The organism is Acidobacteriota bacterium (genome assembly GCA_026707545.1).
Classification (GTDB): Bacteria; Acidobacteriota; Thermoanaerobaculia; order Multivoradales; family Multivoraceae; genus Multivorans.
Genome location: JAPOWR010000001.1, coordinates 2,709,461 through 2,940,146 on the forward strand (window position 1 = coordinate 2,709,461; position 230,686 = coordinate 2,940,146).

At 67.7% G+C, this 230,686-nt stretch carries 189 protein-coding genes, 4 tRNA genes and 2 pseudogenes (2 of these 195 cut by a window edge); 87 read left to right on the forward strand and 108 right to left on the reverse strand.

The annotated features are described in order from the left end of the window. Positions 1-154, forward strand: the end of a protein-coding gene (locus tag OXG83_10690; GenBank protein ID MCY3965498.1) for a glycosyltransferase. It extends 1,994 nt beyond the left edge of the window; 154 of the gene's 2,148 nt are visible here — the last part of the coding sequence; its start codon lies off the left edge, out of view; its stop codon occupies positions 152-154. A 96-nt stretch (positions 155-250) separates the two neighbouring features. Next, positions 251-1,690 carry a sugar transferase gene (locus OXG83_10695; GenBank protein MCY3965499.1) on the forward strand — a complete coding sequence of 480 codons (1,440 nt, stop codon included), beginning with the start codon at positions 251-253 and terminating at the stop codon, positions 1,688-1,690. A 1-nt stretch (position 1,691) separates the two neighbouring features. On the opposite strand, the gene ricT is transcribed toward OXG83_10695, so the two are convergent. From ricT to OXG83_10735, 8 genes are all read right to left on the reverse strand, one after another. Then, the gene (gene ricT, locus OXG83_10700) at positions 1,692-2,303 is read right to left on the reverse strand and encodes a regulatory iron-sulfur-containing complex subunit RicT (protein ID MCY3965500.1); all 612 of its coding nucleotides are present in this window, start codon (positions 2,301-2,303) and stop codon (positions 1,692-1,694) included. Between the two features lie 137 nt (positions 2,304-2,440). Next, the gene (gene purD, locus OXG83_10705; GenBank protein MCY3965501.1) at positions 2,441-3,727 is read right to left on the reverse strand and encodes a phosphoribosylamine--glycine ligase; all 1,287 of its coding nucleotides are present in this window, start codon (positions 3,725-3,727) and stop codon (positions 2,441-2,443) included. Next, complete coding sequence (gene ispH, locus OXG83_10710; GenBank protein MCY3965502.1) at positions 3,724-4,638, reverse strand: 4-hydroxy-3-methylbut-2-enyl diphosphate reductase; 915 nt, start codon at positions 4,636-4,638, stop codon at positions 3,724-3,726. The genes purD and ispH overlap by 4 nt, the downstream gene beginning before the upstream one ends. A 68-nt stretch (positions 4,639-4,706) precedes the next feature. After that, positions 4,707-5,171 carry a hypothetical protein gene (locus OXG83_10715; protein ID MCY3965503.1) on the reverse strand — a complete coding sequence of 155 codons (465 nt, stop codon included), beginning with the start codon at positions 5,169-5,171 and terminating at the stop codon, positions 4,707-4,709. 77 nt (positions 5,172-5,248) lie between these two features. Next, positions 5,249-5,752, reverse strand: a complete 504-nt coding sequence (locus tag OXG83_10720) for an Rrf2 family transcriptional regulator (GenBank protein ID MCY3965504.1) — start codon at positions 5,750-5,752, stop codon at positions 5,249-5,251. Positions 5,753-5,792: 40 nt separating this feature from the next. After that, positions 5,793-6,524 carry an HAD-IA family hydrolase gene (locus tag OXG83_10725; GenBank protein ID MCY3965505.1) on the reverse strand — a complete coding sequence of 244 codons (732 nt, stop codon included), beginning with the start codon at positions 6,522-6,524 and terminating at the stop codon, positions 5,793-5,795. Beyond that, on the reverse strand, positions 6,521-7,084 hold the full coding sequence (locus tag OXG83_10730) for an NUDIX hydrolase (protein MCY3965506.1): 564 nt from the start codon (positions 7,082-7,084) through the stop codon (positions 6,521-6,523). The genes OXG83_10725 and OXG83_10730 overlap by 4 nt, the downstream gene beginning before the upstream one ends. 4 nt (positions 7,085-7,088) lie before the next feature. After that, on the reverse strand, positions 7,089-7,343 hold the full coding sequence (locus OXG83_10735) for a hypothetical protein (GenBank protein ID MCY3965507.1): 255 nt from the start codon (positions 7,341-7,343) through the stop codon (positions 7,089-7,091). Positions 7,344-7,411: 68 nt separating this feature from the next. On the opposite strand from OXG83_10735, the gene OXG83_10740 reads away from it, so the two are divergent. Then, positions 7,412-8,491 (forward strand): glycosyltransferase family 9 protein, encoded by a 1,080-nt coding sequence (locus OXG83_10740; protein ID MCY3965508.1) that lies wholly within the window; start codon positions 7,412-7,414, stop codon positions 8,489-8,491. A 15-nt stretch (positions 8,492-8,506) separates the two neighbouring features. Here OXG83_10740 and OXG83_10745 read toward each other — a convergent pair. From OXG83_10745 to OXG83_10785, 9 genes are all read right to left on the reverse strand, one after another. Beyond that, a tRNA-Arg gene (locus tag OXG83_10745) sits at positions 8,507-8,583 on the reverse strand. A gap of 30 nt (positions 8,584-8,613) precedes the next feature. After that, positions 8,614-8,689, reverse strand: a tRNA-His gene (locus OXG83_10750). Between the two features lie 31 nt (positions 8,690-8,720). Then, a tRNA-Arg gene (locus OXG83_10755) sits at positions 8,721-8,797 on the reverse strand. Positions 8,798-8,840: 43 nt separating this feature from the next. Beyond that, positions 8,841-8,914: transfer RNA gene (locus OXG83_10760), tRNA-Pro, on the reverse strand. Between the two features lie 36 nt (positions 8,915-8,950). Then, positions 8,951-11,281: a UvrD-helicase domain-containing protein gene (locus OXG83_10765; GenBank protein ID MCY3965509.1), complete on the reverse strand. Its 2,331-nt coding sequence runs from the start codon at positions 11,279-11,281 to the stop codon at positions 8,951-8,953. Beyond that, on the reverse strand, positions 11,278-12,663 hold the full coding sequence (gene glmU, locus OXG83_10770; protein ID MCY3965510.1) for a bifunctional UDP-N-acetylglucosamine diphosphorylase/glucosamine-1-phosphate N-acetyltransferase GlmU: 1,386 nt from the start codon (positions 12,661-12,663) through the stop codon (positions 11,278-11,280). Before glmU ends, OXG83_10765 begins: the two co-directional genes overlap by 4 nt. Then, positions 12,647-13,153: a hypothetical protein gene (locus OXG83_10775; GenBank protein MCY3965511.1), complete on the reverse strand. Its 507-nt coding sequence runs from the start codon at positions 13,151-13,153 to the stop codon at positions 12,647-12,649. Before OXG83_10775 ends, glmU begins: the two co-directional genes overlap by 17 nt. A 173-nt stretch (positions 13,154-13,326) precedes the next feature. Then, positions 13,327-13,902, reverse strand: coding sequence for a GNAT family N-acetyltransferase (locus tag OXG83_10780; protein MCY3965512.1), 576 nt, complete (start codon positions 13,900-13,902; stop codon positions 13,327-13,329). Positions 13,903-13,937: 35 nt separating this feature from the next. Next, positions 13,938-15,404 carry a glycosyltransferase gene (locus OXG83_10785; protein ID MCY3965513.1) on the reverse strand — a complete coding sequence of 489 codons (1,467 nt, stop codon included), beginning with the start codon at positions 15,402-15,404 and terminating at the stop codon, positions 13,938-13,940. A gap of 13 nt (positions 15,405-15,417) precedes the next feature. Here OXG83_10785 and OXG83_10790 point away from each other — a divergent pair, with 13 nt between their 5' ends. From OXG83_10790 to OXG83_10830, 9 genes are all read left to right on the forward strand, one after another. After that, positions 15,418-16,872, forward strand: coding sequence for a hypothetical protein (locus OXG83_10790; protein ID MCY3965514.1), 1,455 nt, complete (start codon positions 15,418-15,420; stop codon positions 16,870-16,872). After that, positions 16,869-17,624 carry a tRNA pseudouridine(38-40) synthase TruA gene (truA, locus tag OXG83_10795; GenBank protein MCY3965515.1) on the forward strand — a complete coding sequence of 252 codons (756 nt, stop codon included), beginning with the start codon at positions 16,869-16,871 and terminating at the stop codon, positions 17,622-17,624. The genes OXG83_10790 and truA overlap by 4 nt, the downstream gene beginning before the upstream one ends. Further along, positions 17,621-18,469, forward strand: a complete 849-nt coding sequence (locus OXG83_10800; GenBank protein MCY3965516.1) for a phosphatidate cytidylyltransferase — start codon at positions 17,621-17,623, stop codon at positions 18,467-18,469. Before truA ends, OXG83_10800 begins: the two co-directional genes overlap by 4 nt. Positions 18,470-18,482: 13 nt before the next feature. Continuing rightward, positions 18,483-19,679 (forward strand): 1-deoxy-D-xylulose-5-phosphate reductoisomerase, encoded by a 1,197-nt coding sequence (gene dxr / locus OXG83_10805; protein ID MCY3965517.1) that lies wholly within the window; start codon positions 18,483-18,485, stop codon positions 19,677-19,679. Positions 19,680-19,715: 36 nt separating this feature from the next. Continuing rightward, entirely contained in the window at positions 19,716-21,026 is a 1,311-nt protein-coding gene (gene rseP, locus OXG83_10810; protein ID MCY3965518.1) for an RIP metalloprotease RseP, read from the forward strand. Between the two features lie 13 nt (positions 21,027-21,039). Beyond that, entirely contained in the window at positions 21,040-21,873 is an 834-nt protein-coding gene (locus tag OXG83_10815) for a PASTA domain-containing protein (protein ID MCY3965519.1), read from the forward strand. 31 nt (positions 21,874-21,904) lie between these two features. After that, positions 21,905-22,558 carry a ribulose-phosphate 3-epimerase gene (gene rpe / locus OXG83_10820; protein ID MCY3965520.1) on the forward strand — a complete coding sequence of 218 codons (654 nt, stop codon included), beginning with the start codon at positions 21,905-21,907 and terminating at the stop codon, positions 22,556-22,558. After that, positions 22,555-23,433, forward strand: coding sequence for an outer membrane protein assembly factor BamD (bamD, locus tag OXG83_10825; GenBank protein ID MCY3965521.1), 879 nt, complete (start codon positions 22,555-22,557; stop codon positions 23,431-23,433). The genes rpe and bamD overlap by 4 nt, the downstream gene beginning before the upstream one ends. Before the next feature lie 439 nt (positions 23,434-23,872). After that, positions 23,873-24,628, forward strand: a complete 756-nt coding sequence (locus tag OXG83_10830; GenBank protein MCY3965522.1) for a lytic transglycosylase domain-containing protein — start codon at positions 23,873-23,875, stop codon at positions 24,626-24,628. A 16-nt stretch (positions 24,629-24,644) separates the two neighbouring features. Here the strand turns inward: OXG83_10830 and OXG83_10835 are convergent, their stop codons facing one another. The 3 genes from OXG83_10835 to OXG83_10845 all read right to left on the reverse strand — a co-directional run bounded on the left by OXG83_10835 (position 24,645) and on the right by OXG83_10845 (position 26,790). Beyond that, positions 24,645-24,815: a twin-arginine translocase TatA/TatE family subunit gene (locus OXG83_10835; GenBank protein ID MCY3965523.1), complete on the reverse strand. Its 171-nt coding sequence runs from the start codon at positions 24,813-24,815 to the stop codon at positions 24,645-24,647. A gap of 39 nt (positions 24,816-24,854) precedes the next feature. Beyond that, on the reverse strand, positions 24,855-25,844 hold the full coding sequence (locus OXG83_10840; GenBank protein MCY3965524.1) for a phosphotransferase: 990 nt from the start codon (positions 25,842-25,844) through the stop codon (positions 24,855-24,857). Between the two features lie 292 nt (positions 25,845-26,136). Further along, on the reverse strand, positions 26,137-26,790 hold the full coding sequence (locus tag OXG83_10845) for a polyphenol oxidase family protein (GenBank protein MCY3965525.1): 654 nt from the start codon (positions 26,788-26,790) through the stop codon (positions 26,137-26,139). Positions 26,791-26,990: 200 nt separating this feature from the next. Here OXG83_10845 and gatB point away from each other — a divergent pair, with 200 nt between their 5' ends. Continuing rightward, positions 26,991-28,529: an Asp-tRNA(Asn)/Glu-tRNA(Gln) amidotransferase subunit GatB gene (gene gatB, locus OXG83_10850; GenBank protein MCY3965526.1), complete on the forward strand. Its 1,539-nt coding sequence runs from the start codon at positions 26,991-26,993 to the stop codon at positions 28,527-28,529. Here gatB and OXG83_10855 read toward each other — a convergent pair. The 7 genes from OXG83_10855 to OXG83_10885 all read right to left on the reverse strand — a co-directional run bounded on the left by OXG83_10855 (position 28,526) and on the right by OXG83_10885 (position 33,634). Further along, entirely contained in the window at positions 28,526-29,710 is a 1,185-nt protein-coding gene (locus OXG83_10855) for a tetratricopeptide repeat protein (GenBank protein MCY3965527.1), read from the reverse strand. The two genes, gatB and OXG83_10855, sit on opposite strands and share 4 nt — an antisense overlap. Beyond that, a complete protein-coding gene (locus OXG83_10860; protein MCY3965528.1) occupies positions 29,710-30,453 on the reverse strand; it encodes a TonB family protein in 744 nt (247 codons plus the stop codon). Before OXG83_10860 ends, OXG83_10855 begins: the two co-directional genes overlap by 1 nt. A gap of 90 nt (positions 30,454-30,543) precedes the next feature. After that, positions 30,544-30,981 (reverse strand): biopolymer transporter ExbD, encoded by a 438-nt coding sequence (locus tag OXG83_10865; protein MCY3965529.1) that lies wholly within the window; start codon positions 30,979-30,981, stop codon positions 30,544-30,546. A gap of 48 nt (positions 30,982-31,029) precedes the next feature. Further along, positions 31,030-31,458, reverse strand: coding sequence for a biopolymer transporter ExbD (locus OXG83_10870; GenBank protein MCY3965530.1), 429 nt, complete (start codon positions 31,456-31,458; stop codon positions 31,030-31,032). Positions 31,459-31,492: 34 nt separating this feature from the next. After that, on the reverse strand, positions 31,493-32,155 hold the full coding sequence (locus OXG83_10875) for a MotA/TolQ/ExbB proton channel family protein (GenBank protein MCY3965531.1): 663 nt from the start codon (positions 32,153-32,155) through the stop codon (positions 31,493-31,495). A 182-nt stretch (positions 32,156-32,337) separates the two neighbouring features. Continuing rightward, complete coding sequence (gene ruvC / locus OXG83_10880) at positions 32,338-32,844, reverse strand: crossover junction endodeoxyribonuclease RuvC (protein ID MCY3965532.1); 507 nt, start codon at positions 32,842-32,844, stop codon at positions 32,338-32,340. Positions 32,845-32,869: 25 nt separating this feature from the next. Further along, positions 32,870-33,634, reverse strand: a complete 765-nt coding sequence (locus OXG83_10885) for a YebC/PmpR family DNA-binding transcriptional regulator (GenBank protein ID MCY3965533.1) — start codon at positions 33,632-33,634, stop codon at positions 32,870-32,872. A gap of 40 nt (positions 33,635-33,674) precedes the next feature. Between OXG83_10885 and OXG83_10890 the strand changes: the two genes are divergently transcribed. Further along, on the forward strand, positions 33,675-35,021 hold the full coding sequence (locus OXG83_10890; GenBank protein MCY3965534.1) for a Mur ligase family protein: 1,347 nt from the start codon (positions 33,675-33,677) through the stop codon (positions 35,019-35,021). Positions 35,022-35,146: 125 nt separating this feature from the next. On the opposite strand, the gene rpiB is transcribed toward OXG83_10890, so the two are convergent. The 3 genes from rpiB to OXG83_10905 are packed head-to-tail and all read right to left on the reverse strand — an operon-like array spanning position 35,147 to position 37,737. Continuing rightward, positions 35,147-35,587 (reverse strand): ribose 5-phosphate isomerase B, encoded by a 441-nt coding sequence (gene rpiB / locus OXG83_10895; GenBank protein MCY3965535.1) that lies wholly within the window; start codon positions 35,585-35,587, stop codon positions 35,147-35,149. Then, positions 35,584-36,096 carry a 5-(carboxyamino)imidazole ribonucleotide mutase gene (gene purE, locus OXG83_10900; GenBank protein MCY3965536.1) on the reverse strand — a complete coding sequence of 171 codons (513 nt, stop codon included), beginning with the start codon at positions 36,094-36,096 and terminating at the stop codon, positions 35,584-35,586. The genes rpiB and purE overlap by 4 nt, the downstream gene beginning before the upstream one ends. Positions 36,097-36,150: 54 nt before the next feature. Further along, the gene (locus OXG83_10905; GenBank protein ID MCY3965537.1) at positions 36,151-37,737 is read right to left on the reverse strand and encodes an acyl-CoA carboxylase subunit beta; all 1,587 of its coding nucleotides are present in this window, start codon (positions 37,735-37,737) and stop codon (positions 36,151-36,153) included. A gap of 92 nt (positions 37,738-37,829) precedes the next feature. On the opposite strand from OXG83_10905, the gene OXG83_10910 reads away from it, so the two are divergent. Both OXG83_10910 and OXG83_10915 read left to right on the forward strand, forming a co-directional pair. After that, positions 37,830-39,158 (forward strand): metallopeptidase TldD-related protein, encoded by a 1,329-nt coding sequence (locus tag OXG83_10910; protein ID MCY3965538.1) that lies wholly within the window; start codon positions 37,830-37,832, stop codon positions 39,156-39,158. Then, complete coding sequence (locus OXG83_10915) at positions 39,155-40,558, forward strand: metallopeptidase TldD-related protein (GenBank protein MCY3965539.1); 1,404 nt, start codon at positions 39,155-39,157, stop codon at positions 40,556-40,558. The genes OXG83_10910 and OXG83_10915 overlap by 4 nt, the downstream gene beginning before the upstream one ends. Before the next feature lie 34 nt (positions 40,559-40,592). Here the strand turns inward: OXG83_10915 and OXG83_10920 are convergent, their stop codons facing one another. Beyond that, positions 40,593-41,807 carry a tetratricopeptide repeat protein gene (locus OXG83_10920; GenBank protein ID MCY3965540.1) on the reverse strand — a complete coding sequence of 405 codons (1,215 nt, stop codon included), beginning with the start codon at positions 41,805-41,807 and terminating at the stop codon, positions 40,593-40,595. 42 nt (positions 41,808-41,849) lie between these two features. Between OXG83_10920 and selA the strand changes: the two genes are divergently transcribed. After that, entirely contained in the window at positions 41,850-43,196 is a 1,347-nt protein-coding gene (gene selA, locus OXG83_10925) for an L-seryl-tRNA(Sec) selenium transferase (GenBank protein MCY3965541.1), read from the forward strand. On the opposite strand, the gene OXG83_10930 is transcribed toward selA, so the two are convergent. From OXG83_10930 to OXG83_10950, 5 genes are read right to left on the reverse strand one after another with little or no spacing between them, the layout of a single operon-like run. Further along, complete coding sequence (locus OXG83_10930; protein ID MCY3965542.1) at positions 43,193-44,998, reverse strand: PilC/PilY family type IV pilus protein; 1,806 nt, start codon at positions 44,996-44,998, stop codon at positions 43,193-43,195. The genes selA and OXG83_10930 overlap by 4 nt on opposite strands. Continuing rightward, positions 44,995-46,020 (reverse strand): hypothetical protein, encoded by a 1,026-nt coding sequence (locus OXG83_10935; GenBank protein MCY3965543.1) that lies wholly within the window; start codon positions 46,018-46,020, stop codon positions 44,995-44,997. The genes OXG83_10930 and OXG83_10935 overlap by 4 nt, the downstream gene beginning before the upstream one ends. Further along, entirely contained in the window at positions 46,017-46,463 is a 447-nt protein-coding gene (locus OXG83_10940) for a type II secretion system protein (GenBank protein MCY3965544.1), read from the reverse strand. The genes OXG83_10935 and OXG83_10940 overlap by 4 nt, the downstream gene beginning before the upstream one ends. A gap of 39 nt (positions 46,464-46,502) precedes the next feature. Then, on the reverse strand, positions 46,503-47,291 hold the full coding sequence (locus tag OXG83_10945) for a prepilin peptidase (GenBank protein ID MCY3965545.1): 789 nt from the start codon (positions 47,289-47,291) through the stop codon (positions 46,503-46,505). Then, positions 47,291-50,155: a M20/M25/M40 family metallo-hydrolase gene (locus OXG83_10950; GenBank protein ID MCY3965546.1), complete on the reverse strand. Its 2,865-nt coding sequence runs from the start codon at positions 50,153-50,155 to the stop codon at positions 47,291-47,293. Before OXG83_10950 ends, OXG83_10945 begins: the two co-directional genes overlap by 1 nt. Before the next feature lie 27 nt (positions 50,156-50,182). On the opposite strand from OXG83_10950, the gene OXG83_10955 reads away from it, so the two are divergent. Then, a complete protein-coding gene (locus tag OXG83_10955; protein MCY3965547.1) occupies positions 50,183-51,310 on the forward strand; it encodes a lysylphosphatidylglycerol synthase transmembrane domain-containing protein in 1,128 nt (375 codons plus the stop codon). Here OXG83_10955 and OXG83_10960 read toward each other — a convergent pair. From OXG83_10960 to OXG83_10975, 4 genes are all read right to left on the reverse strand, one after another. Beyond that, entirely contained in the window at positions 51,218-52,057 is an 840-nt protein-coding gene (locus OXG83_10960) for a decaprenyl-phosphate phosphoribosyltransferase (GenBank protein MCY3965548.1), read from the reverse strand. The genes OXG83_10955 and OXG83_10960 overlap by 93 nt on opposite strands. A gap of 87 nt (positions 52,058-52,144) precedes the next feature. Beyond that, a complete protein-coding gene (locus OXG83_10965; GenBank protein MCY3965549.1) occupies positions 52,145-53,455 on the reverse strand; it encodes an OFA family MFS transporter in 1,311 nt (436 codons plus the stop codon). 10 nt (positions 53,456-53,465) lie between these two features. After that, positions 53,466-54,215 carry a hypothetical protein gene (locus tag OXG83_10970; GenBank protein ID MCY3965550.1) on the reverse strand — a complete coding sequence of 250 codons (750 nt, stop codon included), beginning with the start codon at positions 54,213-54,215 and terminating at the stop codon, positions 53,466-53,468. A 1-nt stretch (position 54,216) separates the two neighbouring features. Continuing rightward, complete coding sequence (locus tag OXG83_10975) at positions 54,217-55,584, reverse strand: ABC transporter substrate-binding protein (protein MCY3965551.1); 1,368 nt, start codon at positions 55,582-55,584, stop codon at positions 54,217-54,219. A gap of 199 nt (positions 55,585-55,783) precedes the next feature. Here OXG83_10975 and OXG83_10980 point away from each other — a divergent pair, with 199 nt between their 5' ends. Together OXG83_10980 and OXG83_10985 are read left to right on the forward strand one after the other, a co-directional pair. Then, on the forward strand, positions 55,784-57,328 hold the full coding sequence (locus OXG83_10980) for an acetyl-CoA carboxylase biotin carboxylase subunit (protein ID MCY3965552.1): 1,545 nt from the start codon (positions 55,784-55,786) through the stop codon (positions 57,326-57,328). Next, positions 57,319-57,837, forward strand: coding sequence for a biotin/lipoyl-binding protein (locus OXG83_10985; GenBank protein ID MCY3965553.1), 519 nt, complete (start codon positions 57,319-57,321; stop codon positions 57,835-57,837). The genes OXG83_10980 and OXG83_10985 overlap by 10 nt, the downstream gene beginning before the upstream one ends. Positions 57,838-57,950: 113 nt before the next feature. Here OXG83_10985 and OXG83_10990 read toward each other — a convergent pair whose 3' ends face one another. The 6 genes from OXG83_10990 to fni are packed head-to-tail and all read right to left on the reverse strand — an operon-like array spanning position 57,951 to position 64,017. After that, on the reverse strand, positions 57,951-58,625 hold the full coding sequence (locus OXG83_10990; GenBank protein ID MCY3965554.1) for a metal-dependent transcriptional regulator: 675 nt from the start codon (positions 58,623-58,625) through the stop codon (positions 57,951-57,953). A gap of 2 nt (positions 58,626-58,627) precedes the next feature. Beyond that, positions 58,628-59,446, reverse strand: coding sequence for an isopentenyl phosphate kinase (locus OXG83_10995; GenBank protein ID MCY3965555.1), 819 nt, complete (start codon positions 59,444-59,446; stop codon positions 58,628-58,630). Positions 59,447-59,499: 53 nt separating this feature from the next. Further along, positions 59,500-60,552 carry a diphosphomevalonate decarboxylase gene (gene mvaD, locus OXG83_11000; GenBank protein MCY3965556.1) on the reverse strand — a complete coding sequence of 351 codons (1,053 nt, stop codon included), beginning with the start codon at positions 60,550-60,552 and terminating at the stop codon, positions 59,500-59,502. A gap of 53 nt (positions 60,553-60,605) precedes the next feature. Continuing rightward, on the reverse strand, positions 60,606-61,712 hold the full coding sequence (locus OXG83_11005; GenBank protein ID MCY3965557.1) for a hypothetical protein: 1,107 nt from the start codon (positions 61,710-61,712) through the stop codon (positions 60,606-60,608). A gap of 9 nt (positions 61,713-61,721) precedes the next feature. Then, complete coding sequence (locus OXG83_11010; GenBank protein ID MCY3965558.1) at positions 61,722-62,981, reverse strand: hydroxymethylglutaryl-CoA reductase; 1,260 nt, start codon at positions 62,979-62,981, stop codon at positions 61,722-61,724. Then, positions 62,974-64,017, reverse strand: a complete 1,044-nt coding sequence (gene fni / locus OXG83_11015; GenBank protein ID MCY3965559.1) for a type 2 isopentenyl-diphosphate Delta-isomerase — start codon at positions 64,015-64,017, stop codon at positions 62,974-62,976. Before fni ends, OXG83_11010 begins: the two co-directional genes overlap by 8 nt. Before the next feature lie 193 nt (positions 64,018-64,210). Between fni and OXG83_11020 the strand changes: the two genes are divergently transcribed. Continuing rightward, entirely contained in the window at positions 64,211-64,522 is a 312-nt protein-coding gene (locus OXG83_11020) for a type II toxin-antitoxin system HicB family antitoxin (GenBank protein MCY3965560.1), read from the forward strand. Beyond that, positions 64,500-64,727, forward strand: coding sequence for a type II toxin-antitoxin system HicA family toxin (locus OXG83_11025; GenBank protein MCY3965561.1), 228 nt, complete (start codon positions 64,500-64,502; stop codon positions 64,725-64,727). The genes OXG83_11020 and OXG83_11025 overlap by 23 nt, the downstream gene beginning before the upstream one ends. A gap of 48 nt (positions 64,728-64,775) precedes the next feature. Here OXG83_11025 and OXG83_11030 read toward each other — a convergent pair whose 3' ends face one another. Next, on the reverse strand, positions 64,776-64,925 hold the full coding sequence (locus OXG83_11030; protein ID MCY3965562.1) for a hypothetical protein: 150 nt from the start codon (positions 64,923-64,925) through the stop codon (positions 64,776-64,778). Between the two features lie 407 nt (positions 64,926-65,332). After that, complete coding sequence (gene moaA, locus OXG83_11035; protein MCY3965563.1) at positions 65,333-66,382, reverse strand: GTP 3',8-cyclase MoaA; 1,050 nt, start codon at positions 66,380-66,382, stop codon at positions 65,333-65,335. Between the two features lie 94 nt (positions 66,383-66,476). On the opposite strand from moaA, the gene OXG83_11040 reads away from it, so the two are divergent. Both OXG83_11040 and OXG83_11045 read left to right on the forward strand, forming a co-directional pair. Then, a complete protein-coding gene (locus OXG83_11040) occupies positions 66,477-66,776 on the forward strand; it encodes a type II toxin-antitoxin system prevent-host-death family antitoxin (protein ID MCY3965564.1) in 300 nt (99 codons plus the stop codon). After that, on the forward strand, positions 66,773-67,192 hold the full coding sequence (locus tag OXG83_11045; GenBank protein ID MCY3965565.1) for a PIN domain-containing protein: 420 nt from the start codon (positions 66,773-66,775) through the stop codon (positions 67,190-67,192). Before OXG83_11040 ends, OXG83_11045 begins: the two co-directional genes overlap by 4 nt. A 69-nt stretch (positions 67,193-67,261) precedes the next feature. Here the strand turns inward: OXG83_11045 and nudC are convergent, their stop codons facing one another. The 5 genes from nudC to OXG83_11070 form a co-directional block, all read right to left on the reverse strand. Continuing rightward, complete coding sequence (gene nudC, locus OXG83_11050) at positions 67,262-68,194, reverse strand: NAD(+) diphosphatase (GenBank protein ID MCY3965566.1); 933 nt, start codon at positions 68,192-68,194, stop codon at positions 67,262-67,264. Positions 68,195-68,215: 21 nt separating this feature from the next. Beyond that, entirely contained in the window at positions 68,216-69,328 is a 1,113-nt protein-coding gene (locus OXG83_11055; protein MCY3965567.1) for a Glu/Leu/Phe/Val dehydrogenase, read from the reverse strand. Between the two features lie 130 nt (positions 69,329-69,458). Next, the gene (locus tag OXG83_11060) at positions 69,459-70,025 is read right to left on the reverse strand and encodes a TlpA disulfide reductase family protein (GenBank protein ID MCY3965568.1); all 567 of its coding nucleotides are present in this window, start codon (positions 70,023-70,025) and stop codon (positions 69,459-69,461) included. Between the two features lie 90 nt (positions 70,026-70,115). Continuing rightward, complete coding sequence (locus OXG83_11065) at positions 70,116-71,015, reverse strand: MBL fold metallo-hydrolase (protein ID MCY3965569.1); 900 nt, start codon at positions 71,013-71,015, stop codon at positions 70,116-70,118. Between the two features lie 21 nt (positions 71,016-71,036). Further along, a complete protein-coding gene (locus OXG83_11070; GenBank protein MCY3965570.1) occupies positions 71,037-72,407 on the reverse strand; it encodes a Gfo/Idh/MocA family oxidoreductase in 1,371 nt (456 codons plus the stop codon). A gap of 53 nt (positions 72,408-72,460) precedes the next feature. On the opposite strand from OXG83_11070, the gene OXG83_11075 reads away from it, so the two are divergent. Continuing rightward, on the forward strand, positions 72,461-73,726 hold the full coding sequence (locus tag OXG83_11075) for an adenosine deaminase family protein (protein ID MCY3965571.1): 1,266 nt from the start codon (positions 72,461-72,463) through the stop codon (positions 73,724-73,726). A 3-nt stretch (positions 73,727-73,729) separates the two neighbouring features. On the opposite strand, the gene OXG83_11080 is transcribed toward OXG83_11075, so the two are convergent. Genes OXG83_11080 through OXG83_11095 form a run of 4 tightly spaced genes read right to left on the reverse strand, consistent with a single transcriptional unit; the run spans position 73,730 to position 77,046 of the window. Next, entirely contained in the window at positions 73,730-74,020 is a 291-nt protein-coding gene (locus OXG83_11080) for a DUF2277 domain-containing protein (protein ID MCY3965572.1), read from the reverse strand. Between the two features lie 11 nt (positions 74,021-74,031). Beyond that, positions 74,032-74,667 (reverse strand): MT-A70 family methyltransferase, encoded by a 636-nt coding sequence (locus OXG83_11085; GenBank protein ID MCY3965573.1) that lies wholly within the window; start codon positions 74,665-74,667, stop codon positions 74,032-74,034. Between the two features lie 23 nt (positions 74,668-74,690). After that, positions 74,691-76,394, reverse strand: a complete 1,704-nt coding sequence (locus OXG83_11090) for a M1 family metallopeptidase (protein MCY3965574.1) — start codon at positions 76,392-76,394, stop codon at positions 74,691-74,693. A 40-nt stretch (positions 76,395-76,434) separates the two neighbouring features. Next, positions 76,435-77,046 (reverse strand): aquaporin family protein, encoded by a 612-nt coding sequence (locus OXG83_11095; protein MCY3965575.1) that lies wholly within the window; start codon positions 77,044-77,046, stop codon positions 76,435-76,437. Between the two features lie 153 nt (positions 77,047-77,199). Between OXG83_11095 and OXG83_11100 the strand changes: the two genes are divergently transcribed. Beyond that, positions 77,200-78,309, forward strand: coding sequence for an S-(hydroxymethyl)glutathione dehydrogenase/class III alcohol dehydrogenase (locus tag OXG83_11100; protein MCY3965576.1), 1,110 nt, complete (start codon positions 77,200-77,202; stop codon positions 78,307-78,309). A 43-nt stretch (positions 78,310-78,352) separates the two neighbouring features. Here OXG83_11100 and infC read toward each other — a convergent pair whose 3' ends face one another. Together infC and OXG83_11110 are read right to left on the reverse strand one after the other, a co-directional pair. Beyond that, complete coding sequence (gene infC / locus OXG83_11105) at positions 78,353-78,880, reverse strand: translation initiation factor IF-3 (GenBank protein ID MCY3965577.1); 528 nt, start codon at positions 78,878-78,880, stop codon at positions 78,353-78,355. Positions 78,881-79,071: 191 nt separating this feature from the next. Continuing rightward, positions 79,072-79,944, reverse strand: a complete 873-nt coding sequence (locus OXG83_11110; GenBank protein ID MCY3965578.1) for a Ku protein — start codon at positions 79,942-79,944, stop codon at positions 79,072-79,074. 117 nt (positions 79,945-80,061) lie between these two features. Here OXG83_11110 and ligD point away from each other — a divergent pair, with 117 nt between their 5' ends. Continuing rightward, complete coding sequence (ligD, locus tag OXG83_11115) at positions 80,062-82,635, forward strand: DNA ligase D (protein ID MCY3965579.1); 2,574 nt, start codon at positions 80,062-80,064, stop codon at positions 82,633-82,635. 34 nt (positions 82,636-82,669) lie between these two features. Here ligD and OXG83_11120 read toward each other — a convergent pair whose 3' ends face one another. Then, positions 82,670-86,614, reverse strand: a complete 3,945-nt coding sequence (locus OXG83_11120) for an MFS transporter (protein ID MCY3965580.1) — start codon at positions 86,612-86,614, stop codon at positions 82,670-82,672. Between the two features lie 10 nt (positions 86,615-86,624). After that, positions 86,625-88,409: a gamma-glutamyltransferase gene (gene ggt, locus OXG83_11125; GenBank protein ID MCY3965581.1), complete on the reverse strand. Its 1,785-nt coding sequence runs from the start codon at positions 88,407-88,409 to the stop codon at positions 86,625-86,627. Between the two features lie 97 nt (positions 88,410-88,506). Between ggt and OXG83_11130 the strand changes: the two genes are divergently transcribed. Then, entirely contained in the window at positions 88,507-89,616 is a 1,110-nt protein-coding gene (locus OXG83_11130; GenBank protein ID MCY3965582.1) for a carboxylate-amine ligase, read from the forward strand. A gap of 231 nt (positions 89,617-89,847) precedes the next feature. Here OXG83_11130 and OXG83_11135 read toward each other — a convergent pair whose 3' ends face one another. Then, positions 89,848-90,978: a VanZ family protein gene (locus OXG83_11135; protein MCY3965583.1), complete on the reverse strand. Its 1,131-nt coding sequence runs from the start codon at positions 90,976-90,978 to the stop codon at positions 89,848-89,850. 115 nt (positions 90,979-91,093) lie between these two features. Here OXG83_11135 and OXG83_11140 point away from each other — a divergent pair, with 115 nt between their 5' ends. From OXG83_11140 to OXG83_11160, 5 genes are read left to right on the forward strand one after another with little or no spacing between them, the layout of a single operon-like run. Beyond that, positions 91,094-92,170, forward strand: a complete 1,077-nt coding sequence (locus tag OXG83_11140; GenBank protein ID MCY3965584.1) for a methyltransferase domain-containing protein — start codon at positions 91,094-91,096, stop codon at positions 92,168-92,170. A 16-nt stretch (positions 92,171-92,186) separates the two neighbouring features. Continuing rightward, positions 92,187-93,341: a Rieske 2Fe-2S domain-containing protein gene (locus OXG83_11145; protein ID MCY3965585.1), complete on the forward strand. Its 1,155-nt coding sequence runs from the start codon at positions 92,187-92,189 to the stop codon at positions 93,339-93,341. Positions 93,342-93,374: 33 nt separating this feature from the next. Beyond that, positions 93,375-94,490, forward strand: a complete 1,116-nt coding sequence (locus tag OXG83_11150) for a hypothetical protein (protein ID MCY3965586.1) — start codon at positions 93,375-93,377, stop codon at positions 94,488-94,490. 39 nt (positions 94,491-94,529) lie between these two features. Next, complete coding sequence (locus tag OXG83_11155) at positions 94,530-95,879, forward strand: amidohydrolase family protein (GenBank protein ID MCY3965587.1); 1,350 nt, start codon at positions 94,530-94,532, stop codon at positions 95,877-95,879. Beyond that, on the forward strand, positions 95,876-97,162 hold the full coding sequence (locus OXG83_11160) for an amidohydrolase family protein (protein MCY3965588.1): 1,287 nt from the start codon (positions 95,876-95,878) through the stop codon (positions 97,160-97,162). The genes OXG83_11155 and OXG83_11160 overlap by 4 nt, the downstream gene beginning before the upstream one ends. On the opposite strand, the gene OXG83_11165 is transcribed toward OXG83_11160, so the two are convergent. Continuing rightward, entirely contained in the window at positions 97,125-98,012 is an 888-nt protein-coding gene (locus OXG83_11165) for a hypothetical protein (GenBank protein ID MCY3965589.1), read from the reverse strand. The two genes, OXG83_11160 and OXG83_11165, sit on opposite strands and share 38 nt — an antisense overlap. Positions 98,013-98,114: 102 nt before the next feature. On the opposite strand from OXG83_11165, the gene OXG83_11170 reads away from it, so the two are divergent. Then, positions 98,115-98,819: a hypothetical protein gene (locus OXG83_11170; protein ID MCY3965590.1), complete on the forward strand. Its 705-nt coding sequence runs from the start codon at positions 98,115-98,117 to the stop codon at positions 98,817-98,819. A gap of 9 nt (positions 98,820-98,828) precedes the next feature. Here OXG83_11170 and OXG83_11175 read toward each other — a convergent pair whose 3' ends face one another. Further along, a complete protein-coding gene (locus tag OXG83_11175) occupies positions 98,829-100,226 on the reverse strand; it encodes an amidohydrolase family protein (GenBank protein MCY3965591.1) in 1,398 nt (465 codons plus the stop codon). Further along, positions 100,223-101,302, reverse strand: a complete 1,080-nt coding sequence (locus tag OXG83_11180) for a hypothetical protein (GenBank protein ID MCY3965592.1) — start codon at positions 101,300-101,302, stop codon at positions 100,223-100,225. Before OXG83_11180 ends, OXG83_11175 begins: the two co-directional genes overlap by 4 nt. A gap of 49 nt (positions 101,303-101,351) precedes the next feature. Here OXG83_11180 and OXG83_11185 point away from each other — a divergent pair, with 49 nt between their 5' ends. The 6 genes and pseudogenes from OXG83_11185 to OXG83_11210 all read left to right on the forward strand — a co-directional run bounded on the left by OXG83_11185 (position 101,352) and on the right by OXG83_11210 (position 107,884). Continuing rightward, positions 101,352-103,322 carry a PQQ-binding-like beta-propeller repeat protein gene (locus tag OXG83_11185; GenBank protein MCY3965593.1) on the forward strand — a complete coding sequence of 657 codons (1,971 nt, stop codon included), beginning with the start codon at positions 101,352-101,354 and terminating at the stop codon, positions 103,320-103,322. Positions 103,323-103,335: 13 nt separating this feature from the next. After that, a complete protein-coding gene (locus OXG83_11190; GenBank protein ID MCY3965594.1) occupies positions 103,336-104,355 on the forward strand; it encodes a hypothetical protein in 1,020 nt (339 codons plus the stop codon). 190 nt (positions 104,356-104,545) lie between these two features. Further along, positions 104,546-105,862 carry an Nramp family divalent metal transporter gene (locus OXG83_11195; GenBank protein MCY3965595.1) on the forward strand — a complete coding sequence of 439 codons (1,317 nt, stop codon included), beginning with the start codon at positions 104,546-104,548 and terminating at the stop codon, positions 105,860-105,862. 191 nt (positions 105,863-106,053) lie between these two features. Beyond that, positions 106,054-107,151 (forward strand): DUF3500 domain-containing protein, encoded by a 1,098-nt coding sequence (locus tag OXG83_11200; GenBank protein ID MCY3965596.1) that lies wholly within the window; start codon positions 106,054-106,056, stop codon positions 107,149-107,151. Between the two features lie 43 nt (positions 107,152-107,194). After that, positions 107,195-107,326: pseudogene (locus OXG83_11205) on the forward strand (type II toxin-antitoxin system prevent-host-death family antitoxin). Positions 107,327-107,494: 168 nt separating this feature from the next. Further along, complete coding sequence (locus tag OXG83_11210; protein MCY3965597.1) at positions 107,495-107,884, forward strand: type II toxin-antitoxin system VapC family toxin; 390 nt, start codon at positions 107,495-107,497, stop codon at positions 107,882-107,884. Position 107,885: 1 nt separating this feature from the next. Here OXG83_11210 and OXG83_11215 read toward each other — a convergent pair whose 3' ends face one another. Both OXG83_11215 and OXG83_11220 read right to left on the reverse strand, forming a co-directional pair. After that, positions 107,886-108,314 (reverse strand): MerC family mercury resistance protein, encoded by a 429-nt coding sequence (locus tag OXG83_11215; GenBank protein MCY3965598.1) that lies wholly within the window; start codon positions 108,312-108,314, stop codon positions 107,886-107,888. Between the two features lie 15 nt (positions 108,315-108,329). Next, positions 108,330-111,155 carry a hypothetical protein gene (locus OXG83_11220; GenBank protein MCY3965599.1) on the reverse strand — a complete coding sequence of 942 codons (2,826 nt, stop codon included), beginning with the start codon at positions 111,153-111,155 and terminating at the stop codon, positions 108,330-108,332. Between the two features lie 184 nt (positions 111,156-111,339). On the opposite strand from OXG83_11220, the gene OXG83_11225 reads away from it, so the two are divergent. Together OXG83_11225 and OXG83_11230 are read left to right on the forward strand one after the other, a co-directional pair. Continuing rightward, on the forward strand, positions 111,340-112,476 hold the full coding sequence (locus tag OXG83_11225; protein ID MCY3965600.1) for an AAA family ATPase: 1,137 nt from the start codon (positions 111,340-111,342) through the stop codon (positions 112,474-112,476). A 3-nt stretch (positions 112,477-112,479) separates the two neighbouring features. Next, a complete protein-coding gene (locus OXG83_11230) occupies positions 112,480-113,100 on the forward strand; it encodes a hypothetical protein (GenBank protein ID MCY3965601.1) in 621 nt (206 codons plus the stop codon). A 181-nt stretch (positions 113,101-113,281) separates the two neighbouring features. Here the strand turns inward: OXG83_11230 and OXG83_11235 are convergent, their stop codons facing one another. Further along, on the reverse strand, positions 113,282-116,569 hold the full coding sequence (locus OXG83_11235; protein MCY3965602.1) for a DUF499 domain-containing protein: 3,288 nt from the start codon (positions 116,567-116,569) through the stop codon (positions 113,282-113,284). A 149-nt stretch (positions 116,570-116,718) separates the two neighbouring features. Here OXG83_11235 and OXG83_11240 point away from each other — a divergent pair, with 149 nt between their 5' ends. Then, positions 116,719-117,558, forward strand: coding sequence for a hypothetical protein (locus OXG83_11240; protein MCY3965603.1), 840 nt, complete (start codon positions 116,719-116,721; stop codon positions 117,556-117,558). 38 nt (positions 117,559-117,596) lie between these two features. Here OXG83_11240 and OXG83_11245 read toward each other — a convergent pair whose 3' ends face one another. Genes OXG83_11245 through OXG83_11255 form a run of 3 tightly spaced genes read right to left on the reverse strand, consistent with a single transcriptional unit; the run spans position 117,597 to position 122,818 of the window. Continuing rightward, positions 117,597-118,169: a hypothetical protein gene (locus OXG83_11245; GenBank protein ID MCY3965604.1), complete on the reverse strand. Its 573-nt coding sequence runs from the start codon at positions 118,167-118,169 to the stop codon at positions 117,597-117,599. Next, the gene (locus OXG83_11250; protein ID MCY3965605.1) at positions 118,166-119,521 is read right to left on the reverse strand and encodes an ATP-binding protein; all 1,356 of its coding nucleotides are present in this window, start codon (positions 119,519-119,521) and stop codon (positions 118,166-118,168) included. The genes OXG83_11245 and OXG83_11250 overlap by 4 nt, the downstream gene beginning before the upstream one ends. Positions 119,522-119,530: 9 nt before the next feature. Then, positions 119,531-122,818, reverse strand: coding sequence for a DUF1156 domain-containing protein (locus OXG83_11255; GenBank protein MCY3965606.1), 3,288 nt, complete (start codon positions 122,816-122,818; stop codon positions 119,531-119,533). Positions 122,819-123,104: 286 nt separating this feature from the next. Here OXG83_11255 and OXG83_11260 point away from each other — a divergent pair, with 286 nt between their 5' ends. From OXG83_11260 to OXG83_11275, 4 genes are read left to right on the forward strand one after another with little or no spacing between them, the layout of a single operon-like run. After that, entirely contained in the window at positions 123,105-123,659 is a 555-nt protein-coding gene (locus OXG83_11260) for a hypothetical protein (protein ID MCY3965607.1), read from the forward strand. Continuing rightward, positions 123,656-125,023: a 7-cyano-7-deazaguanine synthase gene (locus OXG83_11265; GenBank protein MCY3965608.1), complete on the forward strand. Its 1,368-nt coding sequence runs from the start codon at positions 123,656-123,658 to the stop codon at positions 125,021-125,023. The genes OXG83_11260 and OXG83_11265 overlap by 4 nt, the downstream gene beginning before the upstream one ends. Further along, positions 124,995-126,185 carry an XRE family transcriptional regulator gene (locus tag OXG83_11270; protein MCY3965609.1) on the forward strand — a complete coding sequence of 397 codons (1,191 nt, stop codon included), beginning with the start codon at positions 124,995-124,997 and terminating at the stop codon, positions 126,183-126,185. The genes OXG83_11265 and OXG83_11270 overlap by 29 nt, the downstream gene beginning before the upstream one ends. Continuing rightward, the gene (locus tag OXG83_11275) at positions 126,157-126,789 is read left to right on the forward strand and encodes a hypothetical protein (protein MCY3965610.1); all 633 of its coding nucleotides are present in this window, start codon (positions 126,157-126,159) and stop codon (positions 126,787-126,789) included. Before OXG83_11270 ends, OXG83_11275 begins: the two co-directional genes overlap by 29 nt. Before the next feature lie 309 nt (positions 126,790-127,098). Here the strand turns inward: OXG83_11275 and OXG83_11280 are convergent, their stop codons facing one another. From OXG83_11280 to OXG83_11295, 4 genes are all read right to left on the reverse strand, one after another. Then, positions 127,099-127,722, reverse strand: a complete 624-nt coding sequence (locus OXG83_11280; GenBank protein ID MCY3965611.1) for a hypothetical protein — start codon at positions 127,720-127,722, stop codon at positions 127,099-127,101. Between the two features lie 150 nt (positions 127,723-127,872). Next, positions 127,873-128,592, reverse strand: coding sequence for a hypothetical protein (locus OXG83_11285; protein ID MCY3965612.1), 720 nt, complete (start codon positions 128,590-128,592; stop codon positions 127,873-127,875). A gap of 9 nt (positions 128,593-128,601) precedes the next feature. Continuing rightward, positions 128,602-129,012: a clan AA aspartic protease gene (locus OXG83_11290; protein ID MCY3965613.1), complete on the reverse strand. Its 411-nt coding sequence runs from the start codon at positions 129,010-129,012 to the stop codon at positions 128,602-128,604. Next, entirely contained in the window at positions 129,012-132,647 is a 3,636-nt protein-coding gene (locus tag OXG83_11295; GenBank protein MCY3965614.1) for a helicase-related protein, read from the reverse strand. The genes OXG83_11290 and OXG83_11295 overlap by 1 nt, the downstream gene beginning before the upstream one ends. Positions 132,648-132,954: 307 nt before the next feature. Between OXG83_11295 and OXG83_11300 the strand changes: the two genes are divergently transcribed. Further along, entirely contained in the window at positions 132,955-134,727 is a 1,773-nt protein-coding gene (locus tag OXG83_11300; protein MCY3965615.1) for a PQQ-binding-like beta-propeller repeat protein, read from the forward strand. A 9-nt stretch (positions 134,728-134,736) separates the two neighbouring features. On the opposite strand, the gene OXG83_11305 is transcribed toward OXG83_11300, so the two are convergent. The 4 genes from OXG83_11305 to OXG83_11320 all read right to left on the reverse strand — a co-directional run bounded on the left by OXG83_11305 (position 134,737) and on the right by OXG83_11320 (position 136,383). Further along, positions 134,737-134,991 (reverse strand): type II toxin-antitoxin system RelE/ParE family toxin, encoded by a 255-nt coding sequence (locus OXG83_11305; GenBank protein ID MCY3965616.1) that lies wholly within the window; start codon positions 134,989-134,991, stop codon positions 134,737-134,739. After that, the gene (locus OXG83_11310) at positions 134,963-135,190 is read right to left on the reverse strand and encodes a ribbon-helix-helix protein, CopG family (GenBank protein MCY3965617.1); all 228 of its coding nucleotides are present in this window, start codon (positions 135,188-135,190) and stop codon (positions 134,963-134,965) included. The genes OXG83_11305 and OXG83_11310 overlap by 29 nt, the downstream gene beginning before the upstream one ends. Positions 135,191-135,282: 92 nt before the next feature. Further along, complete coding sequence (locus tag OXG83_11315) at positions 135,283-135,738, reverse strand: cytochrome c (GenBank protein ID MCY3965618.1); 456 nt, start codon at positions 135,736-135,738, stop codon at positions 135,283-135,285. 108 nt (positions 135,739-135,846) lie between these two features. Then, positions 135,847-136,383, reverse strand: a complete 537-nt coding sequence (locus tag OXG83_11320) for a DUF924 domain-containing protein (protein ID MCY3965619.1) — start codon at positions 136,381-136,383, stop codon at positions 135,847-135,849. A gap of 29 nt (positions 136,384-136,412) precedes the next feature. On the opposite strand from OXG83_11320, the gene OXG83_11325 reads away from it, so the two are divergent. The 4 genes from OXG83_11325 to OXG83_11340 all read left to right on the forward strand — a co-directional run bounded on the left by OXG83_11325 (position 136,413) and on the right by OXG83_11340 (position 141,995). Next, positions 136,413-139,661, forward strand: coding sequence for a DUF1553 domain-containing protein (locus OXG83_11325; GenBank protein MCY3965620.1), 3,249 nt, complete (start codon positions 136,413-136,415; stop codon positions 139,659-139,661). Positions 139,662-139,677: 16 nt separating this feature from the next. Then, complete coding sequence (locus tag OXG83_11330) at positions 139,678-141,144, forward strand: DUF1501 domain-containing protein (GenBank protein MCY3965621.1); 1,467 nt, start codon at positions 139,678-139,680, stop codon at positions 141,142-141,144. Between the two features lie 66 nt (positions 141,145-141,210). Continuing rightward, positions 141,211-141,792 carry a sulfotransferase gene (locus OXG83_11335; protein ID MCY3965622.1) on the forward strand — a complete coding sequence of 194 codons (582 nt, stop codon included), beginning with the start codon at positions 141,211-141,213 and terminating at the stop codon, positions 141,790-141,792. A gap of 26 nt (positions 141,793-141,818) precedes the next feature. After that, positions 141,819-141,995, forward strand: a complete 177-nt coding sequence (locus OXG83_11340; GenBank protein ID MCY3965623.1) for a hypothetical protein — start codon at positions 141,819-141,821, stop codon at positions 141,993-141,995. A gap of 11 nt (positions 141,996-142,006) precedes the next feature. Here the strand turns inward: OXG83_11340 and OXG83_11345 are convergent, their stop codons facing one another. Further along, a complete protein-coding gene (locus tag OXG83_11345; GenBank protein MCY3965624.1) occupies positions 142,007-143,260 on the reverse strand; it encodes an HlyD family efflux transporter periplasmic adaptor subunit in 1,254 nt (417 codons plus the stop codon). Then, on the reverse strand, positions 143,260-143,931 hold the full coding sequence (locus tag OXG83_11350) for an ABC transporter ATP-binding protein (GenBank protein MCY3965625.1): 672 nt from the start codon (positions 143,929-143,931) through the stop codon (positions 143,260-143,262). Before OXG83_11350 ends, OXG83_11345 begins: the two co-directional genes overlap by 1 nt. 42 nt (positions 143,932-143,973) lie before the next feature. Between OXG83_11350 and OXG83_11355 the strand changes: the two genes are divergently transcribed. Genes OXG83_11355 through OXG83_11365 form a run of 3 tightly spaced genes read left to right on the forward strand, consistent with a single transcriptional unit; the run spans position 143,974 to position 149,797 of the window. Continuing rightward, positions 143,974-144,315, forward strand: coding sequence for a PadR family transcriptional regulator (locus tag OXG83_11355; GenBank protein MCY3965626.1), 342 nt, complete (start codon positions 143,974-143,976; stop codon positions 144,313-144,315). Positions 144,316-144,332: 17 nt separating this feature from the next. Then, entirely contained in the window at positions 144,333-147,050 is a 2,718-nt protein-coding gene (locus OXG83_11360; protein ID MCY3965627.1) for an ABC transporter permease, read from the forward strand. Positions 147,051-147,064: 14 nt separating this feature from the next. Then, positions 147,065-149,797 (forward strand): ABC transporter permease, encoded by a 2,733-nt coding sequence (locus OXG83_11365; GenBank protein MCY3965628.1) that lies wholly within the window; start codon positions 147,065-147,067, stop codon positions 149,795-149,797. 10 nt (positions 149,798-149,807) lie between these two features. Here the strand turns inward: OXG83_11365 and OXG83_11370 are convergent, their stop codons facing one another. Beyond that, complete coding sequence (locus tag OXG83_11370; GenBank protein ID MCY3965629.1) at positions 149,808-150,863, reverse strand: hypothetical protein; 1,056 nt, start codon at positions 150,861-150,863, stop codon at positions 149,808-149,810. A gap of 53 nt (positions 150,864-150,916) precedes the next feature. Between OXG83_11370 and OXG83_11375 the strand changes: the two genes are divergently transcribed. Then, positions 150,917-152,608: an L-lactate permease gene (locus OXG83_11375; protein MCY3965630.1), complete on the forward strand. Its 1,692-nt coding sequence runs from the start codon at positions 150,917-150,919 to the stop codon at positions 152,606-152,608. Further along, positions 152,605-154,494 (forward strand): DUF3604 domain-containing protein, encoded by a 1,890-nt coding sequence (locus tag OXG83_11380; GenBank protein MCY3965631.1) that lies wholly within the window; start codon positions 152,605-152,607, stop codon positions 154,492-154,494. Before OXG83_11375 ends, OXG83_11380 begins: the two co-directional genes overlap by 4 nt. A 34-nt stretch (positions 154,495-154,528) precedes the next feature. On the opposite strand, the gene OXG83_11385 is transcribed toward OXG83_11380, so the two are convergent. Next, positions 154,529-155,449 carry a CHAD domain-containing protein gene (locus OXG83_11385; protein MCY3965632.1) on the reverse strand — a complete coding sequence of 307 codons (921 nt, stop codon included), beginning with the start codon at positions 155,447-155,449 and terminating at the stop codon, positions 154,529-154,531. A gap of 22 nt (positions 155,450-155,471) precedes the next feature. Here OXG83_11385 and OXG83_11390 point away from each other — a divergent pair, with 22 nt between their 5' ends. Continuing rightward, on the forward strand, positions 155,472-156,821 hold the full coding sequence (locus OXG83_11390) for a tryptophanase (protein MCY3965633.1): 1,350 nt from the start codon (positions 155,472-155,474) through the stop codon (positions 156,819-156,821). A gap of 272 nt (positions 156,822-157,093) precedes the next feature. On the opposite strand, the gene OXG83_11395 is transcribed toward OXG83_11390, so the two are convergent. The 7 genes from OXG83_11395 to OXG83_11425 form a co-directional block, all read right to left on the reverse strand. Continuing rightward, positions 157,094-158,854 carry a Na+:solute symporter gene (locus OXG83_11395; protein ID MCY3965634.1) on the reverse strand — a complete coding sequence of 587 codons (1,761 nt, stop codon included), beginning with the start codon at positions 158,852-158,854 and terminating at the stop codon, positions 157,094-157,096. Positions 158,855-159,152: 298 nt separating this feature from the next. Further along, complete coding sequence (locus OXG83_11400; GenBank protein MCY3965635.1) at positions 159,153-160,103, reverse strand: NTP transferase domain-containing protein; 951 nt, start codon at positions 160,101-160,103, stop codon at positions 159,153-159,155. Then, complete coding sequence (locus OXG83_11405; GenBank protein MCY3965636.1) at positions 160,100-161,347, reverse strand: mandelate racemase/muconate lactonizing enzyme family protein; 1,248 nt, start codon at positions 161,345-161,347, stop codon at positions 160,100-160,102. Before OXG83_11405 ends, OXG83_11400 begins: the two co-directional genes overlap by 4 nt. A gap of 84 nt (positions 161,348-161,431) precedes the next feature. After that, a complete protein-coding gene (locus OXG83_11410; protein MCY3965637.1) occupies positions 161,432-162,811 on the reverse strand; it encodes a hypothetical protein in 1,380 nt (459 codons plus the stop codon). Between the two features lie 24 nt (positions 162,812-162,835). Next, on the reverse strand, positions 162,836-163,222 hold the full coding sequence (locus tag OXG83_11415) for a hypothetical protein (GenBank protein ID MCY3965638.1): 387 nt from the start codon (positions 163,220-163,222) through the stop codon (positions 162,836-162,838). Positions 163,223-163,271: 49 nt separating this feature from the next. Beyond that, positions 163,272-163,805 (reverse strand): cysteine dioxygenase family protein, encoded by a 534-nt coding sequence (locus tag OXG83_11420; GenBank protein ID MCY3965639.1) that lies wholly within the window; start codon positions 163,803-163,805, stop codon positions 163,272-163,274. Between the two features lie 13 nt (positions 163,806-163,818). Further along, the gene (locus tag OXG83_11425; protein MCY3965640.1) at positions 163,819-166,659 is read right to left on the reverse strand and encodes a TonB-dependent receptor; all 2,841 of its coding nucleotides are present in this window, start codon (positions 166,657-166,659) and stop codon (positions 163,819-163,821) included. Between the two features lie 211 nt (positions 166,660-166,870). On the opposite strand from OXG83_11425, the gene OXG83_11430 reads away from it, so the two are divergent. The 5 genes from OXG83_11430 (at position 166,871) to OXG83_11450 (ending at position 172,639) form a co-directional block, all read left to right on the forward strand. Further along, positions 166,871-168,538: a winged helix-turn-helix domain-containing protein gene (locus OXG83_11430; protein MCY3965641.1), complete on the forward strand. Its 1,668-nt coding sequence runs from the start codon at positions 166,871-166,873 to the stop codon at positions 168,536-168,538. Positions 168,539-168,722: 184 nt separating this feature from the next. Next, positions 168,723-169,499, forward strand: coding sequence for an SDR family oxidoreductase (locus OXG83_11435; GenBank protein ID MCY3965642.1), 777 nt, complete (start codon positions 168,723-168,725; stop codon positions 169,497-169,499). 31 nt (positions 169,500-169,530) lie between these two features. After that, entirely contained in the window at positions 169,531-170,577 is a 1,047-nt protein-coding gene (locus OXG83_11440; GenBank protein ID MCY3965643.1) for a C-terminal binding protein, read from the forward strand. 15 nt (positions 170,578-170,592) lie between these two features. After that, entirely contained in the window at positions 170,593-171,783 is a 1,191-nt protein-coding gene (locus OXG83_11445; protein ID MCY3965644.1) for a thioredoxin domain-containing protein, read from the forward strand. 16 nt (positions 171,784-171,799) lie between these two features. Next, positions 171,800-172,639 carry a cyclase family protein gene (locus OXG83_11450; protein MCY3965645.1) on the forward strand — a complete coding sequence of 280 codons (840 nt, stop codon included), beginning with the start codon at positions 171,800-171,802 and terminating at the stop codon, positions 172,637-172,639. A gap of 27 nt (positions 172,640-172,666) precedes the next feature. On the opposite strand, the gene OXG83_11455 is transcribed toward OXG83_11450, so the two are convergent. Further along, the gene (locus OXG83_11455) at positions 172,667-173,830 is read right to left on the reverse strand and encodes an ATP-binding protein (GenBank protein ID MCY3965646.1); all 1,164 of its coding nucleotides are present in this window, start codon (positions 173,828-173,830) and stop codon (positions 172,667-172,669) included. A 169-nt stretch (positions 173,831-173,999) separates the two neighbouring features. On the opposite strand from OXG83_11455, the gene OXG83_11460 reads away from it, so the two are divergent. Then, positions 174,000-174,734 (forward strand): alpha/beta hydrolase, encoded by a 735-nt coding sequence (locus OXG83_11460; protein MCY3965647.1) that lies wholly within the window; start codon positions 174,000-174,002, stop codon positions 174,732-174,734. 97 nt (positions 174,735-174,831) lie between these two features. Here the strand turns inward: OXG83_11460 and OXG83_11465 are convergent, their stop codons facing one another. From OXG83_11465 to OXG83_11480, 4 genes and pseudogenes are all read right to left on the reverse strand, one after another. Continuing rightward, on the reverse strand, positions 174,832-175,269 hold the full coding sequence (locus OXG83_11465; protein ID MCY3965648.1) for a hypothetical protein: 438 nt from the start codon (positions 175,267-175,269) through the stop codon (positions 174,832-174,834). A gap of 115 nt (positions 175,270-175,384) precedes the next feature. After that, positions 175,385-175,960: pseudogene (locus OXG83_11470) on the reverse strand (mandelate racemase). A gap of 20 nt (positions 175,961-175,980) precedes the next feature. Further along, positions 175,981-176,223 (reverse strand): Txe/YoeB family addiction module toxin, encoded by a 243-nt coding sequence (locus OXG83_11475; protein ID MCY3965649.1) that lies wholly within the window; start codon positions 176,221-176,223, stop codon positions 175,981-175,983. Positions 176,224-176,249: 26 nt separating this feature from the next. Continuing rightward, on the reverse strand, positions 176,250-176,534 hold the full coding sequence (locus OXG83_11480; GenBank protein MCY3965650.1) for a type II toxin-antitoxin system prevent-host-death family antitoxin: 285 nt from the start codon (positions 176,532-176,534) through the stop codon (positions 176,250-176,252). Between the two features lie 104 nt (positions 176,535-176,638). On the opposite strand from OXG83_11480, the gene OXG83_11485 reads away from it, so the two are divergent. Further along, positions 176,639-176,824 (forward strand): hypothetical protein, encoded by a 186-nt coding sequence (locus OXG83_11485; GenBank protein MCY3965651.1) that lies wholly within the window; start codon positions 176,639-176,641, stop codon positions 176,822-176,824. On the opposite strand, the gene OXG83_11490 is transcribed toward OXG83_11485, so the two are convergent. Continuing rightward, positions 176,821-178,752 carry a DUF3604 domain-containing protein gene (locus OXG83_11490; GenBank protein ID MCY3965652.1) on the reverse strand — a complete coding sequence of 644 codons (1,932 nt, stop codon included), beginning with the start codon at positions 178,750-178,752 and terminating at the stop codon, positions 176,821-176,823. The genes OXG83_11485 and OXG83_11490 overlap by 4 nt on opposite strands. Positions 178,753-178,891: 139 nt before the next feature. Here OXG83_11490 and OXG83_11495 point away from each other — a divergent pair, with 139 nt between their 5' ends. From OXG83_11495 to OXG83_11565, 15 genes are all read left to right on the forward strand, one after another. After that, positions 178,892-181,738, forward strand: a complete 2,847-nt coding sequence (locus OXG83_11495; protein MCY3965653.1) for a hypothetical protein — start codon at positions 178,892-178,894, stop codon at positions 181,736-181,738. A 110-nt stretch (positions 181,739-181,848) separates the two neighbouring features. Next, a complete protein-coding gene (locus OXG83_11500; GenBank protein ID MCY3965654.1) occupies positions 181,849-182,604 on the forward strand; it encodes a hypothetical protein in 756 nt (251 codons plus the stop codon). A 16-nt stretch (positions 182,605-182,620) separates the two neighbouring features. Next, positions 182,621-185,716 carry an FtsH protease activity modulator HflK gene (gene hflK / locus OXG83_11505; protein ID MCY3965655.1) on the forward strand — a complete coding sequence of 1,032 codons (3,096 nt, stop codon included), beginning with the start codon at positions 182,621-182,623 and terminating at the stop codon, positions 185,714-185,716. After that, positions 185,713-186,684: a protease modulator HflC gene (locus tag OXG83_11510; GenBank protein MCY3965656.1), complete on the forward strand. Its 972-nt coding sequence runs from the start codon at positions 185,713-185,715 to the stop codon at positions 186,682-186,684. Before hflK (OXG83_11505) ends, OXG83_11510 begins: the two co-directional genes overlap by 4 nt. Further along, positions 186,681-187,613, forward strand: coding sequence for an FtsH protease activity modulator HflK (hflK, locus tag OXG83_11515; GenBank protein MCY3965657.1), 933 nt, complete (start codon positions 186,681-186,683; stop codon positions 187,611-187,613). Before OXG83_11510 ends, hflK (OXG83_11515) begins: the two co-directional genes overlap by 4 nt. Before the next feature lie 2 nt (positions 187,614-187,615). Beyond that, positions 187,616-188,089, forward strand: a complete 474-nt coding sequence (locus OXG83_11520) for a hypothetical protein (GenBank protein ID MCY3965658.1) — start codon at positions 187,616-187,618, stop codon at positions 188,087-188,089. A 19-nt stretch (positions 188,090-188,108) separates the two neighbouring features. Then, positions 188,109-189,302, forward strand: coding sequence for a DUF1214 domain-containing protein (locus tag OXG83_11525; protein ID MCY3965659.1), 1,194 nt, complete (start codon positions 188,109-188,111; stop codon positions 189,300-189,302). Positions 189,303-189,306: 4 nt separating this feature from the next. After that, positions 189,307-190,566, forward strand: coding sequence for a sulfotransferase (locus OXG83_11530; protein MCY3965660.1), 1,260 nt, complete (start codon positions 189,307-189,309; stop codon positions 190,564-190,566). Positions 190,567-190,579: 13 nt separating this feature from the next. After that, the gene (locus tag OXG83_11535; GenBank protein MCY3965661.1) at positions 190,580-191,557 is read left to right on the forward strand and encodes an SDR family NAD(P)-dependent oxidoreductase; all 978 of its coding nucleotides are present in this window, start codon (positions 190,580-190,582) and stop codon (positions 191,555-191,557) included. 5 nt (positions 191,558-191,562) lie between these two features. After that, positions 191,563-192,561: an SDR family NAD(P)-dependent oxidoreductase gene (locus OXG83_11540; protein ID MCY3965662.1), complete on the forward strand. Its 999-nt coding sequence runs from the start codon at positions 191,563-191,565 to the stop codon at positions 192,559-192,561. Between the two features lie 18 nt (positions 192,562-192,579). Beyond that, on the forward strand, positions 192,580-193,029 hold the full coding sequence (locus OXG83_11545) for an SRPBCC domain-containing protein (GenBank protein ID MCY3965663.1): 450 nt from the start codon (positions 192,580-192,582) through the stop codon (positions 193,027-193,029). A 24-nt stretch (positions 193,030-193,053) separates the two neighbouring features. Continuing rightward, positions 193,054-195,306, forward strand: coding sequence for a carboxypeptidase regulatory-like domain-containing protein (locus tag OXG83_11550; protein ID MCY3965664.1), 2,253 nt, complete (start codon positions 193,054-193,056; stop codon positions 195,304-195,306). Between the two features lie 515 nt (positions 195,307-195,821). Then, on the forward strand, positions 195,822-198,005 hold the full coding sequence (locus OXG83_11555) for an alkaline phosphatase D family protein (GenBank protein ID MCY3965665.1): 2,184 nt from the start codon (positions 195,822-195,824) through the stop codon (positions 198,003-198,005). A 3-nt stretch (positions 198,006-198,008) separates the two neighbouring features. Further along, positions 198,009-200,333 (forward strand): DUF5916 domain-containing protein, encoded by a 2,325-nt coding sequence (locus OXG83_11560; GenBank protein MCY3965666.1) that lies wholly within the window; start codon positions 198,009-198,011, stop codon positions 200,331-200,333. A gap of 40 nt (positions 200,334-200,373) precedes the next feature. Further along, positions 200,374-202,740 carry a DUF5916 domain-containing protein gene (locus OXG83_11565; protein MCY3965667.1) on the forward strand — a complete coding sequence of 789 codons (2,367 nt, stop codon included), beginning with the start codon at positions 200,374-200,376 and terminating at the stop codon, positions 202,738-202,740. Between the two features lie 74 nt (positions 202,741-202,814). On the opposite strand, the gene OXG83_11570 is transcribed toward OXG83_11565, so the two are convergent. Continuing rightward, the gene (locus OXG83_11570; GenBank protein MCY3965668.1) at positions 202,815-204,413 is read right to left on the reverse strand and encodes a VCBS repeat-containing protein; all 1,599 of its coding nucleotides are present in this window, start codon (positions 204,411-204,413) and stop codon (positions 202,815-202,817) included. Positions 204,414-204,545: 132 nt separating this feature from the next. Between OXG83_11570 and OXG83_11575 the strand changes: the two genes are divergently transcribed. Further along, the gene (locus tag OXG83_11575) at positions 204,546-205,160 is read left to right on the forward strand and encodes a TetR/AcrR family transcriptional regulator (protein ID MCY3965669.1); all 615 of its coding nucleotides are present in this window, start codon (positions 204,546-204,548) and stop codon (positions 205,158-205,160) included. A gap of 25 nt (positions 205,161-205,185) precedes the next feature. Here the strand turns inward: OXG83_11575 and OXG83_11580 are convergent, their stop codons facing one another. The 3 genes from OXG83_11580 to OXG83_11590 all read right to left on the reverse strand — a co-directional run bounded on the left by OXG83_11580 (position 205,186) and on the right by OXG83_11590 (position 210,017). Beyond that, positions 205,186-206,826, reverse strand: coding sequence for a VCBS repeat-containing protein (locus OXG83_11580; protein ID MCY3965670.1), 1,641 nt, complete (start codon positions 206,824-206,826; stop codon positions 205,186-205,188). After that, the gene (locus OXG83_11585; protein MCY3965671.1) at positions 206,823-208,367 is read right to left on the reverse strand and encodes a VCBS repeat-containing protein; all 1,545 of its coding nucleotides are present in this window, start codon (positions 208,365-208,367) and stop codon (positions 206,823-206,825) included. The genes OXG83_11580 and OXG83_11585 overlap by 4 nt, the downstream gene beginning before the upstream one ends. 138 nt (positions 208,368-208,505) lie before the next feature. Continuing rightward, on the reverse strand, positions 208,506-210,017 hold the full coding sequence (locus OXG83_11590; protein ID MCY3965672.1) for an AMP-binding protein: 1,512 nt from the start codon (positions 210,015-210,017) through the stop codon (positions 208,506-208,508). A gap of 118 nt (positions 210,018-210,135) precedes the next feature. Here OXG83_11590 and OXG83_11595 point away from each other — a divergent pair, with 118 nt between their 5' ends. Together OXG83_11595 and OXG83_11600 are read left to right on the forward strand one after the other, a co-directional pair. Next, positions 210,136-212,922: a hypothetical protein gene (locus OXG83_11595; protein ID MCY3965673.1), complete on the forward strand. Its 2,787-nt coding sequence runs from the start codon at positions 210,136-210,138 to the stop codon at positions 212,920-212,922. Positions 212,923-212,971: 49 nt separating this feature from the next. Further along, the gene (locus tag OXG83_11600; protein MCY3965674.1) at positions 212,972-213,781 is read left to right on the forward strand and encodes an enoyl-CoA hydratase/isomerase family protein; all 810 of its coding nucleotides are present in this window, start codon (positions 212,972-212,974) and stop codon (positions 213,779-213,781) included. Positions 213,782-213,793: 12 nt separating this feature from the next. Here OXG83_11600 and OXG83_11605 read toward each other — a convergent pair whose 3' ends face one another. From OXG83_11605 to OXG83_11620, 4 genes are read right to left on the reverse strand one after another with little or no spacing between them, the layout of a single operon-like run. Then, on the reverse strand, positions 213,794-214,750 hold the full coding sequence (locus tag OXG83_11605) for an SMP-30/gluconolactonase/LRE family protein (protein ID MCY3965675.1): 957 nt from the start codon (positions 214,748-214,750) through the stop codon (positions 213,794-213,796). An 8-nt stretch (positions 214,751-214,758) separates the two neighbouring features. Continuing rightward, the gene (locus tag OXG83_11610; protein ID MCY3965676.1) at positions 214,759-216,516 is read right to left on the reverse strand and encodes an AMP-binding protein; all 1,758 of its coding nucleotides are present in this window, start codon (positions 216,514-216,516) and stop codon (positions 214,759-214,761) included. After that, a complete protein-coding gene (locus OXG83_11615; protein MCY3965677.1) occupies positions 216,509-217,360 on the reverse strand; it encodes a MaoC/PaaZ C-terminal domain-containing protein in 852 nt (283 codons plus the stop codon). Before OXG83_11615 ends, OXG83_11610 begins: the two co-directional genes overlap by 8 nt. Then, a complete protein-coding gene (locus tag OXG83_11620; GenBank protein MCY3965678.1) occupies positions 217,360-218,196 on the reverse strand; it encodes a MaoC/PaaZ C-terminal domain-containing protein in 837 nt (278 codons plus the stop codon). The genes OXG83_11615 and OXG83_11620 overlap by 1 nt, the downstream gene beginning before the upstream one ends. Before the next feature lie 109 nt (positions 218,197-218,305). Between OXG83_11620 and OXG83_11625 the strand changes: the two genes are divergently transcribed. Then, positions 218,306-219,484 (forward strand): acyl-CoA dehydrogenase family protein, encoded by a 1,179-nt coding sequence (locus tag OXG83_11625; GenBank protein ID MCY3965679.1) that lies wholly within the window; start codon positions 218,306-218,308, stop codon positions 219,482-219,484. Positions 219,485-219,502: 18 nt separating this feature from the next. Here OXG83_11625 and OXG83_11630 read toward each other — a convergent pair whose 3' ends face one another. Both OXG83_11630 and OXG83_11635 read right to left on the reverse strand, forming a co-directional pair. Further along, entirely contained in the window at positions 219,503-222,220 is a 2,718-nt protein-coding gene (locus OXG83_11630) for a carboxypeptidase regulatory-like domain-containing protein (GenBank protein ID MCY3965680.1), read from the reverse strand. A 165-nt stretch (positions 222,221-222,385) separates the two neighbouring features. Beyond that, positions 222,386-223,888, reverse strand: a complete 1,503-nt coding sequence (locus tag OXG83_11635; GenBank protein ID MCY3965681.1) for a sulfatase-like hydrolase/transferase — start codon at positions 223,886-223,888, stop codon at positions 222,386-222,388. A gap of 52 nt (positions 223,889-223,940) precedes the next feature. Here OXG83_11635 and OXG83_11640 point away from each other — a divergent pair, with 52 nt between their 5' ends. Genes OXG83_11640 through OXG83_11650 form a run of 3 tightly spaced genes read left to right on the forward strand, consistent with a single transcriptional unit; the run spans position 223,941 to position 228,730 of the window. Next, positions 223,941-226,574 carry a DUF3604 domain-containing protein gene (locus tag OXG83_11640; protein ID MCY3965682.1) on the forward strand — a complete coding sequence of 878 codons (2,634 nt, stop codon included), beginning with the start codon at positions 223,941-223,943 and terminating at the stop codon, positions 226,572-226,574. Further along, a complete protein-coding gene (locus OXG83_11645) occupies positions 226,571-227,059 on the forward strand; it encodes a MaoC family dehydratase (GenBank protein ID MCY3965683.1) in 489 nt (162 codons plus the stop codon). Before OXG83_11640 ends, OXG83_11645 begins: the two co-directional genes overlap by 4 nt. A 48-nt stretch (positions 227,060-227,107) precedes the next feature. Beyond that, positions 227,108-228,730 (forward strand): MFS transporter, encoded by a 1,623-nt coding sequence (locus tag OXG83_11650; GenBank protein ID MCY3965684.1) that lies wholly within the window; start codon positions 227,108-227,110, stop codon positions 228,728-228,730. Here OXG83_11650 and OXG83_11655 read toward each other — a convergent pair. Further along, the gene (locus tag OXG83_11655) at positions 228,696-230,231 is read right to left on the reverse strand and encodes an AMP-binding protein (GenBank protein MCY3965685.1); all 1,536 of its coding nucleotides are present in this window, start codon (positions 230,229-230,231) and stop codon (positions 228,696-228,698) included. The two genes, OXG83_11650 and OXG83_11655, sit on opposite strands and share 35 nt — an antisense overlap. Before the next feature lie 78 nt (positions 230,232-230,309). After that, positions 230,310-230,686 carry the 3' portion of a DUF3604 domain-containing protein gene (locus OXG83_11660; protein ID MCY3965686.1) on the reverse strand. 2,227 nt of this gene lie beyond the right edge of the window, so the window shows 377 of its 2,604 coding nt (coding positions 2,228-2,604); its start codon lies beyond the right edge, outside the window; the stop codon is at positions 230,310-230,312.

The following is a 230,686-nucleotide window of genomic DNA, read 5'->3' on the forward strand; positions in this document are numbered from 1 at the left end:
GCTGACGGCCGCCTTCGAGAAGGCCGCCGGCGACCCGACTCGGGCCCGTCTGCTGGGTGAACGGGCGGCTCGCCGCGCGGCGTCGGAGTTCAACTGGGACCGGGTCACGGACCAGTACGAGGAGCTCTTCCGGCGGCTCTGCCAAGGAGGCTGATCAGGGGCGCGGCTGCGACGCGGCAAGCGCCTTCACGGCAAACGGCGGCGTAGACGGTTAGACTCCCAAACCGGGAGTGCTCCCAGACTCCGAACCATGTTGAAACAGCGCATTCGGCTGCAAGCCGCCCTGGTTCTCGCACTCGACCTGTCGCTCGTGGCGGCCGCGTTCTTTCTCGCCTACGCGATCCGCAGCTGGCTGTTTCCACAGGTGCTGCCAGGTCTCTTTCCCCGTCCGCTCTATCCGCTGAGCGACCATTTGCCACTGCTGCCGCTCGCGCTCCTGACCTGGATGGCGCCCCTGATCGCCACCCGGCGCTACCGATCTCATCGCACCGCCGACCTGAGGACCGAGGCGACCGCGATTCTCAAGGTGACAGCCGCGGCGACCCTCCTGATCCTGTTCGCCGTCTTCGTCCTCCAACTGGACCAGATCCTGCTGCAGGACCGCCTCAGCCGCACCTGGCTGATTCTCTTCTCCGGCCTCTCCTGCGTGCTGCTGCTGGCCGAGAAGATCGCTATGCGCATTCTCGCCCGTGACCTCCGCCAGCACGGTCTCAACCAGCGGGCCGTGCTCATCGCGGGCACCCCGGAGGCGGCCCGGCAACTCGCCGAGTCGATCGAAGATCACTCCTACTGGGGCCTCAGGATCGTCGGCCTGATCCACACCGACGGGAGCAGGCCCGCCAACACCGCGCGACCCGTGTGGGGAGGCGTCGACGACATCCTGCGCATCGTCTCCGAGCACGTGGTCGACGATGTGTTCTTCGCCGTCACTCCCAACGAGCTACCCGCGCTTCAGCAGATCTTCGAAGCGCTGCAGGAGCAGGGCATCCAGACCCGCATCGCGCTCGATCTCCTCCCGCCCACCCACAGCCAGGTTCAACTCGACTCGTTTGCCGGACGACCCGTGGTCACTCTGTCGCCCGCGCCTTCCAGCCTTCCCCTTCTGGCGTTCAAGCGCTCCTACGACATCTGCCTCGGTGTCGTCCTGCTGGCGATCAGCCTGCCCGTGATGCTCGTGCTGGCACTGCTGATCAAGATCACTTCGTCCGGCTCGGTGCTGTACCGGCAAACGCGCTGCGGGCTGAACGGCCGCCGGTTCACCATGTACAAGCTCCGCACCATGGTTGCTGACGCCGATGCCAGGCGCGGCGAGCTGAAGCACTTGAACACGATGGGCGGCCCGGCGTTCAAGATGGACCGCGACCCGCGGATCACACCCCTCGGGCACTACCTGCGCAAGTTCAGTCTCGACGAACTCCCGCAGTTCTGGAACGTCGTGCGCGGAGACATGAGCATCGTCGGCCCACGGCCTCTCGAGGAAAAGGAACCGTACACGAGGCGGCAGCGACGTCGACTGTCGATGAAGCCGGGCATCACCTGTCTCTGGCAGGTCAGCGGCCGGAGCGACCTGGACTTCGACCGCTGGATGGAACTCGACCTGGAGTACATCGACACTTGGTCGCCCACGCTCGACTTCAAGATCATGTTGAAGACGATCCCGGCGGTGCTGAGCCGCCGCGGCGCTTCCTGAGTCAGCTCAGAACGGGGAGCGCGTTGCCGCCGCGGCCCGACCAGGATCCTTCACGGCCCGGCCGGCGGCGGCGATAGTCGTCGTCCTCGTACGCCAGGCAGCACAGGAGCCTGCCGCACTGTCCGGAGATCTTGGACGGGTTCAGGCTCAGACCCTGGCGTTTCGCCATCTGGATCGAGATCGGCCTGAAGTCGTCGATCCAGGTGGAACAGCACAGCGTCCTGCCGCAGATGCCGACGCCGCCCAACAGCCGCGCCTCGTCCCGCGGCCCGACATGAACGAGCCGCACCCGCGTCTTGAAGCGGGCCTTCAGATCGCGCAGCAACTGCCGGAAATCGACCCGCCGGTCGGCGGTGAAGTAGAACGTCGCGTGGCGTCCATCCAGGCTGAAGTCGACTCGCGAGACCTTCATCTCCAGGCTGAGCGCCCGCGCGCGCTCACGGCAGAACGCCTTGCCGCGCACCTCGTTGGACAGTTGCCGCTCTCTCGCCGCTCGATCGGCATCGTCGGCCCGGCGTAGCAGCGGCCGGGCGCTCGACTTCTGGCACGGCTTGAATACCGGCATGGGCGACTTCTCGACCCGGCCGTAGGCCGGCCCCGGCTTCATCGACACGATCACCTCGTCGCCACGGGCCAGCAGTTCGCCTCCCGTACGGCACAGGGTGAGGTTCGTCTCGTCGCCGAACCGTACGCCGACGAACGTGTCCTCCACCGCCGTCGACTGACCGGCAAAGCTGCAGCCACCGCAACTCAAGACAGGCCAGCCCCTGACGCGAGCACGCGCCGGCCGATATCCGAACGCATCGCCTTGGCCGGCCAGTTGATCCGGTCCGCGCCTTCGTAGGCGCGGGAAAGCGCCTGACCGAGGTCCTCGCCGACCGCGCAGACGTTCAGGACCCGCCCACCTGTGGCGATGACCTCGCCATTCCGGCGAGCCGTACCGGCGTGGAAGACGACGACACCCTCGCAGGCCCGGGCGGCTTCGATCCCTTCGATCACGTCTCCCGAGGCCGCCTCCCCCGGGTAACCGTGGTTGGCCAGTACGAGGCAGGCCGAAGCGCCGGCGCGGAAGGCGAGTTCAGAGCGTCCGAAGTCGCCTTCGGCGCCGGCGGCAAACAGGTCGACCGGATCCTCCTCCAGCCGCAGCAGCAGCGCCTGCGCCTCCGGATCGCCGAGCCGGACGTTGAACTCGAGCACCTGGGGACCGTCCGGACTCATCATCAGGCCCGCGTAGAGCACGCCGGAAAACGGCGTACCGTCGGCGGCCATGCCAGCCACCGTGCGTTCCATCACGTCGTTCATGATGTCCTCGACCTGCGCCTCGGAGACGATTCCCGCCGGGCTGTGGGCGCCCATGCCGCCGGTGTTCGGGCCGGCGTCGTCGTCACCGATCCGCTTGTAGTCCTTTGACGTCGCCAGCGGCAACACCCGCCGGCCGTCGCAGAACCCGATGAAGGACACCTCCTCGCCGAGCACGAAGGGTTCGACCAGGACGCGGGCGCCGGCCGAACCGAAGCGCCGGTCGACGAAGAACACGTCCAGGGCGGCCTCCAGTTCCTCCGGCGAAGACACGATCAGCACGCCCTTGCCGGCAGCAAGCCCATCGGCCTTGAGCACCGCCCGCGGTCCGAAACGCGTCGCGGCCCGCCCGGCGCTCTCCCGGTCTTCCGCGACCACGAAGTCGGAGGTCGGCACGCCGTGCCGGTGCATGAACTCCTTGGCGAAGACCTTTGAGCTCTCCAGCCGCGCGGCGGCGCGCGAGGGGCCGAAGATACGCAGGCCGCGCTCTCGAAACGCGTCCACGACGCCGAGGGACAGCGGCAGTTCGGGGCCGACGACGGTGAGGTCGATACCACGTTCGGCCGCGAATCCGGCGAGCCCCAGGGTGTCCGAAACGTCGATGGCGACGCTCTCGCCGCACTCCTCGGTACCCGGGCTGCCCGGAGCACAGTAGAGTTCCGTCCCCGGCGCCCGCGCGCGGATGAGCCAGCAGAGGGCGTGCTCCCGGCCGCCGTTGCCGATCACCAGGACCCTCAAGTGGCGGCCTCCGAGACCCGCAGTTTCCCGGCTGGCCGCGCCGACGCGGTGAGCGATCGGATCGCGCCTTCGACCTCCTCGATCATCGCATCCGGCGTCGAGGCGCCCGCGGTGACTCCCACCGCCCGGCAGTCCGCGAACCAGTCCGCCCGCAGATCGTCCGAACCGTGAACGAGATAGCTTCGCGGCTGGGTGTCCCGGCAAATCTCCCACAGGTGCTTCGTGTTCGCGCTGTGCCGCCCACCGACGACGACGATGCAGTCGATCGCCGGATCGGCCGCCAGGGCGCGCGCCGCATCCTGGTTTTCCTTGGTCGCGTAGCAGATCGTGTCCGCACGCTCGGCACATTCCGCCGCGCTCTCGATCGCCCGAGCCACGTTCTCGTACTCCTCGCTGTTCAGCGTGGTCTGGTAGAAGATCTTCACCCTCGGATGGCGGTCGAAGTCGATCCGCTCGACATCTTCCGTCGTCAGCGCGACGTCGTAGTCGTCGGGATCGAGATCGCGGGTGTAGCCGATCACCTCGCGATGGGTGGAATCGCCGATGAACACCGCGTGAACCCCCGCTTCGAGCGCCTGTCGGGCCTCTTCGTGGACGTCGTAGACGAAGGGGCAGGTCGTGTCGACCACCAGCAGGCCCCGCTCCAGGGCCCGGCGATGAAACGACGGCGGTACGCCGTGCGCCGAGAAGACGATGGTCCCCGTTCCTACCTCGTCGAGCGACGAGGCGGTGGCAAAGCCAAGCTGCACGAGATCCGAAACGACCCGCTCGTTGTGCACCAACTGACCCAGAATCTGCCCGCTCCGACCTTCCGCGGCCAGTTTTCGCACCGTTCGGTCGGCGATGCGCACGCCGGCGCAGAAGCCGTACTTCTCGGCGCGCTTGAGCGTCAACGGACCCGTGTCGGTCACCTGATCTGCATCCTTGCCGTCCGACCGCCCGGTAGGCGGCCCCTGCAGGATGGTAGCAGCGTCCGCGCTCAGGACTTCGGGTACTCGAAGCGAGCGGCCGCGCTGCTGGCGGTGCGGCCCGGTTCGATCGCGACGCGCACCCACTCGTTGTCGCGCCGGAAGGTCATGGTGTCTCCGAGCGCGACACGCCAACCCGCCGACTGCGCCTCCCGCAGAAGCCATTCCCGCGCGGCCGGAGCGCCCAGCGGCAGGCGCAGATTGACGAACTCCACTGCCGGCGCTTCCTCGCCCTCACCCGTCTGCTCGACCTCGCCGAAGTCGAACACCGTCGATCCGTCCGGAAGCGGGAAGCCCTCCGGAAAGGCGCCAGGCAGGCGACCGCCGAGCTCGGCCACCGGCCCCCGAACCTCCCTCTGATCCTCGTCCGGCCGGAACACCGAGTCGCGCGGCGGCTCCACCGCAACGCTCTCCAGTTCGCCGTCCTGAAGCGGCGGCGGATCCGCCGGCACGATGCACGCCCAGGCGAGCGCCACGACCGGGCCCAGGAGCAGCGCGGCAGTTCGACCGCCACGCCGACGGTTCGATCGGCGCGGCGTCCCGCCCCCGCCCCTCAGTCGCTCACCACGTGCAGCGGCCGCCCCGGACCATGAAGGCGCTCAGGCGGCAGGTCGTGCGGGATCTCGATCTTGCACTCGCAGACCTCCTGCTGGCGTTCGGCCAGGTCGGCGAGGCTCAGATTGCAGAGGATGTTCTCGACCGCCTCCTTCACATTGAGGAAGACCTCCCGGATGGCGCAGTGCTTGGGCCCAACGCCGATCGTGCAGGGCTGGGCCAGGATGTGGTCGATCGACGTCGTGTGCCCCTCCAGCGCGACCAGGATGTCGTGCATCGAGATGTCCCCGGCCGGCCGCCCCAGAAGGTGCCCTCCCTGAGGGCCCCGGTTCGAGCGGATCAACTGGAAGCGGGCCAGGGCAGCCAGGATCTGGCGCAGATACGGCTCCGGAATACCCTGGTTGACCGCGATCTCGTGGCTCGGTACCGGCTCCCCCTCCGAGTGCATCGCCACGTACAGCATGGCGCGGATACCGTACTCGCCCTTGGTCGAGATCTTCATAGCGCACTCTCCGCCGAGAACCAGTGTAGCAGCGAGGCCGTCAGCTCGGCACGTAGTCCAGCACCTCTTCGAGCGCCCCGATGTCGCCTTCCTCCGCGTTGAGCCATAGCGCGCTCAGGCCCGCCGCGACCGCACCCTCGCGATCCTCGATCTTGCCGTCGCCGACGTGGAGAACCGAGACCGGCTCCAGCTCCAGGGCGCGGCAGGCGGAAAGGAAGATCGCCTCCGCCGGCTTCGCCGACCCCACGTCCTCGGAGCAGATCACGGCGTCGATGTCGCCGGCCAGACCGAGGTTCGTCAACACGCGGGGCAGCCGACGGTCCCAGTTGCTCGTCACCGCCACGCGCAGACCCCGTCGCCGTAGTTCGGCCAACACCTCGCGGGCGCCGGGGCGAAGCTCCCAGGCATCGGCGTGCTCGAAGCGCGCGAACAGCTCGGCCGCTGCAAAACGCCCGGGGTCTTCCCTCCCGAGCAGCGCGCACGATCTCCTGAGCAGTTCGCGCCAGAAGCCTCGGGCTCCCTCCGGATGGCTGCTGTAGCGGTCCTCGCCCCGTCCGAGCCGGCAATCGAGTTCGCTCCAGGCGGTCAAGAAGACGGTCTCGATGTCGCCGGCCGCCACCTTGTGACCGTGCCGGGCAAGGACTTCCGCGTAGATCTCCCCGCGGCGCGGACAGGCGAAGAGCGTCCCCGTGGCGTCGAAGGAAACGCCTCGAAGCGGTGCGGCGCCATGGCGAGACGTGGCCCGGACGGGCCGCTCTTGACGTTCGCTCAAGAGAATCCGTAGCGGCGGCCGAAGAAGTAGAAGGCGGTGACGACGAGCGAATGACGGATCTCGCCGCTCGCGATCCGATCGGGGACCTCGCACAGCGGCACCAGCACGACCTCCAGCTCCTCGCTGCCGTCACCGATCGGATCGCCGGTGAGGACCAGATTGCGGGCCAGCCACAACGAACACACGTTGTCGAAGATGGCCGGATTCGGCTCGACCACGCCCAGGCGCTCGATCCTGCCGGCCCGGTACCCGGTCTCTTCGTGCAGCTCGCGTCCCGCGGCAACGCCCGCGTCCTCGCCCGCTTCGACGATGCCGCCGGGAATCTCGAGCGAAACCTCTGCGCGCCCGAAGCGCCACTGGCGGATGAACACAACCGTCGGCCCGCCCTTCGCGGCCTCGGACTCGATCAGGGGAATCACGTTGACCCAATCCGCCGACCGCAGGACCAGCGCCTCCCGCCGGTCGGCACCGGCACGGAGTTCCTGCATCTCGACCTGGAGCCGCGGATGTTCGAAGACCGGGCGGTCGGCTTCGACGCGCCAGGGACGGACCCTCTCCACCGCCCTACTCCTCCCGCTCGAAGGGCGGCCGGCGCCACTCGAAGTTGAGAACCCGCACGGCGCGGCCGCTAAAGAAGATGAGAAAGGCGATGCCGGCGGCACTCGAGAGCGCCATCAACCAGCTGAAGTCGCGCCAGAGCATGACGATCGGTACCGTGAGCGCTCCGGCCACCACCGCCGTCACGAGCAGGCGGACGGCGATCCGGTCAAACACGGGCGGCCGAACCAGCGGCGAATCGGCGTCCGGTTTGTCGTGCATGTTCGGAAGTATGCCAAGCGGATGCGAGCGCGAGCCGTATGCTCTGACGAGATGGCGACACGACGGCAATGACAACCACGGAGAAACCCACCCGACGGCTTCGTGTCCTCCTGGTGCGGCTGTCGGCCATCGGCGACTGCCTGCACGCGGTCCCGGTGGCGGCGGCCCTTCGCCGCGCCCACCCGGACGCGTTCATCGGCTGGGCGATTCAGGAACCGTCCGCAACTCTCCTGCGCGGCTGCCCCGGCGTGGACCGCTTCCATATCTACCCCCGCCGGACTCGCGGCATCGCTGCGCGGTTCGAGGCGTTCAGCCGTTTTCGCCGCGAACTCAGGAGCTGCCGCTACGACGCGGCAATCGATGTCCAGGGGCTCACGAAGAGTGGACTTGTCGCCTGGCTGAGCGGCGCCCGGCAGCGAGTGGGTTTCCGCGGTGGACCGGCGCTGGGCAGCCGCGAACTGAACCGCCTGTTCCTGAACCACCGCTTCGCCGTCCCCCCAGCGGTGACTCACGTCGTAGACCGCAACCTGGCGCTGGTCCGCTCCTCGGGATTGGCCGACCAAGACCCCATCGCGGAGTGGCGGCTGCCTGACTACGCCCAGCGCGAAGCGCTCGTCTTCCTCGAGCGCCACGGCCTTCGCGCCGGCGGCTATGCGGTCGTATCGCCGGGAACGATCTGGCGCACGAAGCGCTGGCCAGAGGGCTACTTTGCAGTCGCGGTGCGGCGTCTGTCGCGTGACCGCGGCTTGCCGGTCGTCGTCGTCTGGGCGGACGAGGGTGAACGGCGGTCGGCGGAGACGATCGTGGCCAACGCCGGGACCGGCTTGCCAGTCCTGCTTGCACCGCCGACCGATCTGCGCGATCTGGCAACCCTGTTGCGACACGCGGCTCTGTTTCTGGGCTGTGACTCGGGTCCGGCCCACCTGGCGGCGGCACTCGACGTTCCGTGCGTCTCCGTGTTCGGGCCGACGGATCCATCCAGGAACGGTCCCTACGGACCGAGGTCGGCTTCCGTACGGCTCGATCAGCGGCTGGAGTGCCAGCCGTGCTGGCGCCGCACCTGCAGCCGCGGCGACTTCGCGTGCATGGAGCGGTTGGATCCCGACCCCGTGGTCGAGGAGTGCCTGGCGAGACTCGACGCACGGTAGCGCCGGCCGGGAATGTGGTGCGCCCGAAGGGATTCGAACCCCTGACCTACGGCTCCGGAGGCCGTCGCTCTATCCAGCTGAGCTACGGGCGCGTGAACGGGAGGATGCTGAGAGAAGGAAGATGGGGTGGGTGAGGGGACTTGAACCCCCAACCACTTGAACCACAATCAAGCGCTCTACCGGTTGAGCTACACCCACCAGACATTCCGATCAAGGACTCCAAGATGATTGGCCTGCCTGGAGGGACTCGAACCCCCGACCCGCGGCTTAGAAGGCCGCCGCTCTATCCAGCTGAGCTACAGGCAGACGAAAGCGACAGGGTAGCCGAGGCCTGAGCATGCGAGCGATATCGGGGCGCCCAGATTTGAACTGAGGACCCCCTGCGCCCAAGGCAGGTGCGCTACCAGACTGCGCCACGCCCCGACAGGCAGGCGCCGGAGTGTAGCAGCACGCCGATGCTCAGAGAACCTCCAGCGGGGCATAGCGGCGGACCAGCTTCCGTTTGCCGGCCTTGTCGAAGAAGACCGTCAGCTTGGCGTTTTCTCCCTGGCCGTCGAGATGTAGAACGACGCCCTTGCCCAGCGTGGCGTGACGGACATAGGCACCCGGCCGCAAGCCCCCCCCTGCCGGCTTGAACGGCCCGCCCGCCGGCGGCCGCCTTCCGCTCGGGGGCGCCGGCGGCCGGTACCGGCCACCCGCGGTGCGATCGGCGCCGAAGAAGCTGCGTACACCCGCGGTGCGCGGTCCGGCGTAGATCTCCGGGCTCTGGGCGGTTTCCATGAGTTCTTCCGGCACATCGATGAGGAAGGGTGAGGGCTGCTGATCCTGGAACACGCCGGCGACCATCCGGCGGCGGCAGCCGCTCAGGAACAACCGCCGCTCGGCACGGGTCATGCCGACGTAGAACAGCCGCCTCTCCTCCTCGATGTCCCGCGCGCCGCCACCGGCGTGGAAGTGCGGCAGCAGACCGTCCTCGAGCCCCGTCACGAAGACGGCCTCGTACTCCAGGCCCTTGGCACTGTGGAGGGTCATGACGGCGACGCCGAGTTCCGCGTTCAGTCCGTCCGTGTCGCTGACCAGGGAGACGTAGTCGAGGAAGTTCGTCAGCGGACTCGTCGACGGCTCCTCGTCCGTCTCGTCGGCGCCCGGACCCAGCGGATCGTCGAGGGTCGGGACCGCCGCGGTCGGGACGCGCGCGGGCAGGTCGCTGAAGCCGTGCAGGGCCTGGAAGTCCCGTGCCGACGAAACCAGTTCGCCGAGGTTGTCCAGCCGCTCGCGCCCTTCCTCGTCGCCCTTGCCGTACAGGTTCTCGAACCCGGCCGCGACGATCGTCCCCCGCACGAGTTCCGCCAGCGGCTGACGCTCCGCTTCCTTCCGCAGCGCCTCGATCAGACCCCGGAAGTCATCGACCGCACGCCGGTTCCGCGCCGGCAGCTCCTGTAGCGGGTCGAGCCGGATCGCGTCCCACAGCGAGTGGCCCATCTTCGCCGCGCGGGCCAGCAGGAGTTCCTCGGTCCTGCGGCCGATGCCGCGCCGCGGTGGGTTCAGGATCCGGCGCAGAGACAGGTTGTCCCGGGGATTGCTGATCACGCGAAGGTACGCCGCCAGGTCCCTGACCTCGGCGCGCTCGTAGAAGCGGACGCCAGCGACCAGGCAGTATGGAACCTCGCTGCGAAGCAGCTGGTCCTCGATCGCCCGCGTCTGGGCGTTGGTTCGCACGAGAACCGCCATGTCGCCGAACTCGTGGCCGTCATCGCGAAGCGCCGCGACCTGCCGGACCACCCAACGCGCCTCGTCCTCGTGGTCGGCGGCAAAGAAGAGCTGCAACGGATCGCCAGCACCCCGATCCGTCCACAGCGTCTTGCCGCGCCGCTCCTGGTTGCGGGCAATGACGGCGCCCGAGGCATCAAGAATGTTCTGTGTCGAGCGATAGTTGCGCTCCAGCTTGCGGACACAGGAGCCCGGGAAGTGACGTTCGAAGCGCAGCAGGTTGTCGATCTCGGCGCCCCGCCAGCCGTAGATGCTCTGGTCCTCGTCGCCGACCGCGGTCAACCCGGAAACCGAGCCGTCGGGCCCCTGAACGAGGCGCCGAATCAACTCGAGCTGCGCCGCATTCGTGTCCTGGAACTCGTCCACTAGCAGGTGACGAAAGCGTCCCCGAACGCGCGCACCGATGTCTTCCTCCTCGCGCAGCACCCGCACCGCGAGCGCGATCAGATCGTCGAAGTCGACGCCGCCAGCCCGGCGCAGCTCAGCCTGGTAACGCCGGTAGACGGCGGCGACATGGCGGTCGAAGAAGTCCTCGGCCTCGCGCTCGAACGCGGCGGGAGTGAGCAACCGGTTCTTGGCCGCGCTGATCCGTCCCTGGACCGCGCGAGGTTGAAACGTCTGTTCGTCCAGGTCTTCCGTCTGAAGAGCCGCCTTGATGAGCCGCAACTGGTCGGGAGCATCCACGATCGCGAAGTCGGACTGGAGCCCGACGCGGTCCCCATAGCGGCGCAGCAGGCGCACGCAGAACCGGTGGAAGGTGCCGACGAAGACATTTGCGTCGCCGCCGACCAGGTCGAGGACGCGCTCGCGCATCTCGTCCGCGGCCTTGTTGGTGAAGGTCACCGCCGCGATCCGCCAGGGCTCGACTTCCATCTCGGCGATCAGCCAGGCGATCCGGTAGGTGATGACGCGAGTCTTCCCCGACCCGGCACCGGCGATCACGAGCTGCGGCCCACCTTCGTGGGTGACCGCCGCCAGCTGCTCCGCGTTCAGGTGGGAACGGAAGTCCACATCCGTCATCGCGGCCGGCGCTTGATGTTCTTCTGACGCGCCCGGCCGACGGCCAGGGTCTCCTCCGGCACATCCCGGGTGATCACCGAACCGGCACCGGTGTAGCCCCCGGCGCCGACCTCGACGGGTGCGATCAGGATCGTGTCGCTGCCGACGAACGCTCCTTCGCCGATCACCGTCCGGTTCTTCGTCTTGCCGTCGTAGTTGCAGGTGATGACCCCGGCGCCGATGTTGGCTCCCGCCCCCACCGACGAGTCGCCCAGGTAGGCGAGATGGGATGCCTTGACGCCCGGTCCGAGGGTGGACTTCTTGACCTCGACGAAGTTGCCGACCCGCGCGCCCTCCTCCAGGATCGCCTCCGGCCGAAGGCGGGCAAAGGGGCCGACGCTGCAGCGCGAGGCGACACGGGCACCGTCCAGCACCGAATAGGGCAGCACGTCCACCTCGTCGGCGAGAACGGTGTCGCGGAGCCAGACGCCCGCGTGGATGATGCAATCACGCCCCACGCGGCTGGCGCCCAGCAGGGTGACGCCCGGGTGAAGGACCGAGTCCTGCCCGACGGTCACGCCGGCATCCACCCACAAGCTCTCGGGATCGAGCACCGTGACCCCGGCTTCAAGAAGAGTCTCGACGTTGCGTCGGTAAAGGACGCGCTGGACCGCAGCGAGTTCGGCGCGCGAGTTGACGCCGAGGACTTCGGAGGCGTCATCCACCCTGACGCAGGCGACCGGGTTCTCGCGCGCCGCCGCGGAAACCGCATCGGTCAGGTAGAGCTCGCCCTGGTCGTTGCCGGTGTCGAGCTTCTCCAACCAGTCGAAGATCCCGGGTACTGGCAGCGCGTAGTGCCCGGCATTGACCGTTCGAAGCTCGAGCTCCCGCCTGCTGGCGTCGGCCGTCTCCACGATGCGCTCCAGTCGCCCCTGTCCAAGAACCACGCGGCCGAGACTGCCCGGATTGGCCACATCGGCTACGGCGAGGCTGCCCCAGCCGCGGTGAGCCTGGTCGAGGAGCGCCCGGAGAGTCGCCGGCCGCACCAGGGGCGCGTCGCCGGAGAGCACCAGAACGGCTCCGTCCGCACGCAGAGACTCCCGGGCCGACAGCAGAGCGTGGCCAGTGCCCTTCGGCTGCCGCTGCTTGACCCAGACGATGTCCGGGCCGCCCAGCCCCTCCTCCTCGAGAACCGAGCGGATCTCCTCCGCGCCGCCTCCCACGACCATGTGGATCGGCGAGCAGCCGACCTCGCGCGCGGCCGCGACGACCCATGCCACGAGGGCTCGACCACCGACCGGGTGCAGGACCTTCGGCCGCTCGGAGCGCAGCCGCTCGCCGCCACCGGCAGCGAGAACAACGGCCGCGCCGGCCTCGTCCGCCACGTCAGTCGCTAAGGTCATGGACGAGCTTCACGAAACGCTCGTCTTCGGCCAGTGAAGAGAAGTCCCCGTCGTGGAACGCCCGAACCCGGTTCTTCGGATCGAGTTCCACCGCCTTTGTCAACAGGTCGAGGGCGGCCTCGAGGTCTCCCATCAGCGCGCGGACACAGGCAGCCAGATAGACGAAACGGTCCTCCTGGTCTCGCCCCTTGCCTTCGCACAACTCGAGCGTCCGTTCCAGTTCCCCCTCGTTTCGGGCCATCACGGCCTCGAGGAAGGGATCGTCCGGACTGCCTTCCGCCGACCGTTCGGCCCGCTCGCACGCCGCCAAAAAGTCCTTCGCGCGAATGACGAACCGGCTTTCTCCGCCGCCCGCAACCACGTCCTCGAACCTCGCTCTTGCCTCCGCGACACGATCCTCGTAGAACAATGCGATTCCGGCTTCCAGGTCCTCGAGCGCGGAGTCGGCCGTGCCCGGCCGCGCGTCCTGCCCCGTTCCAGCACTCACCATCCGTACCTCCACCCAACTGACGATTCAGGGGTGGCAACTGTAGCGCGTGCAGGCCGCGAGGGGCTAGAGCCGCCAAACCTGTCGCAGGCTCCATGTTTGGCCCCAGCCCCCACCTCACTAGGAGATCGCGCCGCTGAACGCACTACGTGGTGCGCGTTCAGCGGCGCAACCTCCTAGCGGTGATCCGGAATGTAGTCCTCTCGCAGCAGGGCGTACAGATGGTGATCGGTACGGCGGCCCTGGAGAACGAAGTAGGACCGGAGCAGACCCTCCTGGACGAACCCCAGCTTCTCCAGGACCTTCCGCGAAGCTTCGTTGTCGACCGCGCACCTGGCCTCGATCCGTTCCAGCGGCGTGCGGAGCAGCAGCTCGGGCAGCAACTGGCCCAGGGCCGCGGTCATCGCGCCACGGCCATGGTGACGCGTCGCCAGGGCGTACCCCAGTTCGCTCAGTCCGTGCTCCCAGTTCACGATTGCGAGCGTGATCCAACCGGCACGCTCACCATCTGCCTCGACCAGCCAGGTGTAGCGGTCGCCGCGGCCACGGTAGATGTCCCGGGGCCGCTGCGACGCCAGATCCGCCCTCAGCCGGGACACCGAGACGTTGTGCAGCGGCTGGAAGCGCCGCACGGCCGGCTCGGACCGCCAGCGCCGAAGAAAGGGGGCGTCGGCCGGCGACGCCGGCCGAACGACCACGTCCACCTGCCTCGAGGCGGCGGGCGCTGTGGGTCTTCCAAGGGGGCGAATCATCGACGGCCGACTACGAAGTATGCCTACGGACGTCGTTACGGCAACCGCTTGCCTTGTCCGAACCGCGGCAAGGCGCCACCGAGGACCATCAGACTGTATCCCTGCGCGAACAGGTACAGGAAGGGAAGGGACCACCAGCGGCCGCTCCAACCGGCGGCCGCGATGCAGACCCAGAAGTAGAGCGCGAGCGTGGCCTCGCCCCAGAGACTCCAGACGGCGCTCGAGCGGTACTGCGCGGGCGGGTTGCGCGCGCCGGCCGGGATCTTGGGCGTGCGGGCGAACACGCCACCGCGGCGGAACAGACCAGTGACCACCGCGGCGGAGTTGTGAAGCGACAAGCCGATGCCAACGGACATGGCGAGCGGCACTTCCAGCCACATCCGGGCACCCGGCCGGCCGGCGCGGCGTTGACCAGCGGCGTAGGAGCCTGCTACCGCCGCCGTGCCAAGCAGGAACAGGGGCGCGTCGATCCACAGCAGCAGGTGGGGAGACTGCTGCCGCAGCAGGATGGCAGGCAGGAGCAGCAGCCCCAGGAAGACGAGCAGCGGATAGCAGAAGCCCGAAGTCAGGTGCGCTGTCGCCGCCAGCTTGACCCGCATCCCCACCGCGCTCTGGAGAATCGGCCGCAGCAGCTTGCGCAGGGTCTGGGCCGTTCCCCGAGCCCAGCGGTGCTGTTGACTCTTGAAGTCATTCACGCGGCCCGGAAGATCCGCCGGCACCGCGAGGTCCGTCATCAGCAGAAAGCGCCAGCCGGCCAACTGCGCGCGGTAAGAGAGGTCGAGATCCTCCGTCAGCGTGTCGAACTGCCAGCCGCCCGCGTCTTCGATGGCCCGGCGCCTCCAGACGCCCGCCGTGCCGTTGAAGTTGAAGAAGCAGCCCGAACGGAAACGTGCCTCCTGTTCGACCAGAAAGTGCCCGTCGAGCAGCACGGCCTGGGCGCGCGTGAGCAGGGAGTCCTCCCGGTTCATGTGGTCCCAGCGCGCCTGGACCATGCCGAGCGTCGGATCGGCGAAGGCCGGTACCGTGCGGCGCAGAAAGTCGGGACCGGGAACGAAGTCGGCGTCGAAGACAGCGATCAACTCGCCCCGCGCCTCGCCCAGACCGGCAGCCAGGGCCCCCGCCTTGAAGCCCTCGCGACCGCGTCTGCGGAGGTGGCGAACAGCTGGCAGGGGGCGCCCCTGCTCCGAGGCCTCCTCGACCACGGCCGCGACCCTCTCACTCGTGTCGTCGGTCGAGTCGTCGAGGATCTGGATCTCCAGCCGGTCCGCGGGGTAGTCGAAATCGAGCACGGCCGCGACCAGCCGCGGCGCCACGTAGCGCTCGTTGTAGATTGGCAACTGGACAGTGACCCGGGGCGGGGCTTCATCCTCAGCGTCGGCTGCGGCCCGGCCTCCCGTTGCGGCGGGTGACCGGACCAGGCGCAGCACCAGCAACAGAACCAGCCGGTGAAGTCCGAAGAGTGCGAGCGTTCCGAGAACGGCGTAGTACACGGGAAGAAGCACGGACGCCGACGATATGGCAAGGGCACTCCCACTGGCAGCCGCCGCCTGGCCCCTGCTCGCGTGCTTCGGCGGGCTGCTGGCACTCGACCGGACGGGCCTGCGTCCGGCGGCCGACGCACCCTGGGAGACCGCGCTCTTCCTCGCGGTGCTCCTGCTGGCCTTCGCCGCCCTCTTCCGGGCACTGAAGCGGCTGGAACCGCCACGGCCCAAAGTGGCAGGAGAGCTGCCGGTCGCCGGTCTCCTGATCGTCGCGGCGCTGCTGCGCCTGCTTGCGGTGCCCCTCTCGCCGAGCCTGTCGGACGACGTCCATCGCTACCTCTGGGACGGCCGCGTCGCCGCCTCCGGCGCCAATCCCTACCGCCTCGAGCCGGATCATCCCGACCTGGCCGGGCTACGCAACGACCTGTGGCAGCGGACCGCCCACCGCGATGTCCCCACGGTCTACCCGCCTCTCTCCGTGGGCTTCTTCGCGGCCGCCAGTCTCCTGCCGAAGCCCCTTACAAGCTACAAGCTGACGCTGGCCGCGGTCGACCTGATCGCCTGCGGCCTGCTGCTCGCGCTCGCCCGGCGGCGGAGAACGGTCGTGGCCGCCCTGGCCTACGTCTGGAACCCGCTGGTCGTCATCGAGGGCGCCGGCATGGGCCACGTCGACGTGCTGGGCGCCTCGCTCGTCATCGCCTGCGTCTTCCTGGTCCCGGTTCGGTCCGGCGCCCGCTCCGGCTCCTGGCGTTCGCTCGCCGCCGGGGCCGCCGCCGGGCTCGGTGTCCTGGTCAAGCTGGTCCCCCTCGCCGCGATCCCCCTGTGGTGGCGAAGGATCAAGGGTCACCGCCAGCGAGGTCGCCTGTTCGCTCTCGGCAGCGCCTGCCTGCTCCTCCCGGGGGCGGCGGGCGTTCTGATCTGGACCGGCGGCTTCCCTCCGGGCCTCGCGATCTACGCGCTGCGCTGGGAGTACAACGGCCCGCTCTACGAACCGGTCTGGCGCCTCCTCGACCTGCTTCAACTCGACCGGGCGGCTGCGGGGCTCGTCCACGCGGTCCGGCTGGTCTTCGGCGGTGACGCCCTTGCGCCGCCTTGGGACACCCTCTACGCCTACACCTATCCCCAGTTTCTCGCGCGCGTCCTGCTCCTGGGCGGCGCGATTGCCACCTGGCTCCGCTTCTGGCGGCAGCGCTCCGGTCCGATCGGCGCGGCGTTCGGCGCCTTCGGCATCGTCCTACTGGCGAATCCGACGTTCTATCCGTGGTATCTGATCTGGATCCTGCCCTGGGCGGCGCTGCTCGGCGCGCGCAGTGTCCTGGTGCTGTCGGCAACCCTGCCGCTGGCGTACCTGCCGGCGCTCACGGGAGTCGACTACTTCCCCTGGGTCTACGGGGCGGTCTGGCTGCCTCCGTTCCTCTTGTTTCTGGCCGACCGCCGACAACAGAGGCACGCCGAGAAGGTGTCAGGCTCTGGGACGGAGCGACGATGAAGTATCGCCTGCGGATCGCGTACGTCGGCACGGACTACGCCGGCTGGCAACGCCAGGACAACGCTCTCGCGGTCCAGCAGGTCGTCGAGGAGGCGCTGGCCCGAGTCCTCGGGCGAAGCGCAACCGTGCATGGCGCCGGTCGGACGGATGCCGGCGTACACGCCCGCGGCCAGGTGGCTCACCTGACCGTGGCTGCCGCGTCGGCGTCCGCGGAAACAGCGCGGGCGCTGGTTTTCGGCGCGAACCGTCATCTGCCGGCGACGATCCGCGTCCTGGCTGCGGAGCCCGTGGACGACGCCTTCCATGCTCGAAAAAGCACCACGTGCAAGACCTATCGCTACCGGCTCTGCCGCACCCGCGTGATCGACCCGTTCCGGGCGCCTTTCGTCGTTCCCGCGCCGGTCGGACTCGACGTTGAGGCCATGAAGAGAGCCGCCAGCCTGCTCCTGGGACGGCACGACTTCTCGGCCTTCGCCAAGTCGGGGGGCAGCCACGGACAGCCGGAAAGGACGATTCACGAGGCTACCTGGACCGAAGCCGGCGACGAACTGACGTTCCAGGTAGCCGGTGACGGGTTTCTTCGCGGCATGGTGCGCGCCCTGGTCGGCACGGCGCTCGAGGTCGGCCGCGGCCGCAGGTCGCTGGACGACTTCGCCGGCCTGCTGCAAGGAGGGCCCCGATCGTCCGCGGGCCCCAACGCACCGGCGCGTGGGCTGTGTCTGGAGCGCGTGGAATACAGTCGGCGGCAATGAAACGCGTCGTCACGGGGGTCATCGCCGCGGGGTCGGCGACAGCCGCCGTCCTCTATCTTCCGCCTCTGCTCTTTTGGCTGGTGGCAACGGCCATGGTTCTTGTCGCGGCCGCCGAGTACGCCGCCCTGGTTCGGCGAATCGCCGTCTCGCCGGCGACCCTGCGCTGGGTCCTGTGGCTGTCGATCGGTTTCGTGGCCCTCGCCGATGGCGTTCGTAGCCAGACGATCACGCTGCCACTGCCTTTCGACCCGATTGATCTGGACCGTCCGGTCGGGGCGGGTGCCGTGATCCTCGCCCTGGCAGTGGTGATCGCGCTGTGCGGCCGAGCCTCCATGCGTGACCGGTTGACCGCGTCCACCCTGTTTGTGTTCGGCACACTCTGGCTGGGTCTGTTTCTCGTCGCGACGATGGGCCTCTACCGAGTCGATCCACTCCTCCTGTTCTGGGTTCTCGCCGTGGCCGCGATCGGCGATGTCGGTGCCTTCTATGGAGGACGAGCGTTCGGCCGGCGCCCGGTCGCTCCTCTGATCAGTCCCAAGAAAACGATCGCAGGCACGGTGAGCGGACTGGTCGCCAGCGTTGCCGTCGGCGTCGGCGCGTTTCTGCTGTGGCGCGGTCCCGACGCCTTCGGACCGGGCATACCAGTCGTGGCCCTGATCTGCGGCGGCTCGGCCCAGGTCGGAGACCTGGTGGCTTCCATGGTGAAGCGGGCGGCGGACGTGGAAGACACCGGGCGGCTTCTTCCCGGACATGGCGGTCTGATCGACCGTCTCGACAGTCTGACGCTGACGGCGCCGATGCTCTATGTAGCGGTGGAGCTGGGAGCGATTCCGTCACTGGCTTGAGGACAGGGGAACCGTGACGCCGCGCCGTCTGGCGGTACTGGGAGCCACGGGCTCGGTGGGCGAAACGACGCTGGCCGTGGCGCGGCTGCATCCCGACCGGCTGCGCGTCGCGGTGCTCGCGGCACAGGGTTCGAGGCCGGAGCGCCTGGTCGAACTTGCCCGGGAGTTTCGGCCGAAGCTGGTCGTGGTCGCCGACGCCGATGCCGCGGGGCTCCTCAGGGCGGAACTGCCCACCGGGGTCGCACTGGAATCCGGTGAGGACGCACTGCTGGCCGCTGTCGGGGCGGGTGACGTCGACCTGGTCGTCACGGCGATCGTCGGCGCCGCCGGCCTTCAACCGGCAGCCGCGGCGCTTGAGGCCGGCGCCGATCTGGCGCTCGCCAACAAGGAGGCGATGGTCGCGGCCGGGCCCGTACTGCGCCGGCTGGCGGCCGCTTCGGGCGCTTCCATCCTGCCGATCGACAGCGAGCACGCCGCGATCCACCAGGCGCTCCGGGCCGGTCGGCCCAGGGAGGTCCGCCGCCTCGTACTGACCGCTTCGGGCGGTCCCTTTCTCGAACGCGATCCCGCCACTCTCGAGGCCGCGACGCCCGCCGAGGCCACGGCGCATCCGACCTGGGACATGGGGGCGAAGATCAGCGTCGATTCGGCGACGCTGATGAACAAGGGCCTGGAGTTGATCGAAGCGAGCTATCTGTTCGACGTGGACGGCCCCCGGATCGACATCCTGATCCACCCACAGTCCCTCGTGCACTCGATCGTCGAGTTTCGCTGTGGCAACGGGGTTGCCCAGATCTCCGCGAACGACATGCGCTACCCGATCCAGTATGCGCTCTCGTATCCCGAGCGCTGGGCCCGCCCCGCCGGCGGGCTGTCGGTCGATCTGAGCGACCTGCTGCTTCAGACCTCGAAGCTGGAGTTCAGCCGCGTCGATCCGGCACTCTTCCCCGCTCCGTCGCTCGCGCGCAATGCCCTGACGCGGGGCGGCGGCGCAACGGCGGTGATGAACGCGGCGAACGAGATCGCGGTCGACGCGTTTCTGGGCGGCAGAGCTCCTTTCACCGCGATCGTCCCCGTCGTGTCCGAGGTGCTCGAACGCCACGCCAGGCAGGCAGACGTCAGCGAGCCTCAGAGCATCAAGGAGGCTCTTGCCTGGGATTCATGGGGCCGTCGACAGGCCCGGGAAGTTCTCGCGGCTTCCGGCGGTTAGCATCGGCGGACGCCTGCGTCCGCGTTTCCTCGTGAGATGAACATCCTGAGCAACATCCTGGCTCTGCTGGTCGTGATCGGCGTGATTATCTTCGTTCACGAACTGGGGCACTTCGTGGCCGCGCGGCTGTTCCGGATCAGGGTCCGCGTGTTCTCGATCGGCTTCGGCGCGCGGCTCTGGGGGTTCGAGCGTGGCGGTACGGAGTACCGCGTAGCGATGGTGCCGCTTGGCGGCTACGTGGCCTTCTCCGGCATCGACCCCTCGAATCCGACGGGCGATGCCGGCGACTTCATCACCAGGCCACGATGGCAACGAATGGTCGTTCTCCTGGCCGGCCCCGCGGCCAACGTCGTGCTCTCGATCGTTCTGATCGCCGCCGTCCTGGTGGCCGGCACCGAGCTGGCGGGGCCGCGCAACCTGAGCACCGAGATCGGTGCCGTAGCGGCCGATTCCGCCGCCGCCGAGGCCGGCCTGCAACCCGGCGACACGATCCTACGACTGGACGGCGAGGACGTGTCCGAGTGGCGCGAGGTCGCGAACATCGTGCTCACCTCACCGGAACGTCCACTTGCCGTCGACTTCGAACGCGCCGGCGGCACGCTCAGCACGGTGCTCGTACCACGCCGGATTCCCCGCCACGAACTCGGAGACGGCGGGCTCTACGCCAGCCTGCTACCGCGGGTGCGCGAGGTGTTCGAAGGCACGCCTGCCGAGCAGGCGGGCATCCGGTACGGAGACACGCTCTACTCGGTCAACGGCCACCCGATCGCCGACGCGGACGACTTCCGCCGCCTGGTGGAACCCAGCGCGGGCGAGGAGGTCAGCATCGAGATCGGCCGTGGCGACGAGCGCCTCGTCTTCCGCCTGGTGCCGGCAGCCGAAGACGGTGTCGGCCGCGCGGGCATCCTGATCAGCCACTTCTCTTACCAGCGCACCGGGCCTGCCCGCGCGCTAATCGAAAGCGCCCGGATCAACTGGGAAACCACAACCGAGATCTTCGGCTTCCTGGGCAGGCTGGTGGAACGTCGCGTCTCGCCCCAGAGTGCCCTTTCCGGCCCCATCGAGATTGCCAGAATCAGCGGTCAGGCGGCGAGGCGGAGCTTCAACGATCTCGTGTTTCTCACCGCGCTGATCAGCCTCAACATCTGCATCCTGAACCTGCTGCCGATCCCGCTCCTCGACGGCGGCCAACTCGTCATCCTGCTCTTCGAGAGCGCTCTGCGGCGCGATCTCTCCATACGGGTCAAGAACCTCGTCACCCAGTTCGGCCTCGTCGTGATCGTCGGCATCATGATGTTCGCGCTCTACTCCGACCTGGTGAAGAATCTGCCCGGCCTGGGGCGCTGAAGCCACGAGACCGATGAAGACGCCGACTCTCCCTCGCTGGCTTGAAGGCGCGTTGCGCCAGCTTCGGCTGAAGAGCCTGCTGGACCCGCGTCGGTTGAGGAGCGCGCTGCGCCAGCCCTGGCTGAAGCGGGTGGTCGTGGGCGGGGCCTATGCGGGTTTGCTCACGGCGCTGCTCGGCATCTCTTCCTATCTGGCGCTCTCCAACTTCGTCCGCAGCGGCGTGATCGCGGTGCCTGATCTGATCGGCCTGGATGTGGATCACGCCGAGGCGACTCTCGCCTCCGCCGGCTTGACGGTGAGGCGGATCGAAGAGGACCGCTACGACGAGGCCGTCCCCGCCGGACATGTGCTCCGGCACGATCCCCCAGCCGGCAGCGCTGTCAAGCAGGACAGCAGCGTCGTCATCCATCTGTCACGCGGGCGTCAACTCGTCGAGACTCCGGATCTGACAGGTCAGGTCCTGCAGACGGTACAGGTCAGTCTCGCCGCCTCCGGCTTGCAGTTGGGAAGGAGCCGCAGCGTGTACGCTGAGTCCGGCGCACCGGGGACGGTCATCCGTCAGAGTCCTCCGCCCGGCAGCCGGGTCGAACCGTCTTCCCAGGTCGACGTCATGGTGAGCCTGGCCAATCCAGGCGCTGCGTTCGTCATGCCGGACCTGATCGATCTGCCGGAAGCGCCCGTTCGCACCTACTTCGAGGCGCACGGATTCCGGCTCGGAAGGGTAAAGTACGAGCCCTACGAAGGCGTCGAAGCCGGGATCATCCTGCGTCAGTATCCGCTGCCGGGTCATCCCCTGCGACAAAGCGATTCGATCGCTCTGGTCGTCGCCGCGCAGGACAGTCATTGAACCCGCCCAGTTCGCCCAGAGAACCCGAACGATGAAGATCGCGCCTTCGATTCTGGCGGCGGACCTCGCCGACCTCGCCTCCGCGGTGAAGATCTGTGAAGACGGCGGCGCGCAGTTGATCCATGTCGACGTGATGGACGGCCACTTCGTGCCCAACCTCACATTCGGTCCGCCGGTGATCGCCGACCTGGCGAAGCGCAGCCGGGTGGGCTTCGACATCCATCTCATGGTTTCGAATCCGGAGGCGCTCATGGACCGATACCTCGACAGCGAGCCGCTCTGGGTGTCCTTCCATCATGAGACGACACCGGAACCGGCCCATCTGGCGGCGCATGTTCGCGGCCGGGACGTTGGAGCCGGGGTCGCGATCAACCCCGGCACGGCGGTCGACGAACTCCTGCCCTACCTGGAGCACCTCGACTTCGTGGTCCTGATGTCCGTCCAACCTGGATTCGCCGGTCAGGCCTTCCAGCCCGACGTACTGGAGAAGGCTCGCGAACTGCGCGCCACGATCGACGCCCGTGGTCTTTCGACCAGCATCGAGATGGACGGCGGTATCAAGCCGGGGAACCTCGATGAGGTCGCCGCGGCCGGCGTCGATGTGGCGGTCGTGGGCTCCGGCGTGTTCGCTGCAGAGCGTCCAGTCGAGGCCCTGGCGGCTCTACGGCGGCAGGCGAACGAATGAAACCACTGACAGCCAAAGCCCTGCTCGCCGGGGCGGTGCTCGCCGCGACGGTCGCCTGCGGAGGCGTGAAGGACGATCCGATCCTGCGGCTGTCGTCGTCGGAAGCGCTCGACATCGGCAAGCAACTCATGGAGGAGGAGAAGTTCTCCCAGGCACTGCGGCACCTAGTGCACGCCTTCGAGGTCGAACCGAACTCGGAGACCGGCCGGGAGGGTCTGCTGCTGGCCGCGGACGCGCTGTTCCTGCGCGGCGGCTACCAGTCCTACGTGGAAGCGGAGCAGCGCTACCGCGACTTCCTGAACCGGTTCCCCACGTCGGATCGCGCCGCATACGCGCAGTTCCGACTGGCTGCCGCCCTCGCCGAGCGGATCGAGAAGCCGGACCGCGACCAGCAGACCGCCCGTCAGGCGCTGACGGAGTTCGAGAACGTCCGACGGCTCTACCCGACCAGCCAGTACGCCAGTCAGGCCGCCCAAAGAATCGTCGAGGTCCGCAACCAGCTCGCGGAACACGAGTTCGTCGTCGGTGCCTTCTACTACCGCTTCGGCGCTCCCAACGCCGCCGGCAACCGATTCAAGGACATGCTCGAGGCCTATCCGGCATACCCGGAGCCCGACAAGATCCTCGCCTACATGTGCCTCAGCTACGTCGACGTGCTGAAACAGATCGGGAGTAGGCGAGGCCTGGACCGCTACGACTACCTGCGCGACGCCTGCGACCGGCTGCGTAGCGAGCACCCGGAGAGCCAGTGGCTCAAGAAAGTCCCCTCCGAGGAGAGGATCCGTTCTCTCCGAACCAAGGTTCCGGAAGGGCCGCCGCTGCCGCCGCGCCGGGGAGACGATGATCCGGCCGGCGAAGAGAACGACGACGGCTGATTCGCCACCCGCGAGAGGGGTCCCGAGGCGTCCGAACTGTGCTAAAATCACCGTTTCGGCACGCGACTCGCCTTGAAGCAACTCAGCGCAGACGACCGCGATCCCGAGAACGCGACGGGAGCTCTCAGCGACCAGCTCGACTCTCTCGTCAACCATTTGGTCTGCTGCGGAGTCACCCTGACTCAGGCTCGCAAGATCTTCGAACGGCAGTTCATCCTCGCATCGCTCCGACTCAACCAAGGCAACCTCAACCGCTCCGCAAACCACCTGGGGATTCACCGCAACACACTGCGCAACAAAGGTCGACGCCCTTCGTATCCAGTCGGCCGAGTATCGCGACTCCAGCAAGAGAAACCGATCGCGATAGCCCCCAGGTGGTCGGCTGGGAAACGAGGAATCTGGTTGGCATCCCCCTTGCTGCCAAGAGCAGCCAAGTGTCATGTACATCTCGAACGCCAAGGGCCGCACGAAGGCTCTGTCCGTCGTTGTGGCCGTCACGGCCATTTTGGCCGTCTCGGTGCGGGACACGGCGCCCGGGCGACAGCCCGACTCGCTGCCGGCGCCTCCCCATCTCGACGATGTCGCGCTGTTCGAGGAGATACAAGCCTGGCTGGACCCCGCGTCCGGCACGACGACGGCGCTCGCATCCCTCCATAGCCGCCCCATGTTCGAGGCGATTCGGTCGCACGAGGAGAGTTTCGCGCTCTTCATTGGCGCCGCCGACGCCGATGCGGTCCGGGACCGGATGCAGCAAGTCCCATTCGGCGCCCAGATCGTCGCCGTTGCCGAGCGACACGAGATCGACCCGCTTCTCGTGGCGGCTGTGGTGCAGACCGAGTCCGCTTTCGACAGGCTGGCGGTCTCACCCCAGGGCGCTCTGGGCCTGATGCAGATGATGCCGGAAACCGCCGAGGAGTTCGGCGTGGCCAACGTCTACGACCCTGGCCAGAACCTCGACGCCGGTGCGAGCTATCTGGCCTTTCTGCTACGCCGGTTTGACGGCGATCTGGTCCTGGCGCTCGCCGCGTACAACGCGGGACCCGGCCAGGTAAAGCGCATGGGCGGCATGCCGCCTTTCCGCGAAACCCGGAAGTTCACGGAGAACGTGCTCCGCCTCTACGTCGAGCACCACCGCGCGGCGTGGGCAGCCGTCAACCCTGGCGGCCTCGACTTCGCCGTCCTCGCCGGCGGCTAGGAGGCTCCAGCCAATCCTAGGACTGCTTCTCTTCCAGTTCGGAGGAGTCGTCGCCGCGCAGGCCCCGCTTGAAGTTCCGGATGCCCTCACCCATCCCACGGCCGAGGAGCGGCAGCTTGCTGCCACCGAAGATGACCAGGAGGATGACGAAGACGATGACTAGCTCTTGGATGCCAAAGGAGGGCATGGCGTTTCTCCTGTCGAAGTCGGGCACGGATACTAGCATCTAGAGCCGCCAAACCCGTCGCAGACGCGGCGCCAGATCACGACCTTCCGGAAGAGCGGCCAGGGCATCCAGGAACCTCAGCAGGGCCGGTGGGATCAACCGCAGATAGCGGTCGCTGCCGGCCGTGGCGAAGTACGCGAAGGTACCCACGAGCTTGAGGGTGCGCTGTGCCGCCGCCGCGTGGTACTGGTCAATCAGGCCAGTGTCCTCGCGAACCGTCGAAAGGTGTTCCCGCCGCTCTCGCACCGAAAGCGTCAGGGTGTCGTTGAGGAGCGAGGCCAGGTCGTAGCACGGGGGCCCCAGGCGCAGATCCTGGTAGTCGATCAGGACAAGCTCCTCCGTGCCCCCCGCCGAGTCCATGCTCGGCGCCCGTAACATCAGGTTGCGGGCCATGAAATCCCGGTGACACGGCACGGGCGTTGCCGAATCGAGCCGCTCGCACAGGGCCACGCAGACAGCTCGCACTTCCTCGGCCAACCGCGCGTCCGAAACCAGGCCGCGCGGTTCGAGGAAGCGAACCCACGCTTGGTCGAGTTCCGCCATCAAAAGGGCCCGGTCGAGCGGCGGTGAACCGAGAGCCCGAACCTCCTCGGGCCGCAGAAGTTGAATACGCCTGATGAGCTCCCTTGCCTCCACCAGCCGCCGGCTCGCCTTCGGGTAGGAAGCCTCACCGTCCCTTGTCCAGCGCTCGAACAGGGTGTGGGGACCCAGGTCCTCCAGGAGAATCCAGACCGGGTGCTCAAGGGAGTACCCGTCCACCCTCGGTGTCGGCACATCGACCGTGGCCAGCAGGTCGCCGGCACCAAGGAACCGCTCAGCTACGTCCTTCATGTCGTCGGGATAGCTGCAGACGACCCGCCGCTCGCCGGAGGCAAGGCTCAGCCGCCCGTACCGCCGGGCCGAGACATCGCCGGCCAGAGGCTCGAACGAAACCGGCTCCCACCCGGCGTCCGACAGCGCCTCGAGCACCGGCCGCCAACCTGCCGGCACGGCCCCTGGCGAATCCGAAACAGTCTGGGATAATGGTTGTCGGCCCATGGAACCCCGGCTCAAACAACTGCTCGAAGAACTCACCCGATCTCTCTGCGAGGCGATGGCCGAGTCGCCCGAGGTCCACGATCGGCTCGAGTCGATTCGGCGTGAAGGCTACACGCTCAATCTCTTCCTCGACTGCAAGAGAAGCGGCGAGGACGATAGCGACCCCGACAGGAACTCCTCGGCGCGACGGCCGCTGCCACCGCCGACGTTCCGCATCAATGGACGCGACCTGGCTTTCCTGCGCTCAGTCGGAATCGATCCCACGCGCAGGACCCGCAGCCGCACTTCTCGCCGGACCACCCCCGAGGGAGACTGACGTCCGGCCGCCTTCCCGCGCGCGCCAGATGAAAGCGTAGTTGCGCCCGGCGCCCGCTCCGTCGCGGCGGTAGCTCCACCAGTTCGAATCGCAGCGAACGCAACAGCCGCTACGCGCAACGTGGACCACGCCCAAGCCGGCGAGCTGGATCGAAGCCGCCAAGGGCAGGTCGAGGTGGGGTTTACGGCCCGGCCGGCGGATGACGACTTCGGGACCGCTCGCGGATTCCACCCGGCCGGCCACGTCGTCGTCCACCTCGTAGCAACAGGGGCCAATCGCTGGACCGACCCAGGCCTCGGCCCGCGCCGGATCCGTGACGCCAGCCCGCCTCAACTCCCGTATCGCCGAAGCGAGAACGACGCTCGCCAGGCCTCGCCAGCCTGCGTGAACCGCGGCCACGTTCTCACCGGCCGCGATCAGCACGGGTACGCAATCGGCGACGAAGACGGTCGCTGCGACGCCAGTACGAGAGACGATCAAGGCGTCTCCGTCTCCCCCGAAGCCGGGATCCTCGACCCGTACCGCCTCGGTGCCGTGCCGTTGCTTCAACCAGGCAGGCGAGGCCGTTTCCGCTAACCCCATGTAGCGTGTCAGATACCGGAGGGCATCCTCCGGACCAGGGGCCTCCTCACCAGGCAGAACTCCCAGAAAGGCCGCCCGGAAAGGGCCGCGCCTGTGGACCATGACGGCCGCTGCCCGGCGCCGCCTCGTCAATGGCGCGCGACTCTCACGACGGACTGCTGGAGTAGCTGCTGTAGGATGCCGCGGCCATCGAGACGGTCATGAGCGTAGCGCAGAGCACGGCCAGTCCGGGAGGTTCTCCCGCAGCCATCGATGCCGCCTGGGAAACGGTCATCGGACTGGAAGTCCACGTCCAGCTGCGCACCAGAACCAAGATGTTCTGCCGTTGCGAGAACCGTTTCGGCGCAGAGCCGAACGAGCTCGTCTGCCCGGTCTGCCTCGGCTACCCCGGCACGCTCCCGGTGACCAACCAGCACGCCGTCGACCTCGCGATCCGGCTGGCGCTCGCGCTCGGGTGCGACGTCAGGCGACGGTCCATCTTCGCGCGCAAGAACTACTTCTACCCCGACTTGCCGAAGGGCTACCAGATCAGTCAATACGACCAGCCGCTTGCCGAGGGCGGATCCGTACCGCTCCCCTCCGGCCGCAAGGTCCGGCTCCATCGGATCCACCTCGAGGAAGATGCCGGCAAGCTCCTGCACGAGGTGCCCGGGGGCGGCCCTCTCCCGGGTCGGAGCCTGGTCGATTTCAACCGCTGCGGCGTACCCCTGGTGGAGATCGTGACCGAGCCCGAGATTCACTCGCCCGAGGATGCCCAAGCCTACCTGCAGACCCTCCACCAGGTCCTTCTCTACACCGGTGCAAGTGACGGGAACATGGAAGAAGGCAGTCTCCGATGCGACGCCAACCTCTCGTTGCGACCGACCGGCTCCTGCACGCTCGGCACGAAGACGGAGGTGAAGAACCTGAACTCGTTCCGCCACGTTGCCAAGGCGCTCGAGTACGAGCGGGAGCGGCAATTGCACATCCTGACCGCCGGAGGCCGGGTCGAACAGGAAACCCGGAGCTTCGAGCCCGCCAGTGGCGCCACCCGCTCGCTCAGGTCCAAGGAGGAGGCCCACGACTACCGGTACTTTCCTGAACCCGATCTTCCGACGGTGCTGCTCTCCAGGTCGCGCATCCGGCGCCAGGAAGGTCAGCTTCCCGAACTGCCGTGGGACAAGAGCGCCCGCTTCCGTGAGGCTTACGGGCTGCGCGCCGAAGAAGCCGCGCTCCTCTCCGGCAGCGTTCCCCTGGCTACGTACTACGAACGAGCCGTGGCCGCGCATCCGGCTGGCGCCCGCTCGATCGCCAACTGGGTGATGACCGAGATCCTGCGCGAGTTGAAGCAGCGAAACATCCAGATGCAGGACCGCGGTTCCGAGGACCCCGGGCACTCCGAAGAGGTGATCCCGCCGGAACGGCTCGCGGCCATCGTGGCCCTGGTGGATTCCGGTGAGTTGTCGGCCACGGCCGCCAAGGATGTGCTCGCCGAAGCCTGGGACACGACCGAAACGCCCGACGAGATCGTCGATCGGCTCGGGCTACGACAGGTGCGGGACGACGATCGGCTCGAAGCCTGGGCCAACGCCGCCATCGCGGCCAACAGCAAGGCCGTCAACGAGTACCGCGGCGGTCGCAAGCAGGCGCTCGGCTACCTGGTCGGCCAAGTGATGAAGGCATCTCGCGGCAGCGCGGAGCCCCGGGCGGCGCAGGACATTCTGCGCCGGAAACTGACTGAAGCTACGCCGAATCCCTAGCGAGGCGGCGGCTCGTTTGCCGCTCCGGGGAGTTCCTCCAGTTGCCGGCGAAGTTCCTCACGCTGACGCTGCAACTCCTCGATGTTCCGGTTGTGCTCGTCGGCTTCCCTGTTTTCCTGCGCGATCTGCTGGTTCTCACGCACCCGCGCGGCACCAGCCGCGTTGCCCGCCAGTTCGTAGGCCGCAATCGCCGGGCCGTACTTGTTCTGCTTCGAGAGGACGAAGCCGAGATAGTCCTGGATCTGCCTCTTCTCGGCGTCACCGGGGGCCACCGTCAGTGCGGTGTTGAGCGGTGCTTCGGCGTCGTTGTACCGCTCCAGCGAGCCGTAGGACTGCCCCAGGTAGAAGTGCGGGTGCCAGTCGTTGCCCCTCTTCGAGATCGCCTGCTGGAAGGTCGACGCCGCGGCGCCGTAGTTCTTGCCGCCCATCTGAACCTCTCCGAGCAGGAGCAGGTTGTCGAAGGAGGCACTACTCCCGACCAGACTCCGGGCGACATTCTCGGCCTTGGCGTAGATGCCGGCCTTGGCTGACCCCTGCGTGCTCCGGCCCTTGATCTTCAGGGCATTGACCAGCGTCTTCTTCCACTCCGCGTTGCTGCCGTCCATGGATATCGCCCGCTCATACGCCCTGATCGCCGCGTCGAGCTGCGCATCGCTGTGCAACAACCTGCCGTACTCGAAGCGAGTCTTCGCATCGTCGGACTTCAGATCCGCGACCTTCCCCAGGTCGGCGGCCGCGGCGCGCGTGTTCCCGAGCCGCGCGTAGCTCGCGCTGCGCATCTGGTACACCTGGATCTGGTGGCCAGCCGGGAGGCTGCCGACGTTCAGCCGGTTGAGCGTCGCAACGCATTCCCGGGGCATGCCGCTCTTGTAGTAGGCCTGTCCCAGATAGACCTGGCTTCCCACATCGCCGGGCTTCAACTCGAGGTGCTTCTGGAAGGCCGCAATCGACTCCTTGGCCTTGCCGCCCCGGAGCAGGGACTGGGCCAGCATCTGGTAGCCCTTCTCGAGGGCCTCCTCCTCGGTTCGCTCCTCGACGAACTGCTGGAACTCAGCGATCGCCTGGGCGTAGTTGCCGGCCCGGAACGCGGCGACTCCCTCGTCCCATCCGGCGGAAGCAGAGGACGCAACGAGTAGCGTGCAGGCCGTAGCGAGGGCGAGAACGGTTTGGCGCTTCGTCATCACTGGAGCTGGAAGTTGACAGTCAGGTTGTAGTAGACGGCGACCGGCTTGCCGTTCAGCGTCGCCGGCTTGAACTTCCACTGCTTGACTGCCGCGACGGCGGCCTCGCTGAGGCCCATGTGCAGACCCTTCAGTACCTTGACGTCCGTGATGTCGCCGTTCTTGTCGATCGTCGCCTGAAGAATGACGACACCCTGGATCCGCGCCTTGCGCGCAATCTCCGTGTACTGCGGCTTGACCTCGTTGATCTTCTCCGGCTTCGTCACGTCACCGGTGACGTAGATCGGTCCGGTCGGTTCCGGCGGAGGCGGCGCCTCGGGCAGGTCGAATAGATCGAGGTCGTCGACCTCCGGAATGTCGATCTCCTCGGGCTCGTCGATGCGGATCGGTTCCGGCTCGTCGGGCGTCGGATCGGGGATCGGCACCTTCTTCGACTTGGGCTTCGGAATCTGCTGCTCGACTTCCGGCGGTGGCGGCTTGAAGCGCACCTGCTGGACGACGAAGACCTTGGGCTTGGGCGGCGGCGCCACCACGTCGCCGTACAGATCGGGCAGCTTGACGATCAGCAGGATCGCGTGGAACAGCACGGCGACCCCGAACGAGTAGCGGAAGGTCTTGTTGTCCTCCCGGGTCTCCTCGACGTAGGTCAGGAGGCCCTGTTCGGCCGACGTCAGTGCGCCACTTTCTTCGGCCTGCGACTCTTCGGCCGGGGATGCAGCCGCTTCGAGGTTCTCGTCACTCATCGGGGTACCCCTTCTCAGTCAGGTCTCTGTCAGGTCTGATGTGTGGTTCCAACTACGTTCGGACTCGGTCCTATTCCGGGTTCGGCGAATCTAGTACCAGAAGCTCTGGATCTCCCGCTGCGTCGGCACCGAGATGTTGATCGGCTCCGTCAGGCCGTGGTCCTCGGCCTGACGCAGTTCGTCGTACACCACGACCATGTGCTTGTACTCGGTCGCAATATCCGGCCGGATGATCACCGGCTTCTTCGGATTCCGTTCCAGCTTCGGCTTCAGGTACTCGATGATCTCGCCGAGTTCCATCGGATTCTGGTCCACGCGGAGATTCCCTCCCGGGAAGATCTCGATCAGCACGGACTCTTCCTTCTCGATGACCGGCGGATTGTCGTCATCCTCCGGAAGCGCGAAGTCGAGTCCGCGGGTGGCCGTGAACGTGGTCGTCACCATGAAGAAGACGATCAGCAGGAAGGCGATATCCGCCATCGACGAGGTCGGAATCTCGTCGTTCGGGCGATCACGATCGATTTTCATCTTGAGCCTCCATCCATCTCGTCAGACTCCAGGTTGCCGCCGCGTTCCTCAGAGGTCGTCGACCGTTCGCTGGTCGGACAGCAGGCGCAGATCGCGCACCTTGGCCCGTTTCAGCGCGTCGAGCACTTCGTCGACCTTCTCCCAGGGCACGTCGCCGTCGGACTTGACCACGAACGTCTTCGTCGGATCGGTCGAGATCACGGTTGCGGCCATCGACAGCACCTCGTCCGCCGCACTGACCAGCGAGCTCTGAGAGTTGCCGTCGGACACGCGGATGCGACCGTTCGGGTCGATCGACACGTAGGCTGCCTTCTTCGGGATCTCGAACCGGAGGGTCGTCTTCGGCAACTGCACCTGGGTCTTGTCGACCTCGAAGGTGATCGTCAGCATGAAGAAGATGATCAGCAGGAAGGCGATGTCGGCCATCGAGGCCGTCGGGATGTTCGGCTTGTGCTCGATGGATGCCTTGAGCTTCATGTCGCTGTCCTCCGCCCCGGGGCCCGAATGAACTCTAGCTGCCTTCGCCGCTATCGGGCGAGATACCGCTGCGCTCCATCTCGCCGAAGGTCTCGAGCAGCATGTTCGCCGCCGTCTCGATGTCGCGCACGAACTTGTTGATGCGGCTCATGAAGTAGTTGTAAGCGAGCTGCGTCGGAATGGCGACCGCGAGACCGCCGGCCGTCGTGGTCAGGGCCTCCTTGATGCCCGTGGCGACCGCGCCCGGGTTGGACAGGCCCTGCGCCGCGAGCGCGTCGAAACCGGCCATCATGCCGGTCACCGTGCCGAAGAAGCCGAGCAGCGGCGCCACGTTGGCGGTCGTCGCGAGCACCGCAAGACCGCGCTCCAGACGTCCCATCTCGAACAGCGCCGCGTTCTCGATCGTCTTCTCGATGTCTTCCTTGGGCTGGCCGTACTTCATCAGACCGGCCTTGAGGATCGAGGCGACCGGACCCCGGTACTCCTCGCACACCTTCACGGCGTCCCGGATCGACCGGTTGACCACCAGCGCCTTCCGCACCTTGGGGAGGAACTCGTGAACGTTGATCCGGGCGCGCCACAGCGCGTACAACCGCTCGCCCACCACCGCAAGAGCGATGACCGAGAATGCGAGCAGTGGCCACATGACGGGTCCGCCCTCGTTCATCAACTTCCAGAACGTGCCACCAATGTTCACCTAGTTACCTCCTCAGAGCTGGTATGCCCGCCAGGAACGGGCCGAGTTGAATCGCCCACCGACAGTGGACGCGATTCTGAACGAACGGTGACCCTGCACCGGAAGAAGTGACTGGCTCACCTTGGAACGGTGGAGCAATATAGCACACGGACCCTGCTTTGGAACCGCCGCCGTGACCCGGTTCAACGGGCACTCCGTGCCGCCTCCACGGCCCTCCCGAGCGGTCGCCGTTGCACGCAGCAGATCGCGACGGCCAGCGCATCCGACGCGTCCGCACTGCGTCGGGCCACCCCCGATCCCAGCAGCACATCAACCATGCGCGCCACCTGGGTCTTGTCGGCCCGGCCGTTGCCGCACACGGCATTCTTGACCTCGGCGGGAGACAGCTCCTCCACCTCCAGACCGCGACGACCCAGCACCGAGAGGATCACGCCGCGAGCCTGGGCAAGCGCAATCAGGGAGCGGCTGTTCTTCCCGTGGAACAGGGTCTCGAGAGCCGCCGCGGCCGGCTGCCAGCGATCGAGAGCCTGCTCCACACCCTCCGCCAGACGAGCCATTCGCGCCTCGGGACTCGGCTCCGACACGAGCGCGATCCGGCCCGAGCCCAGCTCCCTGAGCCGCGACCCCTCCTGTTCGACGACGCCGTAGCCGGTGTACCGGCTGCCCGGATCCAGGCCGAGGACAATCAACGCCGCGGTCCCGCCAAGGCGCCGATCAGGACGCCAGCCGCTCCAGCAACTCGTCGTCCAGGTCGAAGTTGGCCCAGACGTGCTGCACGTCGTCCTGGTCCTCGAGGGCGTCGATGAGGCGTACCAGTCGACCCGCGACCGCTTCGTCGACCCGGACCAGGTTCTGTGGTTCCATCGTCAACGCTGCGACGCCGGCGGCGAGGCCACGCGCCTCGACTTCGTCCTTGGCGGCGTGAAAGGCCTCCACAGAGGTGTAGACGTTGTAGCTGTCCTCCTCAACGGAGAAGTCCTCGGCCTCGAGTTCCAGCGCGAGTTCGACCAGCGCCTCCTCGTCCACCCCGGACTCCTCCATGACGGAACGGTCAAACGCGAAGAACCCGCGACGCTGGAACATCCACGCGACGCAGCCGTTCTCGCCCAGGTTGCCGCCGTGCTTGGTGAACAGGTGCCGCACCTCGGACACGGTCCGGTTGCGGTTGTCGGTCAGCGTCTCGACCAGCACCGCGACACCGCCCGGACCGTACCCCTCGTACGTGACCTCCTCGTAGGACACGCCCTCGAGTTCTCCCGTCCCCTTCCTGATCGCCCTGTCGATGTTGTCTCCGGGCACGTTGTGGGCCTTCGCCTCGGAGAGCGCGTGGCGCAGCCTGGGATTGCCGGCCGGATCGCCGCCACCGAGCCTTGCCGCCACCACAACCTCCTTGAGGATGCGTGTAAAGACCTTGCTGCGCTTGGCGTCCTGTGCCGCCTTCTTGTGCTTGATCGTGCTCCACTTGCTATGGCCGGACATGACCGGTCTAGTCTAGCGGTCTGTGGAGCCAGGCGGCGCTATGCTGCGCCGCCGAGTGACCGGCCAGACCAGACCTTCGGCCCAGCAGATCCTCGACCGGCTCGAGGTCTGGGGCCAGAAGCTCGGCCTCGACGCGATCCGCGACCTGCTCGGCGCTCTCGGCGATCCCCAGAGGGGCGTGCAGGCGATCCTGGTCGCGGGCACGAACGGCAAGGGCTCGACCAGCGCCGCGCTCGCGTCGCTCCTGACGGCCGCCGGTCTCCGCTGCGGCCTCTACACCTCGCCACACCTCGAGCACGTCGAGGAGCGCCTCCGCATCGACGGCGTGGCGATCACCGAGGCCGAACTCGGTCGCCATCTCCGCCGCGTGCTCGAGGCCGCAGGATCGACGCCGCCGACCTACTTCGAGAGCCTGACCGCGGCGGCCTGGCTCCACTTCGCGGCACACCGGGTGGACGTCGCCGTGTTCGAGGTCGGCCTCGGCGGCCGCCTCGACGCAACGAACGTCTCCGAGCCCGTGCTCTCGGTGATCACCCAGATCGCCCGGGACCACGCCCAGCAGCTCGGCTGGACCCTGACCTCGATCGCAGGCGAAAAAGCCGGCGTCATGCGACCCGGCCGCAAGTGTCTGACCTGGCGCCCGGCACCGGCAGTGCAGCGCGAACTGAACCGCTGCGCCGCGGTCTGCGGGGCGGAGCTCGTCGACGCAGGAGCCGAAGTGGAGATCTACGACCAAGTAGAAAACCAGCCGCATCTCTCGCTGGGCACGCCGAGCGCGCGGTACACCTTCCGGGCACCTCTGGCCGGCAACCACCAACTCACGAATCTGGCTCTGGCGGTACGCGCGGCAGAGGAGTTCTGCGCGCTCTTCGGGCGCAAGCTCGACGCAGAGGCCGCCGGCCAGGGGCTGGAGGGGGTCCGCTGGCCCGGCCGGCTCGAATGGGTCGATGTCGCAGTGCACGGGGAGTACCGCCGCATCCTCTTCGACGCAGCCCACAATCCTGCCGGCGCGGCCGCGCTCCGCTCCTACCTGGACGAGGTCGGTCTCAAGTTCGACCTTCTGTACGGAGCGCTCAATGACAAACAGCCCGAGCAGTGCCTGCCCTTACTAGCGGAACGGGCCAACCGCATCGTACTGACGGCCCCCGATCACGGACGCGCGCTGTCGCCTGAAGCACTTCTTCCGCTTCTCAAGACCCGCAACGCCGTAGCGGAAACCGACGCGGGAAGCGCGTTGGAGAGGTGCCTTGCCACGGCCAACGATCCGTCACGCTCCCTGGTCGTCACCGGCTCGCTCTACCTGGTCGGCGAGGTCCGCTCCGTCCTCCGGGCCAACTACGGCGCGCCGGCGGCAGCCCGGGATCTCGTCACCGGCTACGGTAGATGAAACGACGGCCACCGCCTGACCGAAGCGAGCGGAGTGCAGCGCGCGCCAACTCCCCGGCATCTCAGTAAGCGCGCGCGGCACCAGGAGGTTGACCCTCAGGCCTCCGGACAGGCGGGTGCGTTGTGCTACTCGACGACGACGCGGTCGATCTTGGCCACGCGCGCGGTGTGGCGGTCGCCGTCGAAGGGGGTGTCGAGGAAGACCTCGAGCAGTTCGGAGGCCTGTCCGGCGCCGAGGGCGCGGGCGCCCAGGGCCAGCACGTTCGCGTCGTTGTGGGCGCGGGACATCCGCGTCGTGAAGCTGTCGCTCGGATTGACGGCCCGGACGCCGGCGAACCGGTTCGCCGACATGGCCATGCCGACTCCGGTGCCGCACACCAGAAGACCCCGGTCGGCCTCGCCCGATGCCACGGCCCGCGCCACGGCCGCCGCCTTGTCGGGGTAGTCGGCGGGAGCCGAGGCGTCGGTGCCGAAGTCGACGACCTCGATGCCGCGGGCACGCAGAACGTCGCTCAACCGGCTCTTCAGCTCGACTCCGGCATGGTCGGCGCCGAGCGCGAACTTCACGCGCTCTCCAGGGACTCGGAGTCCCGCCGAACGCGCTCGTCGGCGGCTGCCACACCCTCGCCCATGCGGCTTCGGTGGTCGGCGAGGGCAGCAGCCAGCTCCGCGTCGCCCAGTGCGAGAATCTGGAGCGCCAGCAGGGCCGCATTGTCGGCCCGGTTCACCCCCACCGTGGCGACGGGGATACCGGGCGGCATCTGCACGATCGCCAGCAGGGCGTCAACACCGTTCAGCGGACCGCTCGCCACCGGGACGCCGACCACCGGCAGGGTCGTCGCGGCCGCCACGACGCCCGGGAGCGCGGCGGCGACACCCGCGCCGGCGATCAACACGCCGAGACCACGCTCGGCCGCGCCTTCGGCCCATTCGGCAGTCTCCCGCGGGGTCCGGTGGGCCGAGAGAACCCGGGATTCGCAGCCGACGCCGAAGTCGGCACAGACCTTCGCCGCCTTCTTCATCGTCGGCCAGTCCGAATCGCTGCCCATGACGATCCCTACCCTGATGTCGCTCATTCCTTCGTTCGCTCCGTCGCTGTGCTCGTGTTCGGTTCTTGTGCGCGCCAACTCTTACAGCGGCACGCTTCCGTGCTTCTTCGCCGGCACGCCGCAGCGCTTGCCTTCAAGCTGTCGCAGGGCGCGGACGATCTCGTGGCGGGTCGTACGCGGGGCAATCACCGCATCGACGAAGCCGCGCTCCGCCGCCACGTACGGGTTGGAGAACTTCTCGCGGTACTCGGCCGCCATCCGTTCGCGCAGAGCCTCGGGGTCTTCCGCGTTCCGGATCTGCTGGCGATACAGGATGTTGACCGCTCCGCTCGGTCCCATGACCGCGATCTCCGCCGTCGGATAGGCCAGGTTGACGTCCGTGCGCAGGTGCTTGCTGGCCATCACGCAGTACGCACCGCCGTAAGCCTTGCGCGTGATCACGGTGATCTTCGGCACCGTCGCCTCGGCGAACGCGTAGAGAAGCTTGGCGCCGTTGCGAATGATCCCGCCGTGCTCCTGCTGCACGCCCGGCAGGAAACCCGGTACGTCCTCGAAAGTGACGAGCGGGATGTTGAACGCGTCACAGAAGCGGACGAAGCGACCGCCCTTCACCGCCGCGTCGATGTCCAGAACACCGGCGAGGTAGTTCGGTTGGTTGGCGACGATGCCGACGCTGCGGCCGCCGAAGTGCGCAAAACCAACAACGATGTTCTGGGCAAAGCTGCGGTGAACTTCGAGAAAGCGGCCGTCGTCCACGACGGCACGAATCAATGCACCGATGTCGTAGGGCTTGTTCGGATCGACCGGCACCAGCTCGTCGAGCTCAGGAGACTCGCGGTCGTCCGGATCGTCGGTCGGACGGGGCGGTGGATCGTCCAGATTGTTGCCCGGCAGGTAGCCGAGCAGTTCCCGCACGGCGAGCAGACAGCCCGTGTCGTCCGGGGCTGTGAAGTGGGCCACTCCGCTCCGCCTCGCGTGCGTCTTCGCTCCGCCCAGCTCCTCCATCGAGACGTCCTCGTGGGTCACGGTCTTGATCACGTCCGGACCGGTCACGAACATGTAGCTCGTGCCCTCGACCATCAGCACGAAGTCCGTGATCGCCGGCGAGTAGACCGCACCGCCCGCGCAGGGCCCCATGATCGCGCTGATCTGGGGCACCACACCCGAGGCCAGCGTGTTACGGAGAAAGATGTCCGCGTAACCGCCCAGCGAGGCGACACCCTCCTGGATGCGGGCGCCTCCCGAGTCGTTCAGGCCCACGACCGGAGCACCGTTCTCGACCGCCAGGTCCATGACCTTGCAGATCTTGCGCGCATTCGTCTCGGACAGCGAACCACCGAACACGGTGAAGTCCTGCGCAAAGACGTACACCGGGCGCTGGTCCACACGACCATGTCCGCACACGACACCGTCACCCGGTATGCGCTGCTCGGCCATGCCGAAATCGGTGCAGCGGTGCGTCACCAACGCATCGATCTCGACGAACGACCCTGGATCCAGCAACAGATCGATTCGCTCCCGCGCGGTCAGTTTGCCGCTCGCATGCTGGCGATCGATGCGCTCGGCGCCTCCGCCCAGCCGCGACAGTTCGAGGCGTTGCTCCAGTTCGCTCGACTGCTGGCTGCGGATCGAGCCTCCTGCTCCGACTGGCTCCTGCACCCTGGTCATCCGAGCGGCTTTCTTACCACAGAGAGAGCCGACAGATGCGCGGCATTCTGCGGCGCATGCTCCCGGCCGCGCAAGCTCCTAGAATCACACCCATGGAGACGACGCCCACCGACCGGCAGTCGAACGCGCTGCTGGCCTCGGAGGTCACCAAGCTGACCGATTCCCTGACCCGGCTGCCAGACCACCCCGGTCAGCGAACGGAGGCGTTCTTCGAACGGCTGGAAACGGCCGAGTTGCTGCCGAAGCGCTCCCACGACCGCCTTCGCCTGCGGCGGGAGCAGGGTCTCTCTGTCCGGCGAATCGAAGCGGGCAGCAGTCGCCTGGCCTCCGCCGACACGATTTCGGGGCATGCCTTCGCCTCGTGCTGCGACCGCGTCACCGGCACGGCCGGTTCGATCGGTCCACCTCCGAGAATCAGGACCGGTCGCTGGCCGCCGCTCCGGATCGCCGAGATCGAGCGCGCGGAGCGCCAACTCGGCCGCGCCGTCAATCGGCGCCGCGCTGGCTTTCCCATGGACGTCACAGTGCGCCGACACCGGCGGCAGGTACAGGTGATTCACGGTCACATGTCGGCTCCCAGCCAGTTCGAGGAGTACTTCAGCCTGCGCGTGGAAACGCCGTGGGGGGTGTGGGGCGGCCTGCTGCCATCGCTCGCCGACGAGGATCTCGACCCGGTCGCCACCTGCCTGGTCGATCGACTGAGGTCAAGGAACCTGCCGGAGCACTCGAACATGCCCCGCGTCATCGTTCTCGGGCCCTGCGCCGCCGCGGTCATGCTGCACGAGGTTGTTGCCCATACGCTGGAAGCGGACACCCTGGCCCTTACCGGCGCCCCGGAAAGCGTCGTCGGCCTGAAGCTGGGTAAGGACGATCTCGACGTGATCGACGATCCCCGGCTGGCGCCGGACGGCTGCGGACGTTTCAGCGACGACGAAGGTACAACCGTCATCGCCCGCTGGCTGCTTCGGGGCGGCCGTGTGCGGCAGCCGCTGGCGGACCTCTGCTGGGCAGGCCGCTACCAGCGACTGATTCCGGGAGCCGCGAGACGGGCCAGCCGCCACGTACTGCCGGGCCCGCGTACGACACATCTCGAGTTGCTGCCCAGCGACACGCCCGAAGCGGACCTGTTCCACGAAGCCGCCGGCGGCCTCTACATCGGTGAGTTCGAGAGCGGGACGCTGAACCCGTTCGACGGCGGCTGCGTGTTGCGGGCGCCCTGCGCCCGGAGACTCGGAGCCAGCGGCCCGGTCGAGTTCGTGGGGCCGGTGGAGCTCCGGTCACGGACGGTCGACCTCCTCGCGGCCGTCACCGCGGTCGGAGACCGTCCGCTGGCCGCCGGCGCCGGATGGTGCGCGAAGGACGGAGCGCTCCTGCCCGTATGGGCCCGCAGCCCCTCCGTCCGCCTGGAGGGTCTGGATTGAAGCCCCTGCGGCTGCCGACCATCCAGGCCTTGCGGACCGCTCTGACCGCGGTTACCGAGCGCACCGGTGCATCGGCCGCCGAAGTCTACGTCAAGGCCGGCGGCGGCGTGCAAGTCGAGATCGACCCCTGGCGGGCGGGCATCGCCTCGCCGTCGGCACCTGCGGACTGGCGGTCTCACACACTTCAGGTCGAGGAGAAAGGGTGGGCCCTGCGCGCCGGAGCTGACGGCCGAGCCCTCTTCGTTGCCGAGTCCGGTTCCCTGCCCGCTCCAGGCGGCTGGCGCCTACTCAATCGCCACTCCCTCCGGCCGGGCTCGCTGATGCTGCCGTCCCCCAACCGGCGCAAGGCGACCATGGCCACTGGCAGGAAGGACCCACCTGACCACGACGCGGAAGCACTTGGCAGGGACCTCGTGCACCGCATCCTGGAACGAACCCGAAGCGAGCTCCCGGGCAGCCGCCTGATCCGGGCCAGACTGCACGATGGCGCCAGCGCGTCCGTACTTGCAAACAGCGAAGGAGTTACCGGGCGGAGTTCGCTGCGCCTCGCAACGGTCGAGATGGAGTTCGCCGTCGAACGCAAGGGCACGCGTGGTTCCTGCAGCCTCTATCGCGCTGCCGGTGACCTGATGCACTTCGACGCGTCCACCATCGCCGCCGAAGTCGCGGACCGGCTGACTCTCGCCACCGCGGCGCCCGAACCCGTTCTGCCTTCCGGTGAACTCGCGGTGTCGCCAGCGGTCGCCTCCAACCTGCTGGCCCTGCTCAGCCCTGTCCTGCGGGACCGCGACGGCTGGGAAACGCTACAGCGCCTGAGTTCCGGCTCCTCCCTGGGACCGACGGACCTGGCAGTCCTGGACGACGGAGCTCTTGAGACCGGGTGGATCCGGACTTCGGTCGACGACGAAGGGGTGCCGACGCGGGCGGTGACGCTGATCAGGGACGGGGAACCCGGCGAGCCCCTGCTGACCTGGGAGGATGACGGGTGGTCGGGCTTCTCCGCTACCGGCTGCCGGCGCCGGTCCGGCTGGCGGGCTCCGCCCGAACTCAGTCACTCCCATCTCTACATCGCCCGCGGCCCGGAGCCCGCGGATCGAATCCGGACTGGAATCCGGCGCGGCTGCTATCTGCTGGACCGGGCTCCCGGCGGCCGTCTGGGCGTCACCTTCGAAGACTCTGACAGCGAAGCCGAAGCGTCCTTCGAGATCGATGTAACCGGCTTCGTCATCGAACATGACCGCATTCTGGGAGCGATCCCGAGAGCGCGGCTCGGAGGTTCGGTCCGGCAGTTACTGCGGGGAATCCGCGCCATCGGAGATGACCTGAGGTTCCTCCCGGTGCCCGGACCGGTGGGCGCTCCGACACTGCTGCTGACCGGACTGCAGCTCGAGCCCGTGTAGACCCGCGGGCCCCAGGCCTGGCGCCTACGGGGCGCTACGGCGCAGGGACGGGGAGGCGCCGAATCGTCGTGTCGAGTTGAGCGCTGCTGCGGAAGGTCGGCTGGAAGCGCCCCCCACTCGAGCCGCCAAGCGTCCCGGGCGAAGGAAGGGGCTCCGGCTGCCTGCCGCCCGGTCCGACCGGCGTCCCAACCTGGATCGCACCGCGCCTCCCCGCGGCAGGGCTCGTCGACGGGGCCGGAGTGCCCACGGGCACCCTGGTAACGCCTCCGGAGGCGAGCGTGCGGCTCCGAAGGTCCTCCCGGGTGAAGACCCGCGGTTCCCGCTCGGCGGCGGTTTCGGCCGCGCGGGGCAGGTCCGCGGGGATACTCGCCCTCTCATCCTCCGGCGAGGACACCGGGAGCGGGGCTGTGGCCGTCGCCGAAGGCTCGGACCCTTCCGTCCCAGTTGCCGCCGGAGCGCGGTACCCGTGCACCCGGTCGCGTCCGCTGCCATCCGACTCGGTCGTCTCCGTTACCTCGGCGGCCCCCGTTACCTCGGCCGCCTCCGTTGCCTCTTCGGCCGCCGCTTCCGGGGCCGGGGGCGCATGCGCCGGTATGAGCAGGCCGCTGATCCTGCCGGGATCCGAGTACGTCCTCGGCGGCAGTGCACTGACGTTCGTGCGGTCCGCCCGGAGCAGGATCTCGGTGGCGTGGCGGTTCACCGCGAAATGAGGATTCACGTCGTCGAACGCCAGGCGCGAGTCCAGGCTCACGGCCCGCACGTAGTGCCTGACCGCCTTCTCGCTTGCGCCCGCATCGTCCGCGATCCGGCCGAGCTGGTAGTGCGCCCAGGCGTTCTCCGGTGCCAGTTCGATCGCCGTCGCGAGGTGGCTCGACGCCAACTCCATGTCGCCGGTCGTATAGGCGAGCAGGCCCAGGTTGTAGTGCGCCGGCGCCCAGGTGCCGTCCGCGGCGATCGCCGCGCGGTAGGACTCGAGCGCCGCAGTGACATCTCCCCGCAGTTCCAGCAGGTTGGCGAGATCGTTCAGGGCCGTCGCGCGGGCGGCCGGGCGGCTCTGACTCTGCACCAGCCTGCGCTGCTCCTCGATCGCCCTTTCCAGGTCCGGATCCGCCTTCGCCACGGCGCCGCCGATCTGGGCCTCGACCGAGGACTCACCGCTCAAGAGCGCCGCGCAGAGCGCCACGCTGCCAAGCAGAAGCAGGCAGGGAACGAGCGACTTCGCTCTCGAAAGTGTGTTCTTGGCGTTCATGGCTCTCCGCGCCGTGGCTGCGAGGAATAGGATCAGCGGGACGTGAGTCAACTGCGACGACTACCTGCAGTGGGACGTCTGCTGCAGGAGAGCCCGCTTGCCGAACTCACAGGATTATACGGAAGGCAAGCGACGAGGGTCCAAGCGGCCCTGGTGATCGATCAGCTTCGCGGCGAGATCCGGACGGGTATCGAAGACGACGACCTGGGCGACCTCATCCGCCGGATCCCCGAACTCGTCCGCGCCGCCCTCGAAGCCGAAGCGCCGCCGCTTAGGCGGGTGCTCAATGCGACGGGGATCTTCCTCCACACGAACTTGGGCCGGGCACCGCTTCCTCGATCTGTCGCCCATGACCTCAGGACGCGGCTCGACGCCTACTGCGACCTGGAGATGGATCTTGCGACCGGACATCGCACCGACCGCAGCCTTCGCGTCGAGAGTCTCATCCGGACCCTGACCGGCGCCGAGGCGGCCCTGGTCGTCAACAACAACGCGGCCGCACTGGTGCTGGCGCTCTCGACCCTGGCTTCCGGACGGGAAGTCCTTCTTTCCCGAAGTGAACTGGTCGAGATCGGCGGCTCGTTCCGGATTCCCGACATCCTCACCGCAAGCGGCGCCCGGCTGGTCGAGGTCGGCACGACGAACCGGACGCGGCTCGCCGACTTCGAGCGTGCCGTTCGACCGACCGCATCCCTGGTACTGAAGGTCTTCTCGAGCAACTTCCGCATCCGCGGGTTCGCGGAGGAGGTTCCGGTAGCCCAACTCACCGCCTTCGCGCACCGGCACGAGCTGCCCCTCCTGGTCGACGAGGGCAGCGGCGTCATCGAATCGCGCAAGGCGCCGCCGCTCCGCCAGCACGAGAGTTTCCGGGACCTGATCGAAGCCGGCTGTGATCTGGTTTGCGGCAGCGGCGACAAGGTCCTCGGCGGACCCCAGGCCGGACTGATCGCGGGTCGGAGATCGATCGTGGACCGACTCCGACGATCGCCGCTCTACCGCGCGCTTCGTCCGGGACGGCTGGTCCTGACCGCACTGGACGCTGTGCTGCGGCGGCACCTGGCGGAGCAGAACATGCCGATCGAGGCTCTCTGGAGCGACACAGGAGAATCGCGCCCCCGGCTCGAACGGATGGCCGACAGACTTGGGGGGCGGGTCGTCCGGGGCGACGCCTACCTGGGAGGCGGCTCCGCGCCGGACGAAGCGATCGAGGGTTGGGTCCTCGCGCTGGACGCTCCCGCGGAGACCGCCCGCCGGCTTCGGACCGGCGAGCCGCCAGTGGTTGGCTACCAGCGCGACGGGCACCTCATCCTCGATCTGCGGACCGTGGATCCAGCCGACGACGAGGCGCTGGCCATGGCGGTCGAACGGGTTCTGGAGCGGCGATCCTAGGGCCCGCCTTCGGCCCAGTCCGCCTGGATCCGGCAAACCGGGAGAACCGCCAGCCGCATCGGCAAGCCGTCCGGGCCGGAGCCGATGAGCCGAATGCGGCTGCCATCGAACCGGCAGCGTTCCGGCATCCGAGCGCGAAGCTTCTCGAGCGTCGCCAGCTCGTCGGACTCAAGCACCTCCGCGGCCGAACTTCCCGCGTGGTCGATCTCGATCCGGGTCGGTGATCCAAGGACGGACGCCGGCGACGAGGCGCTGCGGCCGACCAGCCGTGCACGGGCGGAGGCACCCGCGGCGTCGCCGGATACGAGCTGAAGCGCGTACTTGCGGATCTCTCCGCCGTCCGGCCCGGTCGGACGTAGGGTGAAGAAGGTCAGAAGCCCACCGGCGACCAGGGGCGGCGACGCGGGACGCTCCCCGGCGCCCAGAGCCAGGGACCACCCCTGCTCCCGGGGAGACAGCACCGGCGAGAGCCGATCGACACCGCCGAGTGGATTCTCACCATCGAGCTGAGGCAACTCGTCCGCCGTACCGGAGCCGCCGGAGACACCCTCCACGAACACCTGGAACCGGCCTGCCGCCGGTTCTTCGGTCCCGGCGCCCGGATCGGCGCCGCCGCCGGCGCCCAAGGCGAGAGCACGAGCACCGAGCGCCCGCAACGGGATCACCGCAGGCGGATGATGGATCGGCAAGCCGCCGGTGTCGAACACCTGCCTGGGTTTCCATGCACCCGCCGGAACGCGGCCGCCTTCGAGCTCTACCGCGGGTGACAGGTCAACCCGGTAGAGACTGCCCTCGGTCGTCCCGATGTAGACGCGGTCCGCCAGTCCGTCGCCCGCGGCGTCGACCACGGCCGGCGCGGCGACAACAGGCCCATCGAGCGCCCGCTTGTACAGCACCTCCCCGCCATTGATCGCCACGAAGTACAGCCAGTTCCCCACACCTCCCGACCGCGCCGGGTCGAAGCCGCCTCCGAAGATCGCAACCGGATGAACCTCCTGGCCGAACCGCAACGACACGACCGACGGCTTCGACACCGTGTAGCCGAGATCGGCCTCGCCGTTGCCGTCTTCGTCCCGGCTGTCGGCGAAACGCCACAGCAAGCGGGGCTCCGGCGACAGCTCGAAGGCGTAGAGAAGGCGACCGGCCCGACCGAGTCCTCCGACCGTCACCGTCCGCGGTCGATCGCTGTCTCGGCCGGCGAGCCTCTTCACCGTCAGCGGGGCATCGTCATCGTAGGCGCCGATCTCGGTCAAGGCGGCATCCCGGACCCTGCCTCGCGCCGCGTGCGCAGTGCCCGAGAGGTCCCAAGCGTCGGTCTCGCCGGCCGGCCACGGCATCAGGTCGACCACCGCGGTCAGCTCTCTTGTTGGAGGCGGCAGGCCATCCAGGCGCGGCGGAGCCACAGCAGCCGCTCCGGCGACGTGACTGACCCGTCGCAAACCGCCAAGCGAACTCAACGCTCCGTCCAGATTCGCCATACAGAGGTGGCAGACGCCGTTGGCCACCGGAAAGAAGCCCGTAACCTCGACCGCGATCTCCGCCCCCGGCTTACCCGTGACCAGGGTACGGCTGTAGGGCTCGGCGGAGCCGGCGATTCCGCGCGCGATCGCGAGCTGAAGGCCGCCCTCGGCGGCTGCGAGCAGACGTGCCTGGAGCTTCTGTCCGGAGGCGATCAGCATCTGCGTCTGCGTCGCCACCAGAAGCGCGAGGCAGGAGCCGCTCAACAGCAGGAGGATCAGCGTCACCAGTAGGGTCGAGCTGCCTCGCATTGCAACCGGCAGCTCTTCAGGCCCGGATCTCACCAAAGGTCTCTCAGCCGAACCACGCTCGCCGCCGACCGCTCCGCACGCAGTGCCGCCGCGGCCGGTTCACCGATCCGGGCGGTAGTCGTGACGGTCACGCTCGGTCCACCGTCTTCGCCCTTCTCCCGGACCGTCACCTCGAGGTCGGTAATGCCGTCCGCGACCACCTGAGTCAGGTTCGCGCTCCGATGTCGCCAGGCGACCGCCGAGCCGGGGTAGAGGCGGGCCATCGCCAACTGCGGTCCGCGCCGGGACTGCGGATCCTGCGGTCGAACATAGAACCGCCACTCCTCCAGCACGCCCACCCGGTCCACGCTGCTCATGTAACCCGCCGGCCAGCTCCCGCCGCTCGACATCGAAAGAAAGCCCGCCGCGAGCGAGCCCCGGGAAGCATCGGCCTGAAACTCGACCCTCAACCTGCGGCCACGGCCTCGGCCGCTGCCCGCCACGTCGACGATGGGAACCACCGCGTGGACTCCCGTGGCATCACCGGAGACCAGGAGCAACGCGTCGTCACCGGCATCGCCGGCGGCTCGGAGCATCTCGAGGGATTGAGCGGTCCCGTATGGAGTCTGCGCACCGACGACGACCCAGCCGCTCCTCGCCACCGGGTCGAATCCGTACTCGTCGACCCAGTAGAGCGGGCCGTTGATCACTCCGCGGATCACCAGCACGTCGGTTCCTTCGGCTGCCGTCGTGGAACCGACGGCATGGCCCGCCCGCACTTGCTTTTCGACGTCGACCGCGAGTTCGGGGCGTGGTGCCTGGCCAGGCAACTGGTGAACCAGACCACCGCGACCGGCTGCCCGCAACGATCGCCGCAGTTCGACGTGCGCCGCCTGCTGCGCCTGCAACAGCGACGCCGTCTCGAGTTGCGCCCGCGCCAGTCGCTGATGAAGAACGAACAGGAAGAGAGCGGCCACCGAAACCGCCACGGTCAAGGAGAATGCGACCAGCGTCTCGATCAGGCTGGCCCCGCAGTCCGGCCGCGCCGCCACACCCCTCCCGGTGGCGCCGTTCATCGCACTTCCTTCGTGCGGAACGTGACGAACCGGATCGTCCGCTCGCCTGCCGCACGGCCCGCCTGCAGCGCGGTGACTTCGACCGTCACCTCCTCCACCTCCACGGACGCTCCACCACGAGCCGGCACCGCCACCGGCGCTGCCCGCACCGAACGCCGGAATTGCGGTGTCTCCGTACCGCAGTTCTCCCGCCAGGCTGAGATCGAAGGACACCAGACCTGTTCGACGTTCGCCGCGTGAGCGATGTCGTCCAGGGAGGAACGCGCCATGGCCGCCAGGGTGTCCGCCCGGGACGCCTCGAGGTTGTTCAGGCCGGACCGAACGAGGAGCGACATCACCGTCGCGGCGGCAAGCCCGAGCAAGGCGCAGGAAACCAGCACCTCGACGAGGGTGAAGCCGCCGCAGTCTGTTCCACCGGTGCCGGGACCGCGCAAGTCGCGCATACCGACCAGGACGGATCCGGGACTCCGGTCTTGGCAGCGCTACAGCAGGGACGAGTAGGCGGCGATCAGATGCGGCCCGAAGAAGAGCGCCACGACCGCACCGATCGACAGAAAGACCCCGAACGGCAGGCGCGAACCCCAGCCCAGCCGCCCGCGGACCATCAGCAGAATCCCGAACACCGCGCCGAACAGGCACGCCAGAAAAAGCGTAAGCAGCATCCCGGAGGGGCCCAGAAACGCGCCCACACCGGCCAGCATCTTCACGTCGCCCAGGCCCATGCCCCGAACTCGCCGCAGCAGATACCAGACCCCGATCAGGAGGAGCAGAGCCACGGCGCCGGCGGCGGCGCCGAGAGCCGACCCCAGCGGCGTCGTCCAGCTAACCCCGAAGGACGCAACCAGGCCAAGGCCCAGAGTCAGGTATGTCAGCTGATCCGGAAGCAGGTAGTGGGCCGCGTCGATCGTCGCGAGCACCAGCAGGAGGCTCGAGATCAGCGCGGCCGCCAACCCGTCGACGGTCGGTCCGAACGCGAGCCAGGAAACGAGCCACAGGAGCCCGGCGGTAGCTTCGACCGCCGGATACCGCCACGAGATCCGGGCGCCGCACATGCGGCAGCGGCCGCCGAGCAGAACGAAGCTCAGGAGCGGCAGGTTGTCCCGGCCCGCGATCCTCCCGCCGCAGCCCGGGCAGCGGGAACGCGGCCGGACCACCGACTCGCCGCGCGGCAGCCGGTAGGCAACGACGTTCAGGAAACTGCCCACGCACAGGCCGATGACCGCGGAGTACACGGCACCGAAGATCGCCATCGCCGGAGCCTCTTCGAACATCAGGGTTCGCCGCGACGCCTTTCGCGGACGGCGGACGGCAAGGAGTCGTCCTCCGCGAGGACGAGAGCGGCGACCACCCGCTTCATCGTCTCGCAACCGCGAAGGAAGTCCTCGACGGGTATCCGTTCGTCGGCCCCGTGGATGCCGCCCGCATCCTCGGCGGAGAGGATGAAGGGCGAGAAGCCGTAGGCGTCCACGCCGCGGCGGCGGAAGAAGCGCGAGTCCGTCGTACCGGCAATCATCGCCGGCGCCACCGGGGCGTGCACGCCGAGAACGCCTTCCAGCGTCCGGTAGACATCGCTGTTCGTGCTGGACATCGGACTGCCGCCGGAACGCAGCAACTCCTCGACATGGATGCCGTTGCCGAGCACCGTCTCTACCCGCCGCCGGAACCGGTCGACGTCTGTGTCCGGCAGGAGTCGCGCGTCGATCAGCGCACTCGCCTCGCCCGGCGCCACGTTCACCGGGCCGGCACCGTTGTCGATCCGGGTGATCTGGACCGTGTCCCGAAAGCTCGCCGCCATACCTGGCAGGAGAATCCGGTCCAAGGCCCCGTCCCGGATCCGACGGTCGAGTTCAGCCTGTACGACATCCAGGGGCTGATCGAAGACCTGAGCGAACTCGCCCTGACGTAAGCCGGCCAGGGCGCGGTAGGCCTGGTGGGCCGCGGCCGTGACCCGCCAGGGATGCTCGAGGTCCAGCACCCGGTTCAGCGCCCTCAGCAACCGATGCGTAGGGCTGGCCGGGTTGAATCCCGAGCCGTGGCCGCCCCGACCGGCCGCGGTGACCCGCAGCCAGAGCACCTGTTTCTGGGCCGTCTCGATTCCCCACCACAACAGCCGCTCTCCGGCCATCCGGTTGACCCCCGCCTCGTTCAGCACCGCCTCGGCATCGCTGAACAGTTCCGGGTGCTCGTCCAGCAGCCAGGCGACACCTTCTTCGCCACCCGCTTCCTCGTCGGCGCTGGCCACGAGCACCAGATCCCGGCGCCGGGGACGATCGCTCTCGAGCAGATGGAGCATGGCAACCAGGTGCGCGACGCCGAGGCTCTTCGCGTCCAGCGCACCGCGACCCCAGATCCGCCCCTGGTGCACTTCACCGCCGAACGGCGGCCGGCTCCAGCCCTCCCCCGCGGGCACGACATCGAGGTGGTGCAGTAGAACGAGACTTCGACCGGCCGCGTCGATCGCGTTGGCCGGCAACCGTGCATGGAGGTTCGCTCGTCCATCCGGGCTCACCAGCATCCGGACTTCGATCTCTCCTCCCGGATCGCCCCGCTCGATCAGCGCAGCGAGATACTCGGCGGCCAGCCGCTCGCCGCCGGGCGGGTTGCTCGTATCGAAGGAAATGTAGCGCCCCAGCCAACCCACTGGGTCGTCCGGTGCCGGCAGGTTCGCGACCAGGGCGGCGGGGTCGGCCGGCGGCGGGGCCGCATCGAGCAGATCGCCTACGACCTGGGCGTACAACTCCACACCTTCGACGAAGGCGGGCAGTGCGATCTTCTCGTTCGGACCCGCCACGGTCATCGTGTCGGCGGAGACGAGCCGGAACGGAGTGAAGCCGTAGGAGGCGATGCCCTCGTTGCGGAAGAACCGGGAGTCGTTGGCATAGCGGGCAAGCAGGTAGGGACCGACGCGGTCCGGCTCGACGCCGGTCCGCCAGCGCAGCGAGTCGATCAACTGAACGTAAGCCGGGTGGTCGAGGGGACTTCCCCGCACCGCACCCTGGCGCTCGTGGAGCCTGATGTCGATTCCGTCGAGGAGACGGTCCGGGAGGAGTTCGGCGGCCGCCGCGTCGGCATCGAGCCCGGGCAGTACGTGGAGCACGATCCGCAGCCGGAAGCCGCCGGCCGCCGACGGCTCGACGGCGAACGGGTGCGCCTCGTTGCGGAACAGGGCCTTGAGCAGAGCCGGCAGACGCTCGAACAGCCCCGGCTCGCTCAGGACGCGCTCGGGCTCGGCCAGCGCGGCCCGGTAGTCCGGATGAAGACGCGACGGTGCGTAGGCGGCGGCGAACGCCTTCACCTCCGGCACCAGGGCGGTCGGCGGCGCTGAGCGGAGCGCCTCGAACAGCGCCGCTCGGAGCTCTTCCAGCCGCTCCGCCGACCCACTGGTCGCCGTCACTTCGAGGAACTGCTTCTGCGCGAACGACGTGCCCCAGTACTTGACCTCACCGACGGAGGGCGCCTCCAGCACCCCACCCTCGGTGAGCACGGCCCAGAACCGGCGGGTCAGTTCCGGCCGGTTGGCCAGGATGTGGCGCGTACCCGGTTCGCTCCCGGTCTCCTCGCTGCTGGTCGCGAGGAAGATCAGCGAGCGCCGCGGACGTCGGCCCGTCTCGTCCATCCGCTCCTTCGCCGCCAGCACCGCGGCGAGCTGGGCAACGGTGACGCTCTTCATGTCGAAAACGCCCCGGCCGATGATCCACGGCGGATCGAGCCGCGCCTCGAAGGGAGGCACGACCCAGTCCTCCGGACGGCGTATCGGATCGACATCGAGGTGGTTGTGAAGGACCAGCGCCTCCTCGCTCTCGCCCTCGAGGATTGCCCACAGGTTCGCCTTGGCGCCCGGGTGCTCCTCGATCTCGACCGTGAGGCCGGCATCTTCCAGGATCCTGGCCAGGTACCGGGCGGCGTCGATCTCCCGGCCCTTATCCGGCGTCGTGTCGATCCGGACCAGGGCCTGAAGCCGCCGGACATCCTCGTTCGCCTCGTAGTCGACTTCCGACCAGGCCGTACCTGTGACCGGCGCCGGGGCGCACTGCCGCAACAGGACGCCAACAACCACCACAACGAGCAAGGTTCCGTAGAGCGCGATGCGGGACGCCACGGGGTGGCGCGCGTGCAGTTTCGCGCTACTCGACATCAATGGGATCAGCTTAACGGTTCCACAGTGAACCGCACTCACGGCGGCCCCTTGTCCTGTACGGCCGAGAAGCTGCTACCGTCCATGCCGCCTCCCGTGCCGGTCTCCCGCCACCGTCCGAGCGCCGCCGACCCGACAAAGCCGTTCCGCGGCATCGGGAGAGGTCTTCTCATCCTCCTCCTGCTCGGCGTCGTGACCTTCGCAGCGCTTGGATTCGTCGGCGATTTCGACCAAATCCGCGATCTCATCGGGGGCTTCGACGGCGGCGTGCTGACCCTTGTGCTGCTTCTGTCCGCGGTCAACTACGGTCTCCGCTTCATCCGCTGGCAGGTCTACCTCCATCGCCTCGATGTCCGACTCCCCATCGGTCGGAGCCTGGCGATCTTCCTCACCGGCTTCCTTTTGGCGGTGACGCCGGGCAAGGCGGGCGAACTGGCGAAGGCATGGATGGCGCGCGAGTTCGGCGCGTATCGGGCCCGCCCCGTCGTCGCCGTCGTCGTCACCGAACGGCTCCTCGACGTCATCGCGGTCCTGCTGCTGCTGGCGTCCTCGGTCGTGGTCTTCACCGGACAACGATCGTTCACCGCGACGATCGTTCTCGTGGCGGCCGCCGCAGTGATCGCCCTGGTCTACCGACCCCTCACGGACCGCCTCATGCCGATGCTGGCGAAGACACGCCTGGGCGCGGGACGCGCGGCGATGCTGGTCGACATCCACCAGGCGTTCAACCGCCTCGTCGAACCACGGATGCTCCTCGTCGGCCTGGCGCTCTCCACGACCGCCTGGGCGGCCGAGGGAATCGGTTGCGCGCTGGTCGTCCGGCACTACGAACCTGCGGTCCCGATGCTCGCTTCGGTGTTCGACTACGCCGCTTCCAGCATCGCCGGCGCCGCCTCCATGCTCCCCGGAGGTCTGCTCGCCACCGAGGGGTCCCTGGTCCTGTTACTGGAGCGTCAGGGAGTCGCTCTCGACGCCGCCATGGCGTCGACCGTCATCGTCCGCGCGGCGACTCTCTGGTTCGCCGTCATCGTGGGCCTGCTGTCGCTTCCCTGGGTACTGGTGCTACTCCGCCGGGCCACTGACGTAAACGATCACGAGCACAGTGAGGCTGTAGAGCCCGATATTGACCAGGAACGGGACGTCGAACAGCAGTAGCTCGGTCGGATTGCGCTGCTTCGGGTTCTCCGCCTGGTGGATGAGGTATAGGTACCGAAAGATGCCGAACAGCACGAAGGGAACCGTCCAGACCAGGCTGTAGGCACCGAAGCGGGCAACCGTGTCGTCCGCCGTCGTGTAGAGGGCGTAGGACAGCAGCGTCGACGCGGTCACGACGCTCATCATCTGATCGAGGAACGTCGGGCTGTAGTGCGTCAGGACCGCCCGCTGCTCTCCGGCCTCGCCGGGGAGCAGTACGAGCTCGTGCCGTCGCTTCGAGAAGCCCAGGAACAGCGCCAGGAAAACGGTACAGAGCAGCAACCAGGCCGACACCGTGGCCCCGACCGCCGAGGCCCCGGCCAGTACCCGGATCACGTAGCCGCTCGACAGGACCATCACGTCGACGATCACGATCTCTTTCAGCCACAAGGTGTACAGGAGATTGACCGCCAGGTAGGTGGCAACGAGCAACGTCGTCTGGCCGTTCAGGGTCCACGCCGTGCCCCCGGCGAGCAGCGCCAGAATCGAGCAGGCCACCGACGCGGGCACCGCGCCCACCGCCCCGGAAGCCACCGGCCGAAGCCTCTTCGTGGGATGCCGCCGGTCGCGTTCGCGGTCCACCAGGTCATTGAACAGATACACGGCGCTTGCGGCGGCGCAGAAAGCCAGCGCCGCGACCACTGAGGCGGCGACCGTTTCCGGTTCCGTGAGGCCTCCCGCGAACGTCGCCGGAGCGAGAACGAACACGTTCTTGCTCCACTGGGCGGGGCGAAGCGATCTGAAGAGCGGCGTGAACACGGGTCGAAGTGGTTGGAGCCTTGGGGCTCCCAGGCGCTACGTCCTGGTGGGCACCGGGATTCCGTACTCCCGGAGCGTCCCCTCCAGGGTCGGACGGCCCAGCCTGATCCGATTGTCCGTCAGCAGGTAGCAGAACAGGAAGCCGCCCCCCAGCATCAGGATGCCCACCAGGAAGCAGTACATGACGGCCCGGTCCGGATAGACGTCCTTCAGGTAGCCCAGATACACCGGACCGACGATTCCGGCCGCCGCCCAAGCAGTGAGCACGGCACCGTAGATCGCCGACATCTTCTTCGGTCCGAACACGTCGAGCACGAAGGGTGGCATAGTAGCGAAACCACCTCCGAAACAGAGCAGGACGTAGCAGACCAGCGCTGAGAAGACCCAAGGGTTGGTTTCCGTCATCAGCACGCCGAAGACGACCATCTGACTCGCGTGCAGAATGCGGAACACCTTCACCCGACCGATGCGGTCAGAGAGCAGGCCCCAGAACAGCCGCCCGACACCGTTGCACAGCGAGCTGATCGCGATGAGAGTGGCGCCGTACTCGGCGAGCGTCGCCGGCTCCAGAGACGGATCGGAAAGCCCCCACACCTCCTGCAACAGCTCCGATTGGAAGCTGATGACCGTGATCCCGGCCGCGATGTTGAAGAAGAAGACGACCCACATGACCACGAACTGCTGGGAGCTGAGGTAGGACTTGATGGCCGGTGAATCGTCCGGGGCCGCATCCCCACCGGACGGCGCCGCGGCAGCGGACGGCGCCGCCGGCGGCGGCGGATCGCTCAGCAACAGACTGCAGGGGATCAGCAGGCAGGCGAAGATGATGCCCAGCCACAGGAAGACCTGTGCCAGGTCATCTCCGGTGCGTACGACCAGCAGGGGCGCCAGGCCCTTGCTGAGCAGGAACGCCCCGACGCCGAAGCCCATCACGACGATTCCGGTGACCAGCCCCTTGTGGTCCGGAAACCACTTCGCCACCGTCGCCACCGGGGTGACGTAACCCAGACCGATGCCGGCGCCGCCGATCACCCCGTAGCCCACGTAGAAGAGCGGCAGGAGGTCCAGAGTCAGGGCACCGGCGGCGATCACGTAACCGGCCGAGAACATCACGCTGCCGATCAGGGCCAGCTTGCGCGGACCCATCCGCGGCAGAACCTGCCCGGCCCACGCCGCTGAGACGCCGAGCGAGAAGATCGTGATGCTGAAGGCCCAGGCCGTTTGCGAGAAGGTCCATCCCACCTGCCGGACGAGCATCGTCTGGAAGAAGCTCCACGCGTAGACCGTGCCGAAGCACAACTGCAGCGTCGTGCACAGCAGCGCGATGACGGTTCTCGGGACTCGCATGCCCGTCGTCCTACTCCGGTGCGGAGACGCCTTCAGCCGCGGGCGGCGTGCCGCTCCGTGTACCGCGCCGCGCAACGTGAAGAAACAGGCGCGCCATGTCTCCCACCTCATCCTCCCGCACGAGAATGTCGCGCTCGGCAAGATCTTCCGTTTCGCCGTCCCTGGCCAGGTCCACCGCATAGGCCAGCAGATCGGCCAGGGGTTTCGCGGCCAGATTGACGAACCAGATCGAGGCCAGCACGCCGAGCACGAGGATGACGCAGATCAGGTAGACCTGCTGTCCGATCGCCCTCTGGATCTTGAGCGCCACGACATCCAGGTCCATGCCCACGTGGACCGTGCCAGCGACGCCCGCCAGGATCGGGCTGCCGACCTCGATGAAGTCTCCCATCCCGGGAAGACTCCGTTCGACCAGCTCCGTGCTGGCGTGGTCACTCTGGAGAATCTCTTCCGGGATGCCAGGCACGAAGGTATGGGCCAGGAACTCGCCCGTCTCGCTGGTGATGTAGATGTACCTGATGCCCTGGATCTCGAGAAACTGATCGACCAGCGACTGCAGAGTGGCGAGATTCTGGTTCAGGAGGATGCCGGCGCTCGAGTCCGCGATCGTCTTGGCGATGTTCTGGGTGTTGATCTCGTACTCCGCCGACAACTGGGTGTCGACGGTGTAGATACAAAGAATGGACGTGGACAGGACGATCAGGCCGAAGACGGCGAAGATGCCGAACCTCGTCTTCTGGAACAGCCTGCGGATCTTCATCTCACGCGAACCTGGCTCCCCAGTCGTCCAGCGGCACGAATCGGCCGTCTTCCACGACAGTGTGGTACACCATCTGGAGCCCCTGGCGCCGGTCGGCACCGAACGAGACCTTCTCGCTGATCCCGAGGTCGAAGTCGCGAACCGAGAACACGGCTTCCTCCAGTCCTGCCCGGTCAGGGTTCGGCCCGAGCCGCCGGAGGATCTCCGCGAGCAGCTTGGCGTTGAGGAATCCCTCGAGACTGCCGAAGCTGTGCGCGAAGGGCGCGTATTCCTCCTGGATCAGCTCCTGCGGGACCTGGGGGTCGTACTGGGCCATCAGCTCGCGGTACTCCCTGACCGCCGGAATCGACGTGTCCTCGTAGCTGGGGACAACCTGGGAGTTGATCAGTAGCCGCGTGTACCTGTCGGCGTCGTCGCGGCCCTCCGTCAGGAGCTTGAGGAGATTCTCGCTGCCCACGAAGGACAGGTTGGCGATCGGAACGTTCAGCCCGAGATCGACCGCGTCGCGGGCGAACGCGGCGCACGCCGCGTAGGCTCCGATACAGATCACCGCATCCGGCGAGACGCCCTGCAGGATCTCCACCTGCTTGCGCATGCTGCCGGTGAACTTCTCCCCGCGGCTGTACGTCGCTTCACCGGCGAGCTTCTCGCCGTGCTTGTCCAGGGCCGCACGGACTCCTGCCCAGCCGCTGCGACCATAGGCGTCGATCTGGTAGAAGACCGCGATCCGCCGCTTGCCGATGCGCACCAGGTTGTCGACGAGGCCGGCCGTTTCCTGGTTGTAGGAAGCCCGCAGGTTGAAGGCGAAGTCGCCGTAGGGCGGCTCACGTTGCGGCTGAGCGCCGGTGAACGGGAAGAACAGGAAGATGCTCTCGTTCTGGAACTTCTTGAGAATCGGCAACACGCGAGTCACGGTCGGCGTTCCCACATAACCGAACAGCAGGAACACCTTGTCCTCCAGCATGAGCCTCATCGTGTTCTGGACGCACGGGTCGGGCTGATACCCGTCGTCGTACAGCTTCATGCTGATCCGGCGGCCCTCGATGCCGCCGTTGTCGTTCACGTGGTTGAAGTAGGCGGTGGCGCCGCGGTACAGCTCCGCGCCAAGGCCCCTCGACGGGCCCGAAAACGCGGCGGACACGCCGAGGACGATCTCACTGTCGGTCGCACCCCCACCCTCCGTCCGGTCCGAAGCCTCGGTGCCTTCGTCGTCCGATTCCTGTCCGCGCCCGGCGCCAAGGGACGACGCCGAAAAGGGAGCCACTAGCAACGCCGCCAAACCACCCCGCATGAGTGACTTCCTGGTTACCAGCGGCCCCCAGTTCTCGCCCCTGCCGCCGTCGTGTCCGAGACTCCTGTCGATGTTCATCGTCTCTCCTCCCGAATGGAGAGAAGACTATAACTCCCATGTGTCGTAGGGCTTTCGGTCCTCCGGCGGCTTTCGGGGCTAGCGCCCCGAAACCCCTCGCAACTCGGTGTTTCGGCCCATCCCGTCCTCTCCCACGGGCTTGCGCCTCGACTCACACGTAGCGTTCTACGGCGCAAGCCCCTAGGATTTGACCCTTGGCATGACGAACCGGTTACAGAAGGTGCTGGTCGCGAACCGCGGCGAGATCGCCGTGCGCGTGATCCGGGCGCTACGCGAACGGGGCATCGTCTCCGTCGCCGTCTACTCCGAGGCGGACCGCGACGGCCTGGCGACGCAGATGGCGGACGAAGCGCACTGCATCGGACCGGCGCCGTCGATCGAAAGCTACCTCCGGGCGCCGAAGATCGTCGACCTCGCATCACGGGTCGGCGCCGACGCGATTCACCCCGGCTACGGCTTCCTGTCCGAGAACGCCGACTTCGCCCGCCGGTGCGAGGAACGTGGCGTCACCTTCATCGGGCCGTCGTCAGAGGCGATCGCGGCGATGGGGTCGAAGATCGAGAGCCGGCGCCTGATGAGAGCCGCCGGCGTTCCGATCGTGCCCGGCGGCACCGAACCGCTGGCCGATGCAGAGGCGGCGCGCGCCGCGGCGCGAAAGATCGGCTATCCGGTGATGCTCAAGGCTTCGGCCGGCGGCGGCGGCAAGGGCATGCGCCTGGTCCACGAGGAAGAGGAACTCGGGGCCGCGTTCCGCGGCGCATCGTCCGAAGCCGGCGCCAGCTTCAACGATCCCTCGGTCTACGTCGAGCGCTTCGTCGAACGTCCGCGCCACGTCGAGATCCAGGTACTGGGCGACCACAGCGGCCGCATCGTGTCGCTCGGCGAGCGGGAGTGCTCCCTTCAGCGCCGCCATCAGAAAGTCGTCGAGGAAGCGCCGTCGCCGGTCGTCGATACGGATCTGCGCCGGCGCATGGGCGAGGCCGCGGTGCGTGCGGCCGAGGCCGTGAACTACGTGGGCGCCGGCACCGTGGAGTTCCTTCTCGACTCCGACGGCGAGTTCTACTTCCTGGAGATGAACACACGGATTCAGGTCGAGCACCCGGTGACCGAGCTGGTCACCGGCGTCGACATCGTTGCCGCTCAACTCGACATCGCCGCCGGCGAGCCGCTACCGGAGGCCCTGCTCGGCGGCATCGAACCACGTGGCCACGCGGTCGAGGTTCGCCTGTACGCGGAGGATCCGTTTCGCGGCTTCGCACCGTCGCCCGGGAAGATCGAGTTGCTCCGCCTGCCCGAGGGTCCAGGTGTCAGAAACGACTGCGGCGTCTACGAGGGAGCCGAGGTCACGATCCACTACGACCCCATGCTCGCCAAGCTGATCGTCTGGGGCCGCGATCGCCCCCAGGCCCTGGCCCGGTTGCGCCGGGCCCTCGCCGAGACCCGGGTCGAGGGCATCCGCACCAACCTGGCCCTGTTCGAACTCCTGCTAGAAGACGACGACTTCCTGGCCGGCAACATGGACATCTCGATGCTCGACCGCAAGCTGGAGAACGGGGACCTCCGGGCGCCTACTCCGCGCGAAGACACGCTGGAGGCGGATCTGCCTGTCGTTGCGGCGGTCCTCGCCCACCTCGGGCGCACGTCCCCGAACGGCGCCGCGGCGACATCGATCGGTGCCACGGCCCGCTCGAACTGGCAACTCGCGGCACGCCGCGAAAGCCGGAGGGGAACGACGTGGAACTGATCGTCTCCAGCGCGGAGCGGGAAGTCGCCGTCGAAGCCCAGGCTCGGGAGAACGGCGACTGGACCATCGCCATCGACGGTCGCGAGTACCGGGTCGACGCGGCAACCGTCGGCCGGCCGGACGTGCTGAGTGTCATCGTCGACGGGCGGCAGACCACGGCGAGCGTCCGCGCGCTCGGCGAGGGTGTCTACGTCGTCAACGGGGCTGAACTGCGCGTGATCGACCCCCGGTCACGGGGCCTGGCGACCGCTGCACAGCAGGCCGAGGACGGCGCGTTCGAGGCCACTGCGTACATGCCCGGTCGCGTGACGGCGGTGCTCGCCGCCGAAGGCGAGGACGTCGCCGCGGGTCAGGGCGTCCTCGTGCTCGAAGCGATGAAGATGGAGAACGAAATCCAGTCGGAGATCGACGGCCGCCTCGAAAAGCTCCTGGTCGAAGTCGGTCAAACCGTCGACGGGGGCGATCCGCTGTTCGTGGTCAGCCCGACCGACGGGGCCACCGCAGACTAGAGCCGCCAAACCCGTCGCAGACTCCGTGTTTGGCCCCAGCCCCCACCTTGCCAGGACGCAGCGTCGCAGAACTCGCTTCGCGGCGTTCTGCGGCGCAGCCTCCTAGCGTCGCTTCACGGCGCCTCCCGCACCAGGACCTTGGACGCCGCCGGAAAGCCCAGGCTGAGTTGTCGGGACCCCGCAACCACGGCGACGCTGCCCGCGGTCTCGTCCCGCGCAGCGACCTCGACCGACTTGCCCGGCGCCAGACCCTCACGCTCGGCGAAGCGCAGGAACTCGGCGTCCTGATCGGTGACCCGCACTACCTCGACGGTGCAGTTCAGCGGGCACTTCAGAAGGCTGGGATGATCCACAACCTCGATGTGGCCGTCCGCGCTGGGGATCGGGTCGCCGTGCGGGTCGACCGCCGGGCGGCCCAGCATCTCGTCCATCCGTTCGATCATCCGCTCCGAAACCGCGTGTTCCAGCAATTCGGCCTCGGAGTGGACCTCGCTCCAGTCGAATCCCATCACGCTGACCAGGAACAGCTCGACCAGCCGATGCCGCCTCAGTACATGCGCCGCAAGTTTGCGGCCCGCGGGCTCCAGCCGCACACCGCTGTAGGGCTCGTAGGCGATCAGACCCGACTCGGCCAGTGTCTTCATCATCGCAGTAACCGAGGCCGGCGCCACCTCGAGCAGGGCCGCGATGCGACCCATGGGCACGAGGTCCCTACCGGCCTGCCGCGCCTCCTGCTCGGCCCGGAAGATGCACTTCAGGTAGTCCTCGACGGTGCTGCTGGCGCGCATGGTCATCGCGGTCTGGAACAGACGAGTGTACCGGCGCCTTCGGCGACTTCGCCCGGATGCCGGAGCACCGACTGAAGCAGTCCCGGCTCGCGGCCGTCGATGATCATCGACTCGACGCCGCCCCGGGCCAAACGCCAGGCCGTCACCAGGCGATGCTCCATGCCACCCGTCACGTCGACCGCCGCCGAACCGCCGGCCGACGCCGACGCCGCCTTGATGTTCGTCGCGTCGATGCGTGGAATCAGCCGTCCGCCGCCGTCAAGGACGCCGGCGGTAGCACCAAGCCACACTGCGCGCCGAACGTCGATCCCGAGCGCTGGCAGGCTGCCGGCCAGGAACTCGAACACCGTCTCCGTCGAGACGATCGCCGCTCCGCGCCGGCGGTCGATGGCCACGTCGCCCATCGTCACCGGCACCAGGCCGAGCCTCAGAGCTTCGGCGAGGGGCGCGGGGGGATCGCCGCACGGCTCTCCATCCTGGGCGACCAGGAAGCCGGACGGCGGCTGGGAGTACGCGGGCACGCCGGCATCGATCAGACTGGAGACGACGACTCGGTGCAGGGCCTGCGCCGCGGCCTGCGTACGGGCGATGCCCATCCGATCGGCCGGGGTCTCGAGTCGCCGGCCGCCGACGCCTCCAACCAGGCCCGCGGCGCGCGCCTCCGGGTGACCGAAGGAGCCGCTGCCGTGACCGACGATCAGCCCGCCACGGGGCCGGCCGGCCGCGATCTCGGCAGCCAGTCGCCCCAGACGCTGCCTCTCGACCGACCGCGGTCTGGCTTTGTCCGTGATCAGGCTGCCGCCGAGCTTGACCAGGGTCACGCTCAACCGACCGCGCCTGCTGCCCGTCTCCGGCTGCGATCGTCGGACCATGATCAGAGGTCGGCGCCGCCCCGCCACACGGGCGGGCCCCCGGTCCGGTCGCGCACGACGTACTGGACGCTGCCCTGCGCCTCCAGCCGCTCCGCCACCTGCTCTGCGTCCGCCGGCTGGCAGATCACGTGAACGTTGGCGCCCGCGTCCATCGTCGCGTAGGCGGCCACGCCGTCGGCCCGCAAGCCGCGCACCGCCGCAAGCACCTCGATCGTCCCCGGCGACCAGTAGTAGACCGGCGGCCGGGAGGACATCGCGATGAGGTGCAGGTCGATCCCCTCCTCCTCGACCACCTCGCCGAGCGCCCTGAAGTCACGGGCATGGAGCGCGGCGCGGACACGCTCGAGCCTCCCATCCAGCGCGGCGAGGCGAGGCGCGAAGTACGGACTGCTCTCGGCTCGCCGGTGTCCGTCCCGCGACGACACCTTCTTTGCGCCCGTCTCGACGACTGCGATCAGATCGCAGAGTTCCCACGCCCGCTCGTCCAGGATCTGAACTGCCGCGTTGCCGTCCCCATCCGGCCACTCGACATAGCCACCCCAGGCGGAGCGGGCGGCCGATCCCGAACCGCTGCTCCGCGACAGCTCGGAGAGTGTGCGCGGCGCCAGGTCGAATCCCATGCAGGCCGTGGCGGCGAGTGTCAGCGCGGTGAAACCGGAGGCCGACGAAGCGATCCCCGCAGCCGTCGGGAACGTGTTGTACGTCGCGATGCGGAACCCGCCCGCGTAGGGTGCGGCTGTCTGGCGAGACCACTCCCGCAGCCGGTCCAGATGACGCTTCGTGCGCTCGACGAAGGCCGGCGGCGGTGCGGCCGGCCGGCCCGGACGGCCACCGGCCGGCTTGTCCAGCCACCAGATTTCGTCCTCCTCGCCTTCGGCCAGCGGCGATGCGGAACAGACCGACCGGCACGCATCGAGGGTCATCGACAACGACCGGTTGAAGGGCACCGGTTCCTCGAGATCGCGGGCGCCCCAATACTTGATGAAGGCAATGTTCGACGGCGCTTCGGCGGTCACTGGACCGGGTTCGCGAGCCGGTTCAAAGGGGGTTTCCATGATTCGCTGCCGAGCCTACAGCCGCCGTCCAGCCGTCCTGGGGCGCGGACGAATCAGTCCTCGAACCGCAACCCGTCGCCACCGATGGGCGCATCGACCGCTACCAGGTCCGACAGGCCTTCGACCGTCCCGGCATCGCGTCCCCCGAGCATGCACACGAGCGCGCCCGCCGACTCGCCGTCGAGGGCACCGGCACCGGAGATCTTGGCAACGCCGCCGGCCGCTTCGACGCGCGCGATCCGCTCCGCGACGGCAGGCGGTACTACACCGAGATCGACCAGGGCGCGGTGAGCCGCGGCCACCGCCGCCGACGCATCCGACAGCCGGTCCGTAACGACCGCAACCCGGAAGGACTCGACGGCCTCGCCGATCCGGTCGAGCACCGCGCCAACCTGCTCGGGCTCCTCCTCGTACCGCCGGCGTACGGTCGTCACGACGGCGCCCGTCGTCTGATCGGGAGCGCCACTGTCCACGATCCCGATCTCAAGCCGAAGCCACTCCGGTCTTGGCAAGTCGTCGAACCGTTGGGCGCCGCCGGTGCGGCGCACCAGGACGACACCACCACGCAGGACCGTTCCGGTGTCGATGCCCGACGGGAAGCCATGCTGCCGCCGCTCCACCTCCAGCGCGACATTCTCGATCACAACCCGTTCCTGTTCCGCGGGATCGAAGCCGCCCGACACCGCACGCACGGCGGCGACGACGCCCACGGCGGCCGCCGCCGAACTGCCGAGACCCGCCCCAACCGGAATCGCCGATCGCAGCCGCAGGTCGAGCGACCGCTCCCGCAACCGGGCAGACGCCGCTGGTGTCAGCGACGCCAATGCCTCTCCGACCGCGATCCGGACCAACGAAGCGTGCTCGCGATCCGACCGAAAGGGCTCGCAGCCCGCCTCGTACGCCCGCCACCGCCGACGCGCGTCGTCGGTAAACGCCTCCACCTCTTGCCACGTACTCTCCTCCAGCACGTCGATGTCGGGAAGGTCGAGAGTCACCCGGCCGCGGCCCAAGGGTCGAATCCTCTCTCCCAGAGACGCTTCTACTTCGAGCCGCAGATCGACCGCAGCCACCACCGCCGGCCGGCCGTACACGGCGGCGTGCTCGCCCATCAGGATCACCTTGCCGGGCACGCTCAGCCGCACCGATCCGGTGTCGGCCATGGGCGGCGCTCAGCCGGCGCTCGCCGCGCTCGAGCGACCGAGCCGCTCGTGGGCGCGCGCCAGGTCGCGCGACGTGAACGCCGCGGTCAGGGACAGTTCGCCGGCCAGGACGACAGCGCCGACGATCTCGGCCAGTCGCCGCACGGCAGCTCCCGGCCGGTCCGGATCGGGCTGCACGCCCATCACCTCGAGCGCCTCTCGCTGGGTGTCGAGACCGGTGCCGCCGCCGATCGCCGCCAGCGGCACGTCCGGCATGTAGACGGACGCGTAGACCGAGCCGTCCTCGCGGGCTTCGAACGAAGCCACGCCCATCGCACCCTCGACGACGTGCGCGAGATCCTGGCCGCAGGCGACGAACACCGCCGCCAGCACGTTGGCGAACTGGGCGTTGAAGGCGAGCGCACCGGCCGCGACGGAGCCGAGCAGGTTCTTGCGGTAGGCGACGTCCTGCAGCGCCTTCGCTTCCGACTTGAGCACCTTGCGCACGGTGAGTTCGTCGAGCACGACTTCCGCGTGGATCCGCTTGCCGCGGCCGAGCTGGTAGTTGACCGCCGAGGGCTTCTTGTCGACACAGTAGTTGCCGGACAGCGCGACGCACTGGACGCCGGTCTCCGGTTCGATCAACTCCGACACCAGGCGGTCGCAGGCGATCGTGACCATGTTCATGCCCATCGCGTCCCCGGTGGCGAAGCGGAAGCGCAGGAACACCGTGCTGCCGACGACCGACGGCCGAATCTCCCGAAGCTCCAGGAAGCGGCTCGTCTCGTGCGCCTTGGCGCGGATCCTCTCCTCGTTCGCTTCCAGCCATTCGAGAAGCCGCCTGGTGTCTTCGATTCCCGTGGTGCGGAAGACCGGCGCCCGGGTCATGCCCACGTCCTCGACGAAGACGGTGGCACCGCCCGCCGCCGTGATTGCCCGGCAACCGCGGTTCACGCTGGCGAGGAGGGCTCCCTCGGTCGTCGCCATCGGCACGCAGACCGTGCCGTCGATCTCACTCCCGCGGACGAGAACCGGCCCGGCAACGCCCATCGGCACCTGAGCGGCGCCGATGAAGTTCTCGCAGTTCTGGCTGGACGCGCGTTCATCATCCAGGGTGTAGCCGCCAATGGCTCCAAGCGCCTCGCTGCCGCTCGCCAGTTCGAGAGCGCGGCGCCGGACCGCGGCCTTCCCGGCCGCGTCGAGTCCCGGCGGCGGCCGATGGAAGCCGCGTTCCCCGCCGGCGATCTCGATCGCCGCCGCCTCGAGTTCGGCGTCCAGCCGGTCAGGCATCGCCCGTCTCCCGCGGCAGCGGCACGCGGCGCAGCGCCGCAAGGTCGGCGGCGCCGGTGCAGAACATGCAGACCCGCAACTCGAAGGCGGTGCGGGCGATCCGGTCGACCACCGCGTCGGTCGAGGCGTTGGCCGCCTCCAGGAACGGGAACGCCATGCCGGCAATGTCGGCGCCGAGGGCCAGCGCCTTCGCCGCGTCGACCCCGGAGCGGATGCCGCCGCTACCGATGACCTGGACGCCCGGGACCGCCGCCAACTGGCGGATCGACTCCGGCGTCGGCAGCCCCCAGTCGGCGAAGCGTTCGCCGAGAGCCACCTCGTCGGCCCGGGCCGCCTCGATCCGGGCCCAGCTCGTGCCGCCGACACCGGCCGTGTCCAGGATGCGGACACCGACATTGGCGAGCTCGCGGCCAACAGCGGCCGAGATGCCGCAACCGATCTCCTTGACCACGACGGGCACGTCCAGCGCCTCGACCACACGCGCGATCTTCGGCAACAGGCCCCGGAAGTTCAGTTGCCCCTCCGGCTGCAGCGCTTCCTGCAGCGCGTTCAAGTGCAGCACCAGGGCGTCCGCCTCGACCATGTCGACCGCCACACGGCACTCGTCGACGCCGTAGCCGTAGTTCAGTTGCACCGCACCCAGGTTGGCCAGGATCGGCACGCTGGGTGCGAACTCCCGCACCCGGAACGTCGCCGCCGTTTCCGGATCGTCGATCGCCTTGCGCTGCGAGCCGACGCCAAGAGCGACCCGCTCCGCCTCCGCCGCCTCGGCCAGGCGCTGGTTGATCCGCTCGGCCACCCCGGTGCCGCCCGTCATGCAGGAGATGAGCAATGGCGACCGCAACTCCCTACCCAGGAACTCGCTACCGATCCGCACGTCCTCGAAGTCGATCTCGGGCAGTGCCCGGTGCTCGAACCGGTAGTCGTCGAAGTAGCTGCGCTCGACCTGCATCCGCCGATCCAGCGCCAGCCGGATGTGCTCCGCCTTGCGGTCCCGCTCCCCCTCGGCCGCCGCCAGCAGCGGCCGGCTGCTCACTTTCGCCACCCCGGTTCCGCGCCCGTACACATGCGCGCCACTGTACCGGAATTCGCGTAAGTGGAGCGTTCACGGTCGGATGCGGCTTCGGTTACAGCCGCCTGGAGCGCTTCCGGGAGGAGGATCCCAGCTGGACGTCGTCGGGCATTGGGACGTTGGTCAGCGGTGCTAGGGTCACTACCGGACCGACCCCATGAAACGAGTTGGCGTCAGCATCAAGTTCCCTGCGGAGGTACACCGCGAGCGGGACACATGGGTGGCTTCGTGTCCGCAGCTTCACGTAGCTAGCCAGGGCTCCACGGCCGAGGAAGCCATGGCCATGCTGCAGGAGGCGCTGGCCCTCTTCATCGAGGGCTGCTGCGAGGAGGGGATCATGGACCGCGTTCTAGAGGAGAGCGGTCTGGAAGTGCAGGTCACGGCGAACGCCGAGAACCGCGCTGCGCGACAAGACACGGTTTCCGTGCCGGTCAACATGGTTCCCCATGCCCAGGCTGTCGCCGGTTAGCCCGCGGAAGCTGGCCAGGGCGTTCGAGAAGCTCGGCTTCCGCGAGAGCGGTCAGGTCGGCTCGCACCTGAAGCTGTCCAAGCGGGGGTGTCGCCCCGTGATCATCCCGACCAACAAGAAGGAAGTCGAGGTCGGCATCATGCTGGCGAACTGCAAGACGGCCGGCATCAGCCGAGTTCGTCTGATCGAGTTGCTTCGCGACTGACGGCTGGCGGGAGTCGCCGACGCTCTGCGGCCGTCAACGGGGATCGATTCAGGTGAGGAGATCGGCGAAACGGGATTCCAGAGCCGCGATCCCGGTGCGTATCTCGGCGGCCAGAATGCCTAGGTCGCCACGAGTAGCGGGCTCGTCGCGCCCCGAAAGCCGGTCGGCGCGTTCCGCAGTCTCCTCGACTGTCGTCATCGCCGGCAGGCTACCGACTGCGTCTGCGGACCGTCAACGCCGGAACGACCCTCTTCCGCCGGAATCAGCGAACGGCCACATCTGGCACCGCAACACCGGCCCGGAATCGCGCCGAGTTGCTGGCACTCAACCTACCGCATGCACGGCGGACCTGCGCATTCACCGACGCCGTCCAGCCTGCCCCAAGGGGCGGAGGGGAGGGTCCCAGCGAGGCTGTCGGCAAGCGACGGCCGGCGCACTCACATGAACCGACGCCCAACCGGAGCGCAGCCGACCGCAGCGAGCGCCGTTCGTTAATCAACTCAGAAAGCGCGAGCGACCGCTGGGACCCTCCCCTCCGACCCCCCAGGCAGGCGGGTGCGTCCGACGACCCTCCGCCGCCGCGCCGCAGCCGCGCAGGCGATGTCTCAGCCGCCGATGCGGAACATCTCGACGCGCTCTGCCGCCGGCTGCAGGCCGGCGCGGAGGCGTTCGGCGCGGATCTCGGAGTAGCGATCCTCCCGTTGGCGCCAGTGGCCAGCCAGGAAGGTGAGCAGGTCGTCGTCGCTTGCGCCGGCGCGGACGCGGTCGCGGAGGGAGGGACCGGTGTCGGCGAAGAGGCAAGTGTAGAGCCGGCCGTCGGATGAAAGGCGCGCGCGGGCGCAGTCTCCGCAGAAGGGGCGGCTGATCGAGGGGATGACGCCGAACTCGACGCCGTCGTCGAGGTAGCGGAAGCGTTCGGCGACGTCGCTGGGTTGGGCCCGGTCGACCGGTTCGAATGGCCAGCGCTCGGCGATGCGGTCGGCGATCTCCGAGGCGGTGACGACCTGGTCGAGGCTCCAGTCATTCACCGTGCCGACATCCATGAACTCGATGAAACGGACGATGTGGCCCCGCTCCTTGAAATAGCCGGCGATGTCGGCGACTTCGTCCTCGTTCGTGCCCTTCATGACGACCGTGTTGATCTTGACCGGGCCGAGGCCAGCCTCCGCCGCGGCGTCGATGCCCTCGAGCACCTGGTCGACGCCGTGGCCCAGTCCCGTGACCCGGCCGAAGACGTCGTCGTGCAGGGACTCGACGCTGACGGTGACCCGGTCGAGGCCAGCGTCCACGAGGGCCTGCGCCTTCTTCGCCAGCAAGGCGCCGTTCGTGGTGAGGGCGAGGTCCTCGACTCCCGGCACCGCGGCCAGAATGCGGACCAGTTCCTCGATGTCCCGACGCAGCAGCGGCTCGCCGCCAGTCAGCCTCAGCTTGCGGACACCGAGCTGCACGAACAGCCGCACCAGGCGCTCGATCTCCTCGAACGTCATCAGTTGCTGCCGGGGCAGGAACCGGTACTCGCGGTCGGCCGGCATGCAGAAGGTGCAGCGGAAATTGCAACGATCGATGACCGAGATGCGCAGGTCGCGCACCGGCCGGCCGCGGCGGTCGATGACCGCGGCCGACGACGTACCGTCGTTCGTGGAGTCGGGGGTCATGGACGGATAATGCTACGCGAGTTCGGCGGTTGTCTGAGACGATCCGTCCACTCTAGCGCTTGACAGGCCTCTTTGATCAGGCCAGACTGGCCAAATGAAACGGGCCAGCGTCAGCGAAGCGAAGGACAACCTCAGCGGACTGCTCCACGAGGTACGCCAAGGGGAAACGGTCCTGATCACACACCACGGAGAACCCGTGGCGAGAATCGAGTCCTGCCGCACCGAACACGTAGCGCCTGACGATGCCGCGGCAGAGTTGGTCCGCCAGGGCCTCGCGACCGCGCCCCGCGCTCCGCTGGATGTCGACCGCGTACTGAAGGCGAGGCTCCCGCGCCTTCCGGCTGGCATCAGCGCTAGCCGTCTGGTCGTCGCGGAGAGAGCGAACGAGCGCTGAAGTACTGGGATTCCTCCGCCGTGGTGGCTCTTCTGGTCGAGGAGCCGACCACCAATGAGCGACGCCGGCTGATCCAGGAGGACCCCGTCATCGTCACGTGGTGGGGTAGTTGGATCGAGTGCGAATCCGCCTTGAACCGGCTTCGCCGGGAGCAGCACATCGAGAGCGCCGGACTCGAACTCGCTCACAAGCAACTTGATCGCCTGCGCTCCAGTTGGCTGGAGGTCGAACCGCTTGAGCGGGTCCGTCGCCGAGCGGTACGGCTCCTACGGCTCCACCGTCTACGGGCAGCCGATGCGCTGCAGTTGGCGGCCGCGCTCACGGCGGCCTCGGAAGATCCGTCCGCACTCGAGCTCGTATGCAGTGACGAACGGCTCTCCCTTGCGGCCCGCAGGGAAGGCTTCTTCGTCCGTTGACGGTCGCCGCTTCACGGCGGAGCTCTTCCGGAAGGCCGGCGGGGACGCCGGCGCACCCAGTGGGGGCCGTCAGTCTTCGGCGCGGAGCCAGTCGTCGATCAGGCGGCGGGCGATCGAGAACGGCGGCGGCAGGCGGACTTCGCGGGCGCGGAGCGCGTACTCCAGTTCGGAGCGGGTCGCCCACACAGCCTGTTCCAGTTCCTCGGTGTCGACCTGTACGTCACCGCCTGGCGAGGTCGCGTAGAAGCCGAGCATGATCGAGGTCGGGAACGGCCAAGGCTGGGAGGAGTGGTAGCGGACCGTGTCGACCGCGATGCCGGTCTCCTCCCGGACCTCGCGCGCGACGGCGCTCTCCAGGCTCTCGCCGGGCTCGACGAAGCCCGCAAGCGCCGAGAACATGCCCGGCGGCCAGGAGGCCTGCCGGCCCAGCAGGCAGGATCCGCCGTCGCCGGCCTCCGTGTGGACCAGCATGATGACCGCGGGATCCGTGCGCGGGAAGTGCTCGATGCCGCACGCCGTGCAGACGCGCAGGTGGCCGGCGTTGCGGCTCTCGGTCGCGGCGCCGCACTGGCCGCAGAAGCGGTGCCGGCGATGCCAGGTGGCCATGGCCCGCGCATAGGCGAGCAGGTTGGCGCCACGGCCGCTCATCGCCGCGCCGACCTGCCGCAGCTCGACGAAGCGGCCGGCGCCCCTGAGCGGGCCGGCGAGCGGATCCTCCCGGTCGGAGAGGTCGACCGAGAAGTAGGCGACGCCCTCCGCTTCGCCGAGAAACACGACGTCCTCCGCCCCGTCGACCAGTCCGGACGCCTCGACGGTCGCCACCGTGCCGGGCACCGGCCCGCGGTCTCCGGTGTGAGCGTCGAAGACCAGGCTGCGCTCGCGCCAGACCGCGGTCAACTGGCTGCTCGGATCCGCCAGTCTCCGGGCCAGCCAGTCGGCGTCGCCGCGCCGCTCCGAACGCCGGTTGACCGCCGGTTCGGCAAGCGCGTTGTGAGACCTCATTCGCCGCAGGCTACCGCGTGGTCAGTCGGCGCGGCGATAGGCCATCGCCTCCGAGACACGGCGCTGGGCGATGCTCATCGCCGCCTCGCGCAAGAGGCAGTCCTCGGCCCGGGCCAGTTCCAGCACTTCCCCTGTGTTCTGGCGTACCGTGTCCTCGATTCTCTCGAATGCCTGCCGCTCAGAGCCGCCCGCGTACTCGACCGCGCCGCAGATGATGCCGCCGGCGTTGGCCACGAAGTCGGGAATCGAGAGGACGCCGCGGTCGTGAAGAATCCGCTCGCCCGCCGGCGTCACCGGGATGTTCGCGCCCTGGAGCACTACCTTGCAGCCGACCCGGCCGGCGTTGCGGCTGTCGATCACGTCGGGGCGCGCGGCCGGCACGAAGAAGTCGACTTCCAGGTCCAGGAAGGCGTCGCCCTCGATACGGCTGCCGCGCGGGTACGCGGTGACGCCGCCGGTCGCGTCCATCGTCGCCACGAGTTCGTCGATGTCGATGCCGGCGGGGTCGTGGATCGTGCCGTCGAGATCGGTGACCGACACGACGCGCGCGCCCCTTTCGGCCAGGAACCGGGCCGCCGGCCGCCCGACGTTGCCGAAGCCCTGAATGGAGACGGTGGCGCCTTCGAGCGCGACGATGCCCGCCTCCTCGGCCACCTCGGCGGCGATGGCGAGGCCGAAACCGGTCGACCCCGACTCGTCGAGCGGGATCCCGCCCAGAGATCTGGACAGGCCAACGGACTGCCCCCCCTCGTCCCGGATCCAGGCCATCGCGGTCTCGTTCGTGCCCATGTCGGGGGCGGGGATGTAGTCCGTCAACTGCCGGATCGCCCGGCCGAACTGCCGGATCAGGGCCTCACGGTTCGCCGTCCGCGGATTCGCCCGGATACCCGCCTTGCCGCCGCCGTGACGCAGGCGCGCCATGGCGTTCTTCCAGGTCATGGCCCGCGCCAGCCGGCACACCTCCTCGACGGTCACGTCCGGCGCCATCCGGATGCCGCCCATCGTGGGTCCGGCGGCGCTGTTGTCGATCACAACGATCCCCTCCAGGCCGCAGCGGGGCTCGTAGACGGTGACGACCTTCTCGGGACCGTAGTCGTCGGTGAAGTCGAAGTGTTCGAAGGCAGATCCAGACATCACAACTCCTTATCAGGCAACCACTCGGCGACAACCGCCAAGCGGAGAACAAGAGAGACCGTCGGCTGCTTCCCAGGCCGCCGGCACATGAAGCCCCGGTCGAGACCGGAGTGAGGGCGGTATCCGCCGGTCAGGATCCCCCGCCGGCCTCCAGCAACTCGAGAACCGCCTCTTCGAACTCCGAGTAGAGCATCCGCCCCAAGTGGATGTTGTTCAGCTCGCCACTGCGGTCGAAGAACATCGTCGTCGGCAGCGCACCGGGCCACTCTGGATCGAACGAGGTAACGAAGTCGACCGAGTTGTCGCCGGCCGTGGCCAGATAGGAGACGAGACCCGGCGCCCGCTTGGCGAAGAACGGTCGCACGCGATCCTCGAGCTTTTCCGGATCGTCCATCGAGACGGCGAGCACCAAGAGACCGCGGTCGTCATAGCGTTCCTGCAGAAGGTCTAGCTCAGGTAACTCCTGGAGGCAGGGGATGCACCAGGTTGCCCAGTAGTTGACGACGACCACCTTGCCGCGGTGGTGTTCCAGGACCGCGCGGAACTGCTCGGCCGTCGCCGGGTGAATCGTGTCCGGCTCGAGCAGATGCTCGACCGAAGCCGCCTCCTCGGCGACCAACGGCGACGCGGCGGCAAACGAAGCGGCAGACAGAACCAGAGCCGGGACGAGAGTCTCGGCCAGTGTCTTCAGGGACAATCGAAACCTCCTGTTCCAGCGGCAATCGACTCCGAACGAGTCGGCCGACGCCCGATCCGCAGTATAGACCTGTCGCCGGCGTAGCCCCCATCAAACCGCAGCGTACATCTCGCCGCAGCGCTCAACCCGGCCGGCACGCTCGAGACGGTCGAGGTGGAGTTCCATGCTGCGCCGTTCGGCCTTGGGAATCCCGGCCCCCTCATCATGCGGCCGGTACACGAAGCGGTGAGCGACGATGTCATCCATCTTCCGTGGCTCCCCCAAGTACCGCAGCAGCCGTCCCTCGCGGTCGGCGATCCGATCAACGTACCGGTCCAGGCGAGCGAGAAACGCCTCGCGATCGTCGAGCAGGCCGATGTGGTGGCCGGTGACGTAGTGCGCCGCCTCGATATCGCGCACCCGTTCCAGCGAGTGTTCGAATTCTCCGAGATCAGACCAGGCGTCCCCGTAGTACGGCCCGAAGCCGGTCAGGTCGATGTCACCCAGGAACAGTACGCCGTCGGGCTCGATCATGAGGGCACAGTGACCCCGGGTATGGCCGGGCGTGTGAATCACCCGAACCGAGACGCCGCCGCCGAGATCGAACAGATCGCCGTTCCGGAACGGCACGGCGTCCGGCCGGGGCTCGTAGCAGAACGTCGTCCGCAGGTACCGGCCGTACTCCTCGCGGCGTTCCGGTTCGACCCCGAAGATGTCGAGGAAGCCGTCGAAGTCGAGCAGACCGGACAGATCCTCCTCGTGGACGTGGACCGGGGCGTCCCTGAAGAGCGGCAGAGCCGCGGTGTGGTCCTCGTGGCAGTGGCTGAGCAGCACGAGGTCGACACGGGGCAGACCACCCCGGCCCCGCGCCCGAACGCCGAGCGATGGATCGATCAGCGCCGTCGACTCGGCCCCCTCCACGACCAGGGCGTTGTTGTCGGGGTACTTGCCGCCGCCTTCGCCGAACAGGATGGTCGTGGCGCCGAGCCGGCGATCTTCGAGCCTGGTCACCTGGCTTGGCTCGGCGACGAATCAGCCCGCCGACGCTTCGGCAGCCGTCACCTGCGGAAACTGCCAGCCGTTGTGGTACTCGGCACGCAGCAGCGCGTTCGCCTCCTCATCGCCCTTGACGCGACCCGCCGCGTGATCCCAGTACACCCGCCGTCCGGTCCGGAACGCGATGTTCCCCAGGTGCGCGTTGACCGCGACCAGGGCGCCCACGTCCGCGTTACACCGCGGTTGCCTGCGGGTCTTCATGCAGTCGATGAAGTCCTGCGTGTGCTGGTCCAGCCCCCGCTGGTCAGGAGCCGCGGCCCGTCTCTCGATCGCCGGCGTCTTCTCGTAGCGCTCGCCGTCCTTGCGGCCGGTCTCGGCCAACACCTCCCAACCGCCGCGATCGACGACCAGGGTGCCGTTGTTGCCGGTGAAGGAGACGCCGTGTCCGCGCTGGTGCGGCCCCAGGCTGATGCCCAGGCTGTGCTCCCAGGTCATCGTGAAGTCGTCGTACTCGTAGATCGCCTGCTGGGTGTCCGGGGTCTCCATCGCGCTGCCCGGATAGCCGAACGGTCCGCCCAGGGACATGACCGACTTCGGCGCCGTCGCCTTCATGCCCATCAGCACGATGTCGATCAGGTGGACGCCCCAATCGGTCATCAGGCCGCCCGCATAGTCCCAGTACCAGCGGAAGTCCCAGTGGAAGCGGTGCTTGTTGAAGGGCCGTTTCCTTGCCGGTCCCAGCCACATGTCGTAGTCGACGCCCGCGGGCGGATCCGAGTCGGGTACCGGCATCGGCGCCGCCCAACCCATGTAGGCCCATGTCTTGGCGCTACGGATCTGGCCGAGCTCACCGGACCAGAGGTACTCCATCGCGTCCTGCCAGTGCTTGCCCGAGCGCTGCCACTGGCCGACCTGGACCACCCGACCATGCGCCTTGGCGGCCTGCTGCATGACCCGGACCTCCTCGATCGAGTTCGCCATCGGCTTCTCGACGTAGACGTCCTTCCCCGCTTCGCAGGCGTCCACCATGATCCGGCAGTGCCAGTGGTCGGGGGTGCCGATGATGACGGCGTCGATCTCGTCGTCCTCGAGCAACTTGCGGTAGTCGCCGTAGCTGTCCGGCTTGCTACCGGTCAAACCCTCGAAGGACTCGATGCGCTCGGCTAGAACGTTGCCGTCGACATCGCAGAGCGCGGCGCACTCGACGCCGTCGATGTCGAGCATGGAACGCATGTTGCTAGATCCCATGCCCCGGCAGCCGATCACGCCGACCCGGATGCGGTCGCTGGCGGCCACCGCCCTGCCTCGAACCGGGGCCGCGAACGCCGCGCCCATGTTGCCGAGGCCGGCTGCCGCCGCTCCAAGACCGCCCATGCCATAGAGAAAGGAACGTCTGGTCGTACTCATCGTCTCGCTCCTGACCGAAGTCGCCAATCCTCCGGGTGCCTGTACACTGCGCTATGCAGAGCGCGCATCATAACGACCTGAACGCCCCAGTCCCGTCCGCCGATCTGATCGGCAGGCTTCCGAAGACCGACCTTCACGTTCACCTGGACGGTTCGCTCCGGCTCGACACACTGATCGAACTGGCGCGGGACGCACGGCTCGAGCTTCCCTCGCAGACGCCAGAGGGCCTCCTGGAACTCGTCTTCAAGGAGCGCTACGACGACCTGGAGGACTACCTGCGGGCCTTCTCCTACACGTCGCCGGCGCTCTGCAGCGAGGAGGCGCTGGAGCGGGCGGCCTACGAACTCGGGGCCGACAATTTGGCCGAGGGCGTCTGCTACGTCGAGGTCCGCCTGGCGCCCCAACTTCATACCGGGCCGGACTTGGACATCGCCGGGGTCCTGGAGGCCGTCGACCGCGGCCTCGCCCGGGTCCAGCGTGAACACGAGGCAACGGAGAGCGTCAGAAGCGGCGCCGAGCCGCCCTTCCGCTACGGCATCATCGCCTGCGCGCTGCGCATGTTCGGACCCGCACACAGTCCCTACTACCGTGGCCTGTACTCGGCCCTGAACGGCTGGACCAGGCCGGAGATTCACGCCGCCGCTTCGCTCTCGCTGGCCCGCTCCGTGGTCGAGGCCCGCGACCGGCTCGGGCTACCGGTGGTGGCCTTCGATCTCGCAGGCGCCGAAGCCGGCAACCCGGCAGCCGTGCATCGGGACGCATTCCTCTTCGCCCAGCAGAACTTCCTGATGAAGACGATCCACGCCGGCGAGGCCTACGGTCCCGAGAGCATCTTCCAGGCGATCACCCTGCTGCAGGCGGACCGGATCGGGCACGGGACCCACCTCTACGCCGCGGACCGGCTCCGCCGCGACAACCCGAACTCGGCGGCGGCGAAGGATCCCGAGCGCTACATCAGCAGCCTGGCCCAGTACATCAGCGATCGCCGCATCACGCTCGAGGTCTGCATCACCTCGAACCTGCAGAGCATTCAGCGACTTCAGAAGTTCTCCGACCACCCGTTCGGACGGATGATGGAAGACCGGCTCTCGGTCACTCTCTGCACCGACAACCGGCTCATGTCGCGAACCTCCGTGACCAAGGAGATCGCCTCCGCCTGCGAGGCCTTCAACCTGACCCACGAAGACCTGCGCAACGTGATCATCTACGGCTTCAAGCGCAGCTTCTACCCCGGCAGCTACCTCGAAAAGCGCGCCTACGTCCGCCGCGTGATCGATCACTACAACGAGGTGATGGCGGCGGAGGCGGCGAAGAACTGACTTTTAGCCGGAAGCCGAGGCCGCCATCTTCGCCTGTCGCCGGCGCCAGCGCTCCCGCGCCTTCTCCGCTTCCGCCTCCCGGTTGCGCGCCGGCGCGGTCGTCGTGAGTTCCCCGAGGAGCACGGCGGTCGCCTCGGCGACGGCGTCCACTGCCTGCTCGAAGGCGGCTTCGTTCGCGCGCGACGGCCTGGTCGAACCACTGACCTTGCGCACGTACTGGAGGGCCGCGGCGCGTACTTCGTCTTCGCTCGCGGGCGGCTCGAAGTTGTAGAGAACGCGGATGTTCCTGCACATGGTCGTCTCCCTCAGCGGGCGCGAACGCCGGCATTCCGGTAGGTGGGCCAGTCCGGCGCGTAGTCCGTGCTCTGATCGCCCCAGGCGGTCCAGAGTTCCGAGTGCCGCCCCCGGGCGAACAGCTCCAGGTACGGCCCCGGGCTACACGCTTCGATGATGTCGTAGAGCTCGTCCGGCTTGCGGGAGTGCTCACGCTTGCGCGAACGGATGATGTTGACCTGACGCCTGCCCGGCGGAAGGGTCCGCAGCCTGCCTCGCACTCCGAACAGGACGAGTTCGGTCGTGTTGCGGAAGTAGAAGCCGACTCCCCGGCCATCCGGACCACCGTCCTTGCGGACCTTGTGCCAGACCAGGTTCGTCTTGTAGGTGAAGCCCCAGCGCCGCATCACGTCGAGACCTTCCCGGAGGAGGGCATTCGGCACCCAAAGGTAGAGATGGGCGTGCTCGGCGCAGGCGTCCGCGACCGGAATCGCTTCGATCTCCGCCCGCTTCAGGGTTGGATACCGGCTCAGACGGCGATGCTCCGGCGCCACCTTGCCCGTTCGATTCACGAACTGCCAAGGCGGATCGGCCAGAACAGTGCCGAAGACGCTGCAGGCATGAGCCTCTTCGAAGTCGGAGGCCGCGGAGTGTTCGGTCGCGGGCATGGCCCGACCGATGGTAGCGCCGACTATCGCTCCTCCAACGCGTACCGCAGGAGGAGCCAGCCGTCCGGGTCGATCCGGAGGCGCTCGAGCCGGGCCGGCACGGGCAGCGATGCGGCGGTGCGTTCGCCTTCGACGTCGACGCGGCCGTGAACGGCGCGGCCGTCCTCCAGCACCGCCTCCACTTCCAGCGGCAACCGGTAGATCGTCGGTCCCGTCTGACGCACCCCGACCTCTATCGTCGATTCCGCGGCGTCGAACTCCCATTCGATCTGGAGCTCCGGCACGCCGGGCCGGCGGAGCCACTGGTCGAAGAACCAGTCGAGCTTCCGCCCCGAAACCTCCTCCATCACCGCCGCGAAGTCGGCGGTCGAGGCATTGCGGTCCCGGAAGCGTTCGTAGTAGGTCCGCATTCCCTTCCAGAACGCACCGTCGCCGACTTCACCGCGGAGCATGTGCAACACCCAGGCCGCCTTCTGGTACACGTTCGGGCTGAGCAGGCGCCGCGGATCGGGCACCGACTCCGGCACGATCACCGAGTCCGGCGCCTCCTCGACGTAACTCAGGACCCTCGTCCGGTTGCGGTCCATCTGCTCCAGGAAGCGCTCGCGGCCGTACGTCCACTCCAGGTAGCAGGCGGTCAGGTAGGTCGCGAAGCCCTCGCTGAGCCAGACGTGGGGCCAGTCGCTCTCGGTGACGGAATCGCCGAACCACTGGTGGGCGATCTCGTGCGCGATCAGGGTCTCGATGCCGCCTTCGCGGTCGACCGCATCCTCGTCGTAGAAGACGTTGCCGGCGTTCTCCAGACCGCCCCAGCGGGTCGTCGTCTGCACGTTGCCAAGCTTGACGTACGGGTAGTCGCCCAGCCGACGCTCGAACGTCCCCAGCACTCGCGCCGCCGGCGCGAAGGCCCTCAGCCCGGCTTCACGGTCCTGGGGATAGACCCAGATCTCGACGGGCACACCGTTGACCTCGGCTTGCCGGTGGCGAGCGAAGCGTGCGACGCCAACCGCCATCACCTTGGTCGCCACCGGCGCCCGGCTCCGCCACTCGGTCCGGCGCAGACCGCCGCCGAGATCGACGGCCTCGATGAAACCACCGGTGGCGATGACCTGGTAGTGCGAAGGCGCTGTCACCACGAACGCCACGGTCGCCTTGTCGGACGGGTGATCGACCACCGGCAGCCAGTGATGGGCCCGGTTCGGCCAGTTGTCGGCAAAGAAGGTGCGCTCGCCGTGCCGGTTCCGGCCGATCGTGAAACCGTCGGCCGGGACGCCGCGGTACCGAACCTCGATGCGGTGTCGTTCACCGACCGCAGCTTCGCGGTCCAGGCTGACGAGGAGCCGGTCGTCCTGCTGCCGGAAACGAAGAGCCCGGCCAGGCTGAGGCGTTTCCGCAGCCGGGTCGGCGACCCTCGCCGAGGAAACGACCATGACACCGGCCGACCGCCCCTCACCCGCCTTCCCGTCCGCTTCCAGGCTGCTGCCTTCCACCAGATCATCGAGATCGAATGCGACCTCGGTGACCCCTCGCAGGATGCGAAAGGCGATCGTCGCCTTGGCTTCGATCTCGTCGGTCTGATCGGAAAGCTCGAGTTCGAAGCGGTAGTCCAGGACGTCGATCGCCGCTCCAGGCCGTTGCGCCAGCGTGGGCGCGGCGAGAGCCGCGGCCAGAAGGAGCGGCAGCGCCAGACGCACCGCAACGTGCCCCGGCCGGCCGGCCGAGGTCACGTGCGGTTTCAGACGCCGGCGTGCGCCGGCGTCAGGAGTCTCAGTCGTTGAGGAACTTGTAGACGACCGCCGCCTCGGCGCCGCCAACGAGCGGTCCGACTCCGTACAACGCCAGCGTGTTGGCGTCGAAGCCGCCACCCGTGATCGCCTCCATGACCTGGGGACCGATACCGACTGCGGGGTTGATGGCACCACCGGATACACCGCCGGCAGCGTACACGGCCGCCGAAAGCGTAAAGCCGATGACCAGCCCGTTGGCCGGGTTGCCCTCCGATCGCGAGGACATCATGTTCAGCACAACCGTGACGAGAGCGAAGGTGAGCAGCGCCTCGGCAACCATGCCGTGCATGAGCGGATGCTCCGTCGGCATCGGCGCCGTGCTTCCGCCGACCAGGTAGCTATGGACGAGCCAACCAAGACAGGCGCCGACAAGCTGGGCCACCATGTACTGAACCATGTCGGCCACACCAAGCTTGCCGCGCATCCACGCAGCCAAGCTCACGGCCGGGTTGAAATGAGCACCGGACAGGTGTCCGCCGCTGTAGGTCATCACCGCCAGCATCAACCCGACGGCGATGGCGGCGTTGCCGGTTAGGGCCACAGCCATCATCAGGAACATCGTGCCGATGCACTCCATGAGCAGCTTGCGCATGTGTCTCCCTCCCTAGGTTCTACTTCAGATCTCTTCCTCCTCGTTTACGCCTTGCCGGCGACCAACCCGGCCGCGCTTCAACGTAGATGGTAGCGTCCGAACATCCGGTCAGAACATTGAGTTTTCTTGCTTTTTCTGAGGAGCCGACCAACGATGAAGTCGAGAGCCGCAGTCGCCCGTGAAGCGGGCAAACCACTGGAGATCGAAGAGGTCGATGTCGAGGGGCCGAAGGCGGGAGAGGTCCTCGTCCGGGTCGTCGCCACCGGCGTCTGCCACACCGACGCCTACACGCTTTCCGGGGCCGATCCGGAGGGACTGTTTCCCGCGATCCTCGGCCACGAGGGCGGTGCGATCGTCGAGGAAGTCGGCCCGGGCGTCACCTCGGTTCAGCCCGGCGACCACGTGATCCCGCTCTACACGGCGGAATGCCGCGAGTGCAAGTTCTGCGCGTCGGGAAAGACGAACCTGTGCCAGGCCATCCGCGCCACCCAGGGTCAGGGCATGATGCCGGACGGCACGTCCCGGTTCCAGAGCGGCGGCAACTCGCTCTACCACTACATGGGCACGTCGACCTTCTCCGAGTACTCGGTGATCGCCGAGATCTCGACGGCAAAGGTGAACAAGGCGGCGCCGCTCGACAAGGTCTGCCTGCTCGGCTGCGGCATCACGACCGGCATCGGCGCCGTGCTCAACACGGCCAGGGTGGAGCCCGGGTCGACCGTCGCGGTCTTCGGTCTCGGCGGCATCGGCCTGTCGGTGATCCAGGGCGCGGTGATGGCGAAGGCGGGCCGGATCATCGCGGTCGACATCAATCCGGCCAAGTTCGACTTCGCCCGATCCCTCGGCGCGACCGACTTCGTGAACCCGACCGACTACGACGACCCGATCCAGCAAGTCATCGTCGATCTGACCGACGGCGGCGTCGACTACTCCTTCGAGTGCATCGGCAACGTCGAGGTCATGCGCTCCGCCCTGGAGTGCTGCCACAAGGGCTGGGGCGAATCGGTGATCATCGGCGTCGCCGGCTCAGGCCAGGAGATCGCGACGCGCCCCTTCCAGCTCGTGACGGGTCGCGTCTGGCGCGGCACCGCCTTCGGCGGCGTCCGCGGCCGCACCGACCTCCCGGGGATGGTCGACCAGTACATGGCCGGAGAGATCGAGATCGACAGCATGATCACCCACACGATGGGCCTCGACGAGATCAACGAGGCCTTCGACCTCATGCACGAGGGCAAGAGCATCCGCTCGGTGGTGCACTACTAGGGTCGGGTCGCCGTCCCGCGGCCAACCCGAGTCGGGTTCGGTCTCAGTCCTCCTGCGCGACCGGATTCAGGACCATCGTCATCTGACGGCCCTCCAGGCCGGATCGCGTCTCGACCTCGCCCACACCCTCGATCGCGCTACTGACCTTGTCCAGAATGGCCGCGCCGAGTTCAGGCCGGCGGAGTTGCCGGTAGCGGAAGAAGATCGTCACCTTGACCTTCTTGCCCTCGCGCAGGAAGCGCAGCGCCCGGTCCGTCTTGATCTGGTAGTCGTGCGGGTCGATCGTGGGCCGGTACTTGACCTCCTTCAGGTCGATCGTCGCCGCCTTCTTCCGCGACTCCCGCTTCTTCTTCTCGCGCTCGAACTTGACCTTGCCCCAATCGAGGATGCGCACGACGGGCGGGTCCGCGTTGGGTCCCACCTCCACAAGATCGAGCCGCGCGTCCTGAGCGCGCGTCTTGGCCTGTTCCAAGGCGACGACACCGATCTGGGTGCCGTCCTGGTCGATGAGCCGCACCGGGCTCCTCCGGATCCGGTGGTTGATGCGCGGCTCTCTAGATGGGGGTGCGATCTTGGGGACTCCTGTGCGTTGACTGGTCGGTTCCGCTTCGGGCGGTCGAGATTCGCCCGCGACGAGTGAGACGAAGCGCTACCTTAGCCGCTCTCAGCCCGCCTGTGGGCGTGGATCCAGTGGATTGAACAGACGCGCTGGTGCCAGCGCCAACGCCCTCGTCGGGAGGGCCTCACTGACCGCGCCTTGTGTCAACCAACGGCGGCCCTGCGCGCCGGTTCGGCCTTGGCTCGACGTGCGTCCTTCCTGGACTTGCGGTCGGCCGCGCCGTCGCCTTCCTCGACATCGCCGTTCTTCGAGAGGCTCGCCTTGAGCGCCTCCATCAGGTCGATGATCTGCGCCTGGGGCGCCTCCGTCTCATCCTCTGCGACTTCGCGCCCGTCGATCTTGTTCTGGATGGCCTCCCACAGCCGCTTGCGCACTTCGTCGGTGTACTGGTAGGGCTGGAACTCGTCGTTGGCGATCTGCTCGATCAACTGCACCGCGAGTTCGAGCTCTCCCGGCTTGAGTTCCGTCTCGTCGCCCAGCGGGACCTCGTCGAAGGACTTCAGTTCGTCCTCGTACTTCAGCTGTTGCATCAGCAGTCCCGAAGCAAACGGGCGGAGCATCACGAGGTACTGCTTGCCGCGCGCGGCGTGCTTGGCCAGCGCCGAGCGCCCCGTCGTCCGCATCGCCTCGCTGAGCAGGCGATAGGCGCGCTCGCCGCCCTTCTCGGGACCCAGGTAGTACGACTTCTCGAAGTAGATCGGCTCGACTTCAGCCAGCGGCACGAACTCCGTGATCTCGATCGCCGGCGAGGCCTTCTCCTGGAGTTCCTTGATCTCCTCGTTGCTGAAGGTGACGTACTGCCCCTTGCCGAACTCGTAACCCTTGATCGTCTCCTTCCGCTCCACGAGGGCACCGGTACGAGGGTTGACCAACTGCTGCTTGACCCGCGTGTTGTCCGTCGGGTCCAGCATGTTGAAGCGGACGCCGCCTGAGGTCTCGGACGTCGAGTACAGCCTGACGGGAATGGAAACCAGGCCAAACGAGACGGTGCCGGTGCCGACGGAACGAGCAGGCATAGGCCGCAAATCATAGCACCGAAACCGGTTCGGCGGTTTCTCCGCAAGCTCTGTTGACGCCGAGGGCCGGGAGTTTCCATCCGCGTGCCGGGCTGCTTCTGGGAGAATGCGCACCTGATGCCGCGCGGCAATCTCGAGGCCTACCGCCGCAAGCGAACCAGCGAAGCGACGCCCGAACCCTTCGGTCCCGCGAGGGGAACCGGCGCGGGCCGCTTCGTGGTCCAGAAGCACGCCGCACGGAGGGTCCACTTCGACCTGCGCCTGGAACTCGAGGGGACGCTCAAGAGCTGGGCCGTGCCCCGCGGCCCAAGCCTGGACCCGGAGATCAAGCGTCTGGCGGTCGCCACCGAGGACCACCCACTGGAGTACGCCGACTTCGAAGGATCGATCCCCGCCGGCAACTACGGCGCCGGCGCGATGATCGTCTGGGACACCGGCCGCTGGAAACCGCTCGAGGACCCGGTCGCCGGTATGGAGAGCGGCAAGCTGCTGTTCGAACTCCACGGTTACAAGCTGCGGGGCGTCTGGACCCTGTTTCGTACCGGCGGCAAGGGCAATCAGAACGACGGCAATCAGTGGCTGCTGATGAAGAAGCCGGACGCCGCCGCCCGCGCGGACAGCGGCGACGGCGGTGATGACCTGCCGCCGGAGTCCGTGCTCTCGGGCCTGACCGTCGAGGAGCTGCGAGACGGTTGCGACCGGATCGAGGACGTACGCGCCGAGATCGCCGAATCGGCCGCGCGCCGTTGCCGGGTCGATCCCCGCACCCTGGCGCTGATGCTGGCGGTCACCGGTGATCGGCCCTTCTCACGCCACGGCTGGATCTACGAACTGAAGTACGACGGCTACCGGCTGGTGGCGGCCAAGGAGGGCGGCAGCGTCTTCCTGCGCTACCGGAAAGGCGGCGACGTGACCGCGCTCTACCCCGAGCTGACCCGCGCCCTGCACGCGCTGCCGGTGCAGTCCCTGATCCTGGACGGCGAGGTCACCGTCCTCGACGCCGGCGGGAGGCCAAGCTTCGCCAGACTGCAGACGCGGGCATTGCTCAGCCGGCCGGTCGACATCGAAGAGGCCGCGGTTCGCCGGCCCGCGACCCTGTTCGCCTTCGATCTCGTCGCCTTCGAAGGGCACGACCTGAGGTCGCTGCCGCTCCTGGAGCGCAAGACCCTCCTCGCGAAGGTCCTGCCGCCGGCCGGACCGCTCCGCTACTCCGACCACATCGAGGACCAGGGCGAAGCGTTCTTCGAGCAGGTGGTCGCCATGGGTCTCGAGGGCGCCATGGCCAAGGACGCCGCCTCCCGCTACGTCGGCCGCCGCTCGTCGTCCTGGGTCAAGCTGAGAACCGAGCGAACCGCCGACTTCGTGATCGTCGGCATGTCGCCACCCAAGGGCAGCCGGGTCGGCCTCGGCTCGCTCCACCTGGCGGTCTGGGATGCGGAGGCCGGCGAGCTGGTCTACTCCGGGCGCGTGGGCACGGGGTTCAGCGACGCGATCCTGACGGAACTCGCGGAGCGTCTGTCGGCGATCCGGCGCGAGGCTCCTCCGTGTCGAGCGCCGGCCGGCGAGGACGAAGCGGCAGGGGGCGAGCTGACCGACGACCACCTCATGGACGGGCGCATCGAGGACCAGACCTGGGTCGAGCCGAACGACGAACTGATCTGCGAGGTCCGGTACAAGGAATGGACGCCCCACGGCTTGCTCCGGCATCCCGTCTTCCTGCGCCTGCGCGACGACAAGCCGATCGAGGACTGCGTGCGACGTGCCGGACCGCGCGGCGCCGGCGACACGCCGCCGGCGCCGCCGAAGCGGCGGGTCGAGATCACGAACGAATCCAAGGTCTTCTGGCCGGACGAGGGCTACACGAAGGGCGACCTGATCGACTTCTACGCCGCGATCGCCGACTCGATGCAGCCCTACCTCAGCGACCGCCCGCTGGTGATGACCCGCTACCCAGACGGGATCGAGGGGAAGTCCTTCTTCCAGAAGAACGCGCCCGACTTCGCCCCGGACTGGCTGCACACGGTCCGGTTGACCAGCCCGCGGACGGAGAGGGAGGTCGAGTACTTCGTCTGCCAGAACAGGGAGAGCCTGATCTACGTGGCCAACCTGGCGGCGATCGTCCTCCATGTCTGGTCCAGCCGACTGCACGAGCTGGGTCAACCGGACTGGTGCATCCTCGACCTCGACCCGAAGGACGCGCCGTTCGAGGACGTGATCGAGATCGCCCTCGCCATCCGCCGCCTGTGCAGGCAGATCAAGCTTCCCAGCTTCGTCAAGACCAGCGGCTCGAGCGGCCTCCACGTCCTCCTGCCCCTCGGCGGAGCTTGCACCTACGAGCAGTCCCGGAGCCTCGGCCAGTTGATTGCCCAGATCATCTGCCGGCAACTGCCGGAGATCGCGACCGTCACCCGCAACCCCGAACGCCGCGGAGGCAAGGTCTACCTCGACTTCGTCCAGAACGGCCACGGCCGGCTACTCGTCGCCCCGTTCAGCGTCCGCCCCCTTCCCGCCGCTCCCGTGTCGACACCGCTCCGCTGGTCCGAGGTCAAACCGGGGCTCGACCTGCGCGATCACAACATCCGGACCGTGCCGGAACGCCTCAAGAAGCTGAAGACCGACCCGCTGCGCGGCGTCCTGAAGGAGCAGCCCGACCTGCTGGCGGCGCTGAGTCGACTGAGCGAACTGGTGTAGGAGCCCGTACGCGGTCGCAGAGCGCTTTCGGACATCAAAACTGCAGCCGCACCCCGGCCCGGACGCGCCGGCTGTCCTGGAAGACCGCCGGCAGCGTCTGGCGAAGGTCGGGCCTCGCTCCCTGAACGGCGGCCGCCGCGAGCAGGTCGGACTTGCCGGGACCGATCAGGATCGGATCGAGGAACGCGAGCGGCCAGAGCTGGTTCGCGGCGTCCTGGTCGAAGACATTCAGCGCCTCGGCGAAGAAGGCGAGTCTCCGATGCTCGGAGCGCAGTGGGATGCGGTAGGTCAGAGCGAGGTCCGCACGCTTCAGATCCGCACTCTTCACCGGCATCTCCGGGGCCGGTGGCAACGGCGCGAGTCCTGCGCTGACAATGCGTTTCGTCTCGTCGACCCGCACGGCCAGAGTCCGGGGAACGTAAGCGGCACCGGTGCGGAAGCGGTAGACGAGGGCCATCATCCAGCGAGCGCCCGGCGTCAGCACCAGCCAGCCCGAGAACTGGTGCTCCCGGTCGGGGCTCAGGCGTCGAGCTTCCTCGGTGACGTCGAACACGTCACACGGCACGGGCGAGGAGCAGAGGTCGAGCGCCGCGACCGCCGGGTGGGCGGCCCCTGGACCCGCTGCCTCCAGTCCGAGGCCGCCGGCCTCGTGATTGCCGGTCAGCCGGCTCAGGAGGTAGCTAAAGTGGATTCGCCAGGACGGCCTACCGACGTTCGCGTTGAGTTCGGCGCCCCACCAGTCCTGTCGCAACCGGGGCAGACCTGCACTCGCGTCTCCCCAGGGATCGACCCCGGCGCCCCGCCCCGGCGTCAGCAGCGTCGGGACGACCGTGCCACCTTCCATCACGGGCACCAGCCGTACTCCGTCGCGCAGCTGGCGACGGGCGAGTCGTGCGGAGATCGTGACGTCCGGCAGGAACTGGTATCTCGTTCCCAACTGAACCTCCCGCACTCTCCCGGGGCGCAGGTCGGGGTCTACGGCAGCATGCTCGAAGACCAGGGCTGAACCCGAATAGTCGGCCGCCTGCAGAACCGCCACTCCGTCGATGCCTGCCAATCCGGCCATGGGACGGAACACGTCGATGTGCGACCAGGCAGCACCGCCGTAGAACTTCCACTTACCGCGCCCGGTGACATCCCAAACGAAGCCAAGCCGCGGTTCCGTACGATGATCAAAGCCCAGCTCGATGGGCCCGGTCGACTCTTCCTCGGCGCGCAATCCGAGATGCAGGGTCAAGCGCCGGTCGAACGCACCGGGTAGGCGCCAGGCGTCCTGCACGTAGAGGGCCCGTTTCTCCTGCCGCAACGCGGCCGCTCCGACAGGCGCGGCGCTCCAGTCCGGCATGCGGCCTCCCGGAACGCGCAGCAACCGCCCTGGATGATCGAAACGCAGCAGTTGCAGGGAGCCGCGGGCGGTCTGAACACCGACCTCCAGCGTGTGGTCGAACAGGAAGAACGATGGTTCGACGGCCCAGTTCCGGCGCGCCGCCGACCGCCTCACCGGTCCCGCGGCCCGAGAGGACAGCGAGCCCGCGGCGAGATCACCTTCAGGCGCCAGGAAGTAGGCGCCCGCGTCCTGCCAGGGATCGGCGCGGTCACGCAGGTCGGAACGGCCGCCGAACACGCGGAGCCAGAGTCGATCCGTGATTCCCCACTCCACGTTCAAGCTCGTCGTCTGGTGGCTCGAAAGGCTGCTCTCTCCGCCATCCGCGTCGGGGAGGACCATCAGCGCCGGCCGGCGGCCGTCGAGCTCCGTGGCTCCCGAGTGGTGCTTCAGACTCAGGTTGCTGGCCGATCCGGCCCACCAGTCCAGCTTGCCCACCGACAGATCCGTCGTCTCCTGCCAGGTCAACGGCGCCCCGGCCAGGAACAGATCGAAGACGCCCCGCGCGCGCCCCACGGAATGGCCGCCAAACGCACGCGCCCGCTCGTCGCGAAGGGGTCCGCCAACGAAGGCGTACGCCTCTTCGCCGGAGATGCTCCTGGTATCGGTGCCACCGAAGGAAGCCTGCTCGCCCGTGATCTGGCGCAGGGCGGGTCTCCGGGCACTGTCGAGCGGTTCGACCGCCGACAGACCGCCGTTGACTCGCCAGGCAGTGTCACCGGTACGGGTGATCAGGTCGATGTGGGGGCCGGCCAGGGCCGCAGCGAAGTCCATTGTCCGCACACGCACCTGATCGACCCAGTGCGCGTCGACCGCGGTCACGTTGCGCGTATCGATCGCCGTCTCCTGCCCGTCGATCCGATAGTTGGCGAGCCCGGGCGGCCAGCCGTTGACCGCCAGACCACCGGCAACGGCGTCCAGACCGCCGGCGAGATCCAGGTTCACCGCCGCCGTCGAGCCCGGCAGTTCGCGCAGGTCGCCTCCGGCCAGCACGTTGCCGTCGCTGCCGGTCACCACGTCGAGCAACGGCGACGAGACGAGGTCGAGACTCGAGGCGCCGCCCGCGCGAAGATCGAAGTCGACCCGCAGGACCCCCGCCGTGACCAGGATCAGGTTCTCTACCGCGGAGGTGACAAAGCCCTCGGCGCTCGCCTCCACGCTGTACCTGCCGGGCGGTAGTCCGGGAGCCCGGTAGCTGCCGCCCACACCTACATGCACGATCCTTGGGCTGTACAACTGCGCGCCGGTGATTCGCAGTTCCGCGCCGGGCAGGGGTGCACCGGTCTCTTCGTGCCGCACCTGGCCGTTGATCTCGCCGTTCAACTGGGCATGCGCCGGTCGCGGCGGGGCCAGCATCGAGACCGCGACCGCCAGGACGACCACCGCCGAGATCGCAGGCGCAGTCGCCAGCCGGCCCGGTTCACGCCTGGGCAGGAACAGCGAGGCACAGGCGGATACCAGCCCGACGACAGCACCGGCCTGCAGCACAGCGGCCAGTTCGAAACGGTCGGCGAGCGCTCCGATCCCCCACATGGCGATGCCGCCGGTCGCGAAGAGGAAGCCGAGGGCAGTGCCCGACGCCAGACCCCTGCGCCAGGGCAGCAGCTCCTGGGCCAGGACGATCAGGATGGAATGCGACGCCCCCAACAGGGCTCCGCAGGGCAGAACAACGGCGAAGATGAGGCCCCCGGAACCTGGCAGAAACGCCAGGAACAGGGAACCCAGCAGCGTGGTCAGGAAGACGACCGGACGTCGACCCCAGCGATCGGCCCAGGCTCCGGCCAGGACCGCCGTCACGGCGCCCCCGAGCAGGAACATGGCGCTCGCAACCCCCTGGGTGAAGGAGCTGTATCCCCGCTGGCTCAGCAGAAGGGGCAGAAACCCCATCGTTCCGAACACGGCCCAGGAGCGGCTGGCGAACACCAGAGCCAGAAGCGCGATGACGCCGGCGCGCACCGGTCGTTGGCGACTCGGGCGCGGCGCGGCGGCAGCGACCGGACTCGCGCCGGACGGGACCTGGCCGGGCGCCGAATGTAGTCGCCGCGGACCCATCGCGAAGGCCATGAAGACCGGCACCGGTACCGCCAGAAGCACCAGCCAGTAGATTCCGGTGAGCCCCGCCCGATCGAGAGCGAGCCCCGCCAGGGGCGGACCGGTTGTCAGCCCAAGCTGACCGCAGAAGAAGAAGATGGCCGTGAACGTGGCCGAACGGGCCAGGTTCACCGTGCTGGAGTGCATCACTCCCAGCGGATGGAAGGCGCCCGAGGCAACCGCCGCGAGGGCGAACGGAATGAGGAACAGCACGAACTTCCCCGTCGCGGCGGCCGCATAGACCGCCATCGCCATGCAGGACAGGTTGAAGGCGACACTGAACGGTCCAAGGAAGCGGCTGCCGACCCGATCGACCAACCAGCCGAACGCCGGTTGCGTCGTGCCGGCCAGGACCTGGAACAGTCCCACCGCAAGCCCGATCTGGGCCGCGCTCAGGTTCAGCGGCACGCTGAGGAAGGCCAGCAGCACCGGCCCCATGCTGTTGAAGATGTCGATGCCCAGGTGACCTACCGTCACCGCGGCGAAGATACGCCGGCCGTTCACTTGCGGCCCGCTACCCGCCCGCGGGCGCGTCTCCTCTTGGTGCGCTGACATCGCCGCCCCGGCGCGGATCCGCCACGCCGAGCAGGCTCGATCCCTCCACCCGGATGGCTGACACGTCGCCGCTCAGGCCCCGCTCGAAGAGCTCATGGCCTCGCGCGGCCAGTCCCTCGAGCGCCTCGGCGGAAAGACCGCCTTCCTCGTAGAACACCTGGTCCGGCCAGGCCTGATGATGCACCCGCGGACTCTCCACCGCCTCCTGCAGGGTCATGCCGTGATCGATCGTGTTCGAGATCACGTGGTAGACGGTCGTGATGATCGTCGGGCCACCAGGCGTACCGACGACCATCATCAACTCACCCGAAGGATCCAGCACGATGCTCGGCGTCATGGACGACATCATCCGCTTGCCCGGGACGATCGAGTTGTTCTCGCCCTCGACGAGCCCGAACTGGTTCGGCTGGCCCGGCGCTGCGGCGAAATCGTCCATCTCGTTGTTCAGCAGGAACCCGGCGCCGGTGACGGTGACCGCGTTGCCGAAACCGCTATTGATCGTCGTCGTGACCGACGCCGCGTTGCCCCAGCGGTCGACCACGGAGTAGTGGGTCGTCTCGGTGCTCTCGGCAGGAGGCGCGACCTCAATCGGCGGCAACGGCAGCGCCCGCTCCGGATCGATCCGGGACCGCAACCCGTCCGCATAGTCCTGGGACTCGAACTGCGCGCGCGGAATGTCGACGAAGTCCGGATCGCCCAGGAGGGTGTTGCGGTCCCTGAACGCGAGCCGCATCGTCTCGGCCTCCAGATGGATCAACTCGGCGCTCCCGAACGGAGGCAGCGGATCCCAGCCTTCCAACGCGTTGAGGATCAGACCCAGGGTCAGGCCGCCAGAAGAAACCGGCGGCATCGAGTAGATCGTGTGGCCGCGGTACTCGACCTCGACCGGCTCGCGCCACACCGGTTCGTAGTCCAGAAGATCCTGGTGCGAGATGAGTCCGCCGCCGTTCGCCATCTCGGCGACGATCAGGTCGGCGACCCGACCCCGGTAGAAGCCGTCCGGGCCGTGTTCCGCGATCGCCGAGAGCGTGGCGGCGAGGTCCGGCTGCTCCAGCATCGCGCCTGGCGGCGGCGCCTCGCCGTCGACCAGGAACTGCAGAGCGCTCGCCGGGAACCGGCTGAGCCGCGGCGCCGCGGATTCGAGACTCCGCGATCGCACCTCATCGACCTCGTGACCGCGCGCCAACTCGATCGCCGGCGCCACCAGGTCGGACCACGGCAACGAACCGTACTCCCGGTGCATCTCCCACAGGCCGGCGACGGAGCCCGGAACGCCGGCTGCCAGGTGTCCGATCACCGCGCTCTCCGTGACATCGCCGTCGTCGTCCAGAAACATGTCGCGAGTAGCGGCGCCAGGCGCCTTCTCGCGGTAATCGAGCGCCCGCACTTCGCCCTCGCTCGACCGGTGGACCAGGAAGCCTCCGCCGCCGATGTTGCCGGCAGCCGGCAGGACGGCCGCCAGGGCAAACCCGACGGCGACGGCGGCGTCGACCGCGTTGCCGCCCCGCTCCAGGATCCGGGCGCCGGCTACAGAAGCCAGACCGTGGCCGCTCACCACCATCCCATGCCGCCCTTCCGCCGCTCTCGCCTGGCCGTCGAGACTCCAGTCCGGGACCGGCGCGGTCGTCCCGACTGCCGTTTCTCCCCCCCGGCAGGCGAGTCCGAGCAGGAGCGCGGGGGCAAGGCAGCCGGCAATCAAGCTGCGAGAGAGCGGACGCGAGGCCCTGGTCGCGAGCCGGCTCATGGCGTTGGGCACGGTATCAGAGGCAGGTGCCCGGAGCCCGGCGGATACGCTTGGTTCGTTCCAGACGACACGGCTTCACCCTGAGCAGGAGAGAGCTATGCAGACCAAGCTCCCCGAGCTGACGATCGGCATCGAGGAGGAGTACCAGATCATCGACCCCGAAACCCGGGAGTTGAAGCCCTTCATCCAGAAGTTCCTGGAACAGGGACAGATCGTGCTCCAGGAGCAGATCAAGGCGGAGCAGTTGCAGTGCCAGGTCGAGGTCGGCAGCGAGGTCTGCCGTTCGATCGACGAGGCCCGCCAGGAACTCATCCGGCTGAGGCGCTCGATCGCCCAGCTGGCGTCGAGAAACGGCCTCCGCATCGCAGCCGCAAGCACCCACCCGTTCTCGGCCTGGCAGGAGCAGGACGTCACGGAGGCCCAGCGCTACATCAAGCTGCAGGAGAACTTCGGTGACGTCGCCCGGCGGATGCTGATCTTCGGCATGCATGTCCACGTCGGCGTGCCGGACAAGGAACTGCGCATCGACGTGATGGATCAGTCGCTCTACTTCCTGCCTCATCTGCTGGCGCTGTCGACGAGTTCGCCGCTCTGGCAGGGGCGGGACACCGGACTCAAGTCCTATAGGTCCGTGATCTTCGAGAGCCTTCCCCGCTCCGGCTTGCCACCGTCTCTCCGGTCCTACCCCGAGTACGAGCGGCTCGTGAACGTCCTGGTGCAGACGAAGTGCATCGAGGAGCCGACCCAGATCTGGTGGGATGTCCGGCCGCATCCCAAGTTCCCGACGATCGAGTTTCGAGTCTGCGACGTCTGCACGAAGATCGACGAGGCGCTGTGCCTCACCGCGCTTCTGATGGCGATCGTGGCCAAACTGATCCGCCTGCGCAGGAACAACCAGGCGTGGCGCCGCTATCCGCGCCACCTGATCTACGAGAACAAGTGGCGCGCCATGCGCTACGGCATCGACGGCAAGCTGATCGACTTCGGCAAGGGCGAGGAGGTGCCGCTCCGGTTCCTCACCCTGGAACTCCTCGAGTTCGTCGACGACGTGCTCGACGAACTCGGCGTCCGCAAGGAAGCCGAGTACGTGCACACGATCCTCGCCGATGGCACCAGCGCCGACCGCCAGCTCAAGCGGGCCGCGGCGGGCGACCTGAACGCCGTCGTCGACGGCCTGATCGAGGAGACCCGCGAGGGCTGCGACTAGCGAAGCGAGTCACCCGTCTGCGCCGAGGTCCGGAGGGGAGGGTCCCAGCGGCCGCTCGCGCTCCCTGAGTAGTGGGGAGGTTGGCGCTCGCTGCGGTCGGCTTCGCTCCGGTTGGGCGTCGGACGTTGAGATGTCGCTGGGCGTCGCTTGCCGACAGCCTCGCTGGGACCCTCCCCTCCGGACCCCCGCGCAGACTGGACGGCGTCGGACTGCGGCGCGTGGAGAACCAGGTCAGTCGTTGGGCGACGCTGGTGCTGCCCTGGGGCGGCCGGCGATGAGAACGACAGGCACGACGAGCAGGGCGACTACGAGGCCGGGTGCAACAAAGGGAGGAAGGACCCAGATGCGGCTGGCGCCGGCGGGGCTTTCGTAGGTGGGGACGGGAGCAGCACCCTCCTGTTGGAGGCGCTGGACTCGGTCCATCGGGAAAGCGTGCCGCAAGCTGCCGTCGGGATTCCGAACTTCCTCCAATACGGCCGGGTAGTAGCGGCTGAGGATCGCCTGCTCGGCGGCGGCGGTGGGCCAGTCTTCGGCGTCGAAGGCTTCGTTACGGGCCTGGACGTGCCAGGTGGCTTCGTTCAGGAAGTGGTCCTGGATCTGCCAGGGCTGGAAGGGCGGTACCGGTGGCGGCTCCTCAGGCCAGCGGTCGCGGCGGTCCTCGTTCAGGTGCTCGAGCCGGCCGGCGGTGTAGTAGCTGCGGAAGCTGCCGAGTTCCGGGTCCACGATGAGGCGGCCGAGATTCGTGCGGTCGACGAGCAGGAACGAAGCGGCGACAAACCAGAGCCACAGGACGGCGATCATCTTGCGTTCGCCGGTGGCGGGCACCCGGAAGTCGAACCCGAAGAGGCCCGCACCGGAGACGACCCCGCAGCCGGCGGCCGAAGCGTTGAGCAGGCAGTCGTAGAAGTCGCCGACGCGGGTCCATACGAGCCACTGGATGAACTCGTCCGTGAGACCAACCAGGGAGGTCAGAACCGCCGCCGAGAAGGCTGCGGCTATCGCCGACCGGCCGCCACGGAGGAAGGCTCGGTAGAGCAGCAGAGCGACGACGCCGTAGAGCACCAGGTGCATCCGCTCGAGTGCGGACTCTTCAGGACGGCCGCGGGCCAGGGCCGTGGCCTGGACCGCCGCCCACAGCAGACCGAGCGCCATCGCGATCCAGTTCTTCCATCGCAGGCGTCGTGCCGAACGCACCACCCAGACCACGAACGCCGCCGCGGCGACCCAGAACAGGATCGTCGGAACGATCACGAGGAGCGAACGGTCGACCTCCTCCTGAATCCACCGGGTCAGCCGGCCCAGGAAGGGCGCCGAGCCCACGATCCAGAGCGCGATGAGGGCGGGTGCCGTAAACCGACGCATGAGCCGGAAGACGCTAGCAGCCGACCGGATAGACTGATCGGCACGTTGTCCGGCTAGCTATCGGAACCCTGTTCCAACCGAATCACGGACCGGCGCCGAGGCTGAAGGGAGCCCCATGGCAGAGCCAGCGCGCATCGACACTCGCGGCACGGAAGCAACCCCGAATCGCCGACCCGTCTCGGCCAACAGCGGCGGCAGCCTGAGGGAGGCGCTCGACGACTTTCTCGAGATCAGGGAGTTCGTCGCGACACAGGAAGACGGAGATCGCGCCCTCCGCGATCAACCGGCGATGGTGAGTCGTTTCTACGATGTCGTCACCAGGTTCTATGAATACGGTTGGGGTCAGTCCTTCCACTTCGCGCCTCGTCGGTCCGGCGAAGGACTCCACGCCGCGCAGCGCCGCCAGGAGGCTGAGGTGGCCAAGATGCTGGGGTTAGGGCGGGGTACCGAGGTCGCCGATCTCGGGTGCGGCGTCGGAGGACCGCTGATCAACATCGCGAAGACCAGCGGCGCCAGCATCACCGGCCTGAATCTGAACGCGCAACAGATCGCGAGAGCCGAACGCGCAGTGCGCAGAGCGGGTCTTCAGGACACACGTGGCTTCCTGCTCGCGAACTTCATGGACGTGCCTCTCGGCGACGGCCACTTTGACGCGGCCTACTCGTACGAAGCGATCTGCCATGCACCCCACAAGAATCGCTGCTTCAGGGAGTTCCATCGGCTGTTGAGGCCCGGCGGGCAGATCGCTCTGACCGAGTGGTGTCTCACCGAACGCTTCGACGCGAACGACCCCACTCATCGGGACATCCGCGACCGCGTCGAGCTGACGAACGCGGTGCCCAACCTGCTCACGACTTCTCAGCAGGTCCACGCCATGAAGGAGGCTGGTTTCGAGGTTCTCTCGGCCAAGGACCAGGCCTCCGAGGTTGACCCGGACACGCCCTGGTACCGGTCGCTCCAGGGGCGAGACCTTTCGCTCGCGTCACTCGGGCGGATTCCCGCCGGCCGATGGTTCACGGCCAGGGCGACCAGTCTGCTGGAGCTGCTGCGCATCGCGCCCGCCGGTACGGGCGAGGCCGCCCGCATCCTCAACGTCGCGGCCGACTCCCTCGTCGAGGCCGGCGTGGCGGGGATCTTCACGCCGTCCTTCCTGATCCACGCGCGCAAACCGGGCGGCTCGGTCCCGTCGTAGCGGCTGGAGGTCCATCATGGGCTCCAGGACTCGCCGTTCAAGGCGCCGGGAACCGCCGACGTCCGACGACCTGCGCCTCGCCAGCTATCCCCACCCATACCCGGACGGCTGGTACCGGCTGATGACCTCGAAGTCGCTCCGGCGCGGGCAGATTCGCTACCTGGAGTGCCTCGGCCGCGCGGTGGTCGTGTGGCGGAGCGAAGACGGTGACGACGTGCACGCGATGCAGGCGTTCTGCCCACACCTGGGCGCCAACCTCCGGCATGGCCGCGTCCGCGAGGACCGCATCGAGTGCCCGTTCCACAACTGGCAGTTCACCGGCGACGGCCGGGCGGCCTGCGTGCCCTACAGCGACAGCGTGCCGTCCCGCGTCGCGGCCGAGAGCTTCCCCGTCCAGGACGTGAACGGGCAGATCTTCCTCTATCACCGGACCGCTGGATCGAGACAGCGGGCCGGAGACGACGTCCCTTACCCGGTTCCCCGCATTCGTGAGGTCGACGACGGGAGCTTCGTCTACCGCGGGCACCACGACGCTGGCCGCGTTCGCATGCACATCGTCGAGTTCCTCGAAAACACGGCCGACTTCGCCCACTTCAAGTACATCCACAGCCAGATGACGGTCCCGTGGACGCAGATCCCCGTCCCCGGCGTCCAGCTCGAACACAGGCCGGGCTGGGAACTGGACGACGACCGGCCCTGGAGGCTGTACTTCCTCGACGAGACCGTGCTCAAACTTCGGGGCCGCCGTCTCGAACGGACCCGGGCAAGCGCCCGGGTCGCCTGCACCGGCCCGGCCAGCATCGTGAACTTCAGGATCACGGTCCCCGACGCCGGCGAGGTCGAGATCGTGCAGACCCACCTTCCGGTCGGGCCGCTCGAGCAGCAGGTCGACTTCCACTGGTTCGCCGACCGCCGGATGCCGCGCCTGCTCGTGTGGTATGTCGTCGGCAACTGGATCTCCCAGTGGCAGCACGACATCCAGATCTGGGAGAACAAGACCTACACGACCCACCCCACGCTCTGCCGCGACGACGGGCCTGTCGTCCGGCTGCGGCGCTGGTACCGGCAATTCTTCCCGGAGTGGCAGAAACCCGCGGCGCCGCGTGAGGTACAGCCGAAGGTCCCCCGCAAGCGGGCCGAACGCTCGCTCGTCGGTACCGCTTCGAACTGACCTGACGCGCCACCCGCTGCTAGCCTTCCGACGATGGTCGGTTTCCGCCTGATCTGCATCCTGCTGGCCGGCCTGACCGTCCCGACGCCGGCCGCCGATCCGGAGCCCAGCCCGGTGATCCGCATCGAGCGCTGGATCGAGGGCGGCGCTCGGGTCGACTGGTCCCGCCAGGGCGAGTGGCTGGCCTACGACAAGGCCGGAGCGGACGGCCGCTACGACGTCTACGTGACCTCCACCGATCGACTCGCCGAACGCTGCCTCACGTGCGATATGTACGCGCTGCGCAAGGACAACGTGCTCAACCCGGTCTGGCACGCCGCCGGGGAGCGGCTGATCGTCCAGGTCCAGAGCCATCCGAAGCGGCTCAAGTTCGTGGCCGATCCGCTGCAGCTCCTGACCCCCGACCGCGCCCTGCACAGCGAGTTCTACGACATCGACCGCCAGGGGAAGAGCTTCACGATGCTGACCCGTTTCGCCGCCAGCGGGACGGCCGCGCTCGACCCCCACTTCTCCTTCGACGGCGAGCGGCTGGTGTGGAGCGAACGGGTCAAGGCACGCAAGGGACGCTACGGCGCCTGGCAGCTACGCAGTGCCCGGTTCCAGGTCAACCGGGTCGGCGCCGCGCAGTTGAAGAAGATCAGGTCCCATCCCGCTCCCACCGACGCGCTGATCGTGCCCCAAGGCTACACGCCCGACGATCGCGGCGCCCTGATCGCGGCGAACCTGGAACCCGGGCAGTCGCCCGACACGCTCGACCTCTACCGGCTGCGTTTCGACGGCAGCGAGCCGGAACGCCTCTCCCACTCGCGCGGTGGCGCCGAGGAGTTCGCACGCCTGTCGCCCACGGGCCGGCACGTCGCCTTCACTTCCAACGCCGAGATCCGCGGCACGGAGTCCAACCAGACGGTGCCGCCCACCGTCCGCCGCGAACTCTGGCTGATGGACGCGGACGGCTCGAACAAGCGCCGGCTCACCTTCTTCAACGACCCGACCTCGGACCACAGCCTGGGCCACACCTACGTCGGCGATCTGGCCTGGAGTCCAAGCGGCGACCAGATCGCGGTCCATGTGCTGTGGGGCTCCCGCGACAGCGATCGACCGCGCGAGGCCGTGTACCGTCTCGATCTTGATCCATCCTTCCGGCGCTGACGCCGGCGCAACCGGTACCCACCCAACCGAGGAACCTGCATGAGAACACGTCCCGGCCCGTTCACGGTCGTCCTGTCGCTGGCCCTGGTCCCGCCGGCCCTGCCCGCCGCGGCGCAGGACGACCCCCACGTCTTCCGCGGGGCACGGCTGCTGCCGATCGCAGGAGAGCCGATCGACGACGGCGTCCTCGTCGTCCAGGGCGGCAGGATCACGAGCGTCGGCGGACCCGACACGCGCACCCCCCGCGGCGCCGTCGAGCACGACGTCAGCGGCAAGGTGCTGATGCCCGGACTCGTCGACACCCACTCCCACGTCGGTTCGGTCTCCGGCGGCGACCGCTCGTCGCCGCTGCACCCGGAGGTGCGGAACCTCGACTCGATCGACGTCGCCTCCGACAGCATCTGGCGCGCCCGCGCCGGCGGCATCACGACGGTCAACATCATGTCGGGCTCCGGCCACCTGATGTCCGGGCAGACCGCCTACGTCAAGCTGCGCGACGGCGCCCGCACGATAGAGGACTGGCTCTACTGCGACGATCCCCTGACCGGCATCTGCGGCGGCCTGAAGATGGCGAACGGCACGAACTCGATCGGCGCGCCGCCGTTCCCGGGCACCCGCGCCAAGTCGGCGGCCCTGGTCCGCAACCTCTACCACGAGGCCGTGGAGTACCGCGACAAGATGGCCGTCGCCGAGGCGGACGAGGACGACGAGAACGGCGGCGAGCCCGCGCGGCGCGACCTGCGGATGGAGGCCCTGGTCGAGGTGCTCGACGGCAGGCGGATCGTCCAGCATCACACCCACCGTCACAACGACATCGCCACCGTGCTGCGGCTCCAGGAGGAGTTCGGGTTCCGGGTCGTTGTCCAGCACGGGACCGAGTCCTGGAAGGTCGCCGAGGAACTCGCCGCCGCCGGCGTGCCGGTTTCGATCACCTGGATCGACGCGCCGGGCGGCAAGGAGGAGACGATCGACTGGAACATGGAGATGGGCGCGATCCTGGAACGCGCCGGCGTCGACGTCAGCTTCAACACGGACGACTCGGTGACCGATTCGCGTCTCCTGTTCCGGGCCGCGGCGATCGCTGTCCGCTACGGCATGTCGCGTGAGAAGGCGATCGAGGGGCTGACCCTGGCGCCAGCGCGGGCGCTAGGGCTCGAGGACCGGATCGGCTCGCTCGAGGCCGGCAAGGACGCCGACTTCGTCATCCTCTCCGGCGATCCGCTGAGCACCTACACGAAGGTCGAGCAGACCTGGGTCGAGGGAACGATGATCTACGACCGGGCCAATCCGGACCACCGCAAGTACGCCGTCGGCGGCTACAAGGTCTACCGCACGACCGCCCACGAAGACCACATGATCCGGCAGCTACTCGAGGGAGAGACACGATGAAGCGCTCGGGCACCACCTCCTTCGTCGTGGCTCTGGCCGCCCTTGCCGCCATCCCGGCCGCGGCCCAGGTCGCGGTCCGGGCCGGCACCCTCCACACCGTTTCGGGCGCGCCGATCGAAAACGCGGTCGTCATCGCCGCCGCCGACGGCCGGATCGAGTGGGTCGGGCCCGCAGCCGAAGCGAACATCCCGGACGGCGTGGACGTCCTCGAAGCCGCCGTCGTCACGCCCGGACTCGTCGACGCCCGCTCCGTCGTCGGCCTCTCCGGCGCCCTGAACAGCAACGTCGGCCCGGTACGCGACCAGGACCAGCTCGAACGGTCCTCGCCGCTCCAGCCCGACCTGCGGGCGATCGACGCCTACGACGCGAACGAGACCCTGGTCGAGTGGGTGCGCTCGTACGGTGTAACCACGCTCCACACGGGCCACGGGCCAGGGGCCCTCGTCAGCGGCCAGACGATGATCGCCAAGACCAGGGGCCGCAACGTCGAGCAGGCCACCCTGATGCCCGTGCGGATGCTGGCGGCGACACTCGGCAACGCGGTGTCCTCGAACTTCCAGTCGCCGGGGACGTCGGCCAAGGGGATCGCGATGCTCAGGTCCGCCCTTCACGGCGCCCAGGCCTACCTCGACCAGGTGCGCAAGACGGAGGAGGGCGGCGGCGACGAGAGCGGGGAAACCGACGGCGACGGCGTAGAGGACGGCGACGCGAAGCCCGCACCCCAGGCGCCGCCTCGCGACCTGTCCAAGGAAGCGCTCGGCCAGGTGCTGGACGGCGAACTCTCCCTGCTGGTCACCGCGAACACCGTGGCCGAGATGGCCTCGGCGCTCCGTCTGCAGCAGGAGTTCGGCTTCGACCTCGTGCTCGACAGCGCCGCCGAGTCCTACCTGCTGCTCGACGAGATCCGCGAGGCCGGCGTGCCGGTCCTGCTCCACCCGACGATGAGCCGGGTCCGCAACGGCTCGTACGAGACCGCCGCCCAGCTCGCCGACGCGGGCATCCCGTTCGCCATCCAGACCGGTTTCGAAGGCTACGTGCCCAAGACCCGCGTCCTGATCTGGGAAGCGGCCATCGCCGCCGCCAACGGCCTCGGCATGGAACGCGCGCTCGAGGCGGTCACCCTGAGCCCCGCCCGCATCCTCGGCATCGACGACCGCGTCGGCTCGATCGAGGTCGGCAAGGACGCCGACCTCGCACTCTTCGACGGCGATCCGTTCGAGTACACGAGCCACATCTGCGGCGTGATCATCGAGTCGGAGGTGATGTCGGCGGAGTGCCGGTAGCCGGAGGCAGCGCGTAGACCAGCAGCGGCGGCCGCGGATCGAAGTAGTTGTGATCGCCGGTCACGTAGGCGAGGCCGTCCAACACGGCGATGTCTGACGGTTCTCCGGCATCGATGCCCCAAACGTCCGTGACGCGCCAGGCGACCGGATCGACCCGCAGAATGGACGAGTAGTTCTCGGTGATCAGGTAGAGAGACGAGGCATCCGCGGCGATTCCGGAAACCACCAGGCCGTCCGCCGTGCGTCCGGGCCGGAGATGGGCGCCGATCTCCGGGTCGTGCCGATCGCCGGTTCGGAGATTCCAGATGCCGAGGCCATCGTCGACCGTGCCGAGGAGGTCGTCGCCAAACCAGGTGAGACCCGTGAACTCCAGGTCGTCGAGCCCGCCCGGCAGCGCCACGGCCTCAGTGGACCTCCACTTCCCGTGCTCGTTCCGCCATGCGGCGATCTCTCCCAGTTCGCCGATACCGAGCAGCCGCTCCCCGCGCACGGCAATGCCCTCCAGGCGGCCCTGCCGCAAGATCAGCAGGCCGCCCAGCAAGCGGCTGACCGGTCCAGCTTCGACACCGGCGTGCGACAGCGTGAACAACTCCGCTTGATCCGTGCTGATGTAGATGTGCCGACCGTCGACGTGCAGGCCGGAGCCTTGCTCCAGCGAATCGGGGAGGGGGATGCGTTGTTGCGCGCTCAGGAGGCCGGACAGAACGAGGGGCCCCTTGGTGGGGTCGGTCGGCAGGTTGTCGGAGCCAACGTCCCCCAGAACGTCGAAGACGATGAAGATGCCGAATCGCGTGGTCGTCAGCACCAGCAACACGGCCACGAGCGCCGCGGCAGCAATTGCCTTCTTCATCGTCCGGTTACTCTGCCTGAGTCCGTCGCCATCGGCATCAGCGGTTGATACTCTGGCCCAGGTGTCCTTGGCGGATCGCTGTTGCGGGGATCACGGAGGCACATGACGCGCTGGACTGAAGCGAAACTTGGCGGCTATTCGCTGCTGTTTGGGACCGTGGCGGTCGCTGTCGGCTACGCCCTCTCACCCGGCCGCGGCATGGTGGATACCGTCCCCAGCACCAGCCTCGGGGACCTGACTCTGGCAATGGCGCGCAACGCCAGCCTGTCCTACACCGTAGCGGTCGTCCTCGTCCTGGGCGCCCTGCTCATGCTGAACGGCATCTTGACGTTGCGGAGGTACGCCGCTCCCTTGCCGCGGCTCGGCCTGCTCGGGATGGCGGTCGGTGCGTTCCTGCAGATGGTGATGCGAGGTTTCGACTACATGCTCATCGGCATGGGCGAGGCGGCACTGGGGCCCGACCCGGAGCAGTCGGCGCAATGGCTGGACTCGGCGCTGGGCATGCAGCGCACGGTATGGGGTCTGCACTTCACGGGCAGCGTCGCCGGCTATGCCGGGATGGCGGTTCTGGCCTTCGGCCTCGTCTCCCGACCGGAGCCGCTGCGCCTGCCGCCGGTGCTGAACGGCATCGTCGCGCTGCTGGCGCTGGGGTCGCTGGCGCTGTTCATCGCCGCATGGCATTCGAACACGCTGGAACTGAGACTCGCTCCGGTGTTCGGGTTGATGTCCGCCAGCGGCATTGTCTACATGGGGCTCCTGGGCTGGCGGTTGGCGCGATCTGAAGCGGGCGACCCGCCCGCCGACTGAGCCGCGGGCTTACTGGTCGTCGCTCGCCGCCGGCTGCGGGAACTCCGGTAACCCGCGTTCGAGCCACTCGCCCGCCTGCATCACGCGATCGACCTGTCGCGTGTTGCGGATGTCCGCCAGGGGATCGGCGGTGAGCAGAAGCAGGTCCGCGGCGTTGCCCTCGGCGATCGTGCCGAAGTCGGGGTCGTCGGCGAGTTCAGCGGCCGCGGCCGCGCCGGCGGCGGCCAGGGCCTCGAGCGGCGTCAAGCCAGCGTCCTCGACCAGCGTTTCCAGTTCGTGGTGGGTGCCCCAGCCGTAGGCGATGTTGCCGGCTCCGCTGTCCGAGCCGACTGTGATCGGGACTCCGGCTTCGTTCATCCGGCGGACGAATTTCGTCACGTAGTCGTAGGCGACGCGGCGCCTGGCGGTCGACTCGCTCTCCAGCATGGCGGCCCGGTTCTCGGGATCGAGCAGCCGCTCGAGCAGGGCTGGTTGAAGGCCGGCCCGGAACTCTTCGTCGTCGAGCAGTTCCGGGTGCTCGGCAACCCACCAGAAGGTCTTGGCCTGACCGAGAGCGGGCGCGAAGGAGAGCCCTTTCTCCTGCGCCATGGCGACGAACTCGTCGTCGACCTCCTGGTCGCGGACGCCGTGGACGAAGGAGCGCACACCGGCCTCGACGAGTTGCCAGACGTCGTCCTCGAAGAAGACGTGGGCCGAAACCGGGATGCCGTGCCGCGAGGCCTCGTCGGCGATGGCGGCGCGGATCTCGGGCCCGATCTTCGGCCGTGTGTCGAGGAAGGTGTCGACCCACATCTTGATCAGGTCGACTTCCTGAGCGGCGAGTTCGCGCACCATCGCGCGGGCTTCCTCTTCGGTGGCCGGACCCAGCTTGCCCGGTGGAAAGCCCTCGGGGTGCGTGAAGCCGACCCCGGCGGTGAAGATGCGGGGGGCCGGCACGTTGCCGGCACGCGCCTCGTCGACCATCGCCGGCGTCTGGCCGTGATCGGAACCGAGGCTGCGGACCGTCAGCACGCCGGCGTGGAGTTGCAACGCCCAGGACCACTCCTCCAGGCCGTCGCGGTAGTGGTTGTGGAGGTCGACCAGACCGGGGATCAGGAACTTGCCAGTGGCGTCGATGACTTCTCCGCCCCCGGGCAACGGCACGTCGGCGCGCGAGCCGGCATGTTCGATCCAGTCGCCGCGGACGATGACGACGGCGTCCTCGACCGGCGGCGCGCCGGTGCCGTCGATCAGGGTGGCGCCGGCGATCGTGATCGTGCCGGCGCCGTCGGTGGCGGGCTCGTCGGCGGTGCAGGCCGCGAGGGCGACCGCGAGTGCGAAGCAGGTCGCGAGGAGCCGGAACGGAACCGGATGCCGGCCAGACAGCCGGCGCACCCAGTGGTTGAACCCCGTGTCCGGTCCAATCACTCGAAGAAGACTTCCGCGATCGCGATGCCGCTCTCGCCGGCCACCGCGTAGAGCAGGAAGACGCGGCCGTCCTCCTCGTAGATCGCGGGATCGCGCAACTGGTTCACGTTGCCGTAGGCGGTGCTGCGCACGGACGGTTCGAGCGGGGCGTCGGCGCCCTCCCAGTCGCGCTCGGGCCGGAGCACTTCGACCGGTTCGGACTCGGTCCAGTCCATCCAGTCGCCGGACAGATCGATGCTGCTCAGCAGGATCCGCTCCGGCGCCTCGCCGACCTGGGTCCAGAACACCCACAACGTGTCGTCGCGCAGCAGCACGGCCGAATGGCGCATGTCCGGGTTGAACAGCAGCGGGCCCTCTTCGAAGTTCGTGAAGCCGTCCGCCGAGCGGTAGAACTGGCCGGGCATGGCGAGGGAGTAGGTCAACCCGCCGTAGTGGAAGATCCGCATGTAAGTGCGCCCAAGTGACTGGGGCTGGGCCTCGAAGTCGATGCCGTCGGTCGAAGTGGCGACGCGCGAGATCTGCCTGCCCACGTCCTCCAGGCCGTGGAAGTACATGACGATCCGCTGGCTTTCCTCGTCGACGTGCACGTCGGGCGACGCGATGTGGGTCGCCGTGATCTCCTTCTGGACGTCGTGGGAGAGCTTCAGGCCGCGGCGCTCCTCCCACTCGGCGACCATCTCGGGTGTCACCTCCGGCGGCTCGACCAGGAAGTGGGAGTGTTCGATCTGCAAGCTGCCGGGCACGTGGATCGACCACGGCCCGAGCAGGTCGTCTGCGTAGGCGAGGCGAATGTAGTGGCCCTTGTGATCGGCGAAGTACAGGTAGTAGCGGCCGAGCGGGTCGGATACCCAGTCGGGCACGCGGATCAACGACGGCCCCTGGATGTTCTCGCCGATGCTCGGGTCGAGTTCGGGGCCGATGATTGGGGCGTCGAGGAGGCGTTCGACGCGGATGGAGGGCCCATCGTCGGCCAGCGGGTCGGCGTCAGGGGCCGGTTCGGCGTCCGGCGTCGCGCACGCCAAGGCGGCCAGTGAAGCAGTGATGGAGAGGGCCACGAAGGGGATTCCGGTTCTCATTGGCTGATCCGGCTGTCTGTGGGTTTCATCAGCCTCTATGCTAGCCGTCGTGTTCCGCCAACTCCGTTGGGGCCTCGGAGCACTCCAGGGCCTCCTCCTCTGCACCGCCGCCCACGCACAGTACGGCGCCGCGAACGGTGAATGGCGCGATCACGGCGGCGACGACGGGTTCACGCGCTACACGGCGCTCGAGCAGATCGACGGCTCGAACTTCGCCCGGCTCGAGCCGGCGTGGAAGTGGGCGTCCGCCGACTCGCGGATCGAGGCGAACTCGCCGTACCGGCGGCAGGTGTTCCGGTCCTCGCCGCTCGTCATTGACGGACGCCTCTACATCCCGACCGAGCTCAGCCAGGTCGCGGCGCTTGACGCCGCGACGGGCGAGGAACTCTGGGTCTACGACCCGAAGAGCTACGAGCGCGGCAAGCCGGCACAGAGCAATTACTACACCCGCGGTCTCGAGTACTGGACCGACGGCGAACAGGAACGCCTGTTCATCGCCACAATCGGCAAGCAGCTCATCTCGGTCGATCCGGCCACCGGCCTGCCCGACCGCGGCTTCGGCGAGGACGGCGTCGTCGAGCTGTCCCGCAACCTCGGCCGAGACAACATCGTGCTCCGGAACATCAGCCACGGCCAGCCGGTGATCGTCGTCGGGGACACGATCGTGGTCGGCTCCCGCATCTTCGACTTCCCGCTCCAGAACAACAACCCGCCCGGCCACGTGCGTGGCTACGACGTCCGCACCGGCGAGTTCAAGTGGCGCTTCCACACGATCCCCCAGGAGGGCGAGGAGTTCGTGGAGACCTGGGAGAACGACTCCTGGAAGATCACCGGCAACGCGAACGTATGGGCACCGATGACCGCGGACCAGGAGCTGGGCTACGTCTACCTGGCAACGAGCACGCCGACCAGCGATTACTACGGCGGGCTGCGGCACGGCGACAACGTCTACTCCGAGAGCCTGATCTGCGTCGACGCGGCGACCGGCGAGCGGGTCTGGCACTTCCAGACCGTCCACCACGGCGTCTGGGACTACGACATCGCCTCGGCGCCGAACCTGATCGACATCGTCGTCGAAGGCAAGCTGATCAAGGCCGTCGCCCAGGTCTCGAAGACCGCGTTCACCTACGTGTTCGATCGCGCGACCGGCGAGCAGGTGTGGCCGATCGAGGAGCGGCCCGTTCCCTGGGAGAGCACGGTCCCGGGCGAGAAACTGTCCAGGACCCAGCCGTTCCCGACGAAGCCGCCGGCGTTCGACCGCCAGGGAGTCAGCGAGGACGACCTGATCGACTTCACGCCGGAACTGCGGGCCGAGGCGCTCAGACTCGCCGAGAAGTTCATCCTCGGGCCGATGTTCATGCCGCTGATCCGCCGCGGCGAGGGCGGCAAGGAAGCGATCCTGGCCGTGCCCGGAGCGGGCGGCGGCGCGAACCATCCGGGGGCCGCGGCCGACCCTGAGACCGGGATGCTCTATGTGCAGTCGTTGACCCGACCCTCGGGGATGGCACTGGTCAAGCCGGACGGAGCGCGGAGCTTCTGGCCCTACGTCCTAGACCGCGTGTCAACCGCCGGGCCGCGGGGCCTGCCGCTCCTCAAACCGCCGTACAGGCGGATCACCGCGATCGACCTGAACCGGGGCGACATCGCCTGGCAGGTGCCGCTCGGCGACGGACCGCGCAACCATCCCGCGATTCGCCACCTGAACCTGGGGCCGTTGGGCGGACACTCGTCGAGCGCGGTGACGGAGGGCGGCATCCTGGTCACGAAGACGCTCGTCGTCACGCATGCCGCACGTTTCGAGGTCTACAACGACCGCTCGACGGTGCTCGGCAGCTCGCTCCAGGCCTACGACAAGTTCACCGGCGAGCTGCTGGCCGAGGTGCTCACCGAGCGCGCCCTGCACGGCGCTCCGGTCAGCTACATGCAGGACGGGCGGCAGTACATCTCCGTCACCGGCGGCGGCATGACCCAACCCGCGGAACTGATCGCTTTCGCCCTTCCGGAGACCGCGGAGCAGTAAGGAGAAACAGCCGATGCGAACCTATCTCCCCGTCGCCGCCGCCATCTTCGGTCTGTGCGGCGCGGCCGCCGCCCAGGACGACCTTCCCCGCACCGCGACCGGCCGGCCGGACCTCTCGGGCACCTACGACATCGCCACCCGCACGCCGATGGTGCGCGATCCGAAGTACGGCGACGACCCGTACATGAGCGCCGAAGATGCGCACGGGATCGCGGCCGCGACCGAGGCGGCCAAGGTCGCGGCCGACGTTCCCAGCGACCCAGACCGCAAGGCTCCGCCGGTCGGCGGCGACGGCCACCGCAGCAACATCGGCGGTCACAACCCGTTCTGGTTCGACTTCGGGACGATCCCGTTCCAGATCAACGGCAAGCACCGCAACTCGATCATCACGGACCCTCCTGACGGCCGGTTGCCGCCCAAGACGGAGCGTGGACAGGCGCTTACGCCACGCGGCCTCGGCGCCTACAACCGGAACCCGGGCGGGGCCTGGTGGCTCGAAACCGGCGAGAACCTCTACGACGAACCGGAAGTCCAGACCCTGGGCACGCGGTGCCTCTACGCCGGCGGCCCCACGGTGCCGGTCCGGCCGTCCGCCTACAACAACCTGAAGACGATCACGCAGACCGACACCCACGTGGCGATTCACGTCGAGTGGATGCACTGGACGCGGATCGTCCGCCTCGACGCGAAGCACGCGCCTCCCGACTACCGCTCGTTCGGCGGCGATTCGATCGGCTGGTGGGAAGACGACACCCTGGTCGTCGAGACGACGAACTTCTTGCGCGCGCCGCACGTTCCGCACGACGGGTTGCGCGTCGTCGAGCGTTTCAAGCGGCTTGACCCGGACACCCTGTTCTACGAGTTCACCGTCGAGGACTCCGACTACACCGCGCCGTACACCGGCTCCCTGCCCTGGCCCCGAACCGGTAAACGTCTCTACGAGTACGCCTGCCACGAAGGGAACTACTCCATGGGCAACATGCTGCGCGGCGCGCGGCTACTGGAGAAGGAGGCGCGCGAGACGCAGCGCTGAGCCGCCGGCGCCGCGCTGATACCCTCCCTCCGGCCCAGCCCACAGACCGGCGCTTCCGAAGCGCCCCTCGACGCTCCGGAAGTCCCTTCTGGCTAACCAAGTACTCGATCCGTACACCGTACGCCACGGCGAGGCCGTCGCCCCGCCGGCGACCTTCCGGGAGCGGCTGAAGTACCTCGGACCGAGCCTGATCGTCACCGGCGCCGTGATCGGCTCCGGCGAGTTGGTGCTCACGACGAGCCTGGGCGCCGTCGCCGGCTTCACCCTGCTCTGGTGGATGCTCCTCTCCTGCTGGTGCAAGTCGCTGGTCCAGGCGGAGATGGCTCGCTACACGATCGAGTCGGGCGACACCTACCTGCGCGCGATGAACCGGCTGCCCGGGCGGATCTGGAGGATCTCCTGGCCGATCTGGCTCGGGCTGATCGCCTACGTTCCCGGCACGATGGGACTGGGCGGCATCATCGGCGGCGCCGGCCAGTCGATGTCCTTCCTCGCCTCGCTGGGAAACATCGAACTCGACGGCGTTCTCTGCACCGGCCTCATCGCCGTCGTCTGCTCGATCATCCTCGGCACCGGCTCCTACAAGTGGCTGGAGCGGGTCATGCTGCCCCTGGTCCTCGCCTTCACCTTCTGCACGCTGGTCTGCCTGATCGCGATGCAGTTCACGGAGTTCCGCACCTCGCCGGGCGAGATCCTCGGCGGCATGAAGCCGGACATGACTCTGTTCGTCGCGGTCGCGGCACTGGCTCTCTCCGCCTACGGCTACACCGGCACGACCTCGGGCGACATCTCGTCCTACACCTACTGGTGCATCGAGAAGGGCTATCCCAGCCTGCTCGGCGCGGACCGTAGCGATCCGGCCTGGGAGTCACATGCGCGCGGCTGGATGCGGGTGCTGCACACGGACGTCTGGCTCGCCCTGCTCATCGTCACCTGCGCCACGATCCCCTACTACATCCTCGGCGCCGGGGTGCTCAACAAGATGGGGCTGACGCCGGAGGGGAACGACGAGACGATCGGAGCCCTCTCCAACATCTTCACCCAGACCCTCGGCCTCTGGGCGGTGTGGATCTTCGCGATCGGCGCCTTCTGCATCCTCTTCTCGACCGTGCTTTCGGGAGCCGGGGGCGGCGGCCGCTCGATCCCGGACTACCTGATGGAAATGGGGCTGATCGAGCGCTCCAACCTGGCGCTGCGCAAGAAGATCATCCGCGGCTACCTGGTCTGCCTGCCCCTGGCCGCCTTCGGGATCTACTACTTCGTCACCGACTTCGTCATCCTGATCATGGTCGGCGGCCTGACCTCGGCGATCTTCCTGCCGATTCAGGCAGGCGCCACCCTGTGGCTCCAACGGACGCGGATGGACCCACGGATCCGGCCGCGCCGGCTGACCTACGTCGGCATCTGGGTCGTGTTCGTGTTCGAGGCCGCGATGGCGCTCCTGGTCATCCGCTACGTCGTGCTTGCCGACCAGTTCGACTGGCTGTTCGGCTACCTGTTCGGCTGAAAACACTGGGTGCGCCGGCCTTCTGGCCGGCAGCGTCGGCCGGCCTTCTGGCCGGCATCCGGCGCGAAGCGCCGGCTCCGCCAGGCGCTACGATGCGAAGCACCATGACTCGCTATCTCCTCACAATCACCCTCGCCCTGCTGACGGCCGGAGCCGCCCTCGCCCAGCGCCCCGGCGATCGCACCGACCGGATGCGGGAACGCAGCCGCCAGATCGACGCCCGGCTCGCCGACGACCCCTACGTCGGTATCCACGGCAGTTCCGGCATCCAGCGCGGCCTGTTCAGGATCGAGTCGACCGGCGTGTCGACGGAACCGGTCCGCCTGGCCGCCGGGAAGTTCCTGGCAGCCCTCTCGGCCGAACAGCGCGCGAAGACGACATTCGCGGTCGACGACGACGAGTGGCGCAAGTGGATGAACCAGCACTTCTACGTGCGCCAGGGTGTTGGCTTCGACGAGATGAACGAAACCCAACGCGAAGCCGCCTTCGGCTTGATGCGCGCGTCGCTCAGCGCGGACGGACTCAAGCTGAGCCGCGACATCATGAACCTCAACCGCACCCTCGGCGAACTGAATGACAACAGCTTCGACGAGTACAACGAGTGGCTGTACTGGATCACCGTAATGGGCGAGCCCTCGGCCGACCAGCCCTGGGGCTGGCAGGTCGACGGCCACCACCTGATCATCAACTACTTCGTGCTCGGCGACCAGGTCGTGATGACGCCCCTGTTCGTCGGCTCGGAGCCTGTCATCGCCGAGTCCGGCAAGTTCAAGGGCACGGCGATCATGCAGCGGGAACAGGACAATGGTCTCGCGCTGATTCGCTCCCTCTCCCCGGAGCAACAGGCCAGGGCGATCATCGAGACCTCGAAGGACGGCAACGACAACCTCGGCGAGGCCTTCAGCGACAACATCGTGCTCGACTACGCCGGCATCCCCGCCGCCGAGCTGTCAGCCAAGGCCAGGGAGCGACTGCTCGATCTGATTGGCCTCTACATCCACAATCTGCGCGAAGGCCACGCCAGGGTGCGGATGGCGGAGGTGGAAGCCCACCTGGACGAAACCCACTTCGCCTGGATCGGCGCCACGGACGAGGATGCCGTCTTCTACTACCGCATCCACAGCCCGGTCATCCTGATCGAGTTCGACCACCAGCGGCCCGTCGGCATCCGCCATCTCGTCGAAGGCCGCTCGCCTATCCGCCAGCACATCCACGCAGTCGTGCGGACGCCGAACGGCAACGACTATGGCAAGGACCTGCTACGGCAGCACTACGAGCGGGACCACTAAGGTCGCCGCTTCGCGGCGGCAATGTGCTACCGTGTGCGTCATCATGGCTGGAACGGATGTCGGGACGTCGCAAGTAGGTATCCGGGCCCTACGTCAGAACCTCAGCGTCTACCTTCGGCGCATCCATCGCGGCGAACGGTTCGAGGTGACCGATCGTGGCAGGCCCGTCGCCCTGCTCATACCGCTCGGGGGAGACCTTTCTCCTGTGGAGCGACTCGTAGCTCAAGGGCGAGCGGCGATGCCGGCAGGGAACGTGCTCGATCTACCGCCACCGTCCGGCGAGTCGTCGACGGCGGCGAGCGACGCCCTCATCACGGACCGCGACGATCGCCTGTAACCCGCGGTGATCTACCTCGACTCCTCGGCCATCATCAAGCTCGTCGTCGCGGAGCCGGAGTCGAACGCACTCCGCGCCTACCTGGCCGAGCACGAGGGCCATGTGTCGAGCGGCCTCGCGCGGGTCGAGGTCGTTCGAGCGCTGCGCCGGACGAACGACAGACCAGCCGTGCTGCGCTATGCCGACCAGGTACTCGAGAGGATCGTGCTGGTCGCCGTGGACGGACCGGTCATTGCCAGCGCGGCATCCCTGGACCCACCGCTACTGCGAAGCCTGGACGCCATCCACCTCGCCACGGCACTTTCGCTGGAAGAACTCGACGCTCTGGTGACCTACGACCGGCGCCTCGGCGCCGCCGCTAAAGAGGCGGGGCTGGTCGTCGCGTCGCCGGACTGAGTCAGCCGTCTTGATCCGCCTGCTCCTCGTCGGCACATACGGCACAGGAGGCAGCGTGGCAAAGACGGGCGCTCAACACCATGGCGCCCGCGATCGTCAGGCTGCCGGCGGACGACGTCACCGTTTCGGGTAGCGGCTCGAGCCAGCCAGCCAGGGAAGCCGCCCAAAGCGCCGATCCCCCGGCAAAGGTGAGGATCACGGGCGCGCTCCGGCGGGCCGGGCCCAGGAGGAGCATCGCCGCGCCGAGAAGAACGGTCCCGGCCCAGGCGCCCCGTTCGACGCCTTCAGAGAGCGCGAGCGCGGGCGCCGCTACCACCAGGACCGGCGTGAGTGCGCAGTGCAAGCCGCACAAGGCCGCGGCGCACGCCGCGAGCCGCGAGCCGCGAGCCAGGTACGAGAACGACGGGACGGTCGCGAGAGAGTTGCTCATGACGTCGGGCGAAGGTTACTCCACCGTCACCCAGATCGGGGACGACCAGGCCATGTTGCCGTCGACCTGGATCACCCGCACGTAGTAGAGGTGCTCGCCAGGTTCGACGTCGGCGTCGGCGAACTCGAGGCTGACGTCGGCCTCAAGGTTCTGGCGGTTGTAGAGGAAGGTCTGGTCGCGGATGATGTCGATCTGGCGGATCGGCGTCGTGCCGATGACCCGCACGCTGAGCCGGAAGTCGCCGTCGGCGGTCAGGATGTCGCCCTGGAGGTACTCCCTCCCGCCTGTCCGCAGCCGGTAGTCGAGGATGATGTTGTCCGTCGCGCCGTAGCTGTGGCGCTTCTTCATCGCGTCGAGCATCCCTTCGCGGCTGAACTCCTCGGCGATCGTGGCGGCGTAGGAGATGTGGGTCGAGAGGTGGTCCGACGCGGCCTGGACGCCCAGTTTGTAGCCCTTGGCCCAAGCGTTCCAGACGTAGCCCTCCGGCCGGAAGCCGCCCGGCGCTGAGCGCAGGTTGCCCGTGCGGGCCGCGCGCGGTGCGCCTTCGTACTCGTTCGACACCCGGTCGCCCTGGTAGATCTCGACCAGGGGTTCGACCTCCGGGTCGTTGTCGCGCCAGTCGGTCCCCATGCTCGAGGCCGACGTGTGGGAGATGGCGATCCCGTCGTGCTCCTTCAGGTACTCGTAGAGTCTCGCCGCGCCCTCCTCGTGAGTCCGCTCCGCCTCGGTGACCGGCAGGGTCGGCTTGCCGCGCTCCGCGAACAGGATGTTCCGGTGCCCGTCGGGAAAGGAGATGCTCCGCTCGTAGCCGTAGAAGGGCTGAAAGCGGCCGGAGACCGAGAAGACGTCGACCGTCTGGTGCAGGAGCCAGTTGATGTACTCGATGTCCGGGCCGCCGAGGAAGTTGTGCTCGCTGGCCAGAAGGAAGTCGAGCGAGGCGACATCCATCGCGTAGCGGTAGGTCTGGATCAGCGAGCCGTCGTTGTTGCCGTCCATCGAGATCTCGGTGTGGCGGTGGGTGTCGCCGCGGTAGATGCGGTACGTCTTCCCTTCGGACTCGATCTCGTAGTTGCGGATTCGCTCCAGGTCCTCCGCCTCGTTCTCGTGGATCACGTAGGCCGGCACCTCGTCGACGATCAGGGCCACCAGTTTCGGCGGCACGACCTTCGTCATCAGGCGCGGCAGTTTCGCGGCGTAGACGTCGGCATGCTCGAACAGGAAGCCCGAGTAGTCCCGGTTGTCCGTCGGCCAGCTCGCCCAGACGTCGCCGTTGCCGTCCGCGGCCAGCCCCCAGCGGGCGTCCTGACGAAAGCGCGTCATCGGGATGTGCTGGGGCCGGAGCCAGCGGTCGCCCTGGAGCGTCGTGCTCCAGACCTCCCAGGACGCCCGGTGGGCCGGTGACTCGCTGAGGATGTCGGCCTGGCGGGTGGTCCGGTGCCGGAAGTGGAGCCAGATGCGTCCGTCGGCGTCCGGGAAGAGGACCGGGAAGTCGTTGTAACCCTGGAGTTCCTCGGGTAGCGCCTCGTTGATGTCCGCGGCCGGCGACCGCCACTCCCAGCCGTCGTGGACCGCGACGTTCATCGTCCGCCACTCGTAGAGCCGCGTACCCTCCCGGTTGAGCACCCAGCCGGTGTCCTTGCCCCAGTTCACACCGCTCTCGTTCCACGCCGCCCACACCCTGTCCTGCCCGTCGACGGCAAGGCTCAGGTGCGCCTCGTACTTGTCCGTCGAGGCGACCGCCATCTCCTCGCCCCACTCGCCGCCGGCCCAGCGGCGCACCAGCACGTCGTAGTTGCCGGCGCCGTAGCTGTCCCAGCCGACGTACACGCCGCCCTTCGAGTCCGCGACGATCACGGGCTCCCAGTCGTTCGCCGGCGACGACGAGACCTGCTCCGCCTCGGACCAGCGTTCGCCGTCGTAGCGGCGGGCGAAGACGTCGGCGGCACCGTCGCGGAAGCCCTGCCAGACCAGCCAGAGATTGCCTTCGGCGTCCGTCGCCAGGTTGTGGAATACATCCGGCTGCGGCGCCTCGGTGAGGCGCTCCGCGGACGACCATGCCTCACCGTCGAGGACGCGCGCGTAGAGATCCCAGTTGCCGGCGACCTGAGCCGAGTAGACGACCCAGGGGCGGCCGTCCCCGTCGCGGCCCATCTTCACCAGATAGTGATCGCCGGGCTGCTCCGTCAGAGTCTGGACCTCTCCCCAGCCCTGCCCGTCGAACCGCCGCGCCAGCACCTCGTTCGCGTTGTCCCGGTAGCCGAGCCAGGCGGCCCAGACCTCGTCGCCGTCACTGCCGAGGACCGTGGAGAAGTCGTTCTGGTAGTCGTCGGAGGTCAGCCGCTCGACCCCGGGCACGCGCTCGACCGTCACGTCGCCGCCCAGGAACCGCAGCCGCCGCCCGACCGCGACATCGGCGAGCCGGACCTCGAACTCGCCGTTGGCGGTGGCGAACATCAGGCGCGAGCCGCCGTTGCCCCGCACGTCGACGACCAGTCCGGGCGACCGGTAGTACTCGATCCGACCAACAGTCTGGGTCTCGTGCATGGCGCGGGGGGTGAAGTTCTGCCCCTGGTAGCTGGCGAACTTCCAGGTGTTGCCGGACACTTCCTCACCCGGCCGGGGACGCCAGTTCCGCATTCCGAGGAGTTCTCCGCCCGAGATCTCGACGGAGCCGTCCCAGTCGCGGGCCGCGGCGTCATTCACGCCGAGGCGGACGAGCAGGGAGACGACATCGTCGGCGGCGAGGGCGCCGGCTTCCTGCGCCGCGGCGGGCGGACACAGAACGAACAGGGCGGCTGCCGCCACGGCAGCCGAAGCGAAGGCGACCTTGTTGTGTGACATCGCCGGCTAGCTTAGCCCGCGCGACTCGAGCTCCTACTTCTCGGAAGCGACACCGGAGCCGCCAGCAGGACTCGCCACCTGTTGGCCAGCCACGTCCGTCATGGCGGCGGCGAGTGCGAGGAAGTTGACCCACGCCGGTCGTCCGCTAGCATCGGCGCCGCGCGCCCGCTTGGCAGACATGACGATGGCTCAAAAGGACAGCGACCGGCTACACCTACCAAGCCTGTCAGTCTCAGGGTTTCTGGGGCTCGACCGCCTATCGATTCGTCGTCTCGGCCGCGTCACACTTCTCGCTGGACGGAACAGCGTCGGTAAGACGACAGTGCTTGATGCCGTGCGAACCTACGCAGCGCGAGGGCGCCCCAGACTCCTGCAGGAACTGTTGGAGGGACGCGAGGAGTTCGTCGAAACCGCCTCCGACGAAGACCGCCATCGGTCGGCCTTCGCTGACGCTGCCGCTCTGTTTCACGGCCGAGGAGAGGCACGGGCGACAGCCATCGCAATCGGCCCAGCCTCGGGCAGGGACAAACTCACCGTAGAGCAATCGACGCCCGACGACTGGTCGGAAGAACAGATGAAGCTGCTCTCCGACCTTTCGGCCGACTCGGATACTCAGGCCCTGAGGATTCAGTTCCAAGGCAATGAGATGTTCCTGCCCTGGATGGGAGCCGACGAACGACGCGGGATTCCCCGTGGGCCTTCCTACTTCCACCGCCGGCGCGCGGAACGCGAGTGGCCGGCAGCCATCGAGTGCGAGTCCTTAGGCCCTGATCTTGTGCCCAACCACGACTTGGCTCGATTCTGGGACAACGTCGCGCTGACCAAAGACGAGGACTTTTCGGTACAGGCGCTGCGACCAGTTCTCGGCCAAGAGATCGAGCGCGTTGCTGTGGTCGGGAGCGATGGGCCCCGGTTCCGCTACAGCAGACGGGTCGTAGTGAAGCTGCGCGGGCACGACCGACCCGTTCCCCTTAAGAGCCTGGGCGACGGGGCAACACGGATGTTCAGCGTTGCTTTGGCTCTGACCAACAGTCGCGATGGAATCCTGGTCATCGACGAAGCTGAGAACGGCCTCCACTACTCGGTCGAGACGGCGTATTGGCGCATGGTACTGCGCGCAGCCCATGAGGGAAACGTGCAGGTGCTAGCAACCACCCACAGTTGGGACTGTGTCCAAGGCTTCGCTCGAGCGGCAGTCGAGTCGGAGGACATCGACGGCGTTCTCGTTCGACTCGAGCGCGATGAGGAGGGTACTCACGCGGTTGAGTACTCGGAGACGGAACTGGACACAGCCGCCGAGCAAGGTATCGAGGTCAGGTAGAGGATGGCCAGAGCAAGGCCCGCGAAACGCATTCTCCTTGTAGAGGGGTCGGACGACGAACACTTCGTTCAGCACTTCTGCAAGCGCTGCGGAATCGACGAGAGCTTCTCCATCGTCAACAAGAGCGGCTTTCCTAACCTTCGCTCAGCTATTCCCGTGGAAGTCAAAGCACCCGGTCGACGTGTCGTGGGCATCCTGGCAGACGCAGATGCCAATGTGAACGGGCGGTGGAAGGAGATCGTTGGCGAGTTAGTCGGGACCGGCATCAAAGCTCAGAAGCCACGCCGGCCAACCGGCACGGTCATCGAAGGCAAACCCCGAGTTGGAATCTGGTTGATGCCGGACAACAGAACGCGCGGTGAACTGGAGGACTTCGTCAGGAAGCTCATACCGCAGGGAGATCCAGTGTGGCCCCTCGCCACACGGTACATCGGCGCGATACCGGAGAGTGACCACAAGTTCCAACGCCATAAAACGCTGAAGGCGGAAGTTCACGCATGGCTCGCGGCACAGAAGCGCCCAGGACGGATGGGCCCCGCGGTCAGCTCGGGAGCCCTAACCACGGATGGCGTGCCGCTCGCGAGTGACTTCGCCAAGTGGCTTCGGGATCTGTTCCGGAGGTGAGACCCGATAGCGCCGCGGGACCTGCAGGCCCGGGACCTGAATCGCGAAGCGCCCATGGCCGGAAACGCGCAGGCCCGCAGCTAGGGGACGCCTTCCATGGGCACAATCATCGCCGCGCGGGAAGCCTCGCCTACCGTGTGCCTCCGTCCTCGCGTAGTGCCAGATCCCTTGAGCTCATCGGTTACTCTGCCCTCAAGTCCTCAGACACCTGCTTCAGCACCTCGTTCAGCGCCTCGCGCGCTTCCTCAGGCGCGTCCTCGGCCAGCATCACACCCACCCGGAACTTGAGCCCCAAACCCGCGCCGACGCTCAACAACTCCGGTAGGCGCTCGGTGAGGTCCTGGAGCTCGTCCGGTTCCAGCAAAGCCTGAACGACGCGAGGCTCCGGCGCCGGATCGAGAGCCGGGGTGTCCTTCGGCCTCCGCAGCTTGAGGGAACCGGCGTGTTCTGCGCCGATGGTCGTGCTGCCCTCGGCCACCTCCAGCCAACGGCTCACGACCGCATTGTCGATCCCCTCCCGGAGCAGTCCCCAGGGCACGGGTTCCCCTAGCTTCTGCGAGAGCGCCTGCCCCAGCGCCCAGCCGCTGGTTTGACCGTCCGTCCAACCGCCCGGCACTGCTTCCTCGACCAACTCCTGAGGAGTCAGGCCTTCCGGCGGCGGATGCAGCATGACGCCCTCGTCCAGCGCGCCGTAGGGCACGTCCTCCTTCCAGACGGAAGTCGGGCCGTTGCGCAGCCAGACGAACCCCTCCTTCACCGCCGCCTCGACGGCCTGATGAAGCACCTCCTCGGAGCACCGCGGCACGCTGAACAGGTCTTCGTAGCCCTCCCGCGGAACCTTCACCGTGAAGCCGCCGGCGAAGTAATCCCGGAGGTTCGCGAACCCGACTCCACCGGCCTCCTCCGCCCACAAACCGGGCAACTCTCCGGGCGCGAGCAGTGTGGGTGCGAGCTGCGCCAGCTCGGCGTCGCCCGGCAGCAGGACTTCTAGCGCAGGATCGTCGCTGGACTCGGCATCCACCGACTCGCGCCACCAGGTTCGGTGGCTACCGTCAGGCCGTTCCAGGCGCGCTGCGAGGAGGCCGCGTTCCACGCCCTGGAGCACAGTCTCCCGGACGACCGCCGGCCTCAGCATCTTCGGCAAGTGGGGATAACGGGCGAACGCTCCCGCGAGGTCCTTGACGAGCCGCGAGGCCTCGTCCTCGCGCCAAAGGTCGTAGGGCCCTCCGGGAAGGAGAGCTTCCGCATCGACCGGGGTCTCCCGAATGCGAGTCCTCTCGTCGCCCTTGATCTCCAGGAACAGCGGTCCTGCTGCCCCCGGCAGCTTGAACGCCTGCTCAGCGCCGTCAGCGTTCACGGTGACGACGACAGAGTAGGCCTGCCTGACTGCGTCGGGGACCCTCAGCCTCGCACCCCGGAGCCTCTGGTTGAGGCGTTCGCGGCGGACGGCGTCTACGGAACGCCCTTCCAACTGACTTTGCACGTCCTCCCAGCCCAACAGGTCGCGCACGGCGCTGCGGGCAGCCTCAAGGCCGTCGCGCGACGGCACGGCGAGGACCAGAGCGTTGCGATGGACCCGCGGCCGGTCCGCGCTGGTCGTCTCGGTGAGATAGCGGCGCGCCAGGGCGCTCGGCTTGCCCGACTCGGACACGGCGGCGGGCCCGAGCACGGCGTAGCGGAAGCTGCCGTCGTCGCCCACGTCCCGTGGCGACGCGGGCAACACATGAACCACCGCGCCGGCAGCCCTGGCGCCGTCGGTAAGGAGCCGGAGCTTGCGCGTCGTCTCTTCGAGGCGGACCTCGACCGCGCGCTCGGTCACACGCTCGTTGCAGGCCTCGTCGTGCATTTGCCGCAGGTTCGGTCGGTTGCCCAGCCGCCACGACTTGGGCAGACCGGCGTCCGCTTCCACGGCGTCGCCCTCATCCTCGTCGTCCAGGAACCAAGAGAGCTCGCGCCAGCGGGCAAGTCCCTTGCGAAGGGCGATCTCATCCGGGCCTCCCGCGCCGACCATTCGCAGCAGCTCCGGCGTCGACGCCTTGCGGCCGACCGGCTGCGAGTAGAGAAACACCGAAATCACCGCCTGCTCCACCTCGCGCCGGCGTGCCAACGCGGGCAGCTCCTCGTGGATGCCGGCGGCTTTCGCCAACTCCGCTTCGAGTAGAGGCGCCCAGTCGGTCGGTGAACCCTCGCCCGACTCCGAACCGGCCACGCTCGCCAGCTCGCGCACAGCCTCGGAGATACCCGGGTCGCCCGCCGGCCGAAGCAGCGTTGACGCGCCGATCAAGGGGCTCGAGTCCCACGTTTCGGCCTCGCGCAGGGCGGTGGCCAACGTGCGGAGAATGCCCCGCGTGCGCTGGAAGCCGGCGATCTGGGTCCAGCGGCTGTAGAAGACATCGGTCAGGTCCGGGTGGAACGGGAAGCTCTCCTCGAACCGGCCTTCCTCCCGGCTCTTCGCCTTGGCCGTCGTCTCGTCTAGCCTCGCCAGCTCACGCACCGCACCGATCGCCTGGGACCGCCAGGACTCCTTGTCCCGCAGAGCCTCCGGCTCGAAGAACCGGCGCCGCAGCACCTCCGCCACATCCTCGCGCTGGACCGGCTGAACGCCCTCCTCCCGCTGTCGGCGAAAGATGTCCAAGAGATCGGCGACCAGTCTCCGGCCCTCGTCGCCCTGCTGCTTCGCAGGGTCGGTGGCCAGCAGCGACGCCACCATCGCCGCCCGGTCCACCTTGGTCACGGCCTGGCTCAGGTACTGGAAGAAGTCGATGACGCGGTCTCGCCACACACGGTCCTGCCCTGCCTTTTCCCTGGCGTACATCAGGACCTCATCCACCAGGATCAGCGTGCCCAGGCCGCGCTCCTGAGGGCGTTCCAACAGCTTGGCCAGCAACGGCTCCGCCGGCGGCGTCTCCCGCTCCTCCGCGCAGCCCTCTCCGTGAATCGAGCGCAGCCCCTCGTCGCCGTCGAGCTGGTAGGCGAGCACGCTCCACGGGTGGCGAAGCGGACGTGTGCTCCCATCAGGGGATCGCACCCCCTCGATGCCCCGTTCCACATCGATCTTGTCGAAGCAGAGCGCCGCCGCGTGGGCGCCCGGGAGTCGGCCATCGGCATGCTCCCGGAACTCGTGAACCGCCGCCGCGTCGGGCAACGCCTCCGGCTCCCGGAACAGGTGGTACAGCGTGATCAACGTGTGCGTCTTGCCGCCGCCATACGTCAGTTCCAACTGGCGTACGGCCTTGTCGCTCTTCCCTGCAAGCCGCGCAGCCACGTCCTTAACCAGCTCTCGCAGGGCGTAGGTCGGGTAGGTCAGCGCGAAGAACTTCTCCGGTTCCTCGTACACCGGCCGCTGGCCCCGCTGCAGGGTCACCTCGTGCAGATCCGCCGCGAACTCCGCCAGCGAAAGCTCGCCGGTGCGTAGCTCGTCCTTCAGCCGGACGACTTCGTGCCAGGGTCTGGGTCGGTGCCTGCTCATCGTCGCAAGGGAAGCCGGGATGCTACACACGCCAAGCGGCCGCCGGAGCGACGGAAGACGTCCTTCGGGTACGAGGTCGCGAACCGCTAGCGTGCAGACCACTGGCCCGACGTGCCGGCGGGATCAAGGAAACGGAGGACGATAAAGCCATGCCTGCAGCCCAGACCGAGTACTCGGAAAGCCACTATCCGAACCGAGCATCAACCCCAGAGTTCGAGTCCGTGCTCGCTCTCCTGAAGAACGAGTGGGCCCATGCCGAATGGACGCTCCAGGAGTTTCGCGGCCTGTTCTCCGATGGCGAGCGCCTCGCGGTGCTCAATGGGGTCGCCGGCCCCCTGATGGTGTTGGTTCAGGATGTTCTCTGGGAGAACCTGTTGCTGCGAGTAGCGCGGCTGACCGATCCGGTTCAAACTGCCGGCCACCACAACCTGACCTTCCAGCAGATCCCGGCCTTCTTCACCGATCAGCCGGAAAAGCACCGTGAGCTGGGCGATCATGTCCGGGCTGCGGTTCACGCCGCCGAGTTCGCTCGCGACTGGAGAAACCGCCGAATCGGGCATCGAGACCTGGAACACTCGCTCGATGGGCAGGCCAAGCCCTTGGGGAAAGCGAGCCTCCAACGCGTCGACGCGGCACTGGCCGCCATCCACCGGATTCTCTGCACCATCACAAGCTACGAGCAAGCCGAACTACTGCGTCGGGTGGGCGGTTCCAACGCCGCTGACGGGTTCTACTATCGGACCTTGCGTCTTGTCACGGCCGCCCAGTTCATCGACGGCATCATCGATGCGGACGGTACGTCCGAGACCACGGACTTCGACGCAGCCAGAGAGTTCCTGGAGCCGCACTGGACTCGTCCAGACTGGAAGATGATCGAACGACTTGTGGAACTACGCGTTGCGGCCCGGCTGTTCCCCCGTCAACCGAACCTCTTGGCACGCCAGATCGTGAATGATCAGCGGGCCCGCCGGGACAACGCCATCGAGTAGACCCGAGCGCCACCAGCTCGCAAGCAGCTGCCTCTCTGTCAGCCAGCCGCTACGAGCGCTTCCAGCCGACGGGCGAGGGCATCGAAGTCCTCGGGGCACTTTTGGCGGATCGCGTCGATACGGCGCGATGCCTCTTCGCCCAGCCACCTGCGGCCGCCTCCGGGGCCGTCGGCGACTCCCCGCTCCCTGGCCAGTTTGTCGAAGTAGCGTTCCTTGACGTGGACTTCGGTACGCACATCAGACCAGCGCCACTTGGACGGCAGTTCCAGGCCAGCGAGTGTCCAGGTCTCGAGTTCCTCCCACGCGTTCTCCGCCAGAAACGGCCGCACGGTGCTGAACTCCTCTTCGATGGCGTCCAAGCGAGTCCGCCGCCCCTTCTCACCGTCCCGGTCCACGCAGAGGACGAAGATGTCCACCATGGCTCGATACTGATCGACGACCTCGGCTAAGCGCTCCGACTTCAACGCTTCGCCAATGCCGCCGAGCAGCGGATCCTGGCAGACCTCAACGTGAGCGGACTGCTTCCCGAGCTCTCGAAAGAGCCGGCGGAAGAGCGGCTTGAGAAGGTACTGGTCTTGGCGGAAGTCCTCTGGGACGACAAGAACATTCACGACTTGCCAGTCCCACCATCGCCGGCAAAAGAGACCGCGTGCTCCATCCAACCCGACGCGTGAAGGCGCCCGAGGCCCTGGGACTCGCGAAGGCGCTCGGCATCCGGCAGCTTGGCGACTGGCCGAATCACGGTGTCGTGCGTATCAGGGCGACGGCAGAGGACCGACGTGTGCTTGAAGGTCTCGTCGTTGACCATCGACAGCAGCTCCGGCGAGTGCGTGGTGGTGAGCACCTGAACCCCACCCTTCCCAGTTTGCGTCTCGATCAGGTCGATCAGGAGGCGCAACCGCGACGGGTGAATTCCGTTGTCAATCTCCTCGAAGACGTACAGGCCAGCCGGGTTTGTACCCAAGAGCGCCGCCAGCATGGCGAGGAAACGCAGCGTGCCGTCGGAAGCCGCGTACGCCGAGACTTGTCTTCCCCCCGACTCCCGCAGGGCGAGCTGAACCCGTCCCGTGGTGGGATCCACGGGAAACTCGAAGTCCTCCACGTCCATGGGAGTCAACTCGCGGGTCCACTCGACGAACGTCTCCCTCCTCTTACTGTCAGAGCAAATGTCTCTCAGCACCGTCGGGAGGTTGTCGCCACCGTCGCCGAGGATGGTCTGGCCAGGAAACGCCGGTTGCCGCATCTTCTCCGGCGATAGGTCGAGAAAACGCATACTCCCGAGCCTGGTTTGAACGAGCCGCGCCCGGAACTTGTGGTCTCGCACAACCCTCTTCTGCTCCTGAATCTGCACGAGGGCAGGGCGATCCCGCGAGACGTTGACGCGGTTGCCAAACTTGCGTTGGGTTCCCGTCTTGGCCATCCTGAGAGCCATCAGCGGGTCGTGCCTCTCACGCCAAATCGGATCCCCTCTCTCGGGCGTACTCGTGAACACGGTCTTCTCCCACGCCCAGCCGGCAGCCAGAAGCTCGTCTGCCACTTGAAATGGGGTGGAGGCACTGCTTTCGCGGGCAACAGCGATCCTGTACCGGCCCCGGCGCTCCCAACGCGCCCGTCCTCGGAGCGAAAGATCCGCCCAAGGCGGGGTTGTACCTTCGGCCGGTAGCATCGCCCTGGAAGGCAGCCTCACGCCGACCTCCAGGAGGAAACTCTCGTGGCCGAAGCGAACGATCTCGTCTACTGCGCCGCGAATCGGCTCCCACTCGACCTGTCCTCCGGCACCGTACCGGCCTCCAATTATGTCGGGCAAGCGGTAGCCGCGGCCGATACCGTGAAGGAACCGGAAGGCATCGCGGACATTACTCTTGCCGCTCGCGTTGGCGCCGACTAGCACCGTAAACGGCCCCATCCGAAGCGTCTCGTCGGCGAAGTTCTTGAAGTCCTTCAGTCGGAGGGACGTGATCACGGCAGGAACCTACAACATGGTCTGCTGGCGAGGCGCTCGCGCCGAGGCGCCACTGCCCTGCAGGTGATTCTGGATCGACTCCAGGATCGATCGCTCTTCGGAGCCTTCAGCGGCGAGTTCGATGACCGCCTGGACGACCCGCGCGAACAACTCGTGCCGCCAGAGGCCGCGGTCGGCCAGGTAACGGTCCACCCGGCTTTGCTCGCCCGTCTTCCAGAGCTGCATCAGCCGGTGGACGCAATCGATGAAGGCCGGCGGCTCGCCGTCCGCCGAGGGCTCGCCCAGACCGCGGTGGCGACGTCGGTTCCACGGCTTTAGCCGGGCTTCCGAGCCGGATGTCTTCGAGGCCGGTGCCTCGTCGTCGCCATCTTCGTCCGAAGCTCCGGTTGCGACCGCGGAGGCGCCGCGTGCCAGCAGATCGAGACCGCCGACGAGGTCAGCGTCCGAGAGGTTGCACGAGACCGCGTACAGGATGCAGACCCCCGCTGGGGCGGCGTCCAAGCCGAAGTCGTTGCGGTGCAACAGGTAGTAGGTCGTCAGATCGTCGAGTTCCGCCGGCGCGCCCGGCTCGGCCTCGAGCAACCGGTTCACGACGAAGGTCACGACGATGCGCCGCACCTGCCGCAAGAACTCCGCCACGGACAGCGTCTCTCGCGGCGAGTCCGCCTTCTTGACCACGGGATGGCGGCTGAAGGCCTCAAGGGCAGGACCAGTGGCCGCCCACACGAAGTCCGGTCCGCGGATGCCCGCATCCCAGAACCGCCGCAAACTCTCCGTGATGTTGGACCGCACTTCGGCCAGCACCGCGGCGTCCCAGCCCGGCCGGGCGTCGGCGGGCCGCCGCCGACAGACTAGCCAGATCGAGGAAGAGAGTGCCGCCGAGGCCAGGGAGCGTTGTCGGTTCAGCCGCTCACTCTGAATGGGCCAGGAGCCGCAGGCGACAAAGCCGGCACGGATCAGGGCCGAGACCAGTGTCTCCCAGGCGTCCGGCTGCTTGTTGGCGAAGACGATGACGAGCCGGCCGTCGGGCCGTAGTGCGTCGTAAAAGCGGCCGAAGGCGCGCGCCATGCCGTCCTCGTAGTTCTGCTTCGACGCATCCCGGTCACCACCGAAGCGGCTGGCGTCGTCGATCAGCTCTCCGTCGCCCTCGCCGTCTGAGGCCTCTCGGCTCCACTTGGGACCGAGCGGCGCCCCGAAGGCGGCATCCATCTCGGGCGACACGCCGTGGAGGACGCGCCGCAGCCAGACGTAGAAGAAGTCCATCAGATCCGAGTAGGGGATGGCGTCGTAGTACGGCGGGTCCGTGCAGATCAAATCGAAGCGCCGACACTCCCAAGGTCGCGTAGCCGATCTCTGGGACACTTCGGCCAACGGGGCTTTCCCCGTAGCTGGCTGAAGGTGGTCGCACACTCTCGCCACCCACTCGACAGCTTGTACGAAGCCACCGGTCGTGTCAGTCAGCGGGCACGATTCGGCGAAGTCCCAGACCATGGGCAGCGCAAAGCGCGCGAAGGTACTCCGGATCTTGTCGTGGTCGTTCGTCCACGTTGCCAACGAACTGCCGCGATCTGTCAGTCGACTGATGGATGGCGCAAGACAAACGGCGAGCGCCTCGCCCCAGCCCTCCGGATAGTCGGCCGTATCCCTCGTGAGAGTACGTAGCGCTCTGACGAACGCGCCCAATGCGAGTGATTGCCGGTTGGTGAAGAGCTTCCGCCACGTATCGAAGCCATAGCGCGGAACTCGCATTCCGAGGGCTTTCTCGTCGGGCGTCGGTTCCTCCGGCAGACCAAACGGAATCTCCGCGAAGAGCGCTCGCAACTTCTCTTCATCGACCGAAGCAGCCGCTAACTCGACTTCGGTCGGCAACCGGTACTCCTTGCCTTGCTGCCCGTCCACGACCACAGCCGTCATCCGCTCACCGAGTCTCCCCGTCCGGCCCTCGTTGCGCAGGTCGGCCATCGTCGAGATCGCGCCGCAGCAAGGGCAGGCGGCGCCGCTTCGGCTCATCGTCCCGCCGCCCAGACGCCGGTCGTGCTCGCGCCGCCGCGCCCCGTTGCCACCGCCTTCCGGCACGTCATGCTGCAGGCCGAACTCGACGCCGGAGCCGTTTCCCCGCGGCGTCACCGACAGAAGCACTCGCTTGCCCGGCTTCTTGCACAGCCAGCGCGTCTTGAGCAGCGGCATTTCCGCCCGGCAGTTCGCGCAACGGATCGTCCGCGCCCACAGGTAGGCGACCGTCGGCTTCGCGACCCAGCGCGGATTCGCCTCGTTCTCCAGGTAGGCGGAGTCGAACTCCCCGTTCAAGTCGGCGACCGAGACGTTGCCCTCGGCATCCGGTTCGAGCAGCCGCGCCGGGCGCGGCCGGAACCGCTTCTCGGGAAACTGGATGGCTGCGTTCCGCTTGCCCCGCCCCTTGCGCCGCACTGGCTCGAAGTCCGCGTAGGTCGGGTAGCGCTTCGCCAGGTCCTGTCGAGCCTCGGCCAGGATCCGGCGACCCCATGCCCGGAGATGCCACGGAAACCCGGCTTCGAGCGTGGGACCTGCGGATACGCCCCGTGCCGAGGCGCGCTGTTCGGCGGAACCGTCGAACAACGCCGAGCGAAGCTGCACGGGGTCGCCGTCGCCGTGACCCAACCGCCGCAGTACTTCACGCAGCGCGGCCTTCTTCTTTACACCCTGCGCCTTGAGGCACGCCTCAACGAAGTCGCGATCACGCAAGGCGAAGTACGGCAGTGGCAGCTCCTGCCCCGCCACCAAACGCGGGTAGTGCAACGTGCAACGGAGGACAAACCAGGCGACCGGGTTCAAGTCCGAAGCGGTGACCTCGCAGCCCAACCGCATCGCCTCCAGAGGGATCGCCCCGCCGCCCGCGAACGGGTCGAGCACCCGCGGCGCCCGGCCGCCGAAGGCCTCGCGGATTTCCTCCCGCAGCTTCTCAATCTCCGGGTCGCTCTCGCGGCCCCAATGGAGAACGCCCCCCGCGGTTCCCTCCCGGAGCTTCCCGGCCCGGGTCTGTCTCTGCCGCACCTCGCCCGCGATTCGCGCCATCAGCAGCCGCCGCCCTTCGGGGTCACCCGGATCAGGCAACAGCGTCGCCAGCAACACCGCTCGGCAAGCCGCCAGCGGCCGCCGCGCCGGCCAGATGTGCAGAGTCGAGATGTGCCCGTGCCGGACGTTCTTCTCGTGAACCGAGTCCAGAGACGCCTGCCGGAGAGGGAACGCGGCTTCGATCAGGCGAGCACTGGGAGCGGGCACATGGCCCTTTCCGCCCGTCGGAGCGTGGCCGTCAGTCATTTCGGCATCGCTTCGCCGACCACGGTACGGTGTCGCTGGTCTCCGCGGAGGCCGCTACGTTCACCTGCATGACGGCCCATCGTAGCCTTTGCCCCTCGCGACCCGAGTGACTCGCCCGCTACGCCAAGGCGCGTTCTGCCGCTAGGCCGGGCGGCTCCCGCCAAGCGGCTCGTTCGACAGGTCAGGACCGGCTCCGCTGAACAAGACTTGACTTTGTCAGGAAGCCAAGGAAGGATCTCTGACATCGGAGCCACGAGTGAGTGACGGGCCACACAGAAGTCTACCCATGGAACGCCTCTGGAAGGCGGCCGCGAAGCGCGCTGAGATTCAGGCGTACAGGATCGATGAGATTGCAGAGTGCGCTCAGAGGGCACTCCTAACGACGCTCAGGAAGGAGCTGCCCAGGTCGTTTCTTCGAGAGGTCGAGCGCTGTCTGAGCGGCCGGCAGGTCTTCATTCCCGGCACAAGCGACGCTCCCGCTCTCCTCGAGGAGCTGCAGAGCAGAGTTCAGGAGGGGCGGCTGAGGGAGCCACTGATCGAGTATGCGATTCTCGCGGTGGAAGCCGGTTTGCACGGCGAACGCGCTCTAAGGAAGGCCTTGCAACGGCTTGCAGTGGACGAATTGGGGCGTCGCCGCCGCCAGATCGACGAGCACTATCTACGTCGCTCTTGGCGCGGCACTCGGTCGGCACTGAAGCGCGTAGCAGCAGGGTTCGACGGCATCGATCTAGCACTTGTCACGAAAACGCTCGCCGGCCCGAAAGACGCCACCAGGACGGGAAGACCAGTACCAAAGGATGCTCTCGACGACGGAGTCCCACTGCTAGGGGTGGGGCCTTGACCGGCACCGAGTTGCGAGTCGATGTCCTGGAGGCCGGAAGCCATGCGAGCGCGGGCCGGGTGCCTTGCAGAATCGGTCGGAATCTCCGGTTCGAGACGGCAGGGTTGCGGAGCTACTGCCTCGGGGATTGGAATCCGAGGATCTTCGACGCTTTCGTGGTGGCAGCGGCAGTACAGTTCTGCGACGGTCTCAGATCTAGGCCGCCCGTGAGCTGGTCGCGCCGTCTTGATCTGCGAGTTCCCGTGCACGATCCGCCACTCTGGGCGTCGACGGGGGTGTCATCGCCTCTGATCAGGGCTCTGAGCCTCCAGACCGGAGACCGGTGGCGTTTCCACTTCACATCACGGCGAACCAAGGAAACTGCTAGGCAAGGCGTCCTGGATCTCCCGCACGCCGACGAAGGCGTGCTCCCGTTCAGCAACGGCTTGGACTCCCACATGGTCGCGGAACTCCTCGCTAGCCCCTCCGGCAGCAAGCCACTCAGGGTGCGTCTGGGCGCAAGCGCCCCGGCAGGAAACGGCGCCGACACACCGTTCAGGTCAGTGCCCTACAGGGTGCGGCACGCTCCCCGCCGCGCAGCCGAGAGCAGCGCTCGCTCGCGAGGGTTCAGGTTCGCCCTCCTTGGTGGCGTAGCCGCCTACCTAGCGGGAACGCACACCGTGGTAGTGCCCGAGAGCGGGCAGGGTGCGCTGGGGCCTTCGCTTGTCCCGGTCGGACAGCTACCGCCAGACCACCGAAGCCATCCGGCCTTTCTTCTCTTGATGCGGGAGTTCCTGGGCGCACTACTCGACTACGACTTCTGCTACGACGTGCCGCGACTCTGGAACACGAAAGGAGAGACGCTCCAGGAACTCCTGACAACGCAGCCGAACGACGCTAGCTGGCGGGCCACGCGATCGTGCTGGCAGGGCTCAAGGCACGTCTCGGTGAACGAGAAAAGGCGCCAATGCGGTGTTTGCGCCGCCTGCATGCTCCGCCGCATGAGCGTGCATGCTGCTGGAGCGACTGAAGAGGAGGACGGCTATGTCTGGGAAAACCTCGGCGCTGACTGCTACGAAGCCGGCGCGGCGCCCGCGTTCAAGAACCGCTCGCCGAACGGAGCTCTCCATGAGCACGCCATAGCCGGAACCCTTCACCTCGAACATCTCGCACTACTTGGACTGCGACATAGAGAATCCCCGAAACTGAGTACCCACGTTCGACGGCTGAGCCGGTCGCTCGGCCTCTCACGGCAAGAGACCAGTGAGAAACTCCACAGGATGCTGACCAAACATGCACAAGAATGGGAGAACTTCCTCGACCATCTCGGCACCGACTCGTTCATCACGAAGTGGGTTGCCGAAATCCGGGACGCTTACGCATAGCAAAGCCGAGTGCGCGGAGATCGGCCGACGCCTCCGCTGCGCCCGTGAAGCCAAGGGCATCACGCAAGCTGCCGCAGCCTCCGCCATCGGCGTCGCTCGCACCACCCTAGTGGCAATCGAGCAGGGCCGGAGAACCTGGCGGCCTTCCGAGATACAACGGCTGGCTGCAACCTACGGCACGACAGCGAACGAACTGCTGCGCGCCGAGGCGGTCCACGTCAATCTCGTGCCTCGATTTCGGAAGCTGCACGGTTCGGGCTCTGACCAGGCCGAGTCCGCCGCCCGTTTGCTGGCCGACTTGGTGCGAGCAGAGACCGAGCTCGAGAACCTCCTCGGCATTCGGAGAACCCTGAACTACCCTCCTGAGAGGGCCATCCTGCCAGGCGATGTCGAGCGCCAGGCCGAGACCGACGCTTCGGAGTTCCGGCAGTGGCTCGGTCTGCGACAGGCTCCCGTTCGTGACGTGCTCAGCCTCCTGGAACTCGACCTCGGAGTACGCGTCTACGTCCGCCCCATCGATTCCCGGATCTCCGGCCTCTTCGCCTACGACGAAACCGTCGGTGCCTGTGTCCTGTTGAACGCGAAGCACCCGCCCGCAAGGCGAGCCCAGACTGCCATTCACGAGTTGGCCCACCTTCTTTCGGCCCGGCATGCTCCCGCGATCCACTACCGCCATGGCCGAGGAACGTCTCGCGAGGAGCGTTACGCCAACGCCTTCGCTCGCGCCTTCCTGACGCCGAGGCGGGCCGTCACCGAACGCCTGCAGGCGCTCACGGCCGGCTCAGGAACCGTGACGCGACGAGCGATCATCCTCTTGAGCCATGCGTTCGGGGTATCGCTCGAAGCGATGGTTCGCCGCCTGGAGGATCTGCGACTCGTCCATCGGGGCTCCTGGGACTGGTTCCAAGCCAACGGCCGCATCACCCGGGAACACGTCCGCGAGGTGCTAGGGGACCTCGACCAGCCTGAGGCCCAGGCGCTCGAAACGCACGGATCGACGACTCTTCGCCTGACCGCCCTTGCGAGCGATGTCTACCGCAAGGAGTTGCTCAGCGAAGGCCAGTTGGCCAGCCTCTTGCGTCTAGGGCGCCGGGAACTCCGTCAACTGCTTGCCCACGAGGCCTTCGGAGTCGATGCCGGCACCTCCAAGCCATCTGTATAGGTTCACCGGCCCGCTCGTTGCCGACTCCAGCGTTGTCATCAACCTGAACGCGACGCGGCGTGCGGAGGCGATTCTCGAGACCATACCGAACCGAATCCTCGTCACTGAGGAGGTCCTTAGCGAACTTCGATCCGGCCAAGGCAAGGAACACCGAGACTCGGACCTGTTGGACGAACTCGTAGCGAGTCGCTTCATCGACGCGGTCCGGCTTGGAGAGTCCGGCCTAGACGACTTCCTTGACCTTGTCTCAGGCCCGTCCAACGAGACGTTGGGGGACGGCGAAGCCGCAACGATCGCCATGTCGCTGGAAGCGGGCGGCCTCGCCCTGATCGACGACCGCAAAGCTCTACGGATCTGCACCGAGCGGTTTGCGGGGCTTCTAACGAGTGGCACCGTGGATCTGCTGCGCCATCCGGAAGTCGTTGAGGCACTGTCGGATAAGGAACTCGCCGACGCGGTCTTCGCCGCCGTCCGCGACGCTCGAATGCACGTTCCACCACACCACGGAGAATGGGTGATCCGCTTACTAGGCAGGGAGAGAGCCCAGAACTGCCCCTCCCTTGCCCGGATCCTCCGTTCCATGGCTGCACCCGAAGCGAGCTAGTTCAAGCCTGGCCGAACCCTGGCCAGCCAAAGCCGTCCACCTCATGTCCCAGCACTATTCCCGCCAGCCCGAAGCCGCATGCGTCACTGGCCGAAGGTACGGGTATCCCCGACTGCACACATCGCTAAGTGCCAGATCTCACTAGGGATCCACTCTGCGTCCGAAGGGTGGAACGCCCTCAACGCCGAGCAGGCGTTCTCCCCCTGCTCCTTCGGCCGTCCGAGGATCGGTGGCCCAGTGACGTTCTCTGGCGCGCCGTCCATCGGAACTGCGTCTTGCGAGGAGGCGACCTGCCGCAGCTCTTGGTCGCTATTCCCTATAGTCCCTCCAGCGAACCGTCTCGATCGGTTCGAGTGTGCCCACCAGCCCGTGAAGATACTCCGAAAGCCACATCAGCAGCGAGACGTTGATCCGCTCCAGATCTATGCTCTCCTCGTATGGGTAGCGAGAGTACTCCAGTGCGATACTCAGTTCTTCCAAGTCGGAGTGAAGCTCGGCGCCCGTCAGTTCCTTGTAGTGATCCTCCAAACCTGTGCGCACGTCGTCCTCAATGTTCTCCAGGATTTCATGCAACCTATGGCCACCGTCGGCGGCAGCGTGCACTCTGTACGGTCGTAGTGGCTTCTTGTCCAGTTCTAGTGCTTCGATCGCCGCCTTCTCTATGCCCGCTCGTAGAAGTGCTTCCTTGCTAATGGGCGGCAGACTCTCCTGTGCAACGTGCACCGTCTCAGCCGAAAGGGACTTCAGGTACAGCTCTACGGCCATCGCTGCTACGTTGATTCTCGGCAGGAGAAGTTTCTCTACTCCCAATGACGACTGGAAGTCCAAGATGCGTCGCGCCATCTCGTATTGGTCCGCAGCGTCTCTCACCTGAGGATTGGGCACCTCACGGCGACTTGCCCATTCCTGGGGCGGCAACTTCTTCTTAGGCACTGATGGTCTTCTCGGGCGTTGATGGTTGATCAACGCACCTGCCGTCTACGCAACCAGTTCGCCATCTGCCTGTGAACGTCGCTTCGGGCTCATCTCGTCGTACGCCGCACGGCGGCCCTGCACCTAGCAGACTCGAAGCCCCACTTGGCTTCAGAACTCGTCCTCCTCTGCAAGCCCGATACGCCGCAGGAGTAGTCTCCCGAGAGGGCTCAGCTTGGTCCCCTGGGACTTGATCATGCCTGTCTTCTCGTCGAACTCTGGTAAGTCGCCTTTCCTCGGTTTTCTGAAGGTCTGGTGGAGCAGGCCCACGTCCACAAGCTGCCGCCTTGTCAACCTGTACATCGCTGCTCGGTCGAGGTCCTCTCGGGGCGACTGCATGTGTGCACGGACCGGCTCGAGCACTTCCTGGTGCCGTTCGTAGAACTCGTCCGATCCGATGTGCCGATGGAGCTTCGACTGCAGAATGACGATCTGGTCGTCGTCGATCTGGTCCAACAGCTTTAGCAGACGCGTGGCTTCAATGGCCTCCCGCTCGTCGGATGTCAGACCACGGGCAACCAGGGTGGCGATGTACTCCAGACGTTCCGACGACAACGCACGGACTGCCTGAACGGCGCCATCCTCGAACAGGTCCACCTTTCGAGGTTCCCGAAGCGCCGACGCCAGAGTCCGAGCCTCGACTTCAGCAACACGCCTCTCCAGCTTCCTTAGATACTCACCAATCCGCTCCCACCTCTGCTCAGGGATGATCTGGCTGATGAGGTTGGCCAGGATCGGCCCGATCGCAGGCACGATGCCCGTCAGGCCCTGCAAGGCCGAGAGAGCGCGGTCGCGCCGTGTCGGGTCGACCGGAGGTCCGCTGTCACTCATCGCTGAACCTCAGGTCCCCACGAGAGCCTCGCCAGCTGCCTTCAAGCGAATCGACGGCAGCCTCCTCAGTCGCTGGTTCGTCGGATCGACCTCGATGCCCAGCGACTCCAACGCGGTCACACCCAGCAGAGGTTCAGTGCCTTCGTCGCCGACGACGATCGTGGTGCCGATGACGTCCCCCATGAACTCCAACTCGGCGACCGCGATGTCCATCACCGCTTCCCTACCATCTGCGAGTTCATAGGTGCGTTGGTCTCGAGGTCGCAGGCCGATCTGCTCCAGGCGGTCTCTCGGCACGAGGGAGTCGATCGCGCCGGTGTCGACCAGGAAGGTGCCCTCCCAGCTCCGGCCGAGGTCGGCGGGGTTGCGAACGGTGACTTGAACGTGGGTGAGTCCCATCTTCACTTGCTCCTTTCTCATCAGTTCGGTCCCCTCCGACCTTCGTGTTTCAATTCTCGTGTCTCGGCCGCCTCGATCAAGGATCCCAGCGGCACGTCAAACTGCGCTCTCGTTCGCTCGCTGGCGAGCAGCTTGTGGAACGGGTCGCAGATTCGCAGCAGCTCGGGCTCCGGGCCAGCGCAGTCGAGCACGACGTAGAGCCAGTAGCGGCTGCCCAGCTTGCACGCCTGCGCCCACTCGTTCGACTGAATCGGGACCCCGGACCGGCCGGCCCGGCCCTTGACTTCAATGCACCGCTGATCGCCATTCGGGAGGGTCGAGAGCAGGTCGAACCCTGGCCAATCCGGCAGGCCGGCGGCCCTCGCGAGGCCGGGCTTCGAGACGTCCTGTACCTTGGCCTTTCGGGCGTGCTCCCGGTCGGCCGCGATGCGGACGGCGAGTTCTTCCACCGCTACGTCGAGCCGCTCGGCGCTCGCGGCAGACCCTGCATCCTCCGGGCGAACGACGAGTGCGTGGAGCAGGAAACGGTGGCCACCCGGGAGGATCCGACGCGGCTCCGCCTCGATGCGATCCAAGGCGAACTGGCGTTCGGTCGACAGCCGCTTTTGTTCGGCCTTGACCGCCTCCAGTTCCTCGCCTTTGCGGTCGGCGGGGTCTCGACCGCTCTGCACGAGCTTCGACCGCAGCGACGCGAGTTCTGAAGCCCGGAGATCGAAGCCTACGGCGGCGCGCCGGCGGCGCTCGGGCAGGTCCGCTTCCCGCTCTCCCCGCAGGTCCTTCGTCAGGTCTTCTAGTAGGACGCCGAGGTGGGCGCCGGCCTGGGCACGGAGGTCGAGCGCCCGGGGCGCAAGCGGCGCCATGCCGGGCGCGAGACCGGTCGGCGCGAGCAACAGGACTCTCTCTACCGGACACTGCTCGGGCGGCTCGTCGGCCCGTTGCCGCAAGGCGACGAGACGCCGCTCCACCACCCGGCGCGCCATCCCCCGGCGACTTGGGCTTCGGCCAGTGGCAGCCTGCTCCTGCTCAATCCAAATCTCGGCGAGATGAAGCAGGTAGGGCTCTTCGGCCATCGAGTCGACGAAGATCGATCCCCGTAGTGCGTCGTTCCTGAATCGCGTGCGAATCTCGTCGCACAGGGCATCGAACAGCGGTTCCCCGGGGTGAAGCCAGATGCCGGTGTCGTCATCCTGTGGCCGGCGAGTCGTCAACCACTCGCGCGCGTCGCGGGGATAGGTGTCGAACGCCGGCAACAACCGGTCGAGAGCGCCGCGCTTTGCCGGCGCCAGAGCGAAGCGGTCGTCCAGGTCGCCCTTGATTTCGAGATCGAGGAGTCGCGCACCCCGCTCGACCAAACGCCGCACATGCGCGGGAAGGAGGTGCAGGTAGCGCTCCCTTTCCACCTCAGGACGCAGATCCTCTCCGGTCACGGAGGCTTCCGGTACGCCATAGACGTCCGCGTCCCGCTCATCGATCCGCTTCACCCGGGCAGCGTCAACCGCCTGCTCGACCCGCTCGACTGCCCGCCCCTCGCCCTCGTCGCTCGTCGCACGGGCCATGAAACGGGTCAGCGACTCGCCCTCGAACAGGCGGCCGACCACGTCGAAGACCTTGTCGGATGAGAGTTCCTCCCGAATGGCGTCGAGCTTCTCCAGCAGCACCCGCAAGACCCTTCCCTCGCGGGTGCTGCCAGCGACGAGATTGAAGATCCGGACCTCGGACTGCTGGCCGTAGCGGTGGATCCGGCCCATCCGCTGCTCCAGTCGCGCCGGGTTCCACGGGATGTCGTAGTTCACCATTAGCCGGCAGAACTGCAGGTTGATGCCTTCGCCGGCCGCATCGGTCGCGACCATGTAGCGCGCGCCGTTCGGCCGCCTGAAAGCCGCCACCTGGCGTTCCCGCTCCCGCCAGTCCATGCCGCCGTGGATCTGCGCCGTGTGGCCCCTGTAGCCAAGCCCCTCCAGGCGCCGGACCAGGTGGTCCACGGTGTCCCTATGTTCGCTGAAGATGAGCCACTTCTCATCCTTGCAGTCGGGATCCTCGAGCACCTGACGGAGCTGCTCGAACTTGGTTTCCGTGCCGGAGGCGATCAGTTGGCGCGCCTGTTCTGCCAGGTCTTCGACCTGCTCCGCCTCACGCCGCAGCTCCTCCGCGCCGACCACGGTGACTGCCCCGAGAACCGCATCCTCGTACGCCTCGTTGCCCTCGGCCCAGCCGTCGGCAGCCATGTCGTCGTCCGCCGCCGCGTCGTCGAAGTAGTCGCGGCGGTGCCGCTCGCTTAGGCGGCGCTGCCTCTGCAGCAGCAGGTCGGCTGTGAGTTCGCCGTTCTCGATCGCCTCCGCCGTCCGCGTGAGCTTCTCGATACGCCGTTCGAAAGAACGGAGCAGAGCCCAGGTCGAACTGGCGAGCCGACGTTGGAACACGGTCTTGGCCAACTCGACGGCGGGCTGGTTGTCCAGGGCACGGCCGTAGCAGTCATCGAGATACCGGGTGGTCCGTTCGTAGAGGTTCTGCTCGCCGTCCTCACCTCCGCTCAGGCGGTAACTGAACGTGTCGCACGTTCGCGGAGGGTAGAGCGGTCCACCGTCGAGGCCGGTCATCTCCTCCTTCGTGCGACGGAGGAAGTGTCGATCGCGTGTAGATCGGGAAGCCCGGCGAACGGCCTCCACCGCGCCGAAAGCGTCGGCGTCGAGCAGTCGCCACAGCCATGCGTAGGGAAGGCTCTTTCCCATGTGCGGCGTGGCGGTGAGAAGCAGGAGATGTTGCGCTGTCCAGTCAAGACCGCCGAACCGACCTTCCAGGCCGGCGCCGACCGCCAGTGCTTCGGCGAGCTGGTAGCGGCGGGTCCTGTCGATGCGGTTGCCCCTCTCGTGGACGCTGAGTTTGTGCGCCTCGTCGAAGACGACCAGGTCGTAGCCGCGGCCGGCCCGTCGGAGGATGTCGAACATCTTGTCGCCAGCCAGCGTGTCCAGCGATACGATCACGCGGTCGCCGCCAGAGCCGCGGAACGGATTGTCCGCTCTCGCCTCGGCACCGTCGACGATGCGGAAGTCCAGTCGAAACAGGTTCCACAGCTCCCGCCGCCAGTTGCCGACCAAACCCGCGGGAGGAACGATCAACACGCGCTCCAGGCGCTCCCTCGACATCATCTCGCGGACGTACAGACCGGTCATGATCGTCTTCCCGGCGCCGGCATCGTCCGCGAGCAGGAAGCGCAGCGGATCCTGCTTCAGCATCCGCTCGTAGACGGCGAAGCGCTGGTGCAGCAGCGGATGGATGCGCGACGTCTCGATCGCGAAGGCCGGGTTGAACTGCCGCCCGAACGACAACCGGAGCGCGTCCGCCACCGCGAGCACGGCCTCGGGGTCGCCCGCGAAGTCCAGGCCAACAGCCGGACGCGCTGCCGGGCGCAGCGTTCGCATGGGCTGCACTTCGGATGCCGCTGCCGCGGCCGCGGCCTCCTGGCGGAGTTGCGCCAGCTTCTCGAGCGCGAGCCGTCGGGGATAGGACTGTCCGGACTCCCAACGGTGGACGGTGATCGTCGAAACGCCGAGTCGTTCGGCGAACTGTTCCTGCGTCAGCCCGAGGTGGCCGCGAAGGCGGCGGACGTCGCCGTCGATCTCGACTGGGGAACCTTGATGAGAAGTGAACTCCGCCACGGCGGAGCATTCTACAGCAGTGTGCCTGTGATGTCGAACACGCGACCTATCAAATGTTAGATTTGGCGCCCGATCGACTCCTTGTCGGCCATCTGACCGCGCAAACCGGGCTCGCCGCTTCGCGGCATCGCACTTGATGCGGACCAGAAGGTCCGCGCACCCAGAGAACGACCCTGGTGCGGCGGAGTTCTCTACATGCAGATGATGTGGCGTCACTGCGGGCTACTGCAGAACAGCATCCCGGCCCCGCGCCATACGTGGTGGGCAATACTCTACGGCTCCACCCAGACAGGAAGAGGTGTTCTCGATGCCGAAGCGGTTCCACTACCTGTTCGCCGCCGCGGTCGCAGCCGTGGCCCTCGTCGGCCCGGCCGTTCACGCGCAGTCCGGCGACGCCTTCGTCCCGGTCACCGACGAGATGCTCGAGAACCCGGCGCCGGAGGACTGGCTCATGTGGCGGCGCACCGCGAACGGCTGGGGCTACAGCCCGCTCGCCCAGATCACGCCAGAGAACGTCGGCGATCTGCGGATGGTGTGGACCCGGTCGCTGAACGACGGTAGCCAGACCGGCACGCCACTGGCCTACCGGGGCGTCATGTACATGCCGAATCCGAACGACGTGATCCAGGCGCTCAACGCCGCGACCGGCGATCTGATCTGGGAGCACCGCCGCAAGATCCCCGAGGACGCGAAGGACTACGTCGGGGGCTTCCTGTCCCAGAACAACCGGAACATCGCGATCTTCGCGAACCTGATCATCGACACGAGCGTCGACGACCACCTCTTCGCGCTCGACGCCGAGACCGGCAAGATGGTCTGGGAGACGATGGTCCTCGACTACAGGGTCCATCCCGCGCTCCAGGGCGCCGGCCCGATCATCGGCAACGGCAAGGCGTTCTCGGGCCGCAGTTGCTCGCCGCGCGCCGGGCCCGAGGCCTGCGTGATCACCGCCCACGACGCGTTGACCGGCGAGGAGCTGTGGCGGCGCCTCACGATTCCCGCCCCCGGCGAACCGGGCAACGAGACCTGGGGCGACGTGCCCTTCGAGAAGCGGGCTCACGTCGGCTCCTGGATGCCGCCGAGCTACGACCCGGAACTCAACCTGGTCTTCGCCGGCACCTCGGTCACGGCGCCGGCGCCGAAGTTCATGCTGGGCGGAACGGACAAGACGCACCTGTACCACAACTCGACGCTCGCGCTCGACGGCGATACCGGCGAGATCGTCTGGCACTACCAGCACATGAACGACCACTGGGATCTCGACCATCCGTTCGAACGCCTGATCGTCGACACCGCGGTGGCGCCGGACCCGGACGAGGTGGCCTGGATCAACCCGAACATCGAGACCGGCGAAGTGCGCAAGGTGATCACCGGCATCCCCGGCAAGACGGCCCTCGTCTACTCAATCGACCGGGAGACGGGCGAGTTCCTCTGGGCTCGGCCAACCGTCTACCAGAACGTGATCCAGAGCATCGACGGCGAGACCGGCAAGGCGACCGAGAACCCGGAGGTCATCTTCCACGCGCTGGAGGAGGAGCGGCTCATCTGCCCGAACATGCACGGCGGCAAGGACTGGGAGGCCGGCGCCTACAGCCCCGAGACGAACACGCTGTACTACCCGCTGCGCAACATGTGCATGCCGACGCTGACGACGACGGACCCGAGCGCGTCCCACCCCTACTACGCCCTGAGCGTCCGCCACGAACTGGCGCCCGGCACCGAGAACCTCGGCACCGTCTACGCGATCTCCGCAGAGACCGGCAAGACAGTCTGGCTGCACGAACAGCGCGCCTCGACGACCTCCCTGGTCGCCACCGGCGGGGGATTGCTCTTCGGCGGCGATGTGAACGGCCGCTTCAAGGCCTACAGCCAGGAGACCGGCGAGGTGCTGTGGGAGGTGAACCTCGGCGCGCCGGTGACCGGTTACCCGATCACCTACGCCGTCGACGGCACACAGTACGTGGCGGTCAGCACCGGCATCTCGGCGACCACGTCGAGCTTCCTGCGGCTGACGCCGGAACTCAAGCCCGGCTTCGCGAACAACCTGTTCGTCTTCGCGCTGGAGTACGCCAGTCCCTGAGCCGCCGTCTCACCGGTACACCTCCCGGCGATGACCGATGCGGACGACCAGAATTGTCAGCTCTTCGTGGAATGCCTCGTAGATGATCCGGTACCGCCCCACGCGAAGTCGACGCAGGCCCCCGAACTCGCCCTTGAGCGCGGCACCTGCGGAGGGTTCCTGAGCGAGACGGTCGATCGCCGCGACGAGCCGCGTTCGCTCCTGCGCGTCGATTCTCCTCAGAGTTCTGGCGGCGCTACCCTTGATCTTGATCGAGTAGCTCACGCTTGACGTCATCCCAATCAAGGACCGGGTCGGCGGGATCGTTGAGTCGATCCAGCGCCAGACGCAGATCCTCGAAGTCGTCGAGGTAGTACTCGAGCGCCTGCCTGACCAACTGCGCTCTCGAGCGATTCAACTGGCTCGCGGCGCGGTCGGCCTTCTCGACCAGGTCCTCGGGAAGTCTTGCCGTCACTTGCACCATTGTCGTCCTCTCTGACCCCACATGATGTCTTTGACTTCGCATGAAGTCAACAGCGTCGCTCAGCGTGGCGCCTCGACGACGCGGCCCACCGTTTACGGCGGCATTCGCTCGACCGCGATTCCCTCCAACAGGCTGGAGTTCGCTAGCAACTCCCAGTCACCGGCCGGGTACCCGTTGGCGCTCAGTAGGAACGCGACGATGTCGATGTACGCCTGGTCGCCAAGTGTCCCGGGTTCTTCCGGCGGCATGGTCGACTGGACGCTGGTGTAGATGTCCGCCACCTTGAGCCCACGCCAGCGGAACCTGAACGCCACGCCGGTCAGACCCGGCGCCATTTCGCCGCCGCCCAGGCCCTCGCCGTGGCATTCGGCGCAGTGCGCGTCGTAGGCGGCCCGACCTCGCTTCGCCTGTGCTTCGGTGAAGATGCCGTCGAGAACGGAGGCCGGCGGTGCGGCCGGTTCAGACTCCGCTGCCGCTGGCGGTGCCTGGGCCGGAGCGGACGGCGGCGTCGTCACGATCGCCGTCGAGCAGGCCAAGGTGGACGCCAAGACCGGTACTGTGACCCCGACCGCAGTGAGGAAGGCCCTTCGGGTTGCCATCGTCGCCAACGTACTACGCGGTCGCCTCGCAGGTACAGAGACCTCCGGGCCCGCTCCTCAGAACGACGACCCGGGCTCCCGAAGGAACGCGATCTCCTCTGGCGTCGAAGAGCGGCCGAGGACGCGGTTGCGATGTGGGTAGCGCCCAAAGCGATCGATGATCGCCTTGTGCCGCCGCTCGAAGTCCAGGCTCTCCGGGTCGTCGAGGCTCTCGAACAACTGGACCGCGATCTCGTGGATCCGCGGCGACTCGCTGTGCTCGTAGGGCATGTAGAAGAACTGCCGCTGGACCGGCGGAACAGCCTGATCGGCACCAATCCGCGCCGCCTCCTGTGCCAGCGCCAACGCCATCGCGTCGGCCGCGAAGGCGCGCGGGTCCTCGCGGTAGAGGTTGCGCGAGAACTGGTCGAGCACGATGATCTCGGCGAGGCGCCCTTCCGGCGTATCCCGCCAGCCGTGCAGCTCTCCCCGAACCGCCTGGTCGTGCAGTGCTCCGAACCGAGAGCGGATTGCCGCGTCGAACTGCGGATCGCTGCTCCACCACTGCTCGGGACCACTCTCTTCAAACCAGAAGGACAGGACTTCTTCGATCATGTTCACGTGTTCTATCCTCTACTACCTCCATGCTTCAGAGATCGTCCCGCCTGTTCCTGACGGCGCTGGCAATCGCGGCCTGCGGCTCTACGGCCTCGCTGTGGGCCGCCGTCGAGCCGGCGCCCGCCGTCGACTTCCAGCGCGACGTCCGGCCGATCCTCTCCAACAACTGCTTCGCCTGCCACGGTCCCGACGAGGCGACCCGCCAAGCGGATCTGAGGCTCGATACGCGGGACGGCGCGTTCAGTGCGCGGCCTCCGGCGGGCCGGAGCAACCGACCGCGCGGTCCTGCGGTCGTCGCCGGCGACATCGACGCCAGTCTGCTGGTGGAGCGCATCAACCACGCGGACCCGCTGCGGCGGATGCCGCCCGAGGTGTCGCAGAAGTCACTCTCCGACGAGCAGATCGGGACCCTTACCCGCTGGATCGAGCAGGGCGCGCCCTGGGACGAGCACTGGTCGTTCGCCGCCATCGAGCGGCCGGCGCCGCCGACGGTCGACGACGAAGCCTGGGCCCGCGATCCGCTCGACCGCTTCATCCTGGCGCGTCTCGAAGCGGAGGAACTGACTCCCGCCGGGGAGGCCGACCGCCGCACCCTGGCCCGGCGGGCCGCCCTCGACCTGACCGGCCTGCCGCCCGACCCGGGCACGCTCGCGACCTTCCTCGGCGACACGGAGGAAGGCGCCTACGAGCGGCTCGTCGACCGCCTGCTCGCTTCGCCGCACTGGGGCGAGCACCGCGCCCGTTACTGGCTGGACGCGGCGCGCTACGGCGACACCCACGGCATCCACATCGACAACTACCGGGAGATGTACGCCTACCGGGACTGGGCGATCCAGGCGTTCAACCGGAACCAGCCGTTCGACCAGTTCACGCTCGACCAGATCGCCGGCGACCTGCTGCCGGAACCCACCCTGGACCAGTTGATCGCCACCGGGTTCCAGCGCAACAACATCACGACGAACGAGGGCGGCGTCGTGATCGAGGAGTATGAGGCGATCTACGCCAAGGACCGGGCCGAGACGATCGGCAGCGTGTTCATGGGCCTGACCGTCGGCTGCGCGACCTGCCACGACCACAAGTTCGACCCGATCAGCCAGCGGGAGTTCTACGCGCTGACCGCGTTCTTCCGGAACACGACGCAGTACGTGATGGACGGCAACATCTCCGACCCGCCGCCGACCCTGGTGGTGCCCCACGAAGATGACCGCGATAGCTGGTACCGCCTGCGCGAGGAGGTCGGCGAGATCGACGACGCGATGGCGGAACGCCCGGACGCGATGGAGGCGGCGTTCGAGGAGTGGCTCGGCACCGGCGCCCACCGGTCCATCGAAGCTCCGCTGGGGACGGCCTCCGAACTCCTCCGGCTCGACCTCGACGGCGAGGAGCCGGCCGCGATCCTGAAGGGCGAACGGCAGCCCCTCGCCTCGTCACAGGGGATCCGCATCGAGCCCGGCCCGAAAGATCTGCCCGCGGTGCTCTTCGACGGAGAATCCTGGGTCGAGCTGCCGAACCTCGAACTCGACACGGACTCGCCGTTCTCGCTGGCCCTCTGGGTCCGCATGCCGGAAGCCGAGGGCACCTACACGATCGCGAGCCAGTACGACCCGACCGACGGCAACCGCGGCTGGGCGATGACCCTGGCTGCACGGGAGCTTTACTTCGGCCTCTACGGCGATCGAGCGGGACCCGGCCGGGGCGTCACCAGCATCCTGATCAACCCGAACAACACGCAGCGGCTCACTCCCGGCGAGTGGACCCACATCGTCGCCACCTACGACGGCTCCGGCGAACGCGGCGGCATGCACATCTACCGCGACGGTGGTCGCGTTCCCGAGCAGGGCAGCGAGTACTTCAGGAAGGTCGAGGGCCGCATCCGCACCGACCGGCCGTTCTACCTCGGGCGGGGCGACGTGAGGGACGACGGCAAGCCGCGGACGCTGGCCGGCGGCGCCGTCGCCGACGTGCGCGTCTTCGACCGCGTGCTGTCAGTAGAGGAAGCGAAGGTCGTCTCGGAGTGGAGTGCGCTCCGGACGGCTGCCGCCAAGGCGCCGGTGGCACTCGACGCCCCCGAGCGCGAGGCGCTGCGACGCTCCTACCTCAAGACACACGACGACGAGTGGCGCCGGCTCGCCTCCCGCCGGCTCGAGATCGAAGCGGAGTGGCGCGAACTCCGCCGCCGCGGCACGATCACTCACGTCATGCAGGAACTCCCGGACAGCGAGCCGGCGGCCCACGTCCTCTACCGCGGCAACTCCGACCAGCCGCGCGAGCGGGTGACTGCGAGAACGCCGGCCGCGCTGCCCCCGATGCCGGAGGACCTGCCCCGCAACCGGCTGGGCCTCGCCCAGTGGCTGGTGGACGAGACGAACCCGCTGACGGCGCGGGTCACCGTCAACCGCTTCTGGCAGCAGGTCTTCGGCACCGGGCTCGTCGTCACCGCCGAGGACTTCGGCGCCCAGGGCGACGTGCCGTCGCACCCAGCGCTCCTCGACTTTCTTTCGACCGAGTTCCGGGAATCGGGCTGGGACGTCAAGGGCTTCTTCCGGCGGCTGGTGACCTCGTCGACCTACCGGCAGGCGGCCACGCTCACGCCAGAGAAGCTGGAGCAGGACCCGGACAACCGGCTGCTCTCGCGCGGCCCGCGTTTCCGCATGGACGCGGAGATGGTCCGCGACACGGCGCTCGCGGCCAGCGGCCTCCTGGTGCGCACGATCGGCGGCCCGAGCGTCAAGCCGTATCAACCGGAGGGGCACTGGGAGCGGGTGGCGATGAACGCCAGCAACACGTCCCGTTACCAGCAGGACTCGGGGGACAAACTCTACCGGCGGAGCCTCTACACCTTCTGGAAGCGCGCCGCGCCGCCGCCGTCGATGACCATCTTCGACGCCGGCAACCGCGAGCACTCGATGGTGCGCCGCGAACGGACGAACACGCCGCTTCAGGCACTGGTCACGATGAACGACACGCAGTTCGTCGAGGCGTCGCGCTTCCTCGCCCAGCGGGCGATGCGCGAGGCCGGTGACGACTTCGACCGCCGGCTCGACTACCTCACGACCCGGCTGCTGGCCCGGGACTTCGACGACTCGGAGCGGACGGTGGCACGACGGACGTACGAGGGCCTGATCGACCTCTACAGCGCCGATAAAGCGGCGGCCAAGCAGCTCGTCGATGTTGGTGAGTCGGCCCATGACGCCGGCCTGCCATTCGACGAGTCGGCGGCCTGGACGATGTTGGCGAGCCAGTTGATGAACCTGGACGAGACCCTGAACAAGTAGCCGGAGGCCTTAGGGAATGGACCCATTCAAGGAAACCGTTCGAGCCGAGACCAGGCGCCAGTTCTTCGGTACGGCCGCGCGAGGCATCGGCGGACTGGCGCTGGCCAGCCTGTTCGCCGAGGACGCTTTCGCTCTCCCCGCAGCCAGGGACCGGTTCGGCGGCCTGCCCGACCTGCCGCACTTCGCGCCGAAGGCGAAGCAGTGCATCTATCTCCACATGATGGGCGCGCCGCCGCAGATGGACCTGCTCGACTACAAACCGAAAATGAAGGAGTACTTCGACCAGGACCTGCCCGACTCGATCCGGCAGGGGCAGCGGCTGACGACGATGACCTCCGGCCAGTCCCGCTTCCCGATCGCGCCGTCCGTCTTCGAGTTCTCACAACACGGCGGGAACGGCGCCTGGTTCTCCGAACTCCTGCCCCACACGGCGAGCATGGCGGACGACATCGCGATCATCCGCTCGATGCACACCGACGCGATCAACCACGAGCCGGGCATCACCTTCATCCAGACCGGCCAGCAGATTCCCGGGCGGCCGTGCATCGGCTCCTGGTTCGCCTACGGCCTCGGCAGCCTGAACGAGGACCTGCCGACCTTCGTCGTAATGAACGCGGAGCGCAGCCACCCGGCGGCGGGCCTCCAGGCGATCTCGGCGAAACTCTGGAGCGCCGGTTTCCTGTCACCCGAGTACGCAGGCGTGGGGCTCCAGACCGGCGACGAGCCGGTGCTCTACCTCAAGGATCCACACGGCGTCTCGCCGGATGTCCGGCGACGGGTGCTCGACGGCATGAGCGAGCTGAACCGGCTGCGCCACGCCCAGGTCGGCGACCCGGAGACCCTGGCCCGCATCGAGCAGTACGAGATGGCGTTCCGCATGCAGTCCTCGGTGCCGGAGATGGCGGACCTCTCGAGTGAGCCGGAGAGCACCTGGGAACGCTGGGGCGAGGAAGCCCGGGAGCCCGGCAAGTTCCAGAACGCGGCCTTGATGGCCCGGCGTCTGGTCGAGCGCGGCGTGCGCTTCGTGCAGATCTACCACCGCGGCTGGGACGTCCACTCCCTCCTGCCGACGGTGCTGCCTGCCCAGGCCCGCGACGTCGATCGGGCCGCCTGGGCGCTGATCCAGGACCTGAAGGAGCGCGGTCTCTTCGACGAGACCCTGGTCATCTGGGGCGGCGAGTTCGGACGGACGATCTACTCCCAGGGGGCCCTCACCGCTGAGAACTACGGCCGCGACCATCATCCGCGCTGCTTCAGCATCTGGATGGCCGGCGGCGGGGTCAGGGGCGGCGTCGTCCACGGCGAGACGGACGACTTCTCGTACAACATCGTCAAGGACCCGGTGCACATCCACGACTTCCAGGCCACGGTGCTGCACCTGTTCGGCATCGACCACGAGCGGTTCACGTACCGGCACCAGGGGCTCGACGCCCGGTTGACCGGCGTCGAGAAGGCGCGGGTGGTCAGGGAAGTCCTCGCCTAGGAACCACCGGCGTAGCGCCGGCTGATCGCGGCCTGGGCGAGGGAGTACCAGGAGAAGTACGCCACGATGCGGCTCACGAGTTCCGAGATGGCGCGGTGGCGGCGCGCCTATCTCGATGTGCTCCGCAAGGCCACGCTGGCTTCCGGCGGGCGCCGGCTCGTGCTCAAGAGCCCAACCAACCTCGGCCGCACCGCCGAACTGCTGCGCCTGTTTCCCGACGCGAAGTTCATCCACATCGTCCGAAATCCCTACGTCGTCTACCGGTCGATGACGAACCTGTACCGGCACGTGCTGCCGATCTGCCAACTGGACGACGCGGAACCGGAAGACGTGATCGCCGGCCTGCTCGACTCCTACGCCGCGATGATGAGGCAGTACATGAAGGACCGGGAGTCGATCCCTCCGGGACACCTGGCCGAAGTGCGTTTCGAGGATCTCGAACGAGCGCCCATGGCCGAACTGGAGCGTCTCTACAACGAGCTGGCGCTGCCGGGCTGGGAGCGGGCCCGCAAGCCGATCGGCGACTATCTCGGGACCCTGTCGGGCTATCGCAAGAACGCCTACAGGATCGATCCGGAGACGATCGACATTGTCGACCGGAACTGGGGATTCGCGGTGGACGCCTGGGGTTACCGGCCGCCGAAGTAACGACCACGAGGAGAGGAGACGAACTCATGATTCGAGCTGAAGAACGCAACGACATCACGCCGCTGTGCCCGCACTGCGAGCATCCCGTGAGTGTCTACTTCCGGGAGATCTCGGGAATCCTGGGCAAGCGCTACCTCTACTTCTGCGCCCTGTGCAAGAAGGTGCTCGGCGTCTCGCACCGCAAGGGCTTCTTCATGGGGTAGAACCGCCCGCCTCAGTCGATACGGAGGCGGTCGAACTCATCCCAGGCGGACATGTCCGACAGGACGACCTGATCGCCCGGAACCAATCCGTCCAGCACCTCGATCGTGTTGGCGGAGCTTCTGCCCAGGAGCACACGTGTGCGCGTAGCGCCGTTCCCCTCGCCGTCCAGTCGGAAGAGACCGACCTCGCTCTCTTCCTGGCCGACGACGGGCCGACCGACGAAGACCACGTCCTCGAGCCGTTCGAGCTCGATGGTTCCGGCGACCGTCAGGTCCGGCCTGGCCCCGCGCGGAAGATCGCCGTCCAGCGCGACATCGACCGTGACGGTCCCCTCTTCGACCGCCGGATCGATCCTGACCACCCTGCCGGGGACGATGCCGTTTCGCGTGTCGACCGAGGCGACCTGCCCGATCTGAACGTCCTTCGCCTGGGTCTCGGCAATCCGCAGTTCAGCCTTCAGCGCCGTCGGGTCGCCGACCCGGGCCAGACTGGTGCCCGCGGTGACGCGCTGCCCCTCCTCGACCGGCACCTGCTGGAGAACGCCATGCATGCCGGCGCGGACCCGCAGAGCCGCGACCTGATCGAGCCGCAGTTGCCAGATCGCGCGTAAACGATCCACTTCGGCCTGCTCGACCGCGAGCTTGGCCGCCTTCGTCGTTTCCGCGATGCCGAGGCGCTCCTCCTCCAGGGCGAAGCGCGTTTCATGTTCCCGCTTCGACGCCTGCGCCCGCTGGAGTTCGATCGCCGAAGCCAGACCGTCCTTGGCGAGTTCGGCGTCTGCGTCCGCCTCGAGCCGCGCCACAACTAGCGCAGCCTCCACGCTCGCAAGTCCCGCCTTCTGCATCAATAGCTCACTCTCGAGCTCCACCTTTCGATTCTCGTAGCGGGCCTCGGCGGCGCGGAGGTTGAGCTCCGCTTCCCTGGCCTGGTGCTCGAGTTCCGGGTTGCTCAGTTCGACGATCACCGAGTCCGGCGTCACTTCGGCGCCCGGATCGATCACGATCCTCTCGACAGTGCCTTCCGTCGTGGCGGGGATCCAGCGGATGTTCTCCGGCACCAGGGTTCCTCGCCCCCGGACTTCCCGCACCATCGGGCCCCGTCGCACCGTGTCGATATAGAGAGCGTCCCGGTCGACGCGCGGCGCCGACGGCTGCACCTGCTGCAGACCGAGCGTGACCAGCACCAGCAGGAAGCCTCCGAGCGAGTAGTACGTCACCCGGCGAAGCTTCTTCTTCCGCGCCAGGTCCGGTCTCGCGACGTCCATCAGGTCGTGGCCCGCCCGTCGAAGAGATGTATCTCCCTCTCCGCATAGTCGGCGTAGCGGGGATCGTGGGTGACCATGCAGATCGTCGACCCTTCCTCGTGCAGCGTCCGCAGCAGGTCCATCACCGCGCCGCCGTTCTTCGAGTCGAGGTTGCCCGTCGGCTCGTCGGCGAGCAGGATCGAGGGCTGGCCGGCAACGGCACGCGCGACGGCGACCCGCTGCTGCTGCCCTCCGGAGAGCTGGCTCGGCAGGTGCTTCGCGCGCGGCGCCATCTCCACCTTCTCCAGTGCCTGACCGACCAGCTCGCGCCGCTCCCTCGGCCGGATTCCCCGATACGTGAGCGGAAGCTCGACGTTCTCGTAGACGGTCAGGTCGCCGATCAGGTTGAAGTTCTGGAAGATGAAGCCGATCTCCCGGTTACGGATCCGCGCTCGCTCGGACTGCCGGAGCTGCGCCACCGGGTAGCCGTTCAGCGTGTAGTCGCCAGCGGTCGGTGTATCGAGCAGACCGAGGATCGACAGCAGGGTCGACTTGCCGCAGCCGGATGGCCCGGACACCGCCACGTACTCGCCCGAGTCGATGTCGAGAGTGACCCCATCGAGCGCGTGGGTCTCGATCTCGTCCGTGTAGAAGACCTTCGAGACGTTCTCCAGATGAATCAGCGTATTCATGGTGTAGACAATCTACGTCATATGGAGTAGCTTGTCTACACCATGACGCCAGCAAGCCCCCGCAACCAGCTTCTCTACGGAACCCTCGACCTGCTCATCCTGCGCACGCTGGTCTACGGCCCGGCGCACGGTCACGCGATCGCCGGGCACATCCAGCGCGTATCGGAAGACGCGCTCCGCATCGAGACCGGCTCCCTGTACCCGGCCCTTCACCGGCTGGAGGCACGCGGCTGGATCGCGGCGAAGTGGAAGACCTCCGACAAGGGCAAGCGCGCCAGGTACTACCGGCTCACCAGAACCGGGCGGCGGCAGTTCGTCGTCGAGCAGTCACGGTGGCAGCAACTCTCGGTTGCCGTGACCAGGGTGCTGCGTCCGGCGGAGTAGCGGGAGAGACCAGGGCAATGCTGCACGTGCTCTACAATCGTCTGCGCTCCGTCTGGCATCGGCGACGCAAGGACGCCGAACTCGACGAGGAGATCCGCTTCCACCTGGCTGAGGAAGTGGAAGAACGGGTAGACGCCGGCCTGGCTCCCGAACAGGCGCACGCCGAGGCACGGCGCGGCTTCGGCAACGTCCTGCTGACTCGCGAACTGACCCGCGAAGCCTGGGGCTGGGCACCGGCGGAGCGCTTTCTCAGGGACGTCGGTGCCGCGTTCCGGATGATGCGACGCAACGCCGGCTATACCTGCGCCGTCGTCCTCACCCTGGCACTCGGCATCGGACTGAACGCCCCGATGTACGAGATGCTGTCGAGGCTCTTCCTTCAGCCGCCACCCCATATCGAGGACCCGGACGCCGTTCATCGCGTCTGGCTGAGCGAGCGCGACGACTCGGACGATCGCGGAGTCTTCACTGGCCCGGCCTCTGCGTGGGATCGGATGCAGTGGCTCGAATTCAGCGCACTGAGCGCCGACAACGGGCCCACCGGCGCGGTCGCGGGCTACACGGCACCCCGGTTCATGCCGAACGGACGCGGTCAGACTGCCGAGAACCTCAGCGTCTCCTGGGTCACGGGAGAGTTCCTGGATCTCCTGGGAGTAGAGCCCACGATCGGCCGGCTGATCGGCCCGGAGGACGACGACCCGGCGGCGGCACCCGTCGCCGTCGTCAGCGACGGCTACCGGCGGGAGAGGTTCGCCAGCCCGCAGGAAGCACTCGGCGCAACACTAGAATTCGACGACGTCACGTACGTCGTCGTCGGCGTGCTGCCACCCGGTTTCTCCGGACCGGATCCGGACGGGGTCGATGTCTGGCTACCTTTGGAACCGGCGGTAACGGCCTTGCGCGGGGACCGCTGGCAAAGCTTCGGAAGTGGCTTCTATCTGACGCCATTGGCCCGGCTTCCGCGCGGTCTGACCCCCGAGACCGCCGGCGCAGCGGCGACCGCCGCGGTCCGCGCGGCACGCGCCGACTCGCCCTTCGGGGACTCGCTCGACCCCGAAGCGACCGTCGTGCTGGGTTCCATCCTCAGGACCCGAGGTCCCTCCTCGCCGTCCGGCGAGATTCGCCTTGCACTGGTCGTCGGCGGCGTCACGCTGCTGGTCCTCCTCATTGCGACCGTCAACATGTCCAACCTTCTGTTGGTGCGAGTGGCGGCGCGCCGCCGCGAACTGGCGGTGCGCTACGCGCTCGGTGCCGGCAGATGGGGAGTCGGACGCCTGCTGGCGATAGAGAGTCTCGTGCTCGCCACGGTCTCTGGCGCCGTGGCGCTGGCCGTAGCCGCGGTTGCGGGCCGCACCCTGCGCCTCACCCTGCTGCCGGGACATCAGGGGACCGTGGACGCGCTGAACTTCACGGCTGTCGGCTTCACGGGGTTCGCCGTGCTTGCGGTCGGCCTCGGCGCGGCCATTGCGCCCGCCGTGTACGCGGCACGGAGCCGGCAGATCGAGAGGCTCGACAGCTCGCGAGGCGCCAGCGCACTCGGTACGCCGGTCCGCACCGGTTTGATCGTCGTTCAGGCCGCGCTATCTCTGGTGCTCCTCAGCGGAACCGCCGTCTTTTACCGCTCGTTCGAGGCGGCGCGTCAGGTCGACGTCGGCTACGCGAAGGAGAACCTGATCTCGGTGGACCTGGCGGGCTTTCGCCGCACCGGGCCGCTCGATGAGGCCGCGATCGACGCTCTGGAGTCCCGCCTCCGGTCACTACCGGTCGTCCTCGATGTCGCCCAGGGAACGAACTCACCGATGTGGGGGCAGGCCGCGATGCCGCCACCACGGGTCGAAGGGCTGGACCGCCTGCCGTTCAACGAAGGTCCCTACGTAGGCCTAACGACGTCCAACTTCTTCCGCGTCGCGGGCTTGGCGATTGTGGAAGGTCGCGGCTTTACCGAGTGGGATCGCGCCGAGACCCAGAAGGTCGCGGTCGTGGACACGATGTTCGCCCACGGCGTCTGGCCCGGCAAGAGCGCCGTGGGCCAGTGCCTCTTCTTCGGCCAAGCGTCCACGGAGTGCACCATGGTCGTCGGCGTCGTGGAATCCGCCCTCGACAGGGGCCTGCTGGACGCCGACCGCGCCGCCGTTTACTACCTGCCCATCTCCCAGGCTTCGTCGAACCCCATTCAGGCCGGCTTCGTGAACAACATGCGCACGCTGGTCGTGCGGACTCGCGGGAACCCCGGGAGCGCGGTGCAGCCAACGCTCCTCGCCCTGGCGGACCTGTTCCCCGACCTCCCGCGCGACAACGTCCGGAGCCTCCAGACTGTCTTCGCGCCGCGGATCCGTACGTGGACGATCGGTACGGGGCTGTTCGGCGCCTCCGCCGCCCTGGCGGTGCTACTCGCCGCCATCGGGCTCTATGCGGTCATCGCGTTCGGTGTGCGCCAACGCGAACTGGAGTTCGGCATCCGTCGCGCCTTGGGCGCCAGGGCGTCGCGCCTCCTGCGCATGGTGCTGGCGCGTGGCTTCTCCCTGGCCGCGGCCGGCGTCGCAGCCGGCACGCTCGCCGCGCTGTGGGCGGGCAGGTTCGTGGAACCCCTGCTCTTCGACGGCCGGACTCCCCGCGACCCGCTGGCGTTCGCCGCCGCTGCGCTCGTACTCCTGACCATAGCCGTGATGGCCTCCTTGCTGCCGGCCCGCCGGGCCTCTCGCGCCGACCCTCGTCAGGCGTTGGAGGCTGAGTAGCACCACCTAACCGGATGCTGAAGCAGTTCCTGTTTCGCCTGCGTTCGAGCTGGGACCGGCGGCGGAGGGACGCCGAGCTCGACGACGAGATCCGCTTCCATCTCGCCGAAGAAGCGGAAGAGCGAGTCGAGGCGGGCCTGTCTCCCGAACGAGCCCATGCCGAAGCACGGCGCGACTTCGGCAACGTCACGCTGATTCGCGAGCGGACCCGCGAGACCTGGGGCTGGGCGCCCGTGGAGCTGCTCCTCAAGGACATCCGCGCCGCCTTCCGGATGATGCGGCGCAACACCGGCTACACCTGCGCCGTGGTCCTCACCCTGGCCCTCGGCATTGGCCTGAACGCCCCGATGTACGAGATGCTGTCCCGCCTCTTTCTCCAGCCGCCACCCCACATCGAGGACCCGGACCGCGTTCATCGCCTCTGGGTCAGCGAGCGCATCGATCCAGGCGATCGCGGCGCCTCCACGGGACGAACCTGGGTAGTCGATGCGATGCAGTGGCTCGACTTCGAGGCCCTGGCCGCAGACAGCGCACTCATCGACGGCGTCGCGGGCCACCGAGTCTCGTTCAGGACGAACGGCCGCGGTCAGCGCGCCGAGAATCTCACCGTCTCCTGGGTCACGGGAGAGTTCTTCGACTTCCTTGGCGTGGCTCCTACGGCCGGAAGGTTGATCGCCGCCACGGACGACCACCTGGCGGCGCAACCCGTTGCCGTGGTCAGCGACGGCTACCGGCGGCAGCGGTTCGGCAGCGCGGAGGAAGCGCTCGGCACGACGGTCAGCTTCGAGGACGTCACCTACCTCGTCGTCGGCGTGCTGCCGCGCGGCTTCTCCGGACCCCGCTCGAACGCAGTCGACGTCTGGCTCCCTCTTGAACACGCCGCAACCGCCAGCCGGGGGAACAGCTGGAGACGGTACGGAACCACCTTCTACCTCACACCGTTCGTCCGGCTGGCGCCCGGCGCGACGGAGGAGGCCGCCGGGGCCGCGGTGACTGCCGCTGTCCGGGCGGCGCGCGCCGCCTCGCGGTTCCCGGACTCCCTGGACCGCGAGGCGACCGTGGCTCTCGGCCCGATCCTTCGAACCCGCGGCCCCGTCACGCTGCGGCGCCACATGCGCCTGCCGCTGATCGCAGGCGGGATCACCTTCGTGGTGCTCCTCATCGCGGCCGTCAACATGTCGAACCTGCTGATGCTGCGGGTCGCTGCCAGACGACGCGAATTGGCGGTGCGCTACGCACTCGGCCTGGGACGATGGGGAATCGGACGTCTCCTGGTGACGGAGAGCCTGGTGCTCGCCGCCGTCTCGGGCGTTGTCGCCCTGGCCGTTGCCGCAGCCACCGGCGACGCGCTTCGCCGCACGCTCCTGCCGAGTCACCAGTGGGCCGACCATCCGCTGGGCGCCACGGCCGTCGGCTTCACCGGAATCGCCGTCCTCGGGATCGGCTTGGCGGCCGCCCTGGCCCCTGCCGTGTACGCGGCGCGCAGCCGGGGAATCGAAAGGCTCGACAGCTCCCGGGGCGCCAGCGCACTCGGAACCCCCGTCCGCACCGGCCTGATCGTGGTCCAGGCCGCGCTGTCGGTCGTCCTGCTCAGCGGGACGGCCGTGTTCTACCGTTCCTTCGAAGCGGCGCGCCAGGTGGATGTCGGCTACGCCAAGGAGCACCTGCTCACGGTGACTTTGGGGAGCTTTCACGGCGACACCCGCCTGGATGGCCTGGACGGCATCCCGCTCGACGAGAGCTCAATCCGCGCCATGGAGTCCCGCCTCCGGGATCTGCCCGGGGTGCTGGACGTCGCCCAGGGTACGAGTTCACCGATGTCGGGAAGCGGCGCGGCGTACGCGGACCTGCGCATCGACGGGCTCGACCGCCTGCCGTTCCGCTCCGGGCCCCATGTGAACTTCACTACGCCCAACTTCTTCGATGTCGCAGGGCTGGACATGCGGGAAGGCCGCGGCTTCACGGAATGGGACCGCGAAGCCACGCAGAAGGTCGCGGTGGTCAGCACGTCGTTCGCCCAGCAGGCCTGGCCCGGTCAGAGCGCCGTCGGCCGTTGTCTGTTCGTCAGCGGTGCCGCCGACTGCACGACGGTGGTCGGCGTGGTGGAACCAGCAGTGAACTGGACTCTGCCTGAAGCGGACCCGGTCTACTACCTGCCCATCTCCCAGGCGTCATCCGATCCGACCCTGTCGGGATGGACGAGCATCCAGCGTGCGCTGATCGTCCGAACCGCCTCAAGCCCCGGGCGCGTCGAGTCGCCGGTGCTTGCCGCCCTGGCCGAGCTGTTTCCAGAACTGCCGGGACACCACGTCCGGAACCTCTCCACTCAGTTCGCATCGCGCATTCGCACCTGGAGAACCGGAACCCGCCTGTTCGCCGCCTCCGCGATGCTCGCGGTGTTGCTCGCCGCCATCGGGCTCTATGCCGTCATCGCGTTCGGCGTACGGCAGCGTGAGCACGAGTTCGGCATCCGGCGCGCCCTGGGCGCCAGGGCGTCGAACCTCCTGCACATGGTGCTGGCGCGCGGCTTCGCCCTAGCGGCGGCCGGTGTCGCGGCCGGTACGATCGCCGCGCTCTGGGCGGGCCGCTTCGTCGAACCGCTGCTCTTCGATGGCCGCAGCCCACGCGATCCGCTGGCGTTCGCGGTTGCGGCACTAGTGCTCCTGGCGATCGCCGTGATGGCCTCATTCCTGCCGGCTCGCCGCGCCGCCCGCGCTGATCCTCGTCAGGCGCTGGAGGCGGAGTAGTCCGATCCCCTTACGGCAGATCGGCCACCCACATCTTCGCCTGCGCGCCGCGGCCCGTCGCCGAGCCACCGGCGGCGTAGAGCTTGCCGCCGATGATCGCGGCGGCGGGCGACGACAGCGGCATCGGCAGCTTGCCCAGGAGCTCCCACTCGTCGCCGGGCTCCAGCGCCAGGATGTCCCGGTCGATCGACTTCGTGCCCCCGGCCGGGGTCGTGTGGCCGCCGACCATGACGATGCGGCCCTCGTGGACGAACGTGCCGGCCTCGCCGTGGGAGTGTCCCTTCGGCAGGTCGGGGCCGCGGCTCCAGGTATCGGCTGCGGCGTCGTAGATGTCCACCCGGGCCTGGTCGAGTTGCTGGCTATCGTGGTTGTACTGGCCGCCGATCGCGTAGATGCGGTTGCCGAGTGCTATGGCCGAGAACTGGTTGCGCGGGTCGGGCATTGGCGCCGCGTCTCGCCAGTTCGCCGATCCGGCGGCCCAGTCATCCAGGTCGAGGACCCAGTGGTCGCCGGCGTCCGTGTCCCGGTCGGCCTTCAGGCCACCAAAGTAGTGCAGCTTGCGGCCGACCAGAGCCAGTCCGCCGCCCGCTCGCGGCTCGGGCAGCAGCGGCGCCGCCGTGTAGCGGTCCAGATCCAGGTCGTAGCTCCACACCTCCGCGATCGCATGGCCCTTGTAGCCGTCCTTGAAGCCGCCGGCGAACCAGACGGTGCGGCCGTCCAGGACCGCGTTCAGGTGCGAGACCGCGCTCGGCATGTCCTGGATCCGCGTCCAGCTCCCGTCCGCCGGGTCGAAGATGTCGACCCGCTTGCTCGACCGGACCGGGCCCTCGTAGCCGGCAAACAGGTAGAACTTGCCGTCGATGACCGTCGTCGCGGCTTCCCACTTGCCTGCCGGCATGTCCGGGAGCTCCTGCCAGGTCAGTTCCTGAGCGGCGAGGGGTGCCGCGGCGAGGACAGCGACCGCCAAGACGGCCGAGTGGCCGAAACCCCGGCTCCGGAGGGAATCACACTTCGCCGGCACGGTCGCGCCACTGTAGCAACCGGCCCCGTCGATGCCCGCTAACATGATCGGAGTTCCCGACTCAGAAAAGGAGAGCCGATGCGGATGAGGTCCACACCGTGACCACGGCCCTGCTCGCCCTGTTCCCGATCGCCCTGGGCGCGATCCTCCTGATCGGCTTCCGCGTGCCGGCGCGGCGCGCCATGCCGGCCGCGTACGCCGCCGCGGTCCTCGTCGCCTTGCTGATCTGGGAGATGCCGATCGCCCGCATCGCCGGGGCGTCGATCCAGGGCCTGTTCCTGACCTTCGACCTGCTGTTCATCATCTTCGGCGCGATCCTGCTCCTGCACACGCTGGAGCGTTCGGGCGGCGTCGACGCGATTCGCCGCTCGTTCCACGGCCTGAGCGACGACCGGCGGGTCCAGGTCGTCATCGTGTGCTGGCTGTTCGGCTCCTTCATCGAGGGGGCCGCCGGGTTCGGCACGCCGGCCGCGGTCGCGGCACCGCTCCTGGTGGCGCTCGGCTTCCCCGCAGCCGCCGCGGTGATGCTCGGCATGATGGTCCAGTCGACCTCGGTCACGTTCGGTGCCGCCGGCACGCCGGTTCTCGTCGGGGTCCAGGGCGGACTCGGCGGGGAAGCGTTTTCGGCCGACCTGGCCAAGGCCGGCATCGGCATGCTCGACTACCTGGCGGTCGTGACGGAACGCGGGGTCGTACTCCACGCCACGGCCGGAGTGCTCATGCCGACCCTGATGGTCGTCATGCTGACCCGCTTCTTCGGCGGCAAACGTTCCTGGACGGAGGGGCTCTCGATCCTCCCCTTCACGCTCGCCGGGGGCCTGGCATTCACCGTGCCCTACGTGCTCTTCGGGTTCTGGCTGGGGCCGGAGTTCCCCACGCTGCTGGGCGCCCCGGTGGGGCTCGCGATCATGGTCACGGTCGCGCGCCGCGGCTGGCTCGTGCCGTCAGACACCTGGGACTTCCCAGCTCGCGACCAGTGGAAACCGGACTGGGTGAGCGGCTTCGAGGACGAGGCGACGGAAGCGAACGATCGCGGCATCGGCCTGGTCAACGCCTGGGCCCCCTACGCCCTGCTCGGCGGCCTGCTCGTGCTGAGCCGCCTGCCCGCTCTGCCGATCGGCGGCTGGCTGCGCACGCCGGCCATCGCCTGGGACGACATCCTGGGCAGCGGCGTCTCGGGCTCGACGACGCCGCTCTACCTGCCGGGCTTCTTCCTTCTGGTCGTCGTGTGCATCACCGCCTTCCTGCACCGCATGGACTTCGCCGACGTACGAGCCGCGGCCGCCTCCTCCGGCAAGGTGCTTCTCGGCGCCGGCTTCGTGCTCATCTTCACCGTGCCGATGGTGCGGGTCTACATCAACTCGGACGTGAACGAGGCCGGCCTGCTCTCGATGCCCCTGGTCATGGCGGACTTCGTGGCCGTGAACGTCGGCGACGTGTGGCCCTTCTTCGCCGCCATGACCGGCGCCCTCGGCGCCTTCATCGCCGGCTCGAACACGGTCAGCAACCTGATGTTCACCGCCTTCCAGTACGGCGTCGCAGAGCGGCTGATGATGTCGACCGCGATGATCGTCGCCCTGCAGGCGGTCGGCGCAGCGGCCGGCAACATGGTCGCGATCCACAACGTGGTCGCCGCCTCGGCGACCGTCGGGCTGCTCGATCGCGAGGGCGCCACGTTGCGCAAGACGATCCTGCCGACGATCTACTACCTGCTGGTGCTGGGGATCCTGGGGCTCCTGGCGGTCCACGTGGTCGGACTGCCCGATCCGCTGATGGGGAGATCATCGTGACGCGTGCCCGGATGCCGTTCGCACCGTTGGCGGTCCTCCTGACCCTGGCCGTCGCCTGCACGAGCGAGGCCCCAGACGGACCTGGCGCAGCCAGCGGCCCGGACCCGGCAGCGAGCGAGGAGGGCCGGTCGATCCGCAACGCCTACTTCGGCGACGTTCACGTCCATACGAAGTACTCGTTCGACGCCTACATCTTCGGCACCCGCGCCGATCCCGACGATGCCTACCGGTTCGCCAAGGGAGAACCGCTGACGCATGCGGCCGGCATCGAGATGAGCCTGAAGGCGCCGCTCGACTTCCTCGCGGTTGCCGACCATGCCACCTATCTGGGCATGTTCGAGCAGATGGACAACCCGGACTCCTCGGTCGGCGGGCATCCCCTTTCGGTCGCCCTGCGGAGTGCCGCAACGCCGGCGGATCGCAGCGCCGTGTTCCAGGAAGTGCTGCCGCGGGAACGGGGCTTCGTCCAACCGGACGACCTGCTCGATCTCGACGTCGTCGCGAGCGCCTGGCAGAAGATCGTGGAGGCTGCCGAAAGGCACAACGATCCCGGCAACTTCACGACCTTCATCGGCTATGAGTTCACCGCCGGAGGCCGCCGGGGCGAGAACCTGCATCGCAACGTCATCTTCCGGAATTCGAACGTGCCCGGCATTCCGTTCAGCCGGATCGAGGCAAACAACAACCCCGAGCTGCTTTGGGACTGGATGGACGAGCAGCGCGCGCAGGGCATCGATTCTCTGGCGATACCGCACAACTCCAACGGCTCGGACGGGTGGATGTTCCAGCTCACCGACCGGGCGGGCGACCCCATCGATAGCGCCTACGCCGAACAGCGCATGCGGAACGAGCCCCTGGTCGAGGTCACCCAGGTCAAGGGCACGTCCGACACCCATCCGCTCCTGTCACCAAACGACGAGTGGGCGGACTTCGGGATCATGGAGCGGACGATCGGCAGCGACTTCCCCAGTCAACCACAGGGCAGCTACGTGCGCGAGGCCTACGTGAACGGTCTCGCCCTGGAAGAAAAACAGGGCTTCAACCCGTTTCGCTTCGGCCTGATCGGCTCCTCGGACACCCACAACGCCGCCGGGTCCTTTCGGGAAGACGACTACTGGAGCAAGACCGGGCTGCTGGACATCACGCCGGAGCAACGCGGATCGGTCCCGCGCAAGGATACGGGCGAGTACGACGACCCGACCAGGCAGTACTGGGGAGCGTCGGGCCTGGCCGCGGTGTGGGCCGAGTCCAACACCAGGGAGGACATCTTCCGCGCGTTCCAGCGAAAGGAGACGTTCGCCACCACCGGCCCGCGGATGCGTGTCCGCTTCTTCGCCGGCTACGACCTGGACGACACGACCCTGGCCGGCGACGACGGCATCGCGAGGGCCTACGCGGAAGGCGTCGCCATGGGCGGCGACCTGATGGCGGATGGCTCCGGGCGTTCACCGAGATTCCTGGTCTGGGCGATCAGGGACGCGACGACCGATCCGCTGGATCGCCTGCAGGTCATCAAGGGATGGACCGAGAACGGCGCGACCCAGGAGATGGTCTACGACATCGCCTGCTCCTCCGGGTCGACCGTCGATGGAGCTTCGCACCGCTGCTCCGACAACGGCGCTACCGTGGATGTGACGACGTGTTCGACGGATGAGGGTGACGGAGCATCCGAGCTCGAGGCCCTCTGGCAGGATCCGGACTTCGATCCGAACCGGCGCGCCTTCTACTACGTGCGCGTCCTGCAGAACCCCAGTTGTCGCTGGTCGACCTGGGACGCGATCCGGGCGGGGGTTCAGCCGAAGCCCGGTCTGCCGGCCACGATCCAGGAACGGGCCTGGTCGTCACCCATCTGGTACGTGCCCGGCGACGCCGGCGAGACCGACTAACGGCGTCGACACGCACAGGCAGAGTTCCGGCGTGCTAGCCGCGGAGTTGCCGCGCCAGGGCGGCGGCTTCGTCCAGTAGCGTCTGCATACCGCCGTTGTCGAGCCAGTCGAGGCGAAACGACCGGTAGCTCGCCTCCGCCCGAACAGCATTCCGCCGGGCCAACTCGACTACTCCGCAGTCCTTCGCCGACGATTCGCCGTCAACAGGAATTTCTTCCCGCCAGGCGCTTAGTAGATCGGCGAGGACGTTCGCGTCGTTCAGAGTACCGAGCACGTCCTGGAGCTGCTTGCAACGATCGACCAGGGTGCCCGCGAGTTCGATCTCCGCTCTCACGGGTTCGACGAGGTAGCGGAGACGCTTGCCGGCGATGCGCACCCTGTGAGGCCCACGCTTCCGATCGTCGCCCAAGCCGTCGACGCAAGTCTTCAGCCTGTGAGCGACCCGATCCACCCTCTCGGCCAGCGCCTCCCCGTACGGCGCGCCCACGCCCGCCGCCGACGCACCGTAGCCCACGCGCGACTCGAAGCCGTCAGCCCACTCGGTGAACTCGGCACAGACGATCTCGTTCGAGTCGCCTGAACCCGCCTGGCTTGCCGACCGAAGTCGCGCCTCGACCCACTCGCTGCCGGGCCGGTGCTCCGGCTCCAGCGCCTCGACCTGGTTCTCCAACCACTCGATGGCCACTTCGGTATCGCGACCGCTGCCGGTCCGTTTCTGGAACCCGGCGAGCGTCCGCCGGTCCCGCTTCTTCACCACACCACGCAGCAGTCCCTTCCAGGCGCTCAAGGTGCTCCGCAGCCGCCGGATCGCGACCCTGAAGTCGTGGAGGCCCTCGGCGTCTTCCGGGTCGAGGCAGCGCGGCCCGGCCTCGCGCGCCTGCGAGAGAAGATGGAGCACGATCAGACGCACCGCCTCCTCCGCGTCCCGCCGCAGCAGATCGGCCGGAAGAGGCATTCCGTCAGTATAGGAAGGCGCCATGAAGACGATCATCGAACCCTTCCGGATCAAGGCGGTCGAGCCGATCCGGCTCGCCACGCCGGAGCAGCGGGAAGAGGTGCTCCGAAGCGCCGGCTTCAATCTGTTCAAGATCGCGGCGGGGCACGTGCTGATCGATCTTCTGACGGACAGCGGCACCGGCGCCATGAGCGCGCAGCAGTGGGCCGCGGTCATGCGTGCGGACGAGAGTTACGCCGGCTCGACCAGCTTCCTCCGCCTGCGCGAGACGGTCGGGGACATCATGGGCTTCGAGCGGATGCTGCCGACCCACCAGGGGCGAGCCAGCGAGCGGATTCTCTTCGACCTGATCGGCGGCAGCGGGAAGATCGTTCCGAACAACGCCCACTTCGACACCACCCGAGCGAACATCGAACACAGCGGCGCCCGGGCGGTCGACCTCGGCATTCCCGAGGCAACCGATCCAACGAACCGTCACCCGTTCAAGGGAAACCTCGATCTGGACCGGCTGGAGTCGCTGCTTGCGGCCGAGGGTTCGAGCGTACCCGTCGTCATGTGCACGGTGACGAGCAACACGAGCGGCGGCCAGCCGGTGAGCCTGGAGAATCTCCGCGCGACGCGGGACCTGTGCGACCGGCACGGTGTGCCGCTGTTCCTGGATGCCTGCCGGTTCGCCGAGAACGCCTGGTTCATCAAGGAGCGGGAGGCCGGACAGCAGGAGCGTTCCGCACGCGACATCGCGCGCGAGATGTTCGACCTCGCCGACGGCGCCACGATCAGCGCCAAGAAGGACGGGATCGTCAACATCGGGGGGCTACTGCTCCTGCGTGACCAGGAGCTGTTCCGCCGCGCCAGCGACCTGACGATCCTGACAGAGGGGTACGTGACGTACGGGGGCCTCGCCGGCCGCGATCTCGAGGCGATGGCGCAGGGGTTCCGGGAGGTGCTCGACGAGGACTATCTCCGCTACCGGATCCGCAGCACGACGTACGTCGGCGAGAAGCTGCTGGAGGCCGGCATCCAGATCGTCGAGCCGCCGGGGGGACACGCGATCTACATCGACGCCTGCCGGTTCTGCCCGCACCTGTCCCGGGAGCAGCTTCCCGGCCAGGCGCTCGTGGTCGCTCTCTACCGGCATGCCGGCATTCGCACCTGCGAGGTGGGCACCGTCATGTTCGGCGCGCGGCAACAGCCGCCGCTCGACCTGGTCCGGCTGGCCGTGCCGCGGCGGGTCTACACGCAATCCCACATGGACTACGTCGTGGAGGCTCTGGTCGAGTTGTACGCGCAGCGCGAGCGCATTCGCGGTCTCCGGATCGTGGGCGCTCCGGAAGCGCTGCCGCACTTCTCGGCGCGCTTCGAGGAGGTGTAGCTAGCACCGGACTGGAAGCAGCTCGTGCTCGCCGCTACGCGGCATCGCGCTTGATGCGGACCAGAAGGTCCGCGCACCCAGAGAACGGGCGCCGTGTTCTGCGAAGCGCTCTGCTGCAGTTGGGATGCGCCCGCAGCGGCGTCATGTCATCCGAATGTAGAGAAGTCCGCCAAAGCGGGGCGGCTCTCTGGGTGCGCGGACCTTCTGGTCCGCTGCCGCCGAAGGTGGCCAGGAACACGCGCCGGCCGCAGGCCGGCACCTTTCGGCCAGGCCTATCCGGTCGTGCGCGGCAGGATGCGGAACAGGCCGTACCCCGCCGCTAGCGCGGCGCTGCCGAGGGCGGCCGCGGCACCGAAACGCCCGTAGAGCGCCATGCCGGTCCCGAACAGGGCCGCATACACGGCGGCGCAGCCGAGCATCCAGGCGAGCAGCGCCGCGGTGGCGCTGCCGGGTTCGTCCGCCTGGGTCGCGACGACCCTCCGCCAGCCCCGAGCGAACGGGCGGACGCGGTCGTAGAACGACTGCAGGATCGCTGTCTCCGTCGGCCGGGTAGCCATCGTCACGCCGAACCAGACCGCGGTGGTGAGCCCGACGCCGAGGAGGAGCTGCGCGGCCGTCGAGGGCAGCACGAGCCCCAACCCCTCGTGGACGAACTGGAACCACACGGCGACCGCGAAGGAGACGACCATCGCCGAGATCTCCGACCAGGCATTGATCCGCCACCAGAACCAGCGCAGCAGGAAGATCAGCCCGGTGCCGGCACCGATCTGGAGCAGGATCTGGAACGCTTGCATCGCGTTCTCAAGCCAGAGCGCGACCACCGCCGCCAGCGCCACGAGAGCGATCGTGGAAAGCCGCGCGACTAGGACGTAGTGCGACTCGCCCCGGCCCGGCCGGACGAAGCGCCGGTACACGTCGTCGACGATGTAGGAGGCGCCCCAGTTGAGATGCGTCGAGATCGTCGACATCAGCGCCGCGGCCAGCGACGCGACGACGAGGCCGAGCAGGCCGTGCGGCAGGAAGACCAGCATCGCCGGGTAGGCGAGGTCGTGCCGGATGATCGACGGGTCGAGATGGGGGAAGGCCTGGGCGATCGAGTCCAGGGTCGGGTAGACGACCAGCGAGGCCAGCGCGACCAGGATCCACGGCCAGGGCCGCAGCGCGTAGTGGGCAATGTTGAACCACAGGGTCGCGCCCATCGAGTCCCGCTCGCTGCGCGCCGCGAGCATGCGCTGGGCCGCGTAGCCGCCGCCGCCCGGTTCGGCGCCCGGGTACCAGGTGGACCACCACTGGACGGCGATGGGGATCAGGAAGACGGTGGCGGCGGTCTCCCAGTCCGCGAAGTCGGGCAGCAGGGCCAGACGCACGGCGATGTCGGGGTTCGAGACGAGTCCGGATAGACCGCCGACGGCCGGGTGCGCGAGCGCGTACCAGGCCGCGGCCACCGAGCCCGTCATCGCGATGACGAACAACATGAGATCGGTGACGACGACGCCCCATAGGCCGGAGGTCGCGGAGTAGGCCGCCGTCACCGCCGCTGCGACGAGCACCGTCGTGTACTTGTCGGCGCCGAGCAGCACGCCGCCGATCTTGATGCCGGCGAGCAGCACCGCCGCCATGATCATCACGTTGAAGAAGACGCCGAGGTACACGGCCCGGAAGCCCCGCAGGAACACCGCCGCCCGCCCCGCGTAACGGAGTTCGTAGAACCCGATGTCGGTGAACACGCCCGAGCGCCGCCACAGCTTCGCGTAGAAGAACGTCGTGCACATGCCGGTGATCAGGAACGCCCACCACATCCAGTTGCCCGAAACGCCGCCGTTCCGCACCAGGTCGGTCACCAGGTTCGGCGTGTCGGTCGAGAACGTCGTGGCGACCATCGACGTGCCGAGCAGCCACCAAGGTAGGTTCCGCCCGGCGAGGAAGAACTGGCCGGTCCCAGCGCCGGCGCGTCGGGCGAAGACGAGTCCAACGGCGAGGGCGAGCGCGCCGTAGGCGGCGAGGACGGTCCAGTCGAGGCCGTTCAGGCGCATGGCTGGGACGGCTTCGAGCACACAGGCGATGAGGGTGCGGCCGCCGCACTGGTGCAGTACCGGTTGCAGTAGAGAACCGAGCAAAGGCAACGCCGTATCTCTGGGTGCGCGGACCTTCTGGTCCGCTTGCCGCCGAAGGCGGCTCCAGAATCGCCGCCGGCGAAGCCGGCGACCGCGTTCTTCGGGCTACGCCGCTCCGCGGCTTCGCCCGAGAGCGGACCAGAAGGTCCGCGCACCCAGAGACAAGTCGTCACTTCGATCGAGTTGCCGTGCTGCAACCCAGCGGACCCGGGAGCCGTCAAGCGGGTCTCCGAGACGATCGTTCGCCGAACCACTCGCTCAGGTCATCCGGGTAGTCCCCGGCCGCCACGGCTTCACTGAGCGTCGAAGCGACCGGAGGCAGGTCGCCGGGGTAGGTCAGTCCAGCAGTGTTCTGCGTCATCCGCAGGAGCCTGACGCGTGCGGAGCCTTGACCGATCAGGTGTCCGACCGTCTCGCTGAGCAGGAACTCGTCTTGCAGCGGATCGTCGAGGCCGGCATGGAAATCGGTGAATGCCGCTTCGAGGAGTCCGAAGATCGAGGGCTGGAAGGCCCAGAGGTTCATCGAGCAGAGCGTGTCCGGGGGCAACTTGCGAGCCTCACCCCCGCCGTCGCGGCCGATGAGCCCCGCATCCGTCTCCCGCACGTCGTAAACCTCGTCGATCCCTTCCAGCGTCGAGTCGGCACAGGCGGCCAGAATGCCCCGGTTGACGCCGCTGGTGCGGGAGACGCCGGTCCGGTGGAGTTCGTACGCCGCGAGGAAGTGTGAGTCGTCGCCGCTGTCCAGCAGGCCAGCGACACGCCGGCCAAACGACTCGATCGCCCGGGGGCCGTAGAAGTCGTCCGCGTTGACGACCAGGAACGGCTCCTCCACCTTCTTCCGCAACGCGAGGACGGCGTGGCCGGTGCCCCATGGCTTGGCTCTGCCGCCCGGCGGCGCCGCACCGCCCGGCAGATCGTCGAGGTCTTGGATCACAGAGTCGACGGGAACCGCCCCGCCGGCCCGTTCGGCCGCCCGGCTCATGAGCTGGTCGTTCCAGTCCGCCGACGTGACGAACACGATTTTCCGGCAGCCGGCGCGGACCGCGTCGCAGATCGCGTACTCGAACAGCACCTCGCCGCTTAGCCCGACCGGCTCGAGCGTCTTCGGTCGGCCGAACCTCGCCGAACGGCCGGCAGCGAGAATCGCCAGCGTCAGTCCCTGACTCAAGCGGCTCGATGCCTCTCGACGACCGCCATGTCGAGCTCGACGCCCAAACCCGGCCCCGTCGGCGGTTCGATGAAGCCGTTCTCGAACTTGATCGGCTCGACGAAGATGTCGCTGTGCAGGGCGTTCGTGTTGAACTCCTGGATCAGGAAGTTCGGCGAACAGGTGTCGAGCTGGATCGCCGCCGACGCCGCGACCGGGCCGCAGTACATGTGGGGCGCGATCATCGCGTAGCGAGTCTCGGCCATGCCGGCGATCTTCTTCGCCACCAGGAGTCCGCCGCACTGGCCGACGTCGAGCTGGATGATCTGGGCCGCCTGCTTCTCCAGTACCTCCGCGAACTCGAACATGTTGACCAGTCGCTCGCCGGTCGCGATCGGGATGCTGGTGTGGGCGGCCACGCGGGCCATCTCGTCGACGTTCTCGGGCGGCACCGGCTCCTCGAAGAAGAACGGATCGAACTCCTCGAGGATGTCCGCGACCCGCAGCGCCACCGCGGTCGAGAACTGGCCGTGCGTGCCGATGCCGATCTCCAGTTCGTCGCCGACGGCGTCCCGCATGGCGCGGAAGATCGTCGCCACGTGGCGGATCGTCTTCAGGGAGTAGTCCCGCGGCGGACCGGTGATCGGCGAGAACGGGTCGAGCTTGCAGCAGGTGATGCCGCGGTCCACCAGTTCCCGCGCCCGTTCGCCGGCCAGGGCCGGGCTCTCCCAGATGCCGGAGCTGTTCAGGTACGCGTAGGCGCGGAGCTTGTCGTGGTACCTGCCGCCGAGGAGGTTGTAGACCGGCTGGTTCGTCGCCTTGCCGATCAGGTCCCAGCACGCCATCTCGATCGCGGAGAACGCGGGCACGCCATACAGCCCGGGGTGGCTGTAGTCGTGGAGCGTGGTCTTCATCCGTTGCAAGATCTTCTCGACGTCGAACGGGCTCTGGCCGACCACGAAGCGGTCGAAGAGGTCGTTCAGCAGCTCGATCTGCGGCTTCAGGTTCGTCGCGCCGCCGGAGACCCGCTCACCCAGACCGATCAGGCCTTCGTCCGTCTTGAGCTGAATGAACAGCCACTTCCGGTGCCCGATCGGCGGGTCGATGTTGTCGATCAGGATCGTCTCGAGTTCGGTGATCTTCATGTTCGACGCCTCGGAGTGTTGAACCAACGCCGCGGTCGCCTGCCGCGCCGCGGTCAGGCCGGCGCTCATGCTGGCCGCCGCGATTCCGGCGCTGGAAAGGAAGCCGCGTCTGGTGATCATTGCAGGCAGTCCGACTCTACGCACAGCGCCGGATGCCGGCGGGGTCGCCGACGCACCCAGTGGCGGACCAAGCTGTGGTCGGCTCTAGGTCTCGACCTTGCTCATCAGCCGCGCGTCGGTCACCGGGAAGTGGCAGAGCGTTTCGTCGCAGGCCTGGTAGTCGACCAGGAGCGTCGCCACGTTGCCATGGCCCTCTAGCGGCACCTCGACGCGGAAGTCGCCGTGCATCCGGCCCTGGCCGTCCACCTTGGGCAGCACGGGGTCGCCGGCGACCTGGAGGCCGAAGCCGGCCGGGGCACGGACGCCGAACTTGAACTCCGCGTCGGAACCGGGGGCGTAGATCCAGAACCCCGGTTCGAGCTTGAAGTCGAGGACGGCCACCGTGGTCTCGCCGTCGGTGGTCGTCGACATGGTCACTTCGACCGCCGGACTCACGGTGACGGAGAGATTCTCCAGTTCGTCTCCGTCGACTGCGAACCGGGAGGAGCCTCGCACGTCCGGTGCTCCGGGCCCGCCAGCCGGCCGAAAGCGGTAGCCGCCCCAGTCGGAGGCGAACAGCGAGTCGCCGGTCTCGTCGAGCCAGCCCTGCCAGTCGTCGGCGGAGTCATGCCTCAGGCCGGTGTAGCGGGTGAGCAAGCGCTGCGCGCGCTCGGGCTCGACCCCTTCGCGCAGGTCGGCCACGGCGCGTTCCAGCAATGCCGGGTCGTTGTTCGCGATCCCCAGCGCCCTGGCCTCCTCGTCGATCCGGTAGCGGCCGTCGAGCCGGAAGTAGGCCTTGCCGCCGTACTCGCTGCCGATGCGGGCGCCGTCCCAGTAGAGGTACGGCTCGTTCTCCGCGTACCAGGCCTGACGCTCTTCGCGGTCGCCGCGCGCCGCTTCGGGAACCGCGTCGCCGAAGCTGAACGCGAGGCTCCGGTCCTGGGCCTCCTTCACCTTCTCCGGCGTGTCGTAGAACTCCTTCATGTCGTCGGCCTCGTACACGTCGCGGAGCGCAAGGGTTGTTGCCAGCCCCTCGCGGGGACGGGCCTCACGAGTCGTCAGGATCGGATGGTCCCTGAAGCCGTGGATGTAGTGGACGGCGTTGATCAGCAGCCGCTGGCCGGTTTCGGTCATCTCGTCCACGGTGCCGTAGAAGCCCCACTGCAGCAGCCGTCCCTGGCGGCCGATCGCGAAGTAGTCCGGGCCCTTCAGGTGCATGCCACCGGCGATCCACTCCGTGTCCGGCGAATCGAGGAAGCCGTCACCGGTCGTCACCACGCCCGGCTCGCCGTTGTCCGGACGGGAGCCGACCGGCAGGTTCAGGGTGTCCCATTCCTTCTTGAGAACCTTGACCGTGGTCATCGCGTCCGGGACGTCCTCCATCAACTCGTAGTACTTGTACTTCGGCGGGGTCGGCACCTCCTCGAGCTCCAGCTCGATCGGCAGAGGTCCCTGGAAGATCGGATGGGTCGGGGACTGTGGCACGACAGCCCTGGAGTACAGGCACAGTCACCCGTATCGCCAGCCGAGCAACAGGTTCAGGTCGTCCGAGATGCGCGCGCCCTGGCCGCCGATCAGGACGGTGGGAATGGACAGGGTTTCCAGCGTGACTCCCTCCGCTCCCGGGATCGTCTTGATCCGCTCTTCCGACCGGTCCATCGTCTGGCCGTCGACGATCAGGACGTCGGCGTCGCTGAGGTCGGCGTTCGCCAGGTCGTTGCGGGCGATGCTGCGCACGTCGAAGTGCTCCGCGAGCATCGCGTGGTAGCCGTCCGCGTGGGGGGTGCCGGCGTCGCCGGCGTACACGACGCGGAGTTGCGGGGCCGGCTCGGCGCAGCCAAGCGCCAGCGCGCCCGCCGCGAGCGCGGCCAGTCCGGACCATTGAGTGAGTCTCATGTCGATACTCCCCCTTGGGGTTTGCGACGGCAGGCTGGAGCCTCCAACCTTACCGGCAGCAGCCGGGCCGTCTCTGATCGGAAGCGGTCGGCGTGTCCAGCGAGTACACGTTGAACTGCCGCAGCGGCGGCGAGTAGATGTGGAGCGTGATCAGGTCCTCGCCTGCCGGCTGCGTGTTCGCGACCTGGTGGCAGTCGTCCTCCTCCGAGGCGCAGACGCGGCCGGCCCCGTGCTCGCGGCGCGCGCAGGGGCAAATGAGCCCGGACGCCGTCGGCTCGAACGCGGTCTCGGTCGCCACGCCTTCGACGACGCGGAAAGCGCAGCTCGAGCCCCGGTGGTCGTGAATCGGGGTCCGCTGTCCGCTGGACCAGCACATGCAGACCAGTTCGTACCAGTCCGACTCGGCGATCCGGTTCCGTCGGTAGCCGTTCGCGCCGAAGCGGCAGGCGGCGCCGAGGTCGGCCCGGGTCACCGCGAGGTCGCCCAGCAGACCGCTCAGGACCTCCAGGTCGGCGCGGCCGTCGAGCGACCCCAGGTAGTCCAGCAGCGGACCGAGGCGGCCCGTGGACGACCCTGAACTCACGTCACCACCCCCCCTACATCGACCACCTGATCCCGAACTGGGCCGAACGCTGCGGTCCGCGCCTCCGGATCTCTGGAAAGACGGCGTTCGAAGTGGGGCCGTTGGGGTGACCGATGTTCCAGGTGCGCAGACCCCTCATCTCGGTCACGTTCGTCCGGTCGGTGGCGTTGAAGACATCGATGAAGACGTGAAGGTCGTGCCGTTCCCTGACGGTGAACGTCTTGGCCAAACGCACATCGGCCGAGAAGACGTCCGGCCCGGTCCTGGTGTTGAAGCCCTCGAAGAAAGTCGACGGATAGGTGACCCAGCCCCCCGGTGATCGCATGTACGACTGGTCCCAGGCGGTGAAGGGATTGCCGGACCGGTAGTCCAGGAATCCCGCCAGTTGGAGGCCCCAGGGCAGGTTCCCTACTGCTGAGAGCTTGTAGCTGTGCTCCACCTCGGTGTTGAGCGGCCCATTGAATTGCGCGGGCGGGTCCCCCAGATCGGACCCGAGCGACGCCCCATTGAGAACGGAGTTACCCGAGATCAACTCGAAGAACGAACTGCCGACGGCGTCCTGATTGGTGTAGCTCACGTGCACCAGGGAGCCGTTGGCAAAGCGGCGCTTGAACTCGACCTCGACATCGAGGACCTCGCTGTAGCCCGTGTTGGTGTATAGGAGGACATCTCCCTTGGTGGGATCGGGCCGCGCTCCGTCGAGTGCGAATGACCGCCTGTTCTGGAAGTCCGTAAAGAAGAGACCATCGCTGTCGGAGCCGAAGACGTGGATGCTGATCGTGTTGCGCTCACCGAGCTGGCGCTCGTAGCCCACGTTCCACTTGACGATCTCGGGCAGGTGGAGGTTCGGATCAACGACTAGCTCGCGAGGTTGCGAGCCCGCACTCGTCGGGTCCATTTCGAGAGTCACGGGATCGATCGGCACACTGAAGAGGAGCGGTGGCCGGTCAGCCCCCGTATGGCCGATCAGGTTCGACCGATCGTGATACAGCCCGGCGCCGAAGCGGAGAACGGAACGGCCGTTCCCGCCGACATCGACGGCAGCACCCAGCCGCGCCTCGACGGTCTGGTCGTCGACCAGGTTGTTCCGGTCGTAGCGCCCGCCCAGATTGAACGTCCAACGGTCGCTCACGAACCAGTCGTCCTGGATGAAGAGGTGGGAGTTCGTGACCGAGACGTCGATGTCGGTCGGAAACTGGTATACGCCACTGGCCGGAGGGGTTGAGAAGTCGTCGACAAACCCATAGCCCCAGCTTTGCCACGCCGGCTGCATGGTTCGCTGACCGAAGCGCTCCACGCCGACCCCGGTACGCAGGGAATGATCGCCCCGGAGCCAGGACAGGCGTTCCTTCCACTGGAAGCTCTCCAGCGTGTTGTCGACTTCAGGGCCGATGCCGCCCTCAAGATGGAACACGACGCCGCCTTCCTCATGGAAGTAGAGACGCAACTTCCGCAACGGATCCGCGTCGGACTCCATGCTCCGGTCGGCCCCCACGTGGCCCAGCACCGATTCGAGCGTCATGTCCGAACCCACGGCGGCAACATGGCGCACGGACAGGCCCAGGGAGTCGTTGGCATGATCCTGGTGCTCTATGTGTTCCTGGCTGGAGCGGAAGAGCGAGTGCCCAACGGCGGCCTGCTCGCTGACCCAGTTCCCCGACACGCTCAGGTCGTTCGAGTCCGAGAACTGGTGGGTCAGCTTGCCGGTCAGGCGGTCGCGGTTGGTCACGTTGGCGGTCAACCCCAATTCGACCGGCACGGCCCGTATGTAGACGTGGCTCTGGTTGTAGTCGTAGCCCATCTCATAGTCGTCGTACTCGTAGCTGGTGAAGAAGTGGGTCGTGCCCCGGTTGATGGGGCCGCCCAGGGTCAGCGATGCCTGTCTTATTGTGAAGTCTTGGCCCTCCAACTGTTCCGCGTCGTCCGCGGTCCGCCCCGTGAACCCCGCTTCCACCACCCCGTCGTGCTGTTGTTGAACCGTCGCCGAGGCGTTGTACTGGTCGGCGCCGGAACGGGTGATGATGTTGATCACGCCCCCGGACGCGTTGCCGTACTCGGCCGAGAACGTCGCGGTCGACACCTGGACCTCCTGGATGGCGTCCAGGTTGTAGGTCTGCAGCGCCGTTCCCGTCGAGAAGGTCGACCCCCTCTGGCCGGCGCCTGCGGAAGCCCGGGGCCCGGCCCGGGTCTCGGACGTGGCCAGGTCGTCGTAGTTCAGGTCGCTCAGGTCGTTGTTGGCCACGCCGTCGATCAGGAACTGGTTCTGGTTCATGCGCGCCCCGTGAATGCTGAAGCTGTTGTTGGGGGCACTGTTGTCAAGGCCGCCGGTCGCGAGGCCCCCGTGGACCCCTGGAAGGACCCTCAGCACGTCCAGGAAGCTCCGGTTCGGGAGCGGCAGGCTCTGGACCTCCTCGAAGGTGATGTACTTGTTCACGCGGGAATCGACCGACTCGATCTGCGGTCGCTCGGAGACGACGGTGATCTCTTCCGTCACGTCGGCTTGAGCTGCCATCTCGAAGTTCACGCGCTGAATGCTGCCGACCCGCACCGCGAGGGATACGGGGGCGCCGGCGTAGCCGGTGGCCTCCACCGAAACCTGGTAGGTCGCGGGGCGCACGTTCGTCGCGTTGTAGAACCCGTCGGCGTCGGTCGTGAGGACGAGCGGATCCTCGATCTCCTGCGACTGCAGGATGACCGTCGCTCCGGAGACGGCGGCACCCTCACTGTCCGTCACGTGGCCGAGCACCTGGCCGGTGGGCCCCTGGCCCGCGGCCGGCACGGCCACTAGCAAGACGGCCAGCATCACGGCCCAGCCCACCGTCTCCGCTTGTCGAGTTCTCGTGTGGTTGAACATGTCCTTCGCTCCCTTCCGGTTCCCGCCTTCGCGATCCTGAAGCTGCCCGTGCCGGAGGTCGTCCGACCATCGGCTACCGGGCACACTTCAAACGGCATGAACAGGCTATGGGCTGGCCATGCCCACTAGCTTGATCCAAACCTCAGCGGAAGTTGATCGGACTTGAAGCGGTAAGCAACCGGAACGTGAGCCCGTCCGCTAGGATCCGTCGGTGATCTTCTACTTCGGCCCCTTTGTGCTGAAGCCCGAGCAGTACGGCCTCGAGGTGGCCGGACAGCCGCGCCAGCTTCAGCCGAAGGTGTTCGAATTGCTGGCCTTCCTGGTCGCCAACAGGGACCGGGTGGTGTCCAAGGAAGAGCTGTTGCGAAACATCTGGCACGGCGCCTACGTGTCGGAAGCGGCGATCAGCCGCGCGGTCAGCGAGGTGCGCAAGGTACTCCGCGCCGGCGGCGGCAGCGCCGACTGGATCACCACCGTCTACGGCCGCGGTTTCCGCTTCGTCGGCCCGGTGATCGAGGACCTGGCCGCACCGGACGGCGCCTCGGCGGTCCCGGATTCGCCGCCGGAGGAAGAGCGGAGGATCTCGATCGCCGTCCTGCCGTTCGCCGACCGCAGCCCGCAGCGCGACCAGGCTCATCTCTGCGAGGGGATGGCCGAGGAGATCCTCCACCGTCTCGCGCACGTCGTCGGCCTCCGGGTCGCGGCCCGCGGCGTGTCCTTCCAGTACGACGCCTTGGCCGACCCCCGCGAGGTCGGGCGGCAGATCGGCGCCGACCTGGTGCTGGAGGGCACGGTCCGCAAGGAGGGCGATGAGCTCCGCATCGGCGTCGAAGTGACCGACGCACGGACCGGGCTCCAGGTCTGGTCGGAGCAGTGGCAGCGGAACTCGCAGCAGGTCTTCGCGTTGCAGGACCAGACCGCGACCCTCATCGCGGAGACCCTGGAACTGCGGCTGGCGCCGGACGCGCCGCGGCACGAGGCGCGGCGCACCGCATCGAGCCAGGCCTACGACCTCTACCTGCGGGGGCGCAGTCTCTACCACCAGGCGCGCAAGAAGACCTACTACGAGGCCCGGCCACTGTTCGCGGCAGCGATCGAACTCGATCCCGAGTACGCCCTCGCCCACGCGGCGTCCGCGCAATGCTCGGCATCCCTCTACCTGTTCCACGAACCGAGCGCGGAGAACCTCAGGCTGGCCGACGCGTCGAGTTCGCGCGCCCTGGAGCTGGCGCCGGAAGTCGCGGAGGCGCACTCGGCGAGGGCGATGACCCTCAGCACGAAGGGCAGGATGGAGGAGGCCGAAGTCCACTTCCGGCGCGCCCTGGAACTCGATCCGCTGAGCTTCGAGGCGAATCACAACTTCGCCCGTCACCGCTTTTCCCAGGGTCAGATGGCGGAGGCGGTCACGTTCTTCTTCCGGGCGATCGAGGCCGATCCGACGGCTTACGCCCCCTGCTCGATCTGCGCCTCGGCACTCTCGACGCTCGGCCGGAAGACCGAAGCGTCACGACTCCAGGAACTCGCCATGGCCAGGGTGCAAAGGCGCCTGCTGCGCTATCCCGACGACCAGCGCGCGATCTACCTGGGCGCGGTCGCTCTTGCCCGTGACGGTCGGACGGACGAGGCCCTCGAGTGGGCCGCGCGGGCGGAAGCGCTGGATCCGCAGGATGCCGTGGCGCTCTACAACCTGGCCTGCGTGGCCTGCGTGTGCGGCGATGCGGAAAGCGGCCTGCGGTACCTGGAATCGGCGATCACGCACGGCTATCCGCACCTGAGTTGGATCGAGAACGATGCCGACCTGGCGGCGCTGCGGGCGGATCCGCGGTTCGAGGGGGTGGTGGCGCCGTTGCGGGGGGTGGTGGCGCGGGCGGCCGGCTGAGGTCGCCGCTTCGCGGCGGCGCATTCAGGCCGCCTGCGGCGGCAGCGGACCAGAGGGTCCGCGCACCCAGAGAACCGGCGTCATTGCGGCGGGTTTCTCTACTGTACGCGCTTCGCTTGCACGCCTCCGCCCGACACAGGCACACTCACGGTTTCACTCGAACAGCTCAAGGACGGAACGGATGCTGGAACTTGGTCTTGAAGGCAAGGTGGCGATCGTCACCGGCGGCAGCGATGGAATGGGTCTCGCGACGGCGCGCCGACTCGTGAACGAGGGGGCCCGCGTCGCGATCTGCGCGCGCCGTGCGGAGAACCTGGAGCGGGCCGCCGACCAGTTGCGCGCGGCCGGCGGCGGCGACGTGCTCGCCCAGGCCGCCGACGTCACGTCCGGCAGCGACGTCGACCGTTTCATCGACGCGGTGACGGCCGAGTTCGGCGGCGTCGACATTCTGATCAACAACGCCGGCGCGTCGGCCGCCCAGGGACTCGAAGCGCTGGGCGACGACGCCTGGATGGCGGACATCCAGCTCAAGGTGATGGGCGCGGTGCGGTTCTGCCGGGGCGTCGTGCCGTCGATGCGCGAGCGCGGCGGCGGCGCGATCGTCAACGCGACGATCGGCGGCGGCAAGGCGGCGCCGGCGCGGGCGCTGCCGACCAGCGTCACCCGCGCCGCCGGCATCAACCTGACCAAGTCCCTCGCCAACGAGCTGGCCGCCGACAACATCCGCGTCAACACGATCTGCATCGGCCTGATCAAGAGCGAGCAGTGGGTGCGCCGGGCGGAGGGCCAGGGCGCCGACGTCGAGTCGATCTACGAGGCGATGGGCAAGCGGGTTCCGCTGGGGCGCGTCGGCGAGGCGGAGGAGTACGCGGACCTGATCGCGTTCCTGGTCTCGGAGCGCGGCGCCTACATCACTGGAACGGCCATCAACCTGGACGGCGGGCTCTGTCCCGTCGTTTGACCGGTCGCGAACTGCCGACAAGGAGCGGAACGTGAAAGTAGCGATGCAGCGGAACCCCTTCAACCGCCGGGATCTGATCGAGGAGCAGGGCTTCGAGGTCGTGGAGGGTGTCTGCCGGAGCGAGGACGACCTCGCCGACCTGCTGTCGGACGCCGACGGCGCCCTGATCGGCGTCATGCCGCTGACCTCGCGCTCCGTGCTCGAGCGCTGTCCGAAGCTCAAGGTGGTCAGCCGGCTGGGAGTCGGCGTCGACTCGATCGACCTCGACGCCGCCACCGAACTCGGCATCCTGGCGACCAACGTACCCGGGTCGAACACGACCGAGGTGGCCGACCACGCGATGGCGCTGATGCTCGCGCTGACGCGGTGCGTGGTCGACGCCGCCGGCACGACCCGCGACGGCCGCTGGGGCCATCGGGAATCGATGATCGGGCTCCTCACCAAAACCCGACGGATCGCCGGCCACACCGTCGGCATCATCGGCTTCGGCAACATCGGCCGCGCCTTCGCCACCCGGATTCGCGGCTTCGGCCCAGGTCGGATCATCGCCGCCGACCCCTACGTCGATCAGGTCGCGGCCGACCTCTACGGTGTCCAGATCGTGCCGCTCGAGGAGCTGCTCGCCGAGGCCGACTACGTGACGATCCACTGCTCGATGACGGAGGAGACGCACCACCTGATCAACAGCGACACGCTGGCGCTGATGAAGCCGACCGCGCTCCTGGTCAACGCGGCGCGCGGCAAGATCATCGACGGTGCGGCCCTGGCCGAAGCCCTCGCCGAAGGGCGGATCGAGGCCGCCGCGCTCGACGTCACCGAGAAGGAACCGATCGACCCTGACGACCCGCTGCTGAAGCTGCACAACTGCATCGTGACCCCGCACATCGCCGGCTTCTCGCCGGTGTTCCTGGGCGAATGCCCGATCCGCCAGGCCGAGAACGTGATCCGGGTGCTTACCGGACAGATGCCCCACGGCATCGCGAATCCGGAGGCGATCAAGACGATCGCGGTGATGCGGGCCAGCGACCCGGGGCGCTGGGAGGGAGTGCCGGACTTCTCGACCGCGCTAGCGTTGTAGCCAGGAGGTACCGCAATGAAACGCCGCTTCTACCTTGGTGTCCTGCTCGCAGGTGCCCTGGCGGCGTGCACCGCCGGCGGCGACGCGACCGGAGCCGCCGACCCCGGTGCTCAGGTCGTCCTGCTGAACAGCGACAACTTCGAGCAGGAGGTCTACCTGGCCGACGTGCCCGTTCTGGTGGACTTCACCGCCACCTGGTGCGTCCCGTGCAAGGTGGTCGACCCGATCGTCGAGAGTCTGGCGCCCGAGATGGCGGGACGGGCGAAGATCGGCAAGCTGGACATCGACGAGTCGCCCGACATCTACCGGGGGCTGCGGGTCAACGGTGTGCCGCACGTCCTCTTCTTCCGGAACGGCGAAGAGCAGGACCGGATCGCGGGCGTCCAGAGCCGGGAGACCTACGTCGACTACCTGGAGGCAATGATCGCAGGCGAATCGGCGTTCGACGCTTCGCTCTCATTCCTCGACAACGACGCGTTCCGTCGCCACTTCGTCGTCTCGCGGCCGGTGGAGCACCTGGAGAGGGCGCTCCCCGAACGGCCGGACCTGCTTGTCGAACCATTCGAGAACGGCCAGACGCCCCTGTCGCTGATCCTGATCTCGCCCAGCGTCCGGCAGAACGCCCAGATCGACCTCGCGCTGGCACACGATCCCGTGATCTCCACGGCCGACCTTGCCGGCCTCGGCCGCTGCGATGAACTGGAGGCCGCCCTTGCCGACGACCCCGAGGCGTCCAGCCGGCCGGACCCGGACGGCGCTTCACCGCTCTGGGTGGCTCTGATGCGCTCGCACCGGCTCGCAGACAGAAGCTGCCTCCGCACCCTCCTGGATGCTGGCGCCGACCCTTCCGGGGCACAGGACCGTCGCTTCCAGCTCGCCCGTCCGGTCATCCTGCGGGAGGACATCGAGCTGTTGCGGGAGTTCCTCGAGCGAGGCCTGGATCCCGAGTCCACGGACGACGAGGGCTACAACATGCTCCACTGGGCAAGCCTCTACGGCATGGTCGACGGCGCCCGCCTGCTGCTGGAGCGCGGGATGGACCCCGGCGCGGAGACCCTGCAGGGCCAGACCGCGCTCGACATCGTCCTTGACCGCCGCCAGCGAAGAATGGAAGCCCTTGAGGAGGTCGAGTCCGAGGAGCACCGAACCCAACTGGCCGAGACGCTCACGAAGATCGACGAGATGATCGAGCTGCTCGAAGGCTAGCGCCGAGGAGAAGGCCATGACCCGAAGAAGAACTGAGATCGCTTCCCTGCTCTCCTTTCTCGCAGGCGGAGTGTTGCTCGCCGCCTGCGCAGCCCCGCCGCCCGAGGACGTGGCAAGTCCAGTCGGCGTGGAAGACGTCACCAACTGGCGCATGATCGACCTGAGCCACGCCTACGGCGGCAACACGCTCTACTGGCCCACCGACACGAAGGGCTTCGCTCTCGAGACGCTCGCCGAGGGCATGACGGAGGCCGGCTACTTCTACGCCGCCAAGGAGTTCGCGACCGCCGAGCACGGCGGTACCCACCTCGACGCGCCCGTCCACTTCGCCGAAGGCGGCGACGACGTCGCGTCGATTCCGCTCGACAGCCTGATCCTGCCCGGCATCGTCGTCGACGTCACGGAATCGGCCGCGGCCGACCCGGACTACCTCGTGACCGCCGAAGACGTCCTCGCCTGGGAAGACCGGCACGGCCCGGTGCCGGCCGGCGTGGCCGTCCTCATCCGCACGGGCTGGGCGGCCCGCTGGCCCGACGCCCTCGCCTACCTCGGCGATGACACCCCCGGCGACGCCAGCAACCTCCACTTCCCCGGCGTCGGCGAGGACGCGGCACGCCTGCTCATCGAGGAGCGCGCCATCGGTCTTCTCGGCATCGACACGGCCAGCATCGACTACGGCCAGTCGACCGACTTCATCGTCCACCAGATCGGTGGCGCCGCCGGCATCCCCAACCTGGAGAACGTCGGGGACCTGTCGGAAGTACCCGAGACGGGCTTCCTGCTCGCGGCCCTGCCGATGAAGATCGAAGGCGGCACCGGCGCGCCGGTGCGGATCGTGGCGCTGGTTCCGCGGTAAACCCTCGGCCGTACCTGACTCGTGGCGTTACAGCTTGGCTAGGCGGGCCATCGCCGCCTCCAGCGGCACGGCGGTCGTCGTCTCCGATAGAGGGAACTCCTCGTCTCCCGAGTACACGACCATGCGTCTTGCCGCGTTCAAGTCGCTGGCGGCGAGTTCGAAGCCTCTTCTCGTGCGCGGCGCGGAGGACCTCTTGACCTCGATCGCCCACAGTCGTTGATCCGGTAGCTGCAACAGAAGATCGATCTCGGCGCCGGCCTGGGTGCGGTAGAACCAGGGGATCGTGCCGAACGGCGCGGCAGCGATCAGATTCTCGATCGCGAAGCCCTCCCAGCTCGGCCCCACGATGGGGTGTGACAGCACATCGTCGAAGGTGGTGAGTCCGAGAAGGGTGTGCAGCAGGCCGCTGTCGCGGAGGTACACCTTCGGACTCTTGACGAGCCGCTTGCCGACATTCGCGAAGTACGGCTGAAGCCTGCGCACGAGCATGAGGTCGACCAGGAGATCGACGTATCGGCCAACCGCGGGCACCGACACGTCCATGCTGCGGGCCAGTTGCGACGCGTTCAGCACGCCGCCCTGGCGGTGCGCCAGCATGGTCCAGAACCGGTTCAGGGTCTCGGCCGGAATGCGGACGCCGAACTGCGGAATGTCGCGTTCGAGGTAGGTCCGGATGAAGCTCAGCCTCCAACGCGCCGCCGCCGCATCGCTCTTGGTCAGGAACGGGTCCGGAAAGCCGCCTCGCACCCAGAGCCGATCGCGTTCGGGGGCGGTCTCCAGGACATCGAGTCCAGGAAGTTCGTCGTAGACGAGGCGCCCCGCCAGCGACTCCGCCGACTGCCGGAGCAGGGTCTGGGAGGCCGAACCGAGAAGCAGGAACTGCCCGGTGCGATGGCCGAGTCGGCGACGCTGGTCGATCTGACCCCGCAGCACCTCGAACAGCCCCGGTATGCGTTGGACCTCGTCCAGGATGACGAGACGGTCGGCGTGGCGCTCCAGGTACGCGGCCGGCTGGGCGAGCCGGGCGGCATGGGCCTGGTTCTCCAGGTCGAGATAGATACTGTCCGGCACCTGCTCGGCGATGGCGCGAGCCAGGGTCGTCTTGCCGACCTGACGTGGCCCGAGGAGCGCCACTGCCGGCGCTTCGTTGAGACCACGGACGATTCTCTGCTCGGCACGACGCTGAATCATCCTCGTATATTTAACGTTTACCGTTAAAAAAGCAAGGTGCATGACGAGCGTGTCCTCGACGAAGTCACCGTAGTAGAGTCCGCTCTTGCACCCTCAACGAACCTGTGGGAACCGGCACACCCAGGCCCGCGATGCGCGCAGGCGCATCCGACCAACGAAGGAGACCGTCATGCGCTACATCACTACCTTTCTTGCCACGGCAGCGCTCCTGGCGCTGGCGGCCATGCCCGCGGCGGCCGGATCGATGGACGTCGATCTCAAGGCGTCCGACGGCACGATGCTCAAGGCGACCTACATGTCGCCCGGCAAGCCTGGCCCGGCGATGCTGCTGATCCACCAGTGCAACATGGACCGGACGTCCTGGAAGGGCATCGCCTCGCAGCTCGTCGACGCGGGCGTGCACGTGCTCACGATGGACCTGCGCGGCTTCGGCGAGAGTGGCGGCGCCGGTATCCGCGAGGCCGGCGGATTCCCGCCGTTCCTGCAGACGGCGGCGGGGGACGTCGACATGGCGTTCAAGTACCTGAGCAAGCAGGAAGGCGTCGACACTTCCCGGATGGGCGCTGGGGGCGCCAGTTGCGGCGCGATGCTGACGGCCGATCTGGCCGAGCGCAACAAGGGGGTCAAGGCGTTGATGCTGCTCTCCGGACCGCCGAGCGACGGCGCGGTCGCCAACATGGCGGCCAGGTCGGATCTGGCTGTGTTCGCCGCCGCAGCGACCGGCGACACGATCACACCGGGCGTCGCCGACCGCCTAAAGGGAGCGGTCGATGGCTCGAAGCACCCGAACTCGACCGCCAAGATCTACGACGGCCCCGAGCACGGTCTGCCGATGTTCCCGAAGAACGAGGACCTCGAGCCGGCGCTGGTTTCCTGGCTGAAGACGGAGCTGACGGGCAAGTAAGGGCCAACGAAGCAAGGTGCCGGCCTGCGGCCGGCGCGTTTTCCTTGCCGCCTTCGGCGGCAGCCGGCGGGCACGCCGGCGCACCCAGTGTGCGGCCCTACCCCAGTTCCGTGATCTTGTTGCGCTCGATCAGGTCGAAGTCGATTTCGACGCCGAGGCCCGGCCCCATCGGGGCGTGGACGTAGCCCTCGGCGTCGACCTCGATGTCCTCGACCAGACCGTACTTCTGAGCGCCGGCCGGCAGCAGGACCTCGAACCACTCGCAGTTGCGGATCGCCGCACTGATGTGAAGGTGGGCGACGTTGTTCAGCGAGTTGCCGCCGTGGTGGATCTCGAAGTTCATCCCGAAGCCCTCGGCCAGGTGGGCCGCCTTCAGGCAACCGGTGATCCCGCCCTTGAGCGCGACATCACCGCGCAGGTGGTCCGTGGCCTGGTTGTAGATCCAGGGCGCGAACGAGTCGTACCAGGCGCCGGGAAACTCGGTCGCCAGGATCGGGATGCGGAGCTGCTGGCGTAGCTTCGTGTAGTTGTAGATGTCCTGGTCGCCGAGCGGGTCCTCGTACCACTCGAAGTCGAGTTCCTCGATCAGCTTGCTCGATCAGCTTGCCGACCCGCAGCGCCGACGGATAGTCGTAGCCCCAGGTCGAGTCGAGCATCAGCGGGAAGCCCTCGCCGACCGCGTCGCGGACGGCCTTGCAGATGCGCATGTCGTCGCGCCAGACGCGGAACGGGTGGATCTTGTAGCCCTGCCAGCCGTCGCCCTGGTACGACAGCGCCTGCTCGACGTAGGCCTCGACGCTCGGCTGCTGCTCGGAGCTGGCGTAGGCGGGAAGCTTCTCCCGGTAGGTGCCGAGCAGCCGGTGAATCGGCTCCCCCGCCGCCTTGCCGGCGAGGTCCCAGAGCGCGACGTCGACGGCGCCGACCACCCAGGGCTGCACCACCAGCCGGCGCTCCAGCATCTCCTGGTAGAGCTGTTCCCTGGCCAGCGGATCGCGCCCCATGACGATCGGCTTCAGCATCCGCAGCAGAGGCTGAGCCGCAATGCTCGCCCCCATGCCGAGGAAGGAATGGCCCTCGATTCCCTCGTCCGTGCGGATCGTCACCAGGGCGAGCTCGCCGTCCCGCTTCGGTTTGCCCGCTGGGTCGAACGGTCCCCGGCCCAGGTAGGAGTGGGGAGGGATGTCCTTCCAGGCAAAGAGGGTGATGCTGAGATCGTCGATCTTCATGGGGCGTCTCCGATTCGGAATCAATAGTGGTGACGAGCAGCCAGAAAGAAGACCCGCTTGCCTTCGACCGCGTAGACCAGGCGGTGTTCCTGGTCGATCCTCCGGGACCATTTGCCGGCGAGCTGCCCGCGAAGGGGCTCGGGCTTGCCCGGGCCTTCGAAGGGGTCGCGGATCGTGGCCTCGACGAGCTTCAGCGCGCGCAGGGGTCGCCGGCGATCCGTGCGGGTCCAATACTCGAGGTCCTCGAGGAAGTGAGGGTCCATGACGGCTTGTCGCCGTCCGGCTGCTGTCACTCCGCTTCGAGACCGAGCCGCTGGCGGAGTTCGTCGACGACGAAGACCTCGCCTTCGCCGTCCGCGACGCGCTGACTCGCTGCCAGGAGGCGCCGGGCGTTCTTGGGCGAGCGCAGGAGGTATGCGGTCTCGAGCCAGCCGGCGAGTTCGTGCGCGGGAACGAGGGCGACCGGCTCATGTCCACGTCGCCGGATCAGGACTGGCTCGCGCGTGTCCGTCACCTGGTCCATCAGGGCCGCCAGCCGTTCGCGAGCCTTGGTGTAGGTCGTTTCATGAATCATCCGCGCACTCCCTGCATCCGTACAGGATCACTGTACGGGTTGACTGGGGTCGCGTCAAGGCATCGCGGCTCCGGAGCGGAGTTCGCATCTGGCATACTCCTGCCGTGAAACGCATGGGAATGGCCCTGCTCGCCGTGCTGAGCGGCCTCCTCGCCGGCGCCGGCTTCAACGCCATGCTCGGCGACCAGGGAGCGGATACGCCGGCGCTCGCGCTGCTCGGCGGAGCACTGGGGCTCGGCGTCTTTCTCCTTCAGGCCCGCCGGCGGGCCCGGAAAGCGCCGCAGCCCTAGGGGGTGTACCAGATCGGCGACGACCAGGCGCGTTCCTGGATCGTCGCCGGGAAGTCCTGGCGCGGCGTCGTGCCGGCTCGCAGCGCGTCCCACGACGACCACCGGCAGACCGGGTTCTCCAGCACCCGCGCGTAGTAGAAGGCACGCTGGTCCGAATCGAAGTCAGGGTCGGTCCAGATCGTCTTGAGCTCGGCGGCGCCGACGTCGTCGCTGGTCGAGCAGTCGCTGAGATCGACGGTGGCTCCGTTGTCCGGGCAGCGGTGGGTGGCCGGGTCGACCTCGAGACCGTCGGAGCAGGCGACGTCGTAGACCATCTCAGCGGTTTCGCCGCCTGACTCCCAGCCCTTGACGATCTGGACGCGCTGAAGCGGAGCGGCCATCGTGTCCTGCATCGCCCAGACGAGGAAGCTCGGCGCTTCGCCGCCGTCGTCGCCGGTGAGGTCGCCGCCCATCGGCACGCCGGTCTCATAGGCGGTCGCGGCGAGGTCGGGGTGGTCGATGTCGAGGCCGGCGAGCGCCGGGCCGCCGAAGAACCGGACCTTGATCCGCGTACCGCTGGTGGCGAAGCTCTCCTTGCGGCGCATAGCGTCGAAGATCGCCTCGCGCGTGTTGGCATCGGCCCAGACCGCGGCGAGCCCCGAGGCGCCGTTTGTGATCGCCGTCGTGAACGGGTAGATGCGGCCGGTGCCGTCGTTGATCGGCTGCGCGGCCGCCGTTGGATTCTGCAGGTCGGCCCCCGCCGCGGGCTCGCTGGGGACCGAGCCGCGCTGCTCTGCGGTCTGCTGCATGAGGCCGGAGGCGCCCCAGTAGTTCGTCTCGTCGAATGAGCCGGCGGCGACGTGGGTGTCGGACGAGCCGATGACGCCGAGCTTGTAGGGGTTCGACACGCCGCCGGCTTCGATCTCGAGACCGCGGCGGTAGGCGTCCCGCACGTAGCTGCCCGGCGGCTCGCTCAGGATGCTGGTGGAGACCCGGTACGGCATGATCTCGAAGCCCGCCCACTCGTCGTTCGGCGACAGCGCCGGATGGGTCTCCGACGTGCCCTTGGTCTGGGTGATCTCGACGATCGGCTCGTTGCGGCTGCGGAGATCCGAGTAGGCCTGGTCGATCACGCCGCCCTCGAAGTACTCGTACTCGAACATCCGCCCGCCGGAACCGTTCGTGTTGTGGGGAATCGCGATCGCCTCGAAGCCGTCGTCACGCCATTCGTCCATCTGCGCCCAGAGGTCCTCGGGGTTGTAGGAGTCGAGCCGGGAGAACGGGATGTCCGGCGCCTCGGCGCCGCGGAAGACGACGTTGCGGTGCAGGTTCTCGTAGATGCCGCCGGCGCCCGCCGAGGTGTACTCGTAGGCGATGAAGGTGGTGAAGACGCCAGGCTCGTAGTGGCGGTTGGCCGACGCGGCGATCTCGCTCCAGGCGGAGCGGACGACGTCCAGGTCGAGATGCTCGCGGATACTCGGATCGGCGTCCTTCATGAACCGCACGTAGGGCTGCAGGGCGGCGAAGATGCCCCGTCGCTCCGAGACCGTCTCGGCGTTCCTCACCGTTTCGGCCGCCGGGTGGTTGTAGGCCGGCTGGTCGGGGTCGAGCATCGCCGGCAGCATGCCGAGGTAGTTCGCGTGGTCGGAGACGCCCTGGAAGTCGAGCGGCCGGTCGAGCTTCAGTTCGAACCCGGCCGGATGCTCGATCGGGTTCCCCTTGGCGAACTCGTACGCCTCGTCCGGACCGGCGCGGGTCGCGAACACGAAGGCGTCGTAGGAGTACTTCGTGTGGACGTGCAGGTCGCCGAAGAAGGCCTGGCGATCGGCGGGGTTTCCGGTACCCTGGCCGGAGGTGTCGGCTGAGGTGGCTGAGTCGGATGGTCCCCCCGCTGCGCAACCGAGCAGCATCAGGCTCAGAGTCAGGATCAAGACGGCGTATCGCTGCACGGCGAACCTCCCCTCGGCTGGTGGGATCTCGGATGGATGCAGTGTAGCGATGGCTCGAAACGTCGTCGGCCCCGCGCCGGATGCGGCGGCGCTAGGATGAACCGTTGATCCACTTCTGTTCGCCTCGTCTGGAGGAGTCATGGCCCGACGATCCGCCCTGCTCCATGCCGCCGTCGGCGGCCTGGTCTGCACTCTCCTCCTGACCGGCTCGCTCGCCGCCCAGCCCATTCCATCGCTCACCGGCGACGACGTCGTCTCCGTCCGGGTGCGTTTCGGGATCACGGACACCGAACCGCAGTCCTGGGACGGCTCGGTCGAGGTCTCGAACGGCGATCTGCTGGCGCTGCGGAACTGGAGCGCCCATCCGTCGGAGTCGGTCAACGGCGCGAGTTGGACGATGGCAACCAGGCCCGGGATGAACTACCCGCGCCGGGTCTACCAGTGGGAGGACCCGAAGGGGACGGTGACCTACCTACACCACCCTGGAGTCGTCGTCGATGTGGCGGCGCAGTCGGGGACGCGGCTCGCGTTCTCGACTCCCCACGGCGACTTCGACCTCCGGCCGTCCGACCTCCGGGTCGGCGAAGAACTCGCATTCCTCGACGGCGCCGTGCTGGCCGACCGGGTCGCTCCGGCGGAACCGCTGTCGTCGCCGGAAGTCGAGAGCGACTTCGCGACGATGACGAGCGGCGAGGACGGCGAGGTATGGGCGGCCTGGACCGCCTACCGGGACGGCGGTGTCTCGATCATCGCGAGGCGCTTCGACGGCTCGGCCTGGCAGCCGGCGATCCAGGTCACCGACGAACCGGGCGACCGCCTGATGCCGAAGCTCGCGCGCGACCGCAGGGGACGCCCCTGGGTCGTCTGGTCCGAGCAGGTGGACGGCAACTTCGACCTCTACGGCCGCTACCTGCAGAGCGTCGCCGACGGCTCCTGGTCGGCCACCGAACGCCTGACCTACGCGCCTCAGGCCGACATCGAACACGAGCTGGCCAGCGACGCGGAGGGCAACCTGTGGCTGGTCTGGCAGGGCTTCCGCGACGGCCGCTCCGACATCTTCGCCCGCCGCCACGACGGTTCCCGCTGGTCGGCCGAAGGACCCGTCTCGACCTCCGCGGCCAACGACTGGACCCCCGCCGTCGCAGCCTGCGGCGACGGTCGGGTCTTCGTCGCCTGGGACACCTACGACCAGGGCAACTACGACATCCAGTTGCGCAGCTTCGCCGGCACCGGCTGGAGCGATGTGGTCCCGGTAGCCGACACGCCGAAGTTCGAGGCCCACGTGTCGATCGCCTGCGACGCCCGGAACCGCCTCTGGGCTGCCTGGAACGAGAGCGGCTTCCAGTGGGGCAAGGACTCGGGCTTCGAGATCTACAAGGAGGCGACGCGCCTCTACGAGTGGCGCACTCTTGCGGTGGCGGTGTGGAACGGCCTCCGCTGGCAGGTGCCCGAAGCCGACGTGAACGAGCTGCTCGAGCGCGAACTACCCGAGTACATCCCGGGCTTCAACGACCTGCCGGTGCTGCGGACCGATGCCGACGGCAGGATGTGGCTGTTCTTCCGCCACCGCACGATCCGAGCCCGCGACACGCCGGACTTCACGCCGGCACACCGCGCCGCCTGGCAGATCTTCGGCACGGCGTACGTCGGCGGCGAGTGGACGCGGCCACTCCACTTGCCCTTCAGCCGCGGCCGCCAGGACGTGCGCTGGGAACTGGCCTCGGACGGGCAAGGCAACCTGTTCGCGGCCTGGCCGACCGACAGCCGGGACTCCGAGGAGTACCTCTTCGAGCACTCTTCGATCAACGCGGCGAGACTGCCCGCACTGACCGGCGAAGTCACGCCGCCGCGACTCGTCACGCCGGAGACACGCGCCTTCACGACCTACCCGGTCCATCCCAATGAAGCCGAGGACGTGGCGCGCATCCGCGCCTACACGATCGAGTCGGAGGGGCGTACCTACCGCATCTACCGGGGCGACACCCACCGCCACACGGAGTTCTCGCACGACGGCCTGAACGACGGCTCGCTGATGGAGGCCTACCGCTACGCCCTGGACGCCGCCGAACTCGACTTCCTCGGCGTCAGCGAGCACAACAACCGGGGCGGCCAGGACATCGAGTACGTCAACTGGCTGCACCCCCAGATCGCCGACATCTTCCGGCTGCCGGGAAGCTTCGTTCCCGTCTACACCTACGAGCGCAGCATCAGCTATCCAGGCGGCCACCGGAACATCCTCTCCGCGAAGCGCGGCATGCCGACCCTGCCGATCACCGAGGCGGAGTCACAGAGCGAGGAAGGCGCGGCGCGACTGTTCGCGTACCTCCGGGAGCACGACGCGATCTCGATCCCCCACACCTCGGCCACCGGCATGGGCACCGACTGGCGCGACAACGACCCGGAGGTGGAACCTCTGGTCGAGATCTACCAGGGCGACCGCACGTCGGCGGAGTACGAAGGGGCTCCCCGGGCAGCCACCCGTGAGAAGCCGATCGGCCAGCAGGGCGGCTTTCAGCCCGCTGGGTTCGTCTGGAACGCCTGGGCGAAGGGCTACAAGCTCGGCGTACAGGCGGCGTCGGATCACATCTCGACTCACATCTCCTACGCCGCCACGATCGCCGAGGACTTCACCACCCAGGGCCTACTCGACGCGATGAAGCAGCGCCACTCCTACGCCGCGACGGACAACATCATCCTCGACTACCGGATGCGGGCGAACGGCCGGGAGTACCTCCAGGGCGACATCGCCGAGGTCTCGGGCCGCTTCGAACTGGTGGTCAAGGTGATCGGCACGGCCCGCATCGAGCAGGTCGACATCATCCGCGACCAGACCTTCCTGTACAACCGCCAGAACCTGGACCAGGAGGTCGACCTGACATTCGTCGACAGCGACGTGGAACCTGGCGAGCACTACTACTATGTGCGGGTGATCCAGAAGAACAAGGAGATCGCCTGGTCGTCGCCGATCTGGGTGACGGTCGAGTAGCGCCGCCAAACCTGTCGCAGGCTCCATGTTTGGCCCCAGCCCCCACCTCTCCACGACCTCGCTCCGCGGCACTCGCTTCGCTGCGTTCTGCGGCGCGAGGTCCTAGAAGGATGGACGCGGTCTGGGTCCTGGTTTCGGCCGCGGTCGGCATCGGCTTCGTCCACACGCTGATCGGCATCGACCACACGCTGCCGTTCGTCGTCCTCGGCAAGGCGCGGGGATGGTCGCTGCGGCGGACGCTTTGGGTCACCGGACTGTGCGGCGGCGGGCACGTGGCCTCGTCGGTCCTCCTCGGCGGCGCCGGCATCGGGCTGGCGATCTTCGCCACCGGTCTCGATCTCCAGGAAGGGCACCACTGGATGGAGGGTCGCGTCGGCGTCTTCGAATCGATCGAGGCGGTCCGCGGCGATCTGGCGGCGTGGGCGCTCGTCCTCTTCGGTCTGATGTACGCGGCCTGGTCCATGGCGCGCAGGCGCCGGCAGCAGCGGCACGTCCACGAGCACGCCGGCGGGCTCGTCCATTCCCACGAGCATCCGGCGGCGGGCGCCCACGAGCACCCGAAGGCTCCTGCCGCCGGCATTGCCGGGCTCACCGCCTGGAGCCTGTTCGTCATCTTCGTGCTCGGGCCCTGCGAACCGCTGATCCCCATTCTCATGGTGCCGGCCTTCCAGGTCGGCCTGTGGGCGGTGGTTCCCGTGACGCTGGCATTCGGCGTAACGACGATCGGGACGATGGCGGTCGTCGTGGCGCTCGCCTACCGGGGCCTCGACTTCGTGCGTTTCCCCAGGCTGCAGGCGCACGTTCACACGCTGAGCGGCCTCGCGATCGCCAGCTCAGGGCTGGCCATCATGCTTTTCGCGGTGTGAGCGCGGCACCCTCCTGATGGGCGCTCCCAATTTCCAGGTTCACGGCCACGACGATGGCCACGGCCACTCGCACAGCCACGGGCTGCTGCAGCGGATCGGCTACATCGCGCTCTGCGTCGCGGTCGGGGTCCTGCTGCTGCTCTACCTGCTCGGCGTCGTCCGCACGGTCGCCGGCATCGACCTGGCGCTCATCCTCACCCTGGTCGCCGGCTATCCGCTCATCCGCCACGCGATCCTGGACCTGCTCCAGGGACACTTCTCGTCCCACCTGACGATCGCCATCGCGGCTGGCGCCGCGGTGTGGATCGGCGAGTACTTCGCCGCCGCCGAGGTCATGTTCATCATGCTGATCGGCGAAGGGATCGAGCACTGGACGGTGGACCGCGCCAAGGGAGCGATCGCCGGTTTCGTCGCCAGCCAGCCCGAGCAGGCGCGGGTGCTGCGCGACGGCACCGAGGAAACCGCGGAGCTCGTGGCGCTCGACGAGGTCGAGATCGGGGACCTCGTGCGGGTGCTCGCCGGCGAGCGCGTGCCGGTGGACGGGATGATCGAGCGCGGCGAGTCGTCCGTCGACCAGAGCAGCGTCACCGGCGAACCGCTGCCGGCCCAGCTCGGCGTCGGCGACGCGGTCTGGAGCGGCAGCCTGAACGAGTACGGCGTCCTCGACATCCGCTCCGAGCGAACCGGCAACGACACGACCGTCGCCCGCATCGCGAGCCTGATCGAGGACGCGCAGAGCCGGCGCGCCCGGGTCGTGCGCACCGCCGACAAGCTGGCCCGGTTCTTCCTCCCCGCGGTGCTGGTCGCGGCCGGCGGCATCTACCTGTTCACCGGCGAGATGATGCGCACGGTGGCGGCGCTGATCGTCGCCTGCCCGTGCGCCCTGGTACTGGCCACGCCGGCAGCCATGGCCTCGGCGATCGCGCGGCTGGCCCGCGAGGGCGCGCTGGTCAAGGGCGGCGACGTGATCGAATCGCTGTCGCGCATCGACGCCTGCGTGCTGGACAAGACGGGCACGCTGACCTGCGGGCGCCCCGCGCTGACCGCGATCGCCCCAGTCGGCGGCTTGGCCGAGAATCGCCTGCTCCGACTCGCGGCAAGCGCTGAGTTGACTTCCGAGCACCTGCTCGGGCGGGCGCTGGTCACCGAGGCCCGCGAGCGGCAACTCGAGCTCTCGGAGCCCGAGAACTTCCGGCTCCATCCGGGCCGGGGCGTGACAGCCACCGTCGGCGGGCACGAGGTCGCGGTCGGCAACCAGGCGCTGCTCGCGGAGGTCGTCGGCGAGGACGGGATGGACGCCGTGGCCGAGAGCGTCGTGCCCACACCGGGCAGCGGCGAAACGCGGCTGGCCGTCGCCGTCGACGGCGCGCTGGCAGGCGCGCTCGCCCTTGCCGACCCGCTCCGCGATGAAGCGACCGACGCGGTCGCCGACCTGCGCCAGGCCGGTGTCGATCCGATCGTCATGCTGACCGGCGACGCCGAGGGAACTGCGCGCACGATCGGCCGCCGGGCCGGCATCGACCAGGTCCAGGCGGAGTTGCTGCCCGAAGACAAGGTAGGCCGGCTCGGCGAGCTTTCCCGCGGCGACCGCAACGTCCTCATGGTCGGTGACGGAATCAACGACGCGCCGTCACTCGCCGCCGCGTCCGTCGGCGTCGCGATCGGCCACGGCGCCGCCGACCTCTCGGCGGAGGCGGCCCAGGTCGTCCTGCTGCCCGACCGGCTCGACTACCTGGCGCCCCTGCTCCGCTACGCCCGCCGGGTGGTCGCGCGGATCCGCAGCAGCATCCTGATCTTCGCCTTCGGCATCAACTTCGTCGCCGTCGGCTTCGCGGCCTTCGGCTGGCTGCCCCCGGCCGCGGCGGCGATCGTTCACCAGGCCGCGTCGCTACTCGTTATTCTGAACTGTGTCCGGCTGCTCTACGAGGGGCGAGCGGTGGCCGCACGGGAAGACCGGGGCTTCGGCCGCTTTCGCATGCTCGCCGGTCCCATGGACGGACTGGTCGCCGGCTGGAAGGCGTTCAACGCCGGTCGGCGCGCGACGGTTCATCGCCTCGAACACGCTCTCCAGGACAGCCCCGCCCGGATCGGGTCCGCGGCCCCCCGGCTGCTGCGCGCGGCGCCGTTCGCGCTCGCCGCGATCTGGGCGGCGAGCGGCCTGCGCATGATCGATCCCCAGGAAGTCGGCCTCGTGCAGCGCTTCGGCCGCCACGTCGGCGATGAACTCGGCCCGGGCCTTCACTTGCGCTGGCCGTGGCCGGTCGACCGGGTGATTCGGGTCGAACCGGACCGCCTGCGGATGGCCGCGGTCGGCTCGCCGCGAGGAACCGTTGCCAGCGAAGCCGGCGCCGAGCCGAGCTACGAGTGGAACGTGCGTCACGCCGGCTTCGACGAGACGCCGCCGCTCGATCGCCTGATGCTGACCGGCGACGAGAACCTGGTCGAGGTCGCGGCCCGGATCCACTACCGGGTCGCCGACGCCGCCGCCTTCGCCTTCGCCGCGGCCGATCCCGCGCGACTGGTCGAAGCGAGCGCCGAGCGGTCGCTCCGCACCGTGCTCGCCGGCCACTCGCTAGACGACGTGCTGACCGGCCGGCGCGACGGCATCGAGAACGCCTGGCACACGCATCTCGCGGCGCTGCTCGAGAGCCTCGGCGCGGGTGTCGAGGTCGTGAGCGCGACGGTACAGGACGCCCACCCGCCGCTCGATGTCGTCGACGCCTTCCGTGACGCGGCGAGCGCGCTCGAGGAGCGGGAGACCCTGATAGACGAGGCCGAAGGCTACGCGCTCGAGCGGCTGCCGATTGCCCGCGGCGAGGCGCGCCGGCAACTCCTCGAAGCCGAGGCGTACCAGAACCGGCGCGTGGAGGCCGGCCGCGGCGAGAGCGAGCGCTTCGAGATGCGCGCCGGAGCGTACCGGCGCGCGAACGACCTGCACCGGTTCCGGCTCCAGCTCCAGACGATCGAAGACTCGCTTGCCGGCAAACCGAAACTGATCACCGACGCGACCGGCGGTCGCAAGCGCTTCGTCTTCGTCGACGAAACGTCCGACCGCCTTCTCGATGTCTTCGTTCCTCCACCGGGTCCGGCCCAGAACGAGGTAGACCAATGACCGATCACGACCATCATCAACACCACGACCACCACGGTCACAACCACGAGGCGCACCGCCACGACGACGGCGAAAGGCACGAGCATTCGCCGCGCCGGCGCGCGTCCTGGTGGCGCGCCGGTCTGGTCGCGCTTGCGATCGTCGCGTTGGTCCGATCCGTCTTCGTCGTGCCGGAGACCGAGAGCGCGATCGTCACCCGCTTCGGCAAGCCGGTCCGGACGATCGAGGAACCGGGCCTCAGGCTCAAGTGGCCGATCGACCGGCGGCTTCGCTTCGACAACCGGGTGCTCCTCTACGATCCGGCGCCGGCCGAGTTCCTCACCCAGGACAAGAAGAACCTGGTCGTCGACACCGCGGTCGTCTGGCGGATCGCCGACCCGGCGCGGTTCCTGGAGACGATCGGCGACCGCTCCGGCGCCGAGATGCGGCTGCACGACGTGGTCTGGGCCGGCCTGGCGGCCGCGCTCGGCCGCACGGAACTCTCGCAACTCGTGTCGACCGAACCGAAGAAACTGCGGATCGAGAAGGTCTCGGCCGAAGTCCGCGAGTCGGCGGTCGCCGTCTCCCTCCCCCAGCTCGGGGTCGAAATCCTCGAAGTCCAGCTCACCCGCCTGAGCTTCCCGGAGCAGAACCTGGAGTCCGTCTTCGCCCGCATGCGGGCGGAGCGCGAACGGATCGCGAAGGAGTACCGGGCCCAGGGCGAGGAACAGGCGATGATCATTCGCGCCGAGGCCGACCGGGACCGGGAGTTGATCCTGGCCGGCGCCTACCGTGAAGCCGAGATCCTCCGCGGCCAGGGCGACGCCGAGGCGGCCGGCATCTACGGCGACGCCTATCGGCAGGACCCTTCCCTCTACCGCTTCCTGCGTACTCTCGAGTCCTACGAGTCGATCCTCGACGACCAGACGACCGTCATCCTGTCGGCGGACTCGGAACTCTTCTCGCTGCTGGGCGGAGCCTCTCAATGAGGCTCCGCGGCATCCTCGCCGCAGCGCTGACCCTGGCGCTCATGTGGCTGGCCTGGGGCGTCTACTTCGTCGCCCCGGACGAAGAGGCGGTGACCCGTGTCCTGGGCAAGGTGCGCCCAACCGCGGCAGGGCCCGGCCTGCACTGGAACTGGCCGCGGCCCGTCGGCCGGGTGGACAAGCTGAAGGTGCGGGAAGCCAAGCGGCTGACGCTCGGCTTCGCGGCGGCCGACCGGGTGCTCGGCGGCGACGCGACGCCGGCAGAGGCGCGGTGGTTGACCGGCGACCGCAACGTCGTCCATGTGCGGCTCGTCGTCCTCTACGCGATCCACGATCCGCTCGCCTACTCGCTGCGCTTCGCGGACGTCGAGTCGCTGCTCGAGACCAGCGGGCGCAGCGCGCTGCTTGAAGTCGTCGCCGGCATGGGCGTCGACGAGCTGCTGACGACCGGCAAGGTGGCGGTGCAGCAGAGCGTCCAGGCCGCCTCGCAGGAGCTGTTCGATCGGTTCGGGACCGGCGTCACCGTCCTGTCCGCGAGTCTCGAAGGGGTGAGCCCGCCGAGTCTTGTCCGCGAGGCCTTCAACGACGTCGCCAGCGCCCGGGAGGACCGCGACCGCCTGATCCGCGAGGCGGAGAGCTACCGCAACGAGGTCGTCCCGGTGGCGCGCGGCGAGGCGCGCGCGCTCGTCGCCGGGGCCGAGAGCTTCCGCACCGCCGAAGTCGAGAGGGCGACCGGTGAGGCCGACCGGTTCCGCTCGATCGCGAACGCCGACCAGGGAGCGCGCGCCGAGATCCGCACGCGCACCTATCTGGAGACGATGGAACGGGTCCTCCCCCGCATGCGGAAGACGATTCTCGAGCCCGGTCAGAGCACGATCGACATTGACTTCCTCCGCCGCGAGCTGACACCTGGGTCGAACGGCCAGCCGTGAGGATGAGCCGCAACGTCGGCGCGACGGCGCTGACCGTCGTGGTGCTCGCGGCCGGCCTGGCTGTCGCCCTGCGCGACCGCCTGCCGGAGCGCGGGGAGGATGCGGGCGATCCGAGCGACGTCTTCTGGGAGATGGTCGACGTCAGCCGCGAGGGCGCGGCGGATGCCTATCTCGATCTCTTCGCCGGCGAGGTGCGCGAGCAACTGGAGACGGTGCGCGACGAAATGGGCGATGCCGCCTTCCGGCAGTACCTCCGCCAGCGGATCGCCGGCCTCAAGGGAGTCGCCGTGACCGGCAAGGAGGATCTTGGCGACACCGTGCGCCTCGAGGTCGAGTACGTTCGGGAAGCGAGCTACGAGACGCAATCCCTGGACGTTCGAGCCACTCGCGGGCGCTGGCGCATCGTTGCCCTCGGGCCGACGCACGAGCGCGAACCGCCGGTTCCCTACGGCACGCCGGTTGGCCCTGCCGAATGACGGCAGGAGGAAGATCACGATGAGGAAGCTCGTCATCGCTCTTCTTGGACTCTTTCGCCGGATCTCGCTGTCGATCCGCAGGCTCCGCGGGCAGTCCGAGGACGACGTCGCTGCGCAGCGTGTCGTCACCGGCCGCGCCTGGGACGAGTTCTGCGACACGCTGAAGGCCGCCGGCGCGTCGCTGAACTTCCCCGGGACTCCACGCGACTCCTTCAACCAGGCCGAGGGTTACCGCTATCTCAGCCGGCTGGCGCGCGCTGGCCTGATGGCCTTCGTCGAGCACGCCGACCCGCGGGCGCCGGTGCTTCACCGCGTCGCCAACGAGACGGTCAAGCTCGGCTCCGACAACCCGGACAACCACTACCTGACCGCCGCGCTCTCGGGTGAGTACGAGTACCGGATCAGCGGACGGCGGAACACCGTCGCCTACCTCGGCTTCGGCACCCAGGCCGGCCACTACGGCCAGGGCGGCGGCTTGCCGCCTACCGGCTACATCGAGGCCGCGGAACTCGAGATGGATGACGACGGTCGGTTCGAGCTCGTCCTCAGTTGCGAACAGAAGGAAGGCAACTGGCTGCCGATGAAGCCCGACACGGGCATGCTCATCGTGCGCCAGACCTTCCTCGATCGGCGAACGGAAGTTCCGGCCGAGCTTCGAATCGAGCGGATCAACTGCGCTCCCGAAGAGAAGCGCCCCGCGCCCCTGACGCCGGCCCAGGTCGACGAGGGGCTGCGCTCGGCGAGCACCCTGGTCGCCGGCGCCTCGCTCCTGTTCGCGAAGTGGGCGCGCGACTTCCAGAAGCACTCGAACAGGTTGCCCCGCTTCGACCAGGAGACGTCGAACCAGGCCGGTGGCGACCCGAACATCGCCTACTACCACTCCCACTGGCGGCTGGCCGAGAACGAAGCGCTGGTCATCGAGGCCACGCCGCCGGAGTGCGAGCACTGGAACTTTCAGCTCAACAACTACTGGATGGAATCGCTCGACTACCGCTACCACACGATCCACACGAACAAGCATCTCGCCGAGTACGAGGAGGATGGTTCCGTGCGCCTGATCGTGGCCCACGAGGACCCGGGACTCCCGAACTGGCTCGACACCGCCGGTCACACCTCCGGCACGATGTGCTTCCGATGGATCCGGGCCGAAAAGCACCCGGAGCCCGGGACGCGGGTCGTCAAGCTGGCCGAGCTGTCGGCACTACGCCGCTGACCCGATGGCGAAGCGGGTTGCCGAAACGCCGACGGACTACGAGCGGCCGTACCGGCCGCTTCCGGTCGCGCTGCTGAACGCGGTTGGGCGTGCGGCACGCCGCCTCGGCGCAACCGGCAGACTCGACGTCGACAGGATGGTCGCGAAGGCCCGAAGGAGAACCGGCCTGTCCAGCTTCGGCGACGAGTGGTTCATGGAGCCCCTGTCGGTCCTCGTCCGCTCGATCAACGAGGAGGCCGACCTCACGTTCCTGGGCCGGCTGATCCAGCGGCGGCGAATCGAGGGAGCGCTGGCTACACGCCTGCGCGTCGAGGAACTGCTCCGCCGCCGGCCGGAGATCCGCGACATCGACCTCGGCCCGATCATCGTGATCGCCGGCCTGCAGCGCACCGGCACGACCACGCTGCATCGGCTGATCGCCTCCCACCCCGAGATGCGCGCCGTCGAAGCCTGGGAGGGACTGAATCCGCTGCCCCTGCCGCGCGAGGAACCGGGCGATCCTCACGCCCGGATCCGACAGGCCCTCATCGCGGAGAAAGCCATCGCCTATCTCGCCCCCGCCTTCTTCGCCGTTCATCCCGCCGAACACGACGCTCCGGAGGAGGACGTGCTGCTGCTCGACGTGTCCTTCATGAGCCAGTCGGCGGAAGCGACCATGCACGTGCCTGCCTACTCCCGCTGGCTGGAAGACCAGGACCATACGCGCGCGTACGAGGAGTTCCGCACACTGCTCCAGGTCCTGCACTGGCAACGACCTCGTCGTCACTGGGTGCTCAAGACGCCACATCACATGGAGTACATGGACGTCGCTCTCGAGGTCTTCCCGACCGCCACCGTCGTCCGCACGCACCGCGATCCGCTGAAGTCCATCCCCTCGTTCTGCAGCATGGTCGCCCACGGCCGCGGCCTGTTCAGCGACCGGGTCGACCCGAAGGAGATCGGCGCGCACTGGTTCGCCAAGACCTGCCGACTGGTCGAGCTGACCGCACGCGTCCGGGAAGCCGCGGACCCGCGCCGCTTCGTCGACGTCTCCTACGTCGACCTGGTCGACAATCCGATGGCGGTCCTGGGCAAGGTCTACCAACGGGCCGGCATTCCCTTCGGACCGGACGCGCTGAAAGCCGCGGAGCGGACCGCGAGCCGCAACGTGCAGCACCGCTACGGGCGGCATGTCTACGAACCGGAGAGCTTCGGCCTGAACCGGGAAGTGATCGAGCAGGGAATGGCGGCCTATCGAAAACGGCACTCCATTCCCCGTGAGTAAGCTGACAAGCCGCATGAAGAAACTCTTCAAGGTGCTGCGCAAGGCGGTCCGGGATCGGGCTGCAGAGCGGCCGGAGATCGAGCCGCTGCCGGCTTCCGTTCGGATCGACGGCAAGACGTGCCTCGTGACCGGAGCCAACAGCGGCGTCGGCAAGGCCGTCGCCATCGATCTCGCAAAGCGCGGCGGCCACGTCCTGATGGCCTGCCGGAGCGGTCACCCCGAAGCGGGCGAAAAGGTCCGGGCCGCTTCCGGCTCCGACCGAGTCGAGATGCTGCGGGTCGATCTCTCCGACATGCGTTCGGTGCATCGGCTCTGCGACGAGCTACGCGACCGGGAAACGACGATTGACATCGGGGTCCTCAACGCTGGCCTCATGCCGCGTCGCGCCCGACCCACGCCGCAGGGGTTCGAGACGATGTTCGCCGTCCACTTCCTCGCCAACCGGGTGCTGGTCGACCGCTGGCTGAGGGACAAGACGGTTCGCCCGGCGAACCCGATCGGGGAGGCGCCCCGCATCGTCATCGTCTCCTCCGACGCCCACCGCTCCGCCGAGCCGATCGACTTCGACCGCTTCGGCGAGTTCACGGACTACGGCGTCCGGGACGGGATCAGGCACTACGGCGCAAGCAAGCTCGTCCTCTGCACCTACGCGACGGAGCTCTCGCGTCGCCTGAACCGCGAAGGCGAGGGCCACGTCGTCGTGCACTCGCTCTGTCCCGGCCCGGTCAACACGGCCATCGCCCGGGAAGCGCCGTGGTTCCTGAAGCCCCTGGTGGTCCCGATGATGAGGTTCTTCTTCCTGACGCCGGAGAAGGCCGCCAGGCCCGTGAGCTATCTGTGCTGCGCCGACGACGCCGGCAGGCGCAGCGGCATCTACCTCCACATGCTGCGCGAGAAGCGCCCGTCCGAGCACGCCACGGACCCGGCCAACGGCGCCAGCCTGTGGCAGGCCAGCGAGACGTTGCTCGAGACGCAGGCACCGCCGAGCTGACGCCAGTGGCCTACCGTCCCGGATCCGGCCTCTCCAAGGCCTTCCACCACATGTGGGAGCTCTCTTCGCGCAAGCCGGTGGCCGGGCGGGTCGACATGTCGGGCAGAAAGGTGATCGTCACCGGCGGGACGCCCGGGTCGATCGGCTACCAGGTCGCCAGAACGCTCGCCGCCTGGGGCGCCGACGTCGCGGTCACCTGCCCGCGCGACAGCGCAACCGCCAGGGAGACCCTGTTGCGGGAGCTGCGGGACGCCGGGCAGCGACCGAACGGAATCGAGGCCCACCGGCTCGATCTCGCCGACGCCGGCAGCGTCGCCGACTTCGCCGCCTGGTACCGCGAGACGTTCGGCGGCCGCCTGGACGTGCTGATCAACAACGCCGGCATCCTCCGCGACGTGCTCTGGCGATGGCGCGAGCGCAGGGTCGCCGCAGACGGCGTCGAGATCCACTGGCGCACGAACTACCTCGGGACTTTCCACCTGACCCGCCTGCTGCTGCCGATGCTGCTCGAGTCCGGCCGGCGGAGCGGCGATGCGCGGGTGATCAACGTCTCCTCGCACCAGCACGACAAGGGCAGCAACGACCGCTTCTTCGCGCCCCCGGACAGGCTCGACTCCTGGACCGCCTACGGCCAGTCCAAGCTGGCCCTGATCCACCATGCTCTTGAGCTGCAGCGCCGCTACGCCTCGGACGGGAACCTGCGAACAGCCGCCCTGCATCCGGGCTCCGCCTACTCGAACATGACCTTCGGCTGGCAGGACGAGCCCCGGTGGCTCAGGCGGACGAAGCGCCTGTTCACGCCGCTGGCGCCGCTGATCCTCCTGACGCCGGCGCAGGCCGCGCAGACGACGATCCACTGCGCCACGGATCCGCACCTGGAGGGCGGCCACTACCATGAGCGCTGCGCCAAGGCCGAGCCCATCCCCGACGCCCGGGACGAAGCCGCGTCGCGACGCCTCTGGGAAGAAACGGACCGCTGGTTCCGGTCACTCGGCCAGCAGTAGCGGCGCAGGAGGCCCCCGATGTTCAAGCACTCGATCGAATCAGAGCCGGTCGAGATCCACGCACCGACCGAGGTGGCCTGGGACCTCCTCGTCGATCTCGACCGATACCACGAATGGAACCCCTTCGCCCGGACCTACCGGAAGACGAATGTACGCGTCGGCTCCACGATCCACTTCGACGTCAAGCTGGACCGCTACAACCGGAAGCAGACCGAGCGGATCGCGATCGTCGAACCGCCAACCCGCCTGGCGTGGACCACGAACGTCGCCCTCGGACTCGTCAAGGCGCTGCGCGTCCAGCGGCTCGAGAAGCGAAGCGAGACGAGCTGCACCTACTTCAACACCGACACCCTCGAAGGACCGCTGGCGCCGATTGCCCGCCTCCTGTTCGGCGGCGCCATGCATCGCGGCTTCGCAAGCGTCGGCCGGGCGTTGAAGCAAACGGCGGAGGAACGGCACAGCCGCTAGACCCGGAGACGCTAAGGTGTTCCCATGACCACCTCCAGGCTGATCCAGTTCGTTGTCGCCCCCGGCGTTCTTGTGGCCGTTGCCTGTGCGCCGACCGAAACCGTCCCCACGACCCAGTTCCCCGCACCCGAGGGCTACATCGGCGGCGTCGTCCAGGGCGCCCGGGGCCCCGAAGCCGGTGTCTGGGTGATCGCCGAGACGGAAGACCTGCCGACGAAGTTCGCGAAGATCGTCGTCACCGACGACGAAGGCCGGTTCATGCTGCCGGAACTGCCCGACGCGAGCTACGCCGTCTGGGTGCGGGGATACGGGCTCGTCGACTCCGAGCCGCTCGAGATGAGGCCAACGGCCGAGTCCGTCACGCTCCAGGCAACCACCGGGGCGACTCCGGAGGAAGCCGCGAAGGTCTATCCCGGCGACTACTGGCTGTCCCTGATGGCGCCACCGGACGAGGGCCTCTTCCCCGGTACCGGCGACGACGGCAACGGCATGGGAACCCGCATGCTGTCCCAGGCCCACTGGCTCGACTCGCTGAAGTCGGACTGCAACTTCTGCCACCAGCTCGGAAGTCGCCAGACCCGCACCGTCGATCACGTGTTCGAGGCCAAGCCGGAGCTCACCACCCACAAGGAAGCCTGGGAGTGGCGGCTGGGCACCGGAGTGCGCGGCAACCAGATGTACAACGTGCTCCGGATTCAGGGCATGGACGCTTCGCTCGACGTCTACGCCGACTGGACGGAGCGCATCGCCGCGGGAGAGCTGCCGCCGGCGCCGCCGCGGCCGCAAGGGATCGAGCGCAACCTCGTCCTCACCCTCTGGGACGTGGGCAGCGACAAGACGTTCATGCACGATCTCGTGTCGACCGACAAGAACAACCCCGGCATCAACCCCGGCGGCCCCATCTACGCCGCGAGTTCGGGGCACGGCCAGCTCGTGGTCCTGGACCCCGTGCAGAACGTGAGCTACGCCCGGAACATCCCCACCCGCGAACCGCGAAGCGAGGTCCCGTCGCGCTTCCCGCCGCCGATGCGGCCGTCCTTCTTCTGGGGCGACGAGCACATCTGGGGCAATCCCCCCTACAACCCGTCCGACCCGCACAACCCGATGATCGACAGCAAGGGCCGCGTCTGGCTGACCTCCAAGATCCGCGGCGCGCGCCGCCCGCCGGCATGGTGCAGCGACCCGGAGAACAAGTACGCGGCCTGGTGGACGCCGCGGTCCGGCGGACGTCATGCCTCCTTCTTCGACCCGGTGACCCGGAAGTTCACGCTGATCGAGACCTGCTTCTCGACTCACCACCTGCAGTTCGACAACGACGCCAACGAAACCGTGTACTTCAACGGCGGCGGCGCCGGCTTCTCCTGGGTCGACACGAAGGTCTTCGACGAGACCGGCGACGAGCAGCAGGCCGTCGGCTGGTGCCCCCTGGTCGTCGACACGAACGGCGACGGCGAGATCACCAAGCCCTGGAACGTCGCGGTCGCCTCGGCGGGCGGTTACACCTACCGTGTCGATGCCGTCAGGGCCCAGGAAGAACGGGCCGCGGCGGGCGAGGCCGAGACGACGCCGGAGCCCGACCCGCGCTACGACACGCAACTCTCCTACGGCCTCTACTCGGTCATTCCGAGCCCGGTCGACGACTCGCTGTGGGGGGCCTCCCAGACCTATCCCGGCTACATCATCCGCCTGATGCGCGGCGAGGACGCCCCGACCAGTTGCCGGTCGCAGATCTTCCGCGTCCCGGAACCTGGCTTCGACCCGCGCGGCATCGACATCACGAGCGACGGGGTGGTGTGGACGGCGCTTGCGGGCAGCAGCCACCTGGCGAGCCTGGATGTCCGCAAGTGCGAGCCGCGGGACGAGCCGGACAGCCCGGACGGCAGCCAGTGCCCGGAGGGCTGGACCCTGTACCGGACCGAGGGCCCCACGATGAAGGGCTCGGACGTACCGGCGGACTTCCACTACTACAACTGGGTCGACCAGCACGACGTCGGCGGCTTCGGCGAGAACACGCCGATCGCCACCGGATCGAACTCGGACAGCCTGCTGGTCCTCGACCCCGACACCGGCGAGTGGACCACGCTGCGGGTCCCCTACCCTCTCGGCTTCTTCTCTCGCGGCCTGGACGGCCGCATCGACGACCCCGACGCCGGCTGGAAGGGACGCGCCCTCTGGGCCAACTACGGCACGAACTACATCTGGCACACCGAGGGCGGCAAGGGCACCCGCGGCAAGTTCGTCAAGTTCCAGATCCGGCCGGATCCGCTGGCGCGCTAGGGCGGCGGCGCGCCGGCCGAGAGGCCGAGAGACGGCGCGGCGGTTGTGCAGTCACCCGCCCGCGTTGGGTCCGAGGGGGGAGGGTCCCAGCGGACGTTCGCGCTTGGTCGGACGATGAGGGGTTTGCGCTCACTTCACTCCGCTCGCTTCGGTTCGGCCTGGGTCCCCAAATGACCTCGGGAGTCGCTCGCTTCGAGCCCGCTGGGACCCTCCCCCCTCGGACCCTGTGCGGGCTGGACGGCGTCGAGCTGGCTCGGGATTCGGCCCAAGCCGCAACTCGGCGTTTCCAGAGTTGATGGGCCAGTGCGATACTGCGGCGGATGCGATTCCGCCGAAGTCAAAGGGAGGCGTTTTCTCGAACCCCGCATCGCTTCAGTAGGCGCGGGCTACTCGGACTTCTGGCCGCCGTGGTGTCCCTCCCCAAAGGGACCGGACGTGCCGCGGCGGCCCGGCAAGAGGCGGACAGGAGCAGCGCAGGGACCCGGGTCGATCGGTGGCATCGGACCAATGACCGGGTGTGGCTCGGGGAATCGTTCTGGGCGAATCCGATGGAGGACTGGCGGGTCGAGGACGGAGCGGCGGAGGTGCAGACGGGCGGCGGTGACCGGAACATTCACCTGATCACGCATCGACTGGAGGGTGAGCAGGGGAAGTTTCGGATGTCCGTCCGTTGCCGGCGAGTGGAAGCGGGCGAACGGGACGGTGGCGTGGGGTTTCGGATCGGTGTTCGCAACCGGATCGACGATCATCGGAGCAACTGCTTTGCGCGGGGCGTTGGGGTCGATGCCGGACTGGTCGGTGCGCGGCTGGTGCTGGGCGGCGTGAACGCGGATGTCGACGGCGGGGAGTCGATCGTGGCCGATGGCGTCGTGCTGGTTCTCGAGGGTCGTACGGAAGGCGAGGACTGCGAACTCACCCTGGTGGCGCGGAACATCGGCGGCGACGAACTCGGTCGCGTCGAACACCGCCTGGCCGCCGTGGACATCGCCGGGAACGTCGCGATCGTCAGCAACTTCGACCGGGAGATCGCCAAGGGCGAGGGCGCCCGTTACGGGTTCAGCGAGTGGACGGTGGACGGGGATGCCTTCGAGGTCAACGAGGACCGCCGTTTCGGGCCGATCCTGTGGTCGATGTACTCGCTTAGCGACTCTCGCGGCGACGAGGGGTTCGTGGTCAAGCTGACGGCGCTTCTCCCACCACTGGGCGCCGACGACGACCGGCGGGTCGAGCTGCTGACGGAGCACGACGGGGAGTGGCGGTCCCACGGCTTCGCCGAACTCGACCCGGACGCCTGGACGGCGACGTTCCGGCTCCCGAACTGGAACGAACGGGTCGCGGCGCCGTTCCGGGTCGTCTACCGCGAGCGGCACACGGACGACGGCGAGACGGAGCACGAGTGGCGGGGCACGATCCGGGCTAACCCTGCCGGGCGGCCGCTGCGGCTGGCGGGCCTCACCTGCCAGAACGACTACTCGTTCCCCTACGCTCCGGTCGCGGACCACGTTCTGGCCCGCGACCCCGACCTCCTCTTCTTCTCGGGCGACCAGCTCTACGAGAACCACGGCGGCTACGGCCTGATCCGGGAGCCGGCGGAGCCGGCGATCCTCAACTACCTGCGGAAGTACTACGAGTTCGGCTGGGCGTTCCGGGAAACGATGCGGGACCGGCCGACGTTATGTATTCCGGATGACCACGATGTCTTCCAGGGCAACATCTGGGGGGAGGGCGGCAAGGCGATGGACACCGGCCGGGGCACGTCCTCGCTCGGCGGCTACCGGGAGCCGGCGCGGATGGTCAACGTGGTCCACCGCACGAACGCCTCGCATCACCCGGACCCGTTCGACCCGGCGCCGGTCGAACAGGACATCAGCGTCTACTACGGCGACATGGTGTACGGCGGCGTGGGGTTCGCGATCCTGGCCGACAGACAGTTCAAGAGCGGCCCGGAGCATGTGGACACCGGACCCGGCCGGGCCGACCACGTACTGGACGAAAGCGCCGACACCTCCGCGCTCGACCAGCCCGATCTCGCGCTGCTTGGTGGGCGCCAGGAGGAGTTCCTGGAGCAGTGGGCCAGCGACTGGCGCGGCCACACGATGAAGGTGCTGCTCAGCCAGACGGTGTTCGCCGGCGTCGCCACGCATCACGGCGGCCACGACGACTACCTGATCGCGGATCTCGACTGCGGCGGCTGGCCCCAGACGCCGCGCAACCGGCTGGTGCGCATCCTCCGGAAGGCGAAGTGCCTGCACGTCTGCGGCGACCAGCACCTGCCGTCCCTCGTGCAGTACGGCGCCGACAGGCAACGCGACGGCTGCTGGGCATTCTGCACGCCTGCGATCAGCGCCGGCTACCCGCGCTGGTGGCGGCCCGACGAGGTCGGCACCCCGCACCGGAACCGGCCGCGGCACGGCCTCGCGCACACCGGCGAGTTCCGCGATCCGCTGGGCAACCGGGTCTACGTCTACGCGATCGGCAACCCGGAGGTCGGCACCGCGCCGGACCCGTACGAGCGGGCGCACCAGAAGAGCAGCGGCTTCGGCCTGGTCACGGTCGACACGCAGGCGAAGACCTACCGGATCGAGGCGTTCCGCTTTCTGAGCGCGGCCGGCACCGAAGACGGCGAGAACGCCCAGTTCCCCGGCTGGCCGGTGACCGTGCACCAGGACGAGAACGCGGGCGAGAACCGGATCGGCTAAGGCATGCGGCTACTCTCGCGCGGCCTGCCGCGCACGCACCTGGCGATCTGCCTGCTCGCCGGCTTCCTCCTGGCTCAAGCCACCGGGGCACGCCAGAATGCCGGCTCCCCGCCGGGTTCGCCGGCGCCGTCGGAAGGGCCGCTTGATCTCCCCTTCGCCTTCGACGGGCCTCCGCCACCCGTGCCGCCGGCCGTGATGACCCGGGACGACTCCGGCCGGGCCACGGTTCGAGCGGTCCGCCTCGCCACGCCGCTCCGAATTGACGGCAGGCTGGACGAGGTCCTCTACGACACCGTGCCCCCGATTTCCGACTTCCTTCAGGTCGAACCCCGGCCGGGAGAGCCGGCCACCGACAAAACGGACGTCTGGATCACGTTCGACGACACCACGGTCTTCGTGTCGCTCCGCTGCTGGCAGGACCCCGACCGGATCGCGGCCAACGACATGCGGCGAGACGCGTACAGCCAGGACGACTACTTCGACATCGCGCTCGACACGTTCCATGACGGTCGCAACGCGGTCGTCTTCACCGTCTACGCCTCGGGCGGCCGCTTCGACGCCCAGATCACCGACGAGCGCCAGATGAACGTCGACTGGAATCCGGTCTGGGATCTCAGAACGGGCAGGTTCGACGGCGGTTGGACGGCCGAAGCCGCGATCCCGTTCCGATCGCTCAGGTACCGCCCCGGCCGCGCGCAGATCTGGGGCATCAACCTGCAGCGCTACACGCAGTGGAAGAACGAGAGCTCGACCCTGAACCGCCTCCCGCCGGCGCTGGGCCCGATGGGCATCATGCAGATGTCGCTGGCCGGCCCCCTGGTCGGACTGGAGGTGCCGCCGGCCTCGAAGAACCTCGAGATCAAGCCCTATCTGGTCGCCGACATGGTGAGCGACCGTCTGGCCGACCCGGAGATCTCGAACGAAGTGGACGCCGACATCGGCATCGACATCAAGTACGGGCTCAGCCAGAACCTCACCGCCGACTTCACCTACAACACCGACTTCGCCCAGGTCGAAGCCGATCAGCAGCAGGTCGATCTGACGCGCTTCAGCCTCTTCTTTCCCGAGAAGCGCGACTTCTTTCTCGAGAACCAGGGGACCTTCGGCTTCGGCGGCGCCGAAACCGGCATCTTCGCCACATCGTTCGACACGCCCATCCTGTTCTACAGCCGGCGCATCGGCCTGCACGAGGGGCGCGCGGTCCCCATCGAGGGCGGTGCCCGCCTGACCGGCCGCACGGGCCGCTACACCCTCGGCCTGCTGGACATCCAGTCGGAAGACGAGGCGCTGTCCGGCGCCCGCGCGACGAACTTCGGCGTCGTACGACTCAAGCGGGACATCCTGCGGCGGAGCAGCGTCGGCGTCATCTACACGCGCCGCTCGGTCGCACTGAACGGTGACGGGCGCAACGACGCGTACGGCGTCGACGGGACCTTCGCGTTCTTCGAAAACCTCACGTTCAACACCTACTGGGCCCAGACCCGGACGCCCGTACTGGAGGGGGACGACGCCAGCTACCGCCTGCAGATGGACTACAACGGGGACCGTTACGGCGTCCAGTTGGAACGCCTGCGGGTCGGAGGCCACTTCAACCCGGAAATCGGATTCGTGCGCCGCCACGACATGCGCCGGTCCTTCGGCCAGTTCCGGTTCAGCCCACGGCCGGCCGCCAGCAATCTGGTGCGCAAGTACTCGTGGACCGGGTCGATGGCCTACATCGAGAACGGCGCCGGCCTGGTCGAAACGCGGGACGGAGCGGTCGGGTTCGGCATCGAGTTCCACAACAGCGATCGGGTCCAACTCACCTACGCGCGGACCTACGAGTTCCTCCCGTGGCCGTTTCCCATCGCCCAGGACATCACGCTCGCCGTCGGCGGCTACGAGTTCGACTACGTCCAGGGCAGCCTGAACCTTGGCCAGCAGCGACGGGTCTCGGGCAGCTTTCTGTTCGAGTACGGCGACTTCTACAGCGGCCGCAAGACCTCCTTTGGCTGGGGCTTTGGACGAGTGAACGTGACCCCCCAGTTCGCCCTGGAGCCCAGCGTCTCGCTGAATCAGGTCGACCTGCCCCAAGGCGAGTTCGCCGTGGAGCTCGTCGACATGCGCGTCATCTACACGATGACGCCGCGGATGTTCGTGATCGCGCTCCTGCAGTACGACTCGGAGAGCCGCGGGCTGGCGGCGAACGTGCGGCTCCGCTGGGAGTACCGGCCCGGAAGCGAGCTGTTCGTCGTGTACAACGAACAGCGCGACACCCTGGGGCAGGGCTTTCCGGGACTCAACAACAGCGCGCTGATCGTCAAGGTCACGCGGCTGTTCCAGCGCTAGCCGGGAACTTCCGTCCTACTTCACGTAAAACCGGTAGAGCATGCGAGCGAGACCCCTGGACTCAGTACGTTCCGGCCATCGGACGGCGAACCGGCGTTCGCGCCTCCTCGTCGCAGGCTGGCTGCTCCTCGCCTGCCTGCCCTGGGCCCAGGCCGCCGACGCTCGCCGGCAGACGCCCGACTCTTCCCCTCCCGGCTCCCCGGCGCCGCTCCTGGAACCGCTCGACATCCCCACCGCCTTCGACGGTCCGCCGCCTCCCGTGCCGCCGGCCGTGGTGAACCGGGACGACTCGGGAAAGGCCACGGTTCGAGCAGTCCGCCTCACCACGCCACTACGGATTGACGGCCGGCTCGACGAAGTCCTCTACGACACGGTGCCCCCGGTTTCGGGCTTTCTTCAGGTCGAACCCCGGCCGGGCGAGCCGGCCACCGACAGGACGGATGTCTGGATCACGTTCGACGACACCACGGTCTTCGTGTCGCTCCGCTGCTGGCAGGACCCTGACCGGATCGCCGCCAACGACATGCGGCGCGATGCATGGAGCGGGGACGACTACGTCGACATCGTTCTCGACACGTTCTACGACCGCCGCAACGCCGTCGTCTTCACGGTCTACGCTTCGGGCGGCCGCTTCGACGGCCAGATCACCGACGAGCGCCAACTCAACGCCGACTGGAACCCGGTCTGGAATCTCAGGGTGGGCAGGTTCGAAAACGGCTGGACGGCGGAAGCCGCGATCCCGTTCAGATCGCTCCGGTATCGCCCCGGCAACTCGCAGATCTGGGGAATCAATCTACAGCGGTACACGCAGTGGAAGAACGAGAACTCGACCCTCGTCCGCATCCCGGAGGCCTTCAGCGAAATGGGCGTCATGCAGATGTCGCTGGCCGCAACCCTCGTCGGTCTCGAGGCGCCGCCGGCCTCGAGGAACCTCGAGCTCAAGCCCTATCTGGTCGCCGACATGGTGAGCGACCGCCTCACGGTCCCGGAGATCTCCAACGATACGGACGCCGATCTCGGCATCGACATCAAGTACGGACTCAGCCAGAACCTCACGGCCGACTTCACCTTCAACACCGACTTCGCCCAGGTCGAAGCCGACCAGCAGCAGGTCGATCTGACGCGCTTCAGCCTCTTCTTTCCCGAGAAGCGCGACTTCTTCCTCGAGAACCAGGGGACCTTCGCCTTCGGCGGGGCCGGGGGCGGCGGATTCGGGGGCGGGTTCGACACGCCGACCCTCTTCTACAGCCGGCGCATCGGCCTGCACCGGGGACGCGCCGTACCGATCGAAGCCGGCGCCCGTCTGACCGGAAGGACAGGCCGCTACACGCTCGGTCTGCTGAACATCCAATCGGACAACGAACCGGTGTCCGGCGCAGTCGCGACGAACTTCGGCGTGATGCGACTCAAGCGGGACATCCTGCGCCGGAGCAGCGTCGGCGTCATCTACACGCGCCGCTCGGTCGCACTGAACGGTGACGGACGCAACGAGGCCTACGGCGTCGACGGGACGTTCGCCTTCTTCGACCACCTCACGTTCAACACCTACTGGGCCGAAACGAGCACACCCGGGCTCACGGACGACGATGCCAGCTATCGCCTGCAAATGGACTACAACGGCGACCGCTATGGAGTCCGACTGGAGCGCTTGCGGGTGGGCGGCAACTTCAACCCCGGCATCGGATTCGTCCGCCGCCACGACATGCGCCGTTCCTTCGGCCAGTTCCGGTTCAGCCCTCGACCAGCCGATAGCAGGCTGGTGCGCAAGTACTCGTGGTCCGGGTCGATGGCCTACGTCGAGAACGCCGCCGGCCTGACCGAGACGCGTGAGACCGAAGGCGAGTTGGAGATCGAGTTCCACAGCGGGGATGAGTTCGGACTGACCTACGTCCGGACCTACGAGTTTCTCCCGCATCCGTTCCCCATCGCCTCGGACATCACGCTAGGCGTCGGCGGCTACGACTTCGACTACGTGCAGGCCGAGTATCAACTCGGCCAGCAGCGGCGTATCTCGGGCGAGTTTTTCCTCGAGTACGGCGACTTCTACAGCGGCCGCAAGACGTCCTTCGGCTGGGGTTGGGGGCGCGTCAATCTGAGCTCGCACTTCCTGCTCGAACCCGGCATCTCGTTCAACCGCGTCGAGCTGCCAGAGGGTGACTTCAACCTGGAACTCGTCGACCTGCGCGCCATCTACACGATGACGCCGCGCATGTTCGTCAGCGCACTGTTTCAGTACGACTCCGAAAGCCGCGAGTTGGCGGCGAACGTGCGTCTCCGTTGGGAGTACCGGCCCGGTAGTGAACTGTTCGTCGTCTACAACGAACAGCGCGACACGCTGGCTTCGGGCTTCCCCGGGCTCAACAACAGCGCGCTCATCGTGAAGGTCACGCGGCTGTTCCAGCTGTAGAAAAACTGGGTGCGCCGGCGTCCTCGCCGGCTTCCGAAAGAGACGCGCCGCGAAGCGGCGACCACACCGCTGCTCTACCGCGACATCAGCACCGTCAACCGATGCGGCCCCGTCGTCGACGTGTGGTGCATCAGGACGTCCTGCCTGCCGTCCTGGTTCAGATCCGCCAGCCATGTGTACTCCTCGTCTTCGGGCACGGGGATCGCGATCCGCTGGGGCTTCTTCGCGAGCAATCCCGGCCCCGGCACGCCGAGATGCACATGCAGCATCTTCCGGTTCCTCGCAATCAGGACGTCGGAGCGTCCGTCGCCGTTCATGTCTCCCATCCGGACCGCCGGCCAGAACGCCCTCTCGCCGCTCTTCCTGGGGGTTCTGGGCCTGATCTGGCGTACCGCGTTCGGACGGTCGCCGTAGCGGCCGTCCTCCATGCGGAACATCTCGAGATCGAACGATCCGGCTCCGGTCAGAATCGACATGACGAGCACCCGGATGGCCGAGAAGACCGTCGGCTCGAAGGCCGTCACGACTACATCGACCTGGCCGTCGCGATCGAAGTCGTGCCGGTCGATTCCAGAGACGATGCCCTCGGACTCGACCACGGCGCCAGGTTCTGGTGAGAACTCCACGTTTCCACCCGGGCCCGGAGCGCCGGGGTACACCTCGTACGAGGAGTGCATCTTCCACAGGCTCGATCCCTTCAGCGAGAACACGACGAGGTCGGTCACGCCGTCGCCGTTCATGTCGGTCAGTGAGTGCAGCACCCTGCCCCTGCTTTCTCCTTCCGGCATGTGATCCATGCGCCGCCTCCGGATTCCCTCCGGCGCAGCCAGGGAGGCGATCTGGTCGGAGTCGAACGCGATCCCGGTCGTGAACGTCCGGGCCTCCGGTGAGAAGAACCCCTCCTCAGTCTGGAGATGGACCTCGAAGTGGCCGTCGTTCCAGAACACGAGGTCGCTGCGGCCATCCAGGTCGTAGTCCATCTCGTGGATCCGGCCGCCCTCCTCCCAGGGGTGGTAGCGATAGCCGTCGGCGCCGTAGACCCGATCGAGGCCGCTGGTCGGGCCCACCGTTACGGGCTCGGCGAACCGGCCGGCCGGCATCTGGACCAGTACGTGGAAGCCGTGGCCGTGCACCAGCACGAGGTCGTCCCGGCCGTCTCCGTTCACGTCGCGCGTCATGTCCACGTGGAGAACTTCGCCCCTGGCGGACTCCCTGAAATCGGACGTCAACGCGACCAGATCCCGTTCCGTCGCCGACTCCGGATCGAACCAGGTCAGGCGCCCACCGCCGTACGCGATCAACCGGTCCCGGCCATCGATTCCGGCAACGTCGACAAAGGACACGTCGGCACGCAGCGTGGTTTCGACTGCCGTTGACCAGTCGCCATCGGCAAACGAGAGAACGCGCAGACGGCGGTCTCCATCACCGTCCAGGTGCACGGCAGCGAGGTCTGCGACGGCCCCGCCCGTGAGGAACCCGGTCAGAACGGTCAGGCGTTCCGCGACGCCCACGACCAACTCGTGACGGCTGGGAGCGAACGCCGCGGGTGGCTCAGAGCTCGCGTGGACGGCAAGCGGCATCATGCATCCCGACAGACATACCCGAATCGCCAGCAGGCTGATCCGGGTCGGCCGGTGTCGTCTCTCGTCGAGGAGTGTCGCTCGTCTCTTCATCTTGGTCCTCCTGCCTTTGGGGCATGTTGACTTCGTCAACATACAACCTCCTGTTGACATTGTCAACACACCGTCGCCCAGGGGCGAGAGATCGAGCCCGGCGGTCACGAGCCGCTCTTGCCATAATCGCCCATGGCCGAACGGGCTCGCACCTACCACCATGGAGACCTTCGAGCGTCGCTGGTCGAGGAAGCCGCCGCCATGATCTCGGAGGATGGCGCCGCCAGCGTCACGATGAGGGCGATAGGTAGCCGCCTCGGTGTATCGCGGGGAGCGCCCTACCGCCACTTCCCCGACAAGACGGCCCTCCTGGTCGCGGTCGCGGTCGCGGGATTCAAGCGTCTGAACCGGCGCCTGGGGTCCGGCGACACCGGAGCCTCTTCATCCAGCGTCGAGCGACTCCGGCGCATGGGCGAGCAGTACGTGCGCTTCGCCCTGGAGCATCCGGCGCACTATCGCCTGATGTACGGCAAGGAGGCCCTTGAGCGCCAGGATCAACCGGAACTGCGAGAGGCAGCCGGAGCTCTGCTCGAGAACCTGGTCGATGTGATTCGGGTCCACCAGCAGAGCGGCGAGATCGAGGTAGGAGATCCGCGGGCACAGGCCTACGTCGCGTGGAGCGCGGTTCATGGCCTGGCATCGCTGCTCATCGAGAGACAGATCGACCCGAATGTCGACGTGGACGACCTGATCCGACAAACCACCCAGACGATCCTGGACGGGATGCGAGATCGCAGCCCGGTCTAGCTGTGGCTAGAGCCCGCCGGCGGGGTCAGCGGGCGATCAGCATCGTCACCCGATGGGGCTCCGTCGTGGACGCGTGATGCAGCAGGAGGTCCTGCCTGCCGTCCCTGTTGAGATCCACGAGCCAGGTGTACTCCTCGTCGTTGGGGATGGCGACCGCAACCCTCTGAGGCTGCCGGGCGAACAGCTCCGGCCCCGGCACACCGGCGAAGACGAGCAGTTGCCGATGGGTTTCCTCTATCAGCAGGTCCGAGCGGCCGTCGCCGGTCACATCCCCGATCAGCAAGGTCGTGTTGAACGCGCGCAGGTGACGCTTCTGCGTCCTCCGTTCCTGGTGCGTGGACCCTCGAAGCACGATGTCCAGCGGCACCCACCCGAACTCCCTGACACTGGGGTGGCCATCCAGTTGCATTCTGCGGATGGCGTTGGGTTTATTGGAAGGGAGGCCTCCTGTCATCGAGTAGAACTCGAGATCCAACCAGATGTCATCGCCCATGAACCCCTTGAGCCTCTTCCAGAGGCTGCTCTCGAGGTACGCCACCTCGATCGTCGTGAACATCACGTCGAGGTCGCCGTCGCCATCGAAGTCGCGCCGATTCATCCCGAGCTGAATCCTGCCGTCCGACTGGAAGGCGAAGTCGACACCCCGCGCGAACCGGGTTCCGCCGCCGGGTGCCGGCGCGCCAAGATGCACCTCGTAGGTTGAGCGCTTGCGAGAGATGCTCGCGCCTTCCAGCGAGAAAACCACGAGATCCGCGACACTGTCACCGTTCAGGTCGGCTATCGAGTGAAGCACTCTCCCCGTCATGTCTCCGGCGGCGAGCGAGGAGAGTCGGTCAGAGTCGAATGTGACATCGGTCGTGAAGGTCTCGGCAACCGGGGAAAACAGCCCATCTTCATCCTGGTGATGAACCGCGAAGTGGTCCCCGTTCCAGAACGCCAGGTCGCGGCGTCCGTCCAGGTCGTAGTCCATCTCGTGGACACGACTTTCGTCCCAGGGGCCGTACCGGTATCCGTCGGCACCGTAGATCCTGCTCAAGTCCGTGGACCGGCCGATCTTCACCGGATCCGCGAACTCCGCGGCGCTCGTCTGGATGAACACCCAGAAGCCATCGACGCCCGGCACGACCAGGTCGTCGCGGCCGTCGCCGTTCACGTCCCGACTGACGTCGACATGGGGAACCTCGCCTCCGCGAGGCGGGTTGAAGTTGGCTGTGACCGCGACCAGCGCGCGTTCCGTCGCCGACTCGGGATCGAACCAGTTCAGGCGGCCGGGATCGTAGGTGAGCAGCCGGTCACCTCCGCCGATGTTGGCCACGTCAACGAATCGCACGTCGGGACCGAGTGTCGCGTCGGCTCCCGGCACCCAGGCGCCGTCTCCGAACTCGTAGATACGCAGGCAGCGTTCGTCACCGTCGTCGATGTCCACGACCGCAAGCTCCGCGCTCGCGCCCCCGAGAAGGAACCCCGTTAGGACGGTCTGACGTTTCGCGGAGCCGGTGACGACCTCGTAGTGCGCGAAAGCGAACTCCCCGGCCTGCTCGGAAGTGGATTGCGCGGCGGTAGGCCCCATGCCCCCCGACAGGAGGACTCCGAGAAACAGGATGAAAGACAGGCCTCGTCGATCGTGCATCCCGCGGGCGGTTGCCGAAGTGTCGACTTCGTTCATCGGGCGACCAACATCGTGACCCGATGCGGCTTGGTAGTGGACGCATGATGCATGAGGACGTCCGTCTTGCCGTCCCTGTTGAGGTCCACCAGCCAGGTGAACTCCTCGTTCGGCATGGCGATCGCGACTTCCTCAGGCCTTCCGGCGAACAGCTCGGGCCCCGCCACGCCAAGAAAGATGTGCAGACCCTTCCGGCCCTTCTGCACGAGCAGATCAAGGCGGCTGTCGCCGTTCACGTCCCCGACCAGGACCGACGGATGGAAGATGCCTTTCTCCCCTGAAACGCCGGGGGCGCGGCCCCTGATCTTGCGGACGGCGCTCGGTTTGCCGGAGTAGACGCCACTATCCATCCGGTAGAAGTCGAGACGCATCGGCACGGAACGGGTCAGCACCCCGGAGCCGATCATGCGGACCGTCCTGAAGACGCCGAACTTCATCGTTCTATACATCACGTCGACCTGACCGTCGTTGTCAAAATCGTACCGGCCGATCTCGTACGGGAGGCCGTCCGAGAGAATCGCGGCGCCGGCATCGGGCGCGAACACCGTGCCGCCCTCGGGAGTCGGCGCACCCGGGTGGACCTCGTAACTGAAGCGCACGCTCCACATGCTCCTGATGTCCAGCGAGAAGACGACGAGGTCGGCGACGCCGTCGCCGTTCAGGTCGGTCAGTGAATGCAGCACCCTCCCCGTCGGGGCTCCTGTCAGGCTGTCGTCAATACGCCGGTGGCGAACCTCCTGAGGAGCGGCAAGCGAGGCTGGGTCGTCCGAGTCGAACGCGACCTCGGTCGTGAAGGTCGTACTGACCTCGGCGGCGAACAGACCCCGCTGGTCCTGGAGATGCACAGCGAAGTGGTCCTGGTTCCAGAACACGAGGTCGCGGCGTCCGTCCAGGTCGTAGTCCATCTCGTGGACGCGGCCGCCCTCGTCCCAAGGCAGGTACCTGTAGCCGTCGCCCCGGTAGACCCGGTCCGGCTCGGTCGTCGGGCCGATGGTCACCGGATTGGCAAACGTCCCGCCGCTTCTCTGGACGAGCACGTGAGAGCCGTGGTTCTGCGGCACGACCAGGTCGTCGCGGCCGTCGCCATTCAGGTCACGCGAGATGTCCGCATGGACAACCTCGCGCCTTCGTGGCGGTTTGAAGTCGGATTCCACCGCCGCAAGTTCCCGCTCCGTCACCGACTCGGGATCGAACCACGTCAGCCGGCCACCGCCGTAGATGACCAGCCGGTCCCTGCCTCCGATGTTGGCCACGTCAACGAAGGAGGTCTCGGAACGTAGCCTCGTCTCGACTTCCGGCACCCAATCACCGCCCGTGAAGGTGAGGATGCGCAAGCGCCGGTCATTGTTCTCATCGACATGCAGGACCGCGAGGTCCGCCATCGAACCTCCCACAAGGAACCCTGTCAGGATGGTCTGGCGCTCGCCGGCACCGGTGACCACGTCGTACCGCTCGAAGGCGAACTGCTCCGCCGGCTGGGCACCGGGAAGCGTAGCGGCAGGCCCGACGCATCCATACAGGCACACTCTGAGCGTAAGCATGGCGAATCGCCCTCGTCGATAGCGCCTCGCGCCTCTGCCCGTCGGTCGCTTTCTCACGGCTCCTTCTCCTTCCAGGCCGAAGTTGACTTCGTCAACATACACACCCGTGTTGACGTTGTCAACAACCTCAGTCCAATCCTAGGCTGTCCCGTCGCCTGCCAGCAGCCGGTCCCGCACGGCGCGCTTCTGCAACTTGCCGGTGGCGTTCTTCGGGATCTCGTCGAGCACGAAGATCCGCGCCGGGACCTTGAAGCGGGTCACCCGGGTGGCCACGTGCCGCAGGAGATCCTCCTCGCGCACCTCGACGTCGCCGCTGGGCGCGACGGCCGCCCAGAGGTTCTCCCCGAAGCGCGCGTCCGGCACGCCGAAGACCACCGCCTCGGCGACGGCCTCGTGCGCGTAAAGCGCTTCCTCGATCTCGCGCGGCGAGATGTTCTCGCCGCCCTTGATGATCAGGTCCTTCTTCCGGTCCGTGATGTACAGGTAGCCGTCCTCGTCGAGATAGCCGATGTCTCCCGAGTAGAGCCACCCATCCATCAGGGCCTCCTCGGTGGCTTTCTGGTTGCGCCAGTAGCCGGCCATCAGTGTCGGCCCGCCGATCAGGATCTCGCCTTGTGTGCCAGCCGCCACATCGGCGCCGTTCTCGTCGACCACCCGAATCGACGTGTCGGGCTGGGCACGCCCGACCGAGCCGGGCCTGAAGACATCCTCGTCGTAGTAGGCGGCCCCTGCGCCCCCCGACTCCGTCATGCCGTAGCCGTCGCGGATGCGGCAGGCGAAGACCTCCTCGAATTCACGCCGGACCGCGTCCGGCAGCGGCGCGCCGCCGGTCCACACGCTCTCGAGACTCGACGTGTCGTAGCGGTCGCGGTCCGGGAACTCCAGCATGTAGGTCAGCATCGTCGGGACCATGGAGAACCGCATCACGCGAAGCTCCTGAATGGCCTCGAAGACGAGGCGGGTATCCCAGTGCACGAGGAGCTTCGCCTGCATGCCCTTGATGAACCCCAGGTTCATCATCAGGACCCCGAACGAGTGAGACAGCGGCAACGCGTGCAGGGTCGGCATGAAGGGCGGTAGGTCGACCATCTTCGGGTGCGGCACGGCGGCGACGCTGTCGTGGGTCAGCATGACGCCCTTCGGCCTTCCCGTCGTGCCGGAGGTGTAGAGGAGCAACGCCAGATCGTGCCCCGACCGGTGCGTCATCTCGGCAAGCGGCTCGGCGCCGGCCGTCTCCGCCGCCAGCGCGACGGCCCCTTCCACCGACTGGCCGCCCAAGGTCAAGAGCAACGGCAGCTCGGGACAGGCCTGGCGGATCAGCGGAACGAGTTCAACGGTTGAAATCACCGCGCTCGCCCCGGAGTCCCTCAGCATGTGCTGGATCTCCGGTACCGCGAGTTGGGGCCTGACGGGAAGGATCACCGCGCCGATCTTCCACACCGCCTGGAACGCCTCGAAGACCTCCGGGCAGTTGGGCATGACGACGGCGACCCGGTCGCCGATTCCAATGCCGCGCTGCCGCAGGACACTGGCCAGCCTGCGCGCCTTCGCATCCAGCTCGACGTTCGAGATGGTCGTACCGCGCCAATGGAGGATCGGATACTCGCCGAACCGTTCGATGTTCTCGATGGCCAGATTCCCTGCGTTCAAGTCGAGGGTCCTCCGCGGGTGATCGATGACTGCCAGGCGCATTCTCTCCCACGCCCGATGCGGGCAGGCTGTCCGCGTGCAAGGCTGCTCCTGTAGTGTGCCCACGGGAGGGCAGTCGATGAAGCAACGCCTTCGCTGGTCCGGGTTCATGGCGGCGATCGTGGTAGGGGCGGTCCTGGTCTGGAGTCCAGCGCAGGTGCAGGAGACGACGCGTCCGCTGCTCTCGAGCGGGAACGCGCCCGCGCCCGAAGAGCGCGTGTTTCCGCCCCTCCGCCCCGAGGACGACCTGGACACCGAGCTCTTCGAGACGCCGGGACGGAACCCCGGGTCGGCCGCGCACCCCATGGCCCCGGGCAGGGTGCGCAGCGACGCTCCAGCATGGCACGAACTCAACCATGTCGAGCCGCCTCTGCCCGCCTGGGCCGGGCCTCTGCTCCATCCCCGGCAAGCCGACCCCGAACCTCCGGTAGACCCAAGGTTCCATGACCCGATCCGCCTGTCCGACGATTTCCGCAACGACGACTACCCGTTCATCCTCTCGGACCCGGACAACCGCGACGATGTCTGGATGGTCTGGACCAGTTACTCGGGCCGACGAGACCGGCTTCAACTGGCTCGCCGCGATCCGGCCAGCGGAACGTGGGGACCCTGGAACCCGGTTCCCGGCGCCAATGGCGACGTCTGGCGTCCGAGCCTCGGATTCGACGACGACAAGCGGCTTTGGGTCGTGTGGGCGCAACCGGAGCGGCTCTTCGAGGACCAACCGAACTTTGACCTCTACGCGCGCTGGTTCGACGGCGAGCACTGGGGCCGGCTGCAGCGGTTGACTTCGGCACCCGGGAGCGACTTCAACCACCGCCTCGCGCGTGCCCGGGACGGATCGCTGCACCTTGTGTGGCAGGGGATCCGGGATGGACAGGCCGACATCCTCCACATGAGCTACGACGGCAACTCCTGGTCCGGGGAGAGACGGATATCTGAGAGCCCGCGCAACGACTGGACTCCGACGCTGGCCCTTGACTCCGAGGGAGCCGCCTGGATCGCCTGGGACAGCTACCACAACGGCGACTACGACGTTTTCCTCCGCCGCCTGTACCGGAACCGCCTCGGACGCGTCCTGACGGTCGCGGCGTCACCCTTCTTCGAGGCCAGACCCAGCGTCGCGGTCGATGGCGAAGATCGGGTCTGGATCGCCTACGAACTCGGTGAGGCCGGCTGGGGCAAGGACCAGGGACTCCTGGTCGACCGGGAGCGTCAACCCGGCTCCATGCTCAACCGCGAGCGAACGGTTGCGGTCCGCATTGTCGAAGGAAAAGAAGTCACCGCCGCCGCACCCGAACTCCGCACCCTCTTTCCGCCGCGCCAGCGACTGCACTACACGAAGACGCCGAACCCCTCCCTCAGCAACCCGGAGCTGGCTTTGGACGACCGGGGGCGCCTCAGCCTGCTGGTGCGGGCCATGGAGAGTTCAGGCGCCTATGCCCAGTACTGGCGGCTGTACGTCACGACGATGGAAGAAGGGGGCTGGAGCGCCCCCGCCGCCGTACCCTGGAGCATCGGCCGCCTCTCGATGTCGGCCTCGGCGACCCCGTCAACGGAAGGCGGCCTGTGGCTCGGCTGGGCGCGCGACAACTACCCCACTTTCTCGGCCATGCTCACGCTCCCCGAGGAGACCGTGGTCGAGAACGTCTACGCGGCAAGATGGGAGCCGACGACCGCGCCCGGCTTGAAGACGGAAACACCCCAGCCGCCCCCCTTTCCGCAACGTCACGCCGGCCATGAGCGCGAGGACGAGGATGTTGCCCGCATCCGCGCCTGGCGGACCCAGGTCGGTGGCGAGGACCTGCAGATCCTGCGCGGCGACACCCACCGCCACACCGAACTGTCGCCGGATCTGCGCGGCGTGCCGGACGGTTCCGTCATGGACTTCTACCGGTACATGACCGATGTCGCGGCGATGGACTTCGGGCTCATCAGCGACCACCAGTACGGCGGTGAATTGGAGTACTGGTGGTGGCTGGAGGAGAAACTGGCCGACCTGTTCCACACTCCGCAAAGCTACATCGCGCTCTTCGGCTACGAACGCTCGATCAACTTCCCCATGGGCCATCGCAACGTGCTCCACGCCGAGCGTGGCCACATGCCAGTGCCGTTCTTCCAGAAGACCGGCTACGTGGAGTACCCCAACATCCGCTACCACAACGGCGCCGGCATCGTTCAGGACGACGACACGAAGATGCTCTACGAAGAGGTGCGCAACTCGGGCGGCATCACCATCCCGCACACCAGTGCCACCACGATGGGCACCGACTGGCGCGACAACGATCCCGAGATCGAGCCCCTCGTCGAGATCTTCCAGGGCGACCGGTACAGCTACGAGGCCCCGGGAGCGCCGCTGACCGACAGCGGAGCCGCGCTCCAATCGGAACTTACGCGCCAGCACGACCAGGGCTTCCTCTCCAACGCCTGGGAGAAGGGCTACCGGCTCGGCGTCATCGCCAGTTCGGACCACCTTTCGACCCACATCTCCTACGCCATGGTCTTCGCGAAGGACCGGTCGCGCCATGCCGTCCTCGACGCGATGCGCCAGCGCCGAACCTACGGCGCCACGGACAACATCGTGCTCGAGTTCTGGATGGGCGAGCACTTCATGGGAGACGAAGTGACTGTCGCCGGAGAGGTGCCGGAGATGCGGATCGTCGCGGAGGGGACGAAGTCCTTCTCGACAGTCGAGATCCTGCGCAACGGCACGTCGATCTACCACAACGATCCGGGCGGCGCCGAGATCGATCTCCGCTACATCGACCTCTCACCCCAGCCGGGACCGAGCTACTACTATGCTCGCCTCGTTCAGGAAGACGGTCAGATGGCTTGGAGTTCGCCGATCTGGCTAGAGATCGAATAGCGAGCCGTCAGCCAAACACAGTCCGCAGGGTGGCAGGAAGGGAGCGGCCATGGATCTCAAGGACATGACCTGGGAGCGCGACGGCGGAGTGGTCACTCTAACCATGAATCGACCGGAGAAGCTGAACGCCCAGTCCATGGACATGATGGACTCCCTCATCGCGGCCTTCGAGGAGATCGAGCGCGACGACGAGATCAAGTGCGCGATCTGGACCGGGGCCGGCAGGGGCTGGTCGGTCGGGCGCGACTTCTCGGACCCGAAGCTGGCCGGCGCCGCGCCCTACGGCCCCGAGTTTCCCCGCGGCACCCGTCTGCTGCCCCTGTCTCTGGGCGGGCGCCTGCAGTACGCGCTCTGGCGCTGCCGCAAGCCGATCATCGCCGCGGTCAACGGGCACATGCTGGGCGGGGCGTTCTCGGCCGGGCTCATGGCGGACTTCCGGATCGCCTCCGAACGCGCGAAGTTCGGCGCCCTCTTCGTCAAGCGGGGCCGGGTTCCCGACAACGGCGGTGTGTACATGCTGGTCAAGATCATGGGCCTGGCGCAGGCCCTCGAGTTCATGTACTCCGGCGAGATCATCGACGCGCACCGGGCGGTGGAACTCGGTCTCGCGAACCGTGTCGTTCCCCACGACGAGCTGATGCCGACCTGCATGGAGATCGCCCGTAGCATCGCGAGCGGACCCTCGCTCGCGATCGAGTTCATGAAGAAGATGGCCTACCGCACCTTCGAGGGCGACAGCATGGAGAGCCTGACCGCCTACGAGGCCTTCGCCCAGAGCGTTTGCGAGGCGAGCGAGGACGGCGAGGAGGGCGTGCGGTCCTTCGTGGAGCGGCGGGAACCGGTGTTCACGGGGCGCTAGGAGGCTGCGCTCTCACTGCTGGTAGTTCAGGCGCAGGCCCGGCCGCGGCCAGTCGGCCGCGACCAGGGCGCCGATCCCCGACAAGGTGATGTAGGCGGTCCTGAGGTCCGCACCGCCGAAGCAGATGTTCGTGGTCAGGGGATCCGGAGCGGACACCCGTTCCACGATCTCGCCCTCGGGCGAGACGACCGTGATGCAGCCGGTGATCAGGGTGCCGAGGCAGATGTTGCCGTCCGCCTCGACCGCCAGGGAGTCCCAGACATGCACGCCGGGGGGGTCGACCACGAGCTGGCCGCTGATCGGCAGGACCGTCGTGTCCTGGACGACCGTTCCGGGGGACGGGATCGGCCAGCTCCAGAGACGCGTCGGATAGGTCTCGGCGACGTAGAGCAGGCCGCCGCCAGGTGAGAGTCCGATGCCATTCGGTCCGTCGAGCGGAAAGATGACTTCCTCGATCAGGGAGCCGTCGGCCCTGGCGTAGAAGACGCCGGTGCGGTCACGGTCCCGCTCCCGGGTCTGACCATGGTCGGTGAACCAGAAGCCCCCAAAGTCGTCGAAGACGATGTCGTTCGGCGCCCGCAACGGTCTGCCGTCACACTCGACATAAAGGTCCTCGACCCGGCCAGTATGGATGTCGACGCGCTGGATGCGGCCGCCGATGTAGTCCGGCGCCTGGAGCCCCGGCACGTGCAACTCGCCGCCCGGAAAGCCCGCGATGGGCAGCGGCCCGACGTCGAGGCGCTGATAGTCGAAGCCGCCGTTGTTGCACACGTACACCGTGCCGTCGGGCCCGAAGGCCGCGCCGTTCGGCCCGCCGCCGCAGCGCGCCAGCACCTGGTGGCGGCCGTCCGGCTTGACGCGCTTGAGGTTCCCACCCGCGATCTCGACGACGATGACACTGCCGTCGTCCATCGCGATCGGCCCTTCGGGGAAGTCCAGGCCAGTGGTGATCTCGCGCAGCTTCGGCATGGTTCGGATCAGCCGGAAGGGAGGTCCGATCCCGTGCCGATTTCGTCCAGCAGGGATTCACGCAGCCTGAACTTCTGGATCTTGTTGGTCGGGGTTCGGGGTAGATCGTCCAGCAGCCGGACATGACCCGGCCGCATGTGGCGAGGTAGGTTCCGGTGCAGCCACTCTTCGAACTCTCCAGCGCCGACATCGGCGCCCGCCCTCATCACCGCAAACACCGCAACCTCCTCCTCGTCACCCTCGCTGGCCGGCACTCCCACGGCCGCGCAGAGGCGGACGTCGGGGTGTTCGCCGACCAGCTCCTCAACCTCGTACGACGAGATGTTCTCGCCCTTGCTGCGGATGAAGTTCCCCATCCGATCGGCGAAGTAGAGCAGCCCGTCGTCGTCCATGACCGCGGCGTCACCCGTGTGGAGCCAGCCGTTTGCCAGAAGCTCGGCGGTGGCTTCCGGCCGGCCCCAGTAGCCTGCGGTGAAGAGGTCGGGCAACCGCGGCCGGAACGCGAGCTGGCCATACCGCTCCGGCGGCAGCACCTCGTCGTCGGGGCCGAGGATCGCGGCTTCGACGAACACACTGGGGGCGCCCATCAGGCCCTTGCGGATCTCGCGGTCGCCCCGGAAGACGGGATACCCCGAGCGTCGCGCGAACTCGAGCATCTCCTCCTTGGGGCGGCCGCGGTAGAGATCCGGGGGCGTACCGCCGCCGTCCGGGAACTGATCGATCAGGGCCAGGGCGCCGAGCCCAGTCTCCGTCTGACCGTAGGCGGTCGCGCAGATGTCCAGGCCGAAACGGCGGGCCAAACCGTGGTGGTCCTCCGGCAACGGCGTCAGGTTGACGCAGTGGAGGGTGTTCCGCACATCGTCCACCCGCTCCGGCGCCGCCACCAGCCTCGAGATCATGACGTCGATCAGAATCGCCGTCGTGGCGCCCCGGCGGGCGATCCGCCGCCAGTAGTCGCCAGCGCTGAAACGGTCCCACATCGCCACCTCGCACCCCACCCAGGCGCCGCGTACGACGTTGCTGATCGCGCCCGCGGCGTGGTACATCGGCAGATCGTTGTAGACCACGTCGCCCGAGTCGATCAGGCAGCGGGGCGCGTAGCTGAACTGGTTCATCCAGCGATGCGACTGCAGCACTCCCTTGCTCGGTCCCGTCGTACCCGACGTGTAGAGGATGTTCGCCAGGTCGGCCGGCTGCTGCGGCGCGCGCGAACCGTCGCCGCCACCCGCGAGAAGGTCGGCAAAGGAACCGACCGTCCGGCAGCCGTCGGCCGTCGCGCCGGACACGGCCGGATCGAAGTCGTGATCGCCGGACGCCGGTCGATGCACCACGAGATCCGGCTCAGCCAGCACGTCGGCACCCGTCGCCAACTGTGGCAGCAGGCTCTCCTCGGCGATCACGAGGCGAGGCTGAAGGTCGCGCAGTTGATGCCCAAGCAGACTCCCCGTCAGGCTGTAGTTGATCGGACAGTAAGTGGCGCCGACCCGCCACAGGGCGAACATCGACAGCGTGGCGACCAGGGGATTGGTCAGGAACAGCGCAACCCGGTCACCGGCGCCGACGCCGAGCCGGCGCAGGCCGGCGGCGATGTTCGAGCACAGGCGCTCGGTCTCGGCGAACGAGATGGAGCGGTCCTCTTCGCCGTAGTAAATGAAGGTCCGATCGCCACGGCTGGCCGCCCACTCCTCCAGCCGGTCGAGGACGAGCTCGCCGTCGCGGCCGAGTTCGGCCTCAAGCCGCGCCGCGTCGTCAGGCCGATCAGCCATCGATCACCGCCCGGCCCTGGGTGAGCACCGGCAACTCTCCTGTGAAGGCGGAGAACAGCACTTCCCCTCCGCCGACTCGCCAGGCGTCGACGGTCAGCGTGTCGCCGGGCACGACCGGCGCCGAGAACCGGACCTCGATCTCCGTCAACCGCTCCGGGTTGCCGTCGCAGAACTCGCGAACAAGAGCGAGGGCAGCGTAGCCGAGAGTCGCGGGCCCCTGCAGGATGGGCCGCTCGAACCCGCGGCTGCGAGCGAACTCCTCCTCGAGGTGGAGCGGATCGGCGACACCGTTGAGCTGGTAGAGGATCGCCTGGGTCTCTGGAATCGTCGCCGACCAGCGGAGATCCGGCGGACGATCCGGCGCTGGCCGCTTCACCGGCGACGGCGGCCCCGGATCACCGCCGAATCCTCCCGACCCCAGCATGGCTGAACTGGCAACCAGCTCGAAGACCTGGTCCCCGTCGTCGGAGCGGCCATCCACCCGGGTCCGCATGATCGCGAGCGAGCCCTTGTCCCAGATGTCGGTCACCTCGGCCGACACGTGTAGACGGCCGGACGCCGGCAGCGGGCGCAGCATGCGCAAGTGTTCGCCGGCCTCGACGCGATGGTAGTTCCGCACCAGGTCCTCGAAGTGTGGACTCAGCGAGTGCATGGCGACCAGGCAGAAGGTCGGCAGGACCCGCATGCCCCCGTTTCCACCCCCGGCAAGGAGGCCGAGATCGTCGGCGCCCGCGCCAACGCTCAGGGCGTAGAGACCAACATCCCGCTGGTCGTAGGCGAACACCTCGGGGCCGGCCCGGCGCCCGATGTCGGCGAGATTGGCCTTGGGAGGCCTCGCCGCCATCAGTCGGTAACGGCGTAGGCGTTGCTGATGACGACTCCCCGGGGAGTCGAAACCTGAATCAGGGTGCGGCCGTTCTCGTTCCAACCGCGCGTGGTGAGTTCCTCGCCCGGAAACACGACATCCGAGAAGCGCGCCTTGAACTCGCGGAAGCGCCCCACGTCGCCGTCGCACAGCCCCTCGACGATCGCCCGCACGGCGAAACCGTACGTGCACAGACCGTGGAGGATCGGCCGGTCGAAACCCGCCGTCCTGGCGAAGTCCGGATCGATGTGGAGCGGGTTGTAGTCGCCGCTCAGACGGTACAGAGCCGCCTGCCCAAGGGGGATCGTGTACGTGATGTCGAGATCGGGCCTCGCACCGGCGGGCGGATCCAGGGCCTCCGCCTTCGGACCCGGGTCGCCGCCGAATCCGCCGCCACCCCGATAGAACCCGACCTTGAGGGTCTCGAAGACCTTCTCGCCCTCCACCGTCGCGCCGGCCGCACTCGTGTGGATGACCGCCGCCTTGCCCTTGTCGAAGATGTTGACGACCCTCGCGGTCACCACCAGCGGACCCTCGGGCGGGATCGGACGGAACGTGCGGATCAGTTGCTCGCCGTGCAGCATGCGCGTCTGATCGAACCGCCCTTCCAGATCCCCCATCGCCTCGTACTCGGGAATCACGCAGTAGCTCGGCAGCACCTGAAGGCCGCCCGACGATCGCTCATAGAGAAACCCCAGATCTTCGACTGGCACACCGACTCCAAGGGCGTAGAGAACGACGTCCTTCCAGCCGTAAGCAACCGACCTCGGCTCGGTCTCCAGGCCGATGAGATCTGCAAGGCCCGGTTCCGGCATCTGCTCCTCCGCGGCGACGGTTTCCCTGATCGGTTCGATTACGATAGCAACCCGCGCGCGGGCCCTTCCACCTCATCCCGGCACGAGTCGGAACGCAGGAGACCACCTCATGTACGGTCTGACCGACGAAGTACGCGAACTCCGCCAGCGGTTCCGCACCTTCATTAACGACTACGTGATCCCCGAAGAGTCGGCGCTGGCGGCGGAGTACGACCCGACCGGCCCGACCTTCACGCGCCTGAAGGCCGAGGCGAAACGTCTGGGTCTCTGGGCCATCGGCCATCCAACCGAACTGGGCGGCGGCGGCCTCGACTTCATGCCCTTCGTCTACCTGAACGAGATCATCGGCCGCTCGTACTGGGGCATGGTCTGCGTCGGCAGCGTCTCGATGCAGGACTCGATCATGCTCAATCTCTACGCCAGCGATGAGCAGCGCGAGCGGTTTCTCAAGCCCCTGGTGGCAGGCGACATGTACCCCTCGGTCGGCCTGACCGAGCCCGACGTCGCGGGTTCGGACCCGACCCTGATGCAGACGACCGCCGAGCTCGACGGCGACGACTGGGTGATCAACGGCCACAAATGGTTCACGTCGAGTGCCGACATCGCAGCGTTCACGACCGTTTTCTGCATCACCGAGCCCGAGGCGGACCGCTACGCGAAGTTCTCTTCGATCATCGTTCCCACCGACACGCCCGGCTACACCATCGTGCGCGTCATCCCGACGATGGGCAACGTTCACAGCGGGCACTGCGAGGTCCGGCTCGAAGACGTGAGAGTGCCCAGGGCCAACCTGCTCGGAAACCGCGGCGAGGGTTTCGTGATCGCCCAGAAGCGACTCGGTCCGGGCCGGATCTTCCACTGCATGAGATGGCTGGGACAGGCCCAGCGAGCCTTCGAACTGATGTGCGAGCGGGCCTCTAGCCGCTGGGCCCACGGATCGATGCTCTCCGAGAAGGGAGAGATCCAGCGCTTCATCGCCGAGTCGGCGGCGGAGATCCAGGCGGCCAGGATGATGACCCTGAACGCGGCCCAGGTGCTCGATCAGGGAGGCGAAGCGCGGGTGGAGATCTCACTGATCAAGTTCTGGGGCGCACGCATGCTCCACAACGTGATCGACCGCGCCATCCAGGTCCACGGCGCCCTCGGCGTCACCGGCGACACGCCGCTCGAGCACATGTACCGCGAGGCCCGCTATGCCCGCATTTACGACGGCCCCGACGAGGTCCACCGCATGGTCGTGGCACGGCGCCTGTGCCGGGACCCCCACGGCGCACCGCCCTGGGCGTAACCGCGCGACCGTCTCCTCCTAGAAACGGATCCCGGCTTGGAGCCGCACTTCCCGCGGCGACTGGAATGCCGCCGTGCCGGGGAACTGCCGGCCGTTGGCGCGGTTGATGCCGATGATCTCCTGCTCGTTCGTGATGTTCACGAGTTCGACGCCGACTCTGCCGTTGATCCGGCCGCCGAGCGGAAAGTCCCATATGCCGGTCAGGTTGACTGTGTGGGTGTCCTCGAGCTGGTTGGTGTCTCGCGGCTCGCGGTACGAGGACGTGTTGATTCTGGCTCCCGTGACCGGGTGGACCAGCCTGGTTGGCCGCCGGAGACCCCAACGTTCCCCGCTGCGGAAACCGTAGTAGCCGCCCAGCGAGATGGTGTGACTCCCCAGGACGAAGCTCCGTAGCGCGATGACGTTCAGGTTGTGGGTGCGGTCGAGGAATCCCCGGCCTTCGCGGAACACGAGGGTCGCGTCGGTGGCGCCGGTGCCGAGCTCGATCCCGCCCAGACCTTCTCCGAGGTCGTCGTCGAAGAGAACGGTGTTGTCGTTGCGACCGAAATTGTTGCCGTTGTTGTTCGACCAGGTGTAGTTGGCCTGCATCGTCCAGTCGTCGCGCATCGCTCGGCGAAGCGTCAGGCGCAGCCCCTCGTACTCGCGGAAAGCGTCCGGCCGATTCCGCACTTCGCGGAAGATCCGCCCCGCGTCGTCGTACTGGTGGGTCGCCAGGTAGAGGTCGTTCAGTTCCCACGTGATCCCCGTCGCCTCGAAGAGCCAGATTTCAGCGAACTGGGCTGCGATGCCGACCGTGAACTCGTCCTTGTAGTACGGGTCCACCGGCTGCACGGCGTTCGGATTGGCCGGAGTGCCCCGCCGGGCGAAACGGTCGTAGCGCAGAGTCGCCGGGTTCCAGTTGTACTGGTTGAACAGGTTGCGGCCGTTGGGCAGCGTGCTGAACTCTCGGGTGACCAGGTCGCCTTGCAGAATCTGGTAGTAGCGGCCCGCATTCACCTTGAGCACCAGGGAGCCGTCGCGCCTGAAGTCGTAGTTGGCCGCGAATCGCGGCGCCACCTTGGTCCAGTCGTTGATCTTCGTGCCGACATCGTTGTTCTGCTTCTGGGTGTCCATCCGCAGGCCGAGGTAGATGTTCCACTTGTCCGTCGCCGCCACCCGGTCGTCGGCGTAGACCGAGAGGATCTCGTCCGTGTTGGTGTTCGGAGACGGATCGTCGTAGACGTTGAGGTACTGCGCTCGCATGAAGCCGCCTGGCAGGTTCGGGTCGTAGCCGATGCCGTAGAAGCGATGGTCGATCACGTTCAGGGCCTCGATCGCGATGTCCTGGTAGTCCGCGCCGAACCTGAACTGGTGGTCGCCGCGGAACATGCTGACCGACGCGTTCGCCTGGTCTCGCGGGATCGTGATGTATCCCTCTCCCGCGGCATGACCGATCGTGTTGTAGCGAACGCGCGATCCTCGATCCTCGTAGGAGAAGTTGTTGCCCAGCGGGCTGTGAGAATCGGCACCCGGACTGAGAGTTCGAGAGCCGATAGCGCCCCGGTCAACCGTGTTCTCCTGCGATGCGATCTTGAATTCCAGGAAGGACGACGAACCGAGAGTCGCGCTCCAGGTCCCGGAGAAGAACTCGCCCGGAAGGTCGCACTTGCAGACGGCGAACTGGTCGCCGGTCGAGACGTTGGCGTGGTTCTTGTCGATCGGGCTGTCCACACCGGTGAGCGTGAAGTAGTGGCGCTCGTTTGGCTGGAAGCTGAGCTTGAGTGTCGCCACGTTCGCCTTGAAGCTGATGTCCTCGAAGCTGCCGTCCGCGAGAATGTCGAGACTGTTCGTGTTCTGCTTCGAGTGGGCGGCGAAGAACCAGGCCTTGTCCCGTTTCAGATAGCCGCCGAGGTTGGCCTCGTAGCTGTTCTCGACGGTACTCGAGCGCGGATGCCCGGGCGACACATCCGAGGTCGCCTTCCACTTCTGGCTCTGCGGGATCCACATGGCTTGACCGTGAAAGTCGTTGGTGCCCGTCTTGATCACCGCGTTGGTGATGCCGCCGACGACGCGACCGTACTCGGCGCCGAAGCCCGCGTCCTCCAGCCGAACCTCTTCGAGCGAACTCGACGGCAGCAACGCTCGCGGGCTGCCGCCGAAACGCATGAAGCTGATGTCGACGCCATCGACGAACCCGGACATCTCGACGTCCTGGCCACCGTTGACGGCAAACTTGATGTCGCCCTGAAAGCGCGAAACGGCGTCATGCACCACTCCAGGCAGGGTTTCCATCGATGACTGGTAGTTGCGACCCTTGAAGCTCAACTGCTCGGCCACCTCGGCCTCCAGACTCGCCGATAGGCCCACGGCGTACCTGTCGACGGTCACCGCATCCGAGACCACGGTGATCGTCTCCTCGGTGGCCGAAATCAGAGTCATGTCGAGCGTACGGCGGCCGCCGGACTCGACTAGCACGGCCGCCTCCGCGGTCCCCATACCCTCCAGGTTGACGGTCAACCGGTACGAACCCGGCGCCACCAGGAGGAATCTGAAGACACCTTCGGCATCGGTGATCGCGGTCATGTCGCCGCGATCACCACCGAGAGTCACGGTCGCGCCGGGAACTCCGGCGCCGGCGTTGTCACGGACGACGCCGTCCACGGTGCCCGTCTGGACACCGTCCGCCCACAACGACAGCGGGCAGCAGACAGCGATCGCGAGGATTGCAGGCCATGGACGCAACAAGCGATCCTTCATGGCTCTCCCTCCGAGCTGTTCTCTTCGCTAGCGAAAGCGGTTCTCTCTGCTAGCCAATTCACTAAGCCTAGACGAACGACGTTTGACAATCAAACGCCGATAGGGTCTAGAGGTGCGGCCGGCTACGCCGGATTCTCCGAACCGACGGGCTCCCCGAACGCGGCGCTACACGGAGTTGTAGCTGCCCTGGCGCATCATCGCCTCCAGCTCCCGGCAGCGGCGTGGATCGTCGGCGCTCCGGTCGACTTTCTCGAGAGGATCCTCCTCGAGGTCGTAAAGAAGCCGACTGGCACCCTCGAAGCCGGTGATCAGCTTGTAGCGACCGTCGTACACCATCCGCCAGTCGTAAAGGCCTGACAGCACGTACTCGCGATGACGATCCGCCTCTCCGGCGAGGAGGCCGCGCAGCGAAATGCCGTCCATTTCGTCAGGTACCGCGGCACCGCCCAGGTCGAGGAAGGTCGCCGTGAGATCGATCAGACTGACCATCGCGCTCGTACTTCGTCCCGGCGCTACGCCGGGACCGGCGATCACCAGCGGCACCCCCGCCGACGCCTCGAAGGGCACCTGCTTGCCCCAACGCGAGCGGTCGCCCAGCATCTCGCCATGGTCGCTCGAGTAGACGATGATCGTGTTCTCCAGTTCGCCGCGTTCCGCCAGCCGCTGGACGAACAGGCCAATCCAGCGGTCGATGTTCTCGATCATCGCGGCGTAGTTTTGGCGGATGCGGACATGATGGTCCGCGTCCCACGGTCCGTCGTACCGATCCGGCTGCGGAAAACCGTCGATCACTCGATCCGGCCCTCGGTAGAGGCGCTCCATCCGACGGGTGATGTCCATCGGCGGGTGAGGGCCCGCGAAGTTGACGATCAGGAACCATGGCTCCTCGCTGGGAACCCCGTCGAGCAGCGACATGCCGTTGCCGCCGATCCAGTTGTCGAGGTAGTCGTCCTCAGCGAGCGGCGTGACCCGCGTCTTCCCCCACTGCTCCACCGTCTGTGGCGAACGCCGATCGACCATGTCCTCCGCGCATACCCGCCCCTGGGCCGGGTCGCGACCATCGAGGTAGGCGTAGTACGAGTCCTTGGGCCCCACCGGGTCCGTGAGGTAGATCAACGCCCCGGCGCCCTTGCCCGCGTTGTTGACCGCGTTCGTGAAGCCCCACCGGTCGGTGAACCGGCGACCATCGAGGCCGAGCCCTACCGGTTCCCCGAGCTGCCCCGCTTTCTCGATGATCTCGAACAGCGCACCCGAGGCGAGGTCGAACTTGCCGCAACCCAGCACGTTGTAGTCCGCGTCCCGCAGCAGGCCGTAGAAGGTCTCCCGATCGAGGGGCAGGCTCTGCCGGTTTGAGGACACACCACAATCGTCGTACTCGCGCCCGAACGCCAGGCACGCACGCGACGGTCCGCAGACCGGGGCCGCGCAGTAGGCGCGCTCAACGGTCAGGCCGCGTGCCGCCAGCGCCTCGAGATGCGGCATGGGCACGGGAACATCCGGGTTAGCCGGCGTCCAGTCCCAGCGGTGCTGGTCGGAGAACAGGAACAGGATGTTGGGACGCGAGGTCTGCTCGCGTGCCGTCTCCCGCGTGCCGCACCCGTAGGCCGCGGACAGTACCCCGGTCGCCAGCGAACCCTGGAGGAACTCGCGTCGCGTCGGTCGGGACATCTCTCAATCCCCTTTCGGTACTGCTGAACTACAGGGCTACACTAGCTCACGCATGAATCGCAGCCGGATCCGTTGGATCTCGGCCCCCCTTCAGGCTGGCCTGGCCGCCGTCCTGTTGCTGGGCTGTGAAGCCACCCCGCCAGTCGGTGGCGACTACCTCTCTCCCGACCTCCGGGAACGGGTGGAACAGCTCAAGCTGGACCGCGCGGCGGAACCGACCACCTCCGCGAACGTCTACGAGCGCGTCGACGTCCTATGGGAATGGGCGAATGCCTACGCCCTGACCGGCGGCCCACTGCCGGTGAACTTCGCTCTCGACACCGCGATCATGCGCTGGGCCGAGGCCGACGGCTCGCCGCCCGACGTACGCCTGGTCGCCGACGTCGAACTGAACACAGTCGAGGATTACGTCCCGTCCATCGATCACTATCTCGAGGAACTGCAGATCAAGGACGAGGATCCGGACGCGCTCGGCACTCTGAGGGTCGTGCCGGACGAGCCGCTTGTCGCCGGTTCGACGGCGACCGTCGAACTCGTGTACGAGGTCGGCAACATGCCGATCCAGATCGGCGGCGGCGTGCTGGCCGGACGCCAGTGGCTGGCGGATGTCAACGACTTCCAGAACCAGGACCCGGCAGCACCCAACTACCTGACCGCACGCACGTCAAGGCCCGGGGCGCGACTCGAACCGGTCATGGTGCCCCTGGTCGGCCCGCACGGCTCGCAGCGCTTCCCGAAGCCGACGCCGGCCTTTCTCCTTGCCGGCACTCCGCTCGAGCCCGGCGACACGATCACCGTGACGTACGGAGACCGCTCCGGCGGTTCGGAGGGCATCGGCGTTCAGGCCTTCGAGACGGATGCGCTGCTCCTGCCCCTCTACATCGATCCCCAGGGCAACGGGAACTGGTTGACGCCGGAGTGGCCCCACCTCCAGGTGGTCGGCGGGCCGGTCGCCGGCGTGCGGGTGCTGGCCCCGTCGGTCGTCGCGGCAGGCGAGCCTTTCGACCTGACCATTCGGAGCGAAGACGGGGCCTTCAACCGCGCTAGCGGGACCTTGCCTGGGTACGAGGTCCTCCTCGAAGAAGAAGCGTTGGCCACAGTCAGGGAGCCCACCGGCGCCGTCGCCTTGGTCGACGGGCTGAAGATCCAGGAGACGGGCATCTATCGTTTTGTCGTCCGTTCGAGCGACGGCGCCCTCGAAGCAACCAGCAATCCGGTCTGGGTCGAGAATGAGCCCGAGCTCAGGATCCTGTGGGGCGAGACCCATGGTCACACGGGCTTCGCCGAGGGGCAGGGATCGCCCGCCGGTTACTTTCGCTACGGCATCGAGGACGCGCGCCTCGACTTCCTGACCCTCTCCGAACACGACTTCTGGCTCGACGACTACGAGTGGAAGCAGTTGCAGGAGATCGCGCGGCGCACCACGGAAACGGGTCGTGCCGTGGCCTTCCTGGGCTACGAATGGACGCCGACGCGGAAGCGCGGCGGCCACCACAACGTCCTCTTCAGAAGCCCCGACCGCGAGCGGGTACCTGTCCAGGAGGCGGACCGCCTGCCCCTGCTCTGGGAAGGCCTTCGCGCCGCCAACGACCCGAACGACCTGCTCGTCATCCCGCACGCGCACTCCGCGGGGGACTGGACCCGGAGCGACGGCGAACTCGAACGGGTCGTCGAGATCTACAGCGAGCACGGCACCTTCGAGTGGTACGGCAACATGTTCCTCAGGAACGGCTTCGAAGTCGGATTCCTGGCGGCCTCCGACGACCATCGCGCCAAGCCCGGCGCTCCCCAGGGCCACTTCCAGGCCTCGCTCGTCGGCGTACCCGGGCTCGCCGCGGTCCTCGCGCCCGAGAAGACCCCCGACGCGATCTTCGACGCCCTTCGCCAGCGCTCCGTCTACGCGGTCTCGGGCCCGCGGATCCTGCTCGACGCGGACCTGAACGGCCACCCGATGGGAACCCGGCAGCCCCAGACCGACGAACGCCGTCTCGCGGTCCGGGTTTCCGGCACGTCCCCGATCGACCGCATCGAGGTGATCAAGAACGGCGGGATCGCGTTCAGCCGCAGCTACCTGTCGGCGCCGCTCGGCGACCGGTCCTGGCTGCAACTCGGATTCGAGTCCTCGTCCGAGGTGTTCACACCGGACAAGGTCGACAACCCGCGCCCCTACCGCGTGTGGCGCGGCACGCTCAGAGTGACCGGCGCGCAAGTTCTGGGGGTGGTCCCCGTGGGTCTCGACAACCGCGTGCTGGACCGGATCGAGACGGCAGACGCCGGTGTCCTTCGCTTCGACATCCGGACCCGCGGTCGCGCCGACACGGTGCTGCTGGAACTGGAGGGCGCAACCGCCTCAACCCGGCTCGAAGTCGAACTCGAACCCAGCCGGGAGGCCGGCATCGGCCAGGGGCACGAGCGCCCGGCGATGGACATTCCGGGCGACCGCATCGAACTCGCGCTCGACGGCCTGCGGGACAGCCGACTCGAACTGGAGGTTCCGTTCGGCGAGCACACGGATCGCCTGACCCTGCAGGTGGTCGAGCCCGGTGCTCCTCTCGACCGCGTGTTCGACTATCTCGACATGGGACCGGCAGCACCGGGCGACTACTACTACGTGCGGGTGACTCAGCTCGACGGCGGCCAGGCCTGGTCGAGCCCGTTCTGGGTCGGCGAGAAGGGCGGCCGATGAAGACGATCCGCTTCGACGACATCGCGGCTCTCCGCGCCGAGGTCACCGAGGAGTTCGGCCCCTGGGGTGAGCCCGTGGAGATCAAGCAGACGATGATCAACGCGTTCGCCGACCTTTCCGGCGATCACAACTGGATCCATGTCGATGTCGAACGGGCTCGCCGCGAGAGTCCCTTCCGCCAGCCGATCGCCCACGGCATGCTCACCATGAGCCTGTTCGCCAACCTCCCTGAAGGCGCCGACTTCAGGGTAACCGGCTTCGGCAACTCGACGAACTACGGGATCGATCGGATTCGCTTCCTCGCACCGGTACCGGCCGGCGCTCATCTGCAGGCCAGCGTCCGGCTCGCCGACGTGCAGGAAAAAAAGTACGGGACTCTCCTGGCCCGGGAAGTGCAGGTGCGGCTGGCCGGGGAAAACCGCCTCGTCTTCGTCGCCCGACCCCTGGTCCTCTTCATGCCTCCGAACGTCGGAGCCATCGGTTAGCACCGGCCGACGGCTCTACCACCCTGCAACTCGCAGGAAAGGAAGACCATGGAAGAGCGCCCGAACAGCTCCCCAGCGCGGCGTCCGATTCCCGGCGGGAAGGGGCCGTTCGGCGGCTACTCCTGGTACGCCCTCGGCATTCTCATCATCTGCTACCTCTTCAATTACGTCGACCGCAACATCCTGTCGATCCTCGCCGAGGAGGTGAAGAGTGACCTAGGCCTCGACGACGCCCAGATCGGCTTTCTCTACGGCACGGCGTTCGCGGTGTTCTACGCCGTCTTCGGCATCCCCTTCGGCCGGCTCGCCGACGCCTGGATCCGCAAGAACCTGATCGCCATCGGGCTCTTCTTCTGGAGCCTGATGACCGCCATGACAGGCACCGCAAGGACCTTCGGGATGCTTGGCGCCTATCGCGTCGGCGTCGGCGTCGGCGAAGCCAGCCTCAGTCCGTCGGCCTATTCGCTGATCGTCGACTACTTCCCCCAGAGACTGCGAGCCACTGCCCTGGCTCTCTACTCCAGCGGCATCTACCTCGGCGCCGCCGTCGGTTTCGCCCTCGGCGGCTTCATCGTCGACTTCTGGAACGGCAGGTACCCCGACGGATCCGCGCCACTGGGGCTCGCCGCCTGGCAGGCCGCCTTCCTCGCCGTCGGCCTCCCGGGGCTGCTCATGGCCGTCTGGGTGTGGACCCTGCGAGAGCCCGCCAAGGGGCAGCAGGAGGGAGTCACGATCACGCCCACGGGCCGCCCCGAGCCGTTCAAGGAGTTCGGAGCCGTCATACCGCCCTTCACGGTCCTGAGCCTGTGGCGCTCGGGATGCGATCGGAAGGGACTGCTGCTCCACGCCGGCTGCACCGCCGCACTCGCTCTCCTTGCGTGGGCGATGGTCGCCTCCGTCGGCGAGCCGGCACAGTGGATCGCCCTCGCCATCGGTATCTACGCGGCCTTCTCCTGGGGTCAGGGACTGGCCTATCGCGATCCCGCGACCTTCGGCTCCATTCTCGGCAGCCGCGCCTTCATGTATACCTGTGTGGGCTTTGCCAGCCTGTCCTTCGTTACCAACGGGCTCGCCTTCTGGACGGCGCCACTCCTGATCCGCAGCTTCGACGCAAGCCCGACCCGCGTGGGAGCACTGATGGGCGTAGGAGTCGCAGTCGGCGGCTGGATCGGCGTCACGGTCGGCGGCCTCGTCTCCGATCGCCTCAAGCAGAGGACGCCGAACGGCCGAGTCATCCTCGGTCTGGCCACCGTCGTCCTTTCCGTGCCGGCGATGACCCTGATGCTCACGGCCACAAGCCTCGCCGCAGCCTTTATCTACTTCCTCTTCACCGTTGCCCTGGTGTCCCTGTGGATCGGTCCAGGAGCGGCCGCGGCCAACGAACTGGTGCCGCCGCGAATGCGCTCGACGGCATCCGCGATCTACCTGCTGCTGAACACGCTCATCGGTTTCGCCCTCGGGCCGTTCGCGGTCGGCAAGATCAGCGACGTCCTGGTCGCTGCCGGCCAGTCGCCGGCCGACTCCCTGCGCTACGCGATGATGCTCAGCATGCTGTTCTGGGCCGTTTCAGCGGCGTTCCTGTGGCGCGCCCGCGCATACGTGGGGCCGGCCGAGGCTGCACTCGCTTCGGCCGGCGTCACCGGGTCAGGGTCTCCACCAGATCGGTCTTGAGGATCTTGCCCGACGCGTTGAGCGGAAACTCGTCGACGAACCGCCACAATCGCGGCGCCTTGTAAGGCGCCAGGCGTTCCCTGACGTACAGGAAGAGTTCCTCCTCACTGGGCCGCTTCTCCCCGGCCGGCCGAATGACCGCCGCCACCTGCTCGCCCCACTCCGGATCGGGTACGCCGATCACCGCTACTTCGGCGATATCCGCCCGTTCCAGAAGCAAATCCTCGATCTCCTTGGGGTAGACGTTCTCTCCGCCGCGGATGATCATCTCCTTCAGCCGGCCATGAATCCGGCAGTAGCCGCGCTCGTCCATCGATCCGACGTCTCCCGTGTGGAGCCACCCGTCCTCGTCGATCGCCGCCGCCGTCGCCTCGGGCATGTCGAAGTAGCCGTGCATGACCAGGTAGCCGCGCGTGCAGATCTCGCCGGCCTCACCGATGGGCAGGACGTCCCCTGTTTCGCGGTCGGCGATCTTGACTTCGGTCTGGGGCAGCGGCGGCCCGGCCGTCGACGCCTTGTCCTCGATCGAGTCGTCCGGGTGGTTCTGCGTGACTCCGGGCGACGCCTCGGTCTGGCCGTAGGAGATCGAGAAGCTGACTCCGAGCGAGTCTTCGATCCGCCGCACCAGTTCCGGCGGTACGGATGTGCCGCCCGAGCAGACGCTGGTCAGTGATGAGAGGTCACGGCGCTCGAAGTCCGGGTGCTCGATGATCCGAAGCAGCATCGTCGGCACGCCGGGGAGGAAGGTCACCCGCTCGCTCTCGATCAGTTCCAGGATCAGGCCCGGGTCGAACTGTTCGACAAGCACGACCGTCGACTGCTCGAAGAGCGGACCGAAGATCGCCAGGCCGCCGCCGCTCGAGTGGAACAGCGGCACGGCGTTGACCCACACCTCACCCATCCGGCCACGTTCGGCAACGAACCGGGCGTTGTTCACCATGCCGCGATGGTGGAGGACGACGCCCTTGGGGACACCGGTCGTACCCGACGTGTACTGAATCTGGACCGGCGCCTCGGGACGTACTTCGGGCAATTCGTCGCCGTCCCGCACTCCGCTCATGAAGTCGTCCCATTCGTCGAAGAAGAAGACGTGCCTCAGGTGTTCGAGGCCTGGCCGAGCTTCCTCCAGCAACGCGGCCATCGAGTTTCCGCGGTAGTCCCGGACCAGGAACAGACCCGCCGCCCGCGACTGGCCAAGCACATACTTGAGTTCGGCGCTCCGGTAGGCCGGGTTGACGGTGACCAGGGTCAGCCCGGCAAGAGCGGAGCCGAGTTCGACCAGCACCCACTCCGGCAGATTCGGAGCCCAGACCGCTACGCGTTCCCCGGGCTCGAAGCATTGCAGGAGCCGCTGTGCCACGCGTTCGGCATCGGCGTGCAACTGTTCGAAGGTCCAACGGCGGCGCAACGCCGGGTCGGGGATGCCCTCGACCAGGGCGATGCCCTCGGGGGCGGCTGCAGCGGCTTCCTGAAGCAACCTGCCCACTGTCCACTCGAGCACCGACTGACTCGCATCAGCCGGCCAATAGGACTCGGAGAGAGGAATCCGTTCTCCCCCAGACAAGCTGCCCGAACCTCGCTAGCCGCCCGCGCCCGAGCTCTCGCCGGTGTCGCGGCGACCCACCCAGAAGGGGCTCGACCAGGCCTGGCCTCCGTCGAGCTGGGTGACCCGGAAGTAGTAGTAGTCGCCCGGCTTCGCCTCCTCCAGGTCGACGAACTCGAACTCGCGGTCCAGCGAAGCGCCGGCGTCGATCACCTGCAGGCGGACACGGTCGAGGTGGCGGCCGACCGGCAGCACACTTTCGAGGCGATTGTTCTCGAGGTCCTTGAGTTCGAAGGCCACGACGGCGGCTGGGATGTCCGCCGGTTGCCGAATGAGCGGCGGCGCGAATCCGTTCTCGCGCGCCGCGTCGAGATGCAGGGTGACCCGCGTCGAACTGCTGGCGCCGGCGAGGC

What these genes read in the sequence shown, in the direction of transcription:
- OXG83_11290 (MCY3965613.1), bottom strand. Translation starts at nt 129,012, where the DNA reads ATGAGAAAGGAGCAAGTGAAGATGGGACTCACCCACGTTCAAGTCACC.
- OXG83_10950 (MCY3965546.1), bottom strand. Translation starts at nt 50,155, where the DNA reads ATGTCGAGTAGCGCGAAACTGCACGCGCGCCACCCCGTGGCGTCCCGC.
- truA (MCY3965515.1), top strand. Translation starts at nt 16,869, where the DNA reads ATGAAGTATCGCCTGCGGATCGCGTACGTCGGCACGGACTACGCCGGC.
- OXG83_11180 (MCY3965592.1), bottom strand. Translation starts at nt 101,302, where the DNA reads ATGAGAACCGGAATCCCCTTCGTGGCCCTCTCCATCACTGCTTCACTG.
- OXG83_10695 (MCY3965499.1), top strand. Translation starts at nt 251, where the DNA reads ATGTTGAAACAGCGCATTCGGCTGCAAGCCGCCCTGGTTCTCGCACTC.
- OXG83_11640 (MCY3965682.1), top strand. Translation starts at nt 223,941, where the DNA reads ATGAATCGCAGCCGGATCCGTTGGATCTCGGCCCCCCTTCAGGCTGGC.
- OXG83_10890 (MCY3965534.1), top strand. Translation starts at nt 33,675, where the DNA reads ATGCTGCGCCGCCGAGTGACCGGCCAGACCAGACCTTCGGCCCAGCAG.
- OXG83_11085 (MCY3965573.1), bottom strand. Translation starts at nt 74,667, where the DNA reads ATGCCCGCGACCGAACACTCCGCGGCCTCCGACTTCGAAGAGGCTCAT.
- OXG83_11455 (MCY3965646.1), bottom strand. Translation starts at nt 173,830, where the DNA reads ATGATTCAGCGTCGTGCCGAGCAGAGAATCGTCCGTGGTCTCAACGAA.
- OXG83_10815 (MCY3965519.1), top strand. Translation starts at nt 21,040, where the DNA reads ATGAAGACGCCGACTCTCCCTCGCTGGCTTGAAGGCGCGTTGCGCCAG.
- OXG83_11190 (MCY3965594.1), top strand. Translation starts at nt 103,336, where the DNA reads ATGCGAACCTATCTCCCCGTCGCCGCCGCCATCTTCGGTCTGTGCGGC.
- OXG83_10740 (MCY3965508.1), top strand. Translation starts at nt 7,412, where the DNA reads ATGACAACCACGGAGAAACCCACCCGACGGCTTCGTGTCCTCCTGGTG.
- OXG83_10735 (MCY3965507.1), bottom strand. Translation starts at nt 7,343, where the DNA reads ATGCACGACAAACCGGACGCCGATTCGCCGCTGGTTCGGCCGCCCGTG.
- OXG83_10935 (MCY3965543.1), bottom strand. Translation starts at nt 46,020, where the DNA reads ATGAACGGCGCCACCGGGAGGGGTGTGGCGGCGCGGCCGGACTGCGGG.
- OXG83_11595 (MCY3965673.1), top strand. Translation starts at nt 210,136, where the DNA reads ATGAAGCAACGCCTTCGCTGGTCCGGGTTCATGGCGGCGATCGTGGTA.
- OXG83_11340 (MCY3965623.1), top strand. Translation starts at nt 141,819, where the DNA reads ATGATTCGAGCTGAAGAACGCAACGACATCACGCCGCTGTGCCCGCAC.
- OXG83_11330 (MCY3965621.1), top strand. Translation starts at nt 139,678, where the DNA reads ATGGACCCATTCAAGGAAACCGTTCGAGCCGAGACCAGGCGCCAGTTC.
- OXG83_11230 (MCY3965601.1), top strand. Translation starts at nt 112,480, where the DNA reads ATGGCCAGAGCAAGGCCCGCGAAACGCATTCTCCTTGTAGAGGGGTCG.
- OXG83_10970 (MCY3965550.1), bottom strand. Translation starts at nt 54,215, where the DNA reads ATGAAGATCCGCAGGCTGTTCCAGAAGACGAGGTTCGGCATCTTCGCC.
- OXG83_11070 (MCY3965570.1), bottom strand. Translation starts at nt 72,407, where the DNA reads ATGAGTACGACCAGACGTTCCTTTCTCTATGGCATGGGCGGTCTTGGA.
- OXG83_11145 (MCY3965585.1), top strand. Translation starts at nt 92,187, where the DNA reads ATGGGCTCCAGGACTCGCCGTTCAAGGCGCCGGGAACCGCCGACGTCC.
- hflK (MCY3965655.1), top strand. Translation starts at nt 182,621, where the DNA reads ATGGGCGCTCCCAATTTCCAGGTTCACGGCCACGACGATGGCCACGGC.
- OXG83_10920 (MCY3965540.1), bottom strand. Translation starts at nt 41,807, where the DNA reads ATGAACGCCAAGAACACACTTTCGAGAGCGAAGTCGCTCGTTCCCTGC.
- OXG83_10775 (MCY3965511.1), bottom strand. Translation starts at nt 13,153, where the DNA reads ATGGTGAGTGCTGGAACGGGGCAGGACGCGCGGCCGGGCACGGCCGAC.
- OXG83_10830 (MCY3965522.1), top strand. Translation starts at nt 23,873, where the DNA reads ATGTACATCTCGAACGCCAAGGGCCGCACGAAGGCTCTGTCCGTCGTT.
- OXG83_11170 (MCY3965590.1), top strand. Translation starts at nt 98,115, where the DNA reads ATGACGCGCTGGACTGAAGCGAAACTTGGCGGCTATTCGCTGCTGTTT.
- OXG83_11320 (MCY3965619.1), bottom strand. Translation starts at nt 136,383, where the DNA reads ATGATCGAAGAAGTCCTGTCCTTCTGGTTTGAAGAGAGTGGTCCCGAG.
- OXG83_11645 (MCY3965683.1), top strand. Translation starts at nt 226,571, where the DNA reads ATGAAGACGATCCGCTTCGACGACATCGCGGCTCTCCGCGCCGAGGTC.
- OXG83_11620 (MCY3965678.1), bottom strand. Translation starts at nt 218,196, where the DNA reads ATGCCGGAACCGGGCCTTGCAGATCTCATCGGCCTGGAGACCGAGCCG.
- OXG83_11130 (MCY3965582.1), top strand. Translation starts at nt 88,507, where the DNA reads ATGCAGACCAAGCTCCCCGAGCTGACGATCGGCATCGAGGAGGAGTAC.
- OXG83_11355 (MCY3965626.1), top strand. Translation starts at nt 143,974, where the DNA reads ATGACGCCAGCAAGCCCCCGCAACCAGCTTCTCTACGGAACCCTCGAC.
- OXG83_11300 (MCY3965615.1), top strand. Translation starts at nt 132,955, where the DNA reads ATGCCGAAGCGGTTCCACTACCTGTTCGCCGCCGCGGTCGCAGCCGTG.
- OXG83_11025 (MCY3965561.1), top strand. Translation starts at nt 64,500, where the DNA reads ATGCCCAGGCTGTCGCCGGTTAGCCCGCGGAAGCTGGCCAGGGCGTTC.
- OXG83_10980 (MCY3965552.1), top strand. Translation starts at nt 55,784, where the DNA reads ATGACGAACCGGTTACAGAAGGTGCTGGTCGCGAACCGCGGCGAGATC.
- OXG83_11020 (MCY3965560.1), top strand. Translation starts at nt 64,211, where the DNA reads ATGAAACGAGTTGGCGTCAGCATCAAGTTCCCTGCGGAGGTACACCGC.
- gatB (MCY3965526.1), top strand. Translation starts at nt 26,991, where the DNA reads ATGAGCGTAGCGCAGAGCACGGCCAGTCCGGGAGGTTCTCCCGCAGCC.
- OXG83_11535 (MCY3965661.1), top strand. Translation starts at nt 190,580, where the DNA reads ATGAAGAAACTCTTCAAGGTGCTGCGCAAGGCGGTCCGGGATCGGGCT.
- OXG83_11500 (MCY3965654.1), top strand. Translation starts at nt 181,849, where the DNA reads ATGGACGCGGTCTGGGTCCTGGTTTCGGCCGCGGTCGGCATCGGCTTC.
- OXG83_10845 (MCY3965525.1), bottom strand. Translation starts at nt 26,790, where the DNA reads ATGGGGTTAGCGGAAACGGCCTCGCCTGCCTGGTTGAAGCAACGGCAC.
- OXG83_10765 (MCY3965509.1), bottom strand. Translation starts at nt 11,281, where the DNA reads ATGACGGATGTGGACTTCCGTTCCCACCTGAACGCGGAGCAGCTGGCG.
- OXG83_11530 (MCY3965660.1), top strand. Translation starts at nt 189,307, where the DNA reads ATGGCGAAGCGGGTTGCCGAAACGCCGACGGACTACGAGCGGCCGTAC.
- OXG83_11150 (MCY3965586.1), top strand. Translation starts at nt 93,375, where the DNA reads ATGGTCGGTTTCCGCCTGATCTGCATCCTGCTGGCCGGCCTGACCGTC.
- OXG83_11165 (MCY3965589.1), bottom strand. Translation starts at nt 98,012, where the DNA reads ATGAAGAAGGCAATTGCTGCCGCGGCGCTCGTGGCCGTGTTGCTGGTG.
- OXG83_10865 (MCY3965529.1), bottom strand. Translation starts at nt 30,981, where the DNA reads ATGAAAATCGATCGTGATCGCCCGAACGACGAGATTCCGACCTCGTCG.
- hflK (MCY3965657.1), top strand. Translation starts at nt 186,681, where the DNA reads ATGAGGCTCCGCGGCATCCTCGCCGCAGCGCTGACCCTGGCGCTCATG.
- OXG83_11220 (MCY3965599.1), bottom strand. Translation starts at nt 111,155, where the DNA reads ATGTCACACAACAAGGTCGCCTTCGCTTCGGCTGCCGTGGCGGCAGCC.
- OXG83_10835 (MCY3965523.1), bottom strand. Translation starts at nt 24,815, where the DNA reads ATGCCCTCCTTTGGCATCCAAGAGCTAGTCATCGTCTTCGTCATCCTC.
- glmU (MCY3965510.1), bottom strand. Translation starts at nt 12,663, where the DNA reads ATGACCTTAGCGACTGACGTGGCGGACGAGGCCGGCGCGGCCGTTGTT.
- ggt (MCY3965581.1), bottom strand. Translation starts at nt 88,409, where the DNA reads ATGAGCCGGCTCGCGACCAGGGCCTCGCGTCCGCTCTCTCGCAGCTTG.
- OXG83_11525 (MCY3965659.1), top strand. Translation starts at nt 188,109, where the DNA reads ATGAGGAAGCTCGTCATCGCTCTTCTTGGACTCTTTCGCCGGATCTCG.
- OXG83_10910 (MCY3965538.1), top strand. Translation starts at nt 37,830, where the DNA reads ATGGAGACGACGCCCACCGACCGGCAGTCGAACGCGCTGCTGGCCTCG.
- OXG83_11630 (MCY3965680.1), bottom strand. Translation starts at nt 222,220, where the DNA reads ATGAAGGATCGCTTGTTGCGTCCATGGCCTGCAATCCTCGCGATCGCT.
- OXG83_11325 (MCY3965620.1), top strand. Translation starts at nt 136,413, where the DNA reads ATGCTTCAGAGATCGTCCCGCCTGTTCCTGACGGCGCTGGCAATCGCG.
- OXG83_10885 (MCY3965533.1), bottom strand. Translation starts at nt 33,634, where the DNA reads ATGTCCGGCCATAGCAAGTGGAGCACGATCAAGCACAAGAAGGCGGCA.
- OXG83_11310 (MCY3965617.1), bottom strand. Translation starts at nt 135,190, where the DNA reads ATGGTGCAAGTGACGGCAAGACTTCCCGAGGACCTGGTCGAGAAGGCC.
- OXG83_11075 (MCY3965571.1), top strand. Translation starts at nt 72,461, where the DNA reads ATGCAGAGCGCGCATCATAACGACCTGAACGCCCCAGTCCCGTCCGCC.
- OXG83_11200 (MCY3965596.1), top strand. Translation starts at nt 106,054, where the DNA reads ATGCGGGAACGCAGCCGCCAGATCGACGCCCGGCTCGCCGACGACCCC.
- OXG83_11450 (MCY3965645.1), top strand. Translation starts at nt 171,800, where the DNA reads ATGACCCGAAGAAGAACTGAGATCGCTTCCCTGCTCTCCTTTCTCGCA.
- OXG83_10945 (MCY3965545.1), bottom strand. Translation starts at nt 47,291, where the DNA reads ATGTTCGAAGAGGCTCCGGCGATGGCGATCTTCGGTGCCGTGTACTCC.
- rseP (MCY3965518.1), top strand. Translation starts at nt 19,716, where the DNA reads ATGAACATCCTGAGCAACATCCTGGCTCTGCTGGTCGTGATCGGCGTG.
- OXG83_11615 (MCY3965677.1), bottom strand. Translation starts at nt 217,360, where the DNA reads ATGGCGGCGAGGCCTCCCAAGGCCAATCTCGCCGACATCGGGCGCCGG.
- OXG83_11635 (MCY3965681.1), bottom strand. Translation starts at nt 223,888, where the DNA reads ATGTCCCGACCGACGCGACGCGAGTTCCTCCAGGGTTCGCTGGCGACC.
- OXG83_11260 (MCY3965607.1), top strand. Translation starts at nt 123,105, where the DNA reads ATGGAACGCCTCTGGAAGGCGGCCGCGAAGCGCGCTGAGATTCAGGCG.
- OXG83_11110 (MCY3965578.1), bottom strand. Translation starts at nt 79,944, where the DNA reads ATGCCTGCTCGTTCCGTCGGCACCGGCACCGTCTCGTTTGGCCTGGTT.
- purE (MCY3965536.1), bottom strand. Translation starts at nt 36,096, where the DNA reads ATGAGCGACATCAGGGTAGGGATCGTCATGGGCAGCGATTCGGACTGG.
- OXG83_11235 (MCY3965602.1), bottom strand. Translation starts at nt 116,569, where the DNA reads ATGAGCAGGCACCGACCCAGACCCTGGCACGAAGTCGTCCGGCTGAAG.
- OXG83_10790 (MCY3965514.1), top strand. Translation starts at nt 15,418, where the DNA reads ATGGCAAGGGCACTCCCACTGGCAGCCGCCGCCTGGCCCCTGCTCGCG.
- OXG83_11285 (MCY3965612.1), bottom strand. Translation starts at nt 128,592, where the DNA reads ATGAGTGACAGCGGACCTCCGGTCGACCCGACACGGCGCGACCGCGCT.
- OXG83_11225 (MCY3965600.1), top strand. Translation starts at nt 111,340, where the DNA reads ATGGCTCAAAAGGACAGCGACCGGCTACACCTACCAAGCCTGTCAGTC.
- OXG83_10975 (MCY3965551.1), bottom strand. Translation starts at nt 55,584, where the DNA reads ATGAACATCGACAGGAGTCTCGGACACGACGGCGGCAGGGGCGAGAAC.
- OXG83_11140 (MCY3965584.1), top strand. Translation starts at nt 91,094, where the DNA reads ATGGCAGAGCCAGCGCGCATCGACACTCGCGGCACGGAAGCAACCCCG.
- OXG83_10965 (MCY3965549.1), bottom strand. Translation starts at nt 53,455, where the DNA reads ATGCGAGTCCCGAGAACCGTCATCGCGCTGCTGTGCACGACGCTGCAG.
- OXG83_11370 (MCY3965629.1), bottom strand. Translation starts at nt 150,863, where the DNA reads ATGTTAGCGGGCATCGACGGGGCCGGTTGCTACAGTGGCGCGACCGTG.
- OXG83_11010 (MCY3965558.1), bottom strand. Translation starts at nt 62,981, where the DNA reads ATGCCTGACCGGCTGGACGCCGAACTCGAGGCGGCGGCGATCGAGATC.
- OXG83_11135 (MCY3965583.1), bottom strand. Translation starts at nt 90,978, where the DNA reads ATGCGTCGGTTTACGGCACCCGCCCTCATCGCGCTCTGGATCGTGGGC.
- OXG83_11275 (MCY3965610.1), top strand. Translation starts at nt 126,157, where the DNA reads ATGCCGGCACCTCCAAGCCATCTGTATAGGTTCACCGGCCCGCTCGTT.
- rpe (MCY3965520.1), top strand. Translation starts at nt 21,905, where the DNA reads ATGAAGATCGCGCCTTCGATTCTGGCGGCGGACCTCGCCGACCTCGCC.
- OXG83_11385 (MCY3965632.1), bottom strand. Translation starts at nt 155,449, where the DNA reads ATGCCTCTTCCGGCCGATCTGCTGCGGCGGGACGCGGAGGAGGCGGTG.
- OXG83_10855 (MCY3965527.1), bottom strand. Translation starts at nt 29,710, where the DNA reads ATGACGAAGCGCCAAACCGTTCTCGCCCTCGCTACGGCCTGCACGCTA.
- OXG83_11005 (MCY3965557.1), bottom strand. Translation starts at nt 61,712, where the DNA reads ATGGCCGACACCGGATCGGTGCGGCTGAGCGTGCCCGGCAAGGTGATC.
- OXG83_11335 (MCY3965622.1), top strand. Translation starts at nt 141,211, where the DNA reads ATGCGGCTCACGAGTTCCGAGATGGCGCGGTGGCGGCGCGCCTATCTC.
- OXG83_11460 (MCY3965647.1), top strand. Translation starts at nt 174,000, where the DNA reads ATGCGCTACATCACTACCTTTCTTGCCACGGCAGCGCTCCTGGCGCTG.
- OXG83_11345 (MCY3965624.1), bottom strand. Translation starts at nt 143,260, where the DNA reads ATGGACGTCGCGAGACCGGACCTGGCGCGGAAGAAGAAGCTTCGCCGG.
- OXG83_11605 (MCY3965675.1), bottom strand. Translation starts at nt 214,750, where the DNA reads ATGCCGAAGCTGCGCGAGATCACCACTGGCCTGGACTTCCCCGAAGGG.
- nudC (MCY3965566.1), bottom strand. Translation starts at nt 68,194, where the DNA reads ATGAGGTCTCACAACGCGCTTGCCGAACCGGCGGTCAACCGGCGTTCG.
- moaA (MCY3965563.1), bottom strand. Translation starts at nt 66,382, where the DNA reads ATGACCCCCGACTCCACGAACGACGGTACGTCGTCGGCCGCGGTCATC.
- OXG83_11560 (MCY3965666.1), top strand. Translation starts at nt 198,009, where the DNA reads ATGCGGCTACTCTCGCGCGGCCTGCCGCGCACGCACCTGGCGATCTGC.
- OXG83_11155 (MCY3965587.1), top strand. Translation starts at nt 94,530, where the DNA reads ATGAGAACACGTCCCGGCCCGTTCACGGTCGTCCTGTCGCTGGCCCTG.
- OXG83_11255 (MCY3965606.1), bottom strand. Translation starts at nt 122,818, where the DNA reads ATGACTGACGGCCACGCTCCGACGGGCGGAAAGGGCCATGTGCCCGCT.
- OXG83_11565 (MCY3965667.1), top strand. Translation starts at nt 200,374, where the DNA reads ATGCGAGCGAGACCCCTGGACTCAGTACGTTCCGGCCATCGGACGGCG.
- OXG83_10720 (MCY3965504.1), bottom strand. Translation starts at nt 5,752, where the DNA reads ATGAAGATCTCGACCAAGGGCGAGTACGGTATCCGCGCCATGCTGTAC.
- OXG83_11040 (MCY3965564.1), top strand. Translation starts at nt 66,477, where the DNA reads ATGAAACGGGCCAGCGTCAGCGAAGCGAAGGACAACCTCAGCGGACTG.
- OXG83_11415 (MCY3965638.1), bottom strand. Translation starts at nt 163,222, where the DNA reads ATGAGACTCACTCAATGGTCCGGACTGGCCGCGCTCGCGGCGGGCGCG.
- OXG83_11405 (MCY3965636.1), bottom strand. Translation starts at nt 161,347, where the DNA reads ATGATCACCAGACGCGGCTTCCTTTCCAGCGCCGGAATCGCGGCGGCC.
- OXG83_11425 (MCY3965640.1), bottom strand. Translation starts at nt 166,659, where the DNA reads ATGTTCAACCACACGAGAACTCGACAAGCGGAGACGGTGGGCTGGGCC.
- OXG83_10870 (MCY3965530.1), bottom strand. Translation starts at nt 31,458, where the DNA reads ATGAAGCTCAAGGCATCCATCGAGCACAAGCCGAACATCCCGACGGCC.
- OXG83_11080 (MCY3965572.1), bottom strand. Translation starts at nt 74,020, where the DNA reads ATGTGCAGGAACATCCGCGTTCTCTACAACTTCGAGCCGCCCGCGAGC.
- OXG83_11350 (MCY3965625.1), bottom strand. Translation starts at nt 143,931, where the DNA reads ATGAATACGCTGATTCATCTGGAGAACGTCTCGAAGGTCTTCTACACG.
- OXG83_11545 (MCY3965663.1), top strand. Translation starts at nt 192,580, where the DNA reads ATGTTCAAGCACTCGATCGAATCAGAGCCGGTCGAGATCCACGCACCG.
- OXG83_11625 (MCY3965679.1), top strand. Translation starts at nt 218,306, where the DNA reads ATGTACGGTCTGACCGACGAAGTACGCGAACTCCGCCAGCGGTTCCGC.
- OXG83_11215 (MCY3965598.1), bottom strand. Translation starts at nt 108,314, where the DNA reads ATGAGCAACTCTCTCGCGACCGTCCCGTCGTTCTCGTACCTGGCTCGC.
- OXG83_11575 (MCY3965669.1), top strand. Translation starts at nt 204,546, where the DNA reads ATGGCCGAACGGGCTCGCACCTACCACCATGGAGACCTTCGAGCGTCG.
- OXG83_10780 (MCY3965512.1), bottom strand. Translation starts at nt 13,902, where the DNA reads ATGATTCGCCCCCTTGGAAGACCCACAGCGCCCGCCGCCTCGAGGCAG.
- mvaD (MCY3965556.1), bottom strand. Translation starts at nt 60,552, where the DNA reads ATGGAAACCCCCTTTGAACCGGCTCGCGAACCCGGTCCAGTGACCGCC.
- OXG83_11475 (MCY3965649.1), bottom strand. Translation starts at nt 176,223, where the DNA reads ATGGACCCTCACTTCCTCGAGGACCTCGAGTATTGGACCCGCACGGAT.
- OXG83_11610 (MCY3965676.1), bottom strand. Translation starts at nt 216,516, where the DNA reads ATGGCTGATCGGCCTGACGACGCGGCGCGGCTTGAGGCCGAACTCGGC.
- OXG83_11520 (MCY3965658.1), top strand. Translation starts at nt 187,616, where the DNA reads ATGAGCCGCAACGTCGGCGCGACGGCGCTGACCGTCGTGGTGCTCGCG.
- OXG83_11585 (MCY3965671.1), bottom strand. Translation starts at nt 208,367, where the DNA reads ATGCTTACGCTCAGAGTGTGCCTGTATGGATGCGTCGGGCCTGCCGCT.
- OXG83_11650 (MCY3965684.1), top strand. Translation starts at nt 227,108, where the DNA reads ATGGAAGAGCGCCCGAACAGCTCCCCAGCGCGGCGTCCGATTCCCGGC.
- OXG83_10800 (MCY3965516.1), top strand. Translation starts at nt 17,621, where the DNA reads ATGAAACGCGTCGTCACGGGGGTCATCGCCGCGGGGTCGGCGACAGCC.
- OXG83_11360 (MCY3965627.1), top strand. Translation starts at nt 144,333, where the DNA reads ATGCTGCACGTGCTCTACAATCGTCTGCGCTCCGTCTGGCATCGGCGA.
- OXG83_10905 (MCY3965537.1), bottom strand. Translation starts at nt 37,737, where the DNA reads ATGACCAGGGTGCAGGAGCCAGTCGGAGCAGGAGGCTCGATCCGCAGC.
- OXG83_11160 (MCY3965588.1), top strand. Translation starts at nt 95,876, where the DNA reads ATGAAGCGCTCGGGCACCACCTCCTTCGTCGTGGCTCTGGCCGCCCTT.
- OXG83_11095 (MCY3965575.1), bottom strand. Translation starts at nt 77,046, where the DNA reads ATGCGCAAGCTGCTCATGGAGTGCATCGGCACGATGTTCCTGATGATG.
- OXG83_11365 (MCY3965628.1), top strand. Translation starts at nt 147,065, where the DNA reads ATGCTGAAGCAGTTCCTGTTTCGCCTGCGTTCGAGCTGGGACCGGCGG.
- OXG83_11240 (MCY3965603.1), top strand. Translation starts at nt 116,719, where the DNA reads ATGCCTGCAGCCCAGACCGAGTACTCGGAAAGCCACTATCCGAACCGA.
- ligD (MCY3965579.1), top strand. Translation starts at nt 80,062, where the DNA reads ATGCCGCGCGGCAATCTCGAGGCCTACCGCCGCAAGCGAACCAGCGAA.
- OXG83_11570 (MCY3965668.1), bottom strand. Translation starts at nt 204,413, where the DNA reads ATGAAGAGACGAGCGACACTCCTCGACGAGAGACGACACCGGCCGACC.
- OXG83_11600 (MCY3965674.1), top strand. Translation starts at nt 212,972, where the DNA reads ATGGATCTCAAGGACATGACCTGGGAGCGCGACGGCGGAGTGGTCACT.
- OXG83_11395 (MCY3965634.1), bottom strand. Translation starts at nt 158,854, where the DNA reads ATGCGCCTGAACGGCCTCGACTGGACCGTCCTCGCCGCCTACGGCGCG.
- OXG83_10860 (MCY3965528.1), bottom strand. Translation starts at nt 30,453, where the DNA reads ATGAGTGACGAGAACCTCGAAGCGGCTGCATCCCCGGCCGAAGAGTCG.
- OXG83_10940 (MCY3965544.1), bottom strand. Translation starts at nt 46,463, where the DNA reads ATGCGCGACTTGCGCGGTCCCGGCACCGGTGGAACAGACTGCGGCGGC.
- OXG83_11100 (MCY3965576.1), top strand. Translation starts at nt 77,200, where the DNA reads ATGAAGTCGAGAGCCGCAGTCGCCCGTGAAGCGGGCAAACCACTGGAG.
- OXG83_11495 (MCY3965653.1), top strand. Translation starts at nt 178,892, where the DNA reads ATGGCCCGACGATCCGCCCTGCTCCATGCCGCCGTCGGCGGCCTGGTC.
- OXG83_11030 (MCY3965562.1), bottom strand. Translation starts at nt 64,925, where the DNA reads ATGACGACAGTCGAGGAGACTGCGGAACGCGCCGACCGGCTTTCGGGG.
- OXG83_11445 (MCY3965644.1), top strand. Translation starts at nt 170,593, where the DNA reads ATGAAACGCCGCTTCTACCTTGGTGTCCTGCTCGCAGGTGCCCTGGCG.
- OXG83_11480 (MCY3965650.1), bottom strand. Translation starts at nt 176,534, where the DNA reads ATGATTCATGAAACGACCTACACCAAGGCTCGCGAACGGCTGGCGGCC.
- OXG83_11055 (MCY3965567.1), bottom strand. Translation starts at nt 69,328, where the DNA reads ATGTCTGGATCTGCCTTCGAACACTTCGACTTCACCGACGACTACGGT.
- OXG83_11550 (MCY3965664.1), top strand. Translation starts at nt 193,054, where the DNA reads ATGACCACCTCCAGGCTGATCCAGTTCGTTGTCGCCCCCGGCGTTCTT.
- bamD (MCY3965521.1), top strand. Translation starts at nt 22,555, where the DNA reads ATGAAACCACTGACAGCCAAAGCCCTGCTCGCCGGGGCGGTGCTCGCC.
- OXG83_10990 (MCY3965554.1), bottom strand. Translation starts at nt 58,625, where the DNA reads ATGCGCGCCAGCAGCACCGTCGAGGACTACCTGAAGTGCATCTTCCGG.
- OXG83_11580 (MCY3965670.1), bottom strand. Translation starts at nt 206,826, where the DNA reads ATGAACGAAGTCGACACTTCGGCAACCGCCCGCGGGATGCACGATCGA.
- OXG83_11390 (MCY3965633.1), top strand. Translation starts at nt 155,472, where the DNA reads ATGAAGACGATCATCGAACCCTTCCGGATCAAGGCGGTCGAGCCGATC.
- OXG83_11510 (MCY3965656.1), top strand. Translation starts at nt 185,713, where the DNA reads ATGACCGATCACGACCATCATCAACACCACGACCACCACGGTCACAAC.